Origin of the sequence: Roseibium sp. SCP14 (assembly GCF_040329475.1) — a bacterium.
Classification (GTDB): Bacteria; Pseudomonadota; Alphaproteobacteria; order Rhizobiales; family Stappiaceae; genus Roseibium.
Map to the genome: position 1 here is coordinate 1 of NZ_JBDZYH010000002.1, position 229,175 is coordinate 229,175.

At 56.0% G+C, this 229,175-nt stretch carries 217 protein-coding genes and 3 tRNA genes (1 of these 220 running past the window's edge); 119 read left to right on the top strand and 101 right to left on the bottom strand.

All coding sequences use genetic code 11. The features are described from left to right. The 4 genes from ABLQ08_RS07410 to ABLQ08_RS07425 form a co-directional block, all read right to left on the bottom strand. The coding region (locus tag ABLQ08_RS07410) for a 3-keto-5-aminohexanoate cleavage protein (protein WP_352940526.1) at positions 1-492 on the bottom strand (492 nt) is incomplete at its 3' end. A gap of 10 nt (positions 493-502) precedes the next feature. Beyond that, positions 503-1,285, bottom strand: coding sequence for a carnitinyl-CoA dehydratase (locus ABLQ08_RS07415; protein ID WP_352940527.1), 783 nt, complete (start codon positions 1,283-1,285; stop codon positions 503-505). Next, positions 1,278-3,314, bottom strand: coding sequence for an acetate--CoA ligase family protein (locus ABLQ08_RS07420; protein ID WP_352940528.1), 2,037 nt, complete (start codon positions 3,312-3,314; stop codon positions 1,278-1,280). The genes ABLQ08_RS07415 and ABLQ08_RS07420 overlap by 8 nt, the downstream gene beginning before the upstream one ends. A gap of 2 nt (positions 3,315-3,316) precedes the next feature. Further along, complete coding sequence (locus ABLQ08_RS07425; RefSeq protein ID WP_352940529.1) at positions 3,317-4,477, bottom strand: acyl-CoA dehydrogenase family protein; 1,161 nt, start codon at positions 4,475-4,477, stop codon at positions 3,317-3,319. A 78-nt stretch (positions 4,478-4,555) separates the two neighbouring features. On the opposite strand from ABLQ08_RS07425, the gene ABLQ08_RS07430 reads away from it, so the two are divergent. Both ABLQ08_RS07430 and ABLQ08_RS07435 read left to right on the top strand, forming a co-directional pair. Then, positions 4,556-5,503, top strand: coding sequence for a GlxA family transcriptional regulator (locus ABLQ08_RS07430; protein WP_352940530.1), 948 nt, complete (start codon positions 4,556-4,558; stop codon positions 5,501-5,503). 187 nt (positions 5,504-5,690) lie between these two features. Continuing rightward, complete coding sequence (locus tag ABLQ08_RS07435; RefSeq protein WP_352940531.1) at positions 5,691-7,670, top strand: multiheme c-type cytochrome; 1,980 nt, start codon at positions 5,691-5,693, stop codon at positions 7,668-7,670. A gap of 109 nt (positions 7,671-7,779) precedes the next feature. On the opposite strand, the gene ABLQ08_RS07440 is transcribed toward ABLQ08_RS07435, so the two are convergent. From ABLQ08_RS07440 to ABLQ08_RS07475, 8 genes are all read right to left on the bottom strand, one after another. Continuing rightward, positions 7,780-8,025 (bottom strand): hypothetical protein, encoded by a 246-nt coding sequence (locus tag ABLQ08_RS07440; protein ID WP_352940532.1) that lies wholly within the window; start codon positions 8,023-8,025, stop codon positions 7,780-7,782. Beyond that, on the bottom strand, positions 8,018-8,278 hold the full coding sequence (locus ABLQ08_RS07445; RefSeq protein ID WP_352940533.1) for a hypothetical protein: 261 nt from the start codon (positions 8,276-8,278) through the stop codon (positions 8,018-8,020). Before ABLQ08_RS07445 ends, ABLQ08_RS07440 begins: the two co-directional genes overlap by 8 nt. Then, positions 8,256-8,612, bottom strand: coding sequence for a hypothetical protein (locus ABLQ08_RS07450; RefSeq protein ID WP_352940534.1), 357 nt, complete (start codon positions 8,610-8,612; stop codon positions 8,256-8,258). Before ABLQ08_RS07450 ends, ABLQ08_RS07445 begins: the two co-directional genes overlap by 23 nt. Then, positions 8,609-9,064, bottom strand: a complete 456-nt coding sequence (locus ABLQ08_RS07455; protein WP_352940535.1) for a lysozyme — start codon at positions 9,062-9,064, stop codon at positions 8,609-8,611. Before ABLQ08_RS07455 ends, ABLQ08_RS07450 begins: the two co-directional genes overlap by 4 nt. Further along, a complete protein-coding gene (locus ABLQ08_RS07460) occupies positions 9,054-9,269 on the bottom strand; it encodes a hypothetical protein (RefSeq protein ID WP_352940536.1) in 216 nt (71 codons plus the stop codon). The genes ABLQ08_RS07455 and ABLQ08_RS07460 overlap by 11 nt, the downstream gene beginning before the upstream one ends. A gap of 19 nt (positions 9,270-9,288) precedes the next feature. After that, positions 9,289-9,669, bottom strand: coding sequence for a hypothetical protein (locus tag ABLQ08_RS07465; protein ID WP_352940537.1), 381 nt, complete (start codon positions 9,667-9,669; stop codon positions 9,289-9,291). A gap of 246 nt (positions 9,670-9,915) precedes the next feature. Further along, positions 9,916-10,248 (bottom strand): hypothetical protein, encoded by a 333-nt coding sequence (locus ABLQ08_RS07470; protein WP_352940538.1) that lies wholly within the window; start codon positions 10,246-10,248, stop codon positions 9,916-9,918. Next, the gene (locus ABLQ08_RS07475) at positions 10,235-11,374 is read right to left on the bottom strand and encodes a portal protein (protein WP_352940539.1); all 1,140 of its coding nucleotides are present in this window, start codon (positions 11,372-11,374) and stop codon (positions 10,235-10,237) included. The genes ABLQ08_RS07470 and ABLQ08_RS07475 overlap by 14 nt, the downstream gene beginning before the upstream one ends. A 779-nt stretch (positions 11,375-12,153) precedes the next feature. Here ABLQ08_RS07475 and ABLQ08_RS07480 point away from each other — a divergent pair. The 5 genes from ABLQ08_RS07480 to ABLQ08_RS07500 all read left to right on the top strand — a co-directional run bounded on the left by ABLQ08_RS07480 (position 12,154) and on the right by ABLQ08_RS07500 (position 15,482). Next, positions 12,154-12,720: a hypothetical protein gene (locus tag ABLQ08_RS07480; protein WP_352940540.1), complete on the top strand. Its 567-nt coding sequence runs from the start codon at positions 12,154-12,156 to the stop codon at positions 12,718-12,720. A gap of 153 nt (positions 12,721-12,873) precedes the next feature. Then, positions 12,874-13,230: a winged helix-turn-helix transcriptional regulator gene (locus ABLQ08_RS07485; protein ID WP_352940541.1), complete on the top strand. Its 357-nt coding sequence runs from the start codon at positions 12,874-12,876 to the stop codon at positions 13,228-13,230. 93 nt (positions 13,231-13,323) lie between these two features. Then, the gene (locus ABLQ08_RS07490; RefSeq protein WP_352940542.1) at positions 13,324-14,031 is read left to right on the top strand and encodes a glutathione S-transferase family protein; all 708 of its coding nucleotides are present in this window, start codon (positions 13,324-13,326) and stop codon (positions 14,029-14,031) included. A gap of 13 nt (positions 14,032-14,044) precedes the next feature. After that, the gene (locus ABLQ08_RS07495; protein ID WP_352940543.1) at positions 14,045-14,749 is read left to right on the top strand and encodes a DUF899 domain-containing protein; all 705 of its coding nucleotides are present in this window, start codon (positions 14,045-14,047) and stop codon (positions 14,747-14,749) included. Further along, positions 14,736-15,482, top strand: coding sequence for a DUF2182 domain-containing protein (locus tag ABLQ08_RS07500; RefSeq protein WP_352940544.1), 747 nt, complete (start codon positions 14,736-14,738; stop codon positions 15,480-15,482). Before ABLQ08_RS07495 ends, ABLQ08_RS07500 begins: the two co-directional genes overlap by 14 nt. 18 nt (positions 15,483-15,500) lie before the next feature. Here ABLQ08_RS07500 and ABLQ08_RS07505 read toward each other — a convergent pair whose 3' ends face one another. Then, the gene (locus ABLQ08_RS07505) at positions 15,501-16,418 is read right to left on the bottom strand and encodes a helix-turn-helix transcriptional regulator (protein WP_352940545.1); all 918 of its coding nucleotides are present in this window, start codon (positions 16,416-16,418) and stop codon (positions 15,501-15,503) included. A 164-nt stretch (positions 16,419-16,582) separates the two neighbouring features. Between ABLQ08_RS07505 and ABLQ08_RS07510 the strand changes: the two genes are divergently transcribed. The 5 genes from ABLQ08_RS07510 to ABLQ08_RS07530 all read left to right on the top strand — a co-directional run bounded on the left by ABLQ08_RS07510 (position 16,583) and on the right by ABLQ08_RS07530 (position 19,330). Further along, the gene (locus ABLQ08_RS07510) at positions 16,583-16,873 is read left to right on the top strand and encodes a putative quinol monooxygenase (protein WP_352940546.1); all 291 of its coding nucleotides are present in this window, start codon (positions 16,583-16,585) and stop codon (positions 16,871-16,873) included. Positions 16,874-16,958: 85 nt separating this feature from the next. Further along, positions 16,959-17,420 (top strand): hypothetical protein, encoded by a 462-nt coding sequence (locus ABLQ08_RS07515; RefSeq protein ID WP_352940547.1) that lies wholly within the window; start codon positions 16,959-16,961, stop codon positions 17,418-17,420. Positions 17,421-17,547: 127 nt separating this feature from the next. After that, positions 17,548-18,069: a hypothetical protein gene (locus ABLQ08_RS07520; protein WP_352940548.1), complete on the top strand. Its 522-nt coding sequence runs from the start codon at positions 17,548-17,550 to the stop codon at positions 18,067-18,069. Continuing rightward, on the top strand, positions 18,066-19,058 hold the full coding sequence (locus tag ABLQ08_RS07525; protein WP_352940549.1) for a B12-binding domain-containing radical SAM protein: 993 nt from the start codon (positions 18,066-18,068) through the stop codon (positions 19,056-19,058). The genes ABLQ08_RS07520 and ABLQ08_RS07525 overlap by 4 nt, the downstream gene beginning before the upstream one ends. Positions 19,059-19,105: 47 nt before the next feature. Further along, a complete protein-coding gene (locus tag ABLQ08_RS07530) occupies positions 19,106-19,330 on the top strand; it encodes a hypothetical protein (protein ID WP_352940550.1) in 225 nt (74 codons plus the stop codon). Positions 19,331-19,335: 5 nt separating this feature from the next. Here ABLQ08_RS07530 and ABLQ08_RS07535 read toward each other — a convergent pair whose 3' ends face one another. From ABLQ08_RS07535 to sigZ, 4 genes are all read right to left on the bottom strand, one after another. Then, complete coding sequence (locus ABLQ08_RS07535; RefSeq protein WP_352940551.1) at positions 19,336-19,800, bottom strand: hypothetical protein; 465 nt, start codon at positions 19,798-19,800, stop codon at positions 19,336-19,338. A 14-nt stretch (positions 19,801-19,814) separates the two neighbouring features. Further along, positions 19,815-21,395 carry a hypothetical protein gene (locus tag ABLQ08_RS07540; protein WP_352940552.1) on the bottom strand — a complete coding sequence of 527 codons (1,581 nt, stop codon included), beginning with the start codon at positions 21,393-21,395 and terminating at the stop codon, positions 19,815-19,817. Continuing rightward, on the bottom strand, positions 21,367-21,849 hold the full coding sequence (locus tag ABLQ08_RS07545) for a hypothetical protein (protein WP_352940553.1): 483 nt from the start codon (positions 21,847-21,849) through the stop codon (positions 21,367-21,369). The genes ABLQ08_RS07540 and ABLQ08_RS07545 overlap by 29 nt, the downstream gene beginning before the upstream one ends. A 249-nt stretch (positions 21,850-22,098) precedes the next feature. Continuing rightward, positions 22,099-22,647 (bottom strand): RNA polymerase sigma factor SigZ, encoded by a 549-nt coding sequence (gene sigZ, locus ABLQ08_RS07550; protein ID WP_352940554.1) that lies wholly within the window; start codon positions 22,645-22,647, stop codon positions 22,099-22,101. Positions 22,648-22,826: 179 nt separating this feature from the next. Between sigZ and ABLQ08_RS07555 the strand changes: the two genes are divergently transcribed. Further along, positions 22,827-23,537: a glutathione S-transferase family protein gene (locus ABLQ08_RS07555; RefSeq protein WP_352940555.1), complete on the top strand. Its 711-nt coding sequence runs from the start codon at positions 22,827-22,829 to the stop codon at positions 23,535-23,537. A 153-nt stretch (positions 23,538-23,690) separates the two neighbouring features. Next, complete coding sequence (locus tag ABLQ08_RS07560; protein ID WP_352940556.1) at positions 23,691-24,203, top strand: hypothetical protein; 513 nt, start codon at positions 23,691-23,693, stop codon at positions 24,201-24,203. 51 nt (positions 24,204-24,254) lie between these two features. On the opposite strand, the gene ABLQ08_RS07565 is transcribed toward ABLQ08_RS07560, so the two are convergent. The 8 genes from ABLQ08_RS07565 to ABLQ08_RS07600 form a co-directional block, all read right to left on the bottom strand. Beyond that, on the bottom strand, positions 24,255-26,498 hold the full coding sequence (locus tag ABLQ08_RS07565) for a hypothetical protein (RefSeq protein WP_352940557.1): 2,244 nt from the start codon (positions 26,496-26,498) through the stop codon (positions 24,255-24,257). Further along, positions 26,495-26,986 (bottom strand): hypothetical protein, encoded by a 492-nt coding sequence (locus ABLQ08_RS07570; RefSeq protein WP_352940558.1) that lies wholly within the window; start codon positions 26,984-26,986, stop codon positions 26,495-26,497. Before ABLQ08_RS07570 ends, ABLQ08_RS07565 begins: the two co-directional genes overlap by 4 nt. A 200-nt stretch (positions 26,987-27,186) precedes the next feature. Continuing rightward, on the bottom strand, positions 27,187-27,672 hold the full coding sequence (locus ABLQ08_RS07575) for a hypothetical protein (RefSeq protein WP_352940559.1): 486 nt from the start codon (positions 27,670-27,672) through the stop codon (positions 27,187-27,189). Between the two features lie 318 nt (positions 27,673-27,990). After that, positions 27,991-28,815: an ABC transporter permease gene (locus ABLQ08_RS07580; RefSeq protein ID WP_352940560.1), complete on the bottom strand. Its 825-nt coding sequence runs from the start codon at positions 28,813-28,815 to the stop codon at positions 27,991-27,993. Continuing rightward, a complete protein-coding gene (locus tag ABLQ08_RS07585) occupies positions 28,808-29,575 on the bottom strand; it encodes an ABC transporter ATP-binding protein (RefSeq protein WP_352940561.1) in 768 nt (255 codons plus the stop codon). Before ABLQ08_RS07585 ends, ABLQ08_RS07580 begins: the two co-directional genes overlap by 8 nt. A 64-nt stretch (positions 29,576-29,639) precedes the next feature. Further along, on the bottom strand, positions 29,640-30,659 hold the full coding sequence (locus ABLQ08_RS07590) for an ABC transporter substrate-binding protein (protein ID WP_352940562.1): 1,020 nt from the start codon (positions 30,657-30,659) through the stop codon (positions 29,640-29,642). A 42-nt stretch (positions 30,660-30,701) separates the two neighbouring features. Continuing rightward, positions 30,702-31,367, bottom strand: a complete 666-nt coding sequence (locus tag ABLQ08_RS07595) for a GntR family transcriptional regulator (RefSeq protein WP_352940563.1) — start codon at positions 31,365-31,367, stop codon at positions 30,702-30,704. 387 nt (positions 31,368-31,754) lie between these two features. Further along, entirely contained in the window at positions 31,755-32,126 is a 372-nt protein-coding gene (locus ABLQ08_RS07600) for a DUF6362 family protein (protein ID WP_352940564.1), read from the bottom strand. Positions 32,127-32,218: 92 nt separating this feature from the next. On the opposite strand from ABLQ08_RS07600, the gene ABLQ08_RS07605 reads away from it, so the two are divergent. Beyond that, the gene (locus ABLQ08_RS07605) at positions 32,219-32,563 is read left to right on the top strand and encodes a hypothetical protein (protein WP_352940565.1); all 345 of its coding nucleotides are present in this window, start codon (positions 32,219-32,221) and stop codon (positions 32,561-32,563) included. A 124-nt stretch (positions 32,564-32,687) separates the two neighbouring features. Here ABLQ08_RS07605 and ABLQ08_RS07610 read toward each other — a convergent pair whose 3' ends face one another. The 3 genes from ABLQ08_RS07610 to ABLQ08_RS07620 form a co-directional block, all read right to left on the bottom strand. Further along, a complete protein-coding gene (locus tag ABLQ08_RS07610) occupies positions 32,688-32,852 on the bottom strand; it encodes a ribosome modulation factor (protein WP_352940566.1) in 165 nt (54 codons plus the stop codon). Positions 32,853-33,014: 162 nt separating this feature from the next. Beyond that, positions 33,015-33,431 carry a hypothetical protein gene (locus ABLQ08_RS07615; RefSeq protein WP_352940567.1) on the bottom strand — a complete coding sequence of 139 codons (417 nt, stop codon included), beginning with the start codon at positions 33,429-33,431 and terminating at the stop codon, positions 33,015-33,017. Beyond that, on the bottom strand, positions 33,431-33,793 hold the full coding sequence (locus ABLQ08_RS07620) for a hypothetical protein (protein WP_352940568.1): 363 nt from the start codon (positions 33,791-33,793) through the stop codon (positions 33,431-33,433). Before ABLQ08_RS07620 ends, ABLQ08_RS07615 begins: the two co-directional genes overlap by 1 nt. A gap of 231 nt (positions 33,794-34,024) precedes the next feature. Here ABLQ08_RS07620 and ABLQ08_RS07625 point away from each other — a divergent pair, with 231 nt between their 5' ends. Then, positions 34,025-34,750, top strand: coding sequence for a LexA family protein (locus ABLQ08_RS07625; RefSeq protein ID WP_352940569.1), 726 nt, complete (start codon positions 34,025-34,027; stop codon positions 34,748-34,750). A 148-nt stretch (positions 34,751-34,898) separates the two neighbouring features. Next, a complete protein-coding gene (locus ABLQ08_RS07630; protein WP_352940570.1) occupies positions 34,899-35,219 on the top strand; it encodes a hypothetical protein in 321 nt (106 codons plus the stop codon). A gap of 587 nt (positions 35,220-35,806) precedes the next feature. On the opposite strand, the gene ABLQ08_RS07635 is transcribed toward ABLQ08_RS07630, so the two are convergent. Continuing rightward, positions 35,807-36,121, bottom strand: a complete 315-nt coding sequence (locus ABLQ08_RS07635; RefSeq protein ID WP_352940571.1) for a DUF1272 domain-containing protein — start codon at positions 36,119-36,121, stop codon at positions 35,807-35,809. 60 nt (positions 36,122-36,181) lie between these two features. On the opposite strand from ABLQ08_RS07635, the gene ABLQ08_RS07640 reads away from it, so the two are divergent. Continuing rightward, positions 36,182-37,165: a GlxA family transcriptional regulator gene (locus ABLQ08_RS07640; protein ID WP_352940572.1), complete on the top strand. Its 984-nt coding sequence runs from the start codon at positions 36,182-36,184 to the stop codon at positions 37,163-37,165. A 70-nt stretch (positions 37,166-37,235) separates the two neighbouring features. Here ABLQ08_RS07640 and ABLQ08_RS07645 read toward each other — a convergent pair whose 3' ends face one another. Beyond that, entirely contained in the window at positions 37,236-37,787 is a 552-nt protein-coding gene (locus ABLQ08_RS07645) for an RNA polymerase sigma factor (protein ID WP_352940573.1), read from the bottom strand. A gap of 452 nt (positions 37,788-38,239) precedes the next feature. On the opposite strand from ABLQ08_RS07645, the gene ABLQ08_RS07650 reads away from it, so the two are divergent. The 5 genes from ABLQ08_RS07650 (at position 38,240) to ABLQ08_RS07670 (ending at position 46,906) form a co-directional block, all read left to right on the top strand. Next, positions 38,240-38,632: a hypothetical protein gene (locus ABLQ08_RS07650; RefSeq protein WP_352940574.1), complete on the top strand. Its 393-nt coding sequence runs from the start codon at positions 38,240-38,242 to the stop codon at positions 38,630-38,632. Between the two features lie 270 nt (positions 38,633-38,902). Continuing rightward, the gene (locus ABLQ08_RS07655) at positions 38,903-40,159 is read left to right on the top strand and encodes a hypothetical protein (RefSeq protein ID WP_352940575.1); all 1,257 of its coding nucleotides are present in this window, start codon (positions 38,903-38,905) and stop codon (positions 40,157-40,159) included. 142 nt (positions 40,160-40,301) lie between these two features. Beyond that, a complete protein-coding gene (locus tag ABLQ08_RS07660) occupies positions 40,302-43,331 on the top strand; it encodes a caspase family protein (RefSeq protein WP_352940576.1) in 3,030 nt (1,009 codons plus the stop codon). A 13-nt stretch (positions 43,332-43,344) separates the two neighbouring features. Beyond that, entirely contained in the window at positions 43,345-45,045 is a 1,701-nt protein-coding gene (gene amrB, locus ABLQ08_RS07665; RefSeq protein ID WP_352940577.1) for an AmmeMemoRadiSam system protein B, read from the top strand. A 40-nt stretch (positions 45,046-45,085) separates the two neighbouring features. Then, on the top strand, positions 45,086-46,906 hold the full coding sequence (locus tag ABLQ08_RS07670; protein ID WP_352940578.1) for an MORN repeat-containing protein: 1,821 nt from the start codon (positions 45,086-45,088) through the stop codon (positions 46,904-46,906). A 58-nt stretch (positions 46,907-46,964) separates the two neighbouring features. Here the strand turns inward: ABLQ08_RS07670 and ABLQ08_RS07675 are convergent, their stop codons facing one another. Continuing rightward, positions 46,965-49,163 (bottom strand): caspase family protein, encoded by a 2,199-nt coding sequence (locus ABLQ08_RS07675; RefSeq protein WP_352940579.1) that lies wholly within the window; start codon positions 49,161-49,163, stop codon positions 46,965-46,967. Between the two features lie 106 nt (positions 49,164-49,269). On the opposite strand from ABLQ08_RS07675, the gene ABLQ08_RS07680 reads away from it, so the two are divergent. Beyond that, positions 49,270-51,024, top strand: coding sequence for an alpha/beta hydrolase (locus ABLQ08_RS07680; RefSeq protein WP_352940580.1), 1,755 nt, complete (start codon positions 49,270-49,272; stop codon positions 51,022-51,024). Between the two features lie 78 nt (positions 51,025-51,102). Here the strand turns inward: ABLQ08_RS07680 and ABLQ08_RS07685 are convergent, their stop codons facing one another. Together ABLQ08_RS07685 and ABLQ08_RS07690 are read right to left on the bottom strand one after the other, a co-directional pair. Further along, complete coding sequence (locus ABLQ08_RS07685; RefSeq protein WP_352940581.1) at positions 51,103-55,536, bottom strand: hypothetical protein; 4,434 nt, start codon at positions 55,534-55,536, stop codon at positions 51,103-51,105. Between the two features lie 382 nt (positions 55,537-55,918). After that, entirely contained in the window at positions 55,919-57,010 is a 1,092-nt protein-coding gene (locus ABLQ08_RS07690; protein ID WP_352940582.1) for a YeeE/YedE family protein, read from the bottom strand. Between the two features lie 131 nt (positions 57,011-57,141). On the opposite strand from ABLQ08_RS07690, the gene ABLQ08_RS07695 reads away from it, so the two are divergent. Then, on the top strand, positions 57,142-58,080 hold the full coding sequence (locus ABLQ08_RS07695) for an MBL fold metallo-hydrolase (RefSeq protein WP_352940583.1): 939 nt from the start codon (positions 57,142-57,144) through the stop codon (positions 58,078-58,080). A gap of 18 nt (positions 58,081-58,098) precedes the next feature. On the opposite strand, the gene ABLQ08_RS07700 is transcribed toward ABLQ08_RS07695, so the two are convergent. From ABLQ08_RS07700 to ABLQ08_RS07710, 3 genes are all read right to left on the bottom strand, one after another. After that, complete coding sequence (locus ABLQ08_RS07700; protein ID WP_352940584.1) at positions 58,099-59,205, bottom strand: YeeE/YedE family protein; 1,107 nt, start codon at positions 59,203-59,205, stop codon at positions 58,099-58,101. A gap of 158 nt (positions 59,206-59,363) precedes the next feature. Continuing rightward, positions 59,364-59,714 (bottom strand): ArsR/SmtB family transcription factor, encoded by a 351-nt coding sequence (locus ABLQ08_RS07705; protein WP_352940585.1) that lies wholly within the window; start codon positions 59,712-59,714, stop codon positions 59,364-59,366. Positions 59,715-59,807: 93 nt separating this feature from the next. Further along, positions 59,808-60,182: a transcriptional regulator gene (locus tag ABLQ08_RS07710; RefSeq protein WP_417714902.1), complete on the bottom strand. Its 375-nt coding sequence runs from the start codon at positions 60,180-60,182 to the stop codon at positions 59,808-59,810. A 91-nt stretch (positions 60,183-60,273) separates the two neighbouring features. Between ABLQ08_RS07710 and ABLQ08_RS07715 the strand changes: the two genes are divergently transcribed. The 11 genes from ABLQ08_RS07715 to ABLQ08_RS07765 all read left to right on the top strand — a co-directional run bounded on the left by ABLQ08_RS07715 (position 60,274) and on the right by ABLQ08_RS07765 (position 70,395). After that, the gene (locus ABLQ08_RS07715) at positions 60,274-61,008 is read left to right on the top strand and encodes a cytochrome c biogenesis CcdA family protein (RefSeq protein ID WP_352940586.1); all 735 of its coding nucleotides are present in this window, start codon (positions 60,274-60,276) and stop codon (positions 61,006-61,008) included. Between the two features lie 21 nt (positions 61,009-61,029). Next, positions 61,030-61,623, top strand: coding sequence for a SoxW family protein (locus tag ABLQ08_RS07720; protein ID WP_352940587.1), 594 nt, complete (start codon positions 61,030-61,032; stop codon positions 61,621-61,623). A gap of 157 nt (positions 61,624-61,780) precedes the next feature. Further along, on the top strand, positions 61,781-62,260 hold the full coding sequence (gene soxX / locus ABLQ08_RS07725) for a sulfur oxidation c-type cytochrome SoxX (RefSeq protein WP_352942546.1): 480 nt from the start codon (positions 61,781-61,783) through the stop codon (positions 62,258-62,260). Between the two features lie 23 nt (positions 62,261-62,283). Next, positions 62,284-62,733: a thiosulfate oxidation carrier protein SoxY gene (gene soxY, locus ABLQ08_RS07730; protein WP_352940588.1), complete on the top strand. Its 450-nt coding sequence runs from the start codon at positions 62,284-62,286 to the stop codon at positions 62,731-62,733. 19 nt (positions 62,734-62,752) lie between these two features. Continuing rightward, on the top strand, positions 62,753-63,082 hold the full coding sequence (gene soxZ, locus ABLQ08_RS07735; RefSeq protein ID WP_352940589.1) for a thiosulfate oxidation carrier complex protein SoxZ: 330 nt from the start codon (positions 62,753-62,755) through the stop codon (positions 63,080-63,082). Positions 63,083-63,135: 53 nt separating this feature from the next. Further along, positions 63,136-63,993, top strand: a complete 858-nt coding sequence (gene soxA, locus ABLQ08_RS07740; RefSeq protein ID WP_352940590.1) for a sulfur oxidation c-type cytochrome SoxA — start codon at positions 63,136-63,138, stop codon at positions 63,991-63,993. A gap of 174 nt (positions 63,994-64,167) precedes the next feature. Next, a complete protein-coding gene (gene soxB / locus ABLQ08_RS07745; protein WP_352940591.1) occupies positions 64,168-65,862 on the top strand; it encodes a thiosulfohydrolase SoxB in 1,695 nt (564 codons plus the stop codon). A gap of 52 nt (positions 65,863-65,914) precedes the next feature. After that, on the top strand, positions 65,915-67,189 hold the full coding sequence (gene soxC, locus ABLQ08_RS07750) for a sulfite dehydrogenase (protein ID WP_352940592.1): 1,275 nt from the start codon (positions 65,915-65,917) through the stop codon (positions 67,187-67,189). Further along, positions 67,173-68,279: a c-type cytochrome gene (locus ABLQ08_RS07755; protein WP_352940593.1), complete on the top strand. Its 1,107-nt coding sequence runs from the start codon at positions 67,173-67,175 to the stop codon at positions 68,277-68,279. Before soxC ends, ABLQ08_RS07755 begins: the two co-directional genes overlap by 17 nt. Positions 68,280-68,333: 54 nt before the next feature. After that, complete coding sequence (locus ABLQ08_RS07760; protein WP_352940594.1) at positions 68,334-69,065, top strand: c-type cytochrome; 732 nt, start codon at positions 68,334-68,336, stop codon at positions 69,063-69,065. A 52-nt stretch (positions 69,066-69,117) separates the two neighbouring features. Beyond that, a complete protein-coding gene (locus ABLQ08_RS07765; RefSeq protein ID WP_352940595.1) occupies positions 69,118-70,395 on the top strand; it encodes an NAD(P)/FAD-dependent oxidoreductase in 1,278 nt (425 codons plus the stop codon). Positions 70,396-70,473: 78 nt separating this feature from the next. On the opposite strand, the gene ABLQ08_RS07770 is transcribed toward ABLQ08_RS07765, so the two are convergent. The 5 genes from ABLQ08_RS07770 to ABLQ08_RS07790 all read right to left on the bottom strand — a co-directional run bounded on the left by ABLQ08_RS07770 (position 70,474) and on the right by ABLQ08_RS07790 (position 76,467). Next, positions 70,474-71,886: a 3'-5' exonuclease gene (locus ABLQ08_RS07770; protein WP_352940596.1), complete on the bottom strand. Its 1,413-nt coding sequence runs from the start codon at positions 71,884-71,886 to the stop codon at positions 70,474-70,476. Further along, positions 71,886-72,407 carry a hypothetical protein gene (locus ABLQ08_RS07775; RefSeq protein ID WP_352940597.1) on the bottom strand — a complete coding sequence of 174 codons (522 nt, stop codon included), beginning with the start codon at positions 72,405-72,407 and terminating at the stop codon, positions 71,886-71,888. The genes ABLQ08_RS07770 and ABLQ08_RS07775 overlap by 1 nt, the downstream gene beginning before the upstream one ends. Before the next feature lie 60 nt (positions 72,408-72,467). After that, positions 72,468-74,297, bottom strand: coding sequence for a DUF294 nucleotidyltransferase-like domain-containing protein (locus tag ABLQ08_RS07780; protein ID WP_352940598.1), 1,830 nt, complete (start codon positions 74,295-74,297; stop codon positions 72,468-72,470). Between the two features lie 106 nt (positions 74,298-74,403). Beyond that, positions 74,404-76,191, bottom strand: a complete 1,788-nt coding sequence (locus ABLQ08_RS07785) for a sodium:solute symporter family protein (protein WP_352940599.1) — start codon at positions 76,189-76,191, stop codon at positions 74,404-74,406. Positions 76,192-76,206: 15 nt separating this feature from the next. Next, positions 76,207-76,467 carry a DUF4212 domain-containing protein gene (locus ABLQ08_RS07790; protein WP_352940600.1) on the bottom strand — a complete coding sequence of 87 codons (261 nt, stop codon included), beginning with the start codon at positions 76,465-76,467 and terminating at the stop codon, positions 76,207-76,209. Between the two features lie 759 nt (positions 76,468-77,226). Between ABLQ08_RS07790 and ABLQ08_RS07795 the strand changes: the two genes are divergently transcribed. Then, complete coding sequence (locus tag ABLQ08_RS07795) at positions 77,227-77,847, top strand: glutathione S-transferase family protein (RefSeq protein WP_352940601.1); 621 nt, start codon at positions 77,227-77,229, stop codon at positions 77,845-77,847. Between the two features lie 144 nt (positions 77,848-77,991). On the opposite strand, the gene ABLQ08_RS07800 is transcribed toward ABLQ08_RS07795, so the two are convergent. From ABLQ08_RS07800 to ABLQ08_RS07810, 3 genes are all read right to left on the bottom strand, one after another. Continuing rightward, positions 77,992-78,513 carry a CBS domain-containing protein gene (locus ABLQ08_RS07800; RefSeq protein ID WP_352940602.1) on the bottom strand — a complete coding sequence of 174 codons (522 nt, stop codon included), beginning with the start codon at positions 78,511-78,513 and terminating at the stop codon, positions 77,992-77,994. Positions 78,514-78,797: 284 nt separating this feature from the next. Further along, positions 78,798-79,028: a (Na+)-NQR maturation NqrM gene (gene nqrM, locus ABLQ08_RS07805; protein ID WP_352940603.1), complete on the bottom strand. Its 231-nt coding sequence runs from the start codon at positions 79,026-79,028 to the stop codon at positions 78,798-78,800. A gap of 21 nt (positions 79,029-79,049) precedes the next feature. Next, positions 79,050-80,093 carry an FAD:protein FMN transferase gene (locus ABLQ08_RS07810; RefSeq protein WP_352942548.1) on the bottom strand — a complete coding sequence of 348 codons (1,044 nt, stop codon included), beginning with the start codon at positions 80,091-80,093 and terminating at the stop codon, positions 79,050-79,052. 163 nt (positions 80,094-80,256) lie between these two features. Between ABLQ08_RS07810 and ABLQ08_RS07815 the strand changes: the two genes are divergently transcribed. From ABLQ08_RS07815 to nqrF, 6 genes are read left to right on the top strand one after another with little or no spacing between them, the layout of a single operon-like run. Further along, positions 80,257-81,600, top strand: a complete 1,344-nt coding sequence (locus ABLQ08_RS07815; protein WP_352940604.1) for a Na(+)-translocating NADH-quinone reductase subunit A — start codon at positions 80,257-80,259, stop codon at positions 81,598-81,600. Between the two features lie 3 nt (positions 81,601-81,603). After that, positions 81,604-82,803, top strand: coding sequence for an NADH:ubiquinone reductase (Na(+)-transporting) subunit B (locus tag ABLQ08_RS07820; RefSeq protein ID WP_352940605.1), 1,200 nt, complete (start codon positions 81,604-81,606; stop codon positions 82,801-82,803). Continuing rightward, entirely contained in the window at positions 82,796-83,620 is an 825-nt protein-coding gene (locus tag ABLQ08_RS07825) for a Na(+)-translocating NADH-quinone reductase subunit C (protein WP_352940606.1), read from the top strand. The genes ABLQ08_RS07820 and ABLQ08_RS07825 overlap by 8 nt, the downstream gene beginning before the upstream one ends. Then, the gene (locus ABLQ08_RS07830; RefSeq protein ID WP_352940607.1) at positions 83,620-84,273 is read left to right on the top strand and encodes an NADH:ubiquinone reductase (Na(+)-transporting) subunit D; all 654 of its coding nucleotides are present in this window, start codon (positions 83,620-83,622) and stop codon (positions 84,271-84,273) included. The genes ABLQ08_RS07825 and ABLQ08_RS07830 overlap by 1 nt, the downstream gene beginning before the upstream one ends. After that, positions 84,273-84,881: an NADH:ubiquinone reductase (Na(+)-transporting) subunit E gene (gene nqrE, locus ABLQ08_RS07835; protein WP_352940608.1), complete on the top strand. Its 609-nt coding sequence runs from the start codon at positions 84,273-84,275 to the stop codon at positions 84,879-84,881. The genes ABLQ08_RS07830 and nqrE overlap by 1 nt, the downstream gene beginning before the upstream one ends. A 12-nt stretch (positions 84,882-84,893) precedes the next feature. Then, positions 84,894-86,114, top strand: coding sequence for an NADH:ubiquinone reductase (Na(+)-transporting) subunit F (gene nqrF, locus ABLQ08_RS07840; RefSeq protein WP_352940609.1), 1,221 nt, complete (start codon positions 84,894-84,896; stop codon positions 86,112-86,114). Positions 86,115-86,509: 395 nt separating this feature from the next. On the opposite strand, the gene ABLQ08_RS07845 is transcribed toward nqrF, so the two are convergent. Continuing rightward, positions 86,510-86,586, bottom strand: a tRNA-Ile gene (locus ABLQ08_RS07845). Positions 86,587-86,821: 235 nt separating this feature from the next. On the opposite strand from ABLQ08_RS07845, the gene ABLQ08_RS07850 reads away from it, so the two are divergent. Together ABLQ08_RS07850 and ABLQ08_RS07855 are read left to right on the top strand one after the other, a co-directional pair. Continuing rightward, entirely contained in the window at positions 86,822-87,892 is a 1,071-nt protein-coding gene (locus tag ABLQ08_RS07850; protein WP_352940610.1) for an AI-2E family transporter, read from the top strand. 115 nt (positions 87,893-88,007) lie between these two features. After that, complete coding sequence (locus tag ABLQ08_RS07855) at positions 88,008-88,775, top strand: SIMPL domain-containing protein (protein WP_352940611.1); 768 nt, start codon at positions 88,008-88,010, stop codon at positions 88,773-88,775. Positions 88,776-88,944: 169 nt separating this feature from the next. Here ABLQ08_RS07855 and ABLQ08_RS07860 read toward each other — a convergent pair whose 3' ends face one another. Next, on the bottom strand, positions 88,945-90,024 hold the full coding sequence (locus ABLQ08_RS07860) for an NAD(P)/FAD-dependent oxidoreductase (protein ID WP_352940612.1): 1,080 nt from the start codon (positions 90,022-90,024) through the stop codon (positions 88,945-88,947). 116 nt (positions 90,025-90,140) lie between these two features. Here ABLQ08_RS07860 and ABLQ08_RS07865 point away from each other — a divergent pair, with 116 nt between their 5' ends. Further along, positions 90,141-90,482, top strand: coding sequence for a MerR family transcriptional regulator (locus tag ABLQ08_RS07865; RefSeq protein ID WP_352940613.1), 342 nt, complete (start codon positions 90,141-90,143; stop codon positions 90,480-90,482). Between the two features lie 96 nt (positions 90,483-90,578). Here ABLQ08_RS07865 and ABLQ08_RS07870 read toward each other — a convergent pair whose 3' ends face one another. After that, complete coding sequence (locus ABLQ08_RS07870) at positions 90,579-91,457, bottom strand: substrate-binding periplasmic protein (protein ID WP_352940614.1); 879 nt, start codon at positions 91,455-91,457, stop codon at positions 90,579-90,581. A 248-nt stretch (positions 91,458-91,705) separates the two neighbouring features. Then, entirely contained in the window at positions 91,706-92,308 is a 603-nt protein-coding gene (locus ABLQ08_RS07875) for a GNAT family N-acetyltransferase (RefSeq protein ID WP_352940615.1), read from the bottom strand. Positions 92,309-92,477: 169 nt separating this feature from the next. Between ABLQ08_RS07875 and speD the strand changes: the two genes are divergently transcribed. The 3 genes from speD to ABLQ08_RS32740 all read left to right on the top strand — a co-directional run bounded on the left by speD (position 92,478) and on the right by ABLQ08_RS32740 (position 95,324). After that, positions 92,478-93,035, top strand: coding sequence for an adenosylmethionine decarboxylase (gene speD, locus ABLQ08_RS07880; RefSeq protein ID WP_352940616.1), 558 nt, complete (start codon positions 92,478-92,480; stop codon positions 93,033-93,035). Next, positions 93,032-93,904 (top strand): polyamine aminopropyltransferase, encoded by an 873-nt coding sequence (gene speE / locus ABLQ08_RS07885; RefSeq protein ID WP_352940617.1) that lies wholly within the window; start codon positions 93,032-93,034, stop codon positions 93,902-93,904. Before speD ends, speE begins: the two co-directional genes overlap by 4 nt. 142 nt (positions 93,905-94,046) lie before the next feature. Further along, a complete protein-coding gene (locus ABLQ08_RS32740; protein WP_425328979.1) occupies positions 94,047-95,324 on the top strand; it encodes a hypothetical protein in 1,278 nt (425 codons plus the stop codon). Positions 95,325-95,564: 240 nt separating this feature from the next. Here ABLQ08_RS32740 and ABLQ08_RS07895 read toward each other — a convergent pair whose 3' ends face one another. The 8 genes from ABLQ08_RS07895 to ABLQ08_RS07930 all read right to left on the bottom strand — a co-directional run bounded on the left by ABLQ08_RS07895 (position 95,565) and on the right by ABLQ08_RS07930 (position 100,998). Then, on the bottom strand, positions 95,565-96,662 hold the full coding sequence (locus tag ABLQ08_RS07895) for an NAD(P)/FAD-dependent oxidoreductase (RefSeq protein WP_352940618.1): 1,098 nt from the start codon (positions 96,660-96,662) through the stop codon (positions 95,565-95,567). Between the two features lie 116 nt (positions 96,663-96,778). Next, positions 96,779-97,627 (bottom strand): transglutaminase-like domain-containing protein, encoded by an 849-nt coding sequence (locus ABLQ08_RS07900; RefSeq protein ID WP_352940619.1) that lies wholly within the window; start codon positions 97,625-97,627, stop codon positions 96,779-96,781. 10 nt (positions 97,628-97,637) lie between these two features. Beyond that, a complete protein-coding gene (locus tag ABLQ08_RS07905; RefSeq protein ID WP_352940620.1) occupies positions 97,638-98,753 on the bottom strand; it encodes a permease in 1,116 nt (371 codons plus the stop codon). Between the two features lie 19 nt (positions 98,754-98,772). Further along, the gene (locus ABLQ08_RS07910; protein WP_352940621.1) at positions 98,773-99,075 is read right to left on the bottom strand and encodes an ArsR/SmtB family transcription factor; all 303 of its coding nucleotides are present in this window, start codon (positions 99,073-99,075) and stop codon (positions 98,773-98,775) included. Between the two features lie 129 nt (positions 99,076-99,204). Further along, positions 99,205-100,011: an SDR family NAD(P)-dependent oxidoreductase gene (locus ABLQ08_RS07915; protein WP_352940622.1), complete on the bottom strand. Its 807-nt coding sequence runs from the start codon at positions 100,009-100,011 to the stop codon at positions 99,205-99,207. Between the two features lie 12 nt (positions 100,012-100,023). Then, positions 100,024-100,299, bottom strand: a complete 276-nt coding sequence (locus ABLQ08_RS07920) for a hypothetical protein (protein WP_352940623.1) — start codon at positions 100,297-100,299, stop codon at positions 100,024-100,026. Further along, positions 100,299-100,601 carry a DUF1330 domain-containing protein gene (locus ABLQ08_RS07925; protein ID WP_352940624.1) on the bottom strand — a complete coding sequence of 101 codons (303 nt, stop codon included), beginning with the start codon at positions 100,599-100,601 and terminating at the stop codon, positions 100,299-100,301. Before ABLQ08_RS07925 ends, ABLQ08_RS07920 begins: the two co-directional genes overlap by 1 nt. Positions 100,602-100,647: 46 nt before the next feature. Beyond that, a complete protein-coding gene (locus ABLQ08_RS07930; RefSeq protein WP_352940625.1) occupies positions 100,648-100,998 on the bottom strand; it encodes a putative quinol monooxygenase in 351 nt (116 codons plus the stop codon). A 135-nt stretch (positions 100,999-101,133) separates the two neighbouring features. Here ABLQ08_RS07930 and ABLQ08_RS07935 point away from each other — a divergent pair, with 135 nt between their 5' ends. Then, complete coding sequence (locus ABLQ08_RS07935) at positions 101,134-102,051, top strand: LysR family transcriptional regulator (RefSeq protein WP_352940626.1); 918 nt, start codon at positions 101,134-101,136, stop codon at positions 102,049-102,051. 172 nt (positions 102,052-102,223) lie between these two features. Here ABLQ08_RS07935 and ABLQ08_RS07940 read toward each other — a convergent pair whose 3' ends face one another. Then, positions 102,224-102,844 carry a TetR/AcrR family transcriptional regulator gene (locus ABLQ08_RS07940; RefSeq protein WP_352940627.1) on the bottom strand — a complete coding sequence of 207 codons (621 nt, stop codon included), beginning with the start codon at positions 102,842-102,844 and terminating at the stop codon, positions 102,224-102,226. Positions 102,845-102,931: 87 nt separating this feature from the next. Between ABLQ08_RS07940 and ABLQ08_RS07945 the strand changes: the two genes are divergently transcribed. Beyond that, positions 102,932-103,750 (top strand): crotonase/enoyl-CoA hydratase family protein, encoded by an 819-nt coding sequence (locus tag ABLQ08_RS07945; RefSeq protein ID WP_352940628.1) that lies wholly within the window; start codon positions 102,932-102,934, stop codon positions 103,748-103,750. 10 nt (positions 103,751-103,760) lie between these two features. Here the strand turns inward: ABLQ08_RS07945 and ABLQ08_RS07950 are convergent, their stop codons facing one another. Then, the gene (locus tag ABLQ08_RS07950; RefSeq protein ID WP_352940629.1) at positions 103,761-104,213 is read right to left on the bottom strand and encodes a ketosteroid isomerase-related protein; all 453 of its coding nucleotides are present in this window, start codon (positions 104,211-104,213) and stop codon (positions 103,761-103,763) included. Between the two features lie 368 nt (positions 104,214-104,581). Here ABLQ08_RS07950 and ABLQ08_RS07955 point away from each other — a divergent pair. From ABLQ08_RS07955 to ABLQ08_RS07975, 5 genes are all read left to right on the top strand, one after another. Further along, positions 104,582-104,653 (top strand) — tRNA-Thr (locus ABLQ08_RS07955). Positions 104,654-104,656: 3 nt separating this feature from the next. Beyond that, positions 104,657-104,724 (top strand) — tRNA-Asn (locus ABLQ08_RS07960). A gap of 411 nt (positions 104,725-105,135) precedes the next feature. After that, positions 105,136-106,296, top strand: coding sequence for a slipin family protein (locus tag ABLQ08_RS07965; RefSeq protein WP_352940630.1), 1,161 nt, complete (start codon positions 105,136-105,138; stop codon positions 106,294-106,296). A gap of 59 nt (positions 106,297-106,355) precedes the next feature. Next, positions 106,356-106,904: an RNA 2'-phosphotransferase gene (locus tag ABLQ08_RS07970; protein WP_352940631.1), complete on the top strand. Its 549-nt coding sequence runs from the start codon at positions 106,356-106,358 to the stop codon at positions 106,902-106,904. An 87-nt stretch (positions 106,905-106,991) separates the two neighbouring features. Then, on the top strand, positions 106,992-108,473 hold the full coding sequence (locus ABLQ08_RS07975; RefSeq protein ID WP_352940632.1) for an MFS transporter: 1,482 nt from the start codon (positions 106,992-106,994) through the stop codon (positions 108,471-108,473). A gap of 19 nt (positions 108,474-108,492) precedes the next feature. On the opposite strand, the gene ABLQ08_RS07980 is transcribed toward ABLQ08_RS07975, so the two are convergent. Continuing rightward, positions 108,493-108,906: a DoxX family protein gene (locus ABLQ08_RS07980; protein ID WP_352940633.1), complete on the bottom strand. Its 414-nt coding sequence runs from the start codon at positions 108,904-108,906 to the stop codon at positions 108,493-108,495. Positions 108,907-109,152: 246 nt separating this feature from the next. Here ABLQ08_RS07980 and ABLQ08_RS07985 point away from each other — a divergent pair, with 246 nt between their 5' ends. Then, entirely contained in the window at positions 109,153-110,076 is a 924-nt protein-coding gene (locus ABLQ08_RS07985; RefSeq protein WP_352940634.1) for a M91 family zinc metallopeptidase, read from the top strand. A 70-nt stretch (positions 110,077-110,146) separates the two neighbouring features. Continuing rightward, positions 110,147-110,713: a hypothetical protein gene (locus ABLQ08_RS07990; RefSeq protein WP_352940635.1), complete on the top strand. Its 567-nt coding sequence runs from the start codon at positions 110,147-110,149 to the stop codon at positions 110,711-110,713. A 172-nt stretch (positions 110,714-110,885) separates the two neighbouring features. Here the strand turns inward: ABLQ08_RS07990 and ABLQ08_RS07995 are convergent, their stop codons facing one another. The 4 genes from ABLQ08_RS07995 to ABLQ08_RS08010 all read right to left on the bottom strand — a co-directional run bounded on the left by ABLQ08_RS07995 (position 110,886) and on the right by ABLQ08_RS08010 (position 117,412). Continuing rightward, on the bottom strand, positions 110,886-112,187 hold the full coding sequence (locus ABLQ08_RS07995) for a DUF930 domain-containing protein (RefSeq protein WP_352940636.1): 1,302 nt from the start codon (positions 112,185-112,187) through the stop codon (positions 110,886-110,888). A 103-nt stretch (positions 112,188-112,290) separates the two neighbouring features. Continuing rightward, positions 112,291-114,270: an RNA polymerase sigma factor RpoD gene (rpoD, locus tag ABLQ08_RS08000; protein WP_352940637.1), complete on the bottom strand. Its 1,980-nt coding sequence runs from the start codon at positions 114,268-114,270 to the stop codon at positions 112,291-112,293. 507 nt (positions 114,271-114,777) lie between these two features. Continuing rightward, a complete protein-coding gene (gene dnaG, locus ABLQ08_RS08005; protein ID WP_352940638.1) occupies positions 114,778-116,709 on the bottom strand; it encodes a DNA primase in 1,932 nt (643 codons plus the stop codon). A 196-nt stretch (positions 116,710-116,905) separates the two neighbouring features. After that, on the bottom strand, positions 116,906-117,412 hold the full coding sequence (locus ABLQ08_RS08010; RefSeq protein ID WP_352942552.1) for a GatB/YqeY domain-containing protein: 507 nt from the start codon (positions 117,410-117,412) through the stop codon (positions 116,906-116,908). Between the two features lie 246 nt (positions 117,413-117,658). Here ABLQ08_RS08010 and carA point away from each other — a divergent pair, with 246 nt between their 5' ends. Both carA and ABLQ08_RS08020 read left to right on the top strand, forming a co-directional pair. Next, entirely contained in the window at positions 117,659-118,834 is a 1,176-nt protein-coding gene (gene carA / locus ABLQ08_RS08015; protein WP_352940639.1) for a glutamine-hydrolyzing carbamoyl-phosphate synthase small subunit, read from the top strand. A gap of 1,074 nt (positions 118,835-119,908) precedes the next feature. After that, entirely contained in the window at positions 119,909-120,181 is a 273-nt protein-coding gene (locus ABLQ08_RS08020; RefSeq protein ID WP_352940640.1) for a hypothetical protein, read from the top strand. 96 nt (positions 120,182-120,277) lie between these two features. Here ABLQ08_RS08020 and ABLQ08_RS08025 read toward each other — a convergent pair whose 3' ends face one another. Beyond that, complete coding sequence (locus ABLQ08_RS08025) at positions 120,278-120,715, bottom strand: MerR family transcriptional regulator (protein ID WP_352940641.1); 438 nt, start codon at positions 120,713-120,715, stop codon at positions 120,278-120,280. An 883-nt stretch (positions 120,716-121,598) separates the two neighbouring features. Between ABLQ08_RS08025 and ABLQ08_RS08030 the strand changes: the two genes are divergently transcribed. The 5 genes from ABLQ08_RS08030 to ABLQ08_RS08050 all read left to right on the top strand — a co-directional run bounded on the left by ABLQ08_RS08030 (position 121,599) and on the right by ABLQ08_RS08050 (position 127,744). Beyond that, positions 121,599-121,841, top strand: a complete 243-nt coding sequence (locus ABLQ08_RS08030; RefSeq protein WP_352942554.1) for a helix-turn-helix domain-containing protein — start codon at positions 121,599-121,601, stop codon at positions 121,839-121,841. A 173-nt stretch (positions 121,842-122,014) separates the two neighbouring features. Beyond that, positions 122,015-125,377, top strand: coding sequence for a carbamoyl-phosphate synthase large subunit (gene carB, locus ABLQ08_RS08035; RefSeq protein ID WP_352940642.1), 3,363 nt, complete (start codon positions 122,015-122,017; stop codon positions 125,375-125,377). Between the two features lie 113 nt (positions 125,378-125,490). Continuing rightward, positions 125,491-125,964 (top strand): transcription elongation factor GreA, encoded by a 474-nt coding sequence (gene greA, locus ABLQ08_RS08040; RefSeq protein ID WP_352940643.1) that lies wholly within the window; start codon positions 125,491-125,493, stop codon positions 125,962-125,964. Positions 125,965-126,063: 99 nt separating this feature from the next. Next, a complete protein-coding gene (locus tag ABLQ08_RS08045; protein ID WP_352940644.1) occupies positions 126,064-126,543 on the top strand; it encodes a hypothetical protein in 480 nt (159 codons plus the stop codon). 304 nt (positions 126,544-126,847) lie between these two features. Further along, entirely contained in the window at positions 126,848-127,744 is an 897-nt protein-coding gene (locus ABLQ08_RS08050) for a DMT family transporter (protein WP_352940645.1), read from the top strand. Here ABLQ08_RS08050 and ABLQ08_RS08055 read toward each other — a convergent pair. After that, complete coding sequence (locus ABLQ08_RS08055; protein WP_008190144.1) at positions 127,741-128,211, bottom strand: Lrp/AsnC family transcriptional regulator; 471 nt, start codon at positions 128,209-128,211, stop codon at positions 127,741-127,743. The two genes, ABLQ08_RS08050 and ABLQ08_RS08055, sit on opposite strands and share 4 nt — an antisense overlap. Before the next feature lie 199 nt (positions 128,212-128,410). On the opposite strand from ABLQ08_RS08055, the gene ABLQ08_RS08060 reads away from it, so the two are divergent. The 3 genes from ABLQ08_RS08060 to ABLQ08_RS08070 are packed head-to-tail and all read left to right on the top strand — an operon-like array spanning position 128,411 to position 131,364. Next, a complete protein-coding gene (locus ABLQ08_RS08060; RefSeq protein WP_352940646.1) occupies positions 128,411-129,415 on the top strand; it encodes a mitochondrial fission ELM1 family protein in 1,005 nt (334 codons plus the stop codon). A 51-nt stretch (positions 129,416-129,466) separates the two neighbouring features. After that, positions 129,467-130,435, top strand: coding sequence for a thioredoxin-disulfide reductase (trxB, locus tag ABLQ08_RS08065; protein ID WP_352940647.1), 969 nt, complete (start codon positions 129,467-129,469; stop codon positions 130,433-130,435). A 32-nt stretch (positions 130,436-130,467) separates the two neighbouring features. Then, a complete protein-coding gene (locus tag ABLQ08_RS08070) occupies positions 130,468-131,364 on the top strand; it encodes a LysR family transcriptional regulator (RefSeq protein ID WP_352940648.1) in 897 nt (298 codons plus the stop codon). Between the two features lie 21 nt (positions 131,365-131,385). On the opposite strand, the gene ABLQ08_RS08075 is transcribed toward ABLQ08_RS08070, so the two are convergent. Both ABLQ08_RS08075 and ABLQ08_RS08080 read right to left on the bottom strand, forming a co-directional pair. Next, positions 131,386-131,922, bottom strand: a complete 537-nt coding sequence (locus ABLQ08_RS08075; RefSeq protein WP_352940649.1) for a dihydrofolate reductase family protein — start codon at positions 131,920-131,922, stop codon at positions 131,386-131,388. A gap of 220 nt (positions 131,923-132,142) precedes the next feature. After that, positions 132,143-133,837 carry a M20/M25/M40 family metallo-hydrolase gene (locus ABLQ08_RS08080; protein ID WP_352940650.1) on the bottom strand — a complete coding sequence of 565 codons (1,695 nt, stop codon included), beginning with the start codon at positions 133,835-133,837 and terminating at the stop codon, positions 132,143-132,145. Between the two features lie 144 nt (positions 133,838-133,981). Between ABLQ08_RS08080 and ABLQ08_RS08085 the strand changes: the two genes are divergently transcribed. Next, positions 133,982-134,398 carry an Lrp/AsnC family transcriptional regulator gene (locus ABLQ08_RS08085; protein WP_352940651.1) on the top strand — a complete coding sequence of 139 codons (417 nt, stop codon included), beginning with the start codon at positions 133,982-133,984 and terminating at the stop codon, positions 134,396-134,398. A gap of 418 nt (positions 134,399-134,816) precedes the next feature. Here the strand turns inward: ABLQ08_RS08085 and msrP are convergent, their stop codons facing one another. Both msrP and ABLQ08_RS08095 read right to left on the bottom strand, forming a co-directional pair. Next, on the bottom strand, positions 134,817-135,779 hold the full coding sequence (gene msrP, locus ABLQ08_RS08090; protein ID WP_352940652.1) for a protein-methionine-sulfoxide reductase catalytic subunit MsrP: 963 nt from the start codon (positions 135,777-135,779) through the stop codon (positions 134,817-134,819). A gap of 263 nt (positions 135,780-136,042) precedes the next feature. Next, positions 136,043-138,106 (bottom strand): elongation factor G, encoded by a 2,064-nt coding sequence (locus ABLQ08_RS08095; protein WP_352940653.1) that lies wholly within the window; start codon positions 138,104-138,106, stop codon positions 136,043-136,045. A 477-nt stretch (positions 138,107-138,583) separates the two neighbouring features. On the opposite strand from ABLQ08_RS08095, the gene ABLQ08_RS08100 reads away from it, so the two are divergent. Next, complete coding sequence (locus ABLQ08_RS08100) at positions 138,584-138,883, top strand: hypothetical protein (protein ID WP_352940654.1); 300 nt, start codon at positions 138,584-138,586, stop codon at positions 138,881-138,883. A gap of 108 nt (positions 138,884-138,991) precedes the next feature. Here the strand turns inward: ABLQ08_RS08100 and ABLQ08_RS08105 are convergent, their stop codons facing one another. The 5 genes from ABLQ08_RS08105 to ABLQ08_RS08125 all read right to left on the bottom strand — a co-directional run bounded on the left by ABLQ08_RS08105 (position 138,992) and on the right by ABLQ08_RS08125 (position 143,383). Further along, entirely contained in the window at positions 138,992-139,471 is a 480-nt protein-coding gene (locus tag ABLQ08_RS08105; protein WP_352940655.1) for a DUF992 domain-containing protein, read from the bottom strand. Positions 139,472-139,595: 124 nt separating this feature from the next. Further along, complete coding sequence (locus ABLQ08_RS08110; RefSeq protein ID WP_352940656.1) at positions 139,596-140,204, bottom strand: hypothetical protein; 609 nt, start codon at positions 140,202-140,204, stop codon at positions 139,596-139,598. Positions 140,205-140,240: 36 nt separating this feature from the next. Continuing rightward, positions 140,241-140,666, bottom strand: a complete 426-nt coding sequence (locus ABLQ08_RS08115; protein WP_352940657.1) for a GFA family protein — start codon at positions 140,664-140,666, stop codon at positions 140,241-140,243. Between the two features lie 217 nt (positions 140,667-140,883). Then, positions 140,884-142,083: a pyridoxal phosphate-dependent aminotransferase gene (locus tag ABLQ08_RS08120; protein ID WP_352940658.1), complete on the bottom strand. Its 1,200-nt coding sequence runs from the start codon at positions 142,081-142,083 to the stop codon at positions 140,884-140,886. Between the two features lie 169 nt (positions 142,084-142,252). Further along, positions 142,253-143,383, bottom strand: coding sequence for a hypothetical protein (locus tag ABLQ08_RS08125; protein ID WP_352940659.1), 1,131 nt, complete (start codon positions 143,381-143,383; stop codon positions 142,253-142,255). Positions 143,384-143,707: 324 nt separating this feature from the next. Here ABLQ08_RS08125 and ABLQ08_RS08130 point away from each other — a divergent pair, with 324 nt between their 5' ends. Further along, positions 143,708-143,935 carry a hypothetical protein gene (locus ABLQ08_RS08130; RefSeq protein ID WP_352940660.1) on the top strand — a complete coding sequence of 76 codons (228 nt, stop codon included), beginning with the start codon at positions 143,708-143,710 and terminating at the stop codon, positions 143,933-143,935. A gap of 99 nt (positions 143,936-144,034) precedes the next feature. Then, positions 144,035-144,226 carry a hypothetical protein gene (locus ABLQ08_RS08135; RefSeq protein ID WP_352940661.1) on the top strand — a complete coding sequence of 64 codons (192 nt, stop codon included), beginning with the start codon at positions 144,035-144,037 and terminating at the stop codon, positions 144,224-144,226. Positions 144,227-144,338: 112 nt separating this feature from the next. Here the strand turns inward: ABLQ08_RS08135 and ABLQ08_RS08140 are convergent, their stop codons facing one another. Together ABLQ08_RS08140 and ABLQ08_RS08145 are read right to left on the bottom strand one after the other, a co-directional pair. Next, positions 144,339-144,770: a YqaA family protein gene (locus ABLQ08_RS08140; RefSeq protein WP_352940662.1), complete on the bottom strand. Its 432-nt coding sequence runs from the start codon at positions 144,768-144,770 to the stop codon at positions 144,339-144,341. A 308-nt stretch (positions 144,771-145,078) separates the two neighbouring features. Then, the gene (locus ABLQ08_RS08145; protein ID WP_352940663.1) at positions 145,079-145,390 is read right to left on the bottom strand and encodes a helix-turn-helix domain-containing protein; all 312 of its coding nucleotides are present in this window, start codon (positions 145,388-145,390) and stop codon (positions 145,079-145,081) included. Between the two features lie 130 nt (positions 145,391-145,520). On the opposite strand from ABLQ08_RS08145, the gene ABLQ08_RS08150 reads away from it, so the two are divergent. Continuing rightward, positions 145,521-146,960, top strand: a complete 1,440-nt coding sequence (locus ABLQ08_RS08150) for a helix-turn-helix domain-containing protein (protein ID WP_352940664.1) — start codon at positions 145,521-145,523, stop codon at positions 146,958-146,960. Here ABLQ08_RS08150 and ABLQ08_RS08155 read toward each other — a convergent pair. Further along, the gene (locus tag ABLQ08_RS08155; protein WP_352940665.1) at positions 146,957-148,180 is read right to left on the bottom strand and encodes a LysR family transcriptional regulator; all 1,224 of its coding nucleotides are present in this window, start codon (positions 148,178-148,180) and stop codon (positions 146,957-146,959) included. The genes ABLQ08_RS08150 and ABLQ08_RS08155 overlap by 4 nt on opposite strands. Before the next feature lie 119 nt (positions 148,181-148,299). Here ABLQ08_RS08155 and ABLQ08_RS08160 point away from each other — a divergent pair, with 119 nt between their 5' ends. From ABLQ08_RS08160 to ABLQ08_RS08175, 4 genes are all read left to right on the top strand, one after another. Beyond that, positions 148,300-149,034, top strand: coding sequence for a PIG-L deacetylase family protein (locus tag ABLQ08_RS08160; RefSeq protein WP_352940666.1), 735 nt, complete (start codon positions 148,300-148,302; stop codon positions 149,032-149,034). 108 nt (positions 149,035-149,142) lie between these two features. Beyond that, positions 149,143-150,102, top strand: a complete 960-nt coding sequence (locus ABLQ08_RS08165) for a VOC family protein (protein WP_352940667.1) — start codon at positions 149,143-149,145, stop codon at positions 150,100-150,102. 1 nt (position 150,103) lies between these two features. Then, entirely contained in the window at positions 150,104-150,775 is a 672-nt protein-coding gene (locus tag ABLQ08_RS08170) for a 4-carboxy-4-hydroxy-2-oxoadipate aldolase/oxaloacetate decarboxylase (RefSeq protein ID WP_352940668.1), read from the top strand. Next, positions 150,768-151,838, top strand: a complete 1,071-nt coding sequence (locus ABLQ08_RS08175; RefSeq protein ID WP_352940669.1) for a 4-oxalomesaconate tautomerase — start codon at positions 150,768-150,770, stop codon at positions 151,836-151,838. Before ABLQ08_RS08170 ends, ABLQ08_RS08175 begins: the two co-directional genes overlap by 8 nt. A 7-nt stretch (positions 151,839-151,845) precedes the next feature. Here the strand turns inward: ABLQ08_RS08175 and ABLQ08_RS08180 are convergent, their stop codons facing one another. From ABLQ08_RS08180 to ABLQ08_RS08210, 7 genes are all read right to left on the bottom strand, one after another. Further along, positions 151,846-152,346, bottom strand: coding sequence for a thioredoxin family protein (locus ABLQ08_RS08180; protein WP_352940670.1), 501 nt, complete (start codon positions 152,344-152,346; stop codon positions 151,846-151,848). 92 nt (positions 152,347-152,438) lie between these two features. Continuing rightward, a complete protein-coding gene (locus ABLQ08_RS08185; RefSeq protein ID WP_417714903.1) occupies positions 152,439-153,116 on the bottom strand; it encodes a L,D-transpeptidase in 678 nt (225 codons plus the stop codon). Positions 153,117-153,140: 24 nt separating this feature from the next. Next, positions 153,141-153,719, bottom strand: coding sequence for a L,D-transpeptidase (locus tag ABLQ08_RS08190; RefSeq protein ID WP_352940672.1), 579 nt, complete (start codon positions 153,717-153,719; stop codon positions 153,141-153,143). A 67-nt stretch (positions 153,720-153,786) separates the two neighbouring features. Further along, on the bottom strand, positions 153,787-154,116 hold the full coding sequence (locus ABLQ08_RS08195) for a hypothetical protein (protein ID WP_352940673.1): 330 nt from the start codon (positions 154,114-154,116) through the stop codon (positions 153,787-153,789). A 149-nt stretch (positions 154,117-154,265) separates the two neighbouring features. Beyond that, positions 154,266-155,294, bottom strand: coding sequence for a LacI family DNA-binding transcriptional regulator (locus ABLQ08_RS08200; protein WP_352940674.1), 1,029 nt, complete (start codon positions 155,292-155,294; stop codon positions 154,266-154,268). Between the two features lie 150 nt (positions 155,295-155,444). Continuing rightward, a complete protein-coding gene (locus ABLQ08_RS08205) occupies positions 155,445-156,116 on the bottom strand; it encodes a cyclic nucleotide-binding domain-containing protein (protein ID WP_352940675.1) in 672 nt (223 codons plus the stop codon). A gap of 169 nt (positions 156,117-156,285) precedes the next feature. Continuing rightward, positions 156,286-156,645 carry a nuclear transport factor 2 family protein gene (locus ABLQ08_RS08210; protein WP_352940676.1) on the bottom strand — a complete coding sequence of 120 codons (360 nt, stop codon included), beginning with the start codon at positions 156,643-156,645 and terminating at the stop codon, positions 156,286-156,288. A gap of 290 nt (positions 156,646-156,935) precedes the next feature. On the opposite strand from ABLQ08_RS08210, the gene ABLQ08_RS08215 reads away from it, so the two are divergent. Then, positions 156,936-158,576 (top strand): hypothetical protein, encoded by a 1,641-nt coding sequence (locus ABLQ08_RS08215; protein WP_352940677.1) that lies wholly within the window; start codon positions 156,936-156,938, stop codon positions 158,574-158,576. A gap of 53 nt (positions 158,577-158,629) precedes the next feature. Here the strand turns inward: ABLQ08_RS08215 and ABLQ08_RS08220 are convergent, their stop codons facing one another. Further along, a complete protein-coding gene (locus tag ABLQ08_RS08220; RefSeq protein ID WP_352942557.1) occupies positions 158,630-159,490 on the bottom strand; it encodes a DMT family transporter in 861 nt (286 codons plus the stop codon). Between the two features lie 145 nt (positions 159,491-159,635). On the opposite strand from ABLQ08_RS08220, the gene ABLQ08_RS08225 reads away from it, so the two are divergent. Next, entirely contained in the window at positions 159,636-161,000 is a 1,365-nt protein-coding gene (locus tag ABLQ08_RS08225; protein WP_352940678.1) for a PLP-dependent aminotransferase family protein, read from the top strand. Positions 161,001-161,032: 32 nt separating this feature from the next. On the opposite strand, the gene ABLQ08_RS08230 is transcribed toward ABLQ08_RS08225, so the two are convergent. Further along, positions 161,033-161,920, bottom strand: coding sequence for a DUF5666 domain-containing protein (locus ABLQ08_RS08230; protein WP_352940679.1), 888 nt, complete (start codon positions 161,918-161,920; stop codon positions 161,033-161,035). Between the two features lie 2 nt (positions 161,921-161,922). After that, positions 161,923-162,756 (bottom strand): DUF6502 family protein, encoded by an 834-nt coding sequence (locus tag ABLQ08_RS08235; RefSeq protein ID WP_352940680.1) that lies wholly within the window; start codon positions 162,754-162,756, stop codon positions 161,923-161,925. Between the two features lie 145 nt (positions 162,757-162,901). On the opposite strand from ABLQ08_RS08235, the gene ABLQ08_RS08240 reads away from it, so the two are divergent. The 4 genes from ABLQ08_RS08240 (at position 162,902) to ABLQ08_RS08255 (ending at position 167,433) form a co-directional block, all read left to right on the top strand. Further along, a complete protein-coding gene (locus tag ABLQ08_RS08240; RefSeq protein ID WP_352940681.1) occupies positions 162,902-164,524 on the top strand; it encodes an amino acid adenylation domain-containing protein in 1,623 nt (540 codons plus the stop codon). Then, positions 164,524-165,837: a hypothetical protein gene (locus ABLQ08_RS08245; RefSeq protein ID WP_352940682.1), complete on the top strand. Its 1,314-nt coding sequence runs from the start codon at positions 164,524-164,526 to the stop codon at positions 165,835-165,837. Before ABLQ08_RS08240 ends, ABLQ08_RS08245 begins: the two co-directional genes overlap by 1 nt. Position 165,838: 1 nt before the next feature. After that, entirely contained in the window at positions 165,839-166,609 is a 771-nt protein-coding gene (locus ABLQ08_RS08250; RefSeq protein ID WP_352940683.1) for an enoyl-CoA hydratase-related protein, read from the top strand. Between the two features lie 350 nt (positions 166,610-166,959). Continuing rightward, the gene (locus tag ABLQ08_RS08255; RefSeq protein ID WP_352940684.1) at positions 166,960-167,433 is read left to right on the top strand and encodes a DUF3775 domain-containing protein; all 474 of its coding nucleotides are present in this window, start codon (positions 166,960-166,962) and stop codon (positions 167,431-167,433) included. Between the two features lie 111 nt (positions 167,434-167,544). On the opposite strand, the gene ABLQ08_RS08260 is transcribed toward ABLQ08_RS08255, so the two are convergent. After that, entirely contained in the window at positions 167,545-168,462 is a 918-nt protein-coding gene (locus ABLQ08_RS08260; protein ID WP_352940685.1) for a LysR family transcriptional regulator, read from the bottom strand. Between the two features lie 117 nt (positions 168,463-168,579). Between ABLQ08_RS08260 and ABLQ08_RS08265 the strand changes: the two genes are divergently transcribed. From ABLQ08_RS08265 to ABLQ08_RS08285, 5 genes are all read left to right on the top strand, one after another. Next, positions 168,580-169,605 carry a D-cysteine desulfhydrase gene (locus ABLQ08_RS08265; RefSeq protein WP_352940686.1) on the top strand — a complete coding sequence of 342 codons (1,026 nt, stop codon included), beginning with the start codon at positions 168,580-168,582 and terminating at the stop codon, positions 169,603-169,605. Positions 169,606-169,617: 12 nt separating this feature from the next. Beyond that, entirely contained in the window at positions 169,618-170,820 is a 1,203-nt protein-coding gene (locus tag ABLQ08_RS08270; RefSeq protein WP_352940687.1) for a DegT/DnrJ/EryC1/StrS family aminotransferase, read from the top strand. Next, a complete protein-coding gene (locus tag ABLQ08_RS08275; protein ID WP_352940688.1) occupies positions 170,817-171,542 on the top strand; it encodes an aspartate/glutamate racemase family protein in 726 nt (241 codons plus the stop codon). Before ABLQ08_RS08270 ends, ABLQ08_RS08275 begins: the two co-directional genes overlap by 4 nt. A 22-nt stretch (positions 171,543-171,564) precedes the next feature. Then, positions 171,565-172,872 carry a histidinol dehydrogenase gene (gene hisD / locus ABLQ08_RS08280; protein WP_352940689.1) on the top strand — a complete coding sequence of 436 codons (1,308 nt, stop codon included), beginning with the start codon at positions 171,565-171,567 and terminating at the stop codon, positions 172,870-172,872. A gap of 521 nt (positions 172,873-173,393) precedes the next feature. Then, entirely contained in the window at positions 173,394-174,353 is a 960-nt protein-coding gene (locus ABLQ08_RS08285) for a heparan-alpha-glucosaminide N-acetyltransferase (RefSeq protein WP_352940690.1), read from the top strand. On the opposite strand, the gene ABLQ08_RS08290 is transcribed toward ABLQ08_RS08285, so the two are convergent. Next, positions 174,343-175,203 carry a choline/ethanolamine kinase family protein gene (locus tag ABLQ08_RS08290; RefSeq protein ID WP_352940691.1) on the bottom strand — a complete coding sequence of 287 codons (861 nt, stop codon included), beginning with the start codon at positions 175,201-175,203 and terminating at the stop codon, positions 174,343-174,345. The genes ABLQ08_RS08285 and ABLQ08_RS08290 overlap by 11 nt on opposite strands. Before the next feature lie 105 nt (positions 175,204-175,308). On the opposite strand from ABLQ08_RS08290, the gene ABLQ08_RS08295 reads away from it, so the two are divergent. Next, positions 175,309-175,614, top strand: a complete 306-nt coding sequence (locus ABLQ08_RS08295) for a SelT/SelW/SelH family protein (protein WP_352940692.1) — start codon at positions 175,309-175,311, stop codon at positions 175,612-175,614. Between the two features lie 212 nt (positions 175,615-175,826). After that, positions 175,827-178,346: a methyl-accepting chemotaxis protein gene (locus tag ABLQ08_RS08300; protein ID WP_352940693.1), complete on the top strand. Its 2,520-nt coding sequence runs from the start codon at positions 175,827-175,829 to the stop codon at positions 178,344-178,346. A 94-nt stretch (positions 178,347-178,440) separates the two neighbouring features. Here the strand turns inward: ABLQ08_RS08300 and ABLQ08_RS08305 are convergent, their stop codons facing one another. Further along, the gene (locus ABLQ08_RS08305) at positions 178,441-180,090 is read right to left on the bottom strand and encodes a hypothetical protein (protein ID WP_352940694.1); all 1,650 of its coding nucleotides are present in this window, start codon (positions 180,088-180,090) and stop codon (positions 178,441-178,443) included. Positions 180,091-180,372: 282 nt separating this feature from the next. On the opposite strand from ABLQ08_RS08305, the gene ABLQ08_RS08310 reads away from it, so the two are divergent. Beyond that, positions 180,373-181,836 (top strand): SLC13 family permease, encoded by a 1,464-nt coding sequence (locus tag ABLQ08_RS08310; protein ID WP_352940695.1) that lies wholly within the window; start codon positions 180,373-180,375, stop codon positions 181,834-181,836. A 146-nt stretch (positions 181,837-181,982) separates the two neighbouring features. Further along, positions 181,983-182,462: a hypothetical protein gene (locus tag ABLQ08_RS08315; protein ID WP_352940696.1), complete on the top strand. Its 480-nt coding sequence runs from the start codon at positions 181,983-181,985 to the stop codon at positions 182,460-182,462. Between the two features lie 117 nt (positions 182,463-182,579). On the opposite strand, the gene ABLQ08_RS08320 is transcribed toward ABLQ08_RS08315, so the two are convergent. Both ABLQ08_RS08320 and ABLQ08_RS08325 read right to left on the bottom strand, forming a co-directional pair. Continuing rightward, positions 182,580-182,963, bottom strand: a complete 384-nt coding sequence (locus tag ABLQ08_RS08320; protein ID WP_352940697.1) for a carboxymuconolactone decarboxylase family protein — start codon at positions 182,961-182,963, stop codon at positions 182,580-182,582. After that, positions 182,917-183,393, bottom strand: coding sequence for a MerR family transcriptional regulator (locus tag ABLQ08_RS08325; protein ID WP_352940698.1), 477 nt, complete (start codon positions 183,391-183,393; stop codon positions 182,917-182,919). Before ABLQ08_RS08325 ends, ABLQ08_RS08320 begins: the two co-directional genes overlap by 47 nt. A gap of 191 nt (positions 183,394-183,584) precedes the next feature. Between ABLQ08_RS08325 and betC the strand changes: the two genes are divergently transcribed. Further along, positions 183,585-185,099 carry a choline-sulfatase gene (gene betC, locus ABLQ08_RS08330; RefSeq protein WP_352940699.1) on the top strand — a complete coding sequence of 505 codons (1,515 nt, stop codon included), beginning with the start codon at positions 183,585-183,587 and terminating at the stop codon, positions 185,097-185,099. Positions 185,100-185,108: 9 nt separating this feature from the next. Here betC and ABLQ08_RS08335 read toward each other — a convergent pair whose 3' ends face one another. Continuing rightward, positions 185,109-185,960, bottom strand: coding sequence for a hypothetical protein (locus ABLQ08_RS08335; RefSeq protein WP_352940700.1), 852 nt, complete (start codon positions 185,958-185,960; stop codon positions 185,109-185,111). A gap of 342 nt (positions 185,961-186,302) precedes the next feature. Between ABLQ08_RS08335 and ABLQ08_RS08340 the strand changes: the two genes are divergently transcribed. The 3 genes from ABLQ08_RS08340 (at position 186,303) to ABLQ08_RS08350 (ending at position 192,731) form a co-directional block, all read left to right on the top strand. Further along, positions 186,303-187,832, top strand: coding sequence for a diguanylate cyclase domain-containing protein (locus ABLQ08_RS08340; protein ID WP_352940701.1), 1,530 nt, complete (start codon positions 186,303-186,305; stop codon positions 187,830-187,832). Positions 187,833-187,976: 144 nt separating this feature from the next. Further along, the gene (gene uvrB, locus ABLQ08_RS08345; protein WP_352940702.1) at positions 187,977-191,021 is read left to right on the top strand and encodes an excinuclease ABC subunit UvrB; all 3,045 of its coding nucleotides are present in this window, start codon (positions 187,977-187,979) and stop codon (positions 191,019-191,021) included. A 501-nt stretch (positions 191,022-191,522) separates the two neighbouring features. Beyond that, on the top strand, positions 191,523-192,731 hold the full coding sequence (locus ABLQ08_RS08350) for a DUF1176 domain-containing protein (RefSeq protein WP_352940703.1): 1,209 nt from the start codon (positions 191,523-191,525) through the stop codon (positions 192,729-192,731). Here ABLQ08_RS08350 and ABLQ08_RS08355 read toward each other — a convergent pair. Together ABLQ08_RS08355 and ABLQ08_RS08360 are read right to left on the bottom strand one after the other, a co-directional pair. Beyond that, complete coding sequence (locus ABLQ08_RS08355) at positions 192,728-192,850, bottom strand: hypothetical protein (protein ID WP_352940704.1); 123 nt, start codon at positions 192,848-192,850, stop codon at positions 192,728-192,730. The genes ABLQ08_RS08350 and ABLQ08_RS08355 overlap by 4 nt on opposite strands. A 348-nt stretch (positions 192,851-193,198) precedes the next feature. Beyond that, the gene (locus tag ABLQ08_RS08360; RefSeq protein ID WP_352940705.1) at positions 193,199-193,486 is read right to left on the bottom strand and encodes a GIY-YIG nuclease family protein; all 288 of its coding nucleotides are present in this window, start codon (positions 193,484-193,486) and stop codon (positions 193,199-193,201) included. A gap of 538 nt (positions 193,487-194,024) precedes the next feature. Here ABLQ08_RS08360 and ABLQ08_RS08365 point away from each other — a divergent pair. From ABLQ08_RS08365 to ABLQ08_RS08380, 4 genes are all read left to right on the top strand, one after another. After that, entirely contained in the window at positions 194,025-195,026 is a 1,002-nt protein-coding gene (locus ABLQ08_RS08365) for an agmatine deiminase family protein (RefSeq protein ID WP_352940706.1), read from the top strand. A gap of 171 nt (positions 195,027-195,197) precedes the next feature. Beyond that, positions 195,198-195,485, top strand: a complete 288-nt coding sequence (locus ABLQ08_RS08370; protein WP_352940707.1) for a hypothetical protein — start codon at positions 195,198-195,200, stop codon at positions 195,483-195,485. Between the two features lie 273 nt (positions 195,486-195,758). Further along, positions 195,759-197,246, top strand: a complete 1,488-nt coding sequence (locus ABLQ08_RS08375) for a hypothetical protein (protein WP_352940708.1) — start codon at positions 195,759-195,761, stop codon at positions 197,244-197,246. Between the two features lie 185 nt (positions 197,247-197,431). Continuing rightward, positions 197,432-199,594 carry a cation:dicarboxylate symporter family transporter gene (locus ABLQ08_RS08380; protein ID WP_352940709.1) on the top strand — a complete coding sequence of 721 codons (2,163 nt, stop codon included), beginning with the start codon at positions 197,432-197,434 and terminating at the stop codon, positions 199,592-199,594. A 33-nt stretch (positions 199,595-199,627) separates the two neighbouring features. Here ABLQ08_RS08380 and clpS read toward each other — a convergent pair whose 3' ends face one another. Continuing rightward, positions 199,628-199,930 carry an ATP-dependent Clp protease adapter ClpS gene (gene clpS, locus ABLQ08_RS08385; RefSeq protein WP_352940710.1) on the bottom strand — a complete coding sequence of 101 codons (303 nt, stop codon included), beginning with the start codon at positions 199,928-199,930 and terminating at the stop codon, positions 199,628-199,630. A gap of 326 nt (positions 199,931-200,256) precedes the next feature. On the opposite strand from clpS, the gene ABLQ08_RS08390 reads away from it, so the two are divergent. The 4 genes from ABLQ08_RS08390 (at position 200,257) to ABLQ08_RS08405 (ending at position 203,824) form a co-directional block, all read left to right on the top strand. After that, positions 200,257-200,820: a chalcone isomerase family protein gene (locus ABLQ08_RS08390; RefSeq protein ID WP_352940711.1), complete on the top strand. Its 564-nt coding sequence runs from the start codon at positions 200,257-200,259 to the stop codon at positions 200,818-200,820. Continuing rightward, positions 200,817-202,193 carry an MFS transporter gene (locus ABLQ08_RS08395; protein ID WP_352940712.1) on the top strand — a complete coding sequence of 459 codons (1,377 nt, stop codon included), beginning with the start codon at positions 200,817-200,819 and terminating at the stop codon, positions 202,191-202,193. Before ABLQ08_RS08390 ends, ABLQ08_RS08395 begins: the two co-directional genes overlap by 4 nt. Positions 202,194-202,232: 39 nt before the next feature. Further along, positions 202,233-202,592: a DUF6665 family protein gene (locus ABLQ08_RS08400; RefSeq protein WP_352940713.1), complete on the top strand. Its 360-nt coding sequence runs from the start codon at positions 202,233-202,235 to the stop codon at positions 202,590-202,592. Positions 202,593-202,819: 227 nt separating this feature from the next. Next, the gene (locus ABLQ08_RS08405; protein WP_352940714.1) at positions 202,820-203,824 is read left to right on the top strand and encodes a DUF1402 family protein; all 1,005 of its coding nucleotides are present in this window, start codon (positions 202,820-202,822) and stop codon (positions 203,822-203,824) included. Between the two features lie 126 nt (positions 203,825-203,950). Here the strand turns inward: ABLQ08_RS08405 and ABLQ08_RS08410 are convergent, their stop codons facing one another. Further along, complete coding sequence (locus ABLQ08_RS08410) at positions 203,951-204,622, bottom strand: MBL fold metallo-hydrolase (protein WP_352942560.1); 672 nt, start codon at positions 204,620-204,622, stop codon at positions 203,951-203,953. Positions 204,623-204,809: 187 nt separating this feature from the next. On the opposite strand from ABLQ08_RS08410, the gene ABLQ08_RS08415 reads away from it, so the two are divergent. The 7 genes from ABLQ08_RS08415 (at position 204,810) to ABLQ08_RS08445 (ending at position 210,409) form a co-directional block, all read left to right on the top strand. Further along, the gene (locus tag ABLQ08_RS08415) at positions 204,810-205,904 is read left to right on the top strand and encodes a DUF1176 domain-containing protein (RefSeq protein WP_352940715.1); all 1,095 of its coding nucleotides are present in this window, start codon (positions 204,810-204,812) and stop codon (positions 205,902-205,904) included. A 214-nt stretch (positions 205,905-206,118) separates the two neighbouring features. Next, a complete protein-coding gene (locus ABLQ08_RS08420; protein WP_352940716.1) occupies positions 206,119-206,934 on the top strand; it encodes a cold-shock protein in 816 nt (271 codons plus the stop codon). A gap of 138 nt (positions 206,935-207,072) precedes the next feature. After that, positions 207,073-207,585: a GNAT family N-acetyltransferase gene (locus ABLQ08_RS08425; RefSeq protein WP_352940717.1), complete on the top strand. Its 513-nt coding sequence runs from the start codon at positions 207,073-207,075 to the stop codon at positions 207,583-207,585. Between the two features lie 26 nt (positions 207,586-207,611). After that, positions 207,612-208,460, top strand: coding sequence for a 23S rRNA (adenine(2030)-N(6))-methyltransferase RlmJ (locus ABLQ08_RS08430; protein ID WP_352940718.1), 849 nt, complete (start codon positions 207,612-207,614; stop codon positions 208,458-208,460). 96 nt (positions 208,461-208,556) lie between these two features. Beyond that, entirely contained in the window at positions 208,557-209,006 is a 450-nt protein-coding gene (locus tag ABLQ08_RS08435) for a cytoplasmic protein (protein WP_352940719.1), read from the top strand. Between the two features lie 24 nt (positions 209,007-209,030). Continuing rightward, positions 209,031-209,687 (top strand): ribonuclease T2 family protein, encoded by a 657-nt coding sequence (locus tag ABLQ08_RS08440; protein WP_352940720.1) that lies wholly within the window; start codon positions 209,031-209,033, stop codon positions 209,685-209,687. Between the two features lie 71 nt (positions 209,688-209,758). Continuing rightward, positions 209,759-210,409 (top strand): glutathione S-transferase family protein, encoded by a 651-nt coding sequence (locus ABLQ08_RS08445; RefSeq protein ID WP_352940721.1) that lies wholly within the window; start codon positions 209,759-209,761, stop codon positions 210,407-210,409. Positions 210,410-210,482: 73 nt separating this feature from the next. Here ABLQ08_RS08445 and ABLQ08_RS08450 read toward each other — a convergent pair whose 3' ends face one another. The 3 genes from ABLQ08_RS08450 to ABLQ08_RS08460 form a co-directional block, all read right to left on the bottom strand. Continuing rightward, on the bottom strand, positions 210,483-213,662 hold the full coding sequence (locus ABLQ08_RS08450; RefSeq protein WP_352940722.1) for an efflux RND transporter permease subunit: 3,180 nt from the start codon (positions 213,660-213,662) through the stop codon (positions 210,483-210,485). Between the two features lie 44 nt (positions 213,663-213,706). Further along, entirely contained in the window at positions 213,707-215,206 is a 1,500-nt protein-coding gene (locus ABLQ08_RS08455) for an efflux RND transporter periplasmic adaptor subunit (RefSeq protein ID WP_352940723.1), read from the bottom strand. 184 nt (positions 215,207-215,390) lie between these two features. Beyond that, the gene (locus ABLQ08_RS08460) at positions 215,391-216,059 is read right to left on the bottom strand and encodes an outer membrane protein (protein WP_352940724.1); all 669 of its coding nucleotides are present in this window, start codon (positions 216,057-216,059) and stop codon (positions 215,391-215,393) included. Between the two features lie 373 nt (positions 216,060-216,432). On the opposite strand from ABLQ08_RS08460, the gene ABLQ08_RS08465 reads away from it, so the two are divergent. The 8 genes from ABLQ08_RS08465 (at position 216,433) to ABLQ08_RS08500 (ending at position 228,441) form a co-directional block, all read left to right on the top strand. Continuing rightward, a complete protein-coding gene (locus tag ABLQ08_RS08465; protein ID WP_352940726.1) occupies positions 216,433-217,446 on the top strand; it encodes a calcium/sodium antiporter in 1,014 nt (337 codons plus the stop codon). Between the two features lie 76 nt (positions 217,447-217,522). After that, a complete protein-coding gene (gene uvrC, locus ABLQ08_RS08470; RefSeq protein ID WP_352940728.1) occupies positions 217,523-219,502 on the top strand; it encodes an excinuclease ABC subunit UvrC in 1,980 nt (659 codons plus the stop codon). A 57-nt stretch (positions 219,503-219,559) separates the two neighbouring features. Continuing rightward, positions 219,560-221,119, top strand: a complete 1,560-nt coding sequence (locus ABLQ08_RS08475; protein WP_352940730.1) for a tetratricopeptide repeat-containing sulfotransferase family protein — start codon at positions 219,560-219,562, stop codon at positions 221,117-221,119. Between the two features lie 108 nt (positions 221,120-221,227). After that, a complete protein-coding gene (locus ABLQ08_RS08480) occupies positions 221,228-222,331 on the top strand; it encodes an endonuclease/exonuclease/phosphatase family protein (RefSeq protein WP_352940732.1) in 1,104 nt (367 codons plus the stop codon). A 99-nt stretch (positions 222,332-222,430) separates the two neighbouring features. Beyond that, the gene (locus ABLQ08_RS08485; protein WP_352940733.1) at positions 222,431-223,009 is read left to right on the top strand and encodes a thymidine kinase; all 579 of its coding nucleotides are present in this window, start codon (positions 222,431-222,433) and stop codon (positions 223,007-223,009) included. A 508-nt stretch (positions 223,010-223,517) separates the two neighbouring features. Next, a complete protein-coding gene (locus ABLQ08_RS08490) occupies positions 223,518-224,627 on the top strand; it encodes an efflux RND transporter periplasmic adaptor subunit (protein WP_352940735.1) in 1,110 nt (369 codons plus the stop codon). Between the two features lie 15 nt (positions 224,628-224,642). Beyond that, positions 224,643-227,702: an efflux RND transporter permease subunit gene (locus ABLQ08_RS08495; RefSeq protein WP_352940736.1), complete on the top strand. Its 3,060-nt coding sequence runs from the start codon at positions 224,643-224,645 to the stop codon at positions 227,700-227,702. 190 nt (positions 227,703-227,892) lie between these two features. Beyond that, positions 227,893-228,441 (top strand): TetR family transcriptional regulator, encoded by a 549-nt coding sequence (locus ABLQ08_RS08500; RefSeq protein ID WP_352940738.1) that lies wholly within the window; start codon positions 227,893-227,895, stop codon positions 228,439-228,441. Positions 228,442-228,497: 56 nt separating this feature from the next. Here ABLQ08_RS08500 and ABLQ08_RS08505 read toward each other — a convergent pair whose 3' ends face one another. Then, positions 228,498-229,175, bottom strand: partial view of a LysR family transcriptional regulator gene (locus ABLQ08_RS08505; RefSeq protein ID WP_352940740.1) — the 3' portion only. It continues 246 nt past the right edge of the window; only the last 678 of its 924 coding nucleotides appear in the window; its start codon lies off the right edge, out of view; the stop codon is at positions 228,498-228,500.

The window sequence follows — 229,175 nt, forward strand, 5'->3', positions numbered from 1 at the left end:
GAGCTCGGTCATCATGGCGCCCATGGCCCGCAGCATGCCCGGCGTGTTGGTCATGACATAGTCGGCTTCGGCAAAGTTCATGGTGCCGCAATCGAGCGTGCAGATTTCCGGACGGCATTCGGCAATATGGGCCATGCGTTCGGACGCACCGATCATGTCGGTCCCGGCCGCATTCACCGGAAACGGCGCTTCGGTGGAGCCGAAGACAATGTCGCCGCCCATGCCGGCGGTCAGGTTCAGCACCACGTCGACATCGGCGGCGCGGATCAGCTCCGTCACTTCCCGGTAAAGATCCAGCCTGCGTGACGGGGCGCCGGTTTCCGGATCGCGCACGTGACAGTGCACGACGGCGGCTCCGGCCCTGGCCGCATCAATGGCACTGTCTGCAATCTCGCGCGGACTGCGCGGTACATGCGGCGACTTGTCCTGCGTCCCGCCCGACCCGGTCACCGCACATGTCACAAATACTTCCCGGTTCATCTGCAAAGGCATTGGCTTACTCCTATCGGCCTTTCCAGACCGGGTCGCGTTTTTCAGCGAAAGCTCTCGCCCCTTCCAACTGGTCTTCGGACCGGTAAAGCCTTTCAACAGTCTCAAACTGGCTCTTGGTGATGCGGTTCATTGCATCCTGAAATTTCATGCCTTCAACTTCCCGAACCACTTCCTTGATCGCCGCATAAACAAGCGGCGGTCCCGAGGCCAACAGTTGAGCAAGCTTGCGAGCTTCACTCATCAGGTCGCTGGGAGAATAGATGTGATTGATCAAGCCCCATCGAGCTGCTTCTTCGACGTCAATCCAGCGACCGGTCAACAGCATTTCCATGGCTATGTGATAGGGGATACGCTTTGGAAGTTTGATACTTGCCGCATCAGCGACCGTTCCGGAACGGATTTCGGGAAGCGCAAAGGTGGCATGTTCCGCCGCGAGGATCAGATCTGCGGACAAAGCAAGCTCAAGACCGCCTCCACAACAGATGCCGTTTACCGCCGCAATGACGGGCTTGTTGAGACCGCGCAGCTCCTGAAGACCACCAAAACCACCTTTTCCATAGTCACCATCAACCGCATCACCTGATGCAGCAGCCTTTAAGTCCCAACCCGGGCAAAAAAACTTCTCTCCCGTCCCTGTAATGATTGCCACCCTGAGGTTCGGGTCGTCCCTGAATTCGGTGAAAACGTCACCCATAATACGACTGGTCGCAAGATCAATTGCATTCGCCTTTGGTCGATCCAGCGTGACTTCCAGAACGTGACCGTCTTTACTGGTTTTGATTGGATCACTCATCGATTGCCTCTCCACATTTGATCAATGCATCCACCGCGATCGCAAAATCTCGGCCGCACAGCAAAGGATTGATTTCAATTTCCTCGACCGCAGTCGACATGGCGTAACTCTGAACAGCCATCACAGCATCATTGATTGCATCAAGGTCGCATTGGGGACCGCCCCGATAGCCCGAGAGAATCTCAAAAACTCTCAATTTACTAAGTGCATCGCTCACCTCTGATCGGGAAACTGGCAGGATCAGAGAGACACTGTCCTGAAGCAGCTCCGTCAACACCCCTCCCGCTGCGAGGGTCAGGATGAGGCCATGTGCGGGATCACGCAAAACACCCACCAGAAGCTCGGCAATGCCACCTGTCACCATTTCCTCGACAAGGAAACGATCGGCTGGCATAGCACTTGCTGCGTCGGAAACCTCTTCGGCAGACATCAGGTTAAGAGAAACCGCTCCGGCCTCAGTCTTGTGCGCAATTCCAAGACCCTTCAAAACCACAGGAAAGCCAACGTCTTCAGCAACAGAAACGGCCTCGAATGCACCTTTTGCCTGAACGCTGACGGGTATCCGCGCACCATGTTTCTGCAGGGCAATTTTTGCTTTGCCCTCCGAAATCGTTATCGAATTCCCGACCGTCTTGGGAATATGGATCGTTTCTGAAGTCAACTCCTCAGGAATTGAAGAAACCGCAGCGATCGCTGACATGGCTTCCTCCATTCCACAAAAAGGGACGATTCCTTTTGCCATGAGTGATACGGCGACATCCTCGGGCAAAGTCTCTGTCAGAGAACTCAATACCGCCATGGGTTTACCGGTGGCCTTGACCGCAATCTCTATGGCTTCAAGCACTTTCACCCATTCATCCTGTGAGCAACGATCAGCACGAGGAAAATCCAGAACGACAATTCCGAGCGAAAGATCTCCCTGCATCATCGCCGTGAAAGTTCGGCTCATTTCATCGACGTCGCCCCAGATATAGGTGTGGTAATCTAGGGGGTTAGCAAGCGCCACTTTATGACCCAGGACTCTTTTGAGGTGTGTCTTCTGTTGGTCATCGAGCTCCGGAAAGAAAACACCTTTTTGGAATGCCGTGTCTGCCATCAGGCTTGCTTCCCCTCCGGAGCAGGACATGGAAGCGATACGCGCATTTGGCAAATAACCTGCGACATGCACCAGCTTGAGCGTTTCCAACAACACTGGGAGACTGTCGACCTGAGCGATCCCCAATCGCCTGAAAAGGGCGCTCGCCCCGGCCATGCCTCCTGCCAGCGATGCGGTATGCGAAACCGTTGCGGTTTTGGCTTGTTCAGACTTGCCTACCTTCAAGGCGACCAGCGGCTTTCCAAGCGCGTTGGCTTTGCGAGCGAATTGCTCAAAACCGCGAAGATCACCGATACCCTCGATATGCAGTCCGATAGCCGTCACACGATCATCATCCAGTAACGCCTCGCCGATATCCGAAAGACCTGTTTGTGCCTGATTTCCAACAGTCAGAAGGTAGGCTATCGGCAGACCCCGCGTCTGCATCGTCATGTTCAAGGCAATGTTCGAGGATTGCGAAATAATCGCAATACCGCGAGAAACAACCTCCGCACCGTGCTGGTCAGGCCAGAGCATTGCGCCGTCCAACGCATTGATGAAACCGTAGCAGTTGGGTCCTAGGATGGGCATGTCACCCGCTGCAAGCACCAACTCTTCCTGCAGGCTATGGCCATCATCAAGTTCTTGGGCGGCTTCGCGAAATCCTGAAGCGAAGCAAACAGCACCACCTGCCCGAATTGCCGACAAGCGCCGTACTATATCGACCGTCAAATGCCTGTTGACACCTATAAACGTTGCATCCGGTGCAAACGGCAGTTCGTCAATCGACTTAACAGCCATGCAGCCACCGACTTCACTCCGTTTGGGATGAACCACTCGGAGTTCACCGCGAAATCCACTTTTCCTGCATTCGCGAACGACGTTCTCACACCACGTCCCACCACCTATCACTGCGACCGATTTTGGTCGGAGCAAGCGTTCGAGCGACCGCATTTCTATGCTCCAAGCGGCCGGAAGATATCCCGGCTGATGATATGACGCTGAATCTCGCTGGTTCCGTCCCAGATTCTCTCGACCCGGGCGTCGCGCCAGAACCGCTCAATCGGGAAATCATCCATGAGGCCCATTCCTCCATGGATCTGAAGCGTTGTATCAGTAACCTTCGCCAGCATTTCAGTCGCAAATAGCTTGGCGCTTGCAATTTCACGATTTGAGGGCAACCCCTGGTCCAACCGCCAGGCGCCCGCCAGCGTCATCCAGTCAGCAGCATCAATTTCGGTGATCATGTCGGCGACCTGAAAGCCAACTCCCTGAAACTTTGCGATTGATTGACCGAACTGCTTGCGTTCCACCGAATAGTTCACTGCATGATCAAAGCATCGGCGTGCGCGCCCGACGCTCATGGCCGCCACCGTCAAGCGAGTAGCGTAAAGCCAATCATTCATCACATCGAAACCTCCGTCGACCTCTCCTAAGATCTGACAGTCAGGCAAGCGGCATTTGTCGAAGTACAAAATGTAATTCTTGTAACCCCGATGGCTGACAGAATTGTAGCCGTCTCGAACTTCGAAACCTGGCGTGCCACGATCTACGAGAAAGCAGGTAATTCTCTTCTTCGGTCCCTTCGGGGTCTCGTCAACACCAGTTGCAACAAACACAATGAAAAAGTCGGCGTGCTCAGCACCTGAAATGAAATGTTTGGAACCGGATATCACCCAGTCCCCGCCATCGCGGATCGCCTGGCATTTCATCCCTCGGACATCGGAACCTGCATCCGGTTCAGTAATGGCGAGCGCATCCATTTTTTCGCCGCGCACAGCAGGCATTAGATAACGCTCGCGCTGTTCACCTTCACAAGCCATCAGGATGTTCTGAGGACGGCCGAAAAAGTGCGTCAACGCCATTGAGCCTCTTCCGAGCTCACGTTCCACCAAAGTGAAATCCACGTGACTGAGCCCTGCACCTCCGACTTCCTCCGGAAAGTTGCAGGCATAAAAGCCGAGATCGATGCATTTTTGCTTGAGCTCTTCGCCAAGCACCAAGGGAACCTGCCCTGTTTTTTCCACCATGTCTTCGTGGGGATAGATCTCGTTTTCGACAAAAGAGCGAACCGTTGAAACGATCATCTCTTGTTCTTCACTTAGCCCAAAATGCATCTGACACCTCCTCTTGCCTCAGCTTCACAAGAGTGAGACAAGTTGGGAGACAAAACTGTGCAATTTTGGTAGAAAACTATGCAATTTTCGGAAAAACCTGCACAAACACAATCTATCTGTGTTTTGCTATTTGAAAGTTTCTCCAATCATTGCCTCGCAAACGCAATCGAACCTTTCCGTGCGGCCAATACCATTGCGCGTCAAAGTCTTTATTCTTGGAGACATATCAGCCTGGAAGGCGGCACAATAACTTCATCAAGCGGACTGCCGGTCGAAACGCTGTCGTGGGCTGAGTCTAGGCCAAGCGGGGACTATTTCATTGTTATGCCGAGTTACGGCTTTTCCGAATATGCGAACCCCAGAACCAGTGATGTCTTACGCACTGCCAGAACACGCTTCTCGACGCTCGTAGGTATGGATACGGGCGCATGGCTACTGGCAAAAGCCGGTCTGCTTGACGGATACCAGGCTACGATTCATTGGGATGAGTTCACCCGTTTTTCTGAAACCTTCCCCCAAGTGGATGCTGTTGAGAATCGTTTCATCATTGAACCTGGCTTGGCCACATGTGGTGGGGCCTCAACAGCCTTCGAGCTTACGCTTGAATTGATCAAAAAGCATCATAGCCCGATGTTTGCACTGGAGATCGCCGCACTCTTCATGCATGGCGACAAACTTGAAATGCATGATCCTTTCCAGAGGATGTCATCTGATACACTTGTTCGCAGTGCAACGGCACTAATGCGCAGGACAATCGAACGACCTCTGTCCATACCAACAATTGCCAATCGACTGGGTATCGATCAACGAACTCTAGAAGACCACTTTCAGCACGAGATGCGTCTGACGCCAAGCTCTGTCTACAAGTCCATTCGCCTTCGTGAAGCCCGCCGGCTAGTCGAACTGACGACGTTAAACATAGCTGAGATTGCAGAGCGTTGTGGTTATCAGAACACAAGCGCGATGACTCGCGCCTATCGCCTTGAATTCGGACAACCTCCCAGGGTTCACCGGCAATTGCTCTGATTTCTACAACTACGCGAAGGGACTTATGATACTGCGCGCCATCAGTACAATAATGGCATTCTATTACTCCGGTCCTACGGGGAAGATTTTCTTGACATCTTCACTCAAACGATAGCCGATTACGTCATGAGATAATCGACGCGACTTTTTGATCGTTTCCTTATGTATTTGAAAATCAACAATGTGAATGCGCACCGTGTTTGGGAAGAACGGTATGTTTGAACCAACTCGTTTTGGACTTCTTTTTCTTAAATTTGTCTTTGCGACCACTGCAGCATTCGCGCAGGCTGATCCGATACCCAACTATGTAGGGTCAGGAAGCTGCGAAACCTGTCACCAGACTGAGGCAGGTACCTGGCAACAATCGCATCACGCAAAAGCCTGGATGAGACCTGACGGGGACACCGTAGATGGAGATTTCAACGATGCCACCTTCACTCACAAGAGCAGAAAAACCCGCTTCTTTCAGACCAATGAAGGCTATTTCATCGAAACCTCTGACATTGTCGACGCCCCCCAGACCTTCAAGGTCGTGGGAGTTGGAGGAATTGCTCCGCTACAGCAATACCTGATTGAATTGGAACCTGGTCGACTGCAGTCTTTTGATGTCGTTTGGGATCAGCAAAACAAGACCTGGTTTCACCTTTACCCCGATCAGGTCCTGAAGCCGGAAGACGGCTTTCACTGGAGCGGTCCGTACAAGAACTGGAATGCCAGATGCGCGGAGTGTCACTCCACCGGTTATTCAAAAAACTACAGCTTGCGCAATCGGCAGTACACGAGCACACAGGTCGAGATTGGTGTCGGTTGCGAAGCTTGCCACGGTCCCGGTGAAGCGCATGTTGCATGGGCGGAGAACCAGACCCAATCAGCGCATTCACCTTTTCCAGGATTATCGAATAAAGGCCTTCTCTTAAGTTTTTCCAGAGCTGAGCCAGAGAAGGAAATTCAACAATGTGCCGGTTGCCATTCTCGCAGAGAACCGTTCCAGGACAGCTCCCCTATCCCAGGTACACCTTTCCATGACAGTTACCGATTGGCATTGCTACGTGAGGGTCTCTATCACCCGGACGGTCAGATCCTCGACGAGGTGTATGTCTATGGGTCTTTCCTGCAATCAAAAATGTATGCTGAAGGTGTCAGATGCACAAACTGCCACGACCCGCATAACGCACGTTTAATTGCCCCTGGAAATGCAGTTTGCTCTCAGTGTCATTCAACTGCAGGCAATTCTGATTTTCCGTCACTTTCACCCAAAACGTACGACGCCCCCTCCCATCACTTTCACGAGACCGGCACAGAGGGTGCCCAATGCATTTCCTGCCATATGGTTGAACGAACCTATATGGGTGTCGATGGCCGCCGAGATCACTCATTTAGAGTTCCGCGACCTGACCTGAGCGTGACGATTGGAACACCTAACGCATGCAATGATTGTCATCAGGACCAAACTCCGGCCTGGGCAGCAGCGGAACTTGAAGCCAGATTCCCCGATAGCAAGCACCGTACAAGGCATTTTGGTGAAACATTTGCGACGGCGAGAAGCAATTCCGCAGGCCTGATAAAGGAGCTCTTGGGGATCGCTTCACAGCGGACATTTCCTGCAATCGTTCGCGCAACCGCTCTAAACCTGTTGGGCCGCCATGCAAATGCAGATCTGGCAAACCAGGTTTCGCCCTTTTTGAAAGACGCTGACCCGTTAATCAGAGCTGCGGCAGTTGCACTTCAGGAACACGCTTCAAGCAACCTGAAGGCAGAACGGATCGCGAAAGCGCTCGAAGATCCCGCGAAGGCAGTAAGAATTGCCGCGGCACGTCAACTTTTGACTATACGGCGGGGAGATCTTCCCGAGAATGCGGGCACGGCGGCAATAAGGGCTTCAAGGGAGTGGCAATCATCCTTGGCAGCCAAGTCCGATTTTCCAGAGACGCATATGGCGATCGGTGGTGCCGCACTTGCGATGAGAAACGTTGCGGCTGCAACAAATGCCTTTTCGGAAGTAACGGAACTCGATCCTCAACTCGTTCAGGCCTGGGTCATGCTAGTGCAACTTTTCTGGGCGCAACGAGATTTGTCAGCGGCTGAAACCACCCTCAAAAAAGCACTGGACGCCAATCCGGGCGACCCAAACCTGCTTGAACTGAAAATGCAGTTTCTCGCCCAGTGAGGAGCGGAACAGAATTCGATACCGGGCATATCCTTGATCCTGCACCAGCAACGTCACGCGCTAAAGCTGGGCTGTAGCGTTCGTAAACGTCGTTTTTATCGCATCCATTTCACTTCAATCCGGTGAAGATCTTGTAAAGCCCCGCCAGGGCCAGAGCCCCGATGATCGTATTGATGGCCTTGCCTTTGACGCTTGATGTGCCTTTGCGCAGATCGCGCAGGAAGTGCATATCTTTTTGAGCTTCGAACGGGTGTTCAACATCGACACCAAGAGCGCGCAGCACTTCCCTTGCGGCTTCCCGTCCACCCTCTTTGCCGCCTTCCTTGGCGACCTCGCGCAATTCGTCTTCAGTCACCTTCGCCCCCTGCAAAGCCGATCTTGATTTTGTCGTACCACTGGCCGCACCGCCTCGCGCGGGCATTGGCGCGGCCAAGGGCTTGGTCTGTCCGGATCAAGGCAACGTCCAGAGGTTCCCCGATCCGGACGCCTGACCTTTCGCGCAACCGGCAATCTGTCGGATAGGGCGGCAACTCCTTGGTTGCTTCCGTTTCGCCTTGGGTCGCGGCGGCGACCTGCAACCGTTCGTCAACGGTTCCGCAGGCGGTCAATAAGGCCAGGCTGCACAACGCAACCGGCCTCAACAGTCGAAACATAGTGTTCCAGCTCCTGTGCTGCGGCCTCTGCTTCCGCGTTGGCCTTTTCGATTTCTGTTTGAAGGAAACGCCTCGCCCCATCAGCGACGGCCTGACGGCGCTTCAATTCTTCCAGTTGGAGCCGTGCCGCGGTCAGCTCGACCTTTGCGACATACTCAACCACTGCCCGACGCACTGCGCTTGTCTTGTCGACTTTGTGCCAAACAAAAAGGCCGCCCAGAACGGCGGCAATGGCGAGTGCTGTACGCGCTGTGCGGCTTTGCATGATCCAAGCAACAGCCCCGATCATTTCAGGCCTTCCAGGCAAAGCCTATGCTCTGCCGCACGGCGGTTCACAAGCCCCTTGATGGTGCGGCCACCAGCCTTGTTGAACCACTTGGCAGCATTGCACGCGCCGCGAACGTCGCCGCGGTTGAGCCGCTTTCGCGCCGTCGACCGGCAAAACGCCCCTACCCCGATATTGTAAGTCAGGCTGACGAAAGCGACATAGGACTTGCCGGGAATGGCATCCGGGTTCTTCAGGCACTTGCGCATTCCGGCTTCGTGCTTTCGCAGTGAGCGCATAAGCATTGCATCGCATTCAGCCTTTGTGTACTTGTCCCCGAGCTTTACCCCATAGGTCTCGCCGTAGCAGACAGTCGGCACGCCCACAACGTCACGATAAGCAGTCAGGCGCAGGCCTTCCCAAGCACCGACAAGCGCAATCGCCGCCGCGCCGACAGTCCCGGTTTTACGTCCCATCTCTGTAATTCCTCTGTGCAAGAATGCGGGCGACGAATGCGCCAGCAGTGGAAAGAGCCGACAGAAGCGCCAGGCGCCCCGGCTCGATGAAGTCACCCAGAAAGGGCAACGCGACTTCCGCGCCGGACAGCAGCGCAGCAAAGATCATGAGGCGCACGCTCCACGCTCTGCGCAGAACGCGGCGCCAATTCGAGATCAGTCTCATACTTGGGAACCTCTGGAAGCTATCCGGAGGCGGAAAGGAACACGGCGAGCACTAAGGCCCACCAAAAGGCACCAATGGCGAATTCGCTGTGCCTGTTGCCGAGCCCAGAAAGTTTCTTGAGCGCATAGGCCAGAACACCCAGAACGGCGAAGACGGGCGCAAATAGTGTGACCACTGGAGCCGCGTAAGCCCATGCCACCACGGCCAGGTATGGAGCCACGAAGAGCCCGTGCCGCCAGAACATGGCCACATGGTCGGAACCAAAACTGATTGCATCGATAAACTTGACGAAGGCAGTATCTCGCCGCGGATCGTCCTTTTGCTTCGCATCGTCTTCATGAAGATCGAACCAAAGCCCCCAACCAGGCGCGCCCCAGATCAAGAAGCCAATGCCGGTCATGATAGCGAAATCGCGGTCCCCGAACCCTGCCCAAGTCAAGAGCCCCAGGACCGGGGAGACATAGAACAGCGCCCGACCTGGGAGCGGGTCAGAAAGATGTGGCCAGCCTCCACCCCTAAAGCGGTTTGCCACCATGAACAGCGGAAGAGCCACAAGCCAAATGATCAATGTCGAAAGTATAGGAATCCTTTCAGGCATAAAAAAAACCGCCTCGAGGGCGGTGGTGTATTCAGGGGGGAGGCAGGCTCAGATTTGTAAGGCCACCTGCCAAAGCGTGTCAACTTCTTCCGGAGTGAACCCGAGGGCGGAAGACAGCGTAACGACAAGTGGGGTTAGTCGCTCAAATTGCTCCGCATCCTGCCAGTCAATTTCCGCCTCTTCGCGCTCTGTTTCGTCCGGAATTGAAGCTATGAGCGCTTCAATTTCTGTCGAGGTGACCTTTTGTTTACCGGGAAGGATTTCGCCCGCCTTGAGCAATCCGCGCCGGAATTGTCGACGCGATAACGAAGGCGTGTTTTTCCGCGCCTCATCGGCCGTTAGCACTTTCTCCGTGAAAACTTGGTTTTCAAAATCCCACACGGCGTCCGGAAATGTTGGCTCTGCAGGAACTTCCACTTTTCCCTCGGGGATTGACCGTATCGATCATCGGCCGGAACAGCGGCCTGCCCTGTTCGTCGATCAGGCCGGGGTTCGTCCGACCCGGATTGAGATCCAGCTGCCGTTCCTGGGCATGGGTGGCAATCGGCGGGCGCACCGCCTGCGAACTGGCAATCAATCCGTCACGCGCGAGGCTTTGCAGGCTCTTGATGTCGCTCATCAGTTTGGCCTGAGGCGGCGAACCATAGGGAGACAGGCCGTCCCGGTCCCAGCGGCTGATCACCAGCGGATATTCGAAATACCCGCCCTTCCGGCAGACATGTTTGCTTTCTTCCTCAAAGTGGACGCTTTCATAGCGCGACTTGCGGATGTCCGTTGCATCCTCGAAGCCGCCCTCGCGCAGAAAGCAGGCGTGAACAAAACTGTGCTCCGTATTCTTGCGCTTCGGATCATCCGCTTCCTCCCTGATCTTGTCGGAAACGTTGCCGCCATATTCCTTCACGGCTTGCCAGGCTTTCAGCTTGCGCACCCGGAAGAAGCCGCAATCGGCGCCTTGCGCATCGACGACCAGATAGATCTCGTAAAGCGGCACATAGCGGTAATGGATCGGCGTGCGGATATCGGCAAGGTTACCCTCGTTTTCGGCCGGAAACAGGACGCCTGTCCCCAATTTCACGGTCGACAAAAGCCGTGACCGGTTGGCAAGCGCAAAACCGGACTTTCCGGATGAGCGCACGCGAAACAGGTGATCCCGCACCAGCTCGAAAAACTCCTCGTCCTCCTGTGTCGGCGGCGGCGCGAACGGGTCGCCGAAACCTACCCCATGCCAGTTGAAACCTTCCGGCATGGTCAGCGACCCGACACCGGACGCAAGCCGGTCCAGCAACCAGACCGCCGTCGGGTCGTAGAGTTTGCGCGAGCGCTCCCTGGCGGCAGAATGGCGAAAGGCGCTCATGCCGTCCTGAGCAGTCACCCCGCCCGGCCGGTTGAACGCCCGTTCCATATCGGGCGCTGTGTATGTCACATAGTCCTGCCAGTCGGCTTCGTACCATTGGCGTTCGGACCGGGCGCTTTGCAGCTCCGATTTCAGATCATCGACAATACCCATGTGGATCAAGCCCGCCCCAGAAGCGTAACACCGGGCCGGGAAGCACTCAGGTAATCAGATACACCCAGCGGCCCGGTAACGTTGGTTGCTCTTGTGTTGTATGCAGCAGCCCGGCGCCTGCTGTTTGAAAGTTGAAGGCTCTTTGCCTGTCTTTGCGTGTCCGGCGCACGTGGTGGCGGCGGAGTTGGCGTTGGTTCTGGAGTTTTCGGTTTTGAGAACATGCACATAAGGGCACCTCATTCTGTCTTGAGTGAATATGCGGAAATGACATCCATGAACGGCGGAAGGCCACCCATCGCATTACGTGCCAAACCGTAGCCCCTGCATATTCTGCAAGGTCCGGGCATTGGCGACGGCAAGTATTTGCAATTCGGGATCTGGGAAGGCGCGAAGGTCTGACAAAACTTCGCAACTTGAAATTCTGTTCGTTCGCGGAGCGATGCAGCGAAGCAGCCACACTTTCCCAATGTATCGGTATGAGGACTGTTTTAACCTCGATTTGACGAAGCGTCGAGCCTCGTCAAATGTCTGAAATCCTTGTTCAGACACGATTTTTCAGAAAATGTATTGCGATCAAGGGCATCGGCAACCATCGTCATATTGCGCTTTTCTGCAACTTTTCCTTCAATGCCGTCCACCTGCCTTTTGTCGGCTGACAGCCATTCAAAGGTCGCCCCAGCGCACATAAAAACACACGCCCCATGGCTCCTGCCCAGTCCGGATGCTATTCACCAACGCAGCACTGTTTGAAATCAAACATTTTCCAGGGATTCTACCGAGTGGTTTTCGCCCTCTCCGTCGCATTGGCTTATGTCCTGACAAACATCGACGGCCTGTTCGCCTTTCTTGCTCTTTCTTCCTCTGGGCGGCGCAAGCAGGTTCTCTCCGGCTTTATGGTCGCCCATGTTGCGGTCATTGGCGGTTCGTTTCTGGTGGGGGCCGGCGCGACATTTATTTCTCCCGAATTGTTGGGATATCTCGGCATCGTCCCGATTGGATTGGGTTTGTGGGAGATCTGGAAGACAAACCGCCACTCGGCTCTGGACCAGACGGAAGCCCCGTCGGCCAACTCCGTCATCGGGGCCTCGTCGATTTTCCTGGCACTCAGCACCGACACGTTCGTGTTGCTGGCTGCTATCTTCGCAGACAGCCGTCAGGAGATGGATCACTTTGCGGTGCTCGGCGCCGTCCTCGCTGTTGCCGGCCTCCTTGTGCTGGGCACGGCACTGTCGAACGGTCTTGCAAGAAACAAGAATATCGGCCGCTTCTTTGAACGCCTTTCCCCCTTTGTCATGATTGCCGCCGGGATCTACATCCTGCTCGATACGACCACGGACGTTTTCTAGAACGAATCCCTCGGTGCCGGGTCCCTTGATGCTGGAATGCCTGGGAACCCTGTTTCTGGAGGCAGGCATGATTTTCGCGTATAACCGTCGAAACAAGACCATTGAGCAATTCTCGTGCTTTCGGTGCTCTCACCCGAACTCAACGGAGGAACCATGCCGGACGATCAGGACACAAGGCTCTGCCCCGCCCCCGTCATCTTCAACATGATTGGCGGCAAGTGGAAACTCACCATCCTGCAGATTCTGATTTTCAGGGGCACCAAACGCTTCGGAGAACTCCAACGCGAAATGGACGGCATCACTCAGACCATGCTCACCAAGCAGCTCCGCGCTCTGGAAGACGATGGGCTGGTGAACCGCAAGGTCTATGCAGAAGTTCCTCCGCGTGTCGAATATTCCGCGACCCCGGACGCACTCGCGCTGAAGACCATGTTCCAGACCATGCATCAATGGTGGGTGGACCACAGGGAAGAAAAGTTGGACGAAAAAACGATTGAATTTCAACAATAGTATCTTTTTGAGTGCTATATACGATTTTTCTGCCTACTTGCTTGTTGATACTATAGGCGCACATTCTCCCTATCGGAAAACGGGAGAAATTCGATGCGACCAACTCTATACACATTCAGTGGTGCGCCGCGAGGCTGGCGGGTACTCTTGGGCTTCGCCTTCAAGGGGATCGATGCAGACATCAGGATCCTCAGCGTTTCGGAACGAGATCATCTGAAACCCGAATTCCTGGCGATGAACCCACGCGCCAAGGTTCCGGTTATGACGTCGGGCGACACGTTGTTGCGCGACTCCATAGCCATTCTTGCCTGGTTGGACAGGGCCTATCCGGCAAAGCCACTATTTGGTGAAACACCAGAACAAGCTGCGATCATCTGGCAAATCGCCATGGAGTGCCGGGAATACCTGCGTGAAGCCAACCGGCAACTCCTGAGCCGTGCGTTCTTCACCGATGCCAAGGTTCCTCAAGCGGGAAGCGAAGACGACCAGACTTTCCAACAGGAATCCGCTCTTGTTCACGCCGAATGCCATTACCTGGAAAGCCTCCTGTCCGACGGTCGAACGTTCCTTGCGGGTGAAAAGCCCAGCGCAGCGGACGCACTCGCATATCCCGAAGTCAGGTTGTTGCAGCGGGCAGTTGAGACCAGAACCGAACTGATGACCGCCGCCGGCTTCGGTTACCCGCCCGATCATTATCCATATGTCGCTGCCTGGAAGAACCGGTTGAACGCGTTGCCGGAAGTCGCCGCTACGATGCCGCCTCACTGGCGGGAAGACACCCCGATTGCCAAAAGTGCCTGAAGAGACTTGGAAGATGTCACATCCTGTTACTGCAACGCGCGAAGAGTGGCTGAAGGCCAGACTGGATCTGCTTCAACGCGAAAAGGAACACACCCGGCTCAAAGACGAAATCACCCGAGCACGTCAGGCCCTGCCCTGGATCAGGTTGGACAAAACCTACGTCTTCGAAACCGAATCCGGCCATCAAACCTTGAGCGACCTGTTCGGTCCTCACTCCCAGCTCATTACCTACCATTTCATGTTCGGCCCGGCATGGGAGGAAGGCTGCAAGAGTTGCTCTTTCTGGGCCGACAGCTACGAGGGCCTTTCAGCACACTTTGCTGCTCGCGACATCGCTTTCAGTGCAGTCTCATCGGCACCGTTGGCGAGGCTTCTTGAATTCAAGTCACGCATGGGCTGGACTTTCAATTGGGTCTCGTCCTTCCAGAACGGCTTCAATCACGACTTTGATGTCGGCTTTGACAAGACCCGTCCAGCAGATCGCGGTACTGCCTACAATTTCGGCATCATGCCAGAAGCATTCATGGATGAGATGCACGGTACCAGTGTCTTTGCCAAGGACGAGAAAGGGGCCGTCTACCACACTTACTCCATGTATGGGCGCGGCCTCGATGCCACAAATGCCGCCTACGCCTATATCGATCTGACGCCCAAAGGCCGGGACGAACCGGCGGAAGGCAATCCGATGGCCTGGGTAAGACACCATGACCGGTACTGACAGCCAAGCCACCATCCGAACGTTGCCGGCAGGCCTCCTGCCGGTGGCTCTGCCCTTCGTGTGTTCAGCACTCCTTTGGGCGTTTGTCCTCACGGGCAGTGGCACAGGCATGTCCGTTTGGGCCATGACGCGACTGTCTTTGCCGCCGGCCCAGCAAGTGGCTGGTCTCGTTGAAGATTGGACAGCCAGCTACGCACTGCAAATGATCCTGATGTGGTGGACCATGATGCTTGCGATGATGTTTTTGCCGATTGGTCTGAATGAGTTCAACCGCTTCAGACGCTCAACTGTTCTCGCCAGCCTTGTTTTCCTGTGCGGTTACTCTTTCGTTTGGCTATTGTTCGCAATCGCTGCGGCGGGTCTGCAATGGGGACTGGAGAAGACGGCTCTGCTCCATCCCTTCATGATGTGGAGCGTTTCGCCGAATCTTTCCGCTGCTTTGCTGGCAGGTGCAGGTGTTTATCAGCTGACCGGATTGAAATCACGCACGCGGTCTGCCTGCCGCCTTTCCCGCTTGTCCCTTCATTCGGCCCTCGTCTTCGGGAAAAACTGTGTCCTCAGCACAGGACCATTGATGCTGCTCTTCTTCGTAGGAGGTGCCATGAACCTGGTCTGGATGGCCGGCCTGACACTCATCGTTCTGGCGGAACGCTGCCTGGAAGATTGCAGACTGTTTGACCTTTCGCTCAGCGCTCTACTGGTTGGCACGTCAATTTGGTGCGTTTATCCGTGACACAATTCAGTTCAAAAGTTACAGGTTCGACAATCGCAATCGCTTGGGTGTCACTCCAAATCTGTTTTTGAACATTGCAATGAAATGCGACGTATTCTGGTAACCCGCATCCAGTGCGATATCCGTCACCGCGGCAGAGGTGTCCAGAACCGCTTCACGGGCTTTGAGAAGCCGTTGCTCGATCAGATACTGGCTCGGCGCAATCCCGAATTGCCGTTTGAATTCTCTGTTGAACGAAGAAACCGAGCGTCCGGACAACAACGCGTAGTCGGCGACACTGAGATTGTGCGCCTGATGGATACGCATGAGATGCCGGATGTTCCTCTTTCCCGTTTCCGTGCTGTTCTCACCCAAGAACGCCCCAAGTTTCTTCGGCTCATCGATTGCCGCCACAAGGTGCAGCAATTCCAGAAGCCTGGCATTCAGCATGCCACGGGCATTGGGCAAATGCCGATAGGCTGTCGCAAGCGAACGCATATAGTTCGGAACGCCCTCCCGGGCAGCGATCTTGTAGGCTCCTACCCGATTGTCATTTTGCGTCCAACGACTGACTGCAGTCCGCTGAAACTCGGAAACGATCCTTTGATCAAAGAAGAACAGAAAGGCTTCCAGCGGACCGGTGTCGTTGGTGAAGTTCGACACCATATGCAGGTTTCGCGGCAACAGGATCATCTCTCCGGCCTGCACAATTAATTCCTCACCAACAGGCGTGATGAAAGTTTCTCGTCCGCGCATGACGAAACAGAGGCAGGGCACAGAGCTGAAGAACTCCACGCCCAAGGCATTGGCACTGATCAGCTTGTGAAAAATGGCCGCCGCGCCATCCTGCATTACTCTGTGAGCATCGGCAAAGCCCGCGAGCCCTTGAGGAATAATAAGGCATTGGCTCAATCCATCTGCCAACGCCGCTGCCCGGTCACTTTTGTTCTTGCGCATATTGCCTCTCATAAGTGCAGGCAGAATTGCATGTTCGAGCCTTCGCGTTCAGTGGACCTAATGCCTCACGTCACGCCCGATTTCCAGTATTTTTGATCAGTCATGGATATCGGCAGATTCCGGCCACCCGTATGAAAACCACACTCAACAAAGGAGACGATCAAATGAGTGTTTGGGTGACCCTGGAGATGACTGTTCGCGAGCAACAATACGCAAAGCTCGAGCCGTTTTTGGAAGAAAAGCTGCCGGCCGTAAGAAGCTACGACGGTGCGTTGTCTGTATCGATATTTTTTGACCAGACAAGCAATCAACTGCTGATCCTGGAGGAGTGGAAATCCCGCCAGCATCATCAGTCTTATATTCAGTCGATTACTGAAAATGGTGTCATGCAGCAACTTCTTTCGTTCATGACCACCCCTCCCGAAGTCCAGTATTACGACAGGGTGATGATATGACTGGCGCCACCATGACTTGCTGCAACGGGAAGATGTCCTAGCTACAAACACTGAGCTCGGTTTTCGGACAGGATGGGAGGGACGAGTGGGCCTGTTGCATGTATCGATCAACGCGGAATTTCCGCAAAATGTTGCCGAGTTTCTCGCCCATCTTCTGGGCGGAAACGCAATGCCCTTTCCGCCTTTTCCCGACAGCTGGATTGCCTTTGCTGCTACCGATGACGGCACCGCGATCGAAGTCTATCCGCTCACGCACGTTCTTCAGGCAGGGCCGGAACAGATCGAGTGTCGCATCGGCACGCCGGATTCCGGCCCGAGCTTTGCTCATGCAGCTATTGCATCTTCTCTTCTTGCAAGGGAGATCATTTTGGCCGCTACGGAAAGAAACTGGCTGGCAAGAACCTGCAACCGAGGCCCTTTCCATTGTGTGGAAGTCTGGCTGGAGAACCGATTGCTGATCGAGGTGCTCGACCCCGGCATGCAGCAAGAATATCGAAACGGTATGACAATGACGAACTGGGCTCGAATGTTCGACCTCAATACGTGATCCCTCAACCAGTATAATAACGTTGCGTAAACTTTGTTCTTGCACCCACACTTCGAGTTGTTAGGCTCTTTGCGCGAACGGCACTTTTCAGGGGCGATTTTCTGTGCTGATCCGAAAGGAGGCCCTCATGCCGCGCAAATTGTTTCATGTCATTTTGAACCGTCCTACCAAGTACGACGACGACGGTTATCCCATCCACTGGCATCGCACCACGATACCTGCCAACTCCCTTGCCTGCCTGAACGGCATTGTCCGAGATTGTGAGAAGCGGAAGGTATTGGGACGGGATATTGACCTGAATATTCTCTCCATTGACGAAGGCAATTCCCGCATCCTGCCGGAAAAACTGATCGCCCACATCAATCGCAACGGCGGCCGCGGCCTCGTTTGCTTTACAGGCGTTCAGAGCAACCAGTTCCCGCGCGCGGTCGATCTGGCACATACGTTTCTGAAAGCTGGTCTTCCGGTAAGCATCGGCGGCTTTCACGTCACGGGCTGCATGGCGATGCTCCCCGAAATGCCGATTGAAATGCTTGAAGCACAAAAACACGGCATAAGTTTTTTCTGGGCGAAGCTGAAGGCGGGCGCTTCGACGCGGTTTTGCGAGATGCCTTCGAAGGCAAACTCCAACCGGTCTATAACCATATGAAGGACCTTCCTTCACTCCCCGGTCAACCCAGGCCGGTGGTCGAACGTGAACAGATCGATCGCTCGACGCTTGGCTATGGCAGCTTCGACCTCGGTCGAGGGTGCCCGTTCGAATGTAGCTTCTGCTGCATCATCAACGTTCAGGGCCGAGGCAGCCGCTTCCGCTCCGAAGAGGATCTAAAAGCCATCATTCGAGACCACGCGAAGATCGGTGTGACCAAGTTTTTCGTCACAGACGACAACTTCGCCCGCAACCGCAACTGGGAAGCGTTTCTCGATTGCCTGATCGATCTTCGAAAGCGCGAAAAACTGAATTTCACGTTGATCATTCAGGTCGACACGCTTTGCCACAAGATCCCGAATTTCATTGAAAAATGCGTCCGGGTCGGCGTCGATCAGGTCTTCATCGGTCTGGAAAACATCAATCCTGACAATCTTGCAGGTTCGAAAAAGCGTCAGAACAAGATCACAGACTATCGGGAAATGTTTCTCGCCTGGAAGAAACACCCGGTCATTCTCACGGCGGGCTACATCATCGGATTTCCGAACGACACACGCCAGTCCATCCTGCGCGACATTGACGTGATCAAGCGGGAACTTCCCATCGATATCCTGTCGCTATCCATATTGACGCCATTGCGTGGATCGGAAGACCACAAAAACGCGGTAATGGGCGGCATATGGACAGATCCGGACCTTAACAAATACGATCTCACGCACTGCGTCATCCGGCACCCGAACTTTCCGGGCGACATGCTCGACCGTGTCTATCTTGAAGCGGTCGGTCGCTTTTACTCGCCCGACCATTGCCGCACAGTCCTGCGCCGCACCGCGGCCCTCGGCAGTAACAAGAAAATCGCAACAATGAACCGTCTGCTTCTCTACGGAACAGGTTCGCGATTGCACAACGTCTTTTCACTTGACGGCGGTTACTTGCGGCTCAAATACCGCACCGACCGACACCCGGGTCTGCCTTTGAAAAACCGCTGACTTTTTTCGCAAAACATTATTGGTTCACAGCCCGCAACATATCGATCATGGCGTTCCGGAAATGGCGGTACAGGCAGTTCATCAAGCAGCTGTGGGGAGATCCAAAAAGGTTCGATTATTCCGATCAGGCGATTGCGGAAATTGGCCACAAGGATTTTGAAACCCTCGAACTCTATACTGCCACCCGTGGCGGCAAAGAAGCCGTTGCGACCTATCGCAAGATGGAAAGCCTGAAGCAAAAGGCACGCAGTGGCACGACAGCGTGCGCCTGAGGCGCTCAAAGCTGGCAGCTGCCCTGTCCGGTCCAGGCATATAACAGAAAATCCTCGCCGCCGCGGCCGTAGGAGCGCAGCACCCCTTCTCTTTGTCCGCCCAGCGCCTCGATCCAGCCGTGAGCGATATCGTGTTCTATGTGAGTCAGAACCTGCAGGCGTCTGCACTCCCGCTCAACAGCCGGTCGAAGCTCATTGAAATGCCGGGTGATCAACGGGACGCACCGTTTGAACCGATCCGTCCCGAAGGCCCAGGCCTGCCAGTGATCCGGATCGAAGGCCGATGCATGGCTGAAACCGAACGCCGCCGCCGGCTGCCCATCGTACCAGACAGACCAGACCTTGCCTCGAACCGCAGTCTCCACCGCACAAACACCAAGCGCACGCGTATCCCAGTTTTTCCAGAGGCAGGCAATTTCGTTGAAGTCCGCCTCCCGCATGTTGGCCGCTATGAAGGACGCATCGCGCACGCAAAGATCCTTGATCAAAAGCCGGCAAGAGGGTCTTCCAACGCAGCGGTCTGTATCTGCCGCCGCTGTTTCATTACCTGTTTGACTTCCGCCTTGTCCTTCCATCCCAACGCCTCAACAATTGCGTCCGCTTCGTCCGGAGACGATCCGAGACGCTCCTTTATCTCTTCCTTGCTCTCAATCAGGATCTTGCCGCCTTTCATCTTCCAGCGGTGAGCTGTCAGTTGCGCCTTTACCGTTGCAGAGCGTTTGATCGCCAGTCCCTGTCCGCTTTTCGGATGCAGGGCTTCACGCAGGCGCCAATAGAGCTGGGCCCGCAGGTTGTAGAAAGGGATCCGGCTGTCTTTCGCTCGTTCTCCCGACTGACTTGAGAAAACGCATTTCTCGACAGGAATATCATTCTCGCGCTTCAAAAAGCCGACCGTATCGCCGCCCCAGCCTCCGGTGCAGTCGACCACAATCAGCGCATTGTCCCGCCGTTCCCTGATAATCAGCGACCCGACATCCGAACCATCCCGGGTGTCGGCTCCCTTTCGGATGATGTTCTGCTCGAACCGCCTGCCATGGAGCGGCTGCAGGACCGTTTTGTCCTTGCCGCCTTGTGCCACATCGACGGCCAGCACGTTCATCGGTTTGTCCCTGTCTATGCCCTCGTCATATCGTTGAAAGGCCTTATCCACCCATTCCGATGGGATAACCTGCCAATCGTGATCCTGCCGCGCCGCCTGAAAGTCCCCGGTTCTCAAGGCCGTTCGCATCGGCTCCGGCATCTGGTCCAGCTGCGCATCGTAGCTTTCGTCAAGATACGCATTGTCCTGTCGCTTGGCCGGTATGAAAGTTCGGCTTTTCGGCGTTCGAACTTCACCCTCGATTTCCACCGGTTCCGGCCCATCCACCCAAACCGTGCGAATTGCATCGCCATCATCAAGAAACACGGCCCAAAGCAGTTCCCCAGGCTTCACTTTGCCGTACAGCGGATGCAACGGGTCCAGCCAGGGAGCGAACCATTCGATCAGAAAGTCTCCCTGTCCGCCAAGTGGCGGGTTGGTGGCAATCAGCCCCCGGCAACGTTGCCCCGGACGTGTCGTCCTGAGCCAGCCAAGCACGAAGATGATCTTGCGCGGATCCATCTGCGCGCCTTCATCGAAAGCCTTCAGGTCATGGTCCCGTCCCTGCCAGTCTTCCTCCGCCCCCGGCAAACCCAGATGGCCGAACTCGATCATGCGCTCATCTGGCCCCACCCACTTGGGCGGATTGCCGGAGATCTTGCCGAGGCCCGCCAGACGCATCAGCGTGTTCATGCGCTCGATGAGCCCTTTCAGCGATTTCAGCGACTGACGGAAAATGACTGCCTTGTGATGGGCAAAAAGGGCGAGACCTGCAATCAGATCGGTCTTGCCACCGCCGGCCGCCCCGCCATAAAGGGTCAGATCTGCTTCAGAGAAGTACCCCTCGGTCTGCGGTCCATCCTGCGGCTGCCAGACGTCGAACTGGTCCAAAACACCGGCCTCGTCGAGTTGCTTTTGCAAGGCGACCCTGTCCTCGGCCGGCATCTTGTCTATGTGGTCAATCAGCGTTTTCAGTGCTGTTGTCATTCGCTTGTGTGCCCTCACGCGTCAAAAGAGCCATCACCCCCAGCGCGATCTCCGCTGTGCTGCGTGGCTTGAATTTCTCCATTTTTTGAACGTCGTCCGCTCCGCCCAGAACGCCCCATGTCTCCAGTTCAGTCCGGTCGCGCCAGCCTGCCCTGTTCTTCATGTTGAACGTCCAGGCACTGGCGTTGAACTTGGTGAGCTCTCCTTTCGCCCCGTCCTTGCCGATCCGCTCCCATTCCAGAAGTCCGCGACGCGTCGCTTCCTCCAGCTTTCCGGCCGGAAAGTCTTCTGGAAATTGTTCGGCGTAATAGCGGATTGTCTTGCGGTCGGCGGCCGGAAAACTCTCGATCGAGTATCCTTGTGAAATATGCGCGCAGAACTCTTCACATGCCTTTTGCCGCGCAGCGGCTGTCGGCCATTTCAGCACGCAAGCGTCATCGTTCTCATCAGTCATGACGAGCCCCATTTTTGATTGAACATGAAATGCCGGAGAAGAAGAAATGTCCGCATGGCAAAGACGCAGCGTTCGTTCAGCTGCACCTGCCCAATCTACCGGTCTTAGGTCTGTTTTAGCGCCGTAATGACGAAACGTCGAGCAAGCTCGCTTGTCTGAACCTCTTGTTCAGACTGAGGTTTTTGTTTCTCCGTGAAGTTTCAGGCGCTTGTGCGTCAATTGCGTTATGCGCCTTCAGTAATTGGTATTTCAGCACTTCCCGCAGCTGTCGGACTTGCTTCGATATCCGACTATGTTTCCTTGTGCGTCCAGGGAGAAATGGCAACAACTGTCATAAACGTTGCGCAGTCTGGAGCGCGCCTTTTGAACCCGCGACTTCAGCGTTGAATAGCTGATACCGAGATCCTGCGCATATTGCTTCTGCGAAACGCCTTCCAGTTCAATCTTGCGCAAGAGAATGCGCATGTCTTCAGGCAGAGCGTCAATGAACGGTTCGATACATTGGTCCAGGTCATGCTTTTCCGCATCCCCCATATCGGAATACCAAAGCTCTTCCGGGTCCAAAGCCTTCGTTTTTGCTTTCTTGCGGTAAAAGTCGATTGTTGCGTTGTTGGCGACTTGAAACAGCCACGCCTTCAAACTGTCATCCTTGCCCAGCTTGCCGATGTTCCTGTGCGTCTTCAAGAGAATATCCTGAAGCAGCTCTTCCACGTCGGCAGGATTGGAGACTTTTGACCGCAAAAACGCATTCAGGCTGGATCGATAGTCTACCCAAACCCTCTCAAGCTCTGTTTGCATGGCTCCATCACTATGTTGGTTTCGTTTGCCCTTCATAAGTAAGAAGCTCTTTCAGCAGAACCAAGAAGGCAAAAACATTATTTAATATCAAATCATTACAATTTTTCTTGGAAAAACTTCGTCTTTTTGCCAGCTGCATCGTCTTACAGGTCGAACAGTCAAACAAAAGGACCTCATTCATGATCAGGATCGTCAGCTTCAAGATTTGCCCCTTCGTTCAGCGTGTCACGGCAATGCTGGAGGCCAAGAAAGTCGGCTATGAGATCGATTATATAGACCTGAAGAACAAACCTCAGTGGTTTCTGGACATCTCCCCGACCGGTCAGGTCCCTGTGCTGATCACGGAAAATGGCACTCCGCTGTTCGAGTCGGATGCCATCGTTGAATATATTGATGAAGTCACACCGCCCTTGCAGCAAGACCTTTCTCCCGAACAGCGTGCGCTCAACCGCGCCTGGAGCTACCAGGCATCCAAACACTACCTGGTCCAATGCAGCACCATGCAAAGCGCGGATAAGGTCATTCTGGACGAGCGTATGGCAAAGCTCGTCAAATCCTTCGACAAAGCCGAAAAGCAACTTGGCGAAGGTCCGTTTTTCTCGGGTGGAAGATTGGGAAATGTCGATATGGCCTGGCTGCCGCTTCTGCACCGTGCCGCAATTGTCGAAGACCACAACGGCTACGACATGCTCGACGGTCACCCAAAGGTAAAGGCCTGGCAGAAGTCACTTCTGGAAACCGGCATCCCGCAAAAGTCGGTACCGGTCGATTTTGACGAGAAGTTCTCCAACTTCTATCTCGCCGAACGCACTTGGCTTGGCCGGGGAGCCAACCCGGCTGAACCGGCAGGCGCTGTGGAACCGGCAAAGTCGGGCGGGTGTTGCGGCTGATCGACGAAATATCGGGCTGCTTCTCGATCTTGATCGAGGGGCAGTCTCGATCTGACCTGCAATGGCGACACAATCAGTGATATCCTATTCCCGGGACGACAAGTTAAACTTCAATTCTCTTTTGCGAATGCCCACGGAAAAGGATCTGAAACGATGAAAGCGTTGAAATCCCTTAAATTTTCTCAAACCGCCTTTCTTCTTGCAATTGTCGCAGCAACCCCGGCAGCCGGCTTTTCCCTGACCGGCACCTATAAGGGCGTGGTCGCCTGCGACAGCACCACAGCAGGTGAAGCGTCCACCTGGGGATGGAACATCGAATTGTTGATTGTGCAGGACGGTTCCGATCTCCGCGTCGACTACAAGTATGTCGACACGGCGGAATTCGGTGCCGAGTTCACGCTCTATAGCGGCAAGGCCGCTACCTCCGCAGACGGTTCCGTCGTCAGCGCTTATTTCAAGGCCTGCGATGCCAGTTTTCCTGCCGACGAACTGGTTCGCATCGCCCCCACATCTACCAAGGACAAACAATTCGGGTTCGCCGCCGACAGCATCTGGGCCTCCGACCAGGTTCCAAATCTTCCAGGTCTGACGGTCCAAAGCTGCCGTTGGTCCTTGAGCCGAACCTCCACGGAGGCTCCAACGGTCAAAGCCTGTCCAACGCAATAGGCGACTGCAGAGAGGTTTTCAAAGATCGATGGGACCGGGTTCAGGACCCGGTCACACTGTTGACCCAACGTCCGGTTTCGGCCTCGGCACCGGGGCCTGCACTGATGTCGGGGCTTGCAGGGCGACAGGCGCTTTCTTCGGGATATCCACCCGAGGACCTGATGCAGGTCTCGGACCGGTTTGCCCGGCTTTCATCCGCTCGGCCTTAAGTTGCTGCTGTTTCAGCTTGATAGCCGCCCCGCGCACATTCACCTGGTAACTGTCGCTCAGCCGGTGGCGCTGGCCCGCCTCATCGTCATAGGCAAGCGTCATGCGCGGGCCATAGCCATCTCTATCCATCCAGCCCTGTTCCCAGTCCCCGCCGGTCTTGTCGTTCGGTGTCAGGTACCATTTCTTCGCCCGGATCCCCTGGCGGGAAAGCGCGGCTTTCACGTCCTCGTCCACATAGCTGTAGCCGATCTCTTCGATATTCGGGTAAACCCGCTCCACCGGGTATTTCAGCATCAAGCCGTCCGCGTCTTCCGCATAATCCGACAGCGCCCACCTGCGGCTGAACCGCCTGGCTGCCAGCAGTTCGGCAGCTTTTTCATGGCCGTTCATCTCCAGGTAGCCTTGCTCGAACTCCTCCCAGAGCTCGTCATTACCCTGTTGCTCTTCTTCCGGTGTTCGGCCGATCTTGCGGAAAGTTCTGTAAGACGTCTGGCGCAAAAACCTGTCACTGTCGGCTTCCAGACCAGAAGCGGCGGCTCGTTCGGGTATCTGTCCTGCCGCGGCAGGTGCCGTTTCCGGCCCGGACGCCGAGGCAAGGCCCGGCTCAGGGCCCGGCTCAAGGCCCGGCTCGAAGGAAGACGGCAGGATCGGCTGCGCACCGGGCAATGTCGGTACACCTGAAAGCGGCGCTGTGCCATCCCCTGGCAAAACAGTTTCCGGCGACAGCTGATCTGCCTTTGGCACCGGAGCGCTCAGCGGTGCGTCTTCTTCCGCCAACGGCTTGCCGGAAGTGACCTGCGCAGCCGCTCTTGCCTGAACCGCCGAGGTCAGCACATCCGCCACCTGTTCCTGTGTCGCTCCCGCCTTGAGGGCGTCCCCGGCCGCGTCGCCGCCGGTCTCGATGACTTCGCGCAGGTCGCCAAGAGCCTTGGCCTGTTCGTCCTCATCGGCGCTGGTGCCGAACACCCAGTCAATCGCACCGCCGACAGCCCCGGTCAACGCATCGCGCCCTTCCACATAAGTCTCAAAGATAGCCGTGCCTTCCACGGCATCGGCGATCCCGGCCATCTGCTGGATGGTCTCGTTGTCCGGATAGGCCGCCCCATAGAGCTGCGTCATCGCGACGATGTCATCGACATTGCCCAGAACGTCCCAGGCTTTCTTGACCGGCCCGATCGGCGTGAACGTTACCGCCAGATCGATTCCCGCCTCCGCTGCAAGCTCCGTCAGCTGCTCTCTGCTGAATTCAATTCCGAGCGTCTGCGCGGCTTCCAGATAGGAATTGCCGCTCTCCTCGGCTTCCCTGGAGATAAGTTCATGCAGCGCTGCAGCGGTGGCCGCCGTGATGATCACCGGGGTTCCGGCGTCGAACAGTTTCCGGGCTTTGTTTGCCGCCCGTTTTCTGTTGGTCTTGCGCTTTTGACGCTCTTCCAGCTTAGCCGCTTGGCGCGCCTCTGCCTTAATTGTCCCTGCCGCTTCATAGCTATCCGGAACTAAGTAGCTATGATTCTCGAGGTTGTGAGAGCTGCCATACCCATCGTCCCGGGGTTTCAGGACATTGGTTCTGATTGTCTCAAATTGTTGTGGCGTTAGTTCCACGTCCGGATGCGAGAGCACCCACGTCATCACGGACTTCATGCTGACTCGTTCGAACTGCAATCGCGTCAGTTCGGTTTGCGCCGTAAACTTGTTGTCTAGAATGCCCTTGTCGGCTGAGATAACTTCAAAATCATACTGGCTCTTGTTTTCCAACATGAACTTGCGGGCACCCATATCCCAAAGCTCATCTCCTCCGCGTGCGCTTAATCTCTTCTGGTCGGGGTCGAACTTGTTCTTGTCCCTTTCAGACTTCACCGGATCAACGAGCAAAACTTTACCTGCATACGTTTTGCCTTTGAGCCAAGAAGCGAACGCCTTTTGTTGGTCCAAGCCGATATTCTCGAACAGCTCTTTTTTACGTGCCTGAGGCACATATAAAAACTTGTCCCCGCGTGAAACGATCGCATCCAACGCCGAGAACCCGCCATGCTTGAGAATGGTGCCGACCCTGGCATGGTCCAGGAGAACAACCTTTTCCTTTCTCATGTGTTTTTTCCCTCCCGGTCGTCCACAACAAGTCCGCTGTAGTCTTCCAGAAGGCGGTCAATTGTCGCTTGGGAGCGTACGTCCGGCAATTCACCATCCAGTATCCGGATTGAGGTGCTGTAGCTTGCGATATCAAAGCCAAATGCCTCCAGGTCATATCCCTGTTTCCAGCAAAACCAATCAAAGAAGTCGGTTATCAAATCGATCGCATCATCCGGGCGTTCTTTAAACTTGGGATTGTCTTCAAGAAAGTCATGCTCGTTCGCTGACTTGATTTTTTCCCAAACGGACATTTTCTTCAGCGCTTCACGCGTCTCATCATGCTTGAGAAGCACTTCCACGAGTTCGAGGACTTGCGAAAGTTTAGCATCCGGCGGAATTCCATTGTTGTACTTACCGTAAAACTGCTTGTGCTCTTCTTCGCTCCCATACTCATTGAATTCGTATAATTCTTCCCGCCACCCGGTAATATCTTCAATATTTGCCATCTTTCTGGCTCCAATTCGTTTTCCGCACAATGTTCATCAAATGTTCCAGAGGCAATAACGCTGGTACATTGCGACATTGATTTTTGTTACTTGAAAGGCCCCTCAACCGCGTGAAACGATCGCATCCAGGGCGGCAAATCCACCATATTTGAGAATGGTGCCAAGCTGCGCCTGATCCAGAAGGATGACCTTTTTCCGGCTCATGCCAAGTCTCCTTCTGCGTCGGCTCTGATTGTAAATGCGTATCTGTCGAGCAAAAAAGCCTTGGTTTCGGAAGACTGAACCCCGGATAGATCTCCTCGGATAATGTCGCTCGCCGTGTCTATTCCGGCCAATCGAAATGCCGACGAGACAGGCGGATAGCCGGCTTTCCAGCAGAACCACAGCCAGAAATCATTTATCATGACAACGGAGTCTGTGGGGTACAGTTCCATTTCAGGCGCATCGTCTTCAAACGGGCCGCTGGCATCCATAAGCTTTTCCCACTTGGCGATCTCTGTCATGGTCGCAAGGGTCTCCTCGTTCTCAAGGAGAACCTTTATGAAATGAAGAACCTGAGAGACGGGGATCAGGGGCTCCAGTTTATTCACAAACTGATCCACATAGGCCACCCATTCGTCGTCCCACCGCTCCTCAAGATCGTTGAACTCGTCCCGCCACCCGGTAATATCTTCAAGACTCGCCATCTTCCTGGCTCCAATTCATTTTCCGCATAATGTTCGCCAATTGTTCCGCACGCAACCCTGGATAGGCATCAAGTGTCCTCAATTGCGATTTTTGGAATAAGTTCAGGCCCTGCCGGAGAATGGCTACACTTTCTCACGGTATTGGTATGAGGCTAGTTTTAGCCCTGTTCTGACGAAGCGTCGAGCCCGCTCAGATGTCTGAAACCCTTGTTCAGACACGAGCTTTCGAAATGCGTTTTATGATCAGATGCTTCGGATGCATCTGCCGTTACGCGCTTTTTAGTCAATTGGCTTCGGCTTTCTCCGAAACCGAAGAGACTAGGTTCGCCAGCCAAGCAGACGGCGCTCGATCAACCCGATGGAAGCACTGACAATCACACCGAGCAGCGACAGGATGACAACGCCTGCGAACAGCCGCTCCAGGTCATATAAGGCGCCTGCTTCCAGGATATAGGCACCGATCCCGTATTCGGCGCCCAGCATCTCGGCTGCAACCAGTAGGATGATTGCGATGGCCAGACTGATGCGCAATCCGGACAGAATACCGGGCATCGCTCCAGGCAGAACGATTTTGCGCACGATCGACAGCCAGGACAGGCCGAAGCTCTGCCCCATGCGGATGAGCGAGCGATCGACATTGTCCACCGCCCCATAGGTTGCAACCACGGTCGGGGTGAAGGTGCCGAATGCGATCAGCGCGTATTTCGAGCCTTCATCGATCCCGAACCAGATCACGAACAGAGGCAGGAGCGCGATTTTCGGGATCGGGAAAATTGCCGCGACCAGCGGCACCATCCCGGCGCGGATATAGGAAAACAGGCCGATCAGGACGCCGGCGGCAATTCCCGCACTTGCCCCGATGGCGGCGCCGACGACAAGACGGCGCAGCGACGGCTCCAGATGTTTGAACAACAGGCCGCTTTCCCAAAGTCTACCGAGTGTCGCCAGCACGTCCGTCGGCTTGGGCAGCGTCAGCGGTGAAATCCACCCTGCCTCGGTTCCCCATTGCACAAGCGCGATCAGCACCACGAAAACGGCAACGCCAACCCAACGATGCGCTTTGGGAGCAAAGCCTCCGCCCCGGAAGCGGACTTCCATGGAGCCTTGCGAAGCTGTCCTGCCATCAGATCTAACGTCAGACATCGAGCAGCTCCTCATCGGCCGCGCGCGCTTCTTCGCGCATCAGGCCCCACAGGAGATCATGTTTCATCTGACAGACAGGATCGCCGGGGCGACGGTCCTGGATCGGCGTATCGATGGTCACGATTTCACGAATTTGTCCCGGACGGCGCGACAGCACGACAATGGTATGCCCTAGCCGGACGGCTTCCGAGAGATTGTGCGTCACATAGACCGCCGTGAACGGCCGGCGGCTCCACAGGTTCACCAGATCGTCCATCAGCAGTTCGCGCGTCTGACTGTCCAATGCAGACAGCGGTTCGTCCATCAGCATAACCGCGGGATTTACGGCAAGGGCCCGCGCGATCGCGACCCTTTGCTTCATGCCGCCGGAAAGCTGTTTCGGCAACGCACCGGCGAAATCTGAAAGCTTTGCGCGTGCCAGCACGTCGTCAATGATCGCCTTGGCCTTCGCGCCCCGGATACCGTGATCCTCAAGCACCAGTGATATGTTTCCCTTCACGGTGCGCCAGGGCAGCAGGGCAAAATCCTGAAAAACGAAAGTCAGCGGATTGAGGCAGCCTTCGGGAGCAGATCCCAGTTGCAGCACCCTGCCCTTCTCGGGCCGCTCCAATCCGCCGATCAGACGCAATAGCGTCGACTTTCCGCATCCTGACGGACCGACGAGACAGATGATCTGCCCTGAAGGTATTTCCAGCGAGATATCCCGCAACACTTCCGTATCGCCATAATGATGGCTGATCGAATCCAGTCTGATGTCCATGGAAAGCCTGTAAAGTCGAAAGAAAACGGCAGCACCCCGATGAGACGCTGCCGCGGGGAAGGCGTTAGCCTTCGTAGGTTTCAACGTAGCTGTCGTCGACGAGCGTCTCCAGCTCGACTTGCTTGCGAACCAATTCTTCAGACTTGAACCAATCGAGCTGGTCGCGAATGGAGGCAATATTCAGCCGTGCGTCTTCATTGAGCCACATCGACCCGTTGATGATGGACGGTGCGGCCTTCTCCAGCGGACGGTCGGTGTAGACGTATTTGTGGATCAGCTTGACCATCTCTTCGACGCCCGCCTCCCCGCCGGTCTTTTCGACCATGGTGGCATCGTAATCCCTGACGCCCTTGCTGTATCCGGCCAGAAACTCTTCCGTCTGGGTTCGTTCGTCGGTGGCGTTCTTGGTCGAGGTAAAGATCGTGGTTACCTGATATCCCGGCAGATAATCCGAAACATTGCCGATGATATGGGCAGCACCAGCTCCTGCCAACGGCTTGGCAATATGCGGAACGATGGACCACGCATCAATCTGACCCGACTTCAGCGCACCGATGATCGCACCTACCTTCTGCAAAGGCTTGAAGGACATTTGAACGCCTTCTGCCTCTGCAATCTTGGAGCCCATATAATGGAAAGAGGAGCCTGCTGTCGAAATGCCGAAAGTCTTGCCTCCGAGCTGTGCCGGAGAGGTCAAACCAGCCTTGAATGCGGCGTCGGACGCCAGGATCTTCTGACCGTCCACGCCCTTCTTCTCACTCAGGGCCCCACCGATAACCTTGACGGCGCCTTTGTCGGCAAGTGAAATCAAGCCGCCGGAGACTGCAGTGACACCATAGTCGACATCGCCGGAGGCGATGGCCACCGCCATAGGCTGCGCCGCCTGGAAGAATTTCAATTCAACGTCCAGTCCGACTTCCTTGAAGTAGCCGCGCTCCAGCGCAATGAAACTGCCGGAATGAGAGGTGAAGCGCAGAGCGCCCAGCACGATCTTCCTGTTTTGTGCAATTGCAGGCGCGGCGAGTGTCGAAACCGCCGCTGCTCCCATGAGGCCAAGCGTCTGCCGTCTGCTGAATGTCACCATGAATTTCTCCCCGATTTGCTTGTTTTGCTCATGCACCGTTTCTCAAATTCCCAGATCGGCGCGAATATCGTCTTCAAGAAGAGCAAGCGCCGCAGCAGCTTCACGCGCCAGCACTGCTCTTTGCAGTTTTTCCAGTCTTTCTGCCCGTGCTTTGAAATCGACACGTCCTTCGCGCAGCAAGGTCAGTCGAAAGCGGCGGGACTGGTTGTAGAACTTGTCGGCCATCTGAATCAGACGAGGCGAACCGCAGGCAGACAGAAGGGTTTCGGTTGCCCCCCTGCAGGCCTCATCCCATTCCAGCGCAGTGACGTCATCCGGGTTTTCCTGAACTGCCGTTTCGGCGCGGCTCAAAGCATGAAGCGCAGCAACCACGCGCGCCTCCCAGGCCACATCTCCGCGCACCATGGATCTGGAAAGTCCCAGCTTTTCCGTCTCCACACGCATCAGAAGGATATCTTGCAGGTCCTCCTCCGTGGCCGACATCACCCGGAAACCGCGCTGATTGGTTGCTTCTACCAGCCCTTCGGCAACAAGCATCCGCAATGTCTCACGCATCGAGTGGTTCGAGCCGCCATAAGACTGGCGCAGGGCTTCAATCTTGAGCTTTTGATCGGGCCTGAGCACACCAAAGGAAATGTCACGGCGGATTGCTGACGCCAGCATGGCCACAACCGTATCGTCCTCCCGCGCGCTCATCCCGAACAGCATTCTGCACCCCATTTGAAAAAATGTTGGATATTTTTCCAATTATTGAATGCAATTTGTCAAGCGGTAAGACAAGAACGCAACATGTCCCCTGCTTCAAGTTAAGGATCGGCCAGGAAGCGACGCCCCCGCTCGACCAAAACCGATGCAAAGCAACATGTCACCGAGGAAGGAGAGTTCATTCTGCCTGTGCCACTCTCAACGCTGGACAGGTACAGCCCGGAAAGAACTGCGGTGCATCAGACTGCGTCAAAAATCTTTTGAAAACGGCGCAGCAGCTTACCGTCATTGCAATCGGAAAAAGGGAAGGTTCACCCCTCCCTCTACCGTCATCCTTTCAGGGGGCGCACCGGCACGCCCCTCCCATAGACCTTCAACATCGCAGAAAACTCAGGACGAGAGCTCAATCTTTTTTGCGAGCTTGCTCAACAACACCTTATTCCGGCTTGTCACAGTCGTGCGCTTCCAACCGTATTTCTCGCAAATACGGCTGAACTTGCCGCCTCCGGCTTTGCACATCACCTCAAACTGCAAAGCCCGGCGAGCATCTGCATCTTCGATGAGGGCGAACCAGGTCAACGCTTCTTCTGCCCTTGAAATTTGCGCCGGCAAGAATGTCCGGCTGCGTTTTGCGACCTTCCCGCGGCAATCCGGCCAGGCTGCAAACACGGCCTTTGGCCCATCGCCTTTGCCCGTCACGGCGATCACTTCGACCGCCTCGACCAGACGGCCCATGACTTCTTCGGAAGTGGAAACACTCATAATAAGAACCTCTTAGACAGAAACACACCTTGCGCGCGGAAGCTGCGTCAGCCTACCTGACAACTTCTGGAAGAATCACAACTGGGGGCAAGATGACCTTGAAGACGATGGCAACTCTCTCTGCTGGACTGCTCGTAATTGCAGGTTGCGCCAAGGGTCCGGACGCAATCAAACCGGCCAGCATACCTTTGGCGGCATATACGGGCCAGTCATGCTCAAGCCTGACAAAGGAGCTCGCGCACGAAAAGGATCGACTGGACGATCTGGAAGACGCACAGAGGAGCGCGCAGACCGGAGACGCTATAGGCGTGTTCTTGGTTGGAATACCGATTTCAAGCGCTACCGGCGGTGATAAGGAAGGTGATCTCGCCGTTTCGAAGGGCAAGGTCCAGTCAATCGAACTTGCGATGAAATCCAAGAACTGCCGGATGTCGTAAGTCGCGCCCCGGAACAGTGGTCTGCTCAAAGAACTGAACAAAGGCCGGAGCGCACAAAACACCTTTTGGTGTTCCAGTACGCTCCGGCAGACTTGGCTCGATTTCAGGCTGCGTCCGACGCGACCTATTTCCGGTTCGCGTCGCGCTCCGTAAGGTAGCCCTGCTCCCAAAAGTCGAAGTAATCCGCTTCGCGCGGATAGGGATTTTCGGTTTGCGACTTGCCTTCGCGATAGGCCTCCATTCCACGCTCGAACGCGTGGGTCTGGGCCTTTGTCTGATACGTGGTCATATGTCCCACCCACCCCAGGAAAAATTGATTTGAAAAATCTGCCCCGTGGCATTCCCGGCGGCGTGACGCGCCACAATGTCTGCGCGTACAACCCTGACATTTCCACACAGCCGTTGATTGCCGCCCAAAGTGTACCCAACCACCTTTGTCTGACAATAGGACTCATGCCGCTTTCCCCCGTATTTCTACGGACATACACCGATCCAACTCATACGAAAGTAGTACAGAGAGGGTAATCGTTGGCGCCGAGGGGTTCAGATCCTTCGCATTCTCAAGAAGCACGCGCAGATCCAGTTGATCGAACCGATCGACGAAATCCGTGCGAGCAACCCACTCAGGCTTGTTCAGAACCACCCAGGAAACGGCGGTAAACACAGGCGCCGACCAGTTCCCACGGTTCTGGGGGGTATTGATCAGACCGAACACCAATCGCAGATGGTCAGCCCCATGCTTATTCAGAAGCGAATGACAGGTTCGCCGAGCCTTGGACTGATGACGACCTTCAGCACGCTTTGCGTGAGTGACGAATTGCACGCCGAATTCGGCGGCAATTCGGTCCACCATTCCACCCGACGCCATCAGCATCCCTCCTTGCTTGACGTCACCCCCTTCTGCAACGCAGCAAACTTCTTTTCCGCAGCCTGTCGAACAGTTAATGTCTTTCGTTCATGATTTGTTCTAATCCTTTTATCTTTCAAGTCCACAGCTCCTTTCCGCGCCGCAGGATGCATACCGTTTGAAACGCTCTTCCTTTCGGATTGTTTTAAGCCGGATTTGACGCCCTCCTGCCTCAACTCCTTCAACTCCAGGGTCAAAAGCCTGGTTCGCGCTTTTTCCAACGCATACTCGTCTTCCAGCCGTGCGCTCGGTCGCTCGGCCTTGATCCGGCAATGAGCTACCCGTGCCCTGGCCTCTTCAATCTGCTCTTTGAGTTCGATCACAAAATACTCCCTGGCCTTCCCAACGGGCCTCGACATCAAATCATGACTTCGCAGCGCTTTCCCCTGCGCTCGCCCAACAATTCCCAACGCTCTCTCAAACCCTCATCATCACGACTCACCGCTCCTTATCTCACCCCTAAAAATGTACGCATATTACGTACACTTGTCAACGCACGATTCATACAGTAGAACTACAAACTCCACTTGACCGAAATCACGACTGGCAGCGGCATGGATGACACCAAACAGTCTTTGCATGAGAGACTTCAAGACCTGAAGGAAAGGTCGGGCCTGTCGCTGCGCGCAATCGCGCGGGAGATGGGATATTCGCAGGCCTCCTCCATTCAACGTTACTTCTCCGTTGACTATCCCGAAACAGGACTGCCGGCGAACTTCATTTCCAAATTACTCAGCGCATTGCCTGGCAAGGGAAACCCGACGATCACGCGCGAAGAGATTCTAGCCCTCGCTGACGGCTCGGTTGCGGAAATACAAAGAAAAACGCCCTCACTGCCGAAAACCGGCGTACCCGTTGTCGGGGAAGTCGCCGCAGGATTATGGATGGAAGCAGCACTTTTTGAGACAGAAAATGCCGAAGAATCAACGATTTCATATGATGTTCGTTTTCCTGCACAGTCTCAGTTTGTCGTCAAGGTACGCGGCGAATCCCTGAACAAGATTGCTGCCAACGGCGATCTGCTCTTGTGCGTGGATTATCTGGCTGCCGGCATTGAACCGAAAGAGAACGATCTGGTCCTGGTCGAACGCTCCAGAGACAATGGGATGACCATAGAACGCACTGCAAAGCGCGTGATCAAACTGAATGGCCAGTCCGAGCTGATGCCTGAATCAACTGACCCGCGTTTCCAGGATACAATCATTTTCCGGGAAGGTGACTTTGACCATACCGAGGTCAAGCTCAAGGCCAGGATCGTCATGGTGTTCAAACCCCTCTAAGCTCTCCGCTCCTCACCAGCATGCCCCGCACTACCACGCAGCCTCCTCGTTGAAGCCTCATGCAAAGCGCGTACAAGCCTCTTCATCTTACTTGATTTGTACGCATTTTGCGTATACACTTCAACAGGTATTATTGAGGAGGCAATATATGGGCTTGAACTTCGACACGTCTTTTTTCTCTATCGTTTGTGAACTCAACGGCACGCTTTTCACTCCAGAATTTGACCTGTCCGATATGCGGGTTTCCCAGATCATCGAAGATCTTCGAAGCGGGCAATTCGAAAACATCCATGCCATATTGGAATTCAACCCTGCCGAAGGTTGGTGCCACAACATAACCGAGGAAATCCTCGCCGCGGCTTTTTGCAACGAATACGATCGGCAAGACTGCAATGAAAACTGGTCCGATTATGGTCAGGAACGCATCGAAGCACGTTTGGCGGGAGTGACGACAAGAGTAGCTGCCTAGGAACGGAGAACTCTATGAATCTGTCTTAGGTTACCGGTAACGACTTCAGGTCTCCGGGTTTCAGCTTTCGAGGATGAAACGCGGGAGACTGAAACCGCGCCAACACTTCATCCTCCTCCCAAAAGAAATTCAGCTTCGTCGGCAATTTTATTTGAGCTGGTCAAATGTCACCACAAAACCTCAATCCAAAATGACAAGGCGCAAGCACACCCACTTCGATTTCAACGCCATCAAAGCCCTACTGGCGTTGCTAATTCTGACTTGCCGGCAACACCCAGCATTAAGTGTCACCAGTCGCGCTTTCCTCACCGTCTCGCGCAGGGCCAAAAATAAACTTTGCAGGTCTGACCGGCCGCACGATTGCCTTGCCAAGCTCTGGTTGACCTGATGGTTTTTCCTGGTCAACCGGCCAAAACCATCGTCGAAGCGGTCACCTAAATCCTCTCCGTCTTCAATGACCCAGGGTACAAGGTCGCAGCGAACAGCGAAGTCCGGGAGACGTTGGATCTGCAAAAGGTACATCGAACGAAATTTTTGCGCGCCCTGCCCATCGCTCGCGGAGGCACGTCAAATGACTTCGCTCAACTTCACCTGTGGGCAGGCTCGGTCGCGCAAAGCGACGTCACAAATCGTTCGATTTCTTCTGCTGTAAACTTCGAATGCTTCCGTTTGGTGCTAGCCGGGTCATTCACTAGCCCCAATTTAAACTCAGGCCGGTACGCCAGCCTCGGTCGAATGGGCCGTTGCGTAAATCCGCCGCCACAGGTTGGACAAACGTTGTGCAATCGGGTCTCCACACAGACCGTGCAATAGGTGCATTCGTAGCTGCAAATTCGAGCCTCCCCACTTGAGGGCGGCAGGTCACAATCACAAAGTTCGCAGTTCGGCCTGAGTTCCAACATCCTTGGGTCTCCTGTTTTCAATCTTTACTAATCGCAGCACCTTTTGGCATAAATGACTTTATGCCCACACATTCTGCCAACCCCGGCCGTCGCGTTGTCTTCATGGTTTTTCCCGGAACCAAGCTCCTGGATGTCGCCGGGCCTCTACAGGTTTTTCAGGATGCCAGAACATCAGATGGTGAACCGGCCTATGACGTAACGCTGGCGTCAGTCCCTGGTGGCCCAATTAAAACGGATACATGTGTGACACTTGAAACCGCTCCCCTCGCCTCACTTTCCGGCTCGCCATCAGACACCGTGCTGGTGTCAGGCGGGGCCGCAGCCATGCAGGCAGCAGGAAATAAGAGCCTACAGCTCTGCCTCAACAAGCTGGCGGTGAACGCCCGTCGGATCGGATCGATCTGCACTGGCGCATTTATCCTGGCCGCGGGAGGACACCTGAAAGGCCGAAAAGCAACGACGCACTGGATGCATTGCAGGGAACTTGGCGAAGAAAACCACGGCGTAGCTGTCGACCCTGACGCCATATTCGTGGTGGACGGGCCAGTCTGGACATCTGCCGGAGTTTCTTGCGGCATCGACATGACCCTGGCTATGGTTGAAGCCGATCTCGGACGCAAAGAGGCGCTTCGCCTCGCCCGGGTTCTTGTTCTTTATTTGAAACGTCCCGGAGGCCAATCGCAGTTCAGCGCGCCCTTGAAACAGCAACTTTCCCTATCGACCGGATCGCTGGATGAGCTGTTGGTTTGGATCGAAGACAACCTCGCCGATCGATTGTCTGTCGAACAACTGGCGGAGCGGGCAAACATGAGCAACCGCAACTTTGCGCGGGTCTTCAGGAAGATGGTCGGCCTGCCTCCGGCAACGTATGTGGAAGAGCGCCGTGTGGAAAAAGCCTGCCGGTTCCTGGAGAACGATCAGCTATCCGTCAAAGAGGTCAGTTCCCTCGCAGGTTTTGGAAGCGAGGAAACGTTCCGGCGGTCATTTCTGAAGATCAAGGGTGTCCCACCTTCAGCATATGCAGTCCGATTTGGCGAGAAGTAAGTCCGGTCTTTACGCGACAGGAAGAGATCGATCGCCCGCAAGAACCTGCTCTACGCACCGGGCTCGCAATTTATGCAGCAAGCGATTGACGGGCACGCGATAGACGGCTTTTGACAGTTCCGACCGCAACGCCCATTCGACTCGCGATCTGGTCATGCGATAGTCCGGAAAAAACCCGAAGGTTAAGGACATCACGTTCCTCAGGCCGCAGGTTTTCAATCCCCTTGGCAACATCGCCAAGTTCCACCCGCTTTTCCTGGGCCGGGGCCAGTCGGGTCTCATGGTACCAGTCCTCGATCGGAACATGATGGCCGCGACGTTCGGATTTTCGGATTTCGTCCAAGTGAGCATTTCGGATGATCGTAAAGAGCCAGCGGCGCAACGCAGTTCCACGCGTGAATTGGTTCCGATTGCGCAGTGCCCGTTCAAGGGCTGTCTGCATCAGATCATCTCCAACTTCCAATGAACCGGAAATGGACCGCGCATAACGGCGCAGATGCGGAATCTCAGATTTCAGGTCTTGTGCGAAACTGTCCTCAACACGGCCCATCTGGCCCTCCCTTGCAACTGGAGCGATGATCCGCATGTAGTGCTGTCCGGCAACGACTTTTACAATTTTCAAAGTAATTTCATCTCGAGTTGAATTTTAGTTGAGGAGATACACGGAATTACACACACTCTTACTAAAACGTTACTTATAGTGAGCCCCTGAATACAAATCTCAAACGCAATTACGGCGAAGTAGATACATAGACAACATCCGGAAATTCCGACACTTAACGGCAAAAAGTAGAATTCCATGCCGAGACGGAAGAGTTCGAAATAAGGAAGATCACCCGGAGATATTACTGGTTATCAAATCCGGTTTACCAAGCTTAAACATCATAAATTCAAATTATCACGCCAATGAGATCCGTTTTCCAAGATACTTCAACATACTTTAGTTATTATTTTTCTTTCACATCGGAACCAAATCTCTCCAAATACGTTTATACGGTATGACCATGATACCGGAATGCCAACTTTGAGAAAGACGTCGTGGTCGAGAACAGTAGATTGATACGGAGCTTGATTATGCGTACTACCAGAAAAATTCTTTCCCCGCTTCTTGCAGCCGCCTTTGTTTCCGGTGCCTTCATTGGCACAGCCTATGCAATCGACAACGCGACGCAGTTCGGCGACCTGTCCGGAAACGAACCTTTGTCGGTTCAGACCATGCGCGCTCAAAATGAACGGGCCCTTCGCTCGTCTCAAAGGCAGTCTGTGAACGCCTACTCAGCCGGCAATACAAATCGGGCATATGCCGACTTCCCGGATCAGGCATTTGGTGATTTGAGTGGCAACAACCCTGTTCCCATCCGCCGGCAATCGGCCGACAACAACGCGTCCGGCAGCGATTCATTGCTGATCCTTCCGTTCCAGGGTGACTGGAACGGTACAGCCAAACCAGGTTTCCCGCACCGCTAAGTCTGAAAAATCGACACTCAAGAAACGGTCGCGCAATTTGCGCGGCCTTTCTTGTTGGCAAAGATGCGTCCAGGGTCCCCGGCATTTTGGCGCGCATCATGGCTTCACAGTAAGTGCCCGGTTTACAAGCAGACTGCGAAATTGAACCACACTGCAGTTTAGACTTGCTTTTTGCGCGCGGCACCTCACCATCCTATGGTCACACATGAGAGAACCGGATGACCTTGAAACGGCTTCAGGCGGTCTCCACGGGAAAAGGGTGAGAGGACCATGGACGCAATCAATTTCGACTATGCCGGCTATCAACCCAAGGGCGACAAGAAGAACTCGGATTTCTTCGAAGAATACAGGTTGAAAATCTACGAGCGGCGGCAGTCGAGTGGCGTCAACGATCTCGTCGGTCGAATGAAGGCAATCGTCATTCAGGTCGATGCCGGGGACGGCATCGCAACCATGGCGGAAATCCACCGCATGACACCAAACCGGTATCACTCAAGCTACCTGTCGAACACCCACAAGTTTCACGTTCTGCACACCAGGCCGGAATATCCCGCTCTCATTATCATGGAGCCGCTCTCTGATGGATATGAGGATTACATCAAGCGCCTGAACGTTCTTTACCCAATGTCGCGCGGCAAACCCAACACGCGCTATGTCGGCGAGATATTCGACTGCCCCGATACGGCAGCCCTTCGCAAGATCCTTGAAGGTCAAAGCATACGGTTTGAATACAAGGGAGATACCGAGAACGCGTTCTACACAGCGGAAAACGTCCTTTTTTCAAATATTTCCGATTTTACCGGCAACCGTATCGGGTATTCGAACGGTGACTTTAATGATCCTGCCGGCCTTGCACTTGGCGAACGGATCGAACTGACGGCTGAAGAAAGAGCAACACTGCAGGAAGGTGTTGATTTTGCCCAGTCACACGGCCTGGATGACTTGATGCTCGGATACGATCATATGGCAACGCGCATTCTCGCGGGAGAGCGGGAAGATGCTATCCTCGAGTTCCTGACCATGGTGCCCTATTACTTCTGGGGCGCTTACAACATTCAGGACATGAACTCGTCGACCAACGTCAACCGCTGTCCTACGGTGTCCGACGACAAGCAGTCACCGGCCAAGGTCTTCACGGCGAACAACACACCGTCTTTCGTCAACTCCTTCGAAAACCTTCCGATGCCGACGGAAAACTTCGTTCGGAATTTCGGCCGGCGGATGCATCACTTGGCCGTAGAAATCCTGGACGGCGACCATCCTTCGGGCCAGAAGAATGTCGACTACGTTGTCGGCATCCTGGGTCAACAGGGCGTCCCGTTCCTGGCGCATGTTGTTGGTGAGTGCAAGGATTCACCTGATCTGAAGCAGATATTCTCCAAACACTCACAGCACACGCTGCTGATCACAGAGTACATCGAGCGTTGCAAGGCCTTTGACGGCTTCTTCACCAAGTCCAATGTGGCAGCCCTGACCGAAGCAGCCGGCAAGGACGAAAGATATCAACACGGACACGTCTTTGACTGATCCCAGTCGGACGTGAATACACCTGGTGGCATGTAGTCAGGCGGCCTCACCGTCTGCTACTTGGCTTCGTGCTTTCAGTTCACATTCAATCGTGCTTCACTACGGTTTTGATTATCAAGCACAGCCACTGGAATGTTTCTCGATGAATTTGCGGCGAATTTGGTTCCATTTGTTTTTTGGCGCCGTAGTTTTTGCTTCCAACTTTCTTGTAACAGCAGCATTGTCCCAGTCCGAAATCGACGCATCACCTATTCTGGTGTTGGACACCGGCGGGCATTTGGCAACAGTAAATGACATCGCCTTTACTTCGAAAGGCGATCGACTCGTCACGGTCGGCAACGACAAGACAATACGAGTCACTCAGGTATCAACCGGTCAGACCAGAACCGTAATCCGTGGCCAAATCGGAGATGGGCGCGAAGGTCAAATTTATGCTCTGGCAGTCTCTCCGGACGATACCTCGGTCAGCGTAGGCGGCTGGTTTGGTGGAAACGATGCCTTTCAGCCATGTTGTGGCGATATCCGACATTTCGATTTGAGGTCAGGCAAACTTCTCACTGTACTCACTGGACATTCTGCCCCCGTTACGTCCCTAGCTCACTCCAATGCAAAAGAAATGCTACTGAGCGGATCTTCGAGCGGTGAACTCTTCGCGTGGCAAAAATTTACCGATGAAAAAAGCGCATCAGGCTCAATCGGCAATGGAGAGCGGGAAGTTGAAATCATCGATACTCCCAAGAAGTTACTTCAGGGACTTGCCCCCATTGTGAAAGTCGGTTTCCTCGAGAATGGCAAAATCGCTGTGGCTATTGCTCGAAACGGTGAAATAGTTTTTTTCGATCTTGAACTTGGGAAAAAGATCAGATCGGTGTTTGCAACGGAAGGTCAGCTGATTGCTGCCGATATCGGACACAAGGGGAGTCTCGTCGCTGTCGCTGACCAGAATGCGGTCGTGTCCACGTGGAGTCCGTCTTCCGACGCCGCCATGACGCGACTGGAAACTGCGCGCTTCGTTCCCGGTTCCATCACTCTCTATGACGAAGATACCAAGCTTCTGGTCACTTGCGGTTTTGGTTGCTCGGGCGTGAACGAGCAACATCTGTGGGATCTGAGCGCTGCCGAGCTCGAGAGCATCTACGCAGGGCACAACAACACTGTTCGCGCAAGCACTCTGTCTCCTGACGGCCTGACATTTGCCACGGCTGGCGGAGAGAGAAATGAAATTCACTTCTGGCAACCCGGCCTCACTTCCCCGGTAGCTAAGGTAATCGGTCTTGGCGCTCCTGTCTGGGCGGTTTCCTATCAACCCGATGCGCGGCTGATCTCGTGGGGTATTTCCGACCCCTGTCCTCAGGAAGTTTATTGCCCTGAAAGGATTCGAGCACTGGAACTCGGCCTGAGGCTGCCTGAGCCGGGTGATTGGCTTGAAGACCCCATACCTGCATCAACCTACGGAGTGACGAGTGTCTCTCCTGAGACGGAACGAGACCAGTGGCGTCTTCAGGCTGAAAGATCAGGTAGGTATAACCTTCCAGGTGCTCTCCTGAAGGTCCTCAAGTCCAACAGACAGACAGCCGTGCTGGAAAAAGATGCCACAAACGGCTGGGCACACAGCACTTTTTCCATGTCTCAAAGCGAACCAGTTTTTTTTACAGGCGACTACACCGGGGAAGCCGCGAAACACCAACTGGCCGACGGTCGATTGACGACAAGTTTCGTAGGTGGCCATGACGACATGATCCTGTCGATTGACGACAACGCCGATGAGAACATTCTGCTGACAGGCGGACGGGATCAACGAATTGCCATCTGGAACAGGGAAAGCGGCGAATTAATCGCAAACCTTTTCCATGCAAGCGACGGCAATTGGATCATATGGATACCCCAAGGCTACTACTACTCCTCCCCCGATGGTGACCGTTTCGTCGGGTGGCACGTCAATCAGGGCAAGCACCGTGAAGCGCGATATCTGACAGCCCGGCAGCTGCGCCGTCATCTTTTCAGCCCTGAAATAATACGTCGTGCTCTGGAGCTCAAAAGTGCACGCCAGGCAGTGGAAGAACTACGCCCAACCGACACCCGTCTGGCACAACTGCTCAAAAAACCGGCCCCGGCCTTTTCTGTCGAGCTGGCTGAAAATGACGACACCGTTCCAGACGGGTACGCACGCCTTCGCATAAGATGGGAGACCGCAAACGGCAGAACCGGCGAAGAAGTGCAGATATTCTCGAACAACCGCCATATTGAAACCGCCAGCGCGCGCTCCCTTTCGGGAAGCGACGGATCAGGCCTGGTTGCGACCTATGACGTCAAGCTTGAACCCGGCGACAATGCCATCAACGTCCACGTGTCCAACGAGTTCGGTTTTGTCACTGAGCGCGGCGCGTTTAGTTTCCTGGAAGACAGCCCGCATGACGACAGGAAAGGACGCCTGTTTGTCATCGCGGTCGGCGTAAATGAGTACCCGCTCATGCTGAACCTTTGCAACGGTCCAGGCGGCTCTTGTGACCTGAAATATGCGGTTAAGGATGCTTCGACTTTTTTGCAAACGGTGATTGACCGGGTCGGAAACCAATATGCCTCCAGCTCTCAACTCAATCTGGTCAATGGCGGTGAACTCGAACCCACGGCGGCCAATATCCAGGACGAGATCGAGTACTTTCTTGAAGAGCCTTCGGACGAGGACATGACCCTGATCTTTTTCGCCGGACATGGTGTCAATCTTGGAGAGGAATATTACTTCGTGCCGACCGATGGCGAACGAAGATCCGAAGACCGGTGGCGAACACGCAGCCTGGTTAGTTGGCAATTCCTGCGCGAAGTGTTGGAATATACGAAGGGAACGAGACTGCTCTTTCTTGACACCTGTCATTCTGGAAATGCCTACAATTCCCGTCTGGTCAAGGATACTGCAGATGCACGTGTTGTCGTGTTTTCGGCTGCGAAATCAAACCAATACGCGCTCGAGACCAGTGAAAAGAAACACGGCCTGTTCACATATTCGCTTATCAACGGCCTGAAAGGCGAAGCGGATCTGTACAAAGACCAGTCCATAAGGTTGCTTGAGCTCGCAACCTACGTATCAGCGCACGTCAATCAACTTTCCAACAATCGCCAATCGCCCGAATATTACCTCTCCGGGCTCGACGACTTTTTGCTAACGAAGTGGTAGAGACCCAACCCCAATGAAACTAGTTTCGTTCGTATTCGCCGCATTGCTTTCAAGCATCACGGTCATGTCGGTCTGCATCGCCGAGGACAGGCAGACATATCCGGCATTTTATTTAGACGACGCCACATTCAAGGAAGCCATAGCAGCAGAAGAAAGCCTCGCCCCTTACCAGGAAAGACTCACCGGGTTGATCGTCCCTCATCACCTGCTGGTTGCTCCGTTAATCGCTCGTGGCTTCAAGTTGGCATCGGGGCATTCCTACAAACGGGCTGTTCTCCTCTTTCCGGACCATTTCCGCCAGTCAAGAAGTGTCTTCTCCACTAGCACCAGAGCCTATGAAACCGTTTTGGGATCGGTCGACATCGATATACCGGTGGTCGAAGAACTGCTGAAGTTGGACGGCTTTGTCGAGCCCAGCGATCTGTTTGACGAAGAGCATGCGATCAGGGCATTGCTGCCATTTCTCAAACACTATTTGCCGGAAACGCAGATTGTACCGATTGCCGTCGCCACGGCCGCCACTCGTGAGGATGCCGATCGCCTGGCAACCGAGATTGAAAAGTGGATTGACGATGAAACGATCATCATTCAATCGACGGACTTTTCTCACTTTCATCAGTTCGCTGAGGCACGGAAGTTCGATCAGCAGACCTTGAATGTGCTTGCGGCAGGAGACCTGGATCAGATTGCGGAACTAAGACTGCCGGATCATGTGGATTCAGTTATCGCCTTTTATCTGAATGCAAGGCTTCAATCTCAACTCGGAGCTCAGGTTCATGTCGTCTCGTCAAAGAACTCGAACGACTTTGCTCAGACCTACCTGAAGGAAACGACCAGTTACATAACCGCAGTCTATGGGGACTTCAGCAAGGAAGTCGGGCACCCGGTTCCTGACGATGTAGAGGTCTTGTATTTGGCAGGTGACTTCACTCTCGGGCGGAACGTTTTGAAGCTTGCTCAGCATCCGGCGTCCGCGATTGCGGTGAAAGACAGAATTCTTGAAGTTACGAAGCACGAGCCTCTCATTGTCAATCTCGAAGGTGTGGTCCTTCCCAACGTTCCAAGAGCGCTAAGGGAAACCAGTCTGGCAATGCCTGAAAAGCTGGCGCACGAGTGGTTGACCGAGCTGAACATCAAGGGGGCTAGCCTGGCGAACAACCATTCAGGAGACTTTGGTGAGTTAGGAATGGAATTGACAAAGGATTCGCTTGAGCGTGCCGGCGTTCATTCTTTGGAAAATCTCACATTGACTGAATTTGATAATTTGACTGTGTTTGCCGCCACCGACCTCAAAAGCACCGGCAGCCAACAGAAAGACCTTCTGTCAGAAAATGATCTGGAGAATCTTTTCAAATACGAAGGCTCCAATCCGATCATCGCCTTTCTGCATTGGGGGGAAGAATACGTGTCGTCTCCAAGCGCTCGTGAATACGAACTTGTTGATGAGTTGCGACAGCGCGGAGTGACATTGGTCGTTGGTGCACATCCTCATGTTCGCTCCAACGGGCTTGTCAGCTTCGCCGGAGGAGAAACGCTGTTGATCTACTCTCTTGGAAATTTTCTGTTTGATCAGTCTTCCAGGATCTCTTCCGGTGCGGTAGCCGAAATTCGCATTTTTCCTCAGGGCACCTATTTCGTCCGGCTGATTGACATTCCCAACTACTATGAAACCGGAATTGAAGCCGCTCAATTTGATGACGCGGCAAAAGAATGATTTTCTATTGGCATTAACAACGTGGGGTTTTTCAGGGGCTATGAAATTTCGTAAGTTTTTCATCTCATGCGGCGGTGCCGTTGCGGCGACCGTTCTGCTTTTCAACGGATCTGTAAATGCTGAAAACGGCAATTGGATAGAGCGCTCGCAAATTTTTCATTTTCCGGGAACGGCCAAAGGCGAACCGTTCCAGATCAAACGTCACAAGATTGCTGTCTGGAACGGCCAGGATGAACAGGACCTGGACTTCAGTTGGGAACCTGTTTCACCTCCTGGCATTGCTTCAGACGGTAAACTAAACGGTCGGGGAGAGTTGACTTGGCGGCCGACCGGAACGCCAGACTACAATCTAAAAGACCGATACAGCGTCTATATCGGTAATCTGCTGAATGGCAAAAGGCACGGTCAAGGCCAGTATCGCCGGCATGACGGGCTGTTTTACGTTGGAGGATGGAAAGGCGATCTCTTCGACGGCGAAGGCAGGCTGACCCTGACCAACGGAGATGTCTATTCAGGACAGTTTAGAACCGGAGAATTCCACGGCACCGGCCAACAGACTCTGCATAACGGAGAGGTTTACGAGGGTGGCTTCAAAAACGGGGTCAGACACGGTGAAGCTCGGATATTAACGGCTGACGGGGATATTCTGGCAACACGCTGGTTAGATGGTGAACAGGTTTTCATGAAAACCGTTTCCAAAGCCCAAGCTGAACATGGACCGGAGGTCCACCTCACCGCAGGGTCTGGCAGCGGTCACGCCGATCAGATCGATATCGGTTTCTCCGTCAACCAGGAAATGAATCAGAAGTTCGGCAGTGCTGGCGGTGTCAGCTATTTGCATCAGGTCGATCAGGAGGGAATAGACGTCTTCCCATTCGATGACGAATTTCTGGCCCACTGGGATGGGGATGGCCAGATCTGGCGTTATCAGGTTCCGGAGAATGCAAACTCTGTGTTCATGAACAGCTCCTTCACCGGCAAGAACGGCTTCAAGTTCTCTTTGAAGAAGATGGTTTTTGAAGTCACGGAAAGTACCCCGTTCAACAAGCCTGTTCTGGAAACCGGCAGCAATCGGGGATGTGTTCACTTTCGACCGGACTTCCATTTCAAGAATCACGGATGGGGCAGTGTCGAGAATGCTTCAGTCGAATTTTCATTCGGCAACGAGGATGGCAGCCGTAAATCGAACAGGGTTCACAAGGTGAACATTGGTTCATTCGAAAGAGGCGCGGACGTTGTCATTCGGGATGCATTCGCCGCAATGGGCGCCGACGTTTCATCACTTGATCACGAAAGTATGCCTGTTTGTCCGACTTTCGATCAGGCTGACAGTTGCCTGAAAACCGGCATGCCCGAATTGCCGCTTGGAGAACTCTCGGACTACGTGTTCCCTTCATGGTTCGATGCCCAGGTCAATGTCTACGGCAAGATCAAGTATCAATGGACAACACACTCCGGAGAAAAGAAAACTGTATCTGAGGCTTTTTCGACGCCCATTACCGTTTCCACCCTGACCTTTGACCAGTCAGTCTCGGAGTGCGGTGATCTGCCGTTCTTTCTGCCGGAACCACCACGTGTCTTTAAGGTGGAATTGCCGTCAAACCGAAAGTCCTATCAGATCGTCTATGATCTCAACATCGCGCCCGACAGTCGCGTCGGTGGTGTCCTCGACATTTCTTCGGACCGCAGTTCCGTTCACAAGTTTCGATTTGGTGGAGAATTTGCGGACGGCTCAAAGAAAATGAGCAAGCCCATCAATCTGTATTACTACAAGCCTCGCTTTTTTTCCTATGAGGACGAAAAATTCATCAATCAGGTGGATCTGCCGATGTGCCATATAAAGCCAGGCGCATCCTGTTGAATCAGGTCATTGTCAGTCATCGTTTATGCCCACCGGTCGACTGTCGACCGGTGGTTTCCTACTCGCTGTCAGAACGGGCGAAGGCTTCTTTTCGTGGGAGAATTCGCCAGCGGAGGCTTTGAGACCAGACGTCGGACAAGCCAAATCCGGATGACATGTTGCCTCGCGTTGCCCCCTGCTCCCCTAGTTTCGCCAGCGTGGACTGGAGGTCTGAAGCTTCAGCTGACCGGTTGTTCGCAGCGCCATCGGAATAGGCTGAGCAGTTTTCGACCAAACCTGTCAGGTTCAATGCTTCCTTGTTGTCGTGGAGTTCACTGACCAGGAAGTAAAGTCGCTCGCGTCCTGCGGAATAGGCATTTGCGCCCGGGCAATCGGAACACATGACCATCGGTCCGCCAATGCGTCGAGGTTCTGAAGTACCCTCCACGAGTTCATAGGCAACATTGATGCAGTATTGCGCGTCGATGTGTATCCGATTGACGTCCCGCTGTCCCTCGCGCGCTCCCTTGGCGGAAAACTGCAACAAGTCGCATTGCTTCAGGTCGGTCCCGTCTTCCAGGATTGCAAAACTACCTGGCCTCGCCTTTGCCAGCGCTCGGCGGCACTCCTTGCGAACATCCAGTGCCGTGCCCGGTTTGGTCAGATCGGAGAGGTTCGTTGAAAAATACTCGGCTTCGATATCCACCGGCGAAGGGTTCAGAAAAGCGTTACCCTCATCAAGATTTTCCAACGTCTGCGCGAACAGCTCCGCCTTCAGGATGCGGACAAAATAGGCTTGCAGACGCTTTTCTTCGTCCTCACCACCCAACTTGAACTCCAGGCCAACCGGCTCGGACCCGAGCTTGGTATCCGCTGCAAACCAGAGAGATCCGGTTTTGAGCGCAATTTGCACCTGGTAATTGTTTGCGGAGCGACCGATCGTGACACCTACAATTTCAGCAGCATCGTTCATGGCCTGAGAAACGAGGTTTGAAGTCGCAACGTCTTCAGTCAGTTCCGCACCGTCCTGCCAATGAAGAACCGGTGAGAAAACAATGGTACGATCTCTTGGGTGCAATTCCAGCTGAGCTGCTTTCGCCTCTTCCGGCAACTCACCTTCCCTGGCGCAGAGGTGGTTGCTTTCCGGCTGACAATTCCCCGAAACAGGACGCAAGAAGGCCCGACGCGCTTCAGCCTCTTCGATCTGAGCATAACCAAGCACTGCTTCCGGAGGATCAGTCACGTCGCCGACAAGAGCCATGAGGGTGCCGACCGGTAGACCGTGCACAAGTCCGGCATCAAGTTCGTCACCATTGAGCAGATACCGCCGCACTCCTCCGGAATGCGTTCCGCCCAGAACAGGTTCGTCTATGAGGTCTCCTTCCCAAATCGGCGTTTGAATGACTGCAGCGCCGAAACCCGCTCCCCGGTTCAACCGGCTGAGCACGGACTGGAAGACTTGTCGATAGGTTGGAGATTGAGCCCCATCCAATTGCGCCGCCAGAGCGGAAGTGAACAGTCCGTACCAATCACTCTTCTCACCGTCGGCACCCGGATCAACACGCACCTCCCTGGCAACATCATTGGATTTTGTTGCATAAAACGCAATGTAACGTCCCATTCCTTCCTTGGTTTCGAGAGAAGTCTCGTTGAGTGTCGAAGGGCCACTCGCACTAACTCGGGAGAGGTCAACGCCTAGTGCTTGCGGATCGACATTCCTTACCGCACTGACCTGGGACGTTGCCCGCAATCCGCTTCCTGAATGGCAACTGTCCATGACCAACCAGACATCTGCCCCGGTCAACCGAATTGCCTGCACGCTCTTTCCGATTTCATCGTCCGTCAGAGCATTCTGGATTCTGTTTGTTTCCCCTTGAACCTTCCCCGTGTCGGCCGGCAGAAACACTTCATCGAGACCGTCGGTCTCATCGTTGCCTTCGTCCGGCTGTCGTGTCCCGTGACCGCTCAAATGAATATAGACAAGGTCATCAGGTCCGGCGCGAAGAGAGACTTCACTCAATGCGTCCAGGATAGCCTGGCGAGTTGGCTCGCCCGCATTTTCGACACCGTGGGCGAGAATTGTAACGTCATCTGCCCCACGCTTGGCGAGGATGTCGCGCATCAGGATCACATCGTTCTTCGGCCCTTGAAGATCAGGGATCTCGGAACTCTCGGTATAGTCCGAAACACCAACCAGCACCGCTCGTACTTCAGCCTGCGAAACAGAATTGGTCACTAGAAAAAGACATACGAAAACAACAACCGATTTCAAAAGCATACGTGCTTACCACTCCAACACTTCCGGAACTCTGGACTAAAACACACAGCGTATATTAAGGTCCAGGCCATCGCTCGTCACCAACTTGGCACGCAGGATTCTGGTAATGATTCTCCGCCGTTTGTATGTATTGTTTCTTGTTATCTCATTTACTTCCGTTTCTCTTCCCGTTCATGCCCAGCAAACAATCGAAGTCGACCCGGTCAGCATTGAAACCCGGCTTGCGGGACAGCCCGGCATTAACGGCAAGCTGGCCGTTCTTGAAACCGCACTTGCGGAAATTCAAAAGTCGAAGACCCCAGACCTCGGACTGTTTTTCGATCTTGGAACCCTCCGCCTTGAATTGCTGTTGAAACAGGACAAGCAACTCGAAGCTGCCGACCAGGCTGCGCAACTGGCCCAGATTGCTATTTCTCAACGGCAGATACTGAACCGGAATCCACTGCCGTTTTTGCGCCGGGCGGCAGTTCTTTACGAAGAAATCGGGAAATACAGGAACGCGATCGGTGTTCTTGAGGCGGAGCTCAACCAAAGGCTTGAGGGTGGGCAATCGGGTGAAGAAATTGCAAGGGTGCAGCGGGATCTGGCACATATTGCGAAACTGCAGGGAAATGCCTCGCAGGCGGAAAAATACCTGGCCCTTGCCGAGGCTGCCCTGGCACCGACTGAAGCAGGCACGCGCTCCGGGGAAGAAAAGGGGTATCACGAGGTCGACGTGTTTTATGCCACCGATCGGAAGCAGACCGGTGAAACCGAACCGTCCGACTTTTACGGCTATGACCGCGGAGATCTCGAATTCGGTATTGTTTCGGTCACCATTCCCGACACGCACGTTCCAGGTGCCATTGAAACGCCATCCATCTGGAAACTCGAATTCGGTCCCGAACCGGCCAAGCACATCATGGTGCAGAAGGTTGAACCGCAAGCAGCCGACGAATACTTCGCTCGCATGCAATCCGAAATGAAACAGAGAGATCGCAAGGAAGCATTCGTTTTCATCCACGGCTTCAACACGAGCTTCGATGCCGCGGCCAAACGAGCGGCGCAGCTGGCGTATGACATGGATTACCGGGGCGTTCCCGTGCTCTATTCATGGCCGTCCGCCGGAAAAACCTTCATGTATGTCGCCGATACCGCAGTTGTGCGCCTGAGTGGGCGGCGTCTCTATGCGTTTCTTCAGGACCTGAAGTCCCGGTCGGGTGCCGACGTCATACACATCGTTGCTCACAGCATGGGCAACCGCGCCCTCACCGATGCGCTCGAACTTCTGGCAACAAAACACACCGCCGAAGGAAAATCGGAACCGATATTCGGCCAGGTCTTCTTTGCGGCACCGGATGTCGATGCCGGACTGTTCAGGGAAATGCTCGACACGATCAGACCTCTGGCTCAGCGCATGACCCTTTACACCTCCCAAGAAGATTGGGCCCTTGTCGCCTCCAGGAAGCTACATGGTGACGCGCCGCGTGCGGGCCAGGCCGGCCAGTCACTGCTGACAAGCGAAGTCTTCGATACCATCGATATGTCTGCGCTGGGCGAAGACATGCTTGCCCATACATACTTCGCCAATGACAGTTCAGCGCTGGCCGACATTATGTCGTTGATCTGGTTGAACGCGGCTCCGGACCAACGCTGTGGACTGCAGAAAGTCGACCGCATTCAAAAAGCATCGTCCTGGAAGTATGAAAAGGGTTCCTGCCCGGATACGGATGTCATCAACCTGATCAAATTGCTTTGGGGCGAAAGTGAAGTGTCGGTCGATCAAATCAAGAAACAGATCAAAGCCCAGTTCGATGACCCGGCCCGGATCGCCGCGATAGAGGCGTGGCTGGACAAATTGCCCCCGGTATCCAGCGACTGATCAGCAGTCGGCTGAGAGATCCTGCCCCATTCCTCACGCGCCGCCTTGCTTTTCTGCGAAAGGCGGCGCGGCCGTTCATCAGTTCGGGATGCCGAGAACCACATCTGCCCGGCTTGTCTGGCGAAAATCGAACAGAGCAGGCTGTTGCGCAGGAATCTCCGGCTTGTCCTCGTCTTCAAGCAACGAAAAAGCCCCCCTGCTGAGCGGTTCGAACACTCCCGTGCGCAAGCTGCGATAAAGGTCTGGCACGCGGTCCCGGCTATATCCCAACAACTCGCCGATGCTGACAGATCCATCATTGGGCGCACGATCCGCCTGCCCGGCCTCCAGTCCTTCCCGCATTAGCGCGTAGGTTAGAGCGCCATGACGCAAGGTGTCACTTTCAAGGGCAACCGCTTCAGCCTGGCTTGCCGCCATCACGCGCATGGATTTGTCGTAGGCAATCTGCCCGAGTCCCTTGCTGCCCATTGGCCCCGGCTTGAAGCCCGATCCTTCGACCGACGCGGCAGAGTTACACGCGTCGATAACCAGAACCATGTCACGTGCATCAATACCTCTCAAAAGGCCGGTGAGACGGTCACTGTCGAGACTGGAGCTCAACATGTCATCCGACATCTGGCGCCCCTTTGTTCCTGCCCCGAATTCTTGCGTGAAGAAATGAAATCGGCCATCGGATCCCGCTAGACCGTGGCCTGCGAAAGCGATGTAAACCAGATCCTGCGGGCGCGCCTTGGGAAGAATCGGTAACTGGTCTCGCAGCCTCTCAGGCAGGGATGCATCAAGCGGTCGGCCGGACAATTGACCGATGACAGTTTCAATCACGTCCCGGCGTGCAAGGCGAACTTCGCTCTCGGCTTCCGAAATACGTGACAGCAGTCCCACACTGTATACCTTGTCGAAAGCTCCGCTCGCTTCGATCGCCCGCCGCATGATTTCTGCCGTTGCCTCCGCATCGGAAGCCGCATAGCTCAGGTTCCAGGCTGGATTGTCGTACGCATTGACACCAACTGCGATAACAAACGCCCTTCTGCCAACATCGACGGAAAGTCCTTCAGGTACTTGAAAACCCTTTTCGACCGACCTCCCCTTGATGCCATCGCTGTTAAAGGCATAGGCGGAGAACTGCACCGCAGTCTGATCAGACGGTAACGCGATGTCATCGAACTGAAGCTCAACCGTCCCATCCGCTCCCAACCTGGGCGATTCAGCAAGCGCCACAAGCTGGCCATCCCGGAAAAGCTTGATTGCTCCGAGCCCGCTTCGAACCCCGTTGCGTTCTCTTTCGGCAACAGCCAGCCGGATGGTTACCGACGGCGAGAGCTCACCTCTTTGCGACGGCGGGATGACATCAATACCATCGATTTCAGGTGTTACCCTGATCTTGTCCTGGGGTGGTGCCAGTGGCGCCAACTCTTCACCTGCTATCAGCCGCGCCAGCAACCGCGGTTCGTAATATTCCTGGATAAATGCTTCAACTGGTACAGGGAAAAGCGGTTCGTCCTCCACGATCCAGCTCAAGCGGCCGACATTACCCGGATCAGAAGCATCATAACGACCTTCAGGTCCAACGACGGCCCAACCACCATTTGCAAGGTTCAACAGCCCTCCAAGCTTTTCTGTCGTCTCGATGTGAAAAATCGAGACAAGACCGGAAGTTTCCATCGCCGCCAGGAGAGTATTGTCGGGGGAAATCGCGATCGCGTGGGCAGGCATCACAGCCTGAAATACCTGCGCATCCAGCATTCTGGATCTTCCGGTTTCCCTGTCCCACAATAGAACCCGTTCATCTGAGTCCATGACGACAAGCAGCTTACCGTCCGGTGACGCCGTCGCACGAGCCGGTCGAAGCCCAAGCAGATCAATCTGCGGCGGATCGGCCATGTCCGGCGACATCAGAAATTCCGCAAATCCACGTCCGTCGCTTTTCAGCAAAGCGAAGAGTTCAGGTCCGTTGCCCGGATGAGAAATTCGTACCGGCACGACTTGCGGGCCGAAAACGGGGCCAGGCTTCCATTTGTGGGTCGTCTCGCCCGTTTCGGCATCAAGGGCAACGAGATCGTAATCGGTAAATACGCCGCCAAATTTCACCAGCACATGCCGGCCATCGGTCGTCAAGGCAGCGCTCTCGATTGAACGAACCTCCATTCCCGCCAACTCGTCCGAAATTTTCCAGATCTGGGGATCTGTCCGGTTGCGAACATCCTGCATCACCAGTTCATTTGTGGCGTGGATCAACAACCGTTTGCCACCCGAATCGAGGGAGCGTCTGTGAAGCGTATAGGTGCCGGGCGCCGGGAGCAGATACGAAGAGGTATCACCGTCCTCTAAACGGCCCTGTGGCCAGATCACGGTCCCCTCATCTGCTGCAATTGCGAAAGTTTCGCCGCCCGAGTAAATGCTTGAGCCCGTCATGATAAACGAGAAGACACTATCTTCTGCCGGCTTCGGAAGTGGCAGGTTTCGAGTGCTGCGATCATTGCCGACGTAGTTCAGACCCTTGCCAGACTCAGCGTAAAAATACCCACTATCATTGAACTTCAAACCGTCGCCGAACTCATGGTCTTGAATTCCGGACATCTGGCCGGTTTCAAGATCCCAAATCGCCGACTGTGAATTGAAAGTCACAACCAGCTTCTTGCCATCAGGCGAAAATGCAATGCCCTTAGGCTTGCGCCCTCCGATCGCAATGCGTGTGTGAAGAAGATAACTTTCGGCATCCAGTTCAACGGGACTGCCGACCGCCCCCTTTGCCGCGAGCAGAGCCTTAAGGTCCCACACGAGCGTGTTGTTGGGCGTTTCATGGCCGCCATACTCGGTCGCGGTCACCAGCCTCGAGAAGTCCCGGGAGACTTTCATCTGATACAAGTGACTGCCATTGCCAGTCTCCGACAGCGGTACTGCCACCTTGAATAAGGTTTCCAGATTCCGGGTTTCCAATCCAAAAATCTCTGCCGGTTTGTCGGCCGGGGCGGTATTTTCACCTTCCACACCAATCAGGACAAGCTGGTCCGGGAGAGCCTGGATCGCCTGGATCGCTCCGTCCCCAAGTGCCCTCTGCCCAGACGGTTCTCCTTCCGCAGTGAATTTCAAGATCCTGCCGTCTTTGGTGCCCACATAGGCGTTACCCTGAGGGTCACAGCCAAGAACCGATACTTCAATCCCTTCCAGCGGACGGCTGTGAACCACACCCGATTGCTCGGGAGTGGAATGATCGAAATTCACGAATTGCAGGGTTAACCCGGTTTCTTCCTCCGAGACCAGAAATATCCGCTGCCCACAGGCAGCTGCCTTTTTTAGGTAAAGGGGAACGTTGAGATCGATACCCGATACTTCGTCCGACGAAGGTTGGAATTCACATCCTCTGATATGGCAGATGAGATATCCGACACCGTCACCCAACGACTGGAACAACAGGGGAATACTTCCCGACGGCTGGTATCGTTTCAATATCCGGCGGGTTCTTATATCGAACATCTGAATATTGTCACTGCCAAGAACCACCAATCGGTCGCCGTCGCCGGAGAAGACCATTCGAGCCAGGTGGTAGCTGCCGAATTCGCGGATCGCACGACCCGTTGCCAGGTCCCATAACCAGAGCTGACCATCATAGTCCGCTGTCGCAATCAGACTATTGTCCGGCGACAGGGCAACATCGGTCAGATTTTCCAAACCGCCGAGCCCTGCGACCAGTTTTGGAAGAGCTGCTTGCTGAACTTCCGCCTCACCGGCGGCGTTCTCTTTTTGTGAATGCAACTCGATTACGCCATCCGACCGGACAATTGCGAGCTGCTGACCGTCGATACTCAATTCAGGATATGCGGATTCGGTTGAACTGGAATAATCGAACAGTTGAACCGGGTCTGGACCTTTCTTCAGGTCGAACACAAGAATTCGCCTTGAGGTCTTGTTCGAATAGTCGACAAGAGCGACGCGTACGCCGTCGTCAACAAACCCGAGCGACCCGACATATTGCGAATCCTGCTGGGGAACCGGAAAATCCTGGTCGATTTTCCCTGTTCCAATGTCATAGACCCGGACGATATCTTCACTGGACGACGGATCAGTCATCGCCACGGCGAGGCGGTTCTCATCGGCCGAAAGGACCCATGCCGGCGCGTAGACCCAGGTCGTAAGATATTCAGGAAGGTTGGAGGCCTTGCTGAACTGGGATGTCCCGTCCCGCCTGAAACTGAAAAGGCCGGCAGCGGCCTGAAAATAGGCAATTCCTTCGTTTGAGACGACAAGAGGAACAGCTCCTTCGGGGGGCTCGAACCGGTGCCGGGTTCCCGCATCAGCGTCGAAGTAATACGCACGGGGATCCGCCGTTCCGGCGATGCTGCGGTCTGGAACGACGACATGGTATCTGCCGTTGCGGCTGGAACGTGTTTTTGGCAACGCTCCAAGTATGAGAAAGTCGGTCTCAAATACCGGTTCGCTGGCCCCGATCTCGGACACGACAAGGCTGGAACGTTGTCCGGAACCGAATTCTCCATTTGAAACCAAACGCGTCATGCGTGTGCCGTCGTCCGAAACACTCTTGAGATCCGTCAATCCCTGCAATACCGGCCTGACCGCACTCCCGTCCGCAGCGTTGAAAAATTTAAGGATATTGCCGACTGATCTGAGCTGTCCGCCGGTGTCGAACGAATAAGCAGTATTGCCATCACTTTCTTGCCGGTCGGACCATTTCAGCTCGAAAGCGGGTGCGGGAACAGAAAATGTCAGAATAAACAGGACGCAAAAAAAGAAAGGCCGGAAAGGCCCTGAATAAAAAGTTCGCATAATCCCCCCGTTGGATTTGGCGCTTATGCTCCAATACCGTCGAGCATAAAGCGCAGGATGCGGAGAGGAAACCGTTTCTTGAATCCGGATCGAACGCAGCCCCAGCCTCTGATCAGGGATTGTTCCCGACCGGGCCCGCAGGCAGGTTTTTGGTAGCGTTGTAACCGCTCAGCGCCTTGTCCGTGATCGCTGCGGAAAGCCAGATTGCAGTCAGGGTCATCCAGGCCGTTAGCGCAAAAATAGAGGCACCGGTGATCCCGGCACCGACGGCGCAGCCTCCGGCAAGCATTCCACCAAAGCCCATCAGGGTTGCACCGGTCATATAGCGAGCCATCGACTTTCCACCTTCGAAACCCTGAAGCAGGAGTTCGCGTGTCAGGAAAGCTGCCAGGAACGAACCAAGGAATACGCCAGGCACCAGTCCCGTGTCGAAATCAAGGACATCTCCAGGTGGAGACAGGACGAGCATCAGCGTGTCCGCGGAAGGTCCGGTGAAAGTGACGCCTTCCACCTGTACCGGATCAAACGCCTGCCCGGCCATGCTGGAGGTGAACCACCAGGCCAGTGGGATAGCCAGGCCTGCTCCCGCGGCTGTAACAAGTTGCCAGACAGGAACCCGGCTCCGCCAGGCAAAAACCAGACCGGCCAGGAACCAGAAAACGGCGAAGATAACCGCAGCGTTGAATGACAGCCCCAGCAAGGCGGTCAGATCGTTGCTGCCGATATCGCTCGTGGTCCAGATGCCGGCGAACCATTCGCGCAACGGCTTCAGGCTGCCGCGCAAACTCGCCTGTGCGACGACGGCAAAGACCAAACCTGAAAGCAGGGCACGCAGGTTACCCGTTGCTGAAAGCACCAGGAGACGGCTGGCGCATCCACGTGCCAGCACCATTCCGGCACCGAACATCAACCCGCCGAGAACAGCGCCCGACAGACTTTGAGGGGATGCCAGCTGACGGGCTTCATGAGCCTGGACCTCGCCCAGCTGTATCAGGACCTGAGTACCGATCAGTGCCGATGAAAATGCCAACAACCAAACCGGCAATCGCTCACTAGGGGTTCCCCTGGCAAATTCCAGAGATGCTGCTCTGAGGCAAAACCTGCTTTGCTGAGCAAAGGCGCCAAAGACAACGCCGACTATCAAGCCGCCAATGGTGAGGAGCCATGCTTCGGAAATGTGGTCCAGCAGATAGGTCAAGTCCATCAGTTACTCCCGAAATCCTGCCAGGAAGGAGCTGTTCTTCCTTCAGCTTTGAAGACCGCGATCGTCTTCTGCATTGACCTTTCTCAAGGAAACATAGATAAATTCAAAAGTTTGAATATGTGGAGTGAGAAATGTCTGAAACGAACCGGTTCCAAATGTCGAGACGAAATGTTCTGGCAGGTGGGCTCGCCCTCACGGCCACAGCTCTTGCCGGTCCGACGCGCAGAGCCGTTGCCGAAACCAGCTTTGCTTTTGGTGACCACGAAATCACGATCTTCTCGGACGGGCACCTCACCCTTCCCATGAATTTCGTGCTTCCGGAACAGAGCGAAGACGAAGTTGCGGCTCTGCTGTCAGCGCACAACATGCCGACGGATGCACTGACGCCTGACTGCAACGTCACTCTTTTGCGCAGCGGTGATCGGCTTGTTCTTTTCGACGTCGGCTCAGGCAGCAACTTTCAATCCAGTGTAGGCGAACTCGTCGGCAAACTGGAGGAAGCGGAAATCGATCCGGCAGACATTACCGACGTTGTCCTGACCCATGCGCATCCGGATCATCTTTGGGGCATTCTGGATGAGTTTGACGACCCGCTCTACTCAGAGGCGAATGTATGGGTGCCGGAAGCGGAATGGAATTACTGGCGCTCTGACGAAACGCTTGCCGGAACGCCGGATGAAAGAAAGAGTTTCGTCGTCGGGGCCCAATCCCGTTTTGACGCCATTGAGGAACAGGTTTCCATGATCAAACCGGGTCAGGAAGTCTTACCCGGGGTGGAAGCGATCGATACGGCGGGGCACACACCTGGCCACATGTCCTACATGATCCACAATGGCTCGGAGAGTGTTCTTGTTGTCGGCGACGCCATATCCAACAGCGTCATTTCATTCGAGAAACCGGGTTGGGTCTCCGGATCTGATCAGGACGCCCAACAGGGCATCGCGACCCGCAAGATGCTTCTCGACCGGCTCGCCCGGGACGGCTCACGCCTGATCGGCTACCACTTCCCGCATCCGGGCAGCGGACGGGTCGAGAAAACATCTTCGGCTTACCGGTTTGCTGTCGGCTAACAGCCCTGCCCTTTGCGGTTACTCGGCCGCGGTATGGTGCACGCCATCATGATTACGGCGGAAGGCTGCAAGAGCGGAGCCTTCCATCAACCAGGCCAGGCCAACCTTGGCACCAAATGCCATGGACACCATCACGATGGGGGCGGAAATCGCCAGCGTGGAAAAGCCGGTAATCCCCTGCCCGACCGTACAACCCATGGAAAACACACCGCCAACACCCATGAGTGTGCCGCCGAGGATGTGACGCCCGAGTTCCCGGGCGTCGTCGCAAGCCTCCCAGCGAATGTCCCGCTTCCACATGGCTGCAAGAACCGCGCCGATCAGCGTGCCGACAATCAGACCGACCGCATAGTCGGGCCAGGTTCCGGTGTAGGTGATGAGCTGCATGATCGTATCGCCGACCGGCACCACAAAGGAACCCGCCTCGATCTGAACCGGATCAAACGATCTTTCGGCAATGAAGGTCGTCGCCCACCAGCCGAAGGCGATTACGCCACCGATCGCCAGAGCCGCTCCGATCTTCGTGTATTGGTGGCGATATGAAGCCGACTTGAAAACCCAGGCGAGACCGATCGCCGCGATGATCGCCGCAACGGCTTCCTGCAGCCGCAGTCCTGTCATTGCCGACAGGATGTCACCTATCGACTGGCTGCCGGTGCCTTCGAAGGAAATGGCCAGATCGTCCACTATGGGAACTCGCAGGATGCCAACGATTCCCCGCTGTGCCGCCAGCGCTGCCAATCCGATGACAGTCAGGACGACAAGAGCACGCAAACTGCCGCCCCCGAGGCGCAGCACGGCACCAAACCCGCAGGTACCGACCAGCGCCATGCCGATCCCGAACATGAACCCACCGAGAATTGCCCCTGTCCACGGAAAATCTGAGGAGAGGTAGAAGGAAGCAGCCGGGTTGGCAACGCCAAGTGCAACGAGAACCTGCGTCCCGATAAGCGCGAATACCGCCGCCAGCACCCAGGTACGCAAGCTGCTGCTGTCGCCCGCATACCAATGCCGCTCCAGTGCCGACAAGGTGCAGAAGTGGGTGGCGCGGGCAACGAAACCCAACACGCACCCTGCGAGCACTCCCAGCAACGGGAGCAGCAACATCGGGTTCAGCTCTGTCATAAATCCTTGCCCCAACGGGGACCCTGAAGCGTTTCCTCTGCCGTGCTTCGGCGCTTATGCGCTCTTTGACGGTTGCCGAAAACGTAGCAGGGCCTCCTGCCGACAGCAAACGAAGACCATGCTGCAGTGCAAGGCGGGTTTCGGAAATACTTCGAAATTCAGTCGGATTGCGGACGAACGTCTTTGCAGAAGAGTTCGTAGAGTGTGGCGATGATTGAACTCACTTCGTCATCGACAAGGCTGTAGTAGATCATTCGGCCTTCACGGCGGGATTGAACCAGTCCTTCCAGACGCAGACGAGCCAGCTGTTGAGAGACTGCGGCCTGCGGCATCGTAAGAATATCTTCCAGCTCGGACACAGACTTCTCGCCTTCAGACAAAAGGCACAGAATCACAAGCCGCACCTCGTGAGAAAGTGCTTTCAGCAGATCGCTTGCTTTTCTCGCCTGCTGCATGAGCTGGTCGAGATCTTTTGGGTCCATGTCTTTACTGAAGACCGGCAAGTTCATCAGGTCGCATTGTCCTTACTAGTCATGTGTTCACAGTGACGTATAGTCTCTGGTTCCGTTACATGGAACAAGTCGGACGGCAGATCAATATTATTAGTTGATCTTTTCAGGCAACTTTTCCAGCATCCCCGACAAAAGCGGCCAGAAGAAATGCTCTCCCGGATAACCGCGCAACCGATCGATTTCGACTCCTCCTTCCACCAGAATGAAGGTCGGGGTCAACCGTTCCTTCAAAACGCCGGACAAATCCTCCGGCCAGGGGTCCGTGATGTCGATTCGACGCAAGGGAGCCCTTTGTCCCTCTTCCGTCTTGGGATAAGCAACGCCAATTTCCTCATTCCAGCGCTGACACCAGACACAGCCCGGCTGCTCAAGCATGATCAATTCGGCCGCATGAACGGCCTGAACCGAAAAAAGGCTTAAATTCAACACACTTACAAGGGTGATCAGTCGCGCGACGGCCCTCATGAAACATTCTCCGCATTTCTTTGATTGCAATATATATGAATATTTGAATATTTTAAAGCCATTGCTATCGAGATTCGTCGGGAGGATTTGAATGCTCGATATTTCCCTGGGCGCCGCATTTCTTGCCGGACTGCTCTCATTCGTATCCCCTTGCGTGCTGCCGATCGTGCCGCCCTATTTGTGCTATCTGGCCGGCGTCAGCGTCGATGAGCTGAAGGGTGAAGCCGCCAGTAAAAACACCGGGCGACGAGTGATCCTCGCTGCCATTGCCTTCGTCTTCGGGTTCTCCGTGGTCTTCGTCGCTTTGGGCGCAACAGCAAGCGTCATCGGTCAATCCATAGCACGCTACTACGACATTCTGTCCTATGTGGCCGGAACGATCATCATTGTCATGGGGCTGCACTTTCTGGGTGTCTTCAGGATAGGCCTGCTCTTCCGCGAGGCACGCATCCAGGTCGAGAGCAAACCGGCCGGCCTTGTCGGCGCTTTCATCATGGGCCTGGCCTTCGCCTTTGGCTGGACTCCATGTGTCGGCCCGGTCCTTGCTGCAATCCTGTTTGTCGCCGGTTCTTCCGACACAACCTGGCATGGCGCTGGGCTGCTGGCGGTTTACGCGCTCGGCATCGGCCTCCCCTTCGTTCTGGCGGCGGCCTTTGCCAGCCGGTTCCTCAAACTTGCCGGGCGTTTCCGCAAACATCTGGGCACGGTCGAGAAAGTCATGGGTGGCCTGCTTGTGCTGACAGGTCTGCTTTTTGTAACCGGTCAGATGTCGGCCATTGCTTTCTGGCTTCTCGAAACATTTCCGATTTTCACACAAATCGGTTGAGCTCATCAGGGAGAATTGACGATGCGTATCTGGAAACCTCTATTGCTCGCCTTTGGCATCACCTTGGCAATCACAACACTCGGCTCGGCCGCCACGGTCGGTGAGGATGGGTTGCACAAGCAAGATTGGTTCGCAGTCACATTCCGTGACATGAGCGAGGACATCGAGGCTGCTGCCGAACAGGGCAAGAGACTTGCCATCATCTTCGAGCAGAGAGGCTGCATCTATTGCCAGCAGATGCACGAGAAGATCCTCTCCGACCCGGAAGTTTCCGATTACATCAAGGAGAACTTCATGGTTGTTCAGTACAATATGTTCGGCGACGAGGAAGTGATCGACCTGGATGGCGATGAACTGACTGAAAAGACAGCGGCCCGCAAATGGGGTTTCGTTTTCACCCCAACCATCGTGTTCCTGCCTGAAGAGGTGCCTGCCGAAGGCACGGTTCCGGAAACAGCCGTTGCCACCATGCCCGGAGCATTCGGCAAATGGACTTTCCTCAACATGTTTCGCTGGGTTCGCGAAAAAGGTTACGAGGGAGACGAACATTTCCAGAAGTATCATGCCCGCATAATCAACAAGTTACGGGAAGAAGGTCGCCTGAAGTCGGAATAGGACTCGCCAATTCGGTGATGGTTGCATTTTCAACAAAAAGCCTATTGCATAACATATGCAAAAAATCATATCTTTTAATATGAGGAGGATGGGCAGACCGAATCCGGCTGCCTATGAAACGGGAACCCGTTTCGCATTGAGGAGGAAAGCCAACACTATGATGAAGGGCGCGACTTTAACAAGCCTGTCGGCCGCACTGGCCGGTCTGGCTGTCATGGCCGCATCCGTGGCAACCGCGGAAACGGTGGCACCGGACAGTGTTCCGATCGTGGACATGGAACTGCAGCAGTCTCTGACCGGTGCAAAGGGAGATCCCGTGGCGGGGCGCGAAACATTTGCAGACCGCAAGAAAGGCAATTGCCTTGCCTGTCATGCCAACGCGGACCTGAACGATCTGTTGTTCCACGGCGAAGTCGGACCTGAACTCGATGGAGTTGCCGACCGCTGGAGCGAAGCGCAACTGCGCGCCATTCTGGTGAACAGCAAGGATGTTTTTGGTGAGCAGACTATCATGCCCGGCTTCTACACTCTGAGATTGGGCTTGAACGTCGCCAAGGATCACAACGGTAAGACCATCCTTTCCGCTGAAGAAGTGGAAGATGTGGTCGCCTATCTCATGACACTCAAAGAAAACTGATCTCGACACTCAAGGAGCAAGAGATGACAATCACACGACGCCAAGTGTTTGGCCTCACGGCGGGCACAGCCGCCTTTCTGGCGTTCAAGCCGGAATTCTCATTCGCCGCAACCGACAAGGCAGAGGACGCCATCAAGGCGTTTACCGGTGGCGCAGCCCCCATGGAGGGCACGGTCGCTCTGGACACGCCTGAAATCGCAGAAAACGGCAACACCGTACCGGTGGGCGTTACCGTGGATAGCCCGATGACGGCTGACAGCTATGTTGCCTCGGTCCTTATCCTTGCCGACGGCAACCCGAACCCGGCAGTTGCCACGTTCCACTTTTCTCCGATGAGCGGTGAGGCGGAAGCCAAGACGCGTATCCGTCTGGCAAAGACCCAGAATGTTATTGCCGTCGCCAAGATGAACGACGGCTCCACCTATATCGACCGCAAGGAAGTCAAGGTCACTATCGGCGGCTGCGGCGGCTGAGCCAGAAAGGAACACGAACATGGCATCTGCTAAACCCCGCGTGAAAGTGCCGAAAAAGGCATCCCAGGGTGAAGTCATCACTATCAAGACGCTGATCAGCCACCCGATGGAATCCGGTCAGCGCAAGGACAAGAAAACCGGTGAACTGATCCCGCGCAAGATCATCAACAAGTTCACCTGCGAGTTTGACGGACAAACCGTATTCACCTGCGATCTCGATCCGGCCGTTTCGGCCAATCCTTACCTGCAGTTCAGCGCGAAAGTGGACCAGAGCGGAACGTTCAAGTTCACCTGGGTGGACGATGACGGCTCCGTTTACGAAACGGAGAAGAAGATAACGGTGAACTAGGCCGCGGCTGCAATTCGGCTGCACAAATCGGAGGAGGAGACGATTTGGCCAAAATGAATAAAGTAGCCCGGCTTTCGGCGTTGGTGACCGGGGCAAGTGTGCTTGCGATTGCCGTCACGCAATCCGCCTTGTCCGGGGAAGACAGCGAGCTGGTTGTCGAAGACGTCAAGTTCGTAACCAAGACTGAAGCACCTGCCGACCATCCGTTGGATGAGATCATTTCAGGGTGGCGTTTCCGTTCCGATGAAACGCAAGCTCTGCAGATGGATGACTTCGACAATCCGGCATTCACATCCGTCGACTATGGCGAGGAACTTTGGGAAACAGCCGAGGGAACCTCGGGCAAGTCCTGTGCGTCATGCCACGGCGATGCTTCTGAAAGCATGAAGGGCGTCCGTGCTTCCATGCCGAAATGGCATGAAGGCAAAGAGACACTGATGACCCTGGAAAACCACATCAACTGGTCCAGGCAGGAGCACCAGGGTGCCGACCCGTGGAAGTGGGAAAGCCCGGAAATGCTGGCGATGACGGCCTATATCGGCGTTCAATCGCGAGGCATGCCCGTTGAAGTGGCCGTCGACGGAAATGCCGAGGACTGGTTCAAGAAAGGCGAGGAACTTTACTACACCCGGGTCGGTCAGCTCGACATGTCTTGCTCTAATTGCCACGAAGACAATTATGGCAACATGATCCGTGCCGATCATCTCAGTCAGGGTCAGATCAACGGATTCCCGACTTACCGACTCAAGTGGCAGGGTGTCGGTTCCATCCATCGGCGCTTCAAGGGTTGCATGAAGAATATCCGTGCAGTGCCGTTCAAGCCAGGCTCCGATGAATTCAAGGCACTGGAACTCTATCTCGCCTGGCGCGGCCAGGGGCTTTCCGTGGAAACCCCGTCTGTCCGCCAATAAGTGCGCAATCCGGTGCAGCGCTCTTAGCTGCACCGGAGCAATTGGCCGCCCGAGCGGCACACGACAACTCGTCCCAGTTTGAACGAGTCAGGAAGGTGCGCGGGAAGCTGCGTGCCAACGGGAAAAATATGCATGTGACTGGACAAATCTCCGGTCAGCTTTGGAGTAAGCGGAATGTTCTCAAGACGTGAGTTCCTGATGGCAGCGACAGCAACAAGTGCGCTGCTTGGGTCGGGAATGGCTGGATCCTGGTCGCGCCTGATGGCGCAACAGGCGCTCACCGAAGATCAACTCTTGAGCATGGACCCCACGGGGCAGCTCACCCTCATTCACATCACCGATATTCATGCCCAGCTGAAGCCGATCTATTTCCGCGAGCCTTCCATAAATCTGGGTATTGGCGACGTGACCGGCAAACCACCCCATGTCACCGGCGCCGATTTCCTCAAGCTTTACAACATCGAACCGGGCACGCCGGACGCTTATGCCCTCACCTCCGAGGATTTCGTCTCCCTGGCGAAGACCTACGGCAAGATGGGCGGCATGGACCGGGTCGCTACCGTCATCAAGCGAATTCGGTCCGAGCGCGGCGACGACAATGTTCTGCTGCTGGACGGCGGGGACACCTGGCAGGGAAGCTATACGTCCAACGAGACGCTTGGCCAGGACATGGTCACGGTGATGAATGCCCTGCGGCCGGACGCCATGACCGGCCACTGGGAGTTCACCTATGGAACCGACAGGGTTCAGGAAATCATAGACGAACTGCCCTTCTCGTTCCTTGGCTCCAACATCAACGACAACGAATGGGATGAACCAGCATTCGAAGCCTGGAAGATGTTTGAGCGTGGCGGCGCCAAGGTTGCCGTGATCGGACAGGCATTCCCCTATACGCCGATCGCCAATCCCCGTTGGATGATCCCGGGCTGGTCCTTCGGCATCCGGGAAGAAGATATTGCAAAGCACGTTGAAGAAGCCAGAAGCGAAGGCGCCGACTTGGTCGTCCTTCTGTCCCACAACGGCTTTGACGTCGATCGGAAACTGGCGTCACGCGTCGACGGTATCGACGTCATTCTGGCCGGTCACACTCATGACGCTCTGCCCGAACCCGTCATCGTCAACGACACCTTGGTCATTGCGTCCGGCTCCAACGGCAAGTTCGTAACGCGGCTGGATCTCGACCTTCGGAACGGTAAGCTTGCTGGTTATTCTCACCGCCTGATCCCGATCTTTTCCGACATCATCACGCCGGATGCGGACATGGCCGCGCTGATCGATGAAGTCCGCGCACCATACGAGAAAGACCTGTCGCGCGTGCTTGGCCGCACCGAAAGCCTGCTTTACCGCCGTGGCAATTTCAACGGGACATTCGATGACCTGATCTGCCAGGCTTTGCTGGAAGAACGCGATGCCCAGATCGCGCTGTCTCCCGGCTTCAGATGGGGAACTTCCCTGCTTCCGGGACAGGACATCACTTTCGAAGATCTGCACAACGCCTGCGCCATGACCTATCCGGCTGCCTACCGTTCATCCATGAACGGCCAGATGTTGAAGGACATCCTGGAGGATGTTGGCGACAACCTCTTCAACAAGGATCCCTATTACCAGCAAGGTGGCGACATGGTTCGTGTCGGCGGCATGGGCTATACGATTGATCCGAACAAGGACATCGGCGAGCGCATCTCCAATATGACGCTGCTCGCGACCGGCGAAGCGATCGACCCTGCCAAGGACTACATCGTTACCGGCTGGGCATCGGTCAACGAAGACACCGAGGGACCCGCAATCGACGAAGTCGTCGAGGCGTACCTGACCAAAAACCCTGTCGTCAAGCTGCCGGACAACCAGTCCGTCAAACTGGCCGGCTGACCCTATTTTTCTTCAGAAAACTCCTGAGGACCCATCCCTGAGGATAAAATTCATGAGTGATACCAGAAAATCCAAATCACCAGACCTCTCACGGCGCTCCCTGCTGAAGGCAGGACTGGCAGCTGGTGCAGTGGCTGGCACTGCGGGCGCAGCACGTGCTGGCGGAGACCCTCTCATTACCGAGATACAGGACTGGAACCGGTATCTCGGTGACGGCGTGCAGTCCCGCCCATACGGCACGCCGTCGGAATTCGAGGCGCATGTCGTGCGCCGGGATGTGGAATGGCTGACTGCCTCAACCGAGAGCTCGGTCAATTTCACGCCCCTTCACGAACTCGACGGCATCATCACGCCCAACGGCCTGTGTTTCGAGCGCCACCACGGCGGCATCGCGGAAATCGATCCGGCCTCGCACCGCCTGATGATCAACGGTCTGGTGGATACTCCGCTCGTCTTCACGATGGAAGATCTGAAGCGCTTTCCCCGCGAAAACAGGATCTATTTCCTGGAATGCGCGGCAAATTCCGGCATGGAATGGCGCGGCTCCCAGCTCAATGGCTGTCAGTACACCCACGGCATGGTTCACTGTGTCATGTATACCGGCGTACCGCTCAAGCTGTTGCTGGAAGAAGCCGGCATCAAGACCAACGCCAAATGGATCATGCCGGAAGGCGCCGATGCGTCAGCCATGACCCGGTCCATCCCGATGGAAAAAGCGCTCGACGACTGCCTCGTCGCCTTCAAGATGAACGGCGAAGCGCTTCGTCCCGAGCAAGGATATCCCCTTCGCCTGGTCGTGCCGGGTTGGGAAGGCAACATGTGGGTCAAGTGGCTGCGCCGCCTGGAAGTCGGCGACGAACCTTGGCACCAGCGTGAGGAAACCTCCAAATACACGGACCTCATGGAAACCGGCAAGGCACGGCGTTTTACCTGGGTCATGGATGCGAAATCCGTCATCACCACGCCCAGCCCGCAGGCACCGATTTCTCATGGCAAGGGCCCCTTGGTGATCTCCGGTGTTGCCTGGTCCGGCAACGGCCGCATCAAGCGTGTCGATGTGTCCATCGATGGCGGCCGCAATTGGAAAACCGCCCGTGTTGATGGTCCCAGCCTTCCGAAAGCCCTGCATCGGTTCTACCTCGACATCGACTGGGACGGTTCGGATCTGCTGCTTCAGTCCCGTGCAATGGACGAGAATGGCTTTTACCAGCCCAGCAAGAACGAGTTGCGGGCTGCCCGTGGTGAAAACTCGATCTACCACAACAACGGCATCCAGACCTGGCATGTCAAAGCAGACGGAACGGTGGAAAATGTCGAAGTTTCTTAAATCCCTCAGCCTCTGCGCCGCACTCGCTACGCTGCCGCTCCTGTCGGGCACCACCCTGGCCGGAGATGTCGACAAGGGCAAGAAGGTCTTCAAGAAATGCGCCGCCTGCCATGCTGTCGGCGACAATGCAAAGAACAAGGTCGGTCCGCACCTGAATGAAGTCTTTGGACGGGCGGCCGGGTCGATTGAAGGCTACAAGTACTCCAAGGCGATGATTGCCGCCGGAACCGATGGTCTTGTCTGGGAAGAGGACACTCTGTCCACCTATCTCGAAAAACCGAAGGCAATGATCAAGGGCACGAAGATGGCCTTTGCGGGCCTGCGGAAGCAGCAGGACTTCGACAACATCCTTGCTTATCTGGCCACGTTCTCAAGCGCAGCTCCTGCAGAAGAAGAGCAGAGCGCCGCGGAACCCACAGCTGAACCGGACCAGGCCGCAGACGCAGCAGCGGCAGCTCCCGTGTCCAGCACGAGAGACGGTGGTGTCTTCGGTCTCGGCCGCAAGGCCACGCCGGAAGAAATCGCTGCCTGGGATATTGACGTCCGTCCTGATGGCCAGGGACTGCCCTTGGGATCCGGCACAGTCATGGATGGTGAAGTGCTCTACACGGACAATTGCGCGGTCTGTCACGGTGACTTTGGTGAAGGTGTCGGACGCTGGCCGGTTCTCGCAGGCGGTCACGACACATTGACAGAAGAGCGCCCAGAAAAAACGATCGGTTCCTATTGGCCATATCTTTCAACGGTTTACGACTACGTCCGCCGGGCCATGCCTTATGGCAATGCACGTTCGCTTACCGACGATGAAGTCTATGCCATCACTGCGTATCTGCTTTACCTGAACGACGTTGTCGAGGATGAGGATTTCGAGTTGTCAAACGAGAACTTTCTCGACATGCGGCTCCCCAACGAACAGAATTTTGTTGCGGACAGCCGCCCGGAGGAAGATCACTATGCAGAAAAGTCCGAGCCTTGCATGAGCGAGTGCAAGCCCGGACCGGTCGAAATCACCATGCGTGCCCGGATCCTGGACGTGACACCGGGCTCGGTTGACGACGACGCAGCTGCAGGAGTTGGCGGGGTCGATTGATCATCAAGGGTTTCGGGAGGACCCGAATTGGAAAAGGACCGGCAGCGCAGGCGAATGCCTCCTCTCTTCGGAGGGGCTGAGAGGCTGAGGGGGGCCTTGCCGGTCCTTGCCCTGTGTGGGGCCGCTCTGACGGCCTCCCCTTCCCTTTCGCAGGAAGGTGATCCTCAAAGGGGCGAAAACCTCTACAAGGACTGCAAATCCTGCCATCAGATCGGTGCAGGCGCTGCAAATCTTGTCGGCCCACATCTTGACGGACTGTTCGGACGCCAGGCCGGGGTCATCGATGGCTTCAAGTACTCCAGCGCGATGAAGAAGCTCGGACGGGAGGGACTCGTCTGGAACGAGTTCACTCTTGATCAGTATCTCGCCAAACCTCGCGCCTATGTTCCAGGAACACGGATGTCTTACCTGGGCATGAAGAAGCATTCGGACCGCATCGATCTGATCGCCTATCTGAAAACCTTGTCTCAAGAACAGCCCGCTGCAGATCCGCAAACCGCACAGGTGGCACGGGCAGAGATCGGCTCTGTTGCCATGAAACTGGATGGTGACGCGGAATACGGTGAGTATCTCTCCAGCGAATGCGTGACCTGCCATCAGGTTTCAGGCCGTGCGGACGGCATTCCCTCGATCGTTGGCTGGCCGAAGAACGCCTTCATCAGGGCGCTGTTCGAGTACAAGACCAATGTTCGAAGCCATCAGGTCATGCAGAACATGACGATCAACCTCGGAAACGAGGAAATCGCAGCACTTGCGGCTTATTTCGGATCGCTTGATCCACAGTGAAGGCGATCTGGCGAAAGCCGGTCGCTGTGCTGCAAACCCGGGAGGAAGGAAAATGCGGAAGATTTCACGCCGGACCTTTGGACTGCTGGCCGGAGCCGGCGCCACCTCTTTGGCTCTGCCTCACTATGCCCGCGCGCAAGGCAAGCCCAGGGCCGTAGTCATCGGAGGAGGTGCCGGGGGCGCAACCGCCGCACGATACATGGCCAAGGATGCCGGAGATGATCTGGACGTAACCCTGATCGAGGCAAACCCGGCTTACACGACTTGCTTCTTCTCCAACTTGTATCTCGGAGGTTTCAGAAGCTTCGACTCCATCACCCATGGCTACGACACCCTGGCATCGAACTACGGCATTACCGTCGTCAACGGCATGGCGGACGCCATCGACCGGGAAGCGAAAGAAGTTGTCATGGCAGACGGGTCCAGAGTTCCCTATGACCGGCTCGTCGTCGCTCCCGGCATCGATCTCATTTACGAAAGCGTACCGGGCTATTCGGCAGAAGCAGCGGAAATCATGCCGCATTCCTGGAAGGCTGGTCCACAGACACAGCTGCTCAAGTCCAAGTTGGACGCAATCGAGAATGGGCAGCAGATCGTCATGGTCACTCCACCCAATCCTTATCGCTGCCCACCGGGACCATACGAACGTGTTTCAATGATGGCGCATGTGCTGAAGGAAAAGGGCTTTGGTGACAGCAAGATCGTCATCATCGACCCCAAGCCCAAGTTCTCGAAGCAGGCGCTCTTCCAGGAAGGCTGGGAAAAGTACTATCCCGGAATGATCGAATGGTACGGACCCGACGTCCATGGCGGCATCAAGGGGGTCAACCCGGCAACCGGCGAAGTTGAAACCGACTTTGACACCTTCAAAGGAGACCTGGTCAATGTCATTCCGGCCCAGAAGGCCGGCAACATTGCGATCAAGACAGGCCTTGCCAACGATACCGGCTTCTGTCCGATTGATCCGAAATCCATGCGCTCACAAGTTGATGACAATATCTTCGTCATTGGCGATGCCTCGATCGCAGGCGACATGCCCAAATCCGGGTTCTCCGCAAACAGTCAGGCGAAGGTTGCTGCAATGGCTATCAGAGGAGATCTCATCGGGTCCAAGGTTTTCCCTGCAAAATACTCCAACACCTGCTGGAGCCTGATCGAGACCAATGACGGCGTGAAAGTCGGTGCCCAATATGCACCGACAGACGAAAAGATAGCCTCGACCTCGAAATTCATCAGCCAGACTGGGGAAGACGACGCCATTCGTCAGGCAACCTTCGAAGAATCCGTCGGTTGGTACAAGGGTATTACGACCGACATATTCGGCACTTAGAGTAAGGCTGTCATGGCCGCACAACTGCTGCGGTCATGGCACTGGCGAAATGCTCTTCAGATAACGGAAACGGCTTCGTCAATTCAGATCCTTCAGCAACCTGCCGTGCTTGCGGGTTTCCTGAATGACTTCTCCAAAAGTTTCGAACCCTCTTGAAATAAGAATCGGCAGCATCTTGCAGAGTGCTTCTGCCGTCGCCTGCGCATCTCCAAGAGCTGTATGACGCAGCTCTGGCGCAATGGTGATACCGAGGCGCTCGCACAAAGCGTCGAGGGTATGGATTTCGGTGTCACCGAACAGTACAGCCGATAACAGCACCGTATCCAGGAGCGGATGATCCCAAAGCAACCCGGATGTCTTTTCATGGCGGTGGAGAAAGGCCATGTCGAAAGGGGCATTGTGAGCAACCAGCACCGAGTCCCGTGCAAACTTGTGGAAGTTCGATACGGCTTCTGAAACAGCCGGTGCTTCAGCAACCATCGCATCGGTGATGCCATGCACCTTGGTGGAAGCGCGAGGGATTACGCGCCCTGGATTAACAAGTTGGTCCACCTTTTCACCTGGTACGATCCGGCCTTTAACCACCCGGACGGCTCCGATCTGAACGATTTCGTCCTTGTTTGGCATCAATCCCGTGGTTTCTGTGTCGAACACGACAAAACTCAGGCTCTGGAGCGGACGGTTTTCAATGGCATGTTCTGCTTCATGTTCCGTCAAATCGAAATCGAAGATCAGCGGACGTGCCGCCTCCGGTGCAATCCGCGCATGCGTGTCATCCACCAGGATCATGTAACCAGGTGTCTGGTGAAGCTTCTTCAGTCTCAACTCGAAACTCAAACGCCCGCCTGTGCCGCACACTTCGACAATCACTTCCGTGCGTTTTTCCGAAAGCTGTTCAAGCCCCGCCTGCAAATCCGCCTCGTCGAAATAATCGAAAATCGAAGCGCTCAGACGCGGCACGTGCACCTGACCCAGAACATCGGCTGCCTGTCCGTCATAAAGCATGATCTGATTTGTCGGGCTGACAAGGATGATCGCGACGGGAATTTCAGTAAGAAGAAGGGCAAGATGGGCTTTTTCAGCCATGATCCGCGAGGTCTCGGCTGCGACGATCTCCTCCGTTCCTGAAGAAACCTTCGAGAGATGCCCTGTGACAGCGTGAACCGCAGGAGCAAGGTCCCCCAGGAAACGCGTTTTGTGCAGGTCGATGGACGCCTTTACATCCGCATGCGCGCATGTCCTGACCGTCGATGCAATGTGCTCGATCGGTCGCGCAACATTCTCATCCAGAAACCGCCACACCCCGGTGGAAAGGGCCAGTACTCCGAAAAACGACAGAACTCCGGCCAGCAGAAATCCTGAGGCGTGCCCGGTTTCAGCTGCTCTCATGAAGCCGAAGAAGAGTGAGAAGCCAATCAGCAGACAGCTCGCCGTGGCCAGACCACTGAACAGGATGAAAAGGCGAAGCCTGAGGCTGAGCGTCGACAACATCAGCCAGCTCCACAAATCGTTGACACGAGCGGATCTCCCGCGGAAACGGCGATCCACTCCGCGCCATCCACTGCGCCATCGTTTTCAAACCGGATCCCGTCTGCGAGGGCTGCGCGCCTGTTGCCCGGGCAGTCGGCGAGAACCGGCAACTTGTTGACCGCAGACCACCGGCCGAAGAAGTAGATTTCGGCTAGTTTGATACCCGGCTGATTGGGGTGGGAGCGAACAGTTGCGGTATCGACGGCCACAAACCGTTCAACGAAGGGCCAGACATAGGTCCAGGGGCGATAGAAGGCCTTGCTTTCAACAGTCTGGGCAACAACCACATCTTCCGGCAACGCGCCACTGGTTCGCCCATACCACCCATATTCGTTCGAGATCGTCACCAGGATCATTGCCGCGCCTGCGGCGACCGGAGCGAACCAGCGCGGCAGGCGTCCACGCAGCACCCTGTTCACCAGCATGACGGCGCCCGCTGCGGCAATCCCTGCAACAAAGGTAGCGATCAATTCGACAAACATTTCTTTCCTCCACTTCGGACCCGACCACCGCTCCCCTGATGAATCGGAACCCGAATGTAATTAGCTCAACATGCCCCGCCCATGGCCGACTGCCGACTGCATGGTCTTGACGACGACAAAGGCATCCCGAAGATGACTGCGTTCAAAATCCGATAGAACCGAGGGCAGCAGAAAATTGTCCGGCGCGACGCCCTGTTTGACCAGGCCGGCCTGGTGCAACAGCCGGGTCTCGGCAATCAGATCGTAGGCATCCAGAAGATCGCCTGCTCCCGACTGGCTGAGCTGTCCGCTGGCTCTCGCCTCAACCAGACGCGCCCTGGTGTTGACCGCACCGATCTGTCCGCGCAAAGCATAGATGCGTGCCAGATCGACAACCGGAACGACGCCATTGAGTTTCATGTCAAGCGCATGCTTGTGCTCGCCGGACCGTATTGTCGCCAGACCGCGCAAGAGATTCAGCGGCGGAGTATGCTTCAGCGAATTGCTGATCATATGCGCAACGAAAATCGAATTCTCGCTCGACGCTTTTAATGTTTCATGCTGCAGGTTCTCAAAAAGAGCCGTGTGGCCTCCGATCGGCCGCAGGTCGAACATGACTGAGCTCAGCATCTGTGCTTCAGGGTCTGGATTGCGGATCCATCCATCGAAATAGCTCTTCCAGACCCGGATGGGCTGACACCAGCGCGGGTTCGTCGCCATCATGTCACCGGGACAATAGACATAGCCGCATGTGTTGAGCCCATCGCAAACGAACCTTGCAAGATCCGCGAAATAGCCTTCCCGGTCGGCGTCGCTGACGCTGTCGTCCAGAAACAGGCAATTGTCCTGATCGCTTACGCCAGTCTGTTCCTGTCTTCCTTGAGAACCGCAGGCCAGCCACAGATACGGGACCGGCGGTGGCCCCAGTTTTTCCTCTGCCAACGCAAGCAGCCGACGGGTGGCTGTATCCGCAATATCCGTGATCAGACGAGTGACGACTTCATGCCGACTACCGCCGGCAACCAGCTGAACCAGCAAACCGGAAATGCCCGCTGTGACCTTCGCCATTTCGTCAGCGTTTTCAGCCACGGCAATCTCACTGACCAGATTGGCCGAACTTACGGCCTGGAACCGGGTCAGATCGGTTTGCGTGATCATGCCGACCAGGTGATTGCCCTCCACGATGGGTACGTGCCCGATGCGGCGTTCCATCATCAGATGCAGAATGTCCGAGCCTATCGCCGAAGGTGCCAGGGTAATCGGATCCTCGGTCATGATCTTAGAAACAGGTGTATCGACCGGCAGGCCTTCCGCCAGGATCTTTCCCGACAGGTCGCGCGTCGTCACGATCCCTTTCAGCGTTTCATCCGTGTCCGTGACACACAGAGATGACACGCGTTTGTCGCGCATTTGCCGCGCGGCATGCTGCACGCTCGTTTCCGGCTGGCAGGTAAACGGATTTGCGGCCATCAGCGTTTCGGCCCGGCTCGTCGCCAGGCTGCTGTTCGACGTCTGGGGCTTGCGCGCACGATCGAAAAACCTTGCAAAGGCCTTGTGTTCGGCAATCAGGGCATGAAAAATCTCAGGCGGCAGAACCAGCAGGACCGAAGTCTCGTCCGCTCGTGCGGACGTTACCGCGACACCGTCACGCATGAGACCTCGTTCTCCGAACGAGTTTCGCGGGCTCAAATGACTGACGACCACATTGTTTTCGTCACGCACTTCAACTGCGCCGTCATAGATGATGAAAAGCCCGGGCAGTTTCTCCCCGAGATCATAAACGCTGCGGCCACCAACCACTTTGCGGATATCGAACTGCTGGGCAAGCGACCTGGCCGCATCGTCCGGCAGGGAATCATACGGGTGCAATGAATTGAGAAAGCGCAGTATTTCGTCAGTTTCGAGAGACATGGCTTGGGCCTGAATAGTAAAGCAAAAATGTCCCGCCCGGCATGCACCGGACAGGACAGGATCGGAAAAGGACGGGCAGCCGCGTTACGGCTGCCCGCTACAGGTATCAGTGATCCTGTGCTGCACCGGCGCCACGCGGGATGCGCACGCTTGCAACCAGTTCCTTGATCGCCTGCGGGGTTTCCTTGGTCATGCCTGCAACAATGTAGGCCACCGTGAAGTTGATCGCAGCACCAATCGCACCGAACGAGGTCGACTTGACCGGACCAAGCAGAGGATCTGCATCGGTAAAGCTGTTGGTACCCGGGATGAAGAACCAGCCCTTGTGCAGGAAGATGTAGACCAGGGTCACGACCAGGCCCGCCAGCATGCCCGCAACCGCGCCGGTGTTGTTGATGCGGGTCGAGAAGATCCCCATCATCAGCGCCGGGAAGATCGACGCCGCCGCCAGACCGAAGGCAAGGGCCACCGTCTGCGCTGCAAATCCTGGTGGGTTAAGCCCCAGATAGGTTGCAACCATGATGGCGACCGCCATGGCAATTCGCGCCGACAACAACTCTCCTCGTTCCGAAATCCCTGGATTGATGGCTCCCTTGATGAGGTCGTGACTGACAGCGGACGAAATCGCAAGCAGCAGCCCCGCGGCCGTGGATAATGCCGCAGCCAGACCACCGGCAGCCACCAGACCGATTACCCAGCTGGGCAGGTTGGCGATTTCCGGGTTTGCCAGAACCAGGATATCCCGGTTGAACTTGGTCAGCTCGTTACCGACCCAGCCTTTGTCTTCAGCCAAAGTCCGCATCTCGGCGTTTTTGTCGTTGTAGTACTGGATCTTGCCGTCATGGTTTTTGTCTTCCCAGTCCAGAAGACCGGTTTTCTTCCAAGTCTGCATCCAGTCGTAACGCTGGTCGTTGTCGATCTGCTCCAGGGTCACGGCGCCGCCGTTGATCCCGCCATTCGGCCACATCATTTCGGTGATGTTGAGGCGAGCCATCGCCCCCACAGCCGGAGCCGTCAGGTAAAGCAGCGCAATGAAGACCAGTGCCCAACCGGCAGACCAGCGTGCGTCGGACACTTTCGGCACGGTGAAGAAGCGCATGATCACGTGCGGCAGGCCCGCCGTACCGATCATCAGCGACAGGGTGAAGAGCACCATGTTGAACGTGTTCGAATGGTGTGCCGTATAGGAATTGAACCCGAGTTCCGTCACCACCTGGTTCAGCTTTGCCAGCAGAGGTTCGCCGCTGGAAACATCATTGCCGAACAGGCCAAGGGCCGGGATCGTGTTTCCTGTTAGCTGAAGCGAGATGAAGATTGCAGGAATGGTGTAGGCGGTGATCAACACCACATACTGCGCCACCTGGGTATAGGTAACGCCCTTCATGCCGCCGAACACTGCATAAGCAAACACCACGCAGGCTCCGATCAGAAGACCGGCCGTGTTGCTGACCTCCAGGAACCGGCCGAAGGCGACGCCTACGCCGGTCATCTGGCCGATCACGTAGGTGGTGGAAGCAACGATCAGGCAGACAACCGCCACGATACGCGCGGTCTGGCTATAGAAACGGTCACCGATAAACTCCGATACCGTGAACTTGCCGAACTTGCGCAGGTAAGGCGCGAGCAGCAAAGCCAGCAGCACGTAGCCACCGGTCCAGCCCATCAGGAATGAGCTGTTGTCATATCCTGTGAAGGCGATCAGACCCGCCATGGAGATGAAGGATGCCGCCGACATCCAGTCGGCAGCTGTCGCCATGCCGTTGGTAACCGGGTGCACACCCCGGCCTGCGGCGTAGAATTCCGAAGTAGAGCCCGCGCGAGCCCAGATTGCGATGCCGATATAGAGCGCAAAAGAGCCGCCCACAAACAGCAGATTGATAGTAAACTGATCCATCTGTCCCCGACGTCCTTATTCTTCGTCCACACCGTGCTCGCGATCGAGCCTGTTCATTCGCCAGGCGTAAAAGAAGATGATCGCCAGGAAGACCAGGATTGATCCTTGCTGGGCAAACCAGAAGCCCAGATCGGTGCCGCCGACCGGAATGCCGCTCAGCAGCGGGCGCAGCAGGATGCCGAACCCGAACGAGACCAGCGCCCAGATCACCAGGCTGGCCACAATGATGCGCATATTGGCTGACCAATATGCGTTGTTGGATGAGTTATCGGACATGTCGGCTCCTCCACTTAGTCCGGTTTGCCCCTAGGTCGTGCCTCTTCCACGCCCCCGGTCGTTTTTGCCCTCAACAGCCGCTCCGGCTTTCACGTTCGCAATGGTTCAATCAGCGAAATTCACCCATTGTGCTTCCCGGCCACGCAACACCGGCGCGCCAGGCCTCGGACGCATCCGATGGCGAAATTTGCTGTCAGAAGAAATTTGAGGCCGGACAACACGCGGCTGCCGGGCAAAAGCAGGCAGAACGCAGTTGATCTTGGCCATCGGTCAAAGTCCTTGCTGTTCTTGAACCGGTGGATGAAAAAGGCCTCATACGGTTACTTCATCATCCCGGAACGTATAGTTGGGCTACATTGAAGTTCATCGGAACTCTGACCGGGACATTACCAACACATTAAACATATTCAAGACTACTAACGGAGTAATATACTTAGGTATGACTATACTTAGGTTCAGATACCTAAGTATAACAATACTTAGGTATAGCAATACTTAGGTATAATGCACTCATAAGCCCAAAGGGGTATGGACGCACAAAATCCCAGCCTCACATGCGCAATAAAGGTTGTTTACGCAAGAAGCATCTCAAAGGTTGTCGCGAACAATCGCAATTTGGTGCAACAGCACCGGTTCTCAGGTCCGACACGGCCACGGCCATAACAACACCCGGTTTCCCGAATTTGGCAAACGGGTTCGGGGCTGTTATGCGCTGGTAATCTGCCGACAGTGCTCACCGTCCAACGTCAGGAAAATTCAATGCTCAAAGTTCTCGGCCGCGCCAATTCGGTGAATGTCCAGAAGGTCATGTGGTGCGCTGCTGAACTCGACCTGAGTGTTGAGCGTGTGGACATCGGCGGAGCATTTGGCGGCAATGACACAGACGACTACCTCGCGCGAAACCCGAATGGCCGCATTCCAACATTGCTGGACGGCGATTTTGTCCTTTGGGAATCAAACACAATCGTCAGATATCTGTGTGAGAAATACGGGGCGTCGCCCTTGTTTCCCATATCACTCGAAAGTCGCAGCCGTGCCGGCCAATGGATGGATTGGTACATAGCCGAACTCCACCCGCCGATGACGACACTTTTCTGGCAACTCATCCGCACATCACCGGAAGACCGGGACGCCGTCGCGGTCGACAAGGCAATCGAAAGTTGCTCACGCTTGTGGGCCCTGCTCGACAATCATCTGGCAAGTCACAGCTATCTTCTGGGCGACGAACTCAGCATGGCCGATATTCCTGTCGGCTGCTCTGCGTATCGCTGGCACTGCATGAACTTTCAACAACCTGAGCTGCCTGCCTTGAAAGCCTGGTGGACCAGACTTGCCAACCGCCCTTTCTACAGGAAGCACGTGATGCTGCCCCTGACCTGAGGCAGGGGCCCTCATGACGAATCTCGAAGGGAAAAATTGAGAACCCGGAAGAATTCCGGGTTCTGATATTTCACAGTCTGAAGCACAAAGACGATGAAGAACTTCCGGCGAGCATCATCTTCTTTGGCACACAACACCGTCCGGTTAGCCGACGATCAGCTGCTTGAGTTTCAGCGACTCGTATTCGAGTTCGTTCAACCGGTAGTTTACAAGATCCCCGATGGTCACCATCCCGGCAATGGCGTCGTCCTCCATCACCGGCATGTGCCGGAAACGTCCGTCCGTCATCTTGCGCAAGACAGAAATCAACAGGTCGTCCGGCCCGCAGACTTCCACATTGGTCGTCATGATGTCTTCGACCCGTTGCGGCAGAGTTTGCCCCGGTGTTTCGGCGAGCCTGCGGACGATGTCGCGCTCGGACAGAATACCGAGCAGTTTGCCGTCTGCATCTTTCACCAGCAACGCACCGATTCGCTTTTCCTTGAGCATCACGACCGCTTCATGCAGCGTGTTTTGCGGGCGAAGGGCGAAAACGTCCGTCCCCTTCTTTTCGAGAATTTTCCGGACTGTCGCAGTCTCACTCGACGTATTGGACTTCGCGGTCTGGCTGTGGGTCGTCTCGTGCATCTTGTCTTTGCGGCTTGGGGCCTGATAAGAGCTTGGCATGATTTTGGCTCCCTGCTGTATGTCCACCTATGGTTTGGCATACAGCTTAACCGAAACTAGTCGGCCGAAGGAACTCTCCAAATTGGCAGAATTTATTCTAACCCCGTTGACCGCAACGATTTTGTTCGTTTTGGCCTGCTTCGCCGGTTACCAATATCGTCGCGTCTGGGTGAAGGAAGGGCCTCGGTGGCAGCTTTGGCTGTTTGGCCTGATCGCGGGCGTTTGCCTGGCGCTTGTCGCGTTTATTCCGCTTTCGTCAACGTCCTAGTTACCCCGTCGGGCAACTAGCCTTCCATTTCCGCAAGTTTTTTCCGCGCTCTCGGGCACGCGAGACGGTCACGCAGCGGGCTGTTCGGGTCGATTTCCTTGCTGCAGACCACGCACTGGTCTGCATCCGAAATCGCGTTCAACCCGCCGCAGCTTCCCTTGATGGTCTTGCCTGAAAAAATCACGCCTAGCGCCATGCCGAAGATGACGATCAGGAGGAGCGCGAATGTCAGGGCAAAAGTCAGCACTTTTCTAGTCCGTTCTGGTTATCAGGCCTGCAGTTGTGCAAAGCGGTCGCTGGTTGCGGAAACGAATCCCTTGTTTCCTGTTTCAGCACTACGATCAATGAACAATACGGCGAGATCACGCTCATTTGCGATTTCAAGTCCGCGTTTCGTGCCGAGCACCAACATTGCCGTCGCCCAGGCATCTGCCAGCATGGTGTTTTCAGCCAGCACGGTCACTGACGCCGTGCGGTGGGTAATGGGCCGACCGGTATGCGCGTCAATGATATGCGAATAGCGAACGCCATCCTGCTCGAAATAGTTCCGGTAATCACCGGATGTGGCCATGCCCAGATTTGAAACGCTGGCAACCTGATAGGCAGTCTTGGTCAATGCATCCGGCGCTTCAATGCCGATCTGCCATTTCATGCCATCCGCATTCTTGCCCGACACGTAGACGTCACCGCCGATTTCAACCATGAAATCGGACAGACCGAAGCCTTTGACGACCTCAGCCATCTGATCGACACCATGACCCTTGCCGATGGATGGCAGGTAGATCTGCGTGCCGGGGTTGCTTTTACGCAGGTAATTTCCATCGACATGGAGACCGTCGGTCTGGCCCGCCACTTCATAAGCTGCTGCCAGCGCTGCCGAATCGGGTTCAACGTGACTGCCGGAGTTTTTGGCTCCAAATCCCCAAGCCTCGATAACCGGGCCGAGAGTGATGTCGAACTGTCCGTCACTGGCGCTGTTGATTTCCCGCGAAGCGCTGACGACCTTCGCCAGCTCCCGGGAGACTCTCATCGGATCTGTGGAGCGGGAAGCGTTGAACCGCGATACTTCAGACGAGGCATCCCAGTTGGACATCTGAGCATTGACTTGCGCCAGGCTCTTTTCAAGCGCCTGTTTCAAGGCTGCCTTGTCCACGTTTCGATCATGATCGATGGCCGTGACCGAGTAGCTGGTCCCCATAGTGGACCCGGAAAGCTCAAGAACATCCGCACCGCCTTTACAGGCAGCCAAGGTCAGCGACATCAGGATGAAGCTGCGACGGGAGAATGTAATGTTAGTTGGCACGGTAACCATCTCCGATAGATCAAGAGCGACCAATGTCGCCAGTCCTGTGGCGCTTTTCATTCGTTTCGAGAGCCGATTCAACAAAAAAATGTAGCAAACTGGCAAAATAGTACTTTTTACCGGAGCAAAAACGTAGCATATGGCGGCTTGTCGAATTCTGGAGGCCAGATGCGTGCAAAGCTTTAAGCTCAAAAAAGGTCTTGATCTGCCTGTAACGGGGGCACCTGTTCAAGAGATCAGTGACGAACGCGAGATTCGGACAGCTGCCGTTATTGCTGCAGATTACATCGGTCTGAAACCGCGACTGGTTGTTCAGGAAGGTGACGTTGTAGGTGTCGGCGCACCGGTACTTTTCCACAAGGACACGCCCGATGTCATGGTCACCTCACCGGTTTCGGGCCGTGTCAAGGCAGTCAACCGAGGCGCACGCCGCGTTCTGATCAGTGTCGAGATCGAGATCGATTCCGATGCTGCGGAGCCGGTGGACTTCTCCGGCATCGGTGATGCCTCCACTTCGGCCGGACTTGTCGAGCGTTTGTGCGCCTCAGGTCTGTGGACATCTTTCCGCACGCGTCCTTATTCGAAGGTTCCCGATCCGGCGACAAAGCCTTCATCAATTTTTGTCACGGCAATTGACACCGAGCCCTTGTGCCCGAACGCAGCACTGGTCATCGCAGACAGCGGCGAAGCTTTCAAAAAGGGTCTCGAAGCAATCCAGTCTCTGAGCGAGGGCAAGACCTACCTCTGCTCCGAAGCCGGCACCTCCATTCCGGGACAGGACATCAGCGGCATCGAGGCAGCAGAATTCTCAGGACCTCATCCTGCCGGTCTCGCAGGAACCCACATTCACTTTCTCGACGCGCCAAGCGCGCAAAAGACGATCTGGACCATCGGCTATCAGGACGTGATTGCAATCGGGCGTCTGCTTGAAACGGGTCACTACGACCCAAGACGAATTATTGCTTTGTCCGGCCCCATGTGCGCAAGGCCGCGTCTCGTGCGAACCATCGCCGGCGCTTCGATGATGGAGCTTTCGGAAGGGGAAATTTCCGGAGACGCTCCGGTTCGCCTGATTTCCGGTTCTGTCCTCAGCGGACGTCTCGGCGAAGGCCACGGCGCTTATCTCGGCCGTTACGCGCGCCAGATCACACTGATTGAAGAGGATCACAAGCAGATCCCGATGGGCTGGATACGTCCGATGCCATCGAAATATGCTTTCCAACCTGTACTTGGCTCGGCATTTTCCAAAAAGCTCTATGCACTGACGACCAACCTGAACGGCGGACGCCGTGCGATGGTTCCTACCGGCACCTTTGAAGAACTTATGCCGCAGGACTTTCTGCCCACTCAGCTGTTGCGTGCCCTGCTTGTAATGGATACGGATCAGGCGCAAGCGCTTGGTGCCCTGGAGCTGGACGAAGAAGACCTGGGGCTGGTGGGCTTTGCCTGCCCCGCCAAGTATGAATATGGCATAGCGCTCCGCGACTGCCTCACCAAAATCGAAAAGGAGGGCTAGGTCTTGGGTCTGCGCAGCTTCTTTGACCGCATTGAGCCTCATTTCGTAAAGGGCGGCAAATACGAGAAACTTTTCCCCGTCTACGAGATGGTGGAAAGCTTCATCTACACTCCCAAAACGGTGACCACCGCCGCTCCGCATGCGCGCTCGTATGTCGATATGAAGCGGATCATGACTTACGTTGTCATCGCGACGATCCCTTGTATCCTGGTCGGCCTCTACAACGTTGGCTTTCAGGTCAACTCTGCGATCTCTACCTACGACCCGACCGGCTGGCGGGCGTGGCTGATCGAAGCAATGGGAATTGGCTTCGACCCTGCGAACCCATTTGCCAATTTCGTTCACGGCCTCCTCTACTTCCTTCCGATCTACATCACCACGCTGGTGGTCGGCGGCATCTGGGAAGTCATCTTTGCGACCGTGCGCGGGCATGAAGTGAACGAAGGCTTTCTGGTCACGTCCATGCTTTACGCGCTGATCCTGCCGGCATCCACGCCACTATGGCAGGTCGCTCTTGGTATTTCCTTTGGCGTCGTAATCGGCAAGGAAGTCTTCGGCGGCACCGGCAAGAACTTCCTCAACCCGGCGCTCACCGGCCGTGCATTCCTCTATTTCGCCTATCCTGCGCAGATGTCGGGGGACACGATCTGGACGCCGGTGGACGGTTTCTCCGGGGCGACTGCCCTCTCCATCTCCGCGTCAGAAGGCTACAAGGACCTCGCAGCAAACGGCATCAGCTGGATGGAAGCGTTCCTCGGCACCATTCAAGGCAGCATCGGGGAGACATCCGCTCTGGCCTGCATGATCGGCCTGGCCTTCCTGCTCATTACCAAAATCGCCAACTGGCGCCTGATCGTCGGTTGTCTTGCAGGCACGATCGGCTTCTCCGCCCTGCTCAACCTCATCGGATCGGACACCAATCCGATGTTTGCGATGCCCTGGTACTGGCACCTTGTGCTCGGCGGTTACGCTTTCGGCCTGGCGTTCATGGTGACGGAACCGGTCTCGGCATCCCATACCAATGTCGGCCGCTACATCTACGGTGCGCTGATCGGCTTCATGGTTGTGATGATCCGCGTCATTAACCCGGCCTTCCCCGAAGGTATGATGCTGGCGATCTTGTTCGGTAACGTTTTCGCACCGCTGATCGACTATTTCGTGGTGCAAGCAAACATCAAACGCAGGGCGAAACGAAATGCCTGAGGAAAACGGACAACTGGAAAAGAGCCGGAACAAAGGCTTCGTGCGACGTTTTCTGGACATGCCGCCGGACTCGGTTCCGAAAACCCTGTTCGTTGCGGTAACGTTGTGCCTGGTGGCATCGATGATCGTGTCGGCAACGGCTGTGTCGTTGCGGCCGATCCAGGAAGAAAACAAGCTGCGCGACAAGCGCATCAACATTCTTCAGGTTGCCGGCGTCTATGAACCGGGCACCAATGTTCGCGAAGCTTTCCAGGCCTTCGAACCGCATGTTCTCGATCTGACCACCGGCAAGTTCACCACTGAATTTGACCCGGCAACGTTCGACGAGCAGGTAGCAGCCGGAGATCCTGAGCTGAGCCGTGCCCTGACCAATGACCCTGCCGGCATTGGACGCCAGTCGAACTTCAAGACTGTCTATCTGCTGCGCAAGGGTGACGGATCGATCGACAAGGTCATCCTGCCCGTGCATGGCTACGGGCTGTGGTCCACTCTTTATGGATTTGTCGCCCTGGAAGCCAATGGCAACGACATCTTTGGCCTTCAGTTCTACCAGCACGCCGAAACGCCCGGCCTTGGCGCCGAGGTTGACAACCCACGCTGGAAAGCACTGTGGACCGGTAAGAAACTGCGAGATGAGAACGGCGACCTACAGATCACGGTCGACAAGGTTCCGCCGCCAGCTGGTATCGAGTACCACGTTGACGCCATTGCCGGGGCAACGCTGACGTCTCGCGGCGTCGACAATCTCGTGAAATTCTGGATGGGTGAAGAAGGCTACGCAACCTTCTTGGCCAACCTGCAGGCAGGAGAGATCTGATGGCACAGACCAAGAGAAGCATGCTGATCGATCCGCTGGTCGACAACAACCCGATCACCTTGCAGGTTCTCGGGATCTGTTCGGCCCTCGCGGTGACTTCGTCCTTGCAGGTGGCTTTCGTGATGGCACTCGCCGTTACGGTAGTGACGGCCTTTTCATCGATGTTCATCTCGATGCTGCGCAATCAGATCCCAGGCGCAATCCGGATTATCGTGCAGATGGTGATCATCGCTTCGCTGGTGATCATGGTTGACCAGTTCCTGAAGGCTTATGCCTACGAAATCTCGAAAACCCTTTCGGTTTTCGTCGGACTGATCATCACCAACTGTATCGTCATGGGCCGCGCTGAAGCCTTCGCCATGAAAAACCCTCCCATCGCGTCGTTCATCGACGGAATCGGCAACGGCCTCGGCTACGGATTGATCCTGATGCTGGTTGGTGTTGTCCGTGAATTGCTCGGCTCCGGCAGCCTGTTCGGTATCACCCTTCTTGAGACCGTGAACAATGGCGGCTGGTATGTCCCCAACGGTCTTCTGTTATTGCCGCCGTCGGCGTTTTTCGTAATCGGCCTGCTCATCTGGGCTTTCCGGACCTGGAAGCCAGAACAGACAGAAGAGCCTGAGTACAAGATCCAGGTAGTGGAAGCTCATTGATGGAACATCTGCTCTCTCTTGGCGTTAAGGCAATCTTTGTCGAGAACCTCGCGCTCTCATTCTTCCTGGGCATGTGTACGTTCATTGCCGTATCGAAGAAGATTTCCACGGCCATCGGACTTGGCATTTCGGTGATGATTGTTCAGGCGATCACGGTCCCTGCCAACAACCTCATCCTCACCTATCTGCTTGCTCCCGGCGCCCTGTCCTGGGCAGGTTTCAGCAATGTCGACCTGACTTTCCTGGGCCTGATCTCCTATATCGGCGTCATCGCGGCTCTGGTCCAGATCCTCGAAATGGTCCTCGATAAGTACTTCCCGCCGCTCTACAACGCGCTGGGCGTCTTTCTGCCGCTTATCACTGTGAACTGTGCGATCCTCGGCGGCTCGCTCTTCATGGTGGAGCGCGACTACGATTTTGCCGAGTCGGTTACCTACGGTGTCTCATCCGGATTTGGCTGGGCGCTGGCAATCACCGCTATGGCCGGTGTCCGCGAAAAACTGAAATATTCAGATATTCCGGAAGGTCTCCAGGGCCTGGGCATCACCTTTGTCACTGCAGGTCTGATGGCGCTTGCCTTCATGTCCTTCAGCGGCGTCAAACTGTAACGGGAGAGCCCTGTGGCCACATTTGGACTAGGCATACTGCTCTTTACCCTGATCGTGCTCGGGCTGGTCACGATCATCCTCGCCGCCCGATCGAAGCTCGTCTCCGTCGGCAACGTCAACATCAATATCAACGGCGAGAAGACCATATCCGTGCCTGCCGGCGGCAAGCTGCTGCAGACACTCGCGGAACAAAAACTCTTCGTCCCGTCCGCTTGTGGCGGCGGCGGCACCTGCGCCCAGTGCCGGGTCAAGGTATTCTCCGGCGGTGGATCGATCCTGCCGACAGAGGAAAGCCATATCACCAAGCGTGAAGCTGCCTGTGGCGACCGTCTCTCCTGTCAGGTGGCCGTCAAGCAGGACATGAAGATCGAAGTTCCCGAAGAGGTCTTCGGCGTCAAGAAATGGGAGTGCACCGTCCGTTCGAACGAGAACGTGGCGACATTCATCAAGGCGCTTGTTCTGGAACTGCCCGAAGGCGAGGACGTGAACTTCCGTGCTGGTGGTTACATTCAGATCGAGGCACCCGCGCACAAGCTCAAATACACCGACTTTGACATTGAGGAGGAATACCGCGAGGACTGGGACCGCTTCAATCTCTGGCAATATGAGTCGGTCGTGGACGAACCCGTTGAGCGCGCCTATTCCATGGCCAACTACCCTGAGGAAAAGGGTATGATCATGCTGAATGTCCGCGTCGCCTCCCCGCCTCCGGGTTCGGAAGGCATCCCCGCGGGCAAAATGTCGAGCTATATCTTCAACCTGAAGCCTGGCGACAAGGTCACGATTTCCGGTCCCTTTGGCGAATTCTTCGCCCGCGAAACGGAAAAGGAAATGGTGTTCATCGGCGGCGGCGCCGGCATGGCGCCAATGCGCAGCCACATTTTCGACCAGCTCAAGCGGCTCAATTCGAAGCGCAAGATCAGCTTCTGGTACGGCGCTCGTTCCAAGCGCGAGATGTTCTTTGTCGAAGATTTCGATCAGCTTGCTGCCGACAACCCCAATTTCGAATGGCATGTCGCCCTGTCGGATGCTCTGCCCGAGGATGAATGGACCGGCTACACCGGCTTCATTCACAACGTGCTCTACCACGAGTACCTCAAGGATCACCCGGCTCCAGAAGACTGCGAATTCTACATGTGTGGTCCTCCGATCATGAACCAGTCGGTGATCAACATGCTGCTCGAACTGGGCGTCGACCGCGAAGACATCATGCTGGACGACTTCGGCGGCTAAACTCAAAAAGGATCCGTGACCCTCCAACTCTTTCCATGATGTTCTTCGCTGCGCAGAACCGTCATCGGAGGGTCACAGCCTCTCGGCAGAGAGGCAGACATTTGCCGCCCGCTGAGCAACGGCACGCAGCGTCTCTCCTTCATGCCTTTGCACATTTTCATGTTCGCCAATCAGCAAGCCAAGCCGCTTGCCGCGAAGCACATTGAAGCAAAACGGCCCGCCATCGCGGTCCGCTGAACCTGAATGCGTGCAACAACCTCGCACAACATCCGATCCCAACCTTCTGCGCATCTGTTGGAAGCGTCTTCTCTACCGAGAAACGCAATCGGAACCCGGCAAAAAAGTACGGACGTCTGTACTCAAGGCGCTGAGAACCGAGCTTTGAAAAAGGGAAATGGTGGGCCCGGAGGGACTCGAACCCCCAACCAATCCGTTATGAGCGGACGGCTCTAACCAATTGAGCTACAGGCCCACGGCGCAATGCCGGAAAATGGAGGCAGCTGCGCGTCATGTTTCCCTATACCACGGCACAAATCCGGGGCAAGTGCTTTGCGACCGGAAGCTCAAAAAGGTCTTGGAAAGTTGCCCGAAGACGCTCGAACGGTCGATGAAGCCAACCCTTCCACAAAAACAGGTTCCGTTTGCGCTTCGCATAAGGTCTAAATGTTCAAAACAACTTAGCGCCTGAATCACTTACCGGAGCCGACATGCGATCACCGCTTCTTTCCGTCACGTTGAGCGTGCTGCTTGTGTGTCTGATCGGCTGGCTGCTGGTTGTCGGCCGCTCGCTTCTCCTTCCCTTCGTCATCGCTCTCATCGTCTGGTACATGATCAACTCCCTGGCGCATGTCTTCGAGCAGATCCCGATCGGCCGCTGGCGCTTGCCCGGGTTCATTTCGTTTTCGATGGCTCTCCTGACGATCTTCGCGGTCGCCACGGTGGTACTCGACATCGTGACCGTCAATCTCACCCAGCTGGCGCAGGACGCGCCAACCTACCAGCGCCGGCTTGAAGAGCTTTTCAATCAGGTGTCCTCTCATCTGAACCTGAACGATCCTGTGGAACTCAAGGATCTATTTCCCGACTCGGTCGTTCCACGCATGGTCACGGCAGGCGCCAGCGTGGTGACCGCCCTTGCAGGCTCCGCCAGCCTTGTCTTCATCTACGTGCTGTTTCTTGTGCTGGAGCAGTCCACCTTCGATCGCAAGTTCGAACACCTTTTCGCTTCGCCAGAACGGGCACAAGCCGCCTTTGCAATACGTGCGGAAATCAACCGCTCGATCATGCACTATTTTTCCATCAAGACCGCCGTCTCCGTCGCAACCGGTGCTCTTACAAGCCTGATACTGATCGCCATCGGTCTTCCCTACGCAGCGCTGTTCGGTTTCATTGCCTTTCTCTTGAATTACATTCCGACCATCGGCTCCCTGATCGGCGTCATTTTCCCGAGCCTGCTGGCCATCGTTTATTACGACAACCTGGCGCCCTTCTTCGCCATCGTGACCGGTCTCGGCCTCATTCAGTTCACCGTCGGCAACCTGATCGAGCCAAGACTGATGGGTTCGAACCTCAATCTTTCCGGACTGGTCATCATGCTCTCCCTGTCCTTCTGGGGCGCCGTCTGGGGAGTTGTCGGCATGGTGCTCTGCGTACCTCTGACGGTGATGATCGTAATCGTCTGTGCCCGCTTTGAAGGCTCGCGCGCAATTGCAGTCCTGCTGTCCGAAACCGGCGACGTCGGGTTTCACAAAGACTCGGGCAGCGAGACACAAAGCTAACGCTTTCGTTCAAGTCCTTGAAAATGAACGGAAGCTGAACCGGTAAGCCTTATCCCTGCCGCAATGGGAGACAATCTTCGCGACAAACAACAATCCGTTGAAAAGGAATTTTTTCATGACATCCATTGTTTCTGTGTTGCCCAACCGTCCATTGTCGTTTGTCCGCAACATTGCACTTGCCGCCGGTCTTTCAGCCGCCGCGATGACCGCCGTACCCGCATTTGCACAAGATCAGGCTTCAATTACCGCGATCGGCAGCATCACGATGGAAGGCAGGGGAACCGTTTCCGTCGCCCCCGATATGGCCGTCATCACGACCAATGTGGTCACCACGGCCGAAACCGCCGCCGATGCCTTGTCCGAGAATTCGGCGTCGATCGCAAAGGTGATCGACGCAATCAAGGGTGCAGGTATTGAAGCAAAGGACATTCAGACCCGCGGGTTCGGGATTTATCCACGCTATGAACGGATCACCGACGGCTCCAACCGCCAACCCAACATCATCGGATACGAGATCCGCAATGGCGTGGAAGTGAACGTTCGGGATCTGACCAAGCTCGGTGGACTTTTGACCCTCGTCGTGGAGAGCGGCGCGAATTCGGTTGATGGTATCCGCTTTGAAGTGAGCGATCCGGAAGAGAAACTGGACGAAGCCCGCAAGAAGGCCGTCGAAGCTGCCCGTCACAAGGCAGAGATCTTTGCGAGTGCAGCAGGTGTGGAACTTGGGAACATCATGACCATCACCGAGACCGGCACCCAAATGCCCCGCCCCATGATGATGCGCGCCGAAGGCATGATGATGGCAAAGGCAGATGCCGTTCCGATCGAAGCCGGCGAGGAAACCATCGGCGCCAACGTCACGATCCGCTGGTCGCTGAAGTAAGTCGCAGCCGGAACTCTCAGGGTCGATGTCACATCGACCCTGAAGTCCGCCCGAACGATGCCAAGCCTATGGCGTTTCGTGGGAACCTTGAAACAACCAGTATTACCTATCGCGTTGAAATTTTGGAATTCAGGCAGCGATAGATAACCTAGTCTTTTCACGAAATGGTTTAGTTCCGGCCGAAGCTCTTGTTGTATTTGGTCAGGAACAGGTCGAGCCCCTTGATCTTGCTTGTGACCCAGTTTCCCGCGGTAAAGAGCACCAGAAAGGAGCTTCCCTTGCGAGGCCCGAGCGGCAGCAGGATCGGTGCCTTTTTCCACGGCACGTAAGGCTTCACGTCCACGATCGACTTGCCCGAAAGCACCGCTTTCAATGTTTTCGTCAACCACGGCAATTGCCGGGTGATGCCGACGATGGTCATGGCATCGCCATTTTCGGCAACATCTCCTGCAGCGAAGACATTTTCCAGACTTGAAGGCCGCATCCAGCCATCCGTCGCAATCCGCCCTGCAGCTGTCTTCCGGACATCGGGCAATGTCTCCAGAAGAGAAGAATTCGCTTTTGACCCGATGACAGGAAAAATAAGATCGACCGTTATGGTCTGCCCGTTGTCCAGTTGAACGGTGCCTGTGTAAGGCTCACTCGTGCTCTGCAGATTTTCGGCGCGCGCTCCGAAGACAATCTCGACGCCGGCAGATTTCAGCTTGGCTTCCAGGGATCTGCCGAGCTTTCGGGGCATATCGGGCAGAAGGGCTTTTTTGTCCGAAACAAGTACGATCTTCTTTTCAGGCATCGCATGGGCAATCTCGCCTGCAAGCTCAATCCCCACGGAACCGCTGCCAACGATGGCAATCGATTGTGCCTGCAGCAGCTTTTCATGAACTTGCCGGTTTGCCTGCTTCAAGGCGTCGATATCTCCCCTCACCGGCTTGAACGGTGAAGTGTGCGTCGACCCGGTTGCAAGAACGATATAGTCCCCTTCGACGCGGCGGCCGTCATCCAGCGTTACCCCGGCGTGGTCCACGCCCGTCACACGGCCACGCTCGATTTGACCTTTCGATAGGAGTTTGTCGTACGGGATCAACGCTCTTTCCAGAAGCTCGGGTTTAACGATCGCGCGGATCATGGCCGGCGCATGGACAAAATGGTTCGCCTGTTCAACCAGAGTGACTTCCGCCTCTGTTTCCAGAGCCTTGGCCAGCTCTGCACCGAGGTAGCCACCGCCCACAATAACGATGCGTTTTGACATATTTTACCTTTCCGCTGCCTGTTATATCAGGCGAATGGACTTTCAATGATCTCGCCCTATGTAAACATAGTCAGACAGAAAACAATAGACCATTGTCCATGGTTTGGAGATTTTAGATGAAAATCGGTGAACTCGCCGAAAGATCAGGCGTTACCCGCGACACGATCCGCTTTTACGAACGCAATGGATTGATCAGGTCCCGCCCCGGGCAGAGCGCAACCAACAACTACCGGGACTACCCGGAAGACAATCTGTTCCAGCTCGAGTTCCTGACCAGGGCCCGGGACGCCGGAATGTCAATTGCCGACCTGCAGGATCTCATCAACGCGACAGAAGGTTCGTGTAACATGGACGCGGCGAAAAAGGTCATTGGGGCAAAGATCAGCGAGCTGAAGGAACGCCAGGAACAAATCCGAAGTATCGTGCAGTTTCTGGAAGAAAGCCTGCACAAGCTATAGCCGTCCCCTGCGCTCCCGATTGCCCTGCCGACGTCGGCAATCTGGGATGAACAGTCGGGTTTTCCAGGGGTCGCCCACGAACTCTGCGCGAAACGTCTAGAATCCAGTTGTGTCCTTGTTCGGAGCATCTGCGAAAAAGCCGTCACTCGGACTGAAGCGGAGCGGAATTCCAAGCTCATTGCTCCATTTTTCCGCCACCTTGTCGAAAAAGTCCGACTGCTTCAGGCCTTCATACGCATTGCGCCAGGACGCTGCCAGTTGCGGGTTCGTCCCGCTGGACAGCATCAGGTAGGAAGGTGACTGCCGGACGGTGTAGACGGAAGACACGGAATCGGCAGGTAACTTGAGGTCCTGCAAAATGGCGGACGCCTGCAGGCGGGACGTGACCCATAAGTCGACCCGTCCGGCCAGCAGCATCTTGACGCCGGTTTCCTGGCTCTCGATCTCGACGGTCTGAATACCTGCCTTTTGCAACAGCCGCATTTGCCAGGACCCCCGAACGCCCGCGACAGTCAGGTTTTGAGTCCTGACAGCATCAAGATCCTTGAGTTGCCGCATCGACCCTTTTTTGGCCATGAGGCTATGGGTCCACATGACAACAGGGCCAATAAACTGAAACCCCATGTCCAGACGCTCCTGCGTACGCCCCGCCGTAAACAACAGAACGTTCGGTTCAGACTTCGCAATCAGATATCCTCGCGCCCAGGGAATGACTTCAACCGGCGTCGCGATGTCCAACTTCTTCTTGAGCGCTTCAACGATCTCGACGCTGATTCCGGTCGGCGTACCATTTTCATCCAGAAAATTCGAAGGCGGCCACGGTGACGTGATCAATCGCATTTCCTGCGCGTGGGCCTTTCCCAATGCAAAAGCGGTTCCCCAGGTAACCAGAAGCAGGACCAGGCAGACAGAGAGAAAATAGCGCCGGCTGTCCGACAATCGCGTGCCGCGCATCCCATATTCCGCCAGGTTCATATCGTCGACCCCTCCAAAGTCAAGCAGGATTGGGGGAATGATAGCGTCAAACGCTTGTCTGTCACTTGAAATAACGTCCGCACGAAGTTTAGACGGCTGCCTTTTGTTGAAAATTTGGAACAGGAGACAGCCAGGAAACTTGAACGTGGAGGAAGCTGCGTACCGAACTCACTCCAATTCATGCGCACACCATCCTGGGAGAACCGGGAATTCCCTAAAAAACAACCCTCGACAGCCAGGATGACAGCTCACAATTTGCGGTACCACACCTGCATGGGCTTCTCGGTTTCTTCATCCTGCCCCACGTCTTGCCATGGGAAGGTGACCACAACGTCCTGCAACTTTTCATAGCCGCGCTTGTGCCAGAAAGGATCCAGGGGCCGATAACCGGAGGGTTTCATCGGATGATCATCCGGGCGGATGACCGCACAAAAAACTGCCTGGGAAAATCCCAATCTTCTGGCGTGGGCCTCACGTTCGTCAAAAAACCGGTGACCGACCCCCTGGCCCCGATAGGCCGGATCAAGCACTGATTCCGCAAGGTAGAAGATGTCCGCCGGGTCAAACCCTCGCTCTTCGAGCGGAACCCGGAACGCTTCATATTCGTCTCCCAGCGGCTCACCTGTCGCCGCACCGACAAGCTTGCCTCGATCATAAGCGCCTACGATCAGCGCCCCTTCCGTTTCCGCGTAGCGCTGCAGATACTTCTCTTCATAGGCCAAAGATCCCTCATAGAGGTACGGCCAGTCCCTGAAGACGTCGATCCTGAGCCCGGCGAGATCGTTCAAGGCCTCTTTCAACTCTTCGCCCGTTAGGTTTCTGATTTCGACCGGCACGGCTAACCCTTTCATTTGGCGAGCTGTTTTGCTTTCCGAGTTCGGATCTGCCAGCCAATTATGGCAGGCGCGCAAATTTTGTAGGAAGATTTTGCAGATTTCCCATTGAGATTAAACACTTCTTTCTGTAAGGAGTGCGCTCCGGAAATAACACCGGGTACATCTGCTGGTTTGGGAGAGCGATATGGAAAGCAACGCCCTCTTCGAACTGGGGATGGACTTGGAGGCTCGTGTAGCAGAAGACGCACATTGCGTTGCCGAGCCAAGAAGCACCACCCAGAAGGAAGAAAACGTTTCGACCGCGGCCGCTGGCGTTTATGCAGACGACCGCCTGGATCACTTCATTCAAAAGGAAGGGGTCCACTGCGCTGGTGCGCATTTGATCATTGACCTTTATGACGCTGAAAAGCTGGACGACCTGCCTCATGTCGAGCAGGCGTTGCGCACATGTGTGGAAGAAGCCGGGGCTACCCTGCTTCACATCCATTTGCACCCCTTTGAACCGACGGGTGTTTCGGGTGTAGCGGTGCTCGCGGAAAGCCACATTTCCGTGCATACCTGGCCGGAAGCCGGCTATGCCGCCTTTGACGTTTTCATGTGCGGCGACGCACAGCCCGAAAAATGTGTCGAAGTTCTGCGCAAGGCTTTCAACCCGGGTAAAACCGCGGTATCGGAACTGCTTCGCGGCCGCGAAGTGGCCAACCAGCTGTCCAAGCCTCACACCATGGAAGCAGCGGAATGAGTGAGGGCCTGAATTTCAATGAAACCCTCTATCCGGGGGTTCAGGTCAGCTACAGCTGCGACGAAATCCTTTATCAGGAAAAGACGGAGCATCAGGATCTGGTGCTCTTTTCCAACCCTGTCTTTGGCAAGGTTCTGATGCTGGATGGAGTAACCCAGGTCACCACCGCGGACGAGTTCATCTACCATGAAATGATGTCCCACGTGCCGATCCTGGCTCACGGCGCTGCAAGGAACGTGCTGATCGTCGGCGGCGGCGATTGCGGTCTGGCGGAAGAAGTGCTGAAACATTCTTCGGTCGAAAAGCTCGTCCAGGTCGAAATCGACGCTTCTGTGGTCGAGTTTTCCAAGGAACACTTCGGGGACTTCAACCAGGGTGTCCTTGATGATGCACGCTTTGAACTGGTGATTGCCGACGGAATGAAATTCGCCGCCGAAACGGAGCACCGTTTCGATGTGGTTATCGTCGACAGCACCGATCCGCACGGTCCCGGCGCTGTGCTCTTTTCGGAAGAGTTCTATCGCAATGTTCACCGCATGCTCACACCTGGCGGTGTCCTGGTGACGCAGAACGGTGTTCCGTTCCTGCAAAAGGAAGAGTTGGTCACCAGCGTCGAGCGTTTTTCGCGCATCTTCAAGGATGCCGCGGCTTACATCGCGGCGATCCCGACCTATTTCGGCGGCCACATGACGCTTGGCTGGGCGACGGACAATCCGGAGCTTCGCAGACAGGCCGTGCAGGTTCTGGACCAGCGCTTCCAGGATGCAGGTTTTGAGACCCGCTACTACACTCCTGAAGTCCATGCGGCAGCCTTTGCATTGCCGAAATTCATTCTGGACGCAGTGGAAGAAGGCCGGGCCAAGGCTTAACAGCACTGAAATGCCAAGAACAAGTGCAGCCCGCACACAATAGTGCGGACTACACATTTACGTTAACTCCCAATTTTCTCTCTACATTTTTCTCCAGATTGCTAGAGTGCAGCGAACGCCTGAAGTCTGAATAGAGGTTCGCGTGCCTGGCACCACGGAAAATGAGACCGGAGCATTTGCGATTTCTTCCACGGCTCCGGAACGCAAGCCGGATGTAATTACAGCGCTTGATGTCCTGATCAACGAGCAGGCCTTCAGGAGCGGTGTCGGCCGCTGGGATTTCCTGCGATCCTTAAATGAGATTGACGCCAGCCACTGGGCGAAGATCCTGAAGGGAAACGCCCGACTGACGCCCGGAAAATTCCGGCTCCTGAACAAGGCGCTGAGCGAAAACAAGGCACAGGCCGACCGGCTCAACGAGCTTTACAACAGCTACTATTCCAGTTTTGAGCGCTCATCCGGCAGATGTCCGCGAAAGGAAAAACCGGACGACCTGACCGGAGGGCTGGAAAAGCTTCTTGAGAAGCTTTCGGTGCGCAGAGAAGACTTGCGGGAAAGCCATGTGTTTCAGGGCACAATCCGCCAGGCCATTCGCCTCCCGAGATCTTCCGGAAACTTCGCAGAAGCCAAACGGAACGGCCGTATCCTGGTACATGGATTGCACAGCAACCAGTTTCGATTGAACCCGGACAAGACTGAAGAACAGGTCATCGACCTTGTTACCGCGCTTTGTTACGCAGCCTATCAGACTGCCGATGCGGATCTCTTCAGCTATGTGGTGAAAAACTGTCACCTGCCGGGAGAACCCGAAAGAACAACTTCCTTTGTCCAGGCAGCCAAGCTTCATCTGCAGAGACGCTTCAACGAGATTTTTCTCGGCACTCCCATCGAGCAGCTTCTCGATCTGCAGTCCGAAGCAAGTTCGCTGGCGGACGATATCCAGGAAAGTTGCGAGGAGCGGCTGCCGATGGCGGTCATGATCAAGCAGAACTTCAGCCGTCTGTTTCTTCAGACTGGCGAAGCGCTTTATCGTGATCGTGTCGCTCTTCAACAAGCCGTTGAATCCTGCGACAGGGACGGTGACCGGTTTACGGAATTCCAGGCCCTCTGCCGGGCTTATCTGGCCAAATGGTATCTGGTCAGCGGAGACCTGGACACGGCTCACACAATACTTGCCGACGCAATTTCAAGGCTCGACAGAAAGCTTGGAAAATTCCACTGGGCCAGAGCATGTGTCCGCGAGTACCAGGCTGAATGCATCCTGCAGGAGATGAAGGCCTCCGCCCCTTCCGAAGACCTCGCCGAGTCCTGCCTTGGTTATCTCAATGATGCACTGGCAAACATGCGAGTGTGCGAGAACATCGTCCAGACAAAACAGCTGGAAAGCAAGGCTGCCCAGGTTCAGAACCTGTTGTTCTAAAACGGCTTTGCCACATCTCTGCCATATGGATTGCAAATTGCGTCGGAATTTTGCCAGAATTTTGCCATAGCGGCTCGGCTCACATTGGCTACTCTGACAAGGTACTTGCTGCCTCGCTTTATTAGAGGCCTTCTTTTTAGCAAACCATTTTCCCACCAAAAGTCTTTTTATTAATCCTTTTTAGGCAACGCCCAGCGGCCCGCCGCTGGGCGTTTCTTTTTGCATAAAAGGCACGACTATTCAGTCTCTTGCTTCCAGCCAGGTCCGTGCGCTTGCAATATCATTGGCGATGATCCCTTCCGCCAGTTTCTGACCCACAACGGCTCCGAACTTGTATCCATGTCCCGAGCAGGCCGAGACAACCGTTGCTTTGCTATCCGTCGATGCGAAAAAGTGCTCATCCGAAGTGAATGTGTAGGAACACGTAACAACGTCATCGACGCGATACTCACCGATCCGGGCAATTGGCGGCGCAAAGTAATCGCGCAGCTGTTCACCCTCACCTTCCTTCGCGATTCTGTCCTGATCCGGCTCGGCCTGGTATCTGTGAATGCCGGCGCCGAATTTCAGGCCCGTTCCCGACACCGGTGGAAGAACGTAACCATCATTTGAACCACCCGGATCCAGGATGGCCGGGGCATTCTCCCAAGGCTCACGCAGATCCGCGGGCGGCGTCAAGTAAACAACGGCAGTGCGATAGGTTTTCAGGCTGTTCTTCAACTCGGGGAAAAGTCCAAGTGTCCAGGCCCCGGCTGTTACAACCACATGATCGGCACTGAGCACGCCGCCATCTGCCAAAGTAATCGAACCTTCAGATCTGTCGACGGAAGTGACCCTGGTGTTTTCCCGAATTTCGGCACCGTTCACGATCAGCCAGTTTCGCAGATCAGAGGCAATCCTCTGGCATAGAAGCACGCCTCCTTCGCCGCTGACAACTCCGTAGCGAATGGTTGACGGGTCGATAAACGGGAACCGGTCTGCAGTTTCCTCAGGTGACAGATCCTCAAACGGATAACCACCATCGATCAGGCCATCCCTGTAAACCTCTCCACCGTCTCCCAGCCTCTGCGACAACAGCATGAAGCCGGTATCCGCAAGGTGCTTGCTGCCAAGATCGTCCCACATTTCATCCCAGGCAGCATAGGCAGCACCGATACGGCGCTGATAGCCGCCCTGGTTGCCATAGGCTCGCCGAATGATCCGGTGCTGATCGCCAGACGCGGACAAGGGATTGGGAATGGGGCCCTGTTCGACAAGCGTAACCGGCACGCCCCGTTTCGTCAGCGCCCAGGCAGTGGAAAGACCGGAAATTCCGGCTCCGACAACAAGTATGCTCATGAGAAAATTCCTGCGGTATGTCCCCGCAGATTAGCGGCCGATCAGCCAAGCACAAGGGGTGATCGATCGCCAAACTAGCATACCCGTCATACGTATGTGCCACTGAAAGAAATTGCTCAGGCCGCGGGGGCATTTCCTGCGAACTGGCGCCGGATCGAGATATCCGCCTTTGCCAATTCGCCGTCTTGCGAAATCCAGGCCGGTTCGGCGATCAGCTTTTCGCATTCAATTCCGACCTGTGGAAAGTACAGCCCCATGGAATGGGCAAGCGCGACCCTGTCGCCCGGCTTGGGATTTAGCCCGCAACAAATCTCACGCGTGCCCATCTTCAGATGATGGGCGATGTCCCACTCCAGCACCACACCATTGTGTCGCGTCACGACCCAGCAATGCATGTCGTCACAGCAACCGTTCTTTTCCTCAGGGAAAAAGTATCCGGTGATGTAGCCGGCCTCATAACCGGCCGCTCTCAAGGAGGCGATCAGATAGGTGTTGATGTCGACACATGACCCTTCGGCCAGACCACATGAGAGATACGGCACTTCTTCGCATCCGTCATTGAAGCGTACATCAGGGTGTGCGTACTTGAACTTCTGGGCCGCCGCATTGACCAGAGCCTGAATGGCGGTGTGACCGTCCCGCTCCGTTTGGGCAATTCTTATGGCCCCATTCACCAGATCACTGGCAGCTCTCGTGTATCGATTGACACTCGGCTTGAAGACAGTGTCCGGATACCCTGTTCCCCCTTCACGATAGGTGTACCCGATTTCGACCTGCTGACCGGATATTGGCCTCACCACAGCTGCCATCTGGCCGGTCGTGCTTTCTCCAGCCAGTGAATAGAGCCCCCCTGAAATTTCGAAATGGATCGGTATCTGGTGCGGTGTCGGCAGTCCGACGGGAACGATCAGTCTTCGAGACCTATCGGAATTCGGCTGAACGGTTACTGTGACACGAGTATGCATGTTTCTACTCTTAAATCACGAATTGAAAGACGAGACCGGAGAGAACTGCGCCGATGAAACCAAGTCCGAGATACATGGCAAAGACTTGCGGCTTTACCAGAGACCAGACCGCCGCCATTGCCGGGATGGAGCTGACCGCTCCTGCGATCATGAAAGCCATTGCAGCACCGGCGCTCATGCCCTGTTCCATAAGACCTGCAAGCAGAGGTGGCGCAACGTAGCTGTTAAGATAAGCCGGCATGCCAACGAGGGCCGAGATGACAATCGATCCGAGCCCGTCACCTCCAACAACACCTGCGATCAGATCTGCCGGAACATAAGTGACGAGCGCAGCTTCCAGCACATAAGCAAGTGCCAGCCACTTCACCAGAAAGAGCGCATTCGACTTCAACTCGCTGGAAAATCTGTCCTTGCGTTCTTCTTCCTGCCAGAATTTCCAGACAGGCCGCCCCGTCAGTGGGGAAGCTCCACAGCCGCAGCCTCCTGCGGATGAGCCAACCTTGACCGGATTGGCGAAAGCGCCGGTGCGCAGAAGCATCGAAATCAGAAAGCCGCCAAAAAGCCCGAGAGCGACCGCAAACACGGCCTTGCCGATGGCAAACGGCCATCCAAGCGCCCCTGCAGTGATCAGCAGTGTCGGCGGATCGATCAACGGTGATGACAGCCAGAACGCCATGATCGCGGACAACGGCGCCCCGACAGCAAGAAGACCTGCGATAAAGGGTATGACTTCACAGGAACAGAAAGGTGCCAGTCCGCCAAACAGCGCGGCCAGTAAGATCGCCTGTGTCTCCCGCCCCTCGAACGCCTTGCCCACATATGCCTCCGCCCCGGCCGCCTTGAGCCAAGCAATCAGTGCAACGGCAAAAGCGATATAGGGAAGCGTTCCTGCAAAGGCCGAAATTGCGAAGGAAACAAACCCGGTAAACTGCGTCTGATCAAGGAGAAGAACCAGAAGTGGCCCACCGATAACGATTGCCCATGTCGTAAAGAGGTAATCCCTTCCGGGAAAGTTCTTCCAGGACAGTTTGGGTTCAGTCGGTGCGCAGCTGGTTGATTTCGCCGAAGAACAGCAAGCCTCCCCTGCATCTTCTGCCACCGCAATGTTTTCAAGAGTATCCGCCATCTGAGATCTCCTTTGGCGCTTACGGACGAGTGCCGTCTTCGTCTGCGCAACATTCCTTGAGAATGTAGCCAGCCAGGTTCTCCAGGTGATCGAACGCCGCCCGGTTGATCACCGACCGCCCGTCCTTTTCCTGCTGGACCAGCCCTGCGGAGGATAGAAACTTCAGATGGTGTGCCAACGTTGACGCAGCCATTCCCGTCCGGGACTGGATATCACCAACGGTCAATCCTTTGTGCCCTGCCTTCACCAGTGTCAGCACCACCTGCAGCCGGGCTTCGGAACCCAGCGCAGCAAACCCCTGGGCCGCTTCTTCCAGAACCATTCTCGCCTCGCTCAATACAACTATAATTCTAGTTATATAGTTATTTTTGATTTGTCAACGAGCTCAACCCGTTTCAGAGGCATGGATGTCAAATGCGGTGGTGCAATTGGCGGCAAGGCTTAGGGCGGATTACGCATTGTTCGTGAGAATTTCTTCAACAAGTTGAATGAGTTCAGCCGATTTCCTGTCGTCCAGACCAGACGGGTGCGGGTTCGAGAACCGGCCACGGTCATTATCGAAATATTGGCCGCTTGCATTTGAGAACTCTTCAGAGAGCGCGGCACGTACCAGAACATCCGCACCGATGCGCAGATCGTTTCCGGCGACCCCGAACCCCTCTTTCACCATCTTGCTGGCCAGCAACGAGCCCGGATTGACCGCAATGACGGAAGGTCCTTTTCCAGTAAGCTCATTTGCCAGGGACCGGGTCCACATGGTCAAAGCCAACTTGCTTTGTGCATAGGCGTCCATGGCGGACAGCCTCATCCGCCCGGCGAGCGCTTCCAGGCTTACCGGAGCTTGCGCAGCCGAAGACAGATTGATCACGCGACCATCTGAATTCATCAGAGGCAGCAAGCGACTGGTGAGCAGGTAAGGCGCCAGGAGATTGACGACAAACCGGACATCAAGCCCCGCTTCTGTCGTCTCATGCGTCGTGTGAAAGATACCAGCATTGTTGATCAGCACATCCAGCCTGCCGTGCTTTCCCACGATGTCTTCTGCCAGTTTCCTTACATCCGACAATCGGGAAAAATCCGCGAGATACCCTTCGACGTCACCTTCCCCCTCGCTTTCAATCAACCTGGACTTTACGGCGTCCAGCTTCGAAGGATTGCGCCCATGCAGCAGCAGCGAGTGCCCCAGTGCGCACAGCTGCTTTGCGGTCTCAAAGCCGATACCGTCGGTTGCTCCGGTCAACAGAATGACTTTTCTCATATTACCTCTCCCTCATACCCGGAAGTCCGGCAACAGGTCTTCGACAAGCAGTTTCAAAATGCGGTCTATGTCCGCCTGATTGAAGCGTAGGTTCAAGGCGATATGGTTGACACCAATCGCCTCCAATGACTTCAGATAGGTCCGCAATTGATTGACACCCAACCGAAACTCGAGATGGATCGGTCGAGGTGGTGCATCTGGCTCTTCTGAAAGATCAATATAAAGCGGCTGTATAACGGGTTTGTCGTATGCTCCAGCTGACAGAACCCGCTGCCGCGAAACAGCCATCAGGCAAGGTCGTCCTTGCCCTCGATCAGGAAATGGAAACTGTTCGACCCAGCGGTTCGCGCTTTCAGGTGCGGCGCATATTCCAGGTCATTCATGAAGTTTACAGCAGCTTCCCTTGACGGCCACTCGATCACGATCCGCAATGCCGCGTCCTGAGCGTCACCTTCGAGCTGCTCGTGACTTGAGGTTCGCGCCAGATATTTGCCGCCATACCGGGCAACCAGCTTGTTGGCCGGACCGATATAGTCCGGGATCCAGTCTTCAGAGGTTGGAGTAACAGCAAGAACAGAGAAGTAAGCCACTTTGGTAGCCTTTCTTTTATATAACCGGTTAGTTCAGAAGATTGGATTAACGAGCGAAACCGTTAAGTGGCTTAAGGAGTTCCGGTACCAAGGCGGCATGCCGCTCACGCAACTCTTCGGGTAGATTTCCCAGGTGCACCATGCGGGTCGCAGGGGCAGCAGCGGTCCAGCGTTCTGCAAAATTGTCCCAGTTGGTGACATGGACATGCGCAGATTCAACGTTTGCGAACCGCTCGTTGACCAGCACGTCACCTTCATCGGAAACGTAGTATTGGTAGTTCAGCGTGCCGCCTTCCTGGCGCGTCTGCGCAACGATTTCCTCGAACACGGCCTCAAATTCGGCACGCTTTCCTTCCCTGATCCTCGCTTCGACAATCCAGCCGACATTTTCAAACATTGGCTTCACCTTTTTCCCGCATTCGGCACCGCGATGCACAGTCATCATCAGCGCGGCAAACGGAAAATAGGCATCTTGAAAAAATATATAAATGCCGAGAAAATAACTTCATAATTCGTTTTTTGGATATAATAAATGGACACTGACAGCCTGCGACTTTTCGTTCTGGCAGCAGAAAAGCTCAACATCAGCGCTGCTGGACGTGAACTCGGCATGCCACCGGCAGTCGCAAGCAACCGGCTTGCCAAGCTGGAACGAACCCTCGGAGCCGATCTGCTGCATCGTTCAACGCGCAAGGTGACACTGTCTCTGGAGGGGGCCGAATTTCTCCCCTTCGCCAGGGAAATGCTCGCGCAGGAAGACGCTGCCAAGGCAGCTCTTGGATTGGGCAGCAAACTTGCAACAGGAACATTGAGGTTTGCCGCCTCAAGCACGTTTTCGCAGCTCTACATCATTCCACTTTTGCCTGAGTTTCTTGACCTTCAACCCGGCATCGATCTCGATCTGCGCCTGTCGGACACGCCGTTTGATCTGATCGAGGGAAGCTTCGATCTGGCTTTGCGCAACACTGCCCTTGAGGATACCAGCCTGAAAGGACGCAAACTGGCAGACGACAAACGCATTCTATGCGCGTCGCCGGACTATTTGCAGCGATACGGCGCTCCTCATGAACCTGATGACCTGAGAACCCATCATCTTCTGGCGTTCAGAAATCAGGCGGAAAAACAACTCGTCGCACCGGGCGGAAAGACCGGCAGCTACGACCCGCGCGCTGCCAAATGCCGCCTGGTGATGGATGACGGCCTTAGTCAGAAACTGGCAACGGTTGCGGGTGCCGGCATCTCGATAAACTCGCTCTGGAGCGTCCACAAGGAAATCAGCGAAGGTTCTCTTGTGCAGGTCCTGCCCGAGTATGAGGTCAACGATCAATCGGTTCTCTGGCTCGTCTATCCCAAATCCAACGTGCTGACGGCCAAGGTGCGCGTGTTCATAGACTTTCTCCTGGAAAAGATCGGCCGGAATCCGGTTTGGGAGAAGGACTTGAAGAGTTGAAAAAGTGTGCCGACACATCTGTCATCTTCCGGGTTGCGACAGAAACCTGCACATCGTTCGCAATGCTTTCATTGAGGTGCGCAACCACCACAGTTGCTGAAAATTGGAATTGAAGACGGTCGACAGACATTCCTCTGCGCAGATCTGGCAGCCTGCTGGACGGTGAGCGGCTTTACGTGCTGGCACTTTCCATCTGACCGGATCCGCGTTGCGTGGAGTTTCTAACTTCTCGCTCAACCAGCGCCCTTGCTGCTTCGCCCGCAGCTTCCGCATAATCCGCGTCCCGATGAACGAGAATGGTCGAGAAGGCACCGTCCAACAGAAGAACCACCTGCCGTGATAGAGCCGCACCGCCAACCAGTCCTTGCGTTTCAAATTCCTGAGCCAACCACAGTTCAAATTTCTTCTTGTGCGCGGCGCCGACCTTCATCGCCGGATGACCGGGCATATTGGCAAGTTCCGCAGCCGTGCGCAGGAAACCGCATCCTTTCCATTTTGGATGACGTGCCGAGGTCGCGATCTGACGGAAGATTGCGGCGACCTTGTCCGGCAGACCACCATCGGCTTCGTCAAACCATTTCCGATAGAGCGCCAGGTTGGGTTGATCGCGTGACGCCAGATAGGCCTCGACAAGATCGTCCTTGCTCTTGAAGTGATAATAGACAGTTTTCTTGGTGATACCGGCTTTTTCCGCAATGTTGTCAAGGCTGACCGCGCGAATTCCCTCGGCGTAAAACATCTTGTTTGCGGCTGTGAGTATCCGGTCACGTGCGTTGGAGGTCTGTCTGCTCATGATTGAAGTATACTCACCAGTGAATATACTTCAATATCCGCGTTCGCTAGCTTCCCGGGACCGAAACAGGTTCAAGGAGAAGCGGAAATGACGGACACAATCCTTCTGGAACAACAGGGTGCCATAGCGCTTTTGACGATCAATCGGCCTGAAAAACTCAATGCGCTGAATTACGAGGCCAACGATCTCATCTTGAAGCATTTGGACGAGATTGAAAAAAATGACGCCCTGCGCGCTGTCGTGATCACCGGAGCCGGAGACAGGGCGTTTTCGGCCGGTGGTGACATTCACGAGTTTGCCGAAAGCATAAAGGCCGGTCCGGATATTGCCGTTCGCGAATTCTGCCGCCGGGGGCAACGAATGACTGGACGACTGGAGGCCTATTCCAAACCCATCATTGCCGCAGTAAACGGTCTGGCTTATGGCGGAGGCTGCGAAATTACCGAGGCCGTTCACCTGGCGGTCGCCAGCGAAACAGCACTCTTTGCAAAGCCGGAGATCAATATCGGTATCCCGCCGACCTTTGGTGGCACCCAGCGCCTTCCGCGCCTGGCAGGGCGTAAGCGCGCGCTGGAGCTTCTCCTGACAGGAGACAGTTTCACGGCCGTGCGGGCTTATGAGCTGGGACTCGTCAACGCGGTCGTTTCACCTGACAAGGTGCTCGAAGCGGCCTTTGAGATGGCGGAGCGCATATTGCGACATTCTCCACATGCCGCTGCCCGAATCCTTTCAGCCGTCACCAGGGGGTTGAACACCAGCATCGCAGAAGGCCTGTCGATCGAATGCGAGCAATTCGCCCGCATGGCGGTAACGCCAGACGTTCACGAGGGGCTGAACGCCTGGATCGAGCGAAGGGCGCCAAACTACGATCGAGTACAAGGAAAGTATGAGGTTCGTCAGCTTTAAGACCGGGCACTCAAGCTTCTTCTGAGGCCTTGTCCGAACTCCCCTCACCGGGTTCCCGGTTCACCTGATCAATCCAGTTCTGGAGATTGTAGTATGTTGTGATACGGGCAATCTGACCGTCGCGGATCTCAAAGAAACTTCCCGCCGGCAAATCGTAGGTCTGTCCGTCAGCAGGCGGCAGACCTTCATCTGTGTTGATATACGTTCCGTGAACGATGAACTCTGCTGCCGCGCGCGTGCCTTCTTCATTGACAAACAACACGATGTCCGAAAGCCGCTCCTTGTAGCAGCGGGTCATGTGGACATTAAAGGACCAGAACTTGTCCTTGCCGATCCGCCGTTCGCCCTGATTGACGTCGTGGATCAGGTCTTCAGTGACCAGACTTTCCATTTTCTTGGTATCGCCTGCATTGAAGGCGGCGAAATAAGTGTCGATCAGAAACCGGGACTGCTTGTTGGGCATGGCATCTCACAGAAGCAATTTTGCAATTCGGCGGGAGTTTGCCTGCGTCGCAAACAACGCGCAAGAGGAAGCAGAAACTCTGGTTTACAGATCTTCACAAATTCCATTCCAAAGCTGCCATCTCTGACATTTCACGACCTCCGCTCAAACATAATGTGATAATGTTGCAACATATAGTGATATTTGAGCACCAGCACTCATTGATGGAAGATTTTTCCCTTGCACCCGACACACCTATCAACTTAAGACATTGTCATCGGTCACGACACTGGCTCAGACATCAAAGGCTTAGGTATTTTTCCTGCCGCCCGCATATTTCGGCGATGCCGAAGATATGTATGGATGCTGCTCCGGAAGATCGAATATCGGTGCATGAAGTTCAATGGTTGAACGCCAGGTATGTTGCCTGGAGACAACAGGTTCGACTCCTGTCTTGCACACTATGGATAGCTCAGCTTGGTAGAGCATCGGACGATTAATCCGACGGTCGCGGGTTCGACTCCCGCTCCAACGGGCAAACCTTATGGGTTCGGGTTCGACTCCCGGTCTGCCATTTTGGCAACAGCTTCAGGTGCTGTCTAAAAAAACTGGGATTTGAAGAGAGCTTGTGAAAGTCCGGCTCCGTCTTTGCGCGTCAGGCAAGAAGACAGACCGCCCTTTCACCTGGTGCCCTTGTCCGGTCTTCGATCACGGCCGCGCCGCATCTTTGCCGGGACCGCCTGTTCTCGAACGGGCGCAACCTGCATTGATGCCGTAAAGCCCCCTGGTCAAGGATCCGTCGAGCGCCCTGCGCACTCTTCAAGTCTCCATATTCACGCCGATCTCCCCGCCTGAGGAGCGATCGGCCTCCCTCAACCTCTAACCCGACTTCAACAATGAGAGGACATGCCAAGTGCCTTAGCGCAATGGAAGGAATATCGAAATGATGACTTTTCTCGACAAAATTCGTGGCCGTAGCCGCGTCGTGATTTACGAAAACGAACGTGCGGTTCATCTGGTCAAAGGTGAATTGCAGGGCATTCTCGGACCTGGTGAGCACTACCTGAAAAATGGTAGAGGCACTCTGATGGTCGAGCGCCAGGACCTGGCGGCACCGTTGTTTCGATCCGAATACGAGAAAGCGCTTTTCGATAAACTCCCTGAAGTTGCCGAAGAGCACTTGACCGTCATTCGAACGAAGCCGGGTGAAGTCGCGGTTGTGGAACGGGATCATCGCGTTCATACGGTTCTCGGCCCCGATCGGCAGCTTGTGCTGTGGACCGATGCCGGTCCGTGGACCTGGACGCTCATTGACACCGTGACTGAGCCGGAACTTTCCCGAAAGCTGCTGCTCCGTCTTGGCGAAGCAAAGCTGACGCAGCATTTCGAGATCATCCAGGTTACCGAAGGCAGTGTGGCGCTGTTATTCGTCGACGGTGTCATGACCCGGGTCCTGAACGCGGGTCTCCACGCTTTCTGGAAAGCCGGAGGATCGATGACGAAAAGGCTCGTCGACCTGAAAAGGCAGAGCCTTGACGTTACTGGTCAGGAAGTTCTGACCCTTGACCGTGTCACCATACGGATCAACCTGTCGGCGGAATACCGAGTGGTGGATGCGGTCAAGGCAGCCCAAGAGGTGAAAGACTTCTCCGACACGTTGTATCGGGCCCTGCAAATGGTGTTCCGCAAGCAGCTTGGAGCACTGAAGCTTGACCAGATCCTTGAACGCAAGGGTGACGTGAACGCCGAGGTTGAAGCCAAGATCAAGGCCGATATGGCCAGGATCGGTATTGAGGTCTTCGATATCGCACTGAAGGATGTAATTCTTCCGGGTGAGATGCGCGAGATTCTCAACAAAGTGGTGACTGCGGAAAAGGAAGCGGAAGCCAACGTGATCCGGCGCCGCGAAGAAACGAACGCAACTCGTTCGCTTTTGAACACCGCGAAGGTCATGGCTGAAAACCCTGTAATGCTGCGGCTGAAGGAGCTTGAAGCTCTTGAATCCATCGCCTCCAAAGTGGATCGCCTGACGGTTCACAACGGTACCGGCGGCCTGATGAACGATCTCGTCAGGTTGCGAGACGATGGCACGGCGGAAGCCTGACAATCGGCGGCGCGGACTTGTCCGCGCCGTTTTTCCATCCAGCTGATTTCTTTAGACTCATGAAAAACGACACGAAAATTTCCAGACAAATCTCGTTCTGGCTGCGACACAAGCCGGATGATGCCGGGCTGCGATTGACCAGCGACGGCTGGGTGCAGGTTAGCGAGCTGCTCGAGGCGTTCGGCCGACAACAAATGCCCTGCAGTCTCCAGCAGTTGAAGCAAATCGTCGAAACCAACGACAAGAAACGTTTCGAGTTCTCCGAAGACGGCGTTCTGATCCGTGCAAGGCAAGGGCATTCAATCACCATAGATCTGAAGCTGGCCCCAACCGAACCGCCGGATCTTCTTTATCATGGAACAGCTACCCGGTTTCTATCCGTCATCCTGAAGGAAGGTTTGAAACCGATGAACCGTCACCATGTACATTTGTCAGGCGATGCCGATACGGCTCGAAACGTCGGAGCAAGGCATGGCAAACCCGTGGTTCTTGTCGTTGCGTCTCGAACCATGCAAGCGGCAGATTTCAGGTTCTTCAAAACGGAAAACGGTGTCTGGCTGGTTGATCATGTCCCTCCGGAGCACCTGTCTTGTTCAGGCAGCGAGTAAGGTCGCTCTCTATTTGATAAGAAAATTCTTTCTTTATATTTTGCCGATGATATAAAGAAAGAAATTCATTTCTTTATTGAGGGTGTCATGTCGGTCAGCTCACCAGCTCGGGTCCCAGCCAGCGCATCGTCCCAATCAAGCCTGTTCGCGCCTGACCGTTTGGCAGGAACGCTCGCACTTGTCCTTGGTGTCGGCTCCCATGCCATCAATGGATTCGTGACCACAGCCGTCCTCCCGGACATAATTCGCGACATCGGAGGTCAGGACCGGGCCTTCTGGGTGTTCAGCACGTTCGAGATGATGGCCATCCTGGCCGGGTGTTTGACGGGGGCCACGAAGCAGCGCTTGGGTGCCCGGCTTCCGTTTCTGGTCGCAACGCTGCTGCTTGCGGCAGGTTCCGTGCTGGCCGGATTGAGTACGTCATTGACAGGCTTGATTGCTGGTCGTGCCTTGCAGGGTTTCGGCGAAGGCATGATCATTGCGCTTTGCTATTCCCTGATACCCGATCTTTATCCGAGCACTGTCGCCCCACGCGTCTTTGCACTTCTTGCCGGTGTCTGGGCGCTCGCAGCAGGCGTTGGACCTGTCTCGGCCGGATTGCTGACGGAACTTTGGTCTTGGCGCGCGGCCTTTCTTGTCAACATACCGCTAACCTTGCTGCTGTTCGGACTGATGAACACGGCCTTGCCCGCAAGGTCGGCATCCGGACCGGTCGCTCATCGACGCAAATCCGCGGGTGGAACGGGCCGGTTGGCGCTGCGCTTCACGCTGCTTGCCATCAGTATTTTTCTGCTCACTGCAATCGGCGAGGTTCATCAGCCATTGCCGTTGGCTGTGACCATCCTGACAGGCCTGATCGCTGCCGGCTTGTTGCTGAAATTTGATCGTGCCAGCGCGCAGCATCTCTTTCCCAAAGAAGCATTCCGGGCAAGAACGGTGGTCGGACTGGGGACTTGGATCGTCTTCATGATTTCCGTCGTTGCGGCAATCCGGGCGGTGTTCATCACCACAATGGGCCAGGTCTACTGGGGCCTGAGTGTCACCCAGGCAAGTTATGTCGCTGCCGGGCTCGCCTTTTCCTGGTCGTTCTTTGCCTGGATTTCATCGCGTGCGCCGTCGCGGCAAAGAGAATTGACCTACCTGGCGCTTGGTCCGTTTCTGATTGCCACCGGCATGTTGCTGACCGCCGTCGGAATCTCGACCGCATCTCTGGTTACGTTTTCACTTGCCGCGCTCGTCGCCGGAGCAGGTCACGGCCTATGCAACCAGATCCTGATGCGATCCCTGATGTACTCCGCCAAGGGTGGAGATCAGGATCTCGTCTCCAGCATATTGCCGACACTCTCGTCTGCCGGGATCGCCATAGGCGGCGGTTTGACAGGACTTATTGCGATACTGACCGGTCTCGTATCCCCGGGCGACACCAGCCTGATCACAAGCGAGGCAATTGCTGGCTCGGGCGCCACGGTCTTTTACATCAATGCGGCGCTGATGATCCTGCCTGCCTCGGCGATGTTGCTCCTGCGGCATCGCCTCATAGGCGCGGAATCTTCTTCTCAATCCGGCTAGAGGCGAACAGCTTCACGCCTCAAGCCACACGCTCCGTCCAGCTTCTGTTGCCGAACAAGAGCCGATCCAGACTGATCGGCCCACCACCTGCAGCTGCCAGAAACAAAAAGACGAAGCAAAAAAGGATGGCACTGTCACCGCCGTTCAGCATCGGGAAAAAGCTTTTTGGCGCCAGCATCATAAAATAGCCGACGGCCATGGTTCCCGATGCCAGAAAAGCTGCTGGCCGAGTCAGAAGACCGAAAGCGATAAGCGACCCACAGATGAGTTCTATCAGACCGGCGATACCATCCAGACTCATCGCGGGAACGCCTGAATACTGACTATGCGGAAAATCGAAGAACTTGCTGGTGCCGGTCTGCAAAAACACAAGCCCGGACATGCAGCGCAGCAAACTGAGCAGATAAGGCGTCACTCTATTGTAGAAAACCATAGCCCCCTCGCGGCAATTAAGCAGCCCACAATGTATGCACTACTTATAATTGAGCAAAGTTACACACTTCAAGCCAATTCTCCATATGGTTGCAAATTCTGATATGAGAATGGCAACTGGAACGAGATTGGCGGGACAATCACCTGCGGCTCACACACAAAAGCTCAAAGTGTGACGCAGCGGCATTGACCAGATCGGCCGGGCGCAGGAGTATTTTCGCATTGATTGAGGAACCCGGATCCAAACATGCGATTTCCAGCGGCCCGTCTTACCGATATGCACACCTGCCCGATGTGTGTGGGTGTTCCCGCGCCAATTGCGTGGAAATGTGCCTGGACGGTCTGGACGGGAAAAAGGCCTCAGGCGCGCGTCACGGACCTGTGTGTTTGCGTCGGCCCTCCTCCCCCGATCGGTGGTGATCCTATCGTGACAGGTGCGTGGACCGTGTTGGTCGAGGGCATGCCGGCTGCGCGCATGACCGACCTGACGGCAAAAGCCGGCGCAATTGTCACCGGCTACCCGACAGTCCTGATTGGCACAATGGGCGCAGGTGGTGGCGGGGCTGGCGGAGGTGCAGGAGCCGGTGGCGGCGCAGGAGCTGGCGCCGCAGCGGGAGCCGGACCGTCAGGCAAAACGAATGTCGGCCCAGCCATCGTTGTTGAAGGAACCGAGGAGTTCCGCGAAAAGACTGTGGCATCCCTGGCGAAAATCGCACAAACCCCGTCGGGAAGAAAGTTGCTCAACGACCTGCACAAGTCCGGCAAGACGATTACAATCAAGGAAACTTCGGGCGGCAACAAGGTAAACGGCTTCACCTCGGACGGCAAAGTCGATGCAAGCGGAAATCCGGGTTCAGGGTCCGACTCAACGGTTCATTACAATCCGAACAGAACAACTCTCGGTCCGGACGAACCCTGGAAGACACGCCCTCCGGAAATCGGTCTCGCGCATGAGTTGATCCACGCAAAACATGCTGCGAACGGCGAGATTGACCTCTCAAAGGTTGAAAATGACCACAAACCTGATCCATCCGATCCGACCAAAAACGCCAAAGTCATCAAGGAGGAAGCCAAGACAGTCGGCTTTCCGCCGCATGACGGCGAGCCTTACAGCGAAAACAAAATCCGCGACGAGTGGGATCCCAAACAGCCACAACGGCCCTATTATTGACCGGCGTAAGGTCCTGCTTGGCCTAATGGTTGTCAGCCTTACCAGCAATTTCCAGAAGAAGGCGGCAGCAATGTCATCGTTCACCAATCAAAACAATGACATCACTTTGACGGCCCAACTCCGCCAGGATGGACAGTTCCTCCTTCTGGCGTATCAGGTGACCAACAAGACGGATCGGCTTGTCTATCTGTTCGATGTCCTTCATGACGAGTTTGACGGGTCGGTCTATCCGCTGGTCGATGCCTGTTACGCCACCGTCGAACAGGGCCAGCTTGTCTTGAGCCGCCAGATCATGGAAGTTCCCGAAGATACGCTCACCGAAACCTTCAACATACCCTTTGTCACGGCAATAAAACCTGGTCAAACCATCGACAAGACAGTCAGACAGGTTCAGCCCATCTATCCTTGGACACCTTATTCGGACCGGGATGAAATTCCGCCCGCAAGCGGCATTCTGAACATGAATGCCTATTTCAGGATCGGGTATTTTCTGGAGGCTGACGGCACAAGCAAACTGGCAAAGGCAGTGCCCACCGACCAGGGGTCTTATCCTGCGTTCGACCCGTTCCCGATCGAATCCCAAAGAACGCTTATGGTGGGACCGATTGGGACCGTTCCGGTTTATGACCTGACTTGAAGCAATCAGGTTCGTTTCGCCAACTGACGCCAGTCTGTCCCGGCTCTCAACAGTTTCACCAGCTTCCTACAACAGCGTTTCGTGAAGACCTTGAAATAAAAAGCATTACCCAACGTTGCCTGAAATCATAGACTTCAATGCGATAGGTAATTCAGTCTTATCAAAAAATCGCTCAAAACCCTGTCAGCCCTCGTTCCAGCCACTCGGACTGAGGGACAGGGGCGCCGATTTTGAAAGCGAACTTTTCGACACGTGTCACGCCGCTGTCCACTTCACAGCGGAAAGCAACGTTAAACCACCGCCCGAGACTGCGAAAAGCTGCCCGGCGCGGCTCCAGGACCCTGCCTGGTTGCGGCCTGAAGGACGGCAGAAGCTCCGGAGGAGCAGGACTTGCAACGGTCAGCTGAGCCCGCAGTTCCGTCATGCACAGCAGGTTCAACCGTTCACCCGGTGACATACCTCGCATTGCGGTCTGTGCACGGGAGTCATCCAGGATATCGCGTGAATAAAACTCTCTTGCAGGCAAAAGGTCTCGTCTCTGTGGCGTGGACCGCTGGGTTGTCTGATTTGAAACTGCTGCCACGCGGCGCTCCGGTTTTCTTGACGGTGTCTCGGTCGTGACGATTTGCCCAACCGTTCCGAAGTCTTCTTCCGGTTCAGTGTTTTCTTCAGATGTTTCTTCCGAAATCACTTCTTCCGGTTGGTCCGCGGAAATTGCGTCCTCGCCAGCTTCGGCAACTAGGATTTCCGGCTTGGGACTGGGGACCGGGTCACCACTCCGTCCCGGCTCCAATCCCGGATCATCCGCCAACTGGTCTTCCTCTTCAGCTTCTGCTTCCAGCTCTGGCTCTGGCTCTGGCTCTGGCTCTGGCTCTGGCTCTGGCTCTGGAACAGAATTTTCGGCAACCTCGGTCTCTTCAACAGGCTCCGACGTGTTTTCACCCTCTTGCAGGTCTTCGGCAGGCTCTTCTTCAGAGGCCGGTTCGGTTTCCTGAGCGTCTTCGGTTTCACTTGGGGCTTCGGCCTGAAGTTCATCCTCGGGCTCCGGCTCCTCACCGTTCCGGCCTTCCTGGTCTTCCTCTCCGAATTGCTCCACCGGCTGCAGAACGGTCACTTCCCGGGCTTGCTCCTCAGCCGGAGGCAATTCCTGGGCTTCGGGTTCAGGTTCAGGCGCAGGCGGCTCTTCGGCCTGCTCGGGTTCTTCCTGATCCGGTTCTTCGGGCTCGGGGAGTTCGGCCAGTTCCGTCTCTTCTTCCAGCTGTTCGGCTTCCGGCTCAGGAACTGGTAAAGGCACGAGCTCCACCTCGATGGGTGTTTGCTGTGGCAACGGCTCGTAACCGGAAATTCCGTCCATCAGAACCAAACCGGCAATTGCGTGAAGGGCCAGCGAAATCGCCAAACCCCAGGCAAAAAACCGCCGATCTTCTGGTTGCGCCTCTTCCATCGGCCTTTCCATGTCAGCGATTATGGCCAAAAGAATGTCCCTGGAAAGAAAAAGACGATCAAAACGTATCAACAAAAAACCCGGCAATACCGCCGGGTTTTTCTTTCACGAACTCAAGAAGCTGGACAGCAAATCAGCTGTCCAGGAAGGACCGCAGCTTGCGTGAGCGGCTCGGGTGCTTCAGCTTCCTCAGCGCCTTGGCCTCGATCTGACGGATACGCTCGCGGGTCACCGAGAACTGTTGACCGACCTCTTCCAGCGTGTGGTCGGTGTTCATGCCGATACCGAAACGCATTCTGAGAACGCGTTCTTCACGCGGCGTGAGCGACGCCAAAACGCGCGTGGTGGTTTCACGCAGGTTCGACTGAATGGCCGCATCGATCGGAAGAACGGCGTTCTTGTCTTCGATGAAGTCGCCCAGATGCGAATCTTCCTCGTCGCCGATCGGTGTTTCAAGGGAGATCGGCTCCTTGGCGATCTTGAGAACCTTGCGGACCTTCTCAAGCGGCATCTGCAGCTTTTCCGCCAGTTCCTCCGGTGTCGGCTCGCGGCCGATTTCATGCAGCATCTGGCGCGAGGTCCGGACGATCTTGTTGATCGTCTCGATCATGTGCACCGGGATACGGATGGTACGGGCCTGGTCGGCAATCGAGCGGGTGATTGCCTGCCGGATCCACCATGTCGCGTAGGTGGAGAACTTGTAACCGCGCCGGTATTCGAATTTGTCCACCGCCTTCATCAGGCCGATGTTGCCTTCCTGGATGAGGTCCAGGAACTGCAGACCGCGGTTGGTGTACTTCTTGGCAATGGAGATCACGAGGCGCAGGTTTGCCTCGACCATTTCCTTCTTGGCGATGCGTGCTTCGCGTTCGCCTTTCTGCACCATTGCCACAATGCGGCGGAATTCGGTGATTTCGAGGCCGGTCTCGGTTGCCAGCGTCTGGATCTCCTGACGCAGTTCACGAACGGTCTCTTTTTCCTTGGCGATGAAGTTCTTCCAGCCGCGGGTGGAGAGATTTGCCACCTTGCGCAGCCAGTTCGGGTCGAGTTCCGCGCCCTGATACTGCTTCAGGAAGTCGGAGCGGTCGACGTTGTAGCTGTCTGCAAGGCGCAGAAGGCGGCCTTCATAGCCCATCAGACGCTTGTTGATGTCATAAAGCTGAGCAACCAGCGCGTCGATACGGTTCTGGTTGAGCGAAAGGCTCTTCACGTCGACGACGATGTCTTCCTTCAGCTTCTTGTAGCGGCGCTCCTGGCTCGGAGACAGGGTCTTGTTGGCCAGCTTGTTTTCCACCAGCTGATCCTGCAGACGACGCAGCTTCTTGTAGTTGTCGGCAATGTTGTCGAAGGTTTCCAGAACGCCCGGCTTCAGCTCTGCTTCCATGGCAGAAAGCGAGACATTGGCTTCGAACTCGTCATCGTCGTCGCTGTCGCCGTTCTCACCGTCTTCGGAATTCTCGTCGGAAGCTTCTTCCTCTTCCTCCTCACCCGGTGCAACGTCGTCATTGGCAACGGCAGGCCCGGCCTTGGCGTCCGGTCCGGCATAGGTCGCTTCCAGATCGATGATGTCACGCAGCAGAACCTGGGCTTCGTTGAGTTCGTCACGCCAGATGATGATGGCCTGGAAGGTCAGCGGGCTTTCGCAAAGACCTGCGATCATCGCTTCGCGGCCAGCCTCGATACGCTTGGCGATCGCAATCTCGCCCTCGCGGGAAAGAAGCTCGACCGAACCCATTTCGCGCAGATACATGCGCACGGGATCGTCCGTACGGTCGGCCGGCTCCTTGGTGGTGCCGGTTTTTGCGACCGCGGTGGTCGTGGCCGCAACCAACTCACCGCCGTCGACTTCTTCCGGCCCGTCATCCGCCTCGTCGGAATCGATCACGTTGATGCCCATGTCGGAAAGCATCGACATGGTGTCTTCAATCTTTTCAGAAGAAACCTGCTCGGAGGGCAGAACTTCGTTCAGTTCGTCATAGGTGACATAGCCGCGTTTTTTCGCGGCTTTGATCATCTTTTTGACAGCAGCATCCGACAGGTCCAGCAGCGGACCATCCGGACCGTCCGCGCTTGCTTCCTGTGTGTCGTCTGCTTGTGTCGCTTTGGCTACCATATCGTGCTCCAGTTCGTGGCCGGTCCAGCCACGCCGCGCCCTTTGTTTAGCTTCAACCCAATTCGCCCTCAGCGCGCCAGCATGAGATGCGGCGGCGTCTGAAAGAATCACTGTGGATAGGTTTGTAAGCCGTGTCCCTTAAGTCCCAATTAACCGTACACTTATCGACTGTGACAAAATTCAGCATCGACGCAGCACACGGCCTTTATTATTGGCATTCGAAGTGACGAATGCCGGAGAGGTATTCTAACGGGTTGCAGCGTTTTTCAGACTATTTGCCGCTAGCAGGCTTTAAGCTGCGACTCTTGAGGGCTGCAAAACTTCTATTTAGCTCGGCCAGCGCGATTCGCAAGTGTGATTCGTCATCGGTCAATTGGAAAATGCACTTTTTAATGATCCTGACCGGAAAATCAGGGCTAAGTGCTGAAAATTCGGCACCTTCCTCCCGCCGGCAACTGACATGTCAGGTCTTTGACTGAACCTCAATTGTGCAATGCTCGCCCGCCATTACTGCGCGGCAGCAGCTGCCGGTGGTGCCGTTCTGATTTTTTTGGCTCGTTCGGCCAGATCGGACTCATCGCGCGCGCACTCCTCGCGGCGCCTGTTCAGGTCTTGCGAAAGCGCCTGAATTCGCATCCAGGAATGTTCGTCAAGCTGCTCATCCGCACTGGCAAGCTCCGAATTCAATTCGTCTTCAAGCGCATTCAATTCCAGGACATCCAGAAAATGCAGGTACGCAGCCTCGATAAAGTCTTCCGGCGGATTGGACTTCAGAAGTGGGAAGCGATGATTCAATGCCGAAAACTCAGCCTTCTTCTGCTCCTGCATGCCAATCGTTTCCAACATCATTTCATACATGATGTCACGTAGTGGTTCATCGAACGCACAGGTCAGATCGGCAATCGGTGTCGCCTCCAAGTCGTCCACGATCCGGCACAGGATATCCCGTAACTGCAGGTGTAGCTGATTGACAAACGGCATTCCCGAAAAGCGCTCGAAATTCCGGTCGAGCAGATGCGGGTATCGCATGCACAAGCCAAGGACCAGACGCTCGGTGCCGAAGTCGTCACTTGCCGCCACTCTTTCCCGTGCCTTGCCGAGACCATCTGCGTTTGGCGCGGTTTTCTTGCCGTCTCGTCTGTTCTGTCGAGCCTGCTCGAAGAACAGATTGGACAGTTTGAACTTCAGGTCGAGCTGATAGCGGCGGCGCACACGCTCGTCCCGGATCGTGCCGATCAGGTCGTCAAAACGTTTTTCCAACGCCGCTTTGCGTTCCGGCGTATCGAGGCGGGAAACGGAAATCTCCCGCTCCCAGACCGCATCGAACAGTGCCTGCGCCTTGCCGACCTCACCATGAAATCCATCCAGCCCGCGCTGCTTGACCAGATCATCCGGGTCCATCCCGTCGGGAAGAAAGCAGAACTGGAAGGAATATCCGCTCTTCAGCACCGGAAAGATCCGGTCGATTGCCCGGTGAGCAGCGGATACGCCGGCCGCGTCGCCATCGAAACAAATCACCGGTTCAGGCGCGAATTTCCAGAGACGGACCACCTGATCCTCGGTGAAAGCTGTTCCAAGAGAGGCAACCACATGGTGAATACCGGCCTGCCAGAGCGCAATCGCATCCAGGTAGCCTTCAACAACGACAGCCTCTCCGCTCTTGAAAGCCGGTTCGCGCGCCCGGTGGGTGTTAAAGAGCATGACCCCCTTGTGAAACAGCGGGGTTTCGGGCGAGTTGAGATATTTAGGCTGACCATCCGGCAACAGTGTTCGCCCGCCGAAAGCAACCACGCGGCCCCGGTCGTCCTGGATCGGGATCATCAATCGACCGCGAAACCGATCGTAGCCCGGCCGGCCATCATCGGGACGGATAATCAGGCCAGCCTCAACCATCGCAGCTTCGGGAATGTCTCTCGCAGCCAGAAAATTCTTCAAAGCATCCCGGCTGTCCGGTGCAAATCCAAAACGAAACTCGGCAAGCGTCTCAGCAGAAAGGCCGCGCTTCAGGGCATAGGAACGCGCACCCTCGCCTCGCGGACCGGCAAATTCGGATTGAAAGAATTGCGCCGCCATCTCGCAGATATCGGCAAGACCCGCGCGTTTCTTTTCACGTCGCGCAGCCTGCGGATCAGGCGCTGGCAGGGCAACGCCGGCCTGCTCGGCCAGCCGTTCGACAGATTCCGGAAAACTCAGACCTTCCGTTTCGCACAGGAAGGTAAAATGGTCTCCGGATGCACCGCACCCGAAGCACTTGTAACGGTTGCGCCGGTCATCAACGTGGAAACTTGGGCTCTTCTCCTGATGAAACGGGCAACAGGCCCAATAATCTCCTTTACCTGGCTGGGTCTTGCGCCTGTCCCAGGTAACGCGGCGCCCCACGACATCCGACAAGGTAAGCCGGGCGCGAATTTCATCGAGAAGGCGCGGTTCAAAACGCATTGAGTACGGACGGTCCCTAGTGAAAGCATGCAAAGCCTGACGGACACCATCGGCCGGTCAGTCAGATCTGTCAAAATAGAAGGTCTCGGCATGGCGCGCCAGTACCAACCGCGGCTCAAGACGTGGCGTGGAAGACCTGTTGATAGTTTATGTGATTTACGTTCTTGCCTCTCGCCACCTTTCCGGGAGAAGCGCTTCAGGTCTGCGAGGTGTCCTCAGCTCCATTCTTGGACTGACTGTTGCCATTCGCATCGGCACGCAACATGTCTTTGACGAAACACGACGCTTGAACAAAATCCATTTGCCCGGAATACCGGCTCTTGAGCTCGCTCATGCATCTGCCAATGTCCCGCAGGCCTTGAGCGTCGATTTCCTTCACGGTTGCCTCGCAAAGGGCACGGGTTTCCTCATCGCTGAGCTGAACCGGCAGGAACTCGCGTATGATTTCCTGTTCAGCACGTTCCTGTTCTGCCAGATCCAGCTGGCCGCTGGTTTCGAATTCTTCCGCCGACGTTTCGCGCTGACGGATCATTTTCCGAAGAATATCAATAACTTCATTCTCGTCCACGCCATCCTTGCCGTGTTCACGAGCAGCAGTCTCGCGATCTTTCACCGCGGTTTGCACAAGGCGCAGCGTCGCGCATCTGCGTTTGTCACTCGCATCCTGCGCCAATTTCAATGCAGTGTTGATTCTTTCGCGCATGTCATCGCGCATGGTTTACCCCACCCCTGCCGTGCCGAGCCCGCGACGCGTTGGCGCCCTTTCCACCTTGCTCAGCCAAGCTATTGAAATTTATAGATCTTTTTTCAAAGGATCAATGTTGACGATCCTAGCCGCTTCCCATAGAGTCCCGCGCTTAATGCAGACGGCCAACTGCAGGCGCTTCTGCCTGCCTCGGACGCCTTTCCTGCAGTGCATGATGTCACCAACAAACTCTGGAAACAAGACATGACGACTGCAGACGCATGGTCTGAGACCCCGGCGACCGCCCTCCTTGTGCTCTCCGATGGCAGCGTTATCGAAGGATACGGCCTTGGTGCCACGGGACAAGCCGTTGGTGAAATTTGTTTTAACACGGCAATGACCGGGTATCAGGAAATCCTGACGGACCCGTCCTATTCCGGCCAGATCATCACGTTCACATTTCCACATATCGGCAATGTCGGCACCAATGACGAAGACATCGAAACCGTCAACATGGCTGCCGAAAGCGGAATTCGCGGCGTGGTTCTGGCAGCAGAAATCACCGACCCATCCAATTACCGGGCAGCAAAACACCTCGACGCGTGGCTCAAGAGCCGTAACCTGATCGGCATCAGCGGCGTGGATACCCGCGCGCTGACCGCCCTGATCCGCGAGAAAGGTGTCCCCAACGGCGTGATCGCCCATGCACCGGACGGCAACTTCGACCTGGAGGCGCTGAAAACCGCTGCAGCCAACTGGCCGGGGCTGGTCGGAATGGACCTCGCCAAGGGTGCCTCGACCACCCAGTCCCATCCCTGGTCCCAGACAACATGGAAATGGGACGAAGGTTTTGGCGAAGCAACGGACGGCAGGTTCAAGGTCGTTGCCATCGATTTCGGCATCAAGCGCAACATCCTGCGCCTGCTGGCCGATGCAGGATGCGATGTCACGGTATTGCCCGCCACCGCGACGTCAGAAGAGGTGCTTGCACACAACCCGGACGGTGTGTTCCTCTCCAACGGCCCTGGCGATCCGGCCGCAACCGGCACCTACTCGGTTGAGATGATCCAGAACGTGGTCGAGAAGGGCGTTCCCACTTTCGGCATCTGCCTGGGTCACCAGATGCTGGCGCTGGCTCTTGGCGGAAAAACCGTGAAGATGCACCAGGGCCATCACGGCGCCAACCATCCGGTTTTCGACCACACAACCGGCAAGGTCGAAATCACCTCGATGAACCACGGCTTTGCCGTTGACGCCGACAGCCTTCCGGAAAATGTCGATCAGACCCATGTCTCGCTCTTTGACGGCTCCAATTGCGGTCTGGCGATGAAAGACAAACCGGTCTTTTCCGTTCAGTACCACCCGGAAGCATCTCCCGGCCCGCGCGACAGCAACTACCTGTTCAAGCGGTTCACCGACCTGATGGAAGCTGCCGGCTAACTGAATCCTTTTCGGAAACGGACGCTCACGTGGAAGCGCCGTTTTCCGTTCAGGCACAATCAGAAGAACAATTGAACCGCCTGGCGTCATCGCCGCCAGGCGGTTTGATTTTGTGCACCAATCCTGAGGGCGCCCATATTCCACTTTCAGGGCGAAACCTCTCTTCTCGCCCGTTTTTCTCCAGCCTGGTGGACCTGCTTTACCGGCAAATTCCCAACGATGCCCGCCAACCCACCTTCCTGGTGAGCTCGGTTCGCAAAGACAAAGTGGTCAGGTTCCAGGAAATTAGCTTTCAATCCTGACTGCGCCCCGGCACCACATGATCACCCGCTACTGACAGCTTGACACTGGCGTTCGAATAAGCTGCCCGTCAGGTATTGAACGTTCGATCGTTCGATACATATGCAATGCAAGCGCCTGCTGCCCCCTCCCGCACCCTGTTTCTGACGACAGTGCAGCCGGATCTTCAAATGAAGATGGATGGCCCAGGCTGCAACCATTTTTGTCTTATTCAAATTCCCGGAACTTCATAAAACCTTTTCTCAAATGCGTTCACTGCAACCGCCGTTGCCTGGCTCGTCATCACTTTTTCTACTGTCTCAACAAAGGCTCAAAGCGCTCGCACCTATGATCTTCTTGTTTCAGACAAGAAGATCGGAGAGATCGCTCTGATCACCTCGCTTCTATCTGACGGCGGTTACAAGATTGCTCAGCACCCGCAAATCGACACACAGGGCCTCTGGAGCAGAATGAGGGTTGAAAGCCGGACAGAGGAAGTTCACTCGAAAAGTGGCCTCCAGGAAACGGAAAGCAGCAAGACACGTGAGAACGACAAGATTTACTGGAGCAAAATCGCTCTTTCGGGCAGCGAATATCTTGCCTCCCGCGCCCAGATGAAAACGAAAGGGAATGGACGAGGTCTTTGCTCTTGCCCGAGGTGCTGATCCTACCAGGTACCCGGGGCTGGCGATGTCATGGCGGTTGGCAGCGTGATATTGGCTGATGACAAAAACACCCCTCGCAACGATCGTTTTACAAAGGCCAGCTTCTATACCGCCTCATGGGCTCCCCCTGATGCGGCACGATTTCCGCCTTCCGGCCACCTTGAAGGTATTTGACATTCAGGCAATGACAGCCTTCGGCGGAAAGGTAAGTTTCAAAAGCGCTGATACAGTCACGCTTGGAAACCAGAAGATCTCTGCGCACCGATACAGTCTTGAAGCGGAGGGGGAAACCGTAGAGGTCTGGATGCGAACTGTCGGAAGCGGGCTGCCCCACTTTGTGCAATTAACCGGGAAGGATGGCGGCACGCCCTTCAAGATCGTGCTGCGCCCCTGGCGGCAGTGAAGGCATGCAGTTCGGAACCGCCTCAACGGCAATTCCGCCAGAAACAAAAAACCCCGGTGCTATTGCACCGGGGGTTTTTTCAGAACCGAGAGCTGATTAGGCAAGCAGTTCATCGAAGCTGGTAAGGATCATATCGACTTCCGCGATCTGTTCATCCAGCATCTGTTTTTGTTCAACGAGAATTTCCTGCTGCCCTTTGCAGATTTCCTGGAGTTCTTTGAACTGATCAGTCCGGTTGGTGTTGCTTTCCACCAACTTGATGACACGGCGGATCTCCGCCAGGGTCAGACCAATCTTCTTTGCCTGCAGAATGACACGCATCCGGGAGATGTCCCGGGCACCGTAAAAACGACGTGCCCCCTTGCGAACGGGATTAAGAAGCCCTTTTTCTTCGTAAAACCGTAATGTCCGCAGGGTTACATCGAATTGCTCGGACATTTCCGAAATTGGCAGTGCGCGGTCGTCCAGCACCACTTCCTGTCCCGGACCTGCGATGTCCGGAATCACAACCATGTTGGTAGCTACGTTGTTCATAGTTTAAAGCCCGATCTTGTCTTTTTGTTCCCAGTCCAGCCAGGCAATGCAACACTCCCGAATTCCTGCCCCACAACAGGTCTTCAGGTCCCACTAGCATCGCAATTGCACCTCCAATTGGCACGAAGCAATTCGCTCAAAGCCCTGGAAGCCCCCAACGCCAAACTTAATTGAGACTAAGCGGGTAGACTATTACACTGGATCGACAGTTAAAATCTACGATAAAATTGGATTTATTGCTTATTTTCCGCAGAAGCATCAGTGCACGGAAAACTAAAACTAAATTTTTGGCAGATTGAGCACACAACTAGGAATAATAAGACAGAATGTCGCGTTCCAAAGTGGGTATAAATATTAATTATCGATAATGAGAACCTAATAAATATTCTTTCCCGCGCTCAGGATATCCCCAATGAATTTTAGTGACCCTGCGGCAGGAGAAATTCGGAAAACGCTTAATTTTCCAAAACTTAACACTGACAGTTATAACAGGGCTCCAAAAATGTCTAGATAGCACTTAGACACATCGAGTTCCCCCTTCACGAAGGGGAACCATACGACGATACCTCACACCGCCGACATACACCTTAAACGAGCATCTTGAAAGTCTGAAATTTTTCGGATCGGAACCCTCGAACAAATACGGTGCGCAGAAGCATTTTGGGCGCAAGAATCAGATGAGGGCACGCTTTCTCTTTTCGTAAGTCTGCACGCCTGGCACAAAAAGTAGCACATTGTGCACTTCTTGATTGACAAGTTATCATGGAGGTTATTTCTGTCAGGAAGTCGGCATGTGCACGGCCGACCGTGGCAGAACCGAACCAAGGTACTCCGGAATAAAAGAAATATGGCCGAATCAAAATCAAAAACCTCTGTTCCCGGGATGACACCGCAACAGTTCCGCATATGGCGGAGGACGCTTGGGTTGAAGCAAAAGGATGCGGCTGACCGGTTGGGTCTGAAAAAACGCATGATCCAGTACTATGAAAAAGGAAACCGCGACGGCCGACCGGTTGAAATCCCGAAATCCATTCGATTGGCGTGCTACGCACTGTCCGAAGGAATTGGCGATTTCGACGGCCAGACCACGACACCATTGCCCGCCGAGGCCGCGGACACCGAATAATCTTATCATTCCGGGTCGGAAAACGTCGTCTTCTCGCTTTCCCGGGGTTTCCTAGCGCTGCGCTTTTCCCTATAAGACGCGCTCAGCCAACATTGTCATTCACACTTAGATCGTGCCAGACCGAGTAGCGGAGCCCGCTAATACGGATTGGCCGCTGCGAGCTGCGAGCCGAGATGCCCAAACGCACAGATATCTCTTCCATCCTGATCATTGGTGCCGGCCCGATCGTTATCGGTCAGGCCTGCGAATTCGATTACTCGGGCACTCAGGCCTGCAAGGCGCTGCGCGAAGAGGGATACCGCATCATTCTGGTGAACTCGAACCCGGCGACGATCATGACCGACCCGGACCTCGCAGACGCCACCTACATCGAGCCGATCACACCTGAACTCGTTGCCAAGATCATCGAGAAGGAACGTCCGGACGCATTGCTGCCGACGATGGGCGGCCAGACGGCGTTGAACTGCGCGCTCGATCTGGAACAGATGGGCGTCCTCGAAGAATACGGCGTCGAAATGATCGGTGCGCGCGGCGATGTTATCGAGAAGGCGGAGGACCGCGAAAAGTTCCGCGCCGCCATGGATACAATCGGTCTGGAAAACCCACGCGCTGCCATCGCCTCCTCACCGGCCATACGCGGAGAAGACGGCAAGATCACCGGATATGACCGCAACGCTGGTTTTCTGGAAGCCATGCGCGCACTCGACGAAATCGGACTGCCGGCGATCATTCGCCCCGCCTTTACGCTTGGCGGCACCGGAGGCGGTGTTGCCTATAACCGCGAGGAATACGAGACCATCGTCCGCTCCGGCATCGACGCGTCGCCTGTCGGTCAGGTACTGATCGACGAAAGCCTTCTCGGCTGGAAGGAGTATGAAATGGAAGTCGTCCGCGACAAGGCGGACAATTGCATCATCATCTGCTCCATCGAGAATGTCGATCCGATGGGCGTCCATACGGGCGATTCCATCACCGTTGCACCGGCTCTCACGCTAACCGACAAAGAATACCAGATCATGCGTGACGCCTCGATTGCGGTGCTGCGTGAAATCGGTGTCGAGACGGGGGGCTCCAACGTTCAGTTTGCGGTCAATCCGGACAACGGGCGTCTGGTCGTCATCGAGATGAACCCGCGTGTGTCCCGCTCGTCTGCCCTTGCCTCGAAAGCGACCGGCTTCCCGATCGCCAAGATCGCAGCCAAGCTAGCCGTCGGATACACGCTCGATGAACTTGAAAACGACATTACCGGCGGTGCGACACCCGCTTCCTTCGAGCCGACCATCGACTACGTCGTCACCAAGATCCCGCGCTTTGCCTTCGAGAAGTTCCCGGGTTCTGAATCAAATCTGACCACCGCCATGAAATCGGTCGGTGAAGTGATGGCCATTGGCCGGACCTTCAACGAGAGCCTGCAGAAGGCATTGCGTGGCCTGGAAACCGGGCTGAACGGTTTCGATGAAACCGAAATTCCGGGCCTGGATCAGGGGGACGACAAGAACGCCTTGCGGGCAGCTGTTTCGACAGCGACACCGACCCGTCTGCTCAATGTCGCCCAGGCCATGCGCCTTGGCATGACCATCGAGGAAATCCACAGTGCCAGCGGCATCAACACCTGGTTCCTGGAACAGATCGCCGACATCCTGGCCATGGAAGCAAAAGTCAGGAACATCGGCCTGCCTGCGGATGCGTCCAACCTGCGCAAACTGAAATCCATGGGCTTCTCCGATGCACGTCTTGCAAGCCTTGCAGGCGTAGAGGCCGACGACGTGGTGAAACTGCGGAACGAGCTGGACGTCCATCCGGTTTACAAACGCATCGACACTTGCGCCGCCGAATTCGCCTCACCGACTGCTTACATGTACTCGACCTACGAGGCGCCGTTCATGGGCACTCCGGCCTGCGAGGCCAATCCGTCCGACAAGAAGAAGGTCGTCATTCTGGGCGGCGGCCCGAACAGAATCGGTCAGGGGATCGAGTTCGACTATTGCTGCTGTCACGCCGCTTTCGCGTTGGATGATGCAGGCTATGAGACCATCATGGTCAACTGTAACCCTGAAACGGTGTCAACCGACTACGACACTTCCGACAGGCTGTATTTCGAGCCGTTGACGGCGGAAGACGTGCTGGAAATCATCCGCAAGGAAAGAGAAAACGGCACGCTGCACGGCGTCATCGTTCAGTTTGGTGGCCAGACCCCGCTGAAACTGGCTCAGGCCTTGGTGAAAGCCGATGTGCCGATCCTGGGCACCTCTCCGGACATGATCGATCTCGCTGAAGATCGGGACCGTTTCCAGAAGCTGCTGATCAAACTTGATCTGAAACAGCCTGAGAACGGCATCGCCTATTCTGTCGAGCAGGGACGCCTGATTGCCGGTCAGCTCGGTCTGCCTCTGGTGGTTCGCCCGTCTTATGTTCTGGGTGGTCGTGCCATGCAGATCATCCGCGATGAGGAAGCACTGAATTCCTATCTTCTTGGAACTCTGCCGGAGCTGGTTCCAGCTGAAGTCCGGGCCAAATACCCGAACGACAAGACCGGCCAGATCAACACGGTCCTCGGCACCAATCCCCTGCTCTTCGACCGCTACCTTGAAGGAGCGATCGAGGTGGATGTCGATGCACTTTGCGATGGCAAGGACGTCTTTGTCTGCGGCATCATGGAGCACATCGAGGAAGCCGGCATCCACTCCGGTGACAGTGCCTGCTCGCTGCCTCCGTTCTCCCTGCAGGAGGACCTGCTGAAAGAGCTGAAACGTCAGACGACTGCTCTTGCGCTCGCACTGGAAGTCGGTGGTCTGATGAACGTGCAATACGCGATCAAGGATGGCGAGATCTACGTTCTGGAAGTGAATCCGCGCGCATCGCGAACCGTGCCGTTCGTTGCAAAGACCGTTGGAGAGCCCATCGCAAAGATTGCCAGCCGCGTCATGGCCGGTGAAAGCCTCGCCTCCTTCGGACTTACAGAGAAGAACCTGAACCATATCGCGGTCAAGGAGGCCGTGTTCCCGTTCGCACGTTTCCCGGGCGTCGACACGATCCTCGGCCCGGAAATGCGCTCCACCGGCGAGGTCATGGGTCTCGACACGAGATTCGGTACCGCTTTCGCCAAGTCACAGATCGGCTGCGGCACCGGTGTTCCTGAAAGCGGCACGGTGTTCGTCTCCATGCGCGATCAGGACAAGGAAGGCGTGATCGACGCGGTTCGCAAGCTCGAGGAAGCCGGCTTCAACGTCATCGCGACGGCAGGCACCCAGAAGTTCCTTGAGGAAAACGGCATCGCCGCGAAGAAAGTGAACAAGGTGCTTGAAGGCCGTCCGCATATCGTTGATGCTGTGAAGAACGGTGAGGTTCAGCTCGTCTTCAATACAACCGAGGGTGCGCAGGCGATCGCCGACAGCCGGTCCATGCGCCGGGCAGCCCTTCTGAACAAGGTGCCGTATTACACGACCCTTGCCGGTTCCGTTGCAGCAGCCAAAGGCATTGCTGCCCATAAAGCGGGGAGCCTTGAAGTAAGGCCTTTACAATCTTACTTCGGCTGAGGCTATTATACACGTTGCCCGGCCGGGAAAGTGCGCCTTTCCCGGCTTGGTTTGTTTTTGCAAAAGCGCGGTCCTCAAGAAGGGGGACCCAATAAGCTGAAGGTCTGAGACCCATGGAAAAAGTTCCGATGACCTCTGCCGGTTACAAAATGCTTCAGGATGAGCTGAAGGAGCGTACCACGGTTGAGCGTCCGCGCATCGTCGATGCGATTGCCGAAGCACGTGCTCATGGCGACTTGTCGGAAAATGCCGAATACCACGCCGCCAAGGAAGCCCAGAGCCTGAATGAAGGCCGTATCTCGGAACTGGAAGACAAGCTTTCGCGGGCCGAAGTGATCGACGTCACCAAATTGTCCGGCGAAATGGTCAAGTTCGGCGCAACCGTGTCCCTCATCGATGAGGATACCGAAGAAGAAAAGCGCTACATGATTGTCGGCGATGTCGAGTCCGACGTGAAGCAGAACAAGGTTTCGATCTCGTCTCCGATCGCTCGTGCGCTTATCGGCAAGTCCGTCGGTGACAGCGTAGAGGTTGCCGCGCCGGGCGGCGCCCGCTCCTATGAGATCGTCGAAGTACAGTTCGTTTGATCTCCTCAACCTCCAAACCGCTATAAAGACACGCTTTTTCCTTTGACGCCTGCCGGTCTAACGTTAAGGTAGCAACCGGCAAGTGTCGGAGGGCAAACAATGGTCTTTCATGCAATTGGAATGTGGCTGCTGGCGGCGTCGATCCCGCTCTGGATCTATCGTTGGATTGTCTATTCCAAACTTGATGAGCGAGAGCGCCTGATCTTCAAGCGCATCATCAAGCAACGCCACGAAAGCGCGTTTGCCTTTGCACTGCGCATGTTCGGTTATCTGGTTGCACTTGCTGCTGCCGTGGTCATTCTCGTTCTGGGCCTGCGCTACTTCAAGCACGGCACCGCGCAGATCGGCGCTTACCGCGAGACGATACGCGGGCGCCTCTATTCAGGCTACGAACCCGTCGACCAGATGCTCGACACCTTCCATTACGATCAACTGCTTCCGATTGCCATCCTGACAACCTGTGCCTTGCTCAGCGTCGCTTTCACTCTGGTCGCAACGGCGCTCAGGGACATTTCGACAGTCAGAAGGCTGAACAGGAAAGTTGAGAGCATGAAAGAGCGTCAGTCAGCAGCCAAGTGAGCCGGACGTCCTTTCGGCAATGTGGTCTGAAGTCAGGAAAACAGCGTCTGCCGGCATTTCTTCAAACAGCGCCTAGTCAAGGTCACGGCACTGGAATCAAGCGGTTTGCCGAGGAAATAATCTCCTCCATTCCGGTGGAGACAAACCGGCGAGGTCGGCGAATTTTTTCGTGACTTCGGTTTCTTGGTTTGCCCAGCGGTTCAGGGCATCTATCACCGGGCGGATGAAGATTTGTCTTTGCAACCGGTCCATTTCAGGCCACCGTCGATTCGACTGTCTTTGCGGGGAATAAGGATGCCGTCACATGGGTAAAATGACCCCGCTTGAAATCCTGATGGCAATTATGGTCGCGCTGGTATGGGGCATGGGCATTGTTTTTGCCAAAGGGGCGATCGAATTTTTCCCGCCGATCCTTCTGATGGCGCTTCGCTTCACGCTCACCGCCTTTGTGCTGGTCTGGTTTACGCGCATTCCCAGCGGCAATCTCGTCTATCTTTTCTTCATTGCCATCGTGGCAGCCGCCATCCAGTACAGCCTCACCTTTACCGGTTTGATCGGACTGGAAGCAGGAACAGCTGCACTGATTGTCCAGCTCGAGGTTCCCTTTCTCGTTCTTCTCGGCGCACTCCTTTTGAGCGAGAAACCGGGTCTGCGCAAATGGATCGGCATCGCCATCTCGTTTTGCGGGGTCGCTCTGATGACCCAGCATAGCGAGATGGGTGGTAGCCTGACATCTGTTTTTCTGGTGATTGGTGGAGCATTTTCCTGGGCGCTTGGCCAGGTCATGGTCCGTAGCCTGAAGAATATTCAAGGCATGCAGGTGACGGCATGGATCGCGGTATTTGCCGCGCCCCAGCTATATGTAATGTCGGCGATATTCGAAGAAGGGCAGGTCGAGGCAATCAGAAATGCAGATGTGATTGTCTGGGGAGCCGTTTTTTATCTCGGCCTTGTCATGACCGCTCTGGGCTATTTCCTCTGGAACACGCTGATCAGACGCCATGACGTCGGCAGGGTTGCTCCATTCCTGCTGCTATTACCGTTTTTTTCGGTTGTGGGCGGTGTGCTGTTTCTTGGAGAACAGCCAACACTCGCCAAGTTGACCGGGGGACTGGTCGTCCTGCTGGGTGTCGCTGTCATCACGATCAACCCGGCAGTGTTCGCCCGGCGAAGTGTGGGAGCGAATCTCCCGTCGGACTAACCGTCGATTGGCACGACCGGCTCGTCCTTTGTCCTGCGGATGGTGAGGGCCGTGCGGACGCTGTCCACATTCGGCGCCGCCGTCAGTTCCCGAATCACAAAGTTCTGGAATGTCTGCAGATCGGGTGAAACGCATTTCAGAAGAAAATCGACTTCACCGGAAAGCATGTAGCTCTCGCGCACCAAAGGCCACTTCTCGACCGTCTGTTCGAACGCAATCAGATCGGCTTCCGTCTGGCTGTGAAGTCCCACCATCGCAAAGGCAGTCACGTCATAGCCAAGCTGCTTTTCATCCAGGAGTGTGCGATATCCCTGAATAAGCCCTGCTTCTTCAAGAGCCCGAACGCGGCGCAGGCACGGGGGAGCAGAAATGCCGACCCTGCGAGCCAGCTCGACATTGGTCATCCGGCCGTCGTCTTGCAGTTCCTTCAGAATCTGCCAGTCAATGGCATCTAGCCGCGCTTTCAAACCTGTCTCCTTCGAGCTTTTTCAGATGGCTCACTTGTGGGTAGCTGCCACAGAACCTGTGATGACACCTTGCAGGGGATGAGAATCCCACGATAACCTGAATTCGGGTGCCCAGTTATGATTTTTTGCGCATTTGTGCAAGACTATAACAAATTTGCGCACGATTTCGAAAGATTACGATAGGGGAAATTCTCCTGACATGCAGAGACAGCTGGAGGATTCTCCGTCATCGGCCTGGGTTCTGACTGACGGAAAGGCTGGCGATCTTGCGCAGTGTATCGGTGTTGTCGAAGCGCTTGGGTGTCCCTACGAGACACGCCGGATAGCGCCCCGTCCTCCATTTTCCTGGTGGTTGCCCTATGGGCCGACAGATCCAAGAGAATGGGAGACGAGAGACGGCAGTCCCATTACTCCGCCCTACCCCGATCTGGTTGTCGCTTCCGGCCGGCGAGCGGCCGCTTATCTGAAACGGATCAAGAGGTTGTCCAAAGGCAAAACCTTCACCGTTTTCCTGAAGGACCCGAGAACCGGGCCTGGAACGGCCGACCTGATCTGGGTTCCCGAACATGACAAGCTCCGAGGACGCAACGTCCTCGTCACGCCGACCTCGCCCCATCGGTTTTCAGCAGATAGATTGAATGAACTGCGCATGGACAAAGTTCCTGAAATAGACCGATTGGCGCATCCACGTGTCGCCGTTCTGGTTGGCGGGGACAGCCGACATCATACTTTCACCGAAGAAGATCAGCACAAACTTCTGAACGGCCTGAGGCAATTGGCGCAGGACGATGGCGCTCACTTCATGATCACGGCCTCCCGGCGGACACCGTCTGGATTGGCTTACGGTCTTGCGGGCCTTGCGAAATCAGGTTCTCACATTTACTGGACCGGCAAGGGTGACAATCCACTCGGTCACTACCTCGCCAAGGCGGATGCAATCGTGGCGACTGCAGATTCCACCAACATGATCGGTGAGGCCGCGGTCACCGGAAAGCCGGTGCATGTGTTCCATCCAGGCGGTGGTCACGACAAGATCACTCGCTTTTTGGGGACTTTGCAGCACTTGGGTGTTATTCACCCCTTTCCAGGTCCGTTGAAAACCACTACCTACGAGCCGATAGATGCGACGCCGCTAATCGCAGAACGGATTTTGACCGATTATTCGGCGTTTCGGCAGCAAGACACAGGATACTCGACCAGCTAACACACATCCATGATGCGGCTGGCACAGGCAGACAGGAAAAAGGTGCGCTTCATGAGCACGGAACACAGCAAGCTTTTGATCATCGGCTCCGGTCCCGCCGGTTACACTGCAGCCATTTATGCTGCGCGTGCCATGATCGAACCTACGCTGGTTGCCGGTATTCAACCGGGCGGCCAGCTGACCATCACCACGGATGTTGAAAACTATCCGGGTTTTGCCGATCCGGTCATGGGGCCGTGGTTGATGGAACAGATGCAGAAGCAAGCTGAAAACGTCGGCACCAAGATGGTTTACGATACGATCGTCGAGGCTGATCTGTCCCAGCGCCCGTTTCGCCTGAAAGCCGATAGCGGCACGACCTTCACCGCGGACGCTCTGGTAATTGCAACAGGCGCCCAGGCGCGCTGGCTCGGCCTGCCGTCTGAACAGGATTACATGGGCGCCGGTGTCTCCGCATGTGCGACCTGTGACGGCTTCTTCTACCGAAACAAGGAAGTTGTTGTTGTCGGCGGCGGCAATACGGCTGTCGAAGAGGCGCTGTACCTGGCCAATCTTGCTTCCAAGGTGACGCTTGTTCATCGTCGCGACAGCCTGCGGGCCGAGAAGATCCTGCAGGACCGCATGTTCCAGAACCCGAAAATCGAAGTGATCTGGGATCATCAGGTCGATGAAATTCTCGGGGGTGGCAATCCGAAAGCGGTTACGGGCGTACGCTTGAAGAACACCAGCACCGGAGAACTTCAGGAGATTTCAACCGACGGCGTCTTCGTTGCCATTGGCCATGCGCCATCGGTGGAGCTGTTCAAGGACCAGCTTGCTCTGAAGTCGAATGGCTATCTGGAAACTGCGCCGGATTCGACCAAGACCTCGATTCCCGGAGTGTTTGCTGCCGGTGACGTGACGGACGACATCTACCGTCAGGCCGTAACCGCAGCCGGCATGGGCTGCATGGCGGCCCTTGAAGCTGAGAAGTTTCTGGCCGAACATGAAACAGAATCCACTCAACAAGCGGCCGAATAAGGCCGCTTGAACGTTCTGCGGAGGGGGCACGCATGGATTGGGACAAACTACGCATTTTTCATGCAGCTGCTCAGGCGGGCAGCTTCACACATGCGGGTGACACGCTGCATATGAGCCAGTCGGCAGTCAGCCGGCAGGTCAGCGCGTTGGAGCATGATCTGGGTGTCCCCCTTTTTCACCGTCACGCGCGCGGCCTGCTCCTGACCGAGCAGGGCGAGTTGCTGTACCGGACGGCAAGCGACGTTCTGATGAAGCTGGAAGCTGTTCAGTCCAGCCTCACCGACAGCAAGGACAAACCGTCGGGTATCCTTCGGGTCACCACAACCGTCGGCCTCGGGTCCACCTGGCTGACCTCGCGCATCAAGAATTTCATCGATCTGTATCCGGATGTTGATCTGCACCTGATATTCGACGACGACGAACTTGATCTGGGCATGCGTGAAGCCGATGTCGCCATCCGACTGCGGCAACCGACCCAGCCGGACCTCATTCAGCGCAAACTGTTCACCGTGCATTTCCACGTATATGCGGCGCCGGAATACATCCAGCGGTTCGGCGCCCCCAATACCATTGAAGATATCGACGATCACCGCATCGTCGCATTCGGTGAACAGGCGCCAGCCTATTTGCGGTCGATGAACTGGCTGGAAACGATTGGCCGGTCGCCGACCTCTCCTCGCAGATCGGTATTGAAAGCCAACAATCTGGTCGCGATCAAGAGAGCCGTTCAGTCCGGTGTCGGTATCGCAATGTTGCCGGACTACATTATCGACAAGGCAACCAATCTTGTACCGGTGCTGACCGAGTACGAGGACAAGGTTCCCTCGTTTGATACCTATTTCGTGTACCCTTCCGAACTGAAGAATACCGCCCGGATCAAGGCTTTCCGGGAATTTCTGCTGACCAATGCGGAGAACTGGGTCTACTGACCCAGTTCCTGCCGCTGGCGATTATCCGTTCAGAATTTCGAACTCGTGGAACACCGTTCCGTCCGGATAGGCGACCATATCAAGTTGTCTCAAGTCGATTGCACGGTCATTTGCACCAAACAACCTGACACCCTGGCCGAGCAATATCGGAGCCCTTTTGAGCCGTAATCTGTCGATCAGCTTCAGCTCCAGCAAAGATGCCGCCAGCGTACCACCGCCGCACAGGTAAATCGGCCCGGCTGCTTCTCGCTTCAACCTGAGCAAAACGGCTTCTGCGTCCTTTCGAATTGGCGAGACCTCGGCATCGTCAGGTAGTTCGAGGTTCGATGAGAGCACATAGGACAGCATTCCCGGATATGGATTTGCTCCGGCGGGTAGGCCAAAGCGATAGCCGAATTCATAGGTCCGGCGCCCCATCAGGCAAACGGCATAGCTATCCAGGCGCTTTCGGTAAGCGTCGACAATCGGACCTTCATGAGGGAAACGGCTTACATCTTCATTATTGCCGCAAATAAATCCGTCAAGCGAGACGGCAACATCATAAACGATCGGTTGCATGGAACCTCCAGCAAGGAACAAGGATCTTGGTGATTAAATCTGGTCCAAGAGCTTATTTGTTCACTGGCGGGGCACTCCTGATCGAATAAAGAACAACTTGTGGTGACGAGCGGTCACGGCGCGCATCATACGTAGATCAAGTTGGAATACCACCTTAAAAATGCAACCGGTCGGAATGCGCGTAAACCTTCGCCGGTTACGCGAATTCCAACTCGCTGGCCTATTCATGATTTCCCAGAAACCTGTCACCGATTTCGGCGATAATCCGGGGCAGTTCATCAAAGGCATAAGGTTTGTAAACACGCTCCAGCCGTTGGTGGAACTCGCGTCCCCATGGCCCGATATTCACCATCGGACAGCGCAAGGCATTTTCATTGGGCCGGTCGACCAGCCATGCCGGGGGTGTATTGTCCGAAACGACACTGGAGGTATCCTTGCTCGGTTGCCCGAAGAAACTCATGTCCGAGATCCCTTCAAAGTAAGGCCGCCATTTCACCCGGCGGGAAGGCTCTGCCTCGTAACCTGAAAGCGTCTCGGTTATCGCTGAGTGAAGCGCGGCATCATGAGCGTGTTCAAGATCCAGGCGTGTTGCCGGATAGTGAAGGCTCGCAAAGCCCACGATCACAACGGGCCCGGAGACACGTGCCTGGGCAACGAGCCAATTGGTCAGTTCACGGCTGGCGGAAAGCGGATTGTCGACAGATTGCAATTCAGACTGTTTGGCCTCAAGCACAGACTGAAACTCGTTCCCCATCTGCCGGGCAGCTTCCTGTTTCACTTCCGCATACGTCAGAATGCGCACCCCCGCGGCACCCGGCCAGTCCGTTCCTCCGGACTTTTCTGCGTAACTGCGGGCGTTTTCTGAAATCCGTGCGACGGCCTCTTCGGCCGCAGACTTAACTTCCGTCCGAAAACGCTTGAACAACTCTTCCGGTGTCCAGGAATGATAAAGCCAGTTGAAGGCAAGCCAGGTCCGCTCCGGTGTCGTGACTTCATAGACGTCACGCAAGTCCCGCGCCTCGAGACAAATCGGCGGTGGTGATATCGCCTCGGGTGTGTGATCCGACAATTCCGCGTTCGCTTCAATACGCCTGACGACTTCCGCCGCAATGAGCTGCGCACTGACGCCTTCATACGGATAGCTGGCGTGTGAACTCTGTCCGATGACAAGGGCAAACGGCATCAGCTTGCCGATCGTTCCGGCATAAGCAGCACGCCCCTCACTGCCGTCTCCCTGATCGGACGTGACATCCATGTTGATCGCTCCAACCGGATCCAGCTGCAAGTCGTCCATCAACTGCGGCAGCCAGTCACGCAGTGCCCGCATGCCTCGGCTGTCTCGCTCCTCGTCCGGACTGCAGCACAAAACAAGATTGCCCTGCCGGCCCTCCTGATTTGCAAACCGTTCCAGCACCGCAATCCCGGCGGCAAGGCCACTTTTCATATCGAGCATACCACGCCCGGGCAGGAACTCTCCGCTTTCAAGGTCGCGCAGAGCCTTGTCTTCCTGTTCATTCAAGGAGCGTGCTGAAAGGTCCGAGACCAGCGCTTCCTTGAGCTCGTAGGGCTCGCGGGAAAGATCCTTGAGGTCGTGATAATTGTCGATTGAAACCGTGTCATAGTGCCCTGCGAGCAGAAGGGACTTTCTCCCCTGCCCTCTGACGACCGCAACCACATTTTGCGCTTTGGTATGTCCAAGGCCAGGCACAACACGAATATCGGACGGGTTCTCCGCGAAGTATGGTATCTCCATCAGGATATCGACCAGCTTTTGCGCAAAGCCTTCTTCATCAGGTGTGCCGGTTTCACTTGGAATGCGCACCAGCCTGCACGCCAGATCCTCGACTCGTTCCGCCGGCTGCCACTCGTTTCGGTTCCGAGACTGCGTTTCCGGTCGATGATTTCCAGATGTCATGCGTTTCACCTTCGAACTCCTGAAGCCATTCACGTGACTTTCGCTCATGGCTCCGTTAGAAAAAACGCGAGAAACTGACAAAAATTCCGATACTCTGACCATTTTGTCAGCATCTCGCTCAAAATAGTCAATCCTGGAGGCAAAATGGACGATCTGGATCGCAGGCTCATAGCGGAATTGCGCATCAACAGCCGCGCCTCACTGCCCAAACTTGCCGAAGTGCTGAAGGTCGCCAGAGGAACTGTGCAAACTCGTCTCGACCGGTTGATTGCCAACGGAACAATCAAGAGTTTCACGATCCGGCTCAGCGATGAACTGCCGGAAAACATGCTGCGGGCCATGATGCTGATCGAGCTCGGCGGCAGAAACGTCAAATCTGCAATTTCCGCGATCAAACGGGTTCCCGGTGTGGCTTCCCTTTCCAATACCAATGGGGTGTGGGACATTGTCGCCGAAATCGAAGTTTCGAATGTGGCGGAAATGAACAGGGTCATTTCCGAAATCCGACTGATGAACGGCGTGGAGAAATCCGAAACATTCATGCTTCTTGGACCGGCATAAGACCTGACCGCATTCAATGCAAAGCAATCTGGCTACCCTGTCATCAAGCCCGAGAGAATGCGAAAAACACAGGGTTTTAAATTATTTTCAGCAAAAAATGCACTCACACGGACCGAATGCCCATTAATCAATCAGTTAAAAAACAATGACTTAAGTGGAATGTAACAACAATTAGACACAGAATTGCAAAAATTGCATAGCAGGTCTGCACCACTGCCTCTTGTTTATGCAGCTTGTGCACTGCATATAAGCATCACTGTTGGTCAAGCGGACGTCACGTCCTCCTCCCAGTGATGTCCTGACCAGCTGTTCCCCTCTGGAAGGTGATTCCACTGTATTCAGTGAATCAATTCAAACTGCCGGGTCCTTAAGACCCGGCATTTTTTTTGCCTGCTCACCAGATCGGTGCGCCAATCAATCACATGAACAAAAGTTCGCCGGTCATGTTCTTGTAGATCCCGGCCACCTGCTCTTCATAGCCGTTGTAAAGAAGCGTATCTCGGCGTTCGTCCGTTCCAAGCAGTTTTTCACTCGCCTGCGGCCAGCGACGGTGTGGCACGGATGGGTTCACATTGGCCCAGAAACCATATTCCTTCGGCTGGATTTCTTCCCAGAAGCTGACCGGGCGCTGATCTGTGAATGAGATCCGAACAACGGACTTGATCGACTTGAAGCCATATTTCCAGGGAGTCACAAGCCGGATCGGCGCACCGAACTGCTTGGCCAACGGTTTGCCGTAGACACCGGTCGCCATGAATGCCAGTTCGTTTGTCGCCTCTTCCAGCGTCAAACCTTCCACATAGGGCCAAGGGTACCAGCTTTGCTTCTGTCCGCTTGCAACGGACGGGTCGAGGAATGTTTCAAATCGCAGATATTTTGCGCCAGTCTGCGGTCCGGCCAGCTTCACCAGTTCCGCAAGCGGGAACCCTGACCAGGGAACAGCCATCGACCAAGCTTCCACGCAGCGGTGACGGTAGAGACGTTCCTCCAAAGGCATTTTGGAGAGCAGCGTGTCTATATCGACGATCTGAGGATTATCGATCAGACCGTCCAGCGTGACCGTCCAGGGCCGGATTTCCAGCTTTTGCGCTGCCGGCCAAATCTGCTTGTGGGAACCGAACTCATAAAAGTTGTTGTATTTCGAGGCGAATTCTTCGGAGGTCAGATCCCGGTCAAGCGTAAAAGAGGCATTCCTTTTGACCGGGTACAGGCCGGCACTTGGATCCTCTTCCGCAAACGCAGGACGGATACCCAGACCGGTTCCCAGCAACGCACCACCTCCGGCGAGGCCAGCCAGGATCTGGCGGCGATTCAAAAACACGCTTTCCGGTGTTGCCTCACGCTCTGGAAGGGCCCAACTGCGTTTCTTGATAATGTTCATTCACAAAACTCCCGTTTGCCGAAGAGAGAACCGGAATCGGCCTTCAATGGCAAATAACGCCCTGGTGACCGGAGGCGGGAAACATGTGATCGGAAAATGTTTTGCACAGCCTCGTTGGGGGCTCCTGAAGTATCGATCCCTCCCTCGGCGACTCAGACCTGTTGTTTCTACGCCGGGCGAAACAAGCGAAGGCGCTGAAGAAGTCATTTCATCAAAAAAGAGGGGCCGAAGCCCCTCTTCACGTTTCTGCCTGTATTTGCGGATCACGCCGCCTGCTTACCCGATTTCTGCAAGGCCTGATCCGCGGCTTTGCCCGACAGCTCGGCCATGTGATCAAACTCGGTCGTGTAGCTGGCAACACCCGCTGTTGCAGAACGGAGTTCGATGATCAGATCGCCGATTTCCGCCTCCGGCATCAGGGCCTGCACCTCGTCCCAGCCTGGCCAGTTCGGTCTGGCATCAAAGCCGAGCAGTTGCCCACGCCTTGCCGACACAATGGCATTGACCTTGGCCGTCGCATCGTTGGGACAGGAGATGACGACTTTGTGGATCGGTTCCAGAAGCACCGGCTTGCAGTCCGGCAGGCCGTCACGGATCGCAAGGATGCCGGCCATCTTGAAGGCCTGATCTGAACTGTCGACCGAGTGATAGGACCCGTCCGTCAGACAGACGGAAATATCGACAACCGGGAAGCCAAAGTTGCCCTTGCCCAAGGCTTCCATCACACCATCCTTGACGGAGGGAATGTATTGCTTGGGCACAACACCTCCGGTGATCGTATCGGTGAATTGAAGTCCTTCACCGCGTGGAAGCGGCGCAATTTCCAGAACCACGTCCCCGAACTGCCCGTGGCCACCGGACTGTTTCTTGTGGCGCCCGCGCACCTTGGTCTTTGTCCGGATTGTTTCGGAATAGGGAACATGCGGCGTGTGAGCGGCAACGTTGAGGCCGTATTTTCCGGCAAGCCGCTCCTGCGCAACGCGCAAGTGCATTTCGCCCTGCCCGGCCAGAAGCGTTTCCGCGGTAGTCTGGTTCTGACTGATGGTCAGGGAAGGATCTTCCTCTATCAGCTTCGCCAGGGCAGCAGACAGCCGGACTTCATCCTTGCGTTCCGCGGCCGCAATTGCAGTTGCCAGCACCGGACTGCGCTTGTCCGCATCCTGCAGATTTGTGAGTTCGCCCTGATCCAGGCTGAGCAGATCTCCAGTCTTCACGTCATCAAGCCTGCCGAGCGCAACAAGATCTCCCTTGCCTGCCGTCGCTATTTTGCTGGCGGTCTGTCCAAAGACCGAAAACAGCCCTGAAACCTTGACCTCATCTCCGCCATTGAGGAACAGGCTGTCACCATCCGACACCTGACCGTCCAGAATACGTGCAACGGAAAGCTTGCCGCCATGCTGGGTGTGCAGGGTCTTGAGGACCTGCAATACAGCGCGCTGTTCGGTATCCATAACCCGCCGCGACAACAGGTCGACGCCCGGAGTTTCGTGCCGCAGGGCCTTCAACAAGCGGCTGACCCCGTTTCCATGCTCTGCGGAGCCGAAGAACACCGGACAGATCAGACCGTCCTGCATTTCGTTCACGAGATCGGCGAACACCTGGTCGCGGTCCGGCGCGATATCTTCAAGAAGCGCTTCCATCAGATCATCGTCATGATCGGCAAGATGCTCAAGCATCGTAAACCGGGCCTCATGCTCACGCGTGCGGTCCTCATCCGACATATCGATCTGAGTACTCGGTTCCTTTTCGTGATAGACATGCGCCCGCTCGAGCGCGAGGTCGATGAAGCCGGTCGCCTGACCGTCTTCCCAAATCGGTATCTGCCGCAGCACCAGCGGTACCGAAGATGCAGGCTGCAAAACGTTCAGCACATCGTGTACCCGGCGGGTGCTCTTGTCGATCTTGTTCAAAAACAAAACCCGCGGAATAGCGCGGGCTTCAAGAGCTTTCAGGATAAGCTGCAAGGCTGGAACCTTGCGTTCGTCGTCCTCAGCGACAACGACAGCCAGATCCGCTCCGCTCAGCGCTCCGTCCATTTCGCTCAAGAATTCAACCGATCCCGGACAATCGACAAATATGAACCGGTCCCCCAGATATTCTGCGTCCGCAATATTGACCTCGACGCTCATCCCATGAGCGCGGGCCTCCGGCGAAGCGTCACCCACCGTATTTCCGTCTGCAACGCTTCCTTGACGGGCCACTTTGTCCGTTCGCGCCAGCACGGCTTCAAGCAGGCTTGTCTTGCCGCTGCCGAACGGACCAACGAGGGCGATACAGCGCGGCGTGCTGCCGGCGGTGGATCCCTTTCCGTTTGTACTGATTGCCATAGTGTGTCTCCCGTGTGCTCGAGGAAATCCCCGTAACAACGCGGCATGGCCGGCGATGAAGGACGCGGGCCCGCCGCGTCTCGCCCGGATGGGATCGAAGGCCAAAAAACCCAGTACTTATCAGCACCAAGCCCCAATTCCATGGCACATCGACCTGGGGCGGTATTCCATCGTCGCGCCGATTGCAGGCCAAAGGCAAGGGAATTTTTTGTCGCAGTGCAAAAAGCTTCGCCCGAAGTCAGGAACATGTCAGAGACCGTAAGGTTTGACATGCCTGTGCTGCCAGCTCCCTCCGCACTTTCGCCAATGCAGGATTTTCCTTTTCCCTGAAGAAGAAGCCCTTGGCGATTTCCCTCGCCAAAGACAAGTCGGTCTATCCCGAATACCCCCTCTTCAGTCACCCACCGGTGACTTGCGGCGGCGGGCTCCCTATATTTCTTTCAGGATCCGATTGCAGTATCTGAAAAGGAGGAAGCCATGAGCTTCCGCAAGTTTCTATGGGCAGCGGCCCTTTCAGTCGTTCTGACGGGCTCAGCCCAGGCGCAGAACAATCAATTGCGCGGGCTTTCGCAGTCTACACCCAACAATTTGCCATCAGCCCAGCAGCAGCTCAATCAAAGCCTGAACAACCAGCAATCGAGCTTCTCGACCCGTCAGCAGATCGACAGCGCCAACAGGTTGAACCATACAAATCAGATCAACAGACTGAATGCGCAGCCCAGCACGACGGTCGCTCCTTGCGCGGGAGCCAACAGCGGTTGTCAGAACGCCCAGTAGCGCTGTCTGAGGCACTCTGGAAATTTTATCCGACGGGATTGGCGGTGAACGTTGTCCCCTTCCCCGGAACGCGAAAAAGGGGGCAACCGATAGCGCGCGCGCGCGAACCTAGTTGATACGCTCAAGCGTCAACTTGCTGACGCCAACCGTGAGGTTGGTACCGGTCTGGCTCTCCAGACTGAACGGGTTCAATGCGATGGAACGATCAAAGCCGCCAAGCAACGCGTTTGCCTTGATCCCTGCGCCGAGACTCGCACCCGCGGTCACACCGCCATAGGTTCCTGCAAGCAATCCGGGCTTGCGATTGGCGGACGGAGCCAGAACTCCCCAGACAAGCGTTGCTTCCTTGGTCTTGCCTATGTCGAGACCGTAATCCTTGACCTCGCCCTTATAGTGTTCGACGGCTCCCCCATCGACAGGTTTGAAGCTGCATCCAAGCGCTGCGGAAGAGCCGACTATGAAGTTGTGCTCCCCTTCCACCAGGCAGCTCAGAGTTCCGATTTCAACCTTCGGACTGTTTTCGCTTGCGAAAGCAGATCCGGTCGCGAACAGGACTGCGGTGGCAAGGGCCATGCTCAGAAAACGCATTTTGAAAATCTCCATATCAAGAGCGAACACCCGCACCCTAACAAGGTATGCGAGTAAAACCGTGATATGCATGCATCGCGTCAAAATCTGGGCAAGGTTTCCGGAATTGCGTTCAAGTGCCAATTCAGGCAGCTGAATCCGCCAGTTGCGGCTCGCTGGCCGTCAGTCCAGCCACAACAAGTCCGCGTTCCGAATGACTCTTGTCTACCAAACGCGCCAGCAGATAGCGGCGGCCACCAATCAGCAATGTCAAGGTCGCAACCACCGGCACGAGACTGTTTACCGGATTTGCAACAACCCACCCTGCACCAAGCGCTGTTATCGCCAGCATCAACAAGGAATAACGCCGCTGCTGGGAGCGTGGCATCTCCGGAAGACCGGCAAACCCGCCATTGGCAAAAAGCGTCTGAAGGACACCCGCAAGCAGAACTGTCACCAGTACTCCGCCGTGCGAATAGGTAATGAGCGTTTTTGCAAGCGCGGGATCGCCGAAACGGAACAGGCTCACAATAAGCGGTGTTGCGACAAGGATATGAGCATTTACTCCGAGAAGCACCGGATGCATGCGGGACTTCAAATGGAAGAATGCACCAAAAACAAAAAGTGCCAGGCCCGATCCGATCCAGCCGGCCAATTCCAGGTCACCCATCTGACGCCATAGCAAAATGAAGGCGATTGAAGGGAGCCCCTCCAACAAATCGGTGAACCACTGTTTTTGCTGAGAACGTTCCATGTACTGCTCCCGAAAACCCATTCCACACGGTCAAAGTCACTTTGGCGTTGCCGCAAACATGGCAATCACCTCTTCAGCCGTCATCTTTCTGGTTTCGTTGGAAAAATCGTAGAAATCCGGTTTGAAATCGGTAAACAGCTGCAACGAGAGCGCCATCATGGACTGGTCATCGAACAATCCGGCGGACATCTGGTAATCGCTGCTTCCCGAAATGCGGTAAAACAGGCTGGAACCGCACTTGTTGCAGAAACCGCGCTCGGCCCAGTCGGAGGATTTTATCCGGCTGACACTGTCCTCACGATCGAAGGAAACCCCTTCGCAGTTCAGCGACATGAAAGGCCCGGCTGACCAGCGGCGGCACATGTCACAGTGACAGGCAACCACACTCGGCTTCCTGGCGACCGCGGTGAAGCGAACCGCGCCACACATGCATTTTCCACTGAGATCCAACTTCTCGGTCATGAGTCTCCCTCCCCAGCCTCCCAGGAAAATTGCCTTGATGTTTCTCTGGTCGCAGGACCAAAACCTGAGCTGCCCTATTCACAGACAACTTGCTTTTGGCCAGCAGCCTAGACCGAGCCGAGATACCGTGTCAGCTTCTAATTGCAGATACGATGAGCACACATGAAAAAGGGCGGCCAATGCCGCCCTTCCAAATGCCTGGCCTGGTGCCGGATCTTTATTTCAGATTGCCGCAAAAACGCTGAATGCGCGTGCAGGCCTCTTCCAGTGCCTCGGTTGAAGTGGCGTAGGAGATACGGAAGTTCGGCCCCAGTCCGAATGCCGAACCATGCACCACCGCAACGCCTTCTGTTTCCAGGAGTTCGGTTACAAAGTCCGCGTCAGTCTCGATAACCTTGCCGGACGGCGCCGTCTTGCCGATCGTTCCGGCGCAGGACGGGAACACGTAGAATGCGCCTTCCGGAACCGGACAGCTGATGCCGTTGGCCTGATTGAGCATTGAAACGACAAGGTCGCGACGTCCCTTAAAGGTCTCGTTATTGGTCGGAATGAAGTCCTGGGTACCATTCAATGCTTCGACAGCCGCCCACTGGGCGATGGAACATGGGTTCGATGTCGACTGTGACTGGACCTTGGCCATTGCCTTGATCAGATCGGTCGGACCGCCTGCATATCCGATACGCCAACCGGTCATGGAGTACGCTTTGGAGACGCCGTTAACCGTCAGTGTACGGTCGTGGAGAGCGGGCTCGACCTGCGCTGGCGTGGTGAACTTGAAGTCGTCATAGACGAGATGCTCATACATGTCGTCGGTCATGACCCACACATGCGGATGCTTCATCAGAACATCCGTCAGAGCTTTCAGTTCCTCTTCGGTGTATGCCGCACCTGACGGGTTTGATGGCGAGTTGAAAATCAGCCATTTGGTGCGTGAAGTGATCGCCGCATCAAGTGCTTCCGGAGTGATCTTGAACGTGGACTTGTCCGCTTCCACGATGACCGGTTCGCCTCCAGCAAGCAGAACCATGTCCGGATAGCTCACCCAGTAAGGAGTCGGGATGATGACTTCGTCGCCAGGATTCAGCGTTGCGATAAGTGCATTGTAAAGCACCTGCTTGCCGCCGGTGCCCACAGTGATCTGATTGGTTTCGTAAGTGAGCCCGTTTTCCCGCTTGAACTTCTCCACGATCGCAGCTTTCAACTCGGGAATACCGTCCACGGCAGTGTATTTGGTCTTACCCTCGTTGATGGCCTTGATTGCGGCCGCCTTGATGTTTTCAGGCGTATCGAAATCCGGCTCGCCAGCACCAAGGCCGATCACGTCGCGGCCTGCGGCTTTCAGCTCGCGTGCCTTGTTGGTGACAGCGATGGTCGCAGAAGGTTGTACACGCGCCAATGCGTCAGCAAGAAAGCCCATAATGTCCTCCAGGGGGAAACGGGAATAACAGCGCGCGGACCCTAGAACCGTGTGCCTGCGAAGACAAGTCCCAATAGGCCGTCTTTCGAGCCGGCAAAGCAGTTTTTTGGCGCCGCATAACGATAAATCGTTCCAACAGGCTCCCTTACGGCAGGACCTGACGCTTTCGTTAGCTGCGCGTTTCCAGAATCAGCTTCGGCTCGTTCTGGTCTTCATCGACGAGACTGCACTTGAAACGCTTCTTCTTTGTCTGCCCGTTCAGGACATTCACCGGAACCGACAGGGGTACGTCCGAGCCTTGTTTTGCCGCGCCAAGCAGCGAGGAATAGTTGCTCGGATGCAGCAGCATTTCGGTGATCGGCCGGCTGTCCAGAACCTCCGACGTCAAGTGATAGGTTTTCATAGCTGCCTTGTTGGCAGCAATGATCATTCTGGACTTCACATTAACCACCAGGATAGGCGCGCTGCAGATCTCGAAAACCTTGGCAAAGTCCACGTCTCCACCGACATGGCCGGCGGAAAACAGCACACCACCAACCGTGCCGCCGATGCGGAAATACATGGCGTCATAGTTGAGATCGAGACTGTCGTTTGTCGCGAGCAGAAACTTGCCCCGGCCCGTGGCACTTGCGCGCCGCGTCAGGGCGGCCAGGGTCAGAGATACGATTGTCCGCCCGACCCTGTTTTGAATATGGGCAATGTTCCTGCCGATAATCAGCCGCCGATCATCGATCTGGAAACTCTTGACGAAACCGTCGCTGGCAAAACGGACATATCCGAAATTGTCGACAAGCAGGACCACCCTGGTCGAGGAGGCAACAAAATGCTGCAGGATTGGAGCAAGGCCCAGTACGATCCGGCCGGGATTGTCATCATCTTCGCCGATTGACGGGAAACAGATCGCAAGAATGCGTCCATCCGGCAACTCGTAGCGATACGCCACGATCGGAACACCCGGGATCCGGTGATCCGGTCCACCGCCGACATCGAAAGGCCCTGCCTTTCCTTCCCGAATGGCCCCTTGCACAAGCCGCAGGACGTTTTTCCTGTCTTCGGGTGACAAATGCCGCAAGGCTTCATTGTGCGGCGCTTCCTGCAGGTCTTTGACTTCGCTGTTGAAACTCTGCGAGCCGACTTCATGCCAGAGGATGGTTTTGCGGCTGATATCGGCAATGAAGAACTGCAATCCGGCCAGAGACAGAGCAGGACCATCGCCATCGGATTTCCGCTCATGCTTTGTAGGCGTCACAGGGTTCTGGGGCTTTACGGCCAAAGCGCTCTGCTCTGCGTTGAGTGTCATTCCGTGTTTGACCTGTAATTGCCTATTTCTCACTTTTGGCGAGTATCTCCAGCAAAAGCAAACAAACACTAAAACAACACTTTAAAAACTTGAAAAATTAATGCAAATACCAAGATTAACGTCGCGTAATCCTGCGTTTACAGGGGTAGAATATTGCCATTTTTACCAAGCGACATTTTCCTGAACCTCTCAAGGGTGGCAGTCCAGGAAGTTCTAAACCTGCCCCAAAATTGCCATAAAATCACTCGGCGAGAGCCAGAATCAAGACTGCCTGAAGGCGCATTTAAAGCGTCTAATACGCACCATCTAAAGATGGAGGCACCTATGCAGTTTTTGAGTTCGGGCGTTTCATCTCAGACAACATCCAACACAAGCTTCCCACCGGTATTGCTCTTCATGCTGGCCGCGGTCCTCTTGGTGGTGATGAGCTTTGCGCTTGTTCCTGCCCTGGTCCTGCCGCTGATTGCTTTTGTCGCAATGGTAGGGGTGACCCGGCTGCTCGGTCTGCGTCTCTACAGGGACCTCACACAGGCGTCGAAAAGAGGCCGTTAAGTAAGCACGTCTGCACGCCGCGGACCTTGAACAGCAATTTTGAAGCAATTGGTATTTGCCATGGCAAACGATAAGAAAACAAATCGTCGAAAGACGTCCGTGCACAAACGTGAATTACAGGAGGCCCGCCCTCTCCTGCAGGCAATCGTTGTAGGACTTTTGTTGGCCACCGGCCTGATGGCCGCAGCTGCAATGGCCAATCCTGAAGCAGAAAGACAGGCAACACAGGAACCCATCGTTCTGGAGGCCGACCCACTAACGGAAAAAGCTCCTGACATTCATACGCCCTGATCGGGCAGAAGTTCCTCCCCCGATCGGGATGCGTTTTCTCAAGAGTGAAAAGCGCTCCATTGATCGGCTTGAGCGTTTCGCTACCGTGTCTGATCCACCGGTGCGAAACGCTCTAGAATACATTCATGGCAATCAGCGCAACAACAATGTAGCGGCCGGTCTTGGCGATGGCCACCAGGACGAAGAACGGCCAGAATGGTTCCTTCAGAACCCCGGCTGCCAATGTCAATGGATCTCCTATGACAGGAGCCCAGCTGAGAAGAAGGCTCCAGCGCCCGTAACGGTGATACCACTTCGTCGCCTTCTCCAGCTTGTCGGCCTTGACCGGAAACCAGGATGCGTCGGAAAAGCGAACCGCTCCGCGCCCAATCGCCCAATTCACGACCGAACCAAGCGTATTGCCAAGACTTGCGGCAAAGATCAGGAGAACCACAGGTTCGGTCTTCAGATAAATCAGGCTGGAAAGTCCAAGTTCGGATTGCGCAGGCAGCAAAGTTGCCGCCAGGAACGAAATACCGAAAAGACCCAGTAGGGAGCTGCTCATTTAGGGTGGTTCGGGCGCCAGGGGTTGATCAAGTTGAAGAACCGCCGGTTAATCCCAGCTAACCGAATTCGTCAAGTCTCCCGGCGCTTGTCTTCAACCACGAGCAACACTTCTTTCCTGCTCGACACGCTTCAGCCGCAGCTTCCCATCCCTAAGGCGGAAGAAATCAAAGTGGCCCTGGATAACGCATTACTCATCCATTGGGCGGAGCAAACAGTTCGCCCGGAAAGCCAGTCAACTTCCCGGGCGTCTCAAGCAGAATTGTCTGTTTGTATCCGTTGCGATGGGGCCTGCTGAAAGGATTTGGCCTAAGCCGCGCAGGCAGCTGAATTGCGAAAGATCGCGCTGTTGGCCGCGACGATCGCAACCGCATTCATTCTGTTCTTTGCGCCCAATCGTGTGATGGCATTGCGGATATGCACTTTCACGGTCGCTGTCGAAACGTCCAGCTCATAAGCAATCTGCTTGTTCACCTTTCCCTCGGCCAGCATCAGCATGATTTCCAACTGGCGGGGCGTCATACGTTCGCTCAAATTGATCGGCCAAAGGATGTTGCGAGCGATTGGCTTGTTCTGTCCGGTCTGGGCGGTGCTGGTATCTAGGGCAAAATGAGCAGTCATCACTCTGTTCCTGTCCTTCAAGGTCCGTCGTTGATGAGGGGACTGTTCACCAAAGAGCTTATATTGTAAAATGTAAAAATGCAGACTGCATAATGCTAATATTTTGCAATTTGACGATCTGGGACACATCGTGAGCAAGAAACTCTATTCCGGTCACACCCTCAAGCAGATCCGATCCGACTTCGGACTGTCGCAAACCGAATTTGCCAAAAAGATCGGTCTGTCAACTGCTTACGTCAACCAGATCGAAAACAACAACCGCCCCGTGACCGCCTCTGTCCTGCTGACCATCAATCGAATTTTCGGTGTCGACCTGGCAGCATTCGAGAAAAACGACCTGGACCGGGTCGTCCAGGATCTGCAGGAAGTTTTTGCAGATACGCAATTTCACAGCTCGTCAGTCAGCAGACAGGAAATACAGGAACTGGTCACCCGCGCACCCGGAATCACAAAGGTGATAATGGACCTTTACGGCGCGCTCAGAAACTACCATGACCGGGATGCGATTGAAGATGAACTCGTTCACACCGGGGGCGCTGAGGAAAGCGGGTCGGGCATTCGCATGTCTGCATACGACGAAGTGCGGGACTACTTTCACTACACCGACAATTATGTCGACTCGCTCGACCGGGCCGCGGAGAAGCTTGCTTACGAAATCAGCCTGCACAACTGCCCGAGCAAATTCGACAGATTGACCGGTTGGCTGAAAAAGAAATTCGACATTGCCGTCGAACAGCATGGCGACTACCAGGGCACCCTGATCCGGCAGGAAGATTACACCCGGAAAATCTCCGTCTACCGGGCCGCCCCGCAATCGACCAAGAACTTTCTGCTCGGGTCGGTGATCGCAGAGCTTTGCGTAAAGGATCTCATTTCGGAAGAAGTTGAGCGCGCCAAGTTCAAGACGAGGTCGGCCGAAAGCATTGCCCGGCTTGCTCTGCGCAACTACTTCTCCGGGGCTCTGCTCCTTCCCTATGACGATTTCCTGCGCGCGGCTGCCAAGTGCCGGCATGATATCCAGCTGCTGTCAAACACCATGGATGCCAGCATCGAAACCATCTGCCATCGCCTGTCGACATTGCAGCGACCGGGTGCGAACGGGTTGCCCTTTTACTTCGTCAAGATCGACCGCGCTGGTAACGTGGTCAAAAGGCACAGCGCCACCCGTTTCCAGTTCGCCCGCTTCGGCGGCTCCTGTCCGCGCTGGAACGTACATCAGGCGTTTGAGCAGAACTCCAACAAATTCACCTCACAGGTGGCACAGATGCCCGATGGAGTTCAGTATCTGTGCATTGCCACCAGCATCACCAAACATCAGGCCGATTACAGCACCGGTGAACGCCGCTATGCTCTGGGTATCGGCTGTGAGGTCAAATATGCCGATGCCATTGTCTATGCGGACGGACTGGCGGTGGACGAGGTTTCCGAGCCCGAACCGATTGGTGTGAACTGCCGCATCTGCCCCAGGGACAATTGCGACCAGCGCGCCTTCCCGGCCATCGACAAGGAGCCTTTCATCGACCCAGGTCAGCGCGGGATCGTGCCCTACCGCGTCAAGACCACGGACTAGGTCAACACGCCCGCTGCTTCTCGCAAATATTCAGCGAACCGACTGTGCATCGGTGTCGGCCTCCAACCAGTCCGTGTTGTGATGCCGATTGGACGCTCGATATCGGGAAGATTGTACGGAATTCGGATAACATGGCCGCTGTCGACATCATCCCGCATCTGATGAACCGAGATTAACGCCAGACGGTCACTCCCCCTGAGCACGCCTCTCATGAGAATGAGTGAACCCGTATCGACCAGCTGCTCGACCGGTTCCTTGCCCGCCTCTCTGAACAACTTCTCGAACTGGCGTCTCGTCGGCGTCCCGTTCCTGGGCACAACCCAGGGAAAAGATGCAAGATCGTCAATTTCTGTGCTGCGGCGGCCTGCAAGCGGATGTCCCGCACGCGCAAAAATTCCCAGGCGATCCGAGAACAGAACTTTCTGCTCCACATCCTCAATAGGTCGCGGAAAGCGCAAGGCACCGATCATGAGATCGATCTCACCGTGACGCAGACCGTGAAGAAGATCTTCGTAAGGCCCGTCAACCACGCTGATCTGTACCGACGGATGCGCTGCAGTCAGGGCATTGATCGCCTGAGGAAGCAAACGACTGCGCGCCAAAGGCAGGCTACCAACAATAATACGTGTCGATTCAACACCTCTGGTCGCGTCTATTTCCTCAAACGCGTGCTTCAGCTCCGCGTAAGCGAGTTTGGAATATTGGGCAAGCACCTTTGCCGCATCGGTCAGGTCGATACCCTGTCTTGAAGCAACGAAAAGGTCCAATCCCGTCACAACCTCAAGGTCTCGGGCAACCCGATGCAACGAGGGTTGGGAAATACCAATGTGACGCGCAGCCAATGAAAAGTTTCCGGAATGCTCGACAGCGAGCAAGGCCCTGAGCTGCGTGCTCGTGATCAGTTGGTCAAAGTTTCCACTCCCGGGCCCACCGCTTCGCGCCTGTTTTTTGAATGCCAGTGCGCAGCCTTCACCGATCAGTTCGAGCGCCCGGTGCCCCCGCGCTCGGAGGAGTTCGCCCGCTTCGGTAGCAAACATGCCCTTGCTGCGCCGATCGAACAGCCTTTGCTGAAAGATTGCTTCGAGTTTGGCAATCGCCTGAGTGATGGCCGGTTGCGAAAGATTGACGACTCCGGCCGCTACGGACACGCCCCGTCCCTTCACAACCTCAAGGAAAACTCGAAGGTGTTTCAGATTAAGAAGCTCGCGTCCTCTTGCCATTTTCCTCTCACTTGTTTGCCTATCTATAGTATTTTCTTATCGAAACTATAGTCAATTGAAATGGTTTTTTCCCGGCAGTTGAGAAAGGATCAGACGCAAGAAAAGCACAAGGAGGCCCCATGCCGGACCGCAAAACAGCTCTCGTGATCAGTGCACATGCCGCCGACTTTGTCTGGCGCTGCGGCGGCGCAATCGCGCTCCATCAGAAGCAGGGTTATGAAGTCACCGTTGTTTGCCTGTCCTACGGTGAGCGCGGGGAAAGTGCCAATCTCTGGAAAGAACCCGGCATGAGCCTGGAAAAAGTAAAGACCGCACGCCGGAGCGAAGCCGAAAGGGCCGCTGAAGCGCTGAACGTGCATGACATTCAGTTCATGGACCTCGGCGATTATCCGCTTCACGTTGACGCCGAAGCGAAGGACAGGCTGGTCGATACCCTTCGCCGCGTGCGGCCGGAATTCATGCTCAGTCACTCCAAATACGACCCTTACAACACGGACCACATGTACGCGACGCAGATCGCAATGGAAGTTCGCATGATCGCTCAAGCCTGGGGTCACAAGCCTGGTGAACAGGTCTTGGGCGCACCGCAGCTTTATCTGTTCGAGCCCCATCAGACCGAACAGATGGACTGGGTCCCGAATGTCTTTCTCGACATCACCGAAGTCTGGGAAAACAAACGGGCCGCCATCGAATGCATGGAGGGCCAGCATCACCTGTGGGCCTACTACACCAATGTCGCAGAAAACCGGGCCAATCATTTCCGGCGAAATTCCGGCGGTCAGGCCGGTGGTCGGCCGGCCAAATATGCGGAAGGCTTCCAGGCGATCTATCCACGCTGTGTCGACCGGCTTTAGCCCGCGATTTCACGCCGAACTCGCACGCTGAGGTCAGGCAGCCAGGTCCAGGTCCTGTCCAACACACGCTGCCGGACCTCTTTCCAGTTCAAACCCAGAGGAACCATTATGGCCGAGCCCTGTTCCGACATTGCCCATCTGGCTCATGTCGAAGTATTGACCGACAAGTTCGAGGAAAGTCTCGATTTTTTCACCCGCGTCTATGGATTGACCCTGTCTGGCCTGGATGAAAATTCCGCCTATCTCAGAGCCTGGGACGACTATGAATTTCACTCCTTGAAACTCACCCGCAGTGACAGGACCGGTGTGGGGCATGTTTCCTATAGGGTGTCGTCTACCGAAGCCCTGCAGCGCAGGATCGAAGCGATCGAGACCAGCAAATACAAAATCATTGGCTGGGTTGAAGGCGACATGGGGCATGGCCGTGCCTTCCGCTTCGAGGACCCGTTTGGCCACGTTTTTGAAATCTACTGGGACACGGTCAAGTACCGCCCTGGCGAGACAGACGTTCCGGCCCTGAAGAACAATGCCAGCCGTTTTCATGCGAACGGTGCCTGTCCGCGTCGCCTCGATCATCTCAATCTCTTGTCGGACGATGTCACAGAATTCCGGGATTTCATGATCACCTGCCTCGGCGCACGTGTGACTGAATACATCCAACTCGACAATGGCCGCCTGGGAGGTTGCTGGTTTACGGTCAACAACAAGACCTACGACCTGGCCTGTACCGAGGAACATGGTGGCGGCAACGGACGGCTGCACCACGTCACCTATGCCACGGACCAGCGTGAGGACATTCTGCGCGCGGCCGACATATTTCTCGAAAACGGTGTCTTCATCGAAACGGGTCCGCACAAGCATGCGGTCCAGGGCACGTTCTTTCTCTATGTCTGGGAGCCTGCCGGCAACCGGGTGGAGCTTGCCAACTCCGGAGCGCGGTTGATCCTCGCTCCGGATTGGGAGCCGATCTGCTGGACGGAGACTGACCGGAAGAAGGGCCAGGCGTGGGGTCTCAAGACCATCGAGAGTTTTCACACACACGGCACACCTCCAACCGGAGACCGATGACATGACGATAGTCGTTCAGAACATCGAACGCGCCGATCCCGCGATCGTCTCGTCGCTCGGCAAGACAGGTGTTGCGACGGTGCACGAAGCCCAGGGACGGAGCGGGCTGATGAACTCCACAATCCGGCCGATCTGGCCGGGTGCAAGGGTTGCCGGATCCGCCGTCACGATTTCCGCTCCTCCGGGCGACAACTGGATGATCCACGTGGCTATCGAACAGCTCCGGGAGGGAGATGTCCTGGTGCTCGCGCCGACCGCGCCCTGCGACATGGGTTACTTCGGCGACCTTCTCGCAACCTCTGCCATGGCGCGAGGTTGCAAGGCGCTCGTCATCGATGCCGGTGTTCGGGATGTCCTCGACTTGAAGGAAATGGGTTTCGCGGTCTGGTCTTCTGCCATCTCGGCACAGGGAACCGTCAAGGAAACACTTGGCTCAGTCAACGTTCCGGTGACCTGTGCCGGAGCAATCGTTCATCCCGGTGATGTCATCGTCGCCGACGATGACGGGGTCTGTGTTGTGCCGCGCCAGGACGCCGCCGCCGTTCATTCCGCCGCTGAACGGCGGACCGCCCAGGAAGAGGAAAAGCGCAAGCGGCTCGCCTCGGGTGAACTCGGGCTCGATATCTATGACATGCGCCCACGCCTTCAGGACAAAGGTCTCAATTATGTCTGACTCGGTGTGCGGCGGCATTCCCTGCTTGTGGATGCGCGGGGGCACCTCAAAGGGAGTTTTTTTCAGAGCTGCCGATCTGCCGGATGACGAGAAAACCCGCAATGCGTTGCTGCTCAGGATCATGGGATCTCCAGACCCCGCGCAGATCGATGGCATAGGCGGCGGTGATCCGCTCACCTCGAAAGTCGCTATCTTGTATCCGTCCTCGAGACCGGACGCCGATATCGACTACCTGTTCCTGCAGGTTTTCGTCGACCAGCCGCTTGTTGTGGACACGCAGGGCTGCGGCAACATTCTGGCAGCTGTTGGCCCGGCAGCGATCGAGCTCGGTCTATTCCCGGCAAGGGAAACAGAAACCGTCTTGCGCATACACATGATGAATACCGGCGAAACAGCCACCGCCAGAATAAAGACGCCGGGCGGGATCGTATCTTATGAAGGCTCTGCCTCGATTGATGGCGTACCGGCCAACCATGCCCCCATCCCGCTCCTGTTTGAAGATCTTGCCGGCTCGATGTGCGGATCACTCCTGCCGACCGGGAGCGTGATCGATCAAATCGAAGGGTTTGGATGCACGCTGATCGACAATGGCATGCCCTGCGTCATTCTGCAGGCAGAAGATTTCGGCATCAGTGGCAACGAGAGCCGTGAGTATCTCGATTCCAATGCCGACCTGAAAACCAGGCTCGAAGCCATCCGACTGACTGCCGGTCGATTGATGGGACTGGAGGATGTCAGGCAAAAGAGCATTCCGAAAATGGTACTCGTTGCCCCACCGGAAAATGGCGGCGTGATCTCGACCAGAAGCTTCATTCCCCATCGGTGCCACGCCTCAATTGGCGTCTTCGCCGCCATAAGCGTTGCGACGGCCTGCCTTCTTGAAGGCTCGCCCGCCAGCCTTGTTGCCAGGCTGCCCGAAAATGAAACCTTCAGGATCGAGCACCCGAGCGGTGCGGCGGACGTGCTTCTCACATTGGAAGAAGACCGCTCCGTCGCATCCGCCGGAGTGTTGCGCACTGCACGCAAACTCATGAGCGGAAACGTCTTTCCGGGACCGGAATAATCTCTCGCTAGCCCGACAGCAAGCCCCGGAAAGCATCACGAAGCTGGTATGAGCCGCGTTGCCCTTGCAGGACATCCTGCAGCTCGCCCTTTTCATCAAACAGCAACAGCGTTACGTGCTGAACCCCATAACGGTTGGCGAAGCTGCGTCCCTTCTGCGTTCTGATATTGGCAACCACATAGTTCAGCTCGCCATCCTCGAACATGGCCAGCGCCTCTCGCGTTTCCTTTTGCAATGCTCGGCACAAGGAGCATTGCGGATCGTGGATCTGCACGATGGTCGGTCTGCCGTTGCCGACACGCGTCAGGTCATGTTCATGCCTTGCACTCAGAACGTTTTGTGCAAAGACATAACCGCTGCCGCCGACCAGAGCAGCACCTATGACAATATTGCGCGTCAATCGCAGGAAACGACGACGGCTCGGGTCAGCATTCGCCTCCGGACCGGGCCGTTTATCCTGTTTGTTTTTTCTTGCCTGCTGGCGGAGAGACTTCCTCTGCTTTTTCATAAAATCACCTGTCGAAATCTGTTCGCACCTCCTGCGCTCGTTCATGCCAGGCAAAACCGAGCCGCAGGCCGGGCTGAATATCCAAAGACCTGTCAGGTCACCACGATGGAGGCGCCGGAGCGGACTCGATCGTAAAGGTCGATGACATCCTGATTGATCAACCGCACGCAGCCGGAGGACACAGCCTTGCCGATCGAGGCCGGTTCGTTGGTGCCGTGCAGGCGGTAAAGGGTGTCGACATTGCCCTGGAAGATGTACAGGGCCCGTGCACCGAGCGGGTTACCGAGGCCGGGAGCCATTCCACCGTTATCGGCACTGTAGGGCGCCAGCTCAGGTTGCCGGGCAATCATCTCATCCGGGGGCGTCCAGGTCGGCCATGGTCGTTTCCAGGCGATCCGCGCCCGCCCTGACCATTCGAACCCTTGACGCCCGAGTCCCACTCCGTACCGCATCGCGGTACCGCTCGGTTCCACCAGATAGAGATAGAACGAGCTTGTATCGACGACTACGGTTCCCGGCTCCTCGTCCGTCCGATAGGCAACGCGCTGCCGCCTGAACTCAGGTGCCAGAACTCTGGGGTCGATTGCAGGTAGCGGGAACTCTTCTTGCGGGCGCGGGCCATAGTTCAACAGGAAGCTGCTGTCGACCTGTGGCTGAACCGGCTCGGGTGCCGGCGGCAGCGTTGCTGAAGTTGTGCAGCCTGCCAGAGCCAGTGCAGCCGTGCTGAAAGCCCCGGACAAGACCTGCCGGCGTGTCACGATTTTTTCCATCGAAGTCGTATCCAGATCGCCGGGTTAAATCACAACAACCACGGTTCCGAGCGGAACCCGATCATAAAGGTCGATGACATGGTCATTGATCATGCGGATACAGCCGTTTGAAACGGACCGGCCGATGGATTGCGGTTCTGTTGTACCGTGGATCCGGTACATGGTGTCCCGCCCCCCTTTGTACAGATAGAGCGCACGCGCACCGAGCGGATTGTTGATGCCACCAGGTACGCCATCGGCATAGCGCGCATATTTGTGCGGTTCTCGCCGGATCATGTTCTTTGTCGGCGTCCAGCGTGGCCACTCCGCCTTGCGCTCGACGGTTGCGATGCCCTTGAACTTGCGCCCGGCCTTGCCCACTCCGACGCCATAGCGCCGTGCCTGGCCCCAGCCTTCCACCAGATAGAGAAAATGGTTGCGCGGATCGACCACGATGGTACCGCGCCGATATTGCATCGGGAAATAAACACGTTGCGGCACGTATTGTGGATCGAGCTTGAAGTTCTTCCTGAATTTGGCGCTGTGATGCGCATCAGCTTCGCCCGGACGTGCAAAGGCCAACGCGGCCGCGCCTCCAAGCAGCAAAAATCGTCTGGTTAACACCGTTAATCTCCTGAATTTTCAATAACTTTCAGGCACGCGTTGAAGCCCGCCGTTCAAACGAAAAAAGTCAGGAATTCGGAGGTCTCGGCTCGAGACGCTCGGCAATCGAATTGCGATCGAGGGTCAATTTCCAATCGGGATGATCTTCATCCGTAAATGGCACAAGCAGGGCTGTCGCAATGACGGCCTTGCATTCAGAAGACGATTTGCAATGCGTGGACTTCGTCTTGGCTACCGGCTGTTCGCTACAGCAATCTGGTTGTTGCAATTGCGCCATTGCAAGATCCATTGTCACAAAGACCGGCGCCTCGGCTCCCGTCAGCTCAATATCTCCCCGCGCCAGCGACTGATGCGCGCCAGCGAACAGAAATCCGACAATGAGCAGAATCCGAAACATGACAACAGGTTAACCAACGAAACTAACAAACCCTAAACACGGGGGATCACAGTCGTGTGAGGTGGCATGCATCGATCCGCCTTGACCGACAGTTGAGCAAACAATTTCCTTGCCAAACTTCCGCCTGAAGCAACTTACGCAAATGCCTCTCAGGAAATACGCCTTGTGCTTTTCCTGACCACCAGCTGCGGCTCAAGCTGCACACTGCGCACTTCAGGCTGTTTGCCCTCCAGAAGGCTGAGCAGCAGCTGCGCTGCATGTTCGCCGACAGCCCGTCGGGGCTGGTGGATGGTCGTAAGGGGTGGAACGAAATGCCCGGCGATATCGATGTCGTCAAAGCCGACAACCGACACTTCATCGGGTACCCGCACCCCCGCTTCGCTCAAAGCTGAAATGAAGCCGAAGGCGGATCTGTCACTGGCGCAGAACATCGCCGTCGGCCGATCGGCCATATTCAGCCAGGTCTCGGCCGCCCGAGCACCGGCTGCGAGCGTGTAATCGCCGTCGACGATCCAGGCAGCCTCCGGATCGTGACCGGCATCCTTCAGCGTCGACTTGAACCCTTCGAGACGATCCCGACCGGGTTTGTGAGTAAGGAGCCCGGTAATGTGACCGAACGTCTTGTGCCCACATTGCAGGAGATGTGAAACAGCCAGGTCTGCACCGAGCAGATTGTTGACGACGGCAATCGGAACCGCCGGGTCATCGCTCCACTCACCGGCAGTGACAATAGGCGGCAACTTGGGATTTGCCTCCCGAATACCGGAGATCGAAAAATGCCCGTCGAGGATCACGATGCCGTCGCAGTTGTTCTTGCTGAAAAACTCGCCAATTCTGGGACGTGCCATCGAGGGTTTGCGGGTATCGGCAATCAGGACCTTCAGGTTCTTCTCGGCGCAAACCGTTTCAATACCTTGCAAGATATTCGAGAAATGGGAGTTGCCGATATCCGGAACCAGCGCAACAATTGCGCCCGTGTCCCTTCGGCGCAGGTTTCTCGCAGCGTGATTGAGCACGTATCCGGTTTTCTCGACCGCCTCGGCAACCTTGTTGCGGGTTTTGATCGAGACGCGTTCGGGCGTCGACAGTGCACGGCTAACGGTCGCAGTGGAAACCTTCGCCGCGCGAGCGACATCCTGAACGGTGGGATTTGGTTTTTGAGGATCCGGCTTGGTCATTCTTTGATTGTTGTTTGTTGTCGCCCTGACATAGCGGTTCATTCTTCAAACATCGCTGCCAAAAAGCAATTCCGGTTAGCTTGCGATGTGCAAGATTTCTTCGAGGTATAGATCACTTCCGGTTCATACACGCTCCAAACGCGCGAAACATCAGGTCGACAGCAATTCTGTACGCGCCGTCTGCAGGAAACGCGAGACCTCCAGACCGAGGCTCGCCTCGATATCGATTTCCAGTTCCGAATCCTTTTCCAGCTTGTTCTTCAGATCAGTGAGCGGCCAGACAATGACACGTGTCGGCTTTGTTGCCTGGACGGTAACCGGTGCCTTGAATTGTGCGTCCTTGCTCAGAAAGGCGACCGCCCCCAGGAAACGCCCTTCGCCGAGCGTGTCCACGTGCTCACCGTTCATTTCAACCTTCACCTCTCCCTCGACGATCAGCGACAGGTTCTCAACCGGTTGGCCTTGTGTCAGCAACGCGGTTGATACCGGCGCTGTTGCCGAGTTTCCCATATGCAAAAGCCTGAACGCTTCCCGCTCTCCCATATTGCGCAGCGCCAGCTGATAAAGACGCTTTTCTTCCGCGCTGAAGGGCACTGGTCGACGGTCGAGCAAAAGGCGCCCGATCCAGAAGATGTTGATCGCGATGAAGACCGCGTTCCAGGCGATTGCCGCCCAAAGCGGATCAATCTGCAGATAGTAGTACGGCAACAGCATCGTTGCGCCGACAACCGTCAGAATTCGCAGCCACAGGATATCCCGGACCGAATAGGAACAAAGATAAATAACGTTGGCCACAGTGACCAAAGCGTCGAGCCCCAGCATGTCTTCGCCTCATTCAGATGAGTATCAGCCGAATTCATCGTAAGGCGTTGTTTGTTGAGGACAAGGTGGTACAGGGTAAAGGCAATCGAGGGCCCAGGCGAAATGCGACAGTGGACGTCGTCTGCTCCATTCTACAAACTCGCAGCCAGGCCAAAATGCGAAAGCAGCCCTACTCCACCGGGAGCGGCAGATTGTGCATTCTGAGAAAACTCAACTTGTCCCAATAGCCTCGCTGCTGAACGATCTTTCCGTCCCTGACATGAAAGAACCCGCAGCCTCTCAAACCCAACGGATCTTTCCACTCAAGGATGGCCCATTCTCCATCTTCAAAGATGTGTTCGATCAGGCAGGTCATGTCTGCAAGCGCAAACTCGTCGGCGAACATCAGGGTGATCGCCTCTCTACCTTCTACGGGTGCCTGAGCGACCTGATGATTGACGGCATCGTCCGCATAAAACGTTCCGAGTTTCTTTGCATCTCCTTCATTGAAGGTTTCCACCCAGCGGGAGACGAGTTCCCTTGGTTTCATGACAATCTCCTGGATTTGCCGACAACAAGGTCGAGGCGACCTTTCTCTTCCGGCTGGACAGCATGTCTATCGTGAAACTCCGGACGCTAAAGGACAAGTCTGCTGTCAGTGTTGAACGGGATTTGCGGAGTAGGCGCTGTCGCTTCCGCCGAGATCGTTCGTCCGGAATCAATTTCTTGACGCAACGTCACTTATGCGCCTGAATCTCTGCCCACAGAACATTCCGCCATTCATCACCATCCCCTTGGGGTCAGATTTTGACCGCAACGAGCAACGGGAGGCGTCACGTTATGGAATTCAATCTAGGTACCTATTCACGCAAGATCACCACCCCCTCGGCCGAAGCCCAAAAGCTGTTCGACCAGGGTCTGGTCTGGCTTTACGGATATAACCACGAAGCTGCGGCGGTCTGCTTTGAAAAGGCGATTGAAAGGGATCCCGATTGCGGCATCGCCTACTGGGGTGTCGCCTATGCCATCGGCCCCAATTACAACAAACCCTGGGAATTCTTCGAACCGGACGAACGCGTGTCCATGCTGAAGAAGGCGAAGAAAACGGTCGAAGCGGGGCTGGCCCATCGGCAAAACCTGGCCCCGGTGGAGGTGGCCCTGATCGAGGCGATCGCCAAGCGGTTTCCCGATGACCCGACAGTTGAAGATTACTTGCCCTGGCACGATGCCTTTGCCAATGCCATGCGTCAGGTACATGCGGCCCATATGGACGATCTCGATGTCGTCACGATATTTGCCGAAGCCCTGATGAACCGCACTCCCTGGCAGCTATGGGATCTGCCCAACGGCAAACCCGCCGATGGCGCATCGACCCTTGAAGCCCAGGCGGCGCTCGAGACGGTCTTCAACGAGCGCGCGGATGCATGGGACCATCCAGGCCTGCTGCACATGTATATCCACCTGATGGAAATGTCGCCGACACCCGAAAAGGCGCTCAGACACGGCGACCGGCTGGTCGATCTGGTGCCCGACAGTGGTCACCTGGTTCACATGGCCACTCACATCGACGTTCTGTGTGGTGACTACCAGAACGTTGTCTGGCGCAATCACCGCGCCGCCGGCGTCGATCGCAAATATGTCGAGGTTGCCGGCACGGAGAATTTCTACACGCTTTATCGCATTCACAACGTCCATTTCGAGGCCTATGGCGCCATGTTTCTTGGACAACCCGAAAAGGCATTGGCAGCCTCTGAGGAGCTGATGCACATGCTGCCACACCACGTGGTGCGCTTCTTCCCGGACCTCTTTGAATCCTTTTACGGAAAGAAAATCCACGTCATGGTTCGTTTCGGCATGTGGAATGAAATTCTGAACGAGCCGTTCCCCGACGATCGCAGTCTCTACAGCTACACCACGGCCGCCATGCTGCAGGCCCGTGCTGTCGCCTATGCCAATCTGGGTCGTCTGGAAGAGGCAGCCGCCGAACGTGAACGGGCCAGGGAAGGACGCAAGGCGGTGCAGGAAAGCCGTATGGTCTTTAACAACACCGCCGACGACGTTCTGGCTGTTGGAGAAGCCATGATGGACGGAGAATTCGCCTTCAAGTCAGGCCAGCGGGAGGAAGGTCTCGACCACTTGCGCCGGTCCGTCAAACTCGATGACAATCTTCTGTATGACGAGCCCTGGGGCTGGATGCAACCGACCCGGCACGCCCTCGGTGCCCTTCTTCTGGAAGATGGACGTTACGAGGAAGCCGAGGCCGTTTACCGCGCTGACCTTGGCCTTGACGACACGTTGGCCCGGGCCTGCCAGCACCCGCAGAATATCTGGAGCCTGCACGGGCTGCATGAGTGTCTCACCCGCAGAGGCGAATTGACCGAGGCGAAACACATCAAGCTTCTGCTGGACAAGGCAGCCGCCCGTGCGACTGTACCGATCCATGCGTCCTGCTACTGCCGAAGCAAGGCAGAGGCAGCATAGGATCTCTTCGTTACTTCTGTCATCGCGGCTCTGGCAACCGCGATGACTTCATCTCACGCAAAACGCTTTGCCCCGGCAACGCACAGCACGACAAGCACCGTTGCTGCAATCATCAAGGGCGGGATCGGTTCGGCAAGGAGAAACGCTGACAGCATGAGACCGAAAAACGGTTGCAGCAGCTGCAGCTGGCCGACGCCCGCAGTGCCACCGAGCGCAAGTCCGCGATACCAGAAGAAAAAGCCGATCAGCATCGAAAACATGGAAACATATCCAACGCTGATCCAGACAGGCACCGGCAGACCGGAAAGAGTGTCCGGACGGAATGCGATGGCAAGGGCCGCCATCATCGGCAAAGCCAGAACCAGAGCCCAGGAGATCACTTGCCAGCCTCCCAATCGGCGGGACAACAACGCCCCTTCGGCATAACCCAGCCCGCAGACGATGATCGCCGCCAGCATCAGCACATCGCCGAACAGTGAAACGTCTGCGCTTTGGGTCAGCGCGAAACCTGCGACGGCCAGGCTGCCCAGAACCGAGAACACCCAGAACAACGGCCTGGGACGGGTATCGCCGCGAAGCACGCCGAATACGCCTGTCGCCAGCGGCAGCAATCCAATGAAGACAACCGAATGGGCCGCCGTGATGTGCTGAAGTGCGGTGGCCGTCAGAAGCGGGAACCCGATAACCACACCGGCTGCGACAACAATGAGCGACGGCAGATCCGCGCGCTCCGGTTTTGCCTGGCGGAACGCCAAGAGCATTACCGCCCCCAGAAGTGCTGCAAGCACCGCCCGCACCGAAGTCAGGAACATTGGATCAAGCGATCCGACAGCGACACGCGTTGCCGGCAAAGACCCACTGAAAATGAGCACGCCCAGAAGGCCGCTGCCCCAACCGGAAAATGAAGTCTGCATCATGTCCTCTTTCTTTGTCATTTCCCTACCCGCCAGGGGATGACACGGACAGACACAAAGCAGTACAATAAGAACAAACTGTACTGCCTCGATGACCCATACAGAGGACCCTCGAATGCTCCAGCCAGAACGTCGGACGCTTGTAATGGATGACATCAGGCGCCGGATCACTTCCCGCGCACTTGTCGCTGGCGACAAGTTACCCTCCATTCGTGGCTGCGCTGCAAGGCTGGGAGTATCGCCGTCGACGGTCGTGGAAGCCTACGACCTCCTCGTGGCGGAAGGGTTGATCCAGGCGCGCCGGAGTGCGGGCTTTTTTGTCGCCGACAAACCGCAGCCATTCGCGGTGGCCGAGACAGGTCCCCTGCTGGAGCGCGAAGTCGATCCGCTCTGGGTGGCACGGCAGTCACTCGACACAGGTGAAGATGTTCCGAAACCGGGATGCGGCTGGATGCCGGCGGACTGGATGCCCGCGGCCTCGTTGCGCAAAGCCATGCGGACCATGGCATCGGCAGACATTGACGTCCTGACCAACTACGGCAGCGCCAAGGGGGAAGCCGGGTTGAGACGGCACTTGTCCAGGCGGCTGCACGATCAGGGACTGGCTGCCGAACCTGATCAGATCCTCCTGACCGGCTCCGGTTCCCAGGCCCTTGACCTGATCTGCCGCATGCTGCTGCGCCCGGGAGACACGGTTCTGGTGGACGACCCATGCTATTTCAATTTTCAAGCGCTCTTGAGGGCGCATCAGGTAACAATCGTCGGTGTGACATACACGCCGAACGGGCCGGACCTTGAGCAGTTCGAAGCCGCCTTGAACGAGCACACCCCCCGCCTCTACCTAACCAACTCGGCGCTTCACAACCCGACAGGAGCATCTATATCCGCTCCGGTTGCACACCGGCTGCTATCGCTTTCTACAGCTCACGACCTGGTAGTCGTGGAGGACGACATCTTTGTCGAATTCGAACCCGATATCTCTCCGCGCCTTGCAACTTTGGACGGACTGGAACGAGTGCTTCGGATCGGCAGCTTTTCCAAGACACTGTCCGCGTCCTTTCGGTGTGGTTACATTGCCGCCCGTCCTGACTGGATCGAGGCTTTGACCGATCTGCAGGTCGCAACCAATTTCAGTGGCCCCAGCCCGATGGTCGCCGGGTTACTTCATACTGTTCTGACTGATGGGAACTATCGCAAGCACATGGAGACACTGAAATCCCGGTTGACGGCCTGCCGCAGCGAAACGATTGGCCGGCTTGGCCAACTGGGAATTTCTCCCTGGGTCACACCGCGCGGTGGTTTTCTGCTGTGGTGCGAGCTGCCGGGCGGACAGGACGCGGCGAAGTTGGCCCGCTCGGCGCTTCAGGAAGGTCTGGTGCTTGCCCCTGGCAACGTCTTCAGCGCAACGCAGAGCATGGGGTCCTTCATGCGTTTCAATGTCAGTCAGATGCGCGACCCGGCCTGCATTGCCGTTCTAGAGCGGTTGCTGGACGGATCTGAGGGCGAGTAAGGGCCGCCTGTTTTCCACGCTTGGAACCGCCCTTAGAGGCAGTCGAGTTTTGCCCAGATCGTTTCAATCTCTTCCGGCGTCAATCCGCTTGCGGGGAATTCACCCAGCTTGCCGTTGGCGCCGCATTGCAAGGTTCTGACCGAAACGTCGATCATACCCGGTTGATCCGTGTAGGCGACAAGTCCCGACCCCAGAACCGTGTAAAGCCCATCAGGCTGTGGTGCGGAGAAGTATCCTTCCACCTGAACGATCCCCACCGCAGCATCGAAAAGCCCGGTTTCCAGGCGTTCGGCTTTGATCCCGCCCGGGACCGGATTTCCATAAACTCGGACCAGATCTCCCGAGGACAAATGCTGCGGCGCGATCCCGCTGATCGCGGTACTACCTACCCTGTCGGGGCCTCCTGTCGGGGAACGGAAGAAAGTGCCGCTGACCTGTGCTTCACCTTGCCAGTCCGGAAGCAGTTCAAGTCTTGAGGCACGCACGCGCCCTTCCTGCCAGAACCCGCTGACGGCCACCCAATCGCCGACAGCCACTTGCGTGGATTGATCTTCAACTTCGACCTCGGTTCCGAGAATGGTGAACAACTTGTCGCCCACGGCTTCAACCGTACCCACCAGCGGGAGAACCTGGCGGATATGTTGCGCGTTCCAGATATCGTCTTCCAGCGCCGCCACCACAGCCACGGTGTGCCCCGGCTTGAGGTCTCCGGCAGTCAGGGCCGGTACGGACCCGGTCACCTGCATCGCATCGGTGATTTCGATTTTCTGGTCATTCACGAAGATGCTGCCAAGGCGGGTGATCTCACCGACGATCCCGGTGCCGACTATGCCGCCTTCGCGTTCCTCGCTGTCCTGAGCGAAAGCCTGAAGGGCGCTTAATATGAGCGCGGTAGCTGTGGCAATAAGACGGACGCGCACGTTCATCCTTCCTTGTTAGGCGGTAACTTCGGCAGGATATAGGCACCGACGACGAAGCGGCCATTCTGGTTTCCGTCTTGATCCCGGTCCTGTAACTGACGCGCTTTTGCGTTGATGTCCTGCAACAGAACCTGTGCCTTTTGTGCGGAAATATCACGCAGTTCTTCAACAGATTCGGCAGTCAGATGGGAATAGCGCACGGCGCGATCGAAATGCCTGGGGGTTTCGTCGTCGGCAAGAAGATTGTGAGTAGCGGCGGCCAGATGTGCCGACAATGTCGCTCGGTAGGCGGCGACCTGCTCCGCGCTGCCTGCTGTGGGAACAAAGGCTTGTGTCAGGAGGCGGTAAGTGCCGTTTTCCTGTTTGACCACGAGTTTCTGATCCAGAAGCGTTTGCAGGACGGTGCCGGGAGCCATGTCGATGCGTGTCTGCTTCACGAGATCATCAAAACCGGGCTGTCTGTCGGCACTTTTGCGAAACAGGTCACGAGGTTGGTTGCTTTTGTCCTGATACTCGGGAGCCGTTGCCCAATAACCGATCACCAATGCAGCCGCGCTGCAGCTTCGCTTCTCCGGAGCCTCAGTTTCTTCAGCGCGCAGTCGCTTGACATCCTTGCGGTGAAGGCCGGTCAACGCGCTGACCCGACTATCATTTGGAGGCGGATCGGAGGCATCAACGGCCGCAGTAACGAGCGCTTTCTTCAGTGCCTCGGTTGCCGTGCCGATGGTCACACCACGGGCAACCATCGCCTGTGCAAGCGGTATTAAAAGATCGGCAAGCGCAGCTTCAAACGGGTCCTTCGGTCCGGTCGACATCGTATTCCGTACTTCGTTCATCTGGCCTGAAATGTAGCATCCTTTCTAAAAGAACTTTTATTTCAGTGCTCAACATTTTCGTGACGGGGAGTTTAACTATCGTGAAAGAAAATGGGAAATTTTCCCATTATTAATGATCGCGCATCATTGATAATGGGAGGTTGCCATGCAGGACTTCGCTCTTCACGCCCTTAAAGGGGCCCGGCCCATCAGTTCCGTGGGTCCGCAATTCCTATCAGATCCGCTTTCATGCCTTACAACCGAAGATCGCAAGAAATTCAATGACTTCGGCTGGGGCACCCGGTGTCGCCCGCGCTTCGGCACGATCGCTGCCGCCATCCGCCATCACTTACGCACCCAGCCAGAGGCGGTCGCAATTGAATGCGCTGGCAAGTCCTTGACCTACGGTGACCTCGACAGGGTCTCCAATCGGCTGGCGAACGTCATGAAGTCCCACGGCGTAACGCGTGGCGATGCCGTCTGTCTCTATCTTCATCGATCTCTGGAAATGGTCATTGGCATTGTCGCCGCGATGAAACTCGGGGCGGCTTATGTTCCCCAGCATGTCGGGGTTGCTCCTGAGAAAGGTCTGCGCCACATCGCAAGTGTAACCGACGCAAAGGTCCTGCTTACTCTCGGCAGTTTGGCTGTCCAGGTTCCAACCGAACCTCACCAGGTCCTGGTCGCAATCGATGAAGTGGCAAAGGACTCTTCACACGATGACGCCGCGCTCGACCTCATTCCGCATCGCGCCGAACCGGATGATCTGGCGATGATCCTCTTCACCTCGGGAACAACAGGTGTTCCGAACGGGGTTCAGGTCACCCACCGCAATCTGGCCAATGTTCTCTTGACGGCGCCGGGCGATCTTTCCATGCGGCCCGGGCTCAAGGTCGGGCAGATCCTCTCCATCGCCTTTGACATGGCGGCCTGGGAAATTCTGGGAGCTCTGTCGAATGGGGCAACCCTGGTCATTCGCGGAAAGTCCATTCAGGAAACGGCGGAAAAGGTCGACATCCTGATCGCAACGCCGTCGATCCTGTCGTCGCTCGACCACAGCCGTTGCACACAGGTGAAGGTTGCCGCGGTTGCCGGTGAGCCGTGTCCGCGCTCGCTTGCCGACACATGGTCCACCTTCTGCACTTTCTATAATTCCTGCGGCCCGACCGAAACGACGATCATCAACACCGCAGAACCACATACGGCCGACAAGCAGGTACTCTCCATCGGTCGCCCGACGCCGAACAACACGGTCTACATTCTGGATGAAGACCTGCGCCCGCTCCCCATGGGCGACAAGGGTGAGATGTGGGCCGGCGGCGACTGTGTAACCGCCGGATATCTCGCCAATCCTGAACTGACCAACGAGCGTTACCGCCCGGACCCCTTCCGCCCCGGACACATGATGTTCCGCACGCGCGACCTCGGACGCTGGACAGAAGACGGGGAGCTGGAACATTTCGGCCGGGTCGACGATCTGGTGAAAGTCCGCGGATTTCGGGTGGAACTTGACGGTGTTTCCAGTGCACTTGAACACTCTGACTGCTGCATCCGCGCCGTCACGTTGAAGTTCGATGATCGCAATCTGGTGAGTTTTATCTCCCCCGCAACTGCGTGCCCGAAAAAGGCCGGACAGCAAGTGCGTGACCGGCTGCCCTACTACTGCATGCCGACATTCATTCTGCCTTTGAGCGAATTGCCCCGCACGCCGCGCGGCAAGCTCGACAAGCGCCTGCTGCAGAAACTTGCCCAGGACCATGTCGCAAGAGAAAGTGTGGAGTTGAACTGATGATCAGCCAATCAACGGATCTCACCTGCTCCGCCCCGAACTGGCGGCGAATGACACGGCATCCCGCATTGATGGAATACCGGCGTTTGTTCGCTCTTGTTGCCGCGGTCAACCTGATCGTGCTCGCCTTTGGCATCAGGGACGGTTTCTGGTTCGATGGAGGAGCTTTCCGGCTGGACCGGATCGCCGACATGGCCTTGCTCAACCTGTCCCTCGGCATACTCATCCGTCAGCAACGCGTCATCAACGTGCTGTTCTGGCTGGCAACGCGCATCCCGGTTTCCTGGCCTCTTTGGATCCGCTGGGGAGCCGGCAAGGTCTTTCATTTCGGTGGCCTTCACTATGGTGGAACGATAGCAGGCACGCTCTGGTTTGCCTTTCTGCTCTATGCCATGGCGGCGGATCGGTTCGCCGGAACGCCGCAGGTCTCCGATATGACACTGACGTTGAGCGGTCTGATGATCACCCTCATGACCTTGATGATCCTGACCGCCCTCAGCCGTTTTCGGGCAAAGTTCCACAATGCGTTCGAGAAGATCCACCGCTTTGCCGGCTGGACTGTGCTGGCCCTGTTCTGGGCACAGACAATCTCGATCTCCAATGACATGGGCGTCGGTCTTGCCAGCACACCTGCTTTCTGGATGCTGTGCCTGATCACGCTGTCAATCGCCTCGCCGTGGCTGACCCTGAAGCGGGTGGATGTTGAGATTGTTAAGCCTTCCAACCATGTCGCCCTGGCCAGGTTCAACTATGGCGACACACCCTTTGCCGGGAGTTCAAACGCCATCAGTCACACGCCGTTCGGCGAGTATCACGCCTTCGCAAACATTCCGGCTCCGGGTGAAACCGGTTACCGGCTTGCAATCTCCCGCGCCGGAGACTGGACCGGCGCTTTCATCAACAATCCTCCGAAGAAAGTCTGGGTCAAGGGCATTACCACCAGCGGTGTCGCACGGATCGAGGTTCTGTTCAGGAAAGTGGTTTACGTCGGCACGGGTTCCGGCATTGGACCGATCCTGCCTCACCTGCTGAAGGGTGAGGTTCCAAACCGGCTCATCTGGTCGACCCGCTCGCCGCGCAAAACCTACGGTGATGCACTTGTCGATGAAATCGAGGCTCATACCGAAAAACCCCTGATCTGGGATACGGATTCGCGAGGCAAGCCGGACTTGTCTGCCCTCGCCCTGCAGGCTGTAAAGGAAAGCGGCGCCGAAGCAGTGATCGTGATTTCCAACCAGAAGCTCACGCGCAAGGTTGTTCACGACATGGAAACACTCGGAATTCCCGCATATGGCGCAATTTGGGATAGTTGACATGTTTGAGACCATCGAAACCAACGTTGAAGGACGGGTTGCCACGATCCGTCTGAACCGTCCGAAGCAGCTAAACGCGCTCACAACGAAGGTGCTGAACGAGATGCTTCGCGCGTCAATCGCCTTTGACGCGGACCCGGACATCGGGTGCCTGCTTCTTCAAGGCAATGAAAAGGCATTTGCTGCGGGCGCCGACATCAGGGAGCTTGCGTCTCAGGACTATGCAAGCATGCAGGCAACAGATTTCTTTGCCGGTTGGGACCGGTTCGCGGATCTGAGGATCCCGAAGGTTGCCGCTGTCAACGGCTATGCACTCGGTGGCGGCTGCGAACTTGCCATGATGTGTGACGTCATCCTTGCTTCCGACAATGCCAGGTTCGGTCAGCCGGAAATCAAGATCGGCTGCATCCCCGGCATTGGCGGAACGCAGAGGCTGACCAGGCTGATAGGGAGAACCAAGGCGATGGATCTGATCCTGACCGGCCGCATGATCGAGGCACAGGAAGCATTGCAGATGGGGCTGGTCAGTCGTGTTGTTCCGGCTGAACAGCTGGACGAAACCGCTGGCGAGGTGGCGCGACTCGTCGCCTCGCATCCTCGCGACATTGTTCAAATGGCCCGCGCCTGCGTGAACATGGCTGAAAACAGCACGCTGGATGCCGGGCTGCGCTACGAACGCCAGATGTATCATGCTCTTTACGGCCTGCCGGCGCAGCGCGAAGGGATGTCCGCATTCATGGAAAAAAGAAGTCCGGCCTTCAATTCGAACTGACCTGCAAAGAAGATCGAGGCCCGGCTGCAGGATTGCCACCTGCATGCCGAGCCCCGAGCGCCCGGTCCGCCCCCGGTCGAACCCTCCCCTCAGTCCCTTGACCCAACTCGAATTGCCGGCAGGTTAAATCCTGATGGCATTCAGCCTTTTGCAATGTTTGCGTTGATCCGGGTCAAGGACAGAAATCTGTTCGCGGGCAAAGTAAAGCAAGACAGAGAAAAGTTCGCAAGGTTGATCACGACAACACATGAACAAGTTCCGGTTTTTAACTTGATACGAGTTCACAGACCTTGAATATCGTGGATAACCTTACGGAAGGTCTTGGACATTGCAGAACAGGAATTCGCATCATGACCATTGCCAATGACGAAAAGTGGATCGATAAAGAACAGAAAGGTTTGTCGGAGGCAGCCATGGACATCGATCTCACTTTATCAGCAGATACGATCCGACTGTTTGCCCAAAAGGCCCGTGCGGTTGCATCTTCCCTGCAGGACACATTCGACGGCGGCCATGAGGGCGACGTCGAATTTGACGAAGACTCGCTTGAGGAAAGCCACAACCACGACGGCTTGGCGGAAGAGGAAAATGACGACCTCTCCGACGAAGAGCTGCGTGAACTGATCGAGGATCTGAATGTAGACGAAGCCGCAGAGCTCGTTGCGATCACCTGGATCGGCCGCGGTGACTTCGACGCTGAGGACTTTGATCAAGCCGTTGACGAAGCCCGCGACCGCGCGGTTGGTTCAACAGCGAAATACCTCTTGGGCATGCCGCTTCTTGCGGATTACATGGAAGCTGGTCTGGACGCTCTTGATCTTTGACGGTTCGGAACCGGGTCGGGCTTGAGTGCGCATTCCGTGCGCGCCTGCCGCTGGTCTGACCCTAAAACCACCCCGGAATGATCCCGCTGGTCTCCCGGGGCACTGTCCGCCTTACCGCACTCCTGCCTGATGCGTGTCCTGAATTCCGGCAAGCTCTTTCCAGATGTGGACATGCAGATCCTGCACGTTATCCAGTCTCCGCTTGCCGACAATCTCCATCTTCAGATCGTCAAATGTGTTGCTCAGATCGCGTAACCGCCCCTCCGACACATCAACTGAAACGAGAGCTTCGGGAACCCAGGCGACACCTATTCCTGCTCTCGCCATCTGCATTGCCGCAAGCGTGAGCGCGGTTTCCGCAACCACAGTGACTGACGTTTCACTTTCAATTTGCGGCAACACATGCCTGTTCATCGACATGCCCAGAAACACGTCTGGCGGATAAGCAATGATTTCCAACTCTCCAACGCCAAGACCCTTGTGCAGTTCGTCCATCCGGTCTGCGGCATAGACAGGTATCAGTCTTTCATCGGCGATATGCGTTTCCTCGATCAGCGTGCTCGGACCGCCGCCGCCTTCCCCCGGCAAACGATAAGTGACGGAGAAATCCGCCTGTCCAGTCATGAGAAGCGTCTCGCACTCATCCAGATTGGCAGAGCGCAAACGCACATGAGCTCTTCCAGGACTGGAGACCATCTTGACGATGCGAGGCCCGAGCGATGTCGTTATCGCGTGTTGGCAGGCCACGACGACAAGACGTGATCCGGATCGGCTTTCGATCTGGATCTGCTTGATCAAGTGGCGCTGCTGAACGACTGCCTGGCGCACCTGTTGTTCATGATTTCGCAGCGCGACCACCGGCCGGTTCGGTTTCGTCTCACGATCGATCAGTGCAACATCCATCAGGTTTTCAAGCACCTGAATTCGGCGCGAAAACGCAGACTGGGAAATGTTGCGCGCAGCGGCCGCCTCAACGACCGACCCCGTATCAAGAAGTGCGACAAGGTCCTCAAGCCAATCGATGCGCATTTCACCACTCTCGATAGATTATGCAACTCCTGCAAGTTATACCGAAAAGATTGCATTTGAACATCCCGATATGCCGTGCCAGTTTCTTCGGAACCATTCTTTCCGGAGACGCTCGATATGCACTTTTCACGCTTTCCACGCCTGCAACTGGCGCATTTGCCGACGGCGCTCGAGCCGATGGACCGTCTCTCTGAAGCGCTGGGCGGACCGCGCATCTGGATCAAGCGGGACGATTGCACGGGCATGTCCACGGGCGGCAACAAGACCCGCAAGCTCGAGTTCCTGATGGCTGAAGCCAAGGATCAAGGCGCTGACCTAGTGATCACGCAAGGTGCGACCCAGTCCAATCATGCTCGGCAAACCGCTGCCTTCGCGGCCCGACTCGGCATGGATTGCCATATCCTTCTGGAAGACAGAACCGGCTCGAAGGATCCGAATTACAACGGCAACGGCAACGTGTTTCTCGACTTTCTGCACGGTGCCAGCGCGGAAAAACGTCCCGGCGGCCTTGACATGAACGCCGAGATGGAAATCGTCGCGGATCGTTTCCGGCAACAAGGCAGAAACGTTTACACCATTCCGGGAGGTGGCTCGAACCCGACAGGCGCACTCGGATATGCCAATGCCGCGATGGAACTGGTCCAGCAGGCCAATTCCGTGGGCCTCAAGATCGACCGCCTCGTTCATGCCACGGGAAGCGCCGGCACGCAGGCAGGGCTTGTTGTTGGACTGAAGGCGATCAACGCAAATATTCCTTTGCTCGGCATCGGTGTGCGCGCACCGAAACCGAAACAGGAAGAAAACGTCTTCAAGCTTGCCGTTGCCACCGCTGAAAAACTCGGCTGCCCGGGTGTCGTCAAACGGGAAGACGTGGAGGCGAACACCGACTATGTCGGTGAAGGTTACGGCATTCCGACACCCGAATGCCTGGAAGCCATTGAAATGTTCGCCCGGCTTGAAGGTCTGCTGCTGGATCCCGTCTATTCGGGAAAGGGAGCTGCCGGCCTGATCGATCTTGTGAAAAAGGGCGCCTTCTCCGACGATCAGAACATCGTCTTCCTGCACACCGGCGGCGCTGTCGCGCTGTTCGGCTACACCGATGCGTTCGGGTATGGTGCACCCGGCACGAAGGCAGCTGAATAGACGGAGAGGATCGTGGAACCGTTTCGTGGCGTTTTTACCCAGCAGGAGGCAATTCCCGAACAGGCGGTCAACGCGGCGATAGAGGTTTTGCGCAGCGGCCGCCTGCACCGTTACAACACGTTGGGAGACGAGCTGAGCGTGGCCTCCGAACTGGAGCGGGCATTTGCCCGGTATCAGGGAGCAAAGTACTGCCTCGCCTGCGCTTCCGGCGGTTATGCCATGTCCATCGCACTTCGTGCCGCCGGGGTTTACCCGGGAGACGCGGTTCTGACGAACAGTTTCACGCTTGCTCCGGTTCCAGGCGCAATCGCCGCGGTTGGCGCAAAACCCGTATTCGTGGAGGTCACCGAAGATCTCGTCCTCGACCTCGGCGATCTTGAAACAAAGATCGCGGAAAGCGGCGCAAAGTTGCTGCTGCTTTCCAGCATGCGCGGTCATCTTTGCGACATGGAGGCCCTCACAGAGCTTCTCGGAACAAAGGATATCGTTCTTCTGGAAGACTGCGCGCACACGATGGGCGCCAGCTGGAACGGGCGGTTGAGTGGCAGCTTCGGTCTGGCAGGGTGTTTCTCGACACAGACCTACAAGCACCTGAACTCTGGTGAAGGTGGACTGCTGACATCGGATGACCCGCAATTCATGGCGCGCGCGATCATGCTTTCCGGGTCCTACATGCTCTATGAACGTCACGGCGCGGCGCCGCCGGAGGAAGTCTTTAGAACCATTCGCCTTGAAACGCCGAACATGTCCGGGCGAATGGACAACCTTCGCGCCGCCATTCTCCTACCTCAACTCGCAGACCTCGATGACAGCATCCGTCGATGGAACGAGCGTTACGATCTTATCGCACAGCGTTTGTCGGAGATCCCGAAGGTCCGGATGCCGCATAGACCAGGTGAAGAGAACTATGTCGGCAGCTCCATCCAGTTCCGCATTCCGGGAATCTCCAAAGCCAACGCAATCAACTTCGTTGCTGAAAACAAAGCTCTTGGCGTCGAACTGAAATGGTTTGGAGATGAAAGCCCCGTGGCCTTCACCTCCAATCATCACAGCTGGCAATACGTGGACCCTCAGGACCTTCCAATGACCGACGAAATCCTTTCGGGGCTTTTCGATATGCGCATTCCCCTGAGCTTCACACTTGACGACTGCGAACACATCGCACGCATCCTCTCTCACACGGTCAATCAGAGCACGGGATCCGGGACGGCATGACAGACAGCAAACGAACCATCGGTGTTCTGGGAGGCATGGGACCGGAAGCAACCATTCTTTTCATGCAAAAAGTGGTTCAAGCCGTTCCTGCCTCCGATGATGCCGACCATATTCCGCTCATCGTCGACAACAACACGCAGGTTCCCTCACGCATCAAGGCACTGATCGAGGGAACGGGAGTTGATCCGGCTCCAACGCTGGCGGATATGGCACGACGCCTTGAAAAGGCCGGGGCAAGCGCTCTGGCAATGCCCTGCAATACAGCTCACAACTACCAGAACCACATCCGCAGTGCCGTCGAAGTTCCCTTTCTTTCGATGGTGGATCTGACCGCAGAGCATATTTTCAGCACGTCCCCGGGCGCACGCGTCGGAATCCTGGCCTCTCCTGCAGTTCGGATGACCGAAATCTACGAGACCCCTCTGTCGGCCAGAGGACTGAAAACCATCTACCCCCGGCAGGAAGACCGTGTTCTCTCGTCGATCAAGGCGCTGAAGGTCTCGGCAGTTGACGCCGCAGCGCGGGAAAGCGTCCGGGAAGTCGCCATGGAACTTGAGAGCGAAGGTTGCGAAGTTCTACTGGTGGGCTGCACCGAATTCTCTCTTCTGGCGGACGAATTGAAGCAGCGTTTCAATATCGTCGACAGCCTGGACGTTCTGGTCGAGGCGGCAGTTTCCTTTTCTCTTGCAACAGCTGCAAACAGCGCCCCGCAAAATACCTGAGACGTGTCGGAGAACAACGACCATGAGCATCGAATACTTGAAGAAGGCCGCGCCAGGCGCCGAGAGCAGTCAGTCGAACGTTCGTGACACGGTCGAAAAAATGTTGTCCGAGATCGAAACACACGGGGACGAAGCCGCTATCAGATATGCGTCCGAATTCGACAGATGGAATGGACCGGTCCTGGTCACATCATCAGAACTGGAGGCCGCCGAAAGATCGGTCCCGGAGAAGCTGAAGGACGACATCCGTTTCGCGCATGACAATGTTCGACGGTTCGCCGAAGCACAGAAGGCGACGATCTCCGACTGCGAACTGGAAGTTCAACCGGGTTTCTTTGCCGGTCAGAAACATCTGCCGGTTTCATCTGCCGGCTGCTACGTACCGGGCGGTCGATACAGCCACATAGCCTCAGCCATCATGACGATCACCACGGCGAAGGTTGCCGGTGTCGGCCACATCACCGCCTGCTCTCCCCCCAGACCGGACGTCGGCATTCCGCCCGCCATCCTGTTCACGATGAAGCTTTGCGGTGCAGACACGATCCTGAACATGGGTGGAGTTCAGGGCGTTGCCTCCATGGCATTCGGTCTCTTCGGCCTTCCGAAAGCGGTTATTCTCGTCGGCCCGGGCAACCAGTTTGTCGCCGAAGCCAAACGCATCCTCTTTGGACGGGTCGGTATCGACATGTTTGCGGGCCCAACGGACTCGCTCGTCGCCGCAGACAGCACTGCGGATCCATATCTGGTCGCTTGGGACCTCGCCGGACAGGCGGAGCACGGATACAATTCTCCCGTCTGGCTGGTTACCGATGACCGCGACCTTGCTGAAAGGGTCATGGCGCTCATTCCAGACATCGTTGCCAGCCTACCCGAGACCAATGCAAAAAATGCCGAAGCCGCCTGGCGGGAACTCGGTGAAGTCATCCTGTGTTCGAACCGGGAAGAGATGGCGCAGGTCTGCGACAGCTACAGCCCCGAGCACTTGCATATCCAGGCCGCTGACCTGCCCTGGTGGTTGGGGCGGCTTCGCTCCTACGGATCACTGTTCCTGGGAGAAGAGACAACCGTTGCCTTTGGAGACAAGGCGGCTGGCCCCAATCACGTTCTGCCGACCTCGGGAGCCGCGCGATATACCGGGGGACTTTCCGTCCACAAATACATGAAGACGGTCACCTGGCAGCGCTCCACGCGAGAGGGGGCCAGGCCCGTTGCAGAAGCGACAGCCCGCATCTCCCGGCTAGAGGGGATGGAGGGTCATGCGCGCACGGCAGACGTTCGTCTGGAGAAGTTTTTCCCTGATGAAACCTTCGATCTTTCGGCGTCTGACTGATTTGCCCGTGCCGGTTCTGACCGCAATCCGGCCTGCCATGGTTTGCGTTTTTCTTGATCAAAATTGGGCAGGAAGTGGGCGCTGAAAGCGGGGTTTTGTCGCAAGGCACAACAAGTCCGGGTATTTCGGTAGAATTTACAAGGGCTTCACTCGGTCAATATACAAAAGAATACTTTGCCGGTTACTCCACAACTTGGCAGTTTTCTTGGGAAAACCGGTTTAGATTTCATTTACCATCTTTCCGTTGCCTACTTGTTACAGCACTGTCGTGACACCTGATGGTGGGACAGAGGGAAAATTGGTATGTGGCAGGATCCGGCGAACCATGACGTGTTTACCGTCCATCGGCCTTCTCCTTGGCCATATGTAGGTGCCATGCTGGCAATAGCGGCACTTTTCACGACACTTGTCGTTACCTTCAGTAGTTGATCCTTCCTCCGACAGAATTCGTCTCCACAGCTTGATGAAATGAACCTGAGCTTGTAGCACTCGGGCAGTAACCATTTCTGGAAAGCGTGCTTATGCAAACAACACGATTGGCCGTGCTTGACCTTGCCCGCGGCCTCGCCGTTGTTGCCATGGCCATCTACCATTTCTCCTGGGATCTCTCGTGGTTCGGATTTGTTGATTGGCCCGTGACGCTGGGGGTTGGCTGGCGCAGTTTTGCCGCCTCCATTGCCGGCAGCTTTCTGTTTCTGGCCGGTGTGAGCCTTGATCTGGCGCATCACAAAGGCATCCGCTGGCACGCCTTCTGGCGCCGCTTTGCAGTTATTGTCGCCGCCGCCGCCGCAATTTCTCTCGTTACCTATTTTGCCTTCGGAAACAGTTTTGTCCGCTTCGGCATTTTGCATTCCATCGCTGCGGCAAGCCTGATTGCCATTCCTTTCACGCGCGCACCTTTATGGCTGACCTTCGCAGCCTCTGTTTTCGTTCTGACGCTACCATTGTGGGCCAGTTCCTATTTCTTCAATGGCCAGTTCTGGCTCTGGACAGGCCTTGGAACACCCGACTACGGCAGCGTTGATTATGTTCCGGTTGCACCATGGGCAGGCGTCACGCTCGCAGGCCTCGCTCTTTCCGAGGCTTTCCGTAAGTTCAATGTCTGGGAGAAACTCAGCAATTGGAGTTTTGCCGGACGTGCCGGCCGCTCAACGAGGTTCATTGGCCGGCACTCGCTTGTGGTTTATCTGCTGCACCAACCGGTTCTCTTCAGTCTCGTCTGGACGGCGACCTTGCTCGGTCCGGACGTCGACAGGGCGGCGACAGCCTTTATCCGCAACTGCTCCGTGGCCTGTCAGGACAATCTCGGCGCTCCCGACATCTGCAACGCGGCATGCAGTTGCACAATTGATCGTCTCAAGGCTGACGATGTCTGGACGGCTCTCAACGATGACCCCACGAACCAGTCGCTACGCGCTCAAATGAACACGAGATACGCCCAATGCCTGGCCGACCCTGAGTGGAATCCGGTCACCGACTAGATCGCCTTCTTTCAACGCTATCGAGTCTGTGCAGCGCCCTTTCGATCCGCGCGCGTGCGAAAGGCAAGAAAGTCATTTCATCCCGACCCTTCATCAATTGCTCCAACGCCCACGCAGCCGAAACGGCATCGCACTTTGATTTCATAATCTGCAATTGTTCTTCAGAAGGACGGAAATCCATAGCCCCGCTAGCGCAATATGCATTCAGCAATTCAGCTTCCTGCTCTTCCGAAAAACCATGTTCGAGAACCGCATAGGCAAGATCCCACGTAGGCTCGGACATGCCGGAATACTCCCAATCGATCAGCCAGAACTTTTCTGCAGTGACCAGACAGTTTCCGGGTGACAGGTCGCCATGGCTCGGCACCAGTCGCTTTGCCGACACGAAGGCGGGTATGGTCCTCATCTTTTCGAGGGCACTGTCGAGAAGCAGCATTTCCTGCCGGCAGCGAGGTGAGATTGAAAGAGAGTGCCGTTGCGCCCGATAGACGTCATCAGGTTCCAGTCGTCCGGAAAACGTCAGACCGGAGGCATGCAATTGCCCCAACGCTTGTCCGAGTTGGCGAGCCATGTCCGCTGGAGAACAGTCAACTTCATCGACGGCACGTGTCAGCAGAACTCCGGTTTCGGGGTCGCAGAACAACGGTGGCAGGGCCACACTGATTTCTGCCGCGCTCTTGAGATTCTGCGCTTCGGCATTTCGATCAATCATACCTGCCGTCTCTTCACGCGGCAGGCGCAGAAAGAAAGCCCCCTTGTCGGCCTCAAGTCTATAGACCCGATTTGTCAGGCCGGCATGCGGCGACACCCGCCTCAGTCCACCACAAATGTGCGGCAGCCGATCATGCATCTGAAATGCCTGACCAACGTCGGGATACAAGTCTTCTGGTTTTTGCGTATCGGAATGTGGCACAAGCGGATGCAATCACGTCTTGAAAGGATAAGGTGAGACGCCATGACCAACGTCCCCTCGCCCCATATCATCATCACCTACTGCCGCCAATGCAATTGGCTGCTTCGTTCTGCCTGGATGGCGCAGGAAATCCTGACCACCTTCTCTGAAGAAGCAGGAGCGGTCACCCTTGTGCCTGGAACAGGCGGAACTTTCACCATTACCTGCGACGGCAAGCTGATCTGGGACCGGAAACAGGACGGCGGCTTTCCGGAAGCCAAGGTTCTGAAACAGCGGCTCAGAGACCTTCTTTGGCCCGACAAGGAACTCGGCCATTCCGATCGGAAGGAAATCTCATCTCATTCTTGAGCAACGGCGTTTTCCCGTCGTGACTCAGGCTGAATGGGAACATCGGCACCGGAGAGAGCAGCTCGCCTTGTGCCGCGAGCGCAGACATTTTCAGTTTAACTGGTTGTTCTGACAACAAGATGAAAAAATCCTGCTCAAAACTAATATCATTTGGCTCTTTTTAAATATTTGCAGGCACTGTGCTCCGAACAACGCTGGTTCGGAGCCGTATAATGAAGTTCCCATTTCTTTCTTCCGGGAAAAACGCATCTGAGTACTCTATCAGCCAACAGGACGTCGAGCGCCCTCAGCGGCAACGGTTCTTCTTTGACTGGTCGATAAAAACTCAGTTGCGGATCGGCTTTGCCGTAATGCTGCTGTGCGCGATCGGCGTCGGAGCGAGCGGTCTGATCGCCGCATCGCGGGTTCAGAACTCTGTAACGGTCGCAAAAACCGCGAACGAACTTCTTGGAGGAGTTCCCCAACTTCTGACACACGCCCAGAAATTCAGCCGCGAAGGAAATGCCGGCGACGCGGACGCGGTGCAGGCCGATATTGCGCTGATTTCTTCGGAAACCGGCCAATTGGCTGAAGAACGCCCCCAAGTTGCGCAAGCGCTGACGTCGATCGTCACCGATCTGGACGCCAACTTCAGTGACCTGACCCAAAACCGAGGTAACAGGGACGTTGCCGTCGCCGAGCTCGACGGCCTGACCGCCACTCTGGTCGAGACCACCAACAAGGCGTTTACGGACTACAAGGCACTTGCCTCCTACCGGTCGGTGCATGCGATCAACAACGAAGGCAAGATGACGAAGTTGTCGCAGGTCTCTCCCCGATTGAGCAATATGCGTGTGGCAGCCATCGTGCTGGAACAGGAAGCCGCAGCCTTCGCCGCGGCCCCTGACAAGGCGTCCGCCAAGAAACTCAGCGATCGCGTCAAGGCTCTGGACAAGGATGCCAAGGCTGTCCGGCGGGCCGTGAAGACCGATGCGATCAAGGCGAATGTCAAGAAACTGACCAAGAGTTCCAAAGCATTTGAGAAATTGATCAAGGCACACCTGAAGTCAGGCCCAAATTCGGAATCCGGAAGCGATTTCCAACCCGCGGTTCAAGGTCTTGCCGGTCTCGCTATCGAAATTGTCGAGGCTGCGGAGCAACCGATCAAGGAACTGACGCAGGAATTGAAGCAATATGATCGCGCAACAGCTGACCTCGCATTGCTGTCGAATTACACTCAGAGTGTTGCGCGCAACGTGCTTGGCATCCGCAGTGCCTATGCGGACTACCTGAACATTTCTTCCGAGGCCTCAGCTGAAGCCTTTCAGGTTTACCTGACCGATGCACAAATGGAATTGAACAGCCTGGAAGAGATCCGTTTGGCCGCTGCCAAACACAGCTCCGACAAGGCCATGACTGATTTGCTGGATGGTCCGCTGAAGACCCTCGTTGCCGCTGGCAACGAAACACTGCCCCAGCTTGACGCCACTTTTGCCAAAGTTAAGTCGACAACCGCCGCCCTGTTGAGCAGTGAACAGGCTTTTGCAAAGGCCGCGGCGGAGTTGACGGACCAGGCAGCGAACATCAGCACGAGTGCAGGTGAAACTGCCGTCACGAGCGCGGGTGCCGCCCAGACGCAGATCATCCTGACCCTGGTTCTCGCCCTGATGCTGGGGATTGCCTTCGTTGTTCTGCTGTCGGCGGCCATCGTTCGCCCTATCAGAGGGCTGACCGCCGCGATGCTCAAGCTGAAGGACGGTGATACCGACCTGTCCTTGCCGGCAGCGCATCGCAGAGACGAAATCGGCCACATGGCAAAGGCCGTCGGCACCTTTGCAGACCGCGAACAGGAACGCCTGCGGCTCGAAGAACAGACCCGGGCAGGACAGGAAGAGGTTCGCAAACGCCAGCAAACAGTTGATGCGCTGGTCGCCGAGTTCCGCGACGACATTGAAACCGCCCTTTCAACGGTCACAGGCAACATGCAGCAGCTCGATCAGACTGCGGAATTGCTGTCAGGCATCGCCCGGAACACGAGCGGCAAGAGCGAGGAAGTCAGCACCGCTTCAACGCAGGCCAGCGACAATGTGCAGACAATTGCTGCAGCGACGGAAGAGCTCAGCGCTTCGGTGCAGGAGGTCGGCCGCCAGGTCACCGACACGCTGCACCGGGTCGAGGAAGCAACAGGCGCGACCCGAACGTCCAACGATCAGGTCAAGGGACTTTCAGCCGCTGCGGAGAAAATCGGTGCCGTCGTCCAGCTCATTCAGGACATTGCCGAGCAGACCAACCTGCTGGCCCTCAACGCTACCATCGAGGCAGCCCGCGCCGGTGAAGCCGGCAAGGGCTTCGCCGTTGTTGCTTCGGAAGTAAAGTCACTCGCCGGTCAGACCGCCAAGGCAACCGACGAGATTTCCAGCCAGGTTTCGGAAATCCAGTCTTCCACAGATGCCGCAGTTCAGGCGATCAGCGCGATTATGGGCATGATGGAAGATGTCAATGAAACGGCAGCTGCCATGGCCGCTTCGGTAGAACAGCAAGCCGCTGCCACTGCAGAAATCTCAACCGGCGTGTCCCAGGCCGCGGCGCAGACCAGCAGCGTGACCGATAACATCGGCGATCTTTCCAAAGGTTCCAGCGAAACCAGTCAGTCCGCACGGGAAGTCGAGGACATCACCGATGCAGCCACCCGGCAACTGAATGAAGTGACCGGCCGGATCGACCGCTTCCTGCAGGATGTGGCAGCCGCATAAGCTGCCCCTTCCCTTTCAGGCGTCGAATTCAAACCTTCTGCTTTGGCGACTGAAAAGCGTTGCGGAGACCCGTAAGAGGTCTCCGGGCGCTCATTCACTTCGTCACATTCACACACCGAGAAGGCCCGATGGTCGTTTCACTCATCGGGCAGGCATTGCGTATTCCAAATACAAAGTCCGACTGAACGGCCCGCACTTCCGTTGCCTGTTCCTCGCCGTTCACACCATAGTAGGCGTTGACGTAAAACCATCCTTCTTCCGGTGTGCCAGCGGCACTTTCAGATATTCCGGCAGCGTTCAGGCGATTGATCCGCATGCCGAACGGCACGAGGCCGCGCTGATCTATGGCCGCACGGGCGTGACACGAAATGCAGGATGAACTGTTGACCAACCCGGCTTCCGTGACCGAGTTGCCAAGCAGCGTTGACCTGCCCGTTGCTGACACGAAATCAGTCTGAGTGCCCTTCAGCCTGTAGGACCGCCAGGCCTTGTCCCGGGGACCGGGCAAACCGGACACGTTATCCTCACTGGCCGTTGCGATCTGTAGCGCCGTCAGAAGGTTATCAAGAGCCGGTCTCATCCGGTCCTCACCGGCATAGGACTTCGCCAGATCGAACATTGCCGTCTCATCGCTCCCAACTTCCTTCATCTGATGCGGCGGAATGAAATTGGCCGCCGCCGTTTGAAGATCTGTGTCGTCTGTTTGCGGCAAAGTTGTACTGGCGAAGCCAAAGCTGTCGTTGCAGCCCGTGAAGTCGCACCGTCCCGGATTGGCAGCATGTTCGAAGGTCGACCAGAACCAGTTCGGCAGGTCTTTGGAAACGATGTGAAAGGCCACCAGGATGTGCGGCTCGACCTTCCTGATAGCGGTGCCGCCATTCATCGAAATCAGGTCCATCTTAATAAATGGCTGCTGCGGATCATCAGGATCAAGTCCGATCTTTCGCGCGTTTTCCAAGGACAACCAGTTCGCCTTGACGACAATCGATCTGATCGGAAATTCGACGATTGCCGGAACTCGAGGTGTGGTGAATTCGGCGTTCGGATCAAGAATTTTCGGCCTGTAAGGAGCATAGGCACCAAGCTTTTTGGTGTGTGTCTGGTAAATCGCCTTCAGACCGTCAACATGATACATCTGCCTGTCGAAGATGTAGTTCATCATGTGCCGGTTTCGGTAGACCAGCTCTTTCTGCAGGTCCCCGATCACAACGGCCTTCAGACTGTCGGGCACCCTGCCCCACGTTTCCGATTGAACATTTCCCTGCGCTTCGGACGCCGCTGCCATCGGCAATCTTCTTGCCTTGGACGGTGTTTCGAGCACATGCTTCGGCACCCCGGCAACATCGCCTGGAAAGACCGGACAATGTGCCGGTTCATCATCGTTCGATCCTTCGAGTTTAGCGCAACAGTTCTCGTTGGAGCTGCCCGGCAGACACCTTGGCCAGGGATCCGACGGCCAGGCCTGCCGGTCACTGCTCCAGTTTTCCCAAAACTCCGACCGGACAACCCGGGTGAACAGCTTCCAGGCAAAGGCATCCGGGCAGGACATGGCCGGGTTGGTGATATTCGGACCGAAATCGTATCGGCCATCCTGATAGGTCAGGTCGCATTCGGGCGTGTCACGAATGTCTGACTGAAACCACATGGCGAAATCGATGTGGTTCGGTTTGCCGCCTGCTTGTAAGTCCTGAATGGGCATGAGCAGCAGGATCAGCAGCGCTCCCCCAATGAGCAAAGCTCGCATCGATTGCCCCCTTGGCTCGAAGAGGATGACGACATCCTCAAAACACAGGTTCTCTGTCGACAGATCGCGTCAGGAAATCACACCAGATCGAAAAAGTATAATCGCGTTGGCGCTTCGTCGGAGCGACCTAAGCTTCACCGGTCTCGAGGCGGCGAATGGTTGAAGATCTGAGCAATCGGAGTTGATTGAACGGGACTTGAGGCTTTTGCAGCAGCCCTTTAGGCTTCAGGTCATACAGAAAAGTTGTTTGTTTTTGAGATTGAGGCCGGGAGATCCACTGGCATGCAGAGCGTCAAAGACCGGCCTTCAGCTTCTCCCGCGCGCACGCTGATTGCGCTCTTTTCCGGTCCGGTTCTTTACACGCTGATCCGTTTCCTGCCCGCTCCGGAAGGCATGTCCGCCGAAGCCTGGGCGTTGCTTGCGCTACTCTGCTGGATGGTGGCCTGGTGGCTGAGTGAAATCCTGCCACTTGCAGCCACGGCACTGCTGCCGGTAATCGTGATGCCGCTCTCAGGCATTGCCGATGTCGGCACCGTCACCCGGGCATACGGCCACCCGCTCATTTTCCTGTTTCTGGGCGGCTTCATGCTGGCCATGGCAATTGAATCCGTCGGTCTGCACCGGCGCATTGCCCTGACGATCGTCTCCCGCGTCGGGACACGGCCGCGGGAACTCACGCTCGGCTTCATGGTGGCAACCGCATTCCTCTCCATGTGGATCACCAACACCGCGGCAACGATCATGATGTATGCAGTGGCGCTTTCCGTTGTGGACTTCATCAAGGCGAAATCGGCAAAGCCGGATGCCTTGAAGCGGTTTTCCGTCGGCCTCATGCTCGCAGTCGCCTACAGCGCGTCCATAGGCGGAATGGCAACATTGATCGGTTCGCCGGTCAACGCGCTATTGGCAACGATCCTTTATGGTGAGTACGGCATCGTGGTCGAATTTGCCGACTGGCTTCTGATCGGGCTGCCGGTCACTCTGGTGATGCTGGTTCTCGCCTGGCTCCTGCTGGCCGTTATGCTCTATCCGTCCGAAAACATTGAAGGCAGCGATCTGGCAGAAGCTGTAAGGAGTGAACACGGCAAACTGCCACCAATGAGCCGGGCGGAAAGAACGGTCGCAATCGTTTTCTTTCTTGCCGGGGTCGGCTGGATCTTCGGCGATCAGATTTCGCATCTCACCGGGCTGCCGATCACCGATACGACCGTGGCACTGGTCGCGGCGCTGCTGCTCTTTGCCTGGCCGGTAAACTCGGACATGACGGAATTCGCCCTCGACTGGAAGACGGCAGCAGGCCTGCCATGGAACGTGCTGATCCTCATCGGTGGCGGCCTGGCCGTGGCTCTGGCGTTCCAGATCACCGGACTGGCGGACTGGATTGGCGAACAGGTATCCGGTCTCGACATCGCCGTCTTTGCCATGGTGCTTCTGGTCACGACAATGATGGTGTTCCTGACCGAAATCATGTCGAACCCGGCTTCCGCCGCAACAATCCTCCCCGTTGTCTCTGCAGTGGCTGTCGGTTTCGACCTGACCCCGTTGTTGCTTGCTGTCCCGGCGGCCCTTGCGGCGAACATGTCCTTCATGATGCCGGTGGCGACAGCACCGAATGCGATCGTCTTTTCCAATCCGGACCTGAAAATCCTCGACATGGCAAAGGCCGGTATCTGGCTCAATCTTTGCGGGATCGCTGTTTGCACCCTGATGGTCTATTTCGTCTTCAGACCGCTCGGCGGGTGGTAGGCCTCGACCTGACACTTTGCTTTCACCCCGTTCAAACCTGTCGAAAGTTTAAGGTCCCTCCGCCTGTTCTCCGCTGCTTTTCATCCCCATCTCCTGTCTAGTCGTCCCGAAATGGGACAAGACAAACGCATAGGGAGAACTTGCAAATGATGAAAACTCTGGTTCCTGCCGCCCTGATGGCGGGTTCGCTGGTTGCCGCCCCGGTCGCGCTTGCCGCCAACAGTGACAACACTGCTATCGAAGGCACCTATCTGCTGGTGCAGCCCAATACCAGCCAGCGGGTGCTTGCGCTCAAACCCGGTGGTACAGTCAGTCTCATAAGCCAGGGACAGCAAGTTCGCGGATACACATCCGGTCTCGGATCCTGGAAGATGACCGGGCCGGACAGCGCACGCGCGACAATCATCGATTTCAACCACCCTGAAATCGAGACCGGCGACGACGGAGCCACGCAAATTGTCTATGACCTGACTTTCTCCGATGAAGTCGACGGCCAGTTCCAAAGTGTAACCGGTCAATTTACCGGCCAGTCCTTTGCCAAGGGACAAAACCCGCTGGCCAATGACGCCAAGCCGGCCCGCACCTTCGGCAACCGGTTCGACGGTATGCGCATCGGCGTCAACTGATCACGTCAGAGCCGGCCGATGACAATCCTTCGCTGATTTTCATTGCTCGTGCACACTTGAACGCCAGTGGCGACAGGTTCGCCACTGGCTGGAATTTCGCCGAAAACCGCCCCGAAACTATGTTGGCAAGTCCTGCTGATCAAAAACATCACGCGTTGCATTCAAACCGTTGATCGCCGCAGGCAAGCCGCCGTAAACCGCCATCTGCCAGATCGCTTCAACGACCTCCGTCCGGCTGGCGCCAGCGGCCAGCGTGTGTTCAATGTTTACTTTCAACTGCGGTGCTGTTTGGCCGCCCAGCACGGTCAGGGCGGCAATGGTGCACAGCTGTCGCGTTTTCAGATCCAGCCCCTGCCGCGCATAATGCCGGCCATAGGCCCACTCGATCAGGCTCTCTGCAAAATCCGGAATCAGATCGCCGTACCGTTCTGTCAACACGGCTTCCAGATCCGGATTAAGACTTTGCGTCAGTGCGCGTCCCCGCTTGAGTGCTTCGCTCATTTGTCTGCCCTTTCAGGACTGGCTGGGCGCCGTGTTCGGTCCGGGCACAGCTTTCGAAGGCCGGGTCGACAGGTTCGCCTGCCTCCAACCTTCTGTAGAGATCGATCTTTTCGTCCAGCACAGACAGCATCTCGGTAAGCCGTGTTACGTCTTCGCGAACCTTCTGCCGATGGATCTCAAGCATTTCCCTTCGTTCGGTGAGCGACGCTCCGCCCTTCGTCCGCAGGTCCGCATATCGCAGCCGGTCCTTGATCCCCATTCCGGTCGCTTTGAGCCGATCCAGAAACGCGATCCAACGCAAGATGGTCTGGTCATAGACCCTTCGCCCACCCGCATCGCGCAAGGCCTTTGGCAGCAGCCCGATTTTCTCGTAGTATCGTAGCGTGTCGGTGGAAAGCCCCGACTTTTCCGCAAGATCACCAATTCGCATGTCTGTCTCCGAACAGGACGATTTCCTTCACCTACCGGTTGGAGCGCACTCCAGGTCAAGTGTAATTTGTTCGAATTCGCCCCTGCTGGCGTAAATCCCGACAATCACGTCGATATTGATTGATCGATCAATCCAAAAAGCCGCATCATGAAAACTGAAAATTGCGCATCATGTTTGGGAGGAAATCACCTATGGACCGCAAGAACATCCTGATCCTGATGGTTGACCAGTTGAACGGAACACTGTTTCCGGATGGTCCTGCGGACTTCCTGCATGCACCCAATCTGAAAAAGCTGGCAGAACGGTCGGTACGTTTTCAAAACTCCTATACCGCCTCGCCGCTTTGCGCGCCGGGTCGTGCAAGCTTCATGTCCGGACAGCTGCCGCGCCGCACTGGCGTCTATGACAATGCCGCAGAATTCGCCTCCGACATTCCGACCTACGCACACCACCTGCGCCGTGCCGGCTACACCACATGTCTGTCCGGCAAGATGCACTTCGTCGGCCCCGATCAGATGCACGGTTTCGAGGAGCGCCTGACCACCGATATCTATCCGGCGGACTTCGGCTGGACGCCTGACTATCGCAAGCCGGGTGAGCGCATCGACTGGTGGTACCACAATATGGGATCGGTCACCGGAGCAGGCGTCGCCGAAATTTCAAACCAGATGGAATATGACGACGACGTCGCCTTCCAGGCCGTGCGCAAGATCTACGACTACGGCCGGGGCAAATATGATCGTCCCTTTTGTCTGACTGTCAGCTTCACCCATCCCCATGATCCCTATGTCGCCCGCAAGAAATACTGGGACCTCTACGAGGATTGCGACCATCTGCTGCCGGAGGTTCCGGCCATGGCCTACGAAGACCATGACCCGCATTCCAAGCGCATCTTCGATGCCAATGACTGGCGCAACTTTACCATCACCGAAGAGGACATTCGCCGCTCGCGCCGCGCCTATTTTGCCAACATTACCTATCTCGATGACAAGGTCGGCGAAATCCTGCATGCCCTCGAAGCCATGGACCTGGCCGAAGACACGACCATTCTGTTCGTATCCGATCACGGTGACATGCTCGGTGAGCGCGGCCTCTGGTTCAAGATGACCTTCTTCGAGGGATCGTCCCGTGTGCCGTTGATGATTTGCGACAAGAGCCTGACACCGGAGAAAGTCTCAACGCCCGTCAGCACGCTGGATGTATTGCCGACAGTCTGTGATCTCGCCGGGATCGACATGAGCGAGATCATGCCCTGGACCGACGGAGAGAGTCTGATCCCGCTCGCGATCGGCAAGGAACGCACAAGCCCTGTGCTCATGGAATATGCCGCGGAAGCCTCCTATGCGCCGCTTGTCGGCATTCGGGAAGGCGAGTGGAAATACATTCATTGCGAACTCGATCCACCTCAGCTTTTCAACTTGGAAAGCGATCCGAACGAACTGACCAACCTCGCCGACGACCCCGATTATGCAGACGTGAGTGCCCGCTTTGCGCAGGCCGTGCGCACCGGGTGGAACATGGCGACCTTCGACGCCGAGGTTCGCCAGTCCCAGGCCCGCCGCTGGATTGTCTACGAAGCCCTGCGCAACGGCGCCTATTTCCCCTGGGACTACCAGCCGCTGCAGAAAGCCTCGGAACGCTACATGCGCAACCACATGGACCTGAACGAAGTCGAAGAAAGCCAACGGTATCCGCGGGGAGAGTGAGGCCCAGTCCTAGAACTTCGCATAGGCCTCATACCCTGGTGGCAACCTCTTGCCGCTCTGCTCGGCTTCTTTCCTTGCCATCTCCAGAAACGCGACCCGGCTCTCGGTGAAATCCGGGGCCGGTTTGCCGGATGCCATCATGAGGCGTTCCAGGCCGAAGCCGCCGCCGACCGGTCCCGGTCTTGCGGCCTGCCTGTCCGCGAGAGCGATCTCACCAATCTCCAGATAATCCGGCAGGGGATAGCTCAGCTCTCCGCTCGTGCCGCTGTTTGACGGGTAATAGATGCCGGCCGTCGGGAAGCCCGGCGTTTGCGGATGTCCGGCAGGTGCAAAGTAACCTGACCCGTCACCGGCGGACATCGCATCATTCAGATCCCGACGGATAAACCGGCCTTTCTGCAGCAGCGCGCTGTCGTTCAGATACGGTTCGAACAGGTCGGTGGACACGAACACGAGCTGTTCCGGATCAAGCTCCCCTTTCTCGATGGCAAATTCAATCAGCCATTCGGCAACGTCTCCGGATCTGGACGGATCCGGCATATTGACCACCATGATGTTGAAGAGCGCCAGAACGCCGGGTTCGCCAGCCTTGCTGATATCATCAATCCGGCAGGCAGGTTGAACACAGGCAGACGGCCCGTCCGGATAAGTTGGACGCGTATCATCGAAACGCAGTCCACCGTTAAACCCGAAGTCGGTCAGTAGACCGAGCGGTTCGAGCGCTTCGAATCCCTGAGCCGAGAAATGATCCAGAAAGCCCGTTGCCATCTCGTCTTTTGCAAATGCTTTCGAGCCGGGCAGAAGCAAACCGGCAGCTCCAGCTACGGACAGATTCATCAATTGTCTGCGATCGAGCAACATCGGCACGTCTCCAAACTTTCTAAATCAACCTTGATCGGTGCGCCATGGCGCCACATCCGAGCGTTACGTCAACTTACAAACCCGCCACTTTTGTGTCCGCGCATTCACGACCGGAATTCTGACGGACCTGGTGGTTGACCGGCAGGGAAACGGAATGCCTGGCTTGGGTGCTGCCCCTGTTCTGTCCACCTCACCTGCCGATTGCTTCAACTCGTCACATTCCGACTAACCCGTCATTAACCCCGTTTCGCGAATGCGGCCCCAATTCCAGTCGTGCAAACCGCATTTTCACCAGCTCCGACAAGTATTGTGGGCAAATGAAGTCGCTGGGGAGCACGGGGAATGGTTGCAAAAGAGCAGCACCAGGGGTCAACGAACAGGACAAAAGGCGGGATGGTGCCGAAATTGCGCCTGCGTCAGCTGGCCTATGCCTCGATTTCCATGCTGCTGGTCGGTGGCGTATTCGCGATGGTCTATCTGTTTTTCAGCACCACGCACAGCGCCGACCAACTGGCACTGCGCCATGAAAGGGCCCTGGTTACGGAAGCGCTGGATCACAGCCTTGAACTGGAAGCGCGTCACCAGACATTCATCGCCATCAATGACAAGACTGCCAGAGAAGTGCAAATCGACGATCGGATTGACAGCGAATTCGCCCATGAGATCGCCCGCCAGATGTGGCTCGATTTCCACCACGACTGGACGCTGATCGTTGACAGCAAGAACGATCTGATCCTGGTCGCCGCCGAGGACGAGATCGTGCCGGTAGCCGCAGGCCAGGAAATCCTGGACGCGACCCGGGATCTGGTCGCCAAGGCCCGCCTCGGCTATCAGGCCGTGCGCCGTCCGGCGGCCGATGGCTACAAGGTCAAATACGTTGAAAAAGGCGAACTCGCTCCGATCTATGCCACCGACGTGCGCGACGTTGCCGGCAATCCTGCCCTGGTCAGTGCCATGGCCATCGTGCCGGAATCCGACACCTTGTCGCTGCCGGACGGACCTCCGGGCGTCATCATCTCCGTTGCCCTCATCGGCGAGGCATTCCTTGAGGAAATCGGGACGACACTGCTCCTGCAGGATTTCATCTATGTGGCCGGTAGCGACCATCATGAGGCCAGTGTCCCGGTCGCCGTGCACGGACATGCGCCAATCGGCTATTTTGAATGGACCAGTGAAGCGCCGGGCAGCAAGATCCGCGACGCCATCGGCCCCATCGCTGCCGCACTGATCCTGGGCTTCGTTGCCGTCGGCGCGGTGTTTGCCCGCAAGCTCGCCGCGAAGTCCCACGCGCTTGAGGAAAGCGAGAACCTCAATCGGCAGATGGCTACCCATGATCTCATGACGGGCCTTGCCAACCGGACACACTTCCACGACGCTTTCGAAAAGTCGATCCGGGTCTGCCACGACACGCCCTGCGCGGTGCTGGCCATCGACCTTGACCGCTTCAAGGCCGTTAACGACACATTCGGCCATGAGGCAGGTGACATGGTCATCCGACAGGTTGCACACCGCCTGCGCTCCCTGCTAGCCGACCACGCGCTGGTTGCGCGCACCGGCGGTGACGAGTTCATGGCACTGCTGACGGGACGTGTCGATGACGACTATCTGCGCTGGCTCTGCGACGAGCTGGTGGAGGCCGCTGCAAAGCCGATCCCCGTTTCGGGCGGCCTCGCCCATATCGGCGTCAGCATCGGCTGGGCCAAGGCCCCGAAACATGCCGACACCGCCAACCACCTGTTGAGCCTTGCCGACCGGGCGCTTTACCACGCGAAGGAAAGCGGTCGCAGCATGGCCGTCTGCATCGAGGATCTGTACCGCATGGAACCGCAGGCACTCGACGCGCCTTCAGGAAACGAACGCCGAAGCGCCTGACCGGCACCCGTTCTCCTGTCCTCCTATCCTGACAGCTCCTCCTGACAACCTTGTGTCAGGAGACTGACAGGAAGTGGCAAAAAGTGGAACAAAGCCGCAACAGCCCCCTTCCCTCGCGCGGGGAACCGGACCATATTGCGCAGCATGAGCAAGCGCCCCACCAAATCCGGTTCCGACGACACGACATCCCCAGACGGCTTCGGCGAAGCGCCGCAAAAGCCCCTTTCCGGCACGCCCCTGTCCGGCTCGATCAGCGATTGGGCGGCGGAGATCGCCGAGGAGGCCGAAAAGCCTGCGCCGAAAAAATTGGGCAAGGGAAAAACGGAACGGGGCGAAGCCCCGCAAGCCCAGGCGGGCGCCGCGCCTGATGGCGTGTCTTCGCGAAGGTCAGGCCGCAAGGTCGGTACGACCGTGAGCGCAAAGAAGGACAAGCCGACGAAGTCGGCACGTGGAACCTCGATCGGCAAGGCTGACAGTGTCAGGGAGCGCGCCGCAGGTGGATTGAACCCGGTCGCCGGGCTCGACATGACGCTGGAAGAGGCGGAGAAGCTCGAGCAGAAGCTGAAAGAGCACAAGAAAGACAACAAGAAGAAGAAAAAGGAAAGCAAGTTCGGCGAGCTCACCGGCAATCAGGGCGCAACCGCAACCGTCGAGGCCCTGTCGGCGCTGATCGAATCCGGCAATCCGCTACACAAGAACGGCGAAGCCTGGGTGCCGCATCGACCGGAACGGCCGCCAAAATCCGAAGGCGGCGTCGAGATCGTGCTGAAATCGGAATACGAACCGCAGGGTGACCAGCCAACCGCGATCGCGGAACTGGTGGAAGGAATAGAGACCGGAGAGCAGACCCAGGTGCTGCTCGGCGTCACCGGCTCGGGCAAGACCTACACCATGGCGCAGGTGATCCAGCGCACGCAGCGCCCCGCGCTGATCCTGGCACCGAACAAGACGCTGGCCGCGCAGCTCTACGGCGAGTTCAAGGCCTTCTTCCCGGACAACGCGGTCGAATATTTCGTCTCCTACTACGACTACTACCAGCCCGAAGCCTATGTCCCGCGCACGGACACCTATATCGAGAAGGAAAGCTCGATCAACGAGCAGATCGACCGGATGCGCCACTCGGCTACCCGCGCCCTGCTGGAGCGTGACGACGTCATCATCGTTGCGTCGGTGTCCTGCATCTACGGTATCGGCTCGGTCGAAACCTATACGGCCATGACCTTCGCCATCGAGGTCGGCGAGCGCATGGACCAGCGGCAGCTGATCGCCGATCTGGTGGCCCTGCAATACAAGCGCAACGACGCGGCCTTCCAGCGCGGCACATTCAGAGTGCGAGGCGACACGATAGAGCTGTTCCCCGCCCACTATGAGGACCGTGCCTGGCGCATTTCCATGTTCGGTGACGAAATCGAGAACATCACCGAGTTCGACCCGCTGACCGGCAAGAAATCCGGCGAGCTGAAAAGCGTCAAGATCTACGCCAACTCGCACTATGTGACCCCGAAGCCAACGCTGAACCAGGCGACCAAGTCGATCAAGGAAGAGCTGAAGCACCGGCTGGAGGAACTGAACAACCACGGCCGCCTGCTGGAAGCCCAGCGCCTCGAGCAGCGCACCATGTTCGACCTGGAAATGCTGGAGGCGACCGGCTCCTGCCAGGGCATCGAAAACTACTCGCGTTACCTCACCGGCCGCAAACCGGGCGAGCCGCCCCCCACCCTGTTCGAATACCTGCCGGACAATACGCTGGTTTTCGCCGACGAAAGCCACGTCACCATTCCGCAGATCGGCGCCATGTACCGGGGCGACTTCCGCCGCAAGGCAACGCTGGCCGAATACGGCTTCCGCCTGCCCTCCTGCATGGACAACCGCCCGCTGCGCTTCGAGGAATGGAACGCCATGCGGCCGCAATCCGTCGCGGTGTCGGCGACCCCCGGCTCGTGGGAGATGGACCAGTCCGGCGGCGTCTTCGCCGAACAGGTCATCCGCCCGACCGGCCTGATCGATCCGCCTGTGGAAATCCGCTCTGCCTCCAGCCAGGTTGACGACCTGCTGGGCGAAGTGCGTGAAGTTGCCCAGAAGGGCTATCGCACGCTGGTGACGACACTCACCAAGCGCATGGCGGAGGACCTGACCGAATACCTGCACGAAAACGGCGTGCGGGTGCGCTACATGCACTCCGATATCGACACGTTGGAACGTATTGAAATCCTACGGGACCTGCGGCTCGGTGCCTTCGACGTGCTGGTCGGCATCAACCTGCTCCGCGAAGGCCTCGACATTCCCGAATGCGCGCTGGTCGCCATTCTGGACGCCGACAAGGAAGGCTTTCTGCGCTCTGAAACCTCGCTGATCCAGACCATCGGGCGCGCCGCCCGAAACGTTGAAGGCAAGGTCATTCTTTACGCGGACAACATGACCGGCTCCATGGAGCGGGCGATTGCCGAAACCAACCGCCGCCGGGAAAAGCAGCTCGCCTACAACGAAGAACACGGCATCACCCCGGAAAGCGTCAAGCGCAACATCGCCGACATTCTCGACAGCGTCTACGAGCAGGACCATGTCACGGTCGACGCAGGCTTTGCCGAGGAAGGTTCGCTCGTCGGCCACAATCTGGCGGCCCATATCGAGGATCTGGAAAAGCAGATGCGCGATGCCGCAGCCGATCTCGACTTCGAAACGGCGGCGCGCCTGCGCGACGAAATCAAGCGCCTGCAGGAAACCGAACTTGCCGTCGCCGACGACGCCATGGCCCGCCAGTCCGACGTCGACGCCAAGACCGGCGGCTACAAGGGCAACAAGAAATTCGGCGCCGGCGGCACCAAGGAAGGCGCCAGCGGCAAGAAAAAACAGACTGCTGCCGACAAGGCCCGTGCCGCCAGGGAAAAGAGTTCGGGCCTCGCGCCCGCAAGCCGAACAGGCGCCGCGCCTGATGGTGCGCCAGCGCGGAGGTCAGGCCGTCAGGCCGATACGACCGTGAGCGAAGATCTACCTGCACCGTCAAGCAAAGTCCGCAAGAACACACTCGACGAAATGACCGTCGGCCGCACGGAAGTCCCGCTCGGCCAGGACAGCGATCCGGCCAAGCCGGTTGTCCGCGGCAAGATCGGTGCAGGGTCCTATGAAGATCCGGCGGACGAGAAGAAACGGCGCGGGAGGCCGAAAAAGAGTGGGCGACCGGGACGGTAAAAGTCTCACACGCTCTGCAAAAGACTAGACCCCGGATCAAGTCCGGGGTGACACCTTGCAAATCTGACTGGCCGTTGCTGACATCTGAGAGTTCATCCCCGACCCCCATCGGGGATGGCCATTGTTTGAGATTTCTGTTCAGCTGAACAAGTTTTCGCGACGCACGTTGCTTCTCCGTCATACCGGACGGCGTGGCGTATCTGCGTCATCGCGTGATCCGGTATCCAGACATGAGTGCGAGCATAGCGAGCTCCGAATCCGACCGAAAATTAGGACTGTCCATAGACGCGCTTGCAGCGCGAATTAAATCTGGATACCCGTTCAAGCCGGGCGCAGGTTCCGGATCGGCGCTCGGCTTCGCCTCGCTGGTCCGGAATGACGTGTCTCAACAAGCTCTCAATCTGCGTCTTCCTGATACCTGCTGATTGACTTCCCCTTCGTTCCCGTCATGCTGATCAGGTAGACGGCCATTACCTATGATGGCGAAGTCGGGGGGCTGACGTGATCTATCGAATTCTTTGCACTGCCGGAACGTCTTTTCTTGCAGTTGGAACGGCATCGGCCGAGCTTGCCTCGACCAGCTTCGGCGACTGGTCGGTCCGGTGCAACGACAAGAATTACTGCGTTGCCGAGACCACCGGCAAAGGTTCCAACGACGAAGCTTTCCGGCTGAAGGTCGAACGGGGCGCAAAGCCGGGTTCGCAGGTTTATGTGACCTTCCGGCCGAAGACGACACTCGAAACCGGCATGCGGGCGCGGATCGAAATCGAAAGCCTGGAAGAAGAAAACTACGGCTATTTCGGTAAAGCCTCCAGGATCTACACCGGCAACGAGATGACATTCGGCGGTGTGTCGGACCGCGAGCTGATCGAGAAATTGCGCATGGGCCAGGATGCCGCCGTTCAGATCGAGTTCGGCGGCACAACCGGCACATTCACTTACAAGGTCACATTGAATGGCCTCACCCAAGCCCTCTTGAAGATGGACGAGGAACAGGGACGCATCGGCCGGCTGGATGCCATTGTTGCCTGGGGTGGCCTGCCGTCTGACAAGGCCGTCACCATCGCTTCAGCACCATCAGCATCGAAAAGCTCTTCAACACCTGCGCAATCCTCTCAAAGCACGGCATCGGCGGCACCCGCTCCGGCAGCTCCCGCAAATGATTTGCCGCCGCCAGTCATGCCGTCGCAGGATGTTATCGGCAGCAGTCCAGGTGCGTCGAACGGCCTGTTTTACGACGTCAGTGAAATTCCCGATCAGGTCCAGATGGTCGGCTATCGAACGCTCAATTGCGAACTACAGGAGTCCGTACCTGCTTTCGGCGCACAATTGCACGCCGTTGGCGATGTGGAGTTCTGGGTGGTTCCGTGCAGCATGGCCGATGCCAACGTGCCCTACTACATCACCTGGCACGTTCCTTTCGCCCCCGCCAATGACGAGACCTTCGAATTCGAAACGCCGCCCAGCTTCAACCAGCCCAATCACAGCCTGGTCAACAATCTCTTCTATGACCCGGACAGCGGTCAGATCACCGGGACGACCTACTATTCTCCCAACTACGACTGTGGCGCCTTTGAGCGTCACGAATTCGAGGCTGAGTCCGGACAATATGTTCTGGTCGAGTATCTGGAAAAATCCAACTGCGACGGCATCACCGGCCCGCCGGAAGGCTGGCCACTCAGCTGGACGATTGCCGAGATGGGAGACTAGAGGGTGGTCTTCATGCGCAGATGGTCGCGCTCTTCGCGCGAATGATTTCTGGATTCCGGATCGGCACTCGGCTTCGCCTCACTGGTCCGGAATGACGCTGTGAAGGGTAGAAAACTCATTGCCTGCACCTTCTCACAGTCATTCCGGACAGAGTGGCACGTCAGTGCCGTCGCGTGATCCGGAATCCAGACATAAGCGCGCGCAACGCGAGCTCCAATCCCCGCAAAAGATCAAATATTTTCAATGGTGCGCTCCTCACGCGAATATTTCTGGATTCCGGATCGGCACCCGGCTTCGCCTCACTGGTCCGGAATGACGCTGTGAAGGGTAGAAAACTCATTGCCTGCACCTTCCTACAGTCATTCCGGACAGCGTGGCGCATCTGCGCCATCGCGTGATCCGGAATCCAGACGTCAGCGCGAGCAACGCGAGCTCCTCTTTCGCTAAATGAAACCGGAAGAGTCACGTCAGAATAACAAGGTCTCGCACAGATCCCGCCACTCCGGATTGCTGTTCTCAATCAGGTCGATTTTCCACACCCGTTTCCAGTTCTTAAGCTGTTTTTCGCGTGCAATCGCCTCATCGATGCGTTCGTATTCCTCCGCATAAACGAGACGGCCCACGTCGTATGTCTTGGTAAATCCGGCTATCAGACCATTTTGATGCTCGTAGATCCTGCGCGACAAGTTCGAAGTCACTCCGATGTACAAAGTGCCGTTTCGATCAGAGGCGAGAATGTAGACGTGCGCAGACATGGATCAATCATCGCGTGTCGCCGGGTCAGATACAATTAATAATTCAATTCGGTGACAATCTCGCATTGTGGATTTCGGTGTCAGTGAATCTTCAGAATTTTGCAAAGCCGCGCTGACTGCGCGAAGAATATCTGGATTCCGGATCGGCGCTCGGCTCCGCCTCACTGGTCCGGAATGACGGTTTGAAGGTAAAGAATTCACAGCTTGTACCACTCTCGGTCATTCCGGACAGCGTGGCGCGTCAGTGCCATCGCGTGATCCGGGATCCAGACATAAGCGCGAGCAACGCGAGCTCCTGACGGGGCAAGCTCGCTTGAGAACGCCGTCCACGGCCTCGGCCATCAACCCCGACCGCTTTGCCGCAAATGGCGATGTTCTCGGCTTCAGGAAACCGACGGCCGACCGCGCTGTCGAGGTAGTCAGAAACTCTCTGGATACGCATCTGAAGAAACGAACGCCGCATTCACCACTTGTCTGCCACTGCCGGTTTGCTTAAGTGGTTGCGCGTTAACGGATATCGGAATAATGAGAAAAGCAGATGCCGTCATTCAGAACTTTTGTCCTGGGTACCGCCCTTGCCGGCCTGCTGTTACCCTCCATGGCTGAGGCGACAGATTACCGGGTGCCGGCGGAATGGGAACCGCAGGCCGCCGTCTGGATGCAATGGCCGGGCAAGTATGAAAAAGCTCTGCGTCCCGCATTTGCCGACATCATTCGTTCCGTTCAGAAGCACGAAAAGCTCAACTTGCTGACAAGTTCGGAGAAGGAACAGAAAGCTGCGCGCGCGTTTCTGGAAAAGCGCGGTGTCTCCGACAGCAATATCAGCTGGCACCTGATCCCGGTCGACAACGCCTGGATGCGCGACAACGGACCGATCTATCTGACGGACGGCAAAGAAACCTGGATCCAGAACTGGGCCTTTACCGGTTGGGACGGCACGACCGGCGCCGACTATCGCCGGGACAACAAGGTTCCCGTTCACGTCGGCAAACTGCTCGGCCTGGAGGTCGAGGATCTGACGGACTACGTGCTGGAAAAAGGCAATCTTGAGGTCAATGGCGCCGGCGTCGCCATGCTCAACTGGGATTGCCAGGATCAGCGCAATCCGGGCCTCACCAGAGAAGAACACGAGCAGATCCTGAAGGAAGCTCTCGGCCTGAACCAGATCATCTGGTCCTATGGGCATCACCCGGACGACCTGACCACCGGACATATCGACGGCGCTGCGCGGTTCATCAACGCCACCACCGTTGCCATTGCAGATACCGAGGAAGAAACCGAGCTGCGTCTGGCCAGGGACCTTGAAGCCGCAGGTTTCAAGGTCGAATGGTATCCGGGCGATGTGAACTGGCTGGTCGGCGACGGGTACGTCGTTGCCATGAGCGAACTTGAGGCCAAGGACGACAGAGACCTGGAGAAACGCCTGAACCGGTATTTCCCGGGACGACAGGTCTATCTGATCGATGCCTGGTCGATTGCGGATGGCGGTGGCGGCATTCACTGCGTCACCAATGACCAGCCGGAACTGGTCCCGCGCTGATCGTTCCTCTGGGACCGCTTTGATCCCTTTCCTTCGCCGTCGCTAGGCTGCCTTTACAAAGTCTGCTTAAATGAGGTGTCCGCCTAACGTGGACAACATTTGCTGATCGTATGCCTTTTCACCGCGCCCGGCCTTCAGGTCCGGCAGCCCCCTTTTTGCAGGAGACTGAAAATGCGTTTGATGATGACTTTCAAGATCCCGACAGATGCCGGCAACAGGGCCGGAGCGGCAGGAGATATCGGAGTCGCAATCGAAAAGCTGATCAAGGATACGGGCGCCTATGAATCCTATTTCTACATGAAGGATGGCATGCGCGCGGGCGTGCTTTTCTTCGAGGAAACCGATCAGGCCAACCTGACGCGTTACAACGAACCGTTGATGCAAAGTCTCAGCGCCGAGATCGACATCATTCCGGTGCTCAATCTGGAAGACCTGAAGCGCGGACTGCAGGGGCAATAAAACTGCCGCTCTGCCGCGGCCGCCGCACAGCTGTCCCGATTCAAGGCGATTCTCTTGCCCCAGGCGTTTTCTGCAGGCTCCCGGCTGTTAACCATATGGTCAATTCCGTTAAAATGCCGGGGATATCTGTCTTTTTGAGGTAACACTTCACAAGGTATCCTCCCTGCCGCTCCTGCGAGTCGTTGAAACGCCGGAGCCACATAGGTTAATAAAGAATTAATAACTTGACGCATTACGCCGGAGCGGCGCCGGCGTTGAAGGCAGGAGACAGGAATGGGCATTTTCTCGAAGTCTACGCGTCCAGGTGCAGACCAGGAACAGCGGATCGAGACAAAGACGGAAACAGTCGAGGTACAAGAGGCCGTACAGGTGACTGAACCGATCGCAAACGTGGAACAACTGTCTCCCTTTGCCCTGAAAATGCAGGAAAAGATGAACCATCTGGACGGTTTGAAATCCCGGGTCAGCGGGCTCAACCAGACATTTGACCAGATGGCCGCCTTTGCGGTGGAAAGCCAGACCAGCATTCGCATGATGGCCGAATATATCGAGGCCTCCCGTCACACCGTGGAGACGGAAGTCCGGCTGAAGTCGGAAAATGCCAAAATCTCGACCGATCTTCTGGACGCCGAACACAAGGTCAAAACCCTGACCACCCAGCTGGAAGACGCCCAGGCCGAAGTTCATTCCCTGCGCAAGCGCTCCACTGAGACCCGCACCGCCCTGGAGACGGCCCGCAACGACATTGTCACGATCCGAGACAACAACAAGAAGGTCAATGACGAGTACCGGCTGCAAAGCGCCAAGCTGGTTGAAGTCAACGCGATGAACGCGGATCTGTCCGGACAATTCAACGACCTGAAAGCCAAGCACGAGACCCTGGAAACCCAGGCGGAAGGACTGAGTTCAGACCTGGAAGCCGTCAGGCATCGCGAAAAGGAACTGCAGCAGAACCTGTCTGAAAGCGCACAATTGCTGGAAGACGAGGTCCGCAAGAACAATCAGTCGACAAGCGAGCTGGAAGCCGCCAAGCGTGAACTGGTCGAGTTCCGTAACGACAATATCGATCTGAAGTCTCATCTCGACGTTGCCAACCAGGAACTGGTCTACGCAAAGAACCGCCTGGAAGAAGAACAGCGCAAACACGATAATGAAGTCTACGCACTGAACGCGGAAATCGAGAACCTGTCCTCGCAGCGCCGTATCGGCGCGCAGTCGCTTCAGGACATGGCCCGCGAAAACTCCACGTTGAAGGAACGTGGCCGCGATCTGCTGAAGCGCATGCAGGAAATCGAACACCTTCTCGACAGCGCACAGAAGAACCACGAGAAAGACCGCACCGAGCTGATGGCGACCACAGCCAAGCTTCGCGAGCTGAACCTGCGTTACAATTCGGCCCTCACCGATCTCAATCATCAGCGCAATCAGAACCAGAAATTCGCCGACAATCTGGAAGATCTGGTGGATGAGAACAAACGCCTGCAGCGCTACAAGATCCAGGTCGACACCGCCAACGAGCAGATTCTCCAGTTGAAGTCGGTGATTGCCAACTACCAGATGGCCATGGAAGGCAAGGGCCCGGCGGAAGAACTCGGCCTGACCGAAAGCTACGACCCGGCTGCCGAGCTCGGTATCACGGAACCGCTTGAAAGCGACTACCAGCCGATGGACATCGTTTCCGAAACCGGCGCCTCCGATGATGGCGCTCCGGATGACGATCCTTCCGGTGACGACGACAAGATCGTCAAACTGCGCGACTAAAACTGTTCAACGCCAGACCACGATGTGGTTTCCACCTTTCCCGGCCTCCGGCAGGTTCATTCCCCGAACCTGCCGGAGGCCATTATTATTCAATTTACATTAGATCTGTTACGGTTCTCTACCAGGAGGACCCGAGCGTCCTCACCATGCCGATCTGGTCTGCATGAAGTCGAGGAGCTTTGCCTGTGAGTGTCGGATTGCTGCCCCTGCTGGTTCTTGTCGGTGGAACAATCGGGATTGTAATCGGGTCGTTCAGTCCTTCGCTCACAGTCTTTCTTCAACCTTTTGGCGATGCTTATATCCGGCTCATGGAAGTCGTGGTGCTGCCCTATCTGGTCTCGTCACTTCTGCTTGGCCTCGGTCGGTTGTCGCCGAATATCGCCATCATGCTGTTCAGGAAAAGCTGGCCCGTCTACCTGCTGCTCTGGCTGGTCAGTTTTTTCTTCCTTGCTCTGGCCGCGTCAACCGCCCCCCTCGTCGACAAGACCAGGGTCGTCGATTTCTCCGCCAGTCTCCCGAGCGACAGGGGATCGGTGAAATCCCTGATCGACCTGCTCATACCAAACAATTTCTTTGAGGCGCTCAGCCAGAATTACATTCCGTCAGTTGTCCTCATGGGTGTGATCTTCGGCATCGCAATCCAGCACAGCGTTCGCCCGACTGCTCTGCTGGACATGCTTACAATCATCCGCAACGCCTGTATCCGCATCTGGGGCTGGATCGTTTATCTGGCGCCCGTCGGCGTGTGCGCTCTGTTTGCGGAGTCCATCAGTTCGGTCAGCCTCACGGGCTTTGCCGCCCTGTCGATCTACATTGCCGTCGTCATGCTGAGCGCCCTGGTCCTGGCCTTCTGGGTGTTCCCGATGCTGCTGACCGTCTTCCTGCCGCTGACCTACCGGGAGATCCTGTCCGGCTTGCGGGAGGCGTTCATCATCGCGATTGTCACCTCCCTCTCCGTGGCGGCCTTGCCGCTGCTGCAGCAGGCGGCTCAGAAGTTTGCTGAAAAACTCGATCAAGATCCGGACAAGGACCATCAGAAGAAGGAAATCATCGAGACCTCGCTGTCGGTGAGCTACCCCCTCGCCCAGATCGGCAACTTCTTCATCATGGTCTTCCTGATCTACGCGGCCTTTTACTACTACCTGCCGATCGAGAAGCAGCAATTGGCGGAAATGCCTTTCGTCACACTTCTTTCCGGAATCGGCTCTCCGACATCTTCGATTGGAGCCGTCACGTTCATGGCCGATTGGCTCGGTCTGCCGGAAGGAACAACAGGGCTCTATGTCGAGACCATGGCAATCACCCGCTATGGTCAGGTGATCACATCGGTATCGGCTTTCGCCTTTGTCACCGTCCTCATCACTTTCCGGTTTTACGGCAAGATCCGCTTCAATCCACGAGCCCTTGTTCTGACACTCGCTGTTTCGGCGGCGGCCTTTTCCGGCATCTGGGCGATCGGCCGCTGGGGCGGTTCACATGCACCGCTTCATTCCGAAATCACTTACCGGGCCGCGAGCCTTCCGGACTACCTGCAGACACTGAGCGATGCGAACCTGATCTCAAGACTTCGCCCGGTAGGTGACGCTGAGACAACGACACCGTCCGGCGCAGACGCCGACCGGACCTTGAACACAATTGCGCGGATACAAGCGACAAACGTCCTGCGCGTCGGCATCAACCCCAATGTCATGCCGTTTGCCTATGAGAACAATGACGGCCGGCTGGTCGGTTACGACGTGGAAATGATGTACCGCTTCGCGCAAAGCATGAATGTCGAGCTGGTATTCGTTCCTTACAACTGGCAAAGCCTTGCCGCGGATCTTAAGCAGAAGAATTTCGATATCGCGGTCGGCGGACTTTACATTACCGATGACCGGCAGGAGACACTGACGGTCAGCAATCCCTATTACGAGAACCCTCTGGCGTTCATCGTGAAAAGCGACCGTATCGAGGATTTCAAGTCGGGCGAGGTCATTGCAGCGAACAAGGACCTGACACTGGCTGTTTTCGACGATCCCGTCTTGATCCCTCTGGCGAAACGAAGCTTCCCTGAAGCGAAGATCAAGGTCGTCGAGGACTATAGCAACCTGCAGTCTCTCACTGATGTCGATGCTGCTCTGTGGACCAGGGAACAGGCCCGGGCCCTGGCAATTTCTCTTGAAGGTTATTCGGCCGTGGTTCCCGAAGACACGGCGACAAGGTTCCTTTTCGCCTATCTCATGCCGCCGTCCTCACCGGGATTGGCTGCATATTTCAATTACTGGATGGAACTGTCGAACGAGCATGGCGTCTTGCAGGATATGGCACGCCGCTGGATCGATCCGGCGCAAACTGACAGTTCCAGGTAAATACCGGTTGGACCGTTCCGGACACGGCTTGTCCTATTCCGGCTCCACCGTGAACTTCAACGGGTAACCGACCTGCGCAGCAGCATCGATTGCTCTGGTTGCCTTGGTTTCTGCAACATCTCTCGGATAAACGGAAACGACGCAGGCCCCCTTTTGATGGGCGGTCATCATCACGACTTCGGCCTGCGCATTGTCCAGCCGGAATTCGCCCTTGAGAACAAGAACAACGAATTCTCGCGGTGTATAGTCATCATTCAGAAGAACGACTTTGTAGAGTTTCGGTTTTTGAACCTTCGTCTTCTTCCGAAATTTGGGTTTCAGATCAATATTGCTCATTACACTGGCCCAAGCTTGCCCCCCGGTTCAGAGGCCCAGTTAACTTCAGGTGAGAGCTCACCATTTCTCTGGAAACGACGCCGGTTTTCCCGGCATTTTATTCCTCACACACTGCGTGCCCGGGAAGGCTGATGCCGTGTTCAACTCACCGGCAGGCGTATCTGGCTATCCGCTCATTATAATGTAACGCAATGTCGAAGAAAACATGACGTTGCTTCAAGGCAAGCAAATTCCGCCCCCTTTTTCCGAAAACGGAACAGATCCGGGTGCGCGCTTCCGGCGTAGGACAGCATATGGCGGCCACCAGAATCCCGGAGGTAGTGTCGATGTTGTCTCACAATATGAATGCGGTCGTGAAAGGACCGCTCATCGTTCTTTTTGTTCTCACTCTTGCAGCGTCGTCATATCTGGCTCAGCCAGCTAAGGCGGATATCGACCCCGCCTTCCGATCTGTTCCTTCAGCCGAACTGGTTGGCAAGGGCCGCATGACCTATCTGGGCTTCAAGATCTTTGATGCAGAACTTTACGCGCCCAAAGGCACCTACAGTTCCAGTGCCCCATTCGCGCTGAAGCTGACCTATCTGCGCAAATTCAAGGGCAGGAAGATCGCCGAAAGCTCCGTTGATGAAATCAGGCGTCAGGGAGGTGTTTCCAGGAAGCAACTCGAGGCCTGGGGCAAAAAGATGCAAGCTATCTTTCCCAATGTATCTGCAGGACAATCCATCACCGGAGTTCGAACCGCCAACGGCAGTTCCGTCTTTTATCTCGGCAGTCGAAAGATCGGCTCGATCAGCGATCCGGCCTTTACCAGGAGGTTCTTCGCAATCTGGCTGGGCAACAACACTCGGAACCCGGGATTGCGTGCAAAACTCGTCGGGGCCGGTTCGTGACGGGTGACGAAAGCCGCTTCGATGGTGCAGGCGCTGGTGAAAAACTTTCCACCGAACATCAAAACCAGTCCCCGGAAAGACAGCCAGCAAATGAAACGATAGGTCCTTCTGTTTCGACCTCCGGGCTTGCTGCCTACAGTGCAATGGCCTTCCCTCTGGCCTTCGCAGGTTTGCCGATTTATCTGCACGCGCCGGACTTCTATGCCGTGACCCAGCAGGTTCCGCTGACTGTACTGGGGTCAGTTCTCCTCGCCCTGCGGCTTGTCGATGCCATCCAGGATCCGTTCATCGGCAGTTTCAGTGACAGGTTTCATCGGTACAGGAGCGGCATTCTGATTGCCGGCGCCATATTGCTGGGAAGCGGCTTCTGGATGCTTTTTCATCCCACCTCGCAAGCAACCGTGATCTGGTTTGCTGTCTCCGTTCTTGTCTGCACCACCGGTTTTTCCGTTGTTTCCATCAATTTCCAGACCCTCGGCGGGCTGTGGCTGACAAGCGCTTCGGAACGCACCCGGATCACTGCAAGTCGCGAAGCTATTGGACTGCTCGGGCTCCTGGTTGCGGCAATAACACCCCCGCTTCTGGCCGGAGCCAGCAGCTCTGCTGACGCCTTCCATTGGTTGACGGTCGGGTATCTGCCTCTTCTGGGCATTGCCTGTTGGCTACTGCTTCACTGGATGCGAAGGACACCGACAGAGATCCCGGCGCCCATACGCCAACAGGTCAGCTGGTCGTCACTATTGAAAGACCGCTGGAGAATGCTTTTCTTCAGTACGGTTTTCCTCAATACCTTCGCCAGCGCCATTCCGGCAGTCCTGGTGCTGTTCTTTGTCCGCGATCGCCTCAACGCAGAAGCATATACTGGGCTCTTTCTGCTCGTCTATTTCCTCTCCGGCGCGCTTTCGATGCCGTTCTGGACCCGCCTTGCCCGAAGGTTCGGCAAAATTCGGGCCTGGCAGATTTCGCTTGCTGTTGCCATCGCTACATTTTTCTGGGCGGTGTTTCTGGGTCAGGGAGACCTGGCTGCCTATGCTCTGGTTTGCATGCTTTCCGGGTTGGCGCTTGGGGCAGACCTTGCCTTGCCACCCGCAATTCTGGCTGATCATATCGCCGCAGATCATCGTCAGCGGGAAGCTTCGCGCCTGTTTTCCGCAATGGCGTTCCTGTCCAAATCCGCGCTGGCAATCGCAACGGGGCTTTCCCTGCCTCTGTTGGGTCTTTTCGGTTACCACCCGAACGTGGCGATGACCTCCGAATTAGAGTTCACATTAAGCTTCACTTATGCCGGCCTGCCCTGCTTGCTCAAACTCGTTGCCCTGGGCGGTCTGATCTTCTTTGAAAAAGATCTTGCGCTGAACAAATCAACCGTGTGACTCTTCCCGAAACTCATCAAATCTGCCGGAAACTGGCAAATGTCTGTGCGCCCGCCTCAACTGAACAACAACACCGACAAGGACCCGCTGACTGCCGCTTTGGAGCAGGAGGTTTTCAACGAAAAGGCCTCTACTCTCATCCGGCTGACAAAGAAGCTGGAGACTGCACTCAAATTGTTGAGTGAGAGCACCGATGACCCTGAGACCTCCGAAGCAGAGCGCTTTGACCGGTTGGCTGCGGCGGGTGAGGCTCTGTGGCATGTCACCATACAGCGCGAACTGTGCGGTCTCCGCCAGCACAAGGCATTCCTCAATCATCTGAATGTTCCCAAAGCTGTTCGCCTTCGAATGGGTCCGGCGTGCTCCTTCAAACCGCCCTCAAACGAAGGAAAAGTTTGAGAAACAGACTGCATGTGACAAGCATCACTTCCCTGTTGATGGCCACGACCTAGTCAAAAGAACCAGTTGCATCTTCGCTGCAGCAATGGTTTTTACTGGGGGCTAATTGCAAGATGAGTTATTTACTGTCGCTATCAGCGAACTATCTGTTGCCGCTACGGTTCGCTGGTGCTGAGGCCTGTGCCCGGCGCCTATTACACGACAACGCCAAGCGCAGAGCGAATATAATGTGCAGGAAGACCGGACTGCTTAGGTTTCAATCTCGATTTTTGTTTGCAGGTTGCCTGATATTGGGATTGCTTTTCAGCCCGTCCCAGCTGTCTTCGTTCTTCACACAATCCGCCTATGCACAGTCCGTTCGGGTCGTGCCGGAAGGGAATCGGTACAAATCACAGCCGAAGATCCCTTACGCCTCTTCCCGGCGCACATCTGCGTCCAAGTCGTCATACGACGCCAAGTTCGAAAAGGTTTTGGCCGTTCTCAAGCGCGACCGGCGGCTGATGTCCTCCATCAATCGGGTGGCGAAACGTTACGACATCGACCCGATACACATCGTTGGCGCGATTGTCGGAGAACACACCTATAATTACGACACTCTGGACAGCGCCCAGTCCTACTATGTAAAGGCCCTCGCTTACGCAGGTATCCGGTTTGATTTCGAGCTTGATGGCGAACATGTCGATACGTTCGTCGAGCGCCCGCAATTCGACCGCTGCCGAAAGGATCACATCCAGAAAAGCAGTGACCGCCGATGGTCCTGTTACGAAGGTGTGTGGAACAGCAAGTTCCGGGGCCGGAAAGTGGATGGTGTCCTCTATCCGAAAAAGAACTTCAATGAAGCCTTCTTCCAGCCGCTATATGCAGGCCAGAGCTTCGGATTGGGTCAGCTGAGTCCCCTTACTGTCCTGAAGATGACGGATCGCGTTTCCCGGCAGAGCGGCTTCCGGAAGCTGGAAGCCAAGAATTCCGAAGCCGTTTACAAGGCAACGATGGATCCCAATATCTCGCTGCATTATATGGCCGCGATTGTTCAGGACGCGATTGCTGCCTACAAGTCCGTTGGCAAAGTGGACATTTCCAACAATCCCGGACTGACGGCAACGCTCTACAATCTGGGTGACCCATGGGGCAGAGCGGCAAAGTTCCGCAGGACCGGACAGTCCTGGCCCCGCGAAAACTATTACGGCTGGCTGGTCAACGACCGGATCGATGATCTGCGGGCCCTGTTCTAGAGCGTTTCGTGAAAACCAGAAACAAAGAGCGTTACCTATCGCGTTGAAATCTCTGGTTTCAGGTTGCGATAGGTGATTCAATCTGATGCCGAACTGCCTTGGGCAGAGCCCTGTAACACCAGAAAATCAGGTCAGAAATGGATTGGTCGCTCGTTCATGCCCGAGCGTTGAGGCCTGTCCATGCCCCGGCAGGAACGACACATCGTCTCCCAGCGGCAAAAGCTTCTCCTTGATAGATTTGATCAGCGTCGCATGATCGCCACCCGGCAGGTCTGTTCGGCCAATCGAGCCGGCAAACAGCACATCACCTGAAATTGCAAATCGCAGTTCCTTGTCGAAAAACACCAGGTGACCCGGAGAGTGTCCCGGACAATGAAGGATATCAAACATCCGTCCGGCGATTTCCACTTGCTCGCCCTCCGACATCCAACGGTCCGGTGTGACTGGCTTCACCCCGTCCACTCCGAATTGCGCCGCCTGGTCCGCAACTCTTTCGATCAGGGGCTGGTCCGCTTCATGAGGACCTTCGACCGGAACCTTGAGAACTTCCGCAAGGTCCGCCGCACCTCCCACATGATCGATATGACCGTGGGTGAGGACGATTTTCTCAACCTTGACGCCGTACTTCTCGATGGCAGCCTGTATCCGGTCGATATCTCCACCTGGATCGATCACGGTTCCTCGAAGGGTGTTCGGATCCCAGATGAGCGAACAATTCTGCTGAAACGGCGTGACGGCGATGACCATCACCTGAATTGGCGGTGTCTCGGTCTGGCCGTTATCCTGGTGGTCACCCATATCGGAATCACTTGTTTCTTGCGGCACAACCGCCTCCTTTCACGAGGAATTCACTCGCATCAGCAACAAATACGGGACAAAGCATGCCGGTATCGTGTTTCTGCCTTGTGGCGGCTTCACCTTGCCGCGTGCATTTCGTACAAGATGTATAGGCCACACGGCAATCACAATCGGATATCCGGACCTTATGACGCTCAGACTGTTGACCTTCCTGATTTCCGCCACTGCGGCGCTCTTGGCTGCTTCCGGCGGGATGGCACAGCCAGGCCGCACTGCGCCCAATTTCGAGGGATGGACAGTCGATTGCGGCAACACCGGCGTATGCTTCGCTTCTTCCTTTACTCGTAGCCAGTCGGTCTGGGTGGACTTACGCATCATTCGGGACTGGCAGGCCGAGGCCCAGCCGCTCGTTCGCCTGACAACGAACACCGAACTTCCGAAAGAAGGCATGATCCGGTTTGATGTCGACGGCGAACTGATCGAGGAGTTGCCGGTCGAACAGTTGCGTGAGATGCAGACAGCTGTCGTGCCGCCCGCCGGCTTCCGTCCGCTTGGCGGCGAAGGTTTCTGGTATCCGACAGGCCCGGCAACGGCGACCCTTCTGGAAGCGATGCAGAAGGGCAAGGAACTGACAGTACATCTGACGGCCAACGGTTCGGATGCCATCGCTGTTCCGGTTCCTCTTCAGGGACTCAAGGCAAGTCTCCTGTGGGTCGACAATCGCCAGGACCGGACGGGAACTGTGGCGGCGATCGTCGCGCCGGGCACGGCACCGGCGAAAGATGCCCCTCACGCCATTCCGCTCATGAGTCCTGACCAGCTTCCCCCTGAAGTTGCTGCTATCTGGAAAGCCAACCGCTTGTGTTCGGCAATAGATCCGACGATCTTTGCAAGTTTGAATGCCGTCCGCGTTCCGCTTGCCGACAATGCGTCGCTCTACATTGTCCCTTGCGGAGCACCTACCGCCTATAACAGTCCTTATGTCGCTATTCTCTCCGGCAAGGACGGAGCTGCCAGACAGGTTCACGTTGCCCGGATGTCGGACAAGGGACCTGTTGCAAGCGACCTCATCTACAACGCCAGATGGATTCCCGCCGATCAGCAGTTGGTCAGCTACTTCAAGGGCTCAGGTGTCGGCGAATGCGGCTTGTGGAACCGGTGGAGCTGGAACGGAACAGGTTTGGTCCTTCTGGAGGAAGCAACCCGCAAGACTTGCGACGGCACGGCACCCGACTTGTCCAATTGGTCAAGCACGTGGCCCATTAAAAACACCTCGAATTAAGACATTGACCAAGGAATTTCTTGCGATTTTGTGCGTCAGGCCCTTAAGATGTGGTTGCAGCGGCTGGTGAGGGATGCGGCATATTTGTTTCAACCCGATCCCAGAGTGTTGAACGGGCGCACGTAGTGCGCCTGAGCGTAGCGGCTCGACTGTGAAGACGGGTGAGATTGGGTGAGATGTGCCGGAGGGGCACAGAAGTTAAGGTGATTAAGTAATGCACGATGGTGATTCGGACCGGCGTTCGCGTGGTCGACGCGGCGGCAAGCGCGAGTTTGGCGGTCCGCAAGACTTCGGCAGCGATTTTGGCGGAAGCGACTACGGTGGTGATTTCGGCGGCGGCCGGGATCGAGGCTACCGTGGCGGACGCGACAATGATTTCGGCGGCGGCCATGGCCGCGACGATAGAGACGGCGGCTATGGTGGCGGCCGCGGTGGATATGGCAATCGCGACGGCGGCGGTGGATACGGCGGTGGTGGCCGTGGTGGCTACGGTGACCGTGAAGGCGGCGGTGGTGGCCGCGGTGGATATGGTAATCGCGACGGCGGCGGTGGTCGCGGCGGTTACGGTAATCGCGACGGCGGTGGTGGCTACGGCGGCGGCGGTGGTGGCTACGGCGGCGGTGGTCGCGGCGGTTATGGTAATCGCGACGGCGGCGGTGGCTATGGCGGCGGCGGTGGTCGAGGCGGTTACGGCAATCGTGAAGGCGGCGACGGTGACGGTTTCCGCTCCTCTCGTCCGAACCGGGACATGCCTCCGGTCGAACGCGGTCCGCGTCAGTCCGGAACAGTAAAATTCTTCAAGAGCGACAAGGGCTTCGGCTTCATCACGCCTGACGAAGGCGACGCGGATGTGTTCGTGCACATTTCCGCCGTTGAACGCTCCGGCCTGTCCACGCTCGACAGCGGTCAACGGATCTCTTTCGAGACCGAACCCGATCGCCGTGGCAAGGGACCGAAGGCGGTAAACCTTCAGGTGATCGAAGAAGGTGGTGAAGAACCCGCAGACGAAAGTGCTCCGGCAGAAGAATAATCAACTTCTGCAAACGACAAAGTCACACGTAACGGGCGCGGCTTCGCTGCGCCCGGTCTTTTTGCCCTCCCGCACAGCACCTTTTCAAGTCGAACCGCACCACTTATAAGGCGGGTCCGATCAATCCGAGGTGCATTCATGAGATCCGAAACAGCCGTCGCCCCAAAGATCCGCCCCTTTGAGCCAGGCGACCTGAGCGCGCTGCTTGCAATGAACAATGCCGCTGTTCCAGCCGTAAGTGAAGCGACCGCGGAAAAGCTGCTTGACCTCATCAATGCGGCTCTGGTCTGCCTTGTCGCCGAAAGGAATGGCACCGCGGTCGGCTTCCTTTTGTGCCTTTCGGAAGGCATTGAATACGATAGCCCCAACTATCACTGGCTGAGCGAGCGGTATTCAAAGTTCGCTTACACTGACCGCATTTGCGTCGATGAGTCCGCCCGAGGCCAGAAGATCGGCGATGCAATGTATGGCGCGCTGTTCAACAAGATGGCAGGATCCGGTCGTACATTCCTGTGCGAAGTCAACGAACGCCCGCCCAATCCGGGCTCCTTGCGGTTTCACAACAGGCTTGGATTTGAAGAGATCGGAAAGGCCGATAACGGAAAAGTTGCCGTCATTTACATGCAACGAGACCCGAAGCCGGCCGACTGACATAGCCCCAACCAGGAACAGGTTTCATGAATTACCGGCATGCTTATCACGCAGGCAACATTGGCGACGTCTTGAAGCATGCTGTGCTGGCACGGCTGATCCTTTATTTCCAACGCAAGGAAAAGGGCTTCCGGATCATCGATACTCATGCCGGGATCGGCCGCTACGATCTGAGTTCCGAAGAAACCCAGAAGACCGGTGAATGGCAACAGGGCATCGGAAAGATCCTGAGCGCGGACATACCTTCTCCGGTTGCAGATCTTCTTGCCCCTTGGCTCGGTGTGATCCGGGACTTGAACCCCGATGGAAATCTGAAATTCTATCCTGGTTCTCCCGATCTATCCCGTCATCTCATGCGCAAGAACGATCGGCTCACCCTGACAGAGCTTCATCCGGCCGATTTCAAGACATTGTCCGAGTTGTTTTCCGGAGATTATCAGGTCAAGACCATTCATCTTGACGGCTGGCTGGCTCTTGGAAGTTTCCTGCCGCCGAAGGAAAAGCGCGGACTGGTGCTGATCGACCCCGCGTTCGAAGTCACAGACGAGTTCGACAAGATGACGGCAGCCGTCGTCAAGGGTTGGAAGAAATGGTCGGGGGGTACTTTTGCCCTCTGGTATCCCTTGAAAGATGCCAGGGCGATCCGCAAAATGCACGAAGCTTTCCGTGACGCCGGCCTGCGGGACGTGCTGGCACTTGAGCTGAACGTCGGCAAAAGCGGTCCGGATACGAAGATGCTCGGATCCGGCATGACGCTCATAAATCCTCCATACACTCTGGCCGACGAAATGCGCCGGATCCTGCCCTGGCTATGCGACATTCTCCACCAGGGACCGGGGACAAGTTGGGATGTTTCACAATTGATCAGCGAATAATGGCGAACATTGCCACTTTTGCGGCCACAGGTGCTTGACCTCGGAGCTTCGCTCCCCCATCGTTTGCCTCACAGTTTGCCATCCGGAGTTAATACCGTGCACATTGCCCGTTCCGCCCGTTTGATCCTGTCCGCACTTACAATTTGCGCGGGTATTTCCGCACCTGCATCCGCCGAGGAAAATCGAGCCTATTTCTCGTTCGGCGGAGACAAACGCTTGCCAGAGTGTACTGCAGCTTCCGTGCAAAGCGCGGTTGCCGGATCCGTGGCCAGGGCGCGCAAGGACTACTATGGTGGCCGCACGATCCTCGGCATCAATGACATTCAGGAAGTTGCGTTCAAGGTGAATGGGCTCAGCCCGCTTGCACGGCGCTATTGCAGCGGCACCGCGAACCTTTCAGATGGCAGCTATCAGTCAGTTCATTATCTGGTTGAGGAGCATGCAGGTTTTGTCGGTGTAAGCTGGAACGTCGAGGCTTGCCTGGCACCGCTCGACAAATGGCGCGTCTACGGCAGTCACTGCAGCACACTTCGTCCCCGCCGCTAAGCCGCACCCCGAGAGGACCCATCGATGGCGATTTCCAGCCACGAATGGAGGCTGTTCGCATGTCTTGTTGTCGGAATGTTTTCCTTTCCGGCGGCAGCCGATACTCCCGGCGAATTTGATTTCTACGTCCTGTCGCTTTCCTGGTCTCCAACCTATTGCAACCAGGAAGGCAGCAACGCCAGCCCGCACCAGTGTGAAGTTCGCGACCCGTTTCGCTTCATTGTTCACGGCCTGTGGCCCCAATACGAGCGCGGATATCCTGCAAGTTGTCAGGGCGTCCCGCAAAGGATCGACCGGCAGATTGCCGTTGGCATGGAAGACATCATGCCCAGCCACGGGCTCGTTTTCCATCAGTGGCGCAAACACGGCACGTGTTCTGGACTTGAACCTGAAGACTATTTCGACCTCACCCGGGCCGCATTCAACAAAATCACCATTCCGGTCGCTTTCGAAACTCTCGACAAGCGGGGCAAGGCTTCGCCCGAGACCGTTGAAAAGGCGTTCCGCCTTGCCAACCCTGGTCTGAAGCCTGACGGCATGGCCGTCACCTGTTCCAGGGGAGAGTTCGAAGAAATCCGGATCTGTCTGACGAAGGACCTCGAGTTTCGAGCCTGTGAAGGTGTCGACCGGTCCGGATGTCGTCAGGACAGCATGTTCGTCCCACCGCCCCGCTCCAGGTAGGGTCTTGCCAATCGACAGCCTCGAACTCCTGTTATCAGACAGGGTCAACACCTCGTTCCAGGAACCAGATCATGATGAAACTTCGCTCGTCTCCACCATCGCCGTTCGGCCGCAAAGTGAAACTTGCCATGGCAATTCTTGGTCTGAAAGACCGAATTGCCGTTGAAGACGCCAACACGGCCGATCCCGCCGACAGCTTGCGCAACCAGAACCCGCTCGGAAAGATACCGGCGCTGATCCTGGAAAACGGAGAAGTCCTCTACGACAGTGCGGTCATTCTCGAATACCTCGATTTTCTTGCAGGCGGCGGCAAAATTCTTCCGGCAGGCGAAGCTCGATTTACAGTCCTGCGCGATCAGACCCTTGCCGATGGCATCATGGACGCGGCAATTCTTCGCGTTTACGAGAAGCGTTTCAAGGATCCGAAGTTCCGCGACCCGGACTGGGACGCCTATCAGGCTGCGAAGATGGAACGTGGCCTAGCATATTTTGAAGAAAACACACCGGCCGCCCCTTCGTCCTCCAGCGATGTTGATGCAGGTACGCTGACCCTGGCTTGCGCCCTTGGCTATCTGGACATGCGGTTTGGCGACGACTGGCGTCAGACACATCCCAAGCTTGTTGCCTGGCTTGACGCATTTGAAGCGGCCGTACCGGCCTTTGCGGACACCCGGCAACCTTCAGCTCCGGTTCCGGCCGACGCCAACGTTCCGCTGCGCTGAACAAAGTCCCGGTTGCGATCTTCGACAAAACCGTTCCAAAAAACGATACGAAAGCCGCACCTTTGTGCGGCTTTTACGTATGCCCGCCTGAAAGGGAACGGCGTCCACGGATCTTCAGCAAACGCCGCCCGCTGGCAATTGACTGACCGAAGTCTTTTTGCACTGCCAGAAGCGCCGGAACCAAAAGGATCACCAGAAACAGACCGACTCCCAGTCCGTAGGACAGGGTTATGACCGTCGGCTTCAGGAACTGCGCCTGACGACTGGTTTCGAACAGAAGCGGCGCCAGACCGAAAACGGTGGTTGCCGTGGTGAGCACGACTGCCCGCAAGCGGTCGCAGACACCGTTGATCAGCGCCTGGCGGAAGGGATGATCTCTTGCGTATTCATCGATGGTCGTCACCAGAACGATGCTGTCGTTGATGATGATCCCGGACATGCCGATAAACCCGACAACGGAGAACATCGACAGCGGCACCCCATGCAGGTAGTGCCCCCACAACATCCCGATTGAGCCGAACGGAATGATGATCATGATCATCAGCGGCCGTGTCCAGGATTCAAAGATCCAGCACAAAGTCAGATAGATACCCGCCAGACAAAGCGCGAACCCGATCATCGCATCGGACAGGAATGACTTTTCCTGCTCTGCAAGCCCGCTCAATTCGCTCTCGACATCGAAATCGGCGGCAAGCTGCGGCAACAACTCATCAATCAGGATCGAAGTCACCCGCGCGGCTGCTTCGGGATTGTCTTCAGAGACATCGCCTGTAACCTGCAGCGTGCGCAAGCCGTCACTTCTGCGCACAGATGCGAACCCGTAAGTGCTGTCGACATCGACAATCTCACTCAAGGAAACGTAGGTTCCCGAATTCGTGCGCACTCGCGTTGTGTAAAGGAACGCCGAATCCGTCTCCTCGTCCGGCATCAGTACCTTAACCTTGGTCGTGCGGCGGCCCACCGGGAACTCGGCAACTTCAATGCCCTCCAGCCTGTTGCGGAGGATGCGGGCCACATCATCGGTGGTAAAACCAAGCGCTTCACCGCGCGGTGTAAGCGTCAGGTTCAGCTCCGGTTTGTCGTAGGAAAGCGTGTCCTCGAGTGCACTGACCCCTTCCATCGGAGCCAGTGCCTGCTTGAGAAATTCCGCCGCCGCCTTCAGATTTTCCGTCGAGTTGCCATAAAGCCTGACATCGATGGCATCGCCTCCGGGACCGGAATGTTCGCCGCGCAGGGCAAGTGTTTCCAGCAAGGGTGGCCGATTGATTTCGTCCTGCCAGTCCCTGATGAACTGGAAAGCCGAGTAGGGTCTCAGATCCGGATCGAGCAGCTCGATCGAGATGCCGCCAAGCTGATCGACATCCTTCGTGTCCGCACCGCTGAGCCCCCTTCCCGCCGTCGCCCCGACCGTGGACAGCGCAAACAGGACCGGTTCCGACCCGTATTCTTGCGCATAGCGCTGATTGACCGCGTCGAGCGCACGCTCCATTTCGGCGATCATCGACTTTGTGTCTTCCCGCTCTGCGCCCGGCATCATGGCAATGCTTGCCGAAACGACAGCCCGCTCGGGTGCATTGAAGAAACGCCAGCGCACGCTGCCATCGAAAAACAGCGTCAGCGACAGCAACAGAACCATGACCCCGAAGCCGAGCACCGGATAACGCATCCTGATCACCCAGCCGATGAACCGCCGGAACAATGTTTCGCGGAACCACACGAACCCTCTGTTGAACAGCCGGTTCGGCAGGTCGTACCAACGCTGTTTCTTGCTGGCTGCCAGGGCGTGGTTCATATGCGCGGGAAGGATGAGGAAGGACTCCACCAGGCTCGCAATCAGCACCACGGCGACTGTGAACGGAATGTCCGCGATCAGGTTGCCAAAACGTCCACCGATGGCAATCAGTCCCACGAAGGCGATCAGCGTGGTGATGGATGCGCTGAAAACAGGTGCGGTCATGCGCCGCGCCGCAAGGCTTGCCGCTTCCGCAGGCGAATAACCGCGCCGATGAAGGAAGTCCGCGTGCTCGCCCACCACAATGGCATCGTCAACAACGATCCCGAGGCAGATAATCAGTGCAAAGACAGACACCATGTTCAGGGTCAGGCCGAAGGCGTACATGAGCGCAACGGTTGCCGCCATGGCGACCGGAATACCAGCGGCAACCCAGAAAGCGGTGCGCGAAGACAGGAACAGAAACAGGAAGGCAAGCACCAGTCCCAGGCCGAACAAACCGTTTTCGATCAGAATATTCATCCGGTCGATGATGTTTTGCGACCGGGTACGCGTTAGCTGGACTTCCACGCCTTCGGGAAGCGTTTCCTGAAATTCCGCGGTGATCCTTTCAACCGACCTCTGAATGGAAATCGTGTCACCCTGAGCGCTGCGGTCGACCCTGAGGACTACAGCCGGCATGCCCTTGTGGTAATAGGCACGCCCGCTTTCGACACCTTCCGTAACGATGTCCGCCACAGAGCGAAGCTGAAGCTTTTCCCCCTGGCTTGGCGCCTTAAGCACGATCTCGCCGAGTTCGTGTTCCGTCCGCCTGGTCTGGCCGGTTCGCAGACGGGCTCCTCCACCACTGACGTCGCCGGCCGGCGTCGTTTCCATTTCAGCCGAAACCACATCCGCAACTTCACGAAGGGTCAGATCGTGCCGGACCAGCATGCTTTCGCCGACATTGATCCGGATGACCGGGTCGCCAAGCCCCTGAATACTGACACGGGTAATTCCCTGGCGGAATAAAATGGTCTGCAGATCTTCGGCAAAACGCGCAAGCTGGTCGATATCGACCGGACCATATATGACGACGTCGGTTACCCGGTCGCGATAGACGCCGCGACTGACGACCGGTTCCTCGATCCCTTCCGGCAGACTCGATCGGGCCTGATCGACGGCGGCCTTGACCTCGTCCGTCGCCTGCCCCATGTCCCAGCCGTCTTCGAACTCCAGATTGATCCTGACGCTACCCTCCCGGGCTATCGACGTTGCCTCGTCGACACCGTTGACGGCCAGCAATTGAGGGCCAAGGATTTCGACAACGGACTTGTCCAGATCCTCCGGCCCCGCGCCGGGCCAGGAAATTCTGACATCCACTTCCTCGCGAACGAAATCGGGAAAGAACTGCGTTCTGATTTGAGTGCTGGCAGCAATTCCAGCAAGCAGCATGAGTGCGAGCAGCAGATTGGCCGCCGTCCGGTGACGCACCATGTAGTCCAGGAACGACGCAAATCGCGGTCCGCCAGGAGAACGCATGTCAGGACACTCCAATCATGGTGAGGCGAAACATCATGGCAAGTTCAGCCGCTTTGCCCGCGCCGTTGCTCCAACCGGTCGACCAGCTCCTTCGGGACCATCGGCTTGCTCAGGAGAGCCAGCAACCTGGCTTTCCGGTTCTCGGGCATATTGGAACTGTTGAGCTGCTCGATCAGGGCTGCCCGGCGTTCCGGTTCAAGCGCTACCAGATCACCAGGAGGCGCCGTATCCTCGGCATTCGGCGCCTGCGCCGTCAACGGAGCCTCGGCCTCCGTCTCATCGGTTTTGCGCGGATTGACCTTCAGCCCTGTTCCCAATTGTGGTAGGCGCTCGCGCACATAACTGGACCCGAACGGCACGTCGGCAACGACCACTTCGTTCCCCATGCGGCGCAAGACCCTGCTTCGGACCTCCCGGATCCTGTTGTTCTCGTCAACAAGCAGCAAACGGCCATCTTCGGTGATTGCGGAGGCCGGTAGCAGCGCGATCTGAGTCAGCTCCGGTTCTTCCACTTCCACCTGGACAAAATCACCCGGTCGCAGAACAGTCCCGGGCGCAAGCTCAAGTGTTGCAAACAAGGCCCTGCCAGCTTCGCCCTCCGAAACAACGGCTGCGGCCCGGTCAATATTGCCCGGAACTTCGACCGACCTGGCCCCCAGCTGCAATGTCACGGTCACCGGTGCCTTGATCAGATTGCCACTGGCGTCCAGAAGACGGGAGAACTCGCTTGTTGAAAGGGAAAATTTCACTTCTAGTGCAGAGGGATCGATCAAAAGAGCCAAAGTCTCTGAAGGATTGACCCGCCGTCCGAGCGTGGCATCGACCTGAGACAGATACCCTTCGAAAGGCGCCGTCAGGGTTGTCTCGTCAAGAACACGCTGCGCATCCTCAAGCGCAAGGTGTGCACGCTGTACGGTCAGGTCCATGCGCTCGATGCGTTTTCTGGCGGTGATGACCGACTGCAGGCGGTTGCTGAGCGCCTGCTCGAGAGAGGCGACTGCAAGTTCTTCGGTCTCCACCTGAACCGCAGTCGAATAGCCCTTGTCCTTCAGCTGGGTCTGGCGCTCCAGGGCCTGGCGGCGCAGATCCAGTTGGCGCCGAGCTGCCTCGAGCTCCTGCTCGGCCCCGACGATTGCCTCTTCGGCTTCCGCCTTCTGTGCTTCAGCGTCGGCAAGTGCCGCCTCCGCATCGAGGTACTGAAATTCTGCATTGGCGGGGTCGATGCGCAGGAGCAGTTCACCCTTTGCAACCGCCGCGCCGTCCCGGAACTTGCTCGCGACATCGACAAGGCGCCCTTCGGAACTGGCCCTGAGCTGCAGCGTGCGCCAGCTTTCTATCTGACCGTACGCGGTGGTGACCGGAGAAACGGTTGCCGGCGTCAACTCGGCGACATTTACCGAGTAGCTGCGTTCGCGGGCAGGTCTGTGCCGGACCGTCTCTTCCGCAGTCATCGCCTCATACAGACGCAGGGCGCCAAAGCCGGCAAACCCGAACATGATTGCCATCAATGCCAGACCGATCAGTCCGCGCATCAAAAATCGCATCCACCTCTCCACCAAAAAATTCCGTGCCCATCGCTCTGCAGGCACGGACACTCTCTTAGCATTTAACGCCAAGACCATGTTTTACCATGGTTGTACGGCAAAAATCCGAAAAGGTTGTAACCACTTGTAACAAAAAACCCGGCGCTTTTGGCACCGGGTCATTTGGGTCAGGAATGTACTCGGCCTAGAACTTGTAGCCGACGCCCAGACGAAGGGTCGAGTTGCTGAAATCCGAACTCACGCCTCTGCCGTTCAGGTTGAAATCCTGGCTGCCGAAGTCCTGATACACGTATTCAAGACGGGTGGTCACGTTGTTGGTAACCAGGGCTTCCGCACCTGCACCAGCCGTCCAGCCCAGGGCTGTCTTGCTGTCGCTGGCACCATTGCCCGAGACTTCAAGGTCGGCAAGCGCCAGACCACCGGCACCGTAGACCATGTAACGGTCGAAGCTGTAGCCGATCTTACCCCGGATATTGGAGTTCCAGTTCGACTTGGACTGCAGGTTCAATCCGCCGTTGGTCCGAGATTCTTCCAGGTCGGTCAGGCTGAAGTCAGCCTCGGCGCCCACGATCACGTTGGGGGTAACCTGAAAGTTATAGCCTGTGTAAAGACCACCCGACACGCCGCTGGTGCTGGTACCAAGACCAACGCCGCCGCTGCTGTTGTCGAAATTGCCGAATGCCCAGCCGACGTTACCGCCGACGTAAATACCAGACCAGTCAATACTTTGCTGCGGGGCAGGTACTGCCTCGTAGGCCGGAGCGGGGGCTTGCGGCAGATCCGCCGCCCAAACCGGCGCGGTTCCAGCCGTAGTGGCAGTCAATGCCAGGCCAGCAATTGCAAGACGTTTCATGAAATGTACTCCAGATCCACATAACCCTAACTGAGATGGCCAATGTCAAATTGACCAATAGAGCAGGACGGGGTTGTCACATCCTCACTCTCCCCACGGCGGAGATATGGAGACTGTTTGTGGCGGATCAGGATTGAGAATTAGGAGTTTTGGTGACGAAACACGGCAACAATCTGTCAGGATGAACATGACGTTAAGGCATTTGCATTTTGCAATGCCGCTCTGCGCAAAGTTCAACGCTTTCAATCGCAAAGATCCTTGTGCACGGCTTTCCCCGCACCAATCTATTGCGTATAAGGCGCCAACATGATTTGCGCGCCCTCTCCCGAAGCTGCGCTCGCTGACCGAATTTGACCCGAACCGGAACTCATAAATGCTGTTTGACTACATAAGCCTCGCAGGCGGATTGGTTGTGCTGATTATTGCCGGCGATGTCTTGGTCAGAGGCTCGGTCGGTATCGCACAGCGGTTGGGTATTCCCAATTTGGTCATCGGCCTGACAATTGTCGCATTCGGCACATCTGCACCCGAGCTGGTCATTTCCCTGAAGGCTGCTCTGGAAAACGCCGGCGGCATCGCAATCGGCAACGTTGTGGGTTCGAACATTGCCAATGTCCTCCTGGTACTTGGCCTGCCTGCGCTCATTGCAGCAACGCCCTGTGGAGAAACCGGCGCGACGCGCAATGCAATTTTCATGGTGGCTGTCACCATCATCTTCATCGCATTCAGCTTTTTCTCTCCGATAGGCTTCTTTGCCGGGGTGGTTCTGCTGGCGCTGCTCGGCGTTTTTCTTGCCGCGTCTACCATCACCGCCCGCAAGCACCGCAAGGAGCAGAAGAAAATCGCCGCGGCCTCTGCCGGCGCAGCTGTTGCTGATGCTGAAATCGAGGAAGAAGACGAGCTGGACGATGTCGATGATGTCCCCGATTCCGTCTGGGTAGCGCTCATCTATATCGTTCTCGGCCTCGTCGGATTGCCCCTGGGGGCTCATTTCACCATTACCGGCGCGACGTCCATTGCCATGGCCTGGGGCGTCAGCCAGGCCGTCATCGGCCTGACGATCATTGCCCTTGGGACTTCCTTGCCGGAACTTGCGACCACCGTGATGGCTGCCATCAGACAGCATGGAGCAGTCGCAATCGGCAACGTCATTGGCTCCAATATTTTCAATCTGCTCGCAATCATCGGCATCACCGCCGTCGTGGTTCCGATCGATGTGCCGGCAGAAGTGCTGAAGTTCGATGTCTGGGTGATGCTTGCCTGCGCTATACTGCTCACGGTCCTGGCTGCATGCCGCATCTGCCTCGGCAAGATATCGGGCCTCGTGATGACCGTCGCTTACGGCGCGTACATTGCGACAGTCTATATGCTTGGCTACGCTGGCTGACCACGCATGGCTCACATGCCTTGCTGAATATGAACCACCTCTTTTCCTGAAGCCTCTCACGGCTTAAATGTCAGGCATGCAGGACACTTCTGATTCTCATAATTCGGCCGAACCCGCCACGGCAGACGAATCCGTTCCTCCGAGAAAGGGGGTCGATGTCATTGCCGACGAGGTGAAACGTCTGCCCAACGGACCGGGCGTCTACCGGATGCTGGATGAAAACGGTGAGGTCCTGTACGTCGGCAAGGCCCGCAGCCTGAAGAAACGGGTCACCAGTTACACCCGGCTTCAAGGTCAGTCCAACCGGATCATGCGCATGATCCTGTCAACGGCCGCGATGGAATTTGTCGTCACCAAGACCGAGCCGGAAGCCCTGCTGCTGGAAGCCAACCTCATCAAGAGGCTTCGCCCGCGCTTCAACGTTCTCCTCAGGGACGACAAGTCCTTCCCATATATTCTGGTCACCGGTGATCACGAAGCACCAGCGATCGTCAAACATCGCGGTGCGCGAAAGCGCAAAGGCGAGTATTTCGGACCGTTCGCGTCCGCCGGCGCAGTCGACCGGACCATCAATGCCCTGCAGAAAGCCTTCCTGATCCGCACCTGTTCGGACAGCTATTACGAAAACCGGTCTCGCCCCTGCCTTCAATACCAGATCAAGCGCTGCGCGGGCCCTTGCACTCGTGAAATCGAGCCTGAGGACTATGCCGGCCTCGTTTCGGAGGCCAAGGCCTTCCTGTCCGGTCGGAGCCAGTTGATCAAGAAACAGCTTGCAGAGCAGATGGAAGCGGCATCAGCTGATCTGGAATTCGAACGGGCCGCCATCTATCGGGACCGGCTGTCCGCCCTGTCTCACGTTCAGGCGCATCAGGGGATCAATCCACAATCCGTGCAGGAAGCCGACGTGTTTGCAATCCACCAGGAAGGTGGCCAGACCTGCGTGCAGGTGTTTTTCTTCCGCACCGGCCAGAACTGGGGCAATCGCGCTTACTTCCCGAAGGCGGACAAATCCTTTGAGGAAGCCGATATCCTGGAAAGCTTTCTGGCGCAGTTCTACGACGACAAACCGGCGCCAAAACAGATCCTTCTCTCACATGATCTCGCAGAACGTGAGCTGCTGTCGGAAGCCTTGAGCGAACGGACCGGCCGCAAGGTTGAGGTTACGGCGCCAAAGAGAGGCGAAAAGAAGGAGCTGGTCGACCACGCATTGACCAATGCGCGCGAAGCTTTGGGCCGCCGCCTTGCGGAAACATCCAGTCAGGCACGCCTCATGAAGGGTGTCGCCGAGGCCTTTGATCTTGCAGCAACGCCGCAGCGGATCGAGGTCTACGACAACTCGCATATCATGGGCACAAACGCGGTCGGCGGCTTGATTGTTGCCGGTATGGAGGGTTTCGCCAAAGGCCAATACCGCAAATTCAACATCAAGTCCGAGGACCTCGTCCCGGGTGACGACTACGGCATGATGCGTGAAGTTCTCACCAGAAGGTTCTCCCGCCTTTTGAAAGAGCACCCCCGATCCAACGAAAAACAGAGCCCGGGGGAAGCCCTGCCGGACGACAACAACAGTCCCGAAGAAGAAGTTGCACCTTCTGCATCTGAAATGCCTGCCTGGCCTGACCTCGTCTTGATCGATGGCGGACAGGGGCAGCTCACGGCCGCACGTGAAACGCTCGAGGAACTTGGCATAACCGATGTCCCGCTCATAGGTATCGCGAAGGGGCCGGATCGCGATGCCGGCCGCGAGAAGTTCTTCATCACGGGCAAGCAATCCTTCATGCTTCCGGAACGAGATCCCGTTCTCTATTTCGTTCAGCGCCTGCGCGACGAAGCCCACCGGTTTGCCATCGGCAGTCATCGCGCCCGCCGCAAGAAGGACATCGTCAAAAACCCGCTCGACGAGATCGCAGGTATCGGTCCGACCCGAAAGAAGGCGCTCCTGCGCCATTTTGGAACCGCGAAAGCGGTCTCGAAAGCCGGTGTCGACGACCTTGCATCTGTCCCCGGCATTTCAGAAGCTATAGCCAAGCTCGTCTATGATCATTTTCATGAGTAAAGATCTGAAAAAACAGTCCCGGAACTGACATCTGCCCTCCCCGGTCCAGGAGCCGTCATGTTTTCAAATCCATTGGAAGCCGCGCTTAAGAGCATTGAAGACCGTGACTACGGAACCGCGCTTGAGATCCTGCTGGATCTCAATCAGGCAAATCCTCGCGACCCGCAGGTAAATTATTGGCTTGGCATTGTCTTTCTGACGCATGGACAAACTGCCGAGGCGATCAACTATCTTCAGGCAGCGAGCAAATTCGCAAAGAAGGAAGCGGCGGTTTTCGCGACACTTGCCGACGCTCTCAATCTCGGCAACCGCCCGGAGGACGCGCTTCCCCACGCGCGCAAAGCTGTTGCGTTGAACAAGAACTCGGAATTCGCCCATCGCACGCTCGGCGAGACTTATGCAAGGCTTCGCAGACCCGTCATGGCCGAGCACGCGTTCACCAACGCCATCAGCCTCAATGAGTCTTCGGCAATTTCTCACCTAGCGCTGTCAAGATTCAAGGTTTCGCTTGGAGACCAGGAAGGCGCTGCGCATCATTTTGCACGGGCATTTGAACTGGCGCCCGATGAACCTTCCGTTCTGATCAGCGCCAGAGATCAGAACGATTCCGAAGTCAGGCAAAAGGTTCTCAAGCGCATCGAAGCCGTTCTTGCCGATTCCAACGTGTTTCTATCGAAGCCCGACCGAGCCAGGCTTGCATTCACTGCCGGCAAGATTTGTGATGATGCCGGAGATGTCCCCAAGGCGTTTCACTATCTTGAGAAACATCGCAGCGACTATTACGGCGGCTATGATCCCGACGGGCAAGAACGCTATTTCGAGTCCTATGAAAGGACGTTCACCCGGCAGTTTTTTGAAGAGCGTCAAGACTTTGCGCTGTCGAGCGACAAGCCGGTTTTCGTGTTCGGAATGCCCAGATCCGGAACAAGCCTGGTGGAAGCAATTCTCTCCGCACATCCAATGGTTTCTGGAGCAGGAGAGCTCCCGTTCATGGAAGAGCGCATCAGTGATCTGACGAACGGATCTACAGAACCGGAAAGCTATTTCAATGCCGCGATGAGCCTGGACAAAAAAAACGCGCAGCGGATCGGCAGAAAGTATCTGTCTGTGCTGGATGGATTTGGCAAAAAGAACGCTCGGGTTGTCGACAAACTCCCGCAAAACTTTGAACATCTCTGGCTATTGGCGCTCTTGTTTCCCAAAGCCCATTTTTGCCATGTCCGGCGCAATCCGACCGACAATTGTGTTTCCATTTACATGACGCCGCTTGCCAGCCGGCATACCTACAACGAAACGCAGGAAACGCTGGGACATTATTACGGCCAGTATCTGCGGCTCATGCGTCATTGGGCATGCGTTTTGCCAATAGACATCCGGACCCAATCCTACGAAGACCTTGTCTCCTCTCCCGATCAAAATCGCAGGAAACTGGTTGAGCACATCGGGCTTCCATGGGACGACGCCTGCGCTCATCACGAGAAAAATGACGCGCAGGTCTTCACCTTCAGCATGGCGCAAGTCAGAAAGCCCATCTACACCGGCTCGGTAAACCGGTCCGAAAAATATGTCGATCATATCAGGCCACTGCGCAAGGCTCTCGGTGACATCGAAAGCTGAAGACGTCTGCCGTTTACCGAATTTTGCGAAAACGGAAAAAGTTTCAGTCCTCTAGCGACCAGTGTGATATGGCTGCAACGTTCCTCCCCCTTTCAATCGACCTGCTCCATGTCTTCATCCGATAACCGTTCTCGTCGTCCCTTGCATGTCACGCTCTATTCATTCGTCTGCTGGTGCGGCTGTTTCGGAGCATTGCTGGCGGGCATTCTCGGCTTGTCGGCGTTCGTCGCACCTGATTACTGGTTCACGGACAATATGAGCTTTTTTCTTCGGCAGTTTCTCGCCGGAGCCCTGGCAGGATGCATTGCAGGTGCATCAGGCTTGTGGATCCGGCACAGACTGCCTTTTCTGTACAAGATGGTCTTTGGTCTTGCGGTGATCGTCCTGCTGACACTCGCCGGAATGACCGGAGCGAGAACCCTGGCAAACACCGCTCCTGTTGCCGCATCGTCAGACGAAGCACGTCCGATCAAGGTCGTTTCCATCAACATCGAGCATCTGTTTTTGGGAGACAAAGTTCTTCAGAAGTTTCTGGCAAGCGAAAACCCGGACATCATCGTGGTTCAGGAGGCGCTTTGGTGGCTTCAGGAGCGGCGTTGGCAGCGACTCAAGAAGGACGAAGACAGATCAAGTCTGTACAGTTTTCCCGAACATCGGATTGTCGGCAGACTGGGAGGACTCGTTGTCTTTTCCCGCTTTCCCGTGCTTGAGGAGACTTCGATCACGATAAATGCAGAGTTTCCCGATGGTGCTCATGTTTATTACGATCCTGACCGAGAGCTTCTGTCCCTCACACTGGATACAGGAGAAAGTCCGCTTCGTTTGCTGTCGGTCCACCCGGACAGCCCGCGCACCAGGACCCGATGGTTTGCCAAACGCCGCTACATGGACGAAATTGACGCTACCTTGCAGAAAATCAGGAGCGAAGATCCAGGGCAGACCCTCGTGATCGGTGACTGGAACAGCGCTCCCTGGTCCGGGCGCTTCCAGCGGACACTTTCTGAGAACAATTTGAAAACCGCCTATCCAGACGGTTGGCCGCAGACCACGCGTTTCTTTTTTGACTATCGTCTGCATTGGATTTTGGGAGCACCTGTCGACCAGTTTGCCATCTCGAACGACATCCGGGTTGGCAACGTCACCCTGGGTCCTGATTTCGGCTCGGACCACCTGCCTCTCATCGTTGAAATCAATCTGCCAAAACCCCTTTAGATTGAAATATTGGCTGTGACTTCAACCCTAGAGTGTTTGAGGCGGATATCGGGATTCGAAACACTGCTGGCGTCCTGATACCGATTCCCTGACGAAAAAATGGCCAAGCTCTATTTCAACTATTCTTCGATGAACGCCGGCAAATCGACGGTTCTCCTGCAGGCCGCCTATAACTACGAAGAGCGCGGCATGAACACGCTCCTTCTTATTGCCGCGTTTGACGATCGAGGCGGTAAGGGACGGATCGCTTCCCGCATCGGGTTGGCTGCCGACGCGGATGTATTTTCATCTGAAAACGACGTGTTTGCACACGTTTCAAGGGCGCATGAAGAAAAACGCCTGGATGCCGTGCTGGTCGACGAAGCGCAGTTTCTGACCGAAACGCAGGTCTGGCAACTGGCCAAAGTCTCCGATGAATTGCGCATTCCGGTCATGTGTTTCGGACTTCGCACCGATTTCCAGGGCAAACTGTTTCCGGGGAGTGCAGCCCTTCTCGCCCTGGCCGACAACCTAAAGGAAATCAAGACGATTTGCTGGTGCGGTCGCAAGGCAACCATGGTTGCCCGCCTCGACGGTGAAGGCCAGATTGTCGAAGAGGGTGATCAGGTCGTAATCGGCGGTAACGAAACATACGTTTCGCTGTGCCGAAAGCACTGGTCCCATAGACAGCTAAGCTAGTACGCGTTCAGCAATTCACCTTCCGTCTCTAATGTCGCCTTTAGCGTATCCTCGGCACCTCGTCCGGACCGTTGCCCCTTGATCTGATGTTCACTCGCATCGCGTTTTGATCTGCCGCGATAACAGCGCCCGTCGACTTTCGACATCTGTTCTTCAGGCGACCTTCGGCGTGCCAAGACGTCGGCTATTTCTTCTCTACTTTCTCCACTGCCCCCCTCCTCAAAAAGCAAGCATTGCCTGCACGGGCTCTAGCGCGCGTGCGCTTGCGCCCCATGGAACCGGCTCCCTGGCTTTTCCAAATCAACAATTTGGCTGAAAACCGCATTCCACTCTTTTGTCGGTAACGACGTTCAGTTTCCGCGAACGCCCAGCATTGGCTGGTTGTTGCAAATCTGTGTCCTTGAAATTGTCGTCAACAATGCTCTTGAACTTTTTTAATTACGATCGTATTTAAAACTCAATTCGAGGGCCATTTGTCGCCCTGACATTCAAAAACAGAGAGCAAACGATGAATATTCTGCGCTGGATGGCGATCCTGATCGTGATTTGCGGAGTGATCGGCGGTCTCGGGTATTACAAATATGTCGAAATCAGCAACGGCATTGCCGAGGCGGCGAACTACCCCGAACATTCCGAGGCAACGGAAGCAACAGTCTCAAGCTTTGTCCTTCACACGCCTGAGACGTCCGTAATCGGCGAAGTTGTTGCACCGGAGTGGGTCACGCTTCGAAGTCAAAAGGCAGGCAAAATCGCCAAGCTGGGGTTCCAGCCTGGTGAGGACGTCACAAATGGACAGCTCCTGGTTCAACTGGACGTTTCTGAAGAAACCGCACGTCTGAAAGGTGCCAAGGCCGACGCCGAACTTGCACGCATCAGCCTGGAGAGGGCAGAGAAACTGGGTAAGTCCGGTAGCATCAGCCAAAGCCGTATCGACACTTTGCAAGCCAATCTCGACACCGCGCTTGCGAATGTGGGGATCATTGAAAGTACCATTGATCAGAAAACCATCAGAGCTCCATTCGCCGGTAAATCGAATGCGGGAAACCTGGTTGTCGGGCAGTACATCAACATTGACGAGACCCTCGCGGAAATCGTGAGTGATAAACCGACCTTGTGGATCGACTTCCGCTTGCCTCAGACCCACCACGACCTTCCGATTGGCACGGAAATCTCAGTTGCCTTGAAGGGAAAGGCACCCGTTGCCGGAACTCTGATTTCCCGAGATGGCAGCGTCTCGAGTGAAAACCGGACAAGACTGCATCGAGCTCAGATAAGAACCAGTGATCTGACAGCCCCTCATGGGGCCTTTGTGGTGGTGAAAGTACCGGCCTCCGAGCAGCGCCAACTCGTCAAACTGCCAGTGTCTGCCTTGCGCTCCGACGCCTATGGTCAATTTGTCTACTCGATCGAACAGGCAGAACAGGAAGGGACCTACCGAGCGAAAAGACATGATGTCGATGATGTCACTTTCCTGGCCGACCAGGTGTTGATTGGAACAGGGTTGAAAGCCGACCTGCAGATCGCCACCAACGGCTCCTTCAAGCTGTACCCCGGCATTTTGACCCGGGTTGTAGATGCGCTTCCTGCCGAGGAAGAGCCCGCGGATAACTGGAACTAGGAGCGAAGCAGACCCATGGACATCTTTGTTCGCAAACCGGTTCTCTCGCTGGTGATCTCGCTGTTGCTCGTATTGGGCGGACTTTACGCGACAACCAAAGTCCCAGTGATCCAGTTCCCGGTCATTGAGAGCTCTGCCCTGGAAATCACGACCAATTACACAGGGCTTTCAGCCGAAGTCGTGCAGGGTTTCATAACCGACCCGGTGGAACGTGCCGCGATGAGCATATCCGGCGTAGATTTTGTCGACTCCAAGACAGTTGCAGGCCGAAGCACCGTAACAGCCTGGCTCAAACTGAATGAAGACAGCACGGACGCACTTGCTGAATTGACTGCCAAACTCAATCAGATCCGTTCGGATCTTCCAACCGGCGCTGATGATCCCTTCATTGAGTTGAAACGCGCGGATCGAAGTGCCGCCGCTTTCTACTTGTCGGTCAAATCAGACTATTGGGAGCGCCACGAAGTCACCGATTACCTGAACCGGAATGTCATCCCTACCTTTTCCTCGATCGAGGGTGTTCAGCGAGTCGGAATTGAAGGCGGACGCGATCCGGCCCTGCGCATCTGGCTCGATATGACACTCCTGTCCGGTTACAACCTGTCTACCCAAGACGTCCTGCTTGCTCTGCAGAACAACAATCTGGTCGCGGCAATCGGCAATGTCGAAGGTGATCGGCAAAAGCTCAACATCATCACGAATGCCAGTTTGCAGAACGAGCAGGACTTCCGCGACCTTGTTGTCAGGGATCAGGGTGGCTTCATTCTGCGCCTGTCGGATATTGCCCGGGTCGAGATGGCCGAGGAACCAGGCATGATCGACGCCAGGGACAATCAGGAACAACGGGTCTTTCTCTCTGTCTGGCCGCTGCCCGGAGCCAACGAGATTTCCATCGGCGATGAGTTGTACAAGCGCCTTGTGACGGTGAACAACGCTCTTCCCGCGGGAATGAAAATCACCATCGTTTATGACTCCACCACCTATATGCGCAGTGCCTTGATGGAGATATTCAAGACGCTGGTCGAGACAGTGCTGTTGGTCGGCGGCGTCATTCTCTTGATGATGGGCTCGGTTCGCGTGGCGCTGGTTCCACTGATCGCAATCCCGATCTCAATCCTCGGCTCTATCGCCGGAATGATGGTCATGGGCTTCACGCTCAATCTTCTGACGATCCTGGCCATTGTGCTGTCTGTCGGCCTTGTCGTTGATGACGCCATTGTCGTGGTCGAAAATGTTGCTCGGTACAAACGTCAGGGCAAGTCACGGCTGGAAGCGGCCCTATTGAGCTCACGGACGCTTTTCCAACCGATCGTGGCCATGACCTTCACGCTCGCAGCTGTCTTTGTCCCAATCGGATTTGTCGCCGGTCTCTCCGGAGCCCTGTTCAAGGAATTCGCCTTCACAATGGCAACCGCCATTGCCATCTCCGGTGTCGTCGCAGTGACGCTTTCGCCGATCATGAGCGCCTATGTTACGACCGACAAGGGGCATGAGCCGTTTCTGGCCCGGATCGTCAACAGGGCGTTCGACAGGCTCAGCAACGGCTACGGACACCTGCTCAGAAGGCTTTTGAACTGGCGCTGGCAGATCATCACCTTTGCCCTGATCTTCTCGCTCCTGATGGTTCCGTTTTACATGTTCTCAGCCAAGGAACTCGCCCCTGTGGAAGATCAGGGAAACATCAACGTCGTCATCAACGCCGCGCCGGGCAGTTCCCTGGAATCCGTCAATGAAAGCATGAACAAACTGGTTGATCTCGGACTGCAGCTCCCTGATGCGGAGGAGTTCTGGCAGATCCTGACCAAGGATGGCGGGTTTGGTGGCATCAGTTTCAAAAACTTTTTCGATCGCGAGCAAAACGTGAAGGAGATCCTGCCCCAGTTTTACGGTCTTCTCGGCCAGATCGGGGAACTGAAAGTCCTTCCCTTTCTCGGGTCGGCCTTGCCAACGGCCGGTCAATTCGACGTCGAGATGGTGATCAAGGGTCCCGGCGATTATGAAGAACTGCAGCAACTGACCTACCAATTTCTCGGTGCGGGCTTTGAAAGCGGAAAGTTTCTCTTTGTCGATACCGATTTGAAGATCGACTTGCCGATCATCAGGCTGGACTATGATCACGAGCGGATGGGAGATCTGGGTTTGACCAGCTCGCAGATCAGCAACCAGCTTTCCTTCATGCTTTCAGACAGATACCTGAACCGTTTCGACGCCAAGGGCAGAGCCTATCAGGTCATTCCGATGGCGAAGCAGGACATCAGGCAGAACCCTCGCGAGTTGGAAAAACTGTCCATTCGCCTGAATGACGGTTCGTTCGTTCCCCTCGGGTCAATTGCAAAAGTATCCATCGCCGCTGGTCCGCGACTTCTCGGCAAGTTTGATCAGCAACGGGCCTTTCGGATTTTCGGCGCCGTGGTCCCCGGCACGACAAATGGCGAAGCGCTGGCATTTCTGGAAAAAGCAGCCGAAGAAATCCTCCCCCCTGGCTACAGCATCGACTATGCGGGTGTCTCACGGCAGCTGAAACAGGAAGGCAACAGCCTGATTGTGGCGCTCGTCTCGTCCCTGGCTCTGGTCTATTTTGCACTCGCCATACAATTCAACAACTTCCGGATACCGCTCATCATTCTTCTAGGCTCGGTGCCGCTTGCCCTGTCGGGAGCGCTGATGTTCGCGTTTCTGGGGCTGACGTCGATCAACATCTATTCGCAGATCGGCATCATCACGCTTGTGGGCCTGGTCGCCAAGAACGGAATTCTCATTTCAGAATTTGCCAATGTTTTGTTCGAGCAAGGGAAAACCCGAGTGGACGCGGTCATCGAAGCAGCACAGTCACGTCTGCAGGCGATTTTGATGACGACGGCCGCTACCGTCGTCGGACACATCCCCCTTCTTCTTGTCGAGGGACCAGGTGCCGAAGCCAGAAACAGCATTGGTATCATCATTGTCGCCGGCATGGTGGTGGGAACCTTCTTCACCCTGATTGCCCTGCCCTTCATCTATCTGCTGTTCAGTCCATCAACCAGAAAAGCCGAGCAGGTCGACACCACCTGCGAAAGCGCTCTGCAGGAAGGCTGAGCAGTTCCTCCGTTGTCCGCCCGGCGTTTTTGCGACATAAAGCCTTTCCCGCAGGTTCATTCGGATTTGAGCTGACCCAAATCCCGTTGCCGCAAACTCGCGCCGGGCGGACGCCCTTCGGTCGTACCGGCACCTTTGTTGTGTTCCCAGGTGGATGAGCCTGGATCGGTTCGTCTCGGAAAGGACTTTCGTGTCTCGTTACAAGAAACTTGATCCGGATCTTCTGCTCGATGCAGCTGAAAGCGTCATCATCAATGAAGGTGCGCATGCCATTTCCATCGGCGCGGTCGCAGCGGCAGCCGGCGTGACCAAAGGCGGCATTCAATCCAATTTCGGAACGAGGGAAAAACTCATCGAAGCACTGTTCCATCGTTGGGGTATTGCGCTTGACGACAGGATTGAACAGATCCGCAAGACCATGCCGGAAGACGCGGACCCGCTCGACATCTTCCTTGAAGCCAACTGGCAACACCATCTTGAGAACCCAAAACAAGATGCCGCGATGATGTATCTGATGACGCAGAGCTCCGAACAGCGCGAGGCTGCGCGGGAATGGATCTCTGACAAAATTGAAAAGTTGTCGCTCGGCAAAGAAGACGGCAAACGACGGCGCCTGAGGTTCATCGTTTTTCAGGCACTCATCGTGATGAAGTCGATGGAACTGGCCCCCTTCTCGAAAACCGAGTGGAAAGAGATCTTTTCAGAAATCAATGACCTGCTCGGCGACAAAAAGACCTGATCCGCGCGCGGAAGTCGCCCTGTTGCCGAGCTTTTCAACGGTACAGGAAACTTCCTTTAACCACTGCCCGTCAGGTCCTGCATGGTTTCGCTGCCTTCACAGGATCTTCGGACGTGGTCTTTAAGCATTTTTTCGAAATCGAATGCGGCTTTTGCCGGTTCAGCACGCCTTGAATATAGAAGACCGAAGGTCATCCAGCGTTCCGGTATGATCGGAACCATTTCGATCTGTTCCCTGAAAGGTTGGACAACCATTTCATCTGCGATCGTAACGCCGCCACCGGCGGCAACGAGCGAACAGGCAAATTGCGATGACGAAACTTCAAGACTGCGTTCCGGCATGACACCGGCGGAGTGAAACATGTCGTCGAGCTGTTCCCGTAGAAGCAGGCCCGGCATAAGCCTGATGACCGTCTCGCTTGCCAGCTTTTCAGTTGAAATCGCATCTTCCTGCGCCAACAGGTGTTTCTTCGGGAAAATGGCAAGTGCGCGCACACGCAGAAGAGGAACCGTGCGGATTTCAGGATGTCTTACCGGCAGGGCTCCGATGCCGATGTCATATTCCTGCCCCGCCAACCATTTGCCTGCCTCCCGTCTTGCCCGCAGATCGACGCTAACGCTCACATCCGGATTTTTGCGAGAGTACTCCACCACCACCGGTGCCGAGAGGTATTGCGCGATCCGGGGCATGGACACGATCCGCAGTTTCTGGGATCTGCCGGCGCGGATATCATC

Coding starts and splice junctions, on each gene's coding strand:
- ABLQ08_RS07415 (WP_352940527.1), bottom strand. CDS start 1,285: ATGAGTGATCCAATCAAAACCAGTAAAGACGGTCACGTTCTGGAAGTC.
- ABLQ08_RS07420 (WP_352940528.1), bottom strand. CDS start 3,314: ATGCGGTCGCTCGAACGCTTGCTCCGACCAAAATCGGTCGCAGTGATA.
- ABLQ08_RS07425 (WP_352940529.1), bottom strand. CDS start 4,477: ATGCATTTTGGGCTAAGTGAAGAACAAGAGATGATCGTTTCAACGGTT.
- ABLQ08_RS07430 (WP_352940530.1), top strand. CDS start 4,556: ATGCAATTTTCGGAAAAACCTGCACAAACACAATCTATCTGTGTTTTG.
- ABLQ08_RS07435 (WP_352940531.1), top strand. CDS start 5,691: ATGCGCACCGTGTTTGGGAAGAACGGTATGTTTGAACCAACTCGTTTT.
- ABLQ08_RS07450 (WP_352940534.1), bottom strand. CDS start 8,612: ATGATCGGGGCTGTTGCTTGGATCATGCAAAGCCGCACAGCGCGTACA.
- ABLQ08_RS07455 (WP_352940535.1), bottom strand. CDS start 9,064: ATGGGACGTAAAACCGGGACTGTCGGCGCGGCGGCGATTGCGCTTGTC.
- ABLQ08_RS07460 (WP_352940536.1), bottom strand. CDS start 9,269: ATGAGACTGATCTCGAATTGGCGCCGCGTTCTGCGCAGAGCGTGGAGC.
- ABLQ08_RS07465 (WP_352940537.1), bottom strand. CDS start 9,669: ATGACCGGCATTGGCTTCTTGATCTGGGGCGCGCCTGGTTGGGGGCTT.
- ABLQ08_RS07475 (WP_352940539.1), bottom strand. CDS start 11,374: ATGGGTATTGTCGATGATCTGAAATCGGAGCTGCAAAGCGCCCGGTCC.
- ABLQ08_RS07485 (WP_352940541.1), top strand. CDS start 12,874: ATGCCGGACGATCAGGACACAAGGCTCTGCCCCGCCCCCGTCATCTTC.
- ABLQ08_RS07490 (WP_352940542.1), top strand. CDS start 13,324: ATGCGACCAACTCTATACACATTCAGTGGTGCGCCGCGAGGCTGGCGG.
- ABLQ08_RS07495 (WP_352940543.1), top strand. CDS start 14,045: ATGTCACATCCTGTTACTGCAACGCGCGAAGAGTGGCTGAAGGCCAGA.
- ABLQ08_RS07500 (WP_352940544.1), top strand. CDS start 14,736: ATGACCGGTACTGACAGCCAAGCCACCATCCGAACGTTGCCGGCAGGC.
- ABLQ08_RS07505 (WP_352940545.1), bottom strand. CDS start 16,418: ATGCGCAAGAACAAAAGTGACCGGGCAGCGGCGTTGGCAGATGGATTG.
- ABLQ08_RS07510 (WP_352940546.1), top strand. CDS start 16,583: ATGAGTGTTTGGGTGACCCTGGAGATGACTGTTCGCGAGCAACAATAC.
- ABLQ08_RS07520 (WP_352940548.1), top strand. CDS start 17,548: ATGCCGCGCAAATTGTTTCATGTCATTTTGAACCGTCCTACCAAGTAC.
- ABLQ08_RS07525 (WP_352940549.1), top strand. CDS start 18,066: ATGAAGGACCTTCCTTCACTCCCCGGTCAACCCAGGCCGGTGGTCGAA.
- ABLQ08_RS07530 (WP_352940550.1), top strand. CDS start 19,106: ATGGCGTTCCGGAAATGGCGGTACAGGCAGTTCATCAAGCAGCTGTGG.
- ABLQ08_RS07540 (WP_352940552.1), bottom strand. CDS start 21,395: ATGACAACAGCACTGAAAACGCTGATTGACCACATAGACAAGATGCCG.
- ABLQ08_RS07545 (WP_352940553.1), bottom strand. CDS start 21,849: ATGACTGATGAGAACGATGACGCTTGCGTGCTGAAATGGCCGACAGCC.
- sigZ (WP_352940554.1), bottom strand. CDS start 22,647: ATGCAAACAGAGCTTGAGAGGGTTTGGGTAGACTATCGATCCAGCCTG.
- ABLQ08_RS07555 (WP_352940555.1), top strand. CDS start 22,827: ATGATCAGGATCGTCAGCTTCAAGATTTGCCCCTTCGTTCAGCGTGTC.
- ABLQ08_RS07560 (WP_352940556.1), top strand. CDS start 23,691: ATGAAAGCGTTGAAATCCCTTAAATTTTCTCAAACCGCCTTTCTTCTT.
- ABLQ08_RS07565 (WP_352940557.1), bottom strand. CDS start 26,498: ATGAGAAAGGAAAAGGTTGTTCTCCTGGACCATGCCAGGGTCGGCACC.
- ABLQ08_RS07570 (WP_352940558.1), bottom strand. CDS start 26,986: ATGGCAAATATTGAAGATATTACCGGGTGGCGGGAAGAATTATACGAA.
- ABLQ08_RS07575 (WP_352940559.1), bottom strand. CDS start 27,672: ATGGCGAGTCTTGAAGATATTACCGGGTGGCGGGACGAGTTCAACGAT.
- ABLQ08_RS07580 (WP_352940560.1), bottom strand. CDS start 28,815: ATGTCTGACGTTAGATCTGATGGCAGGACAGCTTCGCAAGGCTCCATG.
- ABLQ08_RS07585 (WP_352940561.1), bottom strand. CDS start 29,575: ATGGACATCAGACTGGATTCGATCAGCCATCATTATGGCGATACGGAA.
- ABLQ08_RS07590 (WP_352940562.1), bottom strand. CDS start 30,659: ATGGTGACATTCAGCAGACGGCAGACGCTTGGCCTCATGGGAGCAGCG.
- ABLQ08_RS07595 (WP_352940563.1), bottom strand. CDS start 31,367: ATGCTGTTCGGGATGAGCGCGCGGGAGGACGATACGGTTGTGGCCATG.
- ABLQ08_RS07600 (WP_352940564.1), bottom strand. CDS start 32,126: ATGAGTGTTTCCACTTCCGAAGAAGTCATGGGCCGTCTGGTCGAGGCG.
- ABLQ08_RS07605 (WP_352940565.1), top strand. CDS start 32,219: ATGACCTTGAAGACGATGGCAACTCTCTCTGCTGGACTGCTCGTAATT.
- ABLQ08_RS07610 (WP_352940566.1), bottom strand. CDS start 32,852: ATGACCACGTATCAGACAAAGGCCCAGACCCACGCGTTCGAGCGTGGA.
- ABLQ08_RS07615 (WP_352940567.1), bottom strand. CDS start 33,431: ATGGCGTCGGGTGGAATGGTGGACCGAATTGCCGCCGAATTCGGCGTG.
- ABLQ08_RS07625 (WP_352940569.1), top strand. CDS start 34,025: ATGGATGACACCAAACAGTCTTTGCATGAGAGACTTCAAGACCTGAAG.
- ABLQ08_RS07630 (WP_352940570.1), top strand. CDS start 34,899: ATGGGCTTGAACTTCGACACGTCTTTTTTCTCTATCGTTTGTGAACTC.
- ABLQ08_RS07635 (WP_352940571.1), bottom strand. CDS start 36,121: ATGTTGGAACTCAGGCCGAACTGCGAACTTTGTGATTGTGACCTGCCG.
- ABLQ08_RS07640 (WP_352940572.1), top strand. CDS start 36,182: ATGCCCACACATTCTGCCAACCCCGGCCGTCGCGTTGTCTTCATGGTT.
- ABLQ08_RS07650 (WP_352940574.1), top strand. CDS start 38,240: ATGCGTACTACCAGAAAAATTCTTTCCCCGCTTCTTGCAGCCGCCTTT.
- ABLQ08_RS07655 (WP_352940575.1), top strand. CDS start 38,903: ATGGACGCAATCAATTTCGACTATGCCGGCTATCAACCCAAGGGCGAC.
- ABLQ08_RS07660 (WP_352940576.1), top strand. CDS start 40,302: ATGAATTTGCGGCGAATTTGGTTCCATTTGTTTTTTGGCGCCGTAGTT.
- amrB (WP_352940577.1), top strand. CDS start 43,345: ATGAAACTAGTTTCGTTCGTATTCGCCGCATTGCTTTCAAGCATCACG.
- ABLQ08_RS07670 (WP_352940578.1), top strand. CDS start 45,086: ATGAAATTTCGTAAGTTTTTCATCTCATGCGGCGGTGCCGTTGCGGCG.
- ABLQ08_RS07675 (WP_352940579.1), bottom strand. CDS start 49,163: ATGCTTTTGAAATCGGTTGTTGTTTTCGTATGTCTTTTTCTAGTGACC.
- ABLQ08_RS07680 (WP_352940580.1), top strand. CDS start 49,270: ATGATTCTCCGCCGTTTGTATGTATTGTTTCTTGTTATCTCATTTACT.
- ABLQ08_RS07685 (WP_352940581.1), bottom strand. CDS start 55,536: ATGACGCGTTTGGTTTCAAATGGAGAATTCGGTTCCGGACAACGTTCC.
- ABLQ08_RS07690 (WP_352940582.1), bottom strand. CDS start 57,010: ATGGACTTGACCTATCTGCTGGACCACATTTCCGAAGCATGGCTCCTC.
- ABLQ08_RS07695 (WP_352940583.1), top strand. CDS start 57,142: ATGTCTGAAACGAACCGGTTCCAAATGTCGAGACGAAATGTTCTGGCA.
- ABLQ08_RS07700 (WP_352940584.1), bottom strand. CDS start 59,205: ATGACAGAGCTGAACCCGATGTTGCTGCTCCCGTTGCTGGGAGTGCTC.
- ABLQ08_RS07705 (WP_352940585.1), bottom strand. CDS start 59,714: ATGAACTTGCCGGTCTTCAGTAAAGACATGGACCCAAAAGATCTCGAC.
- ABLQ08_RS07710 (WP_417714902.1), bottom strand. CDS start 60,182: ATGAGGGCCGTCGCGCGACTGATCACCCTTGTAAGTGTGTTGAATTTA.
- ABLQ08_RS07715 (WP_352940586.1), top strand. CDS start 60,274: ATGCTCGATATTTCCCTGGGCGCCGCATTTCTTGCCGGACTGCTCTCA.
- ABLQ08_RS07720 (WP_352940587.1), top strand. CDS start 61,030: ATGCGTATCTGGAAACCTCTATTGCTCGCCTTTGGCATCACCTTGGCA.
- soxX (WP_352942546.1), top strand. CDS start 61,781: ATGATGAAGGGCGCGACTTTAACAAGCCTGTCGGCCGCACTGGCCGGT.
- soxY (WP_352940588.1), top strand. CDS start 62,284: ATGACAATCACACGACGCCAAGTGTTTGGCCTCACGGCGGGCACAGCC.
- soxZ (WP_352940589.1), top strand. CDS start 62,753: ATGGCATCTGCTAAACCCCGCGTGAAAGTGCCGAAAAAGGCATCCCAG.
- soxA (WP_352940590.1), top strand. CDS start 63,136: ATGAATAAAGTAGCCCGGCTTTCGGCGTTGGTGACCGGGGCAAGTGTG.
- soxB (WP_352940591.1), top strand. CDS start 64,168: ATGTTCTCAAGACGTGAGTTCCTGATGGCAGCGACAGCAACAAGTGCG.
- soxC (WP_352940592.1), top strand. CDS start 65,915: ATGAGTGATACCAGAAAATCCAAATCACCAGACCTCTCACGGCGCTCC.
- ABLQ08_RS07755 (WP_352940593.1), top strand. CDS start 67,173: ATGTCGAAGTTTCTTAAATCCCTCAGCCTCTGCGCCGCACTCGCTACG.
- ABLQ08_RS07760 (WP_352940594.1), top strand. CDS start 68,334: ATGCCTCCTCTCTTCGGAGGGGCTGAGAGGCTGAGGGGGGCCTTGCCG.
- ABLQ08_RS07765 (WP_352940595.1), top strand. CDS start 69,118: ATGCGGAAGATTTCACGCCGGACCTTTGGACTGCTGGCCGGAGCCGGC.
- ABLQ08_RS07770 (WP_352940596.1), bottom strand. CDS start 71,886: ATGTTGTCGACGCTCAGCCTCAGGCTTCGCCTTTTCATCCTGTTCAGT.
- ABLQ08_RS07775 (WP_352940597.1), bottom strand. CDS start 72,407: ATGTTTGTCGAATTGATCGCTACCTTTGTTGCAGGGATTGCCGCAGCG.
- ABLQ08_RS07780 (WP_352940598.1), bottom strand. CDS start 74,297: ATGTCTCTCGAAACTGACGAAATACTGCGCTTTCTCAATTCATTGCAC.
- ABLQ08_RS07785 (WP_352940599.1), bottom strand. CDS start 76,191: ATGGATCAGTTTACTATCAATCTGCTGTTTGTGGGCGGCTCTTTTGCG.
- ABLQ08_RS07790 (WP_352940600.1), bottom strand. CDS start 76,467: ATGTCCGATAACTCATCCAACAACGCATATTGGTCAGCCAATATGCGC.
- ABLQ08_RS07795 (WP_352940601.1), top strand. CDS start 77,227: ATGCTCAAAGTTCTCGGCCGCGCCAATTCGGTGAATGTCCAGAAGGTC.
- ABLQ08_RS07800 (WP_352940602.1), bottom strand. CDS start 78,513: ATGCCAAGCTCTTATCAGGCCCCAAGCCGCAAAGACAAGATGCACGAG.
- ABLQ08_RS07810 (WP_352942548.1), bottom strand. CDS start 80,093: ATGGTTACCGTGCCAACTAACATTACATTCTCCCGTCGCAGCTTCATC.
- ABLQ08_RS07825 (WP_352940606.1), top strand. CDS start 82,796: ATGCCTGAGGAAAACGGACAACTGGAAAAGAGCCGGAACAAAGGCTTC.
- ABLQ08_RS07830 (WP_352940607.1), top strand. CDS start 83,620: ATGGCACAGACCAAGAGAAGCATGCTGATCGATCCGCTGGTCGACAAC.
- nqrE (WP_352940608.1), top strand. CDS start 84,273: ATGGAACATCTGCTCTCTCTTGGCGTTAAGGCAATCTTTGTCGAGAAC.
- ABLQ08_RS07850 (WP_352940610.1), top strand. CDS start 86,822: ATGCGATCACCGCTTCTTTCCGTCACGTTGAGCGTGCTGCTTGTGTGT.
- ABLQ08_RS07855 (WP_352940611.1), top strand. CDS start 88,008: ATGACATCCATTGTTTCTGTGTTGCCCAACCGTCCATTGTCGTTTGTC.
- ABLQ08_RS07860 (WP_352940612.1), bottom strand. CDS start 90,024: ATGTCAAAACGCATCGTTATTGTGGGCGGTGGCTACCTCGGTGCAGAG.
- ABLQ08_RS07865 (WP_352940613.1), top strand. CDS start 90,141: ATGAAAATCGGTGAACTCGCCGAAAGATCAGGCGTTACCCGCGACACG.
- ABLQ08_RS07870 (WP_352940614.1), bottom strand. CDS start 91,457: ATGAACCTGGCGGAATATGGGATGCGCGGCACGCGATTGTCGGACAGC.
- ABLQ08_RS07875 (WP_352940615.1), bottom strand. CDS start 92,308: ATGAAAGGGTTAGCCGTGCCGGTCGAAATCAGAAACCTAACGGGCGAA.
- speD (WP_352940616.1), top strand. CDS start 92,478: ATGGAAAGCAACGCCCTCTTCGAACTGGGGATGGACTTGGAGGCTCGT.
- speE (WP_352940617.1), top strand. CDS start 93,032: ATGAGTGAGGGCCTGAATTTCAATGAAACCCTCTATCCGGGGGTTCAG.
- ABLQ08_RS07895 (WP_352940618.1), bottom strand. CDS start 96,662: ATGAGCATACTTGTTGTCGGAGCCGGAATTTCCGGTCTTTCCACTGCC.
- ABLQ08_RS07900 (WP_352940619.1), bottom strand. CDS start 97,627: ATGCATACTCGTGTCACAGTAACCGTTCAGCCGAATTCCGATAGGTCT.
- ABLQ08_RS07905 (WP_352940620.1), bottom strand. CDS start 98,753: ATGGCGGATACTCTTGAAAACATTGCGGTGGCAGAAGATGCAGGGGAG.
- ABLQ08_RS07910 (WP_352940621.1), bottom strand. CDS start 99,075: ATGGTTCTGGAAGAAGCGGCCCAGGGGTTTGCTGCGCTGGGTTCCGAA.
- ABLQ08_RS07915 (WP_352940622.1), bottom strand. CDS start 100,011: ATGAGAAAAGTCATTCTGTTGACCGGAGCAACCGACGGTATCGGCTTT.
- ABLQ08_RS07920 (WP_352940623.1), bottom strand. CDS start 100,299: ATGGCTGTTTCGCGGCAGCGGGTTCTGTCAGCTGGAGCATACGACAAA.
- ABLQ08_RS07930 (WP_352940625.1), bottom strand. CDS start 100,998: ATGTTTGAAAATGTCGGCTGGATTGTCGAAGCGAGGATCAGGGAAGGA.
- ABLQ08_RS07935 (WP_352940626.1), top strand. CDS start 101,134: ATGGACACTGACAGCCTGCGACTTTTCGTTCTGGCAGCAGAAAAGCTC.
- ABLQ08_RS07940 (WP_352940627.1), bottom strand. CDS start 102,844: ATGAGCAGACAGACCTCCAACGCACGTGACCGGATACTCACAGCCGCA.
- ABLQ08_RS07945 (WP_352940628.1), top strand. CDS start 102,932: ATGACGGACACAATCCTTCTGGAACAACAGGGTGCCATAGCGCTTTTG.
- ABLQ08_RS07950 (WP_352940629.1), bottom strand. CDS start 104,213: ATGCCCAACAAGCAGTCCCGGTTTCTGATCGACACTTATTTCGCCGCC.
- ABLQ08_RS07965 (WP_352940630.1), top strand. CDS start 105,136: ATGATGACTTTTCTCGACAAAATTCGTGGCCGTAGCCGCGTCGTGATT.
- ABLQ08_RS07970 (WP_352940631.1), top strand. CDS start 106,356: ATGAAAAACGACACGAAAATTTCCAGACAAATCTCGTTCTGGCTGCGA.
- ABLQ08_RS07975 (WP_352940632.1), top strand. CDS start 106,992: ATGTCGGTCAGCTCACCAGCTCGGGTCCCAGCCAGCGCATCGTCCCAA.
- ABLQ08_RS07980 (WP_352940633.1), bottom strand. CDS start 108,906: ATGGTTTTCTACAATAGAGTGACGCCTTATCTGCTCAGTTTGCTGCGC.
- ABLQ08_RS07985 (WP_352940634.1), top strand. CDS start 109,153: ATGCGATTTCCAGCGGCCCGTCTTACCGATATGCACACCTGCCCGATG.
- ABLQ08_RS07990 (WP_352940635.1), top strand. CDS start 110,147: ATGTCATCGTTCACCAATCAAAACAATGACATCACTTTGACGGCCCAA.
- rpoD (WP_352940637.1), bottom strand. CDS start 114,270: ATGGTAGCCAAAGCGACACAAGCAGACGACACACAGGAAGCAAGCGCG.
- dnaG (WP_352940638.1), bottom strand. CDS start 116,709: ATGCGTTTTGAACCGCGCCTTCTCGATGAAATTCGCGCCCGGCTTACC.
- ABLQ08_RS08010 (WP_352942552.1), bottom strand. CDS start 117,412: ATGCGCGAAAGAATCAACACTGCATTGAAATTGGCGCAGGATGCGAGT.
- carA (WP_352940639.1), top strand. CDS start 117,659: ATGACGACTGCAGACGCATGGTCTGAGACCCCGGCGACCGCCCTCCTT.
- ABLQ08_RS08020 (WP_352940640.1), top strand. CDS start 119,909: ATGCGGCACGATTTCCGCCTTCCGGCCACCTTGAAGGTATTTGACATT.
- ABLQ08_RS08025 (WP_352940641.1), bottom strand. CDS start 120,715: ATGAACAACGTAGCTACCAACATGGTTGTGATTCCGGACATCGCAGGT.
- ABLQ08_RS08030 (WP_352942554.1), top strand. CDS start 121,599: ATGACACCGCAACAGTTCCGCATATGGCGGAGGACGCTTGGGTTGAAG.
- carB (WP_352940642.1), top strand. CDS start 122,015: ATGCCCAAACGCACAGATATCTCTTCCATCCTGATCATTGGTGCCGGC.
- greA (WP_352940643.1), top strand. CDS start 125,491: ATGGAAAAAGTTCCGATGACCTCTGCCGGTTACAAAATGCTTCAGGAT.
- ABLQ08_RS08045 (WP_352940644.1), top strand. CDS start 126,064: ATGGTCTTTCATGCAATTGGAATGTGGCTGCTGGCGGCGTCGATCCCG.
- ABLQ08_RS08050 (WP_352940645.1), top strand. CDS start 126,848: ATGGGTAAAATGACCCCGCTTGAAATCCTGATGGCAATTATGGTCGCG.
- ABLQ08_RS08060 (WP_352940646.1), top strand. CDS start 128,411: ATGCAGAGACAGCTGGAGGATTCTCCGTCATCGGCCTGGGTTCTGACT.
- trxB (WP_352940647.1), top strand. CDS start 129,467: ATGAGCACGGAACACAGCAAGCTTTTGATCATCGGCTCCGGTCCCGCC.
- ABLQ08_RS08070 (WP_352940648.1), top strand. CDS start 130,468: ATGGATTGGGACAAACTACGCATTTTTCATGCAGCTGCTCAGGCGGGC.
- ABLQ08_RS08075 (WP_352940649.1), bottom strand. CDS start 131,922: ATGCAACCGATCGTTTATGATGTTGCCGTCTCGCTTGACGGATTTATT.
- ABLQ08_RS08080 (WP_352940650.1), bottom strand. CDS start 133,837: ATGACATCTGGAAATCATCGACCGGAAACGCAGTCTCGGAACCGAAAC.
- ABLQ08_RS08085 (WP_352940651.1), top strand. CDS start 133,982: ATGGACGATCTGGATCGCAGGCTCATAGCGGAATTGCGCATCAACAGC.
- msrP (WP_352940652.1), bottom strand. CDS start 135,779: ATGAACATTATCAAGAAACGCAGTTGGGCCCTTCCAGAGCGTGAGGCA.
- ABLQ08_RS08095 (WP_352940653.1), bottom strand. CDS start 138,106: ATGGCAATCAGTACAAACGGAAAGGGATCCACCGCCGGCAGCACGCCG.
- ABLQ08_RS08100 (WP_352940654.1), top strand. CDS start 138,584: ATGAGCTTCCGCAAGTTTCTATGGGCAGCGGCCCTTTCAGTCGTTCTG.
- ABLQ08_RS08105 (WP_352940655.1), bottom strand. CDS start 139,471: ATGCGTTTTCTGAGCATGGCCCTTGCCACCGCAGTCCTGTTCGCGACC.
- ABLQ08_RS08110 (WP_352940656.1), bottom strand. CDS start 140,204: ATGGAACGTTCTCAGCAAAAACAGTGGTTCACCGATTTGTTGGAGGGG.
- ABLQ08_RS08115 (WP_352940657.1), bottom strand. CDS start 140,666: ATGACCGAGAAGTTGGATCTCAGTGGAAAATGCATGTGTGGCGCGGTT.
- ABLQ08_RS08120 (WP_352940658.1), bottom strand. CDS start 142,083: ATGGGCTTTCTTGCTGACGCATTGGCGCGTGTACAACCTTCTGCGACC.
- ABLQ08_RS08125 (WP_352940659.1), bottom strand. CDS start 143,383: ATGACACTCAACGCAGAGCAGAGCGCTTTGGCCGTAAAGCCCCAGAAC.
- ABLQ08_RS08130 (WP_352940660.1), top strand. CDS start 143,708: ATGCAGTTTTTGAGTTCGGGCGTTTCATCTCAGACAACATCCAACACA.
- ABLQ08_RS08140 (WP_352940662.1), bottom strand. CDS start 144,770: ATGAGCAGCTCCCTACTGGGTCTTTTCGGTATTTCGTTCCTGGCGGCA.
- ABLQ08_RS08145 (WP_352940663.1), bottom strand. CDS start 145,390: ATGACTGCTCATTTTGCCCTAGATACCAGCACCGCCCAGACCGGACAG.
- ABLQ08_RS08155 (WP_352940665.1), bottom strand. CDS start 148,180: ATGGCAAGAGGACGCGAGCTTCTTAATCTGAAACACCTTCGAGTTTTC.
- ABLQ08_RS08160 (WP_352940666.1), top strand. CDS start 148,300: ATGCCGGACCGCAAAACAGCTCTCGTGATCAGTGCACATGCCGCCGAC.
- ABLQ08_RS08165 (WP_352940667.1), top strand. CDS start 149,143: ATGGCCGAGCCCTGTTCCGACATTGCCCATCTGGCTCATGTCGAAGTA.
- ABLQ08_RS08170 (WP_352940668.1), top strand. CDS start 150,104: ATGACGATAGTCGTTCAGAACATCGAACGCGCCGATCCCGCGATCGTC.
- ABLQ08_RS08175 (WP_352940669.1), top strand. CDS start 150,768: ATGTCTGACTCGGTGTGCGGCGGCATTCCCTGCTTGTGGATGCGCGGG.
- ABLQ08_RS08180 (WP_352940670.1), bottom strand. CDS start 152,346: ATGAAAAAGCAGAGGAAGTCTCTCCGCCAGCAGGCAAGAAAAAACAAA.
- ABLQ08_RS08185 (WP_417714903.1), bottom strand. CDS start 153,116: ATGGAAAAAATCGTGACACGCCGGCAGGTCTTGTCCGGGGCTTTCAGC.
- ABLQ08_RS08195 (WP_352940673.1), bottom strand. CDS start 154,116: ATGTTTCGGATTCTGCTCATTGTCGGATTTCTGTTCGCTGGCGCGCAT.
- ABLQ08_RS08200 (WP_352940674.1), bottom strand. CDS start 155,294: ATGACCAAGCCGGATCCTCAAAAACCAAATCCCACCGTTCAGGATGTC.
- ABLQ08_RS08205 (WP_352940675.1), bottom strand. CDS start 156,116: ATGCTGGGGCTCGACGCTTTGGTCACTGTGGCCAACGTTATTTATCTT.
- ABLQ08_RS08210 (WP_352940676.1), bottom strand. CDS start 156,645: ATGAAACCAAGGGAACTCGTCTCCCGCTGGGTGGAAACCTTCAATGAA.
- ABLQ08_RS08215 (WP_352940677.1), top strand. CDS start 156,936: ATGGAATTCAATCTAGGTACCTATTCACGCAAGATCACCACCCCCTCG.
- ABLQ08_RS08220 (WP_352942557.1), bottom strand. CDS start 159,490: ATGCAGACTTCATTTTCCGGTTGGGGCAGCGGCCTTCTGGGCGTGCTC.
- ABLQ08_RS08225 (WP_352940678.1), top strand. CDS start 159,636: ATGGATGACATCAGGCGCCGGATCACTTCCCGCGCACTTGTCGCTGGC.
- ABLQ08_RS08235 (WP_352940680.1), bottom strand. CDS start 162,756: ATGAACGAAGTACGGAATACGATGTCGACCGGACCGAAGGACCCGTTT.
- ABLQ08_RS08240 (WP_352940681.1), top strand. CDS start 162,902: ATGCAGGACTTCGCTCTTCACGCCCTTAAAGGGGCCCGGCCCATCAGT.
- ABLQ08_RS08245 (WP_352940682.1), top strand. CDS start 164,524: ATGATCAGCCAATCAACGGATCTCACCTGCTCCGCCCCGAACTGGCGG.
- ABLQ08_RS08250 (WP_352940683.1), top strand. CDS start 165,839: ATGTTTGAGACCATCGAAACCAACGTTGAAGGACGGGTTGCCACGATC.
- ABLQ08_RS08255 (WP_352940684.1), top strand. CDS start 166,960: ATGACCATTGCCAATGACGAAAAGTGGATCGATAAAGAACAGAAAGGT.
- ABLQ08_RS08260 (WP_352940685.1), bottom strand. CDS start 168,462: ATGCGCATCGATTGGCTTGAGGACCTTGTCGCACTTCTTGATACGGGG.
- ABLQ08_RS08265 (WP_352940686.1), top strand. CDS start 168,580: ATGCACTTTTCACGCTTTCCACGCCTGCAACTGGCGCATTTGCCGACG.
- ABLQ08_RS08275 (WP_352940688.1), top strand. CDS start 170,817: ATGACAGACAGCAAACGAACCATCGGTGTTCTGGGAGGCATGGGACCG.
- hisD (WP_352940689.1), top strand. CDS start 171,565: ATGAGCATCGAATACTTGAAGAAGGCCGCGCCAGGCGCCGAGAGCAGT.
- ABLQ08_RS08285 (WP_352940690.1), top strand. CDS start 173,394: ATGCAAACAACACGATTGGCCGTGCTTGACCTTGCCCGCGGCCTCGCC.
- ABLQ08_RS08290 (WP_352940691.1), bottom strand. CDS start 175,203: ATGCATGATCGGCTGCCGCACATTTGTGGTGGACTGAGGCGGGTGTCG.
- ABLQ08_RS08295 (WP_352940692.1), top strand. CDS start 175,309: ATGACCAACGTCCCCTCGCCCCATATCATCATCACCTACTGCCGCCAA.
- ABLQ08_RS08300 (WP_352940693.1), top strand. CDS start 175,827: ATGAAGTTCCCATTTCTTTCTTCCGGGAAAAACGCATCTGAGTACTCT.
- ABLQ08_RS08305 (WP_352940694.1), bottom strand. CDS start 180,090: ATGCGAGCTTTGCTCATTGGGGGAGCGCTGCTGATCCTGCTGCTCATG.
- ABLQ08_RS08310 (WP_352940695.1), top strand. CDS start 180,373: ATGCAGAGCGTCAAAGACCGGCCTTCAGCTTCTCCCGCGCGCACGCTG.
- ABLQ08_RS08315 (WP_352940696.1), top strand. CDS start 181,983: ATGATGAAAACTCTGGTTCCTGCCGCCCTGATGGCGGGTTCGCTGGTT.
- ABLQ08_RS08320 (WP_352940697.1), bottom strand. CDS start 182,963: ATGAGCGAAGCACTCAAGCGGGGACGCGCACTGACGCAAAGTCTTAAT.
- ABLQ08_RS08325 (WP_352940698.1), bottom strand. CDS start 183,393: ATGCGAATTGGTGATCTTGCGGAAAAGTCGGGGCTTTCCACCGACACG.
- betC (WP_352940699.1), top strand. CDS start 183,585: ATGGACCGCAAGAACATCCTGATCCTGATGGTTGACCAGTTGAACGGA.
- ABLQ08_RS08335 (WP_352940700.1), bottom strand. CDS start 185,960: ATGTTGCTCGATCGCAGACAATTGATGAATCTGTCCGTAGCTGGAGCT.
- ABLQ08_RS08340 (WP_352940701.1), top strand. CDS start 186,303: ATGGTTGCAAAAGAGCAGCACCAGGGGTCAACGAACAGGACAAAAGGC.
- uvrB (WP_352940702.1), top strand. CDS start 187,977: ATGAGCAAGCGCCCCACCAAATCCGGTTCCGACGACACGACATCCCCA.
- ABLQ08_RS08355 (WP_352940704.1), bottom strand. CDS start 192,850: ATGAGTTTTCTACCCTTCACAGCGTCATTCCGGACCAGTGAGGCGAAG.
- ABLQ08_RS08360 (WP_352940705.1), bottom strand. CDS start 193,486: ATGTCTGCGCACGTCTACATTCTCGCCTCTGATCGAAACGGCACTTTG.
- ABLQ08_RS08365 (WP_352940706.1), top strand. CDS start 194,025: ATGCCGTCATTCAGAACTTTTGTCCTGGGTACCGCCCTTGCCGGCCTG.
- ABLQ08_RS08370 (WP_352940707.1), top strand. CDS start 195,198: ATGCGTTTGATGATGACTTTCAAGATCCCGACAGATGCCGGCAACAGG.
- ABLQ08_RS08375 (WP_352940708.1), top strand. CDS start 195,759: ATGGGCATTTTCTCGAAGTCTACGCGTCCAGGTGCAGACCAGGAACAG.
- clpS (WP_352940710.1), bottom strand. CDS start 199,930: ATGAGCAATATTGATCTGAAACCCAAATTTCGGAAGAAGACGAAGGTT.
- ABLQ08_RS08390 (WP_352940711.1), top strand. CDS start 200,257: ATGTTGTCTCACAATATGAATGCGGTCGTGAAAGGACCGCTCATCGTT.
- ABLQ08_RS08400 (WP_352940713.1), top strand. CDS start 202,233: ATGTCTGTGCGCCCGCCTCAACTGAACAACAACACCGACAAGGACCCG.
- ABLQ08_RS08405 (WP_352940714.1), top strand. CDS start 202,820: ATGTGCAGGAAGACCGGACTGCTTAGGTTTCAATCTCGATTTTTGTTT.
- ABLQ08_RS08410 (WP_352942560.1), bottom strand. CDS start 204,622: ATGGGTGACCACCAGGATAACGGCCAGACCGAGACACCGCCAATTCAG.
- ABLQ08_RS08415 (WP_352940715.1), top strand. CDS start 204,810: ATGACGCTCAGACTGTTGACCTTCCTGATTTCCGCCACTGCGGCGCTC.
- ABLQ08_RS08420 (WP_352940716.1), top strand. CDS start 206,119: ATGCACGATGGTGATTCGGACCGGCGTTCGCGTGGTCGACGCGGCGGC.
- ABLQ08_RS08425 (WP_352940717.1), top strand. CDS start 207,073: ATGAGATCCGAAACAGCCGTCGCCCCAAAGATCCGCCCCTTTGAGCCA.
- ABLQ08_RS08430 (WP_352940718.1), top strand. CDS start 207,612: ATGAATTACCGGCATGCTTATCACGCAGGCAACATTGGCGACGTCTTG.
- ABLQ08_RS08440 (WP_352940720.1), top strand. CDS start 209,031: ATGGCGATTTCCAGCCACGAATGGAGGCTGTTCGCATGTCTTGTTGTC.
- ABLQ08_RS08445 (WP_352940721.1), top strand. CDS start 209,759: ATGATGAAACTTCGCTCGTCTCCACCATCGCCGTTCGGCCGCAAAGTG.
- ABLQ08_RS08450 (WP_352940722.1), bottom strand. CDS start 213,662: ATGCGTTCTCCTGGCGGACCGCGATTTGCGTCGTTCCTGGACTACATG.
- ABLQ08_RS08455 (WP_352940723.1), bottom strand. CDS start 215,206: ATGCGATTTTTGATGCGCGGACTGATCGGTCTGGCATTGATGGCAATC.
- ABLQ08_RS08460 (WP_352940724.1), bottom strand. CDS start 216,059: ATGAAACGTCTTGCAATTGCTGGCCTGGCATTGACTGCCACTACGGCT.
- ABLQ08_RS08465 (WP_352940726.1), top strand. CDS start 216,433: ATGCTGTTTGACTACATAAGCCTCGCAGGCGGATTGGTTGTGCTGATT.
- uvrC (WP_352940728.1), top strand. CDS start 217,523: ATGCAGGACACTTCTGATTCTCATAATTCGGCCGAACCCGCCACGGCA.
- ABLQ08_RS08475 (WP_352940730.1), top strand. CDS start 219,560: ATGTTTTCAAATCCATTGGAAGCCGCGCTTAAGAGCATTGAAGACCGT.
- ABLQ08_RS08480 (WP_352940732.1), top strand. CDS start 221,228: ATGTCTTCATCCGATAACCGTTCTCGTCGTCCCTTGCATGTCACGCTC.
- ABLQ08_RS08485 (WP_352940733.1), top strand. CDS start 222,431: ATGGCCAAGCTCTATTTCAACTATTCTTCGATGAACGCCGGCAAATCG.
- ABLQ08_RS08490 (WP_352940735.1), top strand. CDS start 223,518: ATGAATATTCTGCGCTGGATGGCGATCCTGATCGTGATTTGCGGAGTG.
- ABLQ08_RS08495 (WP_352940736.1), top strand. CDS start 224,643: ATGGACATCTTTGTTCGCAAACCGGTTCTCTCGCTGGTGATCTCGCTG.